The 230,686-nt window shown below is 48.9% G+C and carries 212 protein-coding genes and 3 tRNA genes (2 of these 215 cut by a window edge); 123 read left to right on the forward strand and 92 right to left on the reverse strand.

Annotated features, from left to right (window positions below; translation table 11 throughout):
* The 3 genes from B2Q61_RS00785 to B2Q61_RS00795 all read right to left on the reverse strand — a co-directional run.
* Window positions 1–195, reverse strand: partial view of an aminodeoxychorismate/anthranilate synthase component II gene (locus B2Q61_RS00785; protein ID WP_290616745.1) — the beginning only. The gene continues 396 nt to the left of window position 1, outside the view; only the first 195 of its 591 coding nucleotides appear in the window; the start codon lies at window positions 193–195; its stop codon lies beyond the left edge, outside the window.
* A 27-nt stretch (window positions 196–222) separates the two neighbouring features.
* A complete protein-coding gene (locus B2Q61_RS00790; RefSeq protein WP_290616744.1) occupies window positions 223–1,809 on the reverse strand; it encodes an anthranilate synthase component 1 in 1,587 nt (528 codons plus the stop codon).
* 260 nt (window positions 1,810–2,069) lie between these two features.
* On the reverse strand, window positions 2,070–2,249 hold the full coding sequence (locus B2Q61_RS00795; RefSeq protein ID WP_290616743.1) for a DUF6435 family protein: 180 nt from the start codon (window positions 2,247–2,249) through the stop codon (window positions 2,070–2,072).
* Window positions 2,250–2,439: 190 nt separating this feature from the next.
* Between B2Q61_RS00795 and rnm the strand changes: the two genes are divergently transcribed.
* From rnm to B2Q61_RS00825, 6 genes are all read left to right on the forward strand, one after another.
* The gene (gene rnm / locus B2Q61_RS00800) at window positions 2,440–3,276 is read left to right on the forward strand and encodes an RNase RNM (RefSeq protein ID WP_290616742.1); all 837 of its coding nucleotides are present in this window, start codon (window positions 2,440–2,442) and stop codon (window positions 3,274–3,276) included.
* 97 nt (window positions 3,277–3,373) lie between these two features.
* Entirely contained in the window at window positions 3,374–3,994 is a 621-nt protein-coding gene (locus B2Q61_RS00805) for an L-threonylcarbamoyladenylate synthase (RefSeq protein ID WP_290616740.1), read from the forward strand.
* Between the two features lie 6 nt (window positions 3,995–4,000).
* A complete protein-coding gene (locus tag B2Q61_RS00810; protein ID WP_290616739.1) occupies window positions 4,001–4,822 on the forward strand; it encodes a segregation and condensation protein A in 822 nt (273 codons plus the stop codon).
* A complete protein-coding gene (scpB, locus tag B2Q61_RS00815) occupies window positions 4,822–5,406 on the forward strand; it encodes an SMC-Scp complex subunit ScpB (protein ID WP_290616737.1) in 585 nt (194 codons plus the stop codon). Before B2Q61_RS00810 ends, scpB begins: the two co-directional genes overlap by 1 nt.
* The gene (gene rluB / locus B2Q61_RS00820; RefSeq protein WP_290616736.1) at window positions 5,406–6,386 is read left to right on the forward strand and encodes a 23S rRNA pseudouridine(2605) synthase RluB; all 981 of its coding nucleotides are present in this window, start codon (window positions 5,406–5,408) and stop codon (window positions 6,384–6,386) included. Before scpB ends, rluB begins: the two co-directional genes overlap by 1 nt.
* A gap of 188 nt (window positions 6,387–6,574) precedes the next feature.
* A complete protein-coding gene (locus B2Q61_RS00825; RefSeq protein ID WP_290616734.1) occupies window positions 6,575–7,675 on the forward strand; it encodes a WD40/YVTN/BNR-like repeat-containing protein in 1,101 nt (366 codons plus the stop codon).
* Between the two features lie 26 nt (window positions 7,676–7,701).
* Here B2Q61_RS00825 and galE read toward each other — a convergent pair whose 3' ends face one another.
* On the reverse strand, window positions 7,702–8,724 hold the full coding sequence (galE, locus tag B2Q61_RS00830; protein ID WP_290616732.1) for a UDP-glucose 4-epimerase GalE: 1,023 nt from the start codon (window positions 8,722–8,724) through the stop codon (window positions 7,702–7,704).
* A 69-nt stretch (window positions 8,725–8,793) separates the two neighbouring features.
* Window positions 8,794–9,093: a YciI family protein gene (locus tag B2Q61_RS00835; protein ID WP_290616730.1), complete on the reverse strand. Its 300-nt coding sequence runs from the start codon at window positions 9,091–9,093 to the stop codon at window positions 8,794–8,796.
* Window positions 9,094–9,277: 184 nt separating this feature from the next.
* Here B2Q61_RS00835 and B2Q61_RS00840 point away from each other — a divergent pair, with 184 nt between their 5' ends.
* Window positions 9,278–10,735 carry a sodium-dependent transporter gene (locus B2Q61_RS00840; RefSeq protein WP_290616728.1) on the forward strand — a complete coding sequence of 486 codons (1,458 nt, stop codon included), beginning with the start codon at window positions 9,278–9,280 and terminating at the stop codon, window positions 10,733–10,735.
* Between the two features lie 74 nt (window positions 10,736–10,809).
* Here B2Q61_RS00840 and B2Q61_RS00845 read toward each other — a convergent pair whose 3' ends face one another.
* The 3 genes from B2Q61_RS00845 to B2Q61_RS00855 form a co-directional block, all read right to left on the reverse strand.
* Window positions 10,810–11,133, reverse strand: coding sequence for a DUF6170 family protein (locus B2Q61_RS00845; protein WP_290616726.1), 324 nt, complete (start codon window positions 11,131–11,133; stop codon window positions 10,810–10,812).
* Between the two features lie 93 nt (window positions 11,134–11,226).
* Complete coding sequence (locus B2Q61_RS00850) at window positions 11,227–13,176, reverse strand: propionyl-CoA synthetase (RefSeq protein WP_290616724.1); 1,950 nt, start codon at window positions 13,174–13,176, stop codon at window positions 11,227–11,229.
* A 37-nt stretch (window positions 13,177–13,213) separates the two neighbouring features.
* The gene (locus B2Q61_RS00855; RefSeq protein ID WP_290616722.1) at window positions 13,214–14,749 is read right to left on the reverse strand and encodes a bifunctional GNAT family N-acetyltransferase/carbon-nitrogen hydrolase family protein; all 1,536 of its coding nucleotides are present in this window, start codon (window positions 14,747–14,749) and stop codon (window positions 13,214–13,216) included.
* 147 nt (window positions 14,750–14,896) lie between these two features.
* Here B2Q61_RS00855 and B2Q61_RS00860 point away from each other — a divergent pair, with 147 nt between their 5' ends.
* The 8 genes from B2Q61_RS00860 to B2Q61_RS00895 are packed head-to-tail and all read left to right on the forward strand — an operon-like array spanning window position 14,897 to window position 21,748.
* Window positions 14,897–15,400 (forward strand): Na+/H+ antiporter subunit E, encoded by a 504-nt coding sequence (locus tag B2Q61_RS00860; RefSeq protein ID WP_290616721.1) that lies wholly within the window; start codon window positions 14,897–14,899, stop codon window positions 15,398–15,400.
* On the forward strand, window positions 15,397–15,675 hold the full coding sequence (locus tag B2Q61_RS00865; protein ID WP_290616719.1) for a monovalent cation/H+ antiporter complex subunit F: 279 nt from the start codon (window positions 15,397–15,399) through the stop codon (window positions 15,673–15,675). The genes B2Q61_RS00860 and B2Q61_RS00865 overlap by 4 nt, the downstream gene beginning before the upstream one ends.
* Before the next feature lie 20 nt (window positions 15,676–15,695).
* Window positions 15,696–15,980: a monovalent cation/H(+) antiporter subunit G gene (locus B2Q61_RS00870; RefSeq protein ID WP_349678758.1), complete on the forward strand. Its 285-nt coding sequence runs from the start codon at window positions 15,696–15,698 to the stop codon at window positions 15,978–15,980.
* Window positions 15,977–16,936 (forward strand): hydrogenase subunit MbhD domain-containing protein, encoded by a 960-nt coding sequence (locus B2Q61_RS00875; protein WP_290616715.1) that lies wholly within the window; start codon window positions 15,977–15,979, stop codon window positions 16,934–16,936. The genes B2Q61_RS00870 and B2Q61_RS00875 overlap by 4 nt, the downstream gene beginning before the upstream one ends.
* Window positions 16,929–17,291, forward strand: coding sequence for an NADH-quinone oxidoreductase subunit K (locus B2Q61_RS00880; protein WP_290616713.1), 363 nt, complete (start codon window positions 16,929–16,931; stop codon window positions 17,289–17,291). Before B2Q61_RS00875 ends, B2Q61_RS00880 begins: the two co-directional genes overlap by 8 nt.
* A complete protein-coding gene (locus tag B2Q61_RS00885; RefSeq protein ID WP_290616712.1) occupies window positions 17,288–18,703 on the forward strand; it encodes a complex I subunit 5 family protein in 1,416 nt (471 codons plus the stop codon). The genes B2Q61_RS00880 and B2Q61_RS00885 overlap by 4 nt, the downstream gene beginning before the upstream one ends.
* Window positions 18,703–20,211 (forward strand): complex I subunit 5 family protein, encoded by a 1,509-nt coding sequence (locus B2Q61_RS00890; RefSeq protein WP_290616808.1) that lies wholly within the window; start codon window positions 18,703–18,705, stop codon window positions 20,209–20,211. Before B2Q61_RS00885 ends, B2Q61_RS00890 begins: the two co-directional genes overlap by 1 nt.
* The gene (locus B2Q61_RS00895) at window positions 20,204–21,748 is read left to right on the forward strand and encodes a proton-conducting transporter membrane subunit (RefSeq protein ID WP_290616711.1); all 1,545 of its coding nucleotides are present in this window, start codon (window positions 20,204–20,206) and stop codon (window positions 21,746–21,748) included. The genes B2Q61_RS00890 and B2Q61_RS00895 overlap by 8 nt, the downstream gene beginning before the upstream one ends.
* 15 nt (window positions 21,749–21,763) lie before the next feature.
* On the opposite strand, the gene B2Q61_RS00900 is transcribed toward B2Q61_RS00895, so the two are convergent.
* Window positions 21,764–23,854 carry a tetratricopeptide repeat-containing diguanylate cyclase gene (locus B2Q61_RS00900; protein WP_290616710.1) on the reverse strand — a complete coding sequence of 697 codons (2,091 nt, stop codon included), beginning with the start codon at window positions 23,852–23,854 and terminating at the stop codon, window positions 21,764–21,766.
* A gap of 200 nt (window positions 23,855–24,054) precedes the next feature.
* Between B2Q61_RS00900 and B2Q61_RS00905 the strand changes: the two genes are divergently transcribed.
* Entirely contained in the window at window positions 24,055–25,350 is a 1,296-nt protein-coding gene (locus B2Q61_RS00905; protein ID WP_290616708.1) for a hemolysin family protein, read from the forward strand.
* Window positions 25,351–25,379: 29 nt separating this feature from the next.
* On the opposite strand, the gene B2Q61_RS00910 is transcribed toward B2Q61_RS00905, so the two are convergent.
* Window positions 25,380–26,045 carry a DUF5610 domain-containing protein gene (locus tag B2Q61_RS00910; protein WP_290616706.1) on the reverse strand — a complete coding sequence of 222 codons (666 nt, stop codon included), beginning with the start codon at window positions 26,043–26,045 and terminating at the stop codon, window positions 25,380–25,382.
* A gap of 210 nt (window positions 26,046–26,255) precedes the next feature.
* On the opposite strand from B2Q61_RS00910, the gene B2Q61_RS00915 reads away from it, so the two are divergent.
* Window positions 26,256–27,812 carry a peptide MFS transporter gene (locus B2Q61_RS00915; protein WP_290616704.1) on the forward strand — a complete coding sequence of 519 codons (1,557 nt, stop codon included), beginning with the start codon at window positions 26,256–26,258 and terminating at the stop codon, window positions 27,810–27,812.
* An 81-nt stretch (window positions 27,813–27,893) separates the two neighbouring features.
* Here the strand turns inward: B2Q61_RS00915 and dinF are convergent, their stop codons facing one another.
* Window positions 27,894–29,255, reverse strand: a complete 1,362-nt coding sequence (gene dinF, locus B2Q61_RS00920; RefSeq protein WP_290616702.1) for an MATE family efflux transporter DinF — start codon at window positions 29,253–29,255, stop codon at window positions 27,894–27,896.
* A gap of 128 nt (window positions 29,256–29,383) precedes the next feature.
* Between dinF and B2Q61_RS00925 the strand changes: the two genes are divergently transcribed.
* A complete protein-coding gene (locus B2Q61_RS00925) occupies window positions 29,384–30,571 on the forward strand; it encodes an MFS transporter (RefSeq protein WP_290616700.1) in 1,188 nt (395 codons plus the stop codon).
* 72 nt (window positions 30,572–30,643) lie between these two features.
* Here B2Q61_RS00925 and B2Q61_RS00930 read toward each other — a convergent pair whose 3' ends face one another.
* The 4 genes from B2Q61_RS00930 to B2Q61_RS00945 all read right to left on the reverse strand — a co-directional run bounded on the left by B2Q61_RS00930 (window position 30,644) and on the right by B2Q61_RS00945 (window position 34,530).
* Window positions 30,644–31,099 carry a c-type cytochrome gene (locus B2Q61_RS00930; protein ID WP_290616698.1) on the reverse strand — a complete coding sequence of 152 codons (456 nt, stop codon included), beginning with the start codon at window positions 31,097–31,099 and terminating at the stop codon, window positions 30,644–30,646.
* A 108-nt stretch (window positions 31,100–31,207) separates the two neighbouring features.
* Window positions 31,208–31,948 carry a pseudouridine synthase gene (locus B2Q61_RS00935; RefSeq protein WP_290616697.1) on the reverse strand — a complete coding sequence of 247 codons (741 nt, stop codon included), beginning with the start codon at window positions 31,946–31,948 and terminating at the stop codon, window positions 31,208–31,210.
* A 182-nt stretch (window positions 31,949–32,130) separates the two neighbouring features.
* Complete coding sequence (locus B2Q61_RS00940) at window positions 32,131–32,823, reverse strand: DUF4136 domain-containing protein (RefSeq protein WP_290616696.1); 693 nt, start codon at window positions 32,821–32,823, stop codon at window positions 32,131–32,133.
* A 225-nt stretch (window positions 32,824–33,048) separates the two neighbouring features.
* Window positions 33,049–34,530, reverse strand: coding sequence for an OmpP1/FadL family transporter (locus B2Q61_RS00945; protein ID WP_290616694.1), 1,482 nt, complete (start codon window positions 34,528–34,530; stop codon window positions 33,049–33,051).
* A 318-nt stretch (window positions 34,531–34,848) separates the two neighbouring features.
* On the opposite strand from B2Q61_RS00945, the gene B2Q61_RS00950 reads away from it, so the two are divergent.
* The 7 genes from B2Q61_RS00950 to B2Q61_RS00980 all read left to right on the forward strand — a co-directional run bounded on the left by B2Q61_RS00950 (window position 34,849) and on the right by B2Q61_RS00980 (window position 44,888).
* Window positions 34,849–35,904: an efflux RND transporter periplasmic adaptor subunit gene (locus B2Q61_RS00950; RefSeq protein ID WP_290616692.1), complete on the forward strand. Its 1,056-nt coding sequence runs from the start codon at window positions 34,849–34,851 to the stop codon at window positions 35,902–35,904.
* A gap of 74 nt (window positions 35,905–35,978) precedes the next feature.
* The gene (locus tag B2Q61_RS00955; protein WP_290616690.1) at window positions 35,979–39,266 is read left to right on the forward strand and encodes an efflux RND transporter permease subunit; all 3,288 of its coding nucleotides are present in this window, start codon (window positions 35,979–35,981) and stop codon (window positions 39,264–39,266) included.
* Window positions 39,263–42,346, forward strand: coding sequence for an efflux RND transporter permease subunit (locus B2Q61_RS00960; RefSeq protein ID WP_290616688.1), 3,084 nt, complete (start codon window positions 39,263–39,265; stop codon window positions 42,344–42,346). The genes B2Q61_RS00955 and B2Q61_RS00960 overlap by 4 nt, the downstream gene beginning before the upstream one ends.
* 251 nt (window positions 42,347–42,597) lie before the next feature.
* Window positions 42,598–43,158, forward strand: coding sequence for a TMEM165/GDT1 family protein (locus B2Q61_RS00965; RefSeq protein WP_290616686.1), 561 nt, complete (start codon window positions 42,598–42,600; stop codon window positions 43,156–43,158).
* A gap of 140 nt (window positions 43,159–43,298) precedes the next feature.
* Window positions 43,299–43,880 carry a hypothetical protein gene (locus tag B2Q61_RS00970; RefSeq protein ID WP_290616684.1) on the forward strand — a complete coding sequence of 194 codons (582 nt, stop codon included), beginning with the start codon at window positions 43,299–43,301 and terminating at the stop codon, window positions 43,878–43,880.
* 52 nt (window positions 43,881–43,932) lie between these two features.
* Window positions 43,933–44,409, forward strand: coding sequence for an NYN domain-containing protein (locus B2Q61_RS00975; protein WP_290616682.1), 477 nt, complete (start codon window positions 43,933–43,935; stop codon window positions 44,407–44,409).
* A 101-nt stretch (window positions 44,410–44,510) separates the two neighbouring features.
* Window positions 44,511–44,888, forward strand: coding sequence for a DUF1622 domain-containing protein (locus B2Q61_RS00980; protein ID WP_290616680.1), 378 nt, complete (start codon window positions 44,511–44,513; stop codon window positions 44,886–44,888).
* A 104-nt stretch (window positions 44,889–44,992) separates the two neighbouring features.
* Here the strand turns inward: B2Q61_RS00980 and B2Q61_RS00985 are convergent, their stop codons facing one another.
* Together B2Q61_RS00985 and B2Q61_RS00990 are read right to left on the reverse strand one after the other, a co-directional pair.
* On the reverse strand, window positions 44,993–46,165 hold the full coding sequence (locus tag B2Q61_RS00985) for a lipase family protein (RefSeq protein ID WP_290616678.1): 1,173 nt from the start codon (window positions 46,163–46,165) through the stop codon (window positions 44,993–44,995).
* 27 nt (window positions 46,166–46,192) lie between these two features.
* Window positions 46,193–46,726 (reverse strand): carboxypeptidase-like regulatory domain-containing protein, encoded by a 534-nt coding sequence (locus tag B2Q61_RS00990; RefSeq protein ID WP_290616676.1) that lies wholly within the window; start codon window positions 46,724–46,726, stop codon window positions 46,193–46,195.
* Window positions 46,727–46,940: 214 nt separating this feature from the next.
* On the opposite strand from B2Q61_RS00990, the gene B2Q61_RS00995 reads away from it, so the two are divergent.
* Together B2Q61_RS00995 and B2Q61_RS01000 are read left to right on the forward strand one after the other, a co-directional pair.
* A complete protein-coding gene (locus B2Q61_RS00995; RefSeq protein WP_290616674.1) occupies window positions 46,941–47,702 on the forward strand; it encodes an esterase/lipase family protein in 762 nt (253 codons plus the stop codon).
* 266 nt (window positions 47,703–47,968) lie between these two features.
* Window positions 47,969–48,208 carry a hypothetical protein gene (locus tag B2Q61_RS01000; RefSeq protein WP_290616672.1) on the forward strand — a complete coding sequence of 80 codons (240 nt, stop codon included), beginning with the start codon at window positions 47,969–47,971 and terminating at the stop codon, window positions 48,206–48,208.
* A gap of 24 nt (window positions 48,209–48,232) precedes the next feature.
* On the opposite strand, the gene B2Q61_RS01005 is transcribed toward B2Q61_RS01000, so the two are convergent.
* Together B2Q61_RS01005 and B2Q61_RS01010 are read right to left on the reverse strand one after the other, a co-directional pair.
* Window positions 48,233–48,571: a YajD family HNH nuclease gene (locus B2Q61_RS01005; protein WP_290616670.1), complete on the reverse strand. Its 339-nt coding sequence runs from the start codon at window positions 48,569–48,571 to the stop codon at window positions 48,233–48,235.
* An 82-nt stretch (window positions 48,572–48,653) separates the two neighbouring features.
* The gene (locus tag B2Q61_RS01010; RefSeq protein ID WP_290616668.1) at window positions 48,654–49,334 is read right to left on the reverse strand and encodes a glutathione S-transferase family protein; all 681 of its coding nucleotides are present in this window, start codon (window positions 49,332–49,334) and stop codon (window positions 48,654–48,656) included.
* A gap of 176 nt (window positions 49,335–49,510) precedes the next feature.
* Here B2Q61_RS01010 and B2Q61_RS01015 point away from each other — a divergent pair, with 176 nt between their 5' ends.
* From B2Q61_RS01015 to B2Q61_RS01025, 3 genes are all read left to right on the forward strand, one after another.
* The gene (locus B2Q61_RS01015) at window positions 49,511–50,146 is read left to right on the forward strand and encodes an NAD(P)-binding oxidoreductase (RefSeq protein ID WP_290616667.1); all 636 of its coding nucleotides are present in this window, start codon (window positions 49,511–49,513) and stop codon (window positions 50,144–50,146) included.
* 268 nt (window positions 50,147–50,414) lie between these two features.
* Window positions 50,415–52,259: a M2 family metallopeptidase gene (locus tag B2Q61_RS01020; protein ID WP_290616665.1), complete on the forward strand. Its 1,845-nt coding sequence runs from the start codon at window positions 50,415–50,417 to the stop codon at window positions 52,257–52,259.
* A gap of 128 nt (window positions 52,260–52,387) precedes the next feature.
* Entirely contained in the window at window positions 52,388–53,305 is a 918-nt protein-coding gene (locus B2Q61_RS01025; RefSeq protein WP_290616663.1) for a matrixin family metalloprotease, read from the forward strand.
* A 65-nt stretch (window positions 53,306–53,370) separates the two neighbouring features.
* Here B2Q61_RS01025 and B2Q61_RS01030 read toward each other — a convergent pair whose 3' ends face one another.
* The 3 genes from B2Q61_RS01030 to B2Q61_RS01040 form a co-directional block, all read right to left on the reverse strand.
* The gene (locus tag B2Q61_RS01030) at window positions 53,371–53,868 is read right to left on the reverse strand and encodes a PEP-CTERM sorting domain-containing protein (protein WP_290616661.1); all 498 of its coding nucleotides are present in this window, start codon (window positions 53,866–53,868) and stop codon (window positions 53,371–53,373) included.
* 301 nt (window positions 53,869–54,169) lie between these two features.
* Complete coding sequence (locus tag B2Q61_RS01035; protein ID WP_290616659.1) at window positions 54,170–54,958, reverse strand: hypothetical protein; 789 nt, start codon at window positions 54,956–54,958, stop codon at window positions 54,170–54,172.
* Between the two features lie 196 nt (window positions 54,959–55,154).
* The gene (locus B2Q61_RS01040) at window positions 55,155–55,667 is read right to left on the reverse strand and encodes a lactoylglutathione lyase family protein (RefSeq protein ID WP_290616657.1); all 513 of its coding nucleotides are present in this window, start codon (window positions 55,665–55,667) and stop codon (window positions 55,155–55,157) included.
* A 137-nt stretch (window positions 55,668–55,804) separates the two neighbouring features.
* On the opposite strand from B2Q61_RS01040, the gene B2Q61_RS01045 reads away from it, so the two are divergent.
* The 7 genes from B2Q61_RS01045 (at window position 55,805) to B2Q61_RS01075 (ending at window position 59,226) form a co-directional block, all read left to right on the forward strand.
* Entirely contained in the window at window positions 55,805–56,695 is an 891-nt protein-coding gene (locus tag B2Q61_RS01045; protein WP_290616655.1) for a LysR family transcriptional regulator, read from the forward strand.
* 122 nt (window positions 56,696–56,817) lie between these two features.
* The gene (locus tag B2Q61_RS01050; RefSeq protein ID WP_290616653.1) at window positions 56,818–56,991 is read left to right on the forward strand and encodes a DUF3012 domain-containing protein; all 174 of its coding nucleotides are present in this window, start codon (window positions 56,818–56,820) and stop codon (window positions 56,989–56,991) included.
* 65 nt (window positions 56,992–57,056) lie between these two features.
* Window positions 57,057–57,569 (forward strand): GNAT family N-acetyltransferase, encoded by a 513-nt coding sequence (locus B2Q61_RS01055; protein ID WP_290616651.1) that lies wholly within the window; start codon window positions 57,057–57,059, stop codon window positions 57,567–57,569.
* Between the two features lie 162 nt (window positions 57,570–57,731).
* Window positions 57,732–58,064, forward strand: coding sequence for a type II toxin-antitoxin system RelE/ParE family toxin (locus B2Q61_RS01060; RefSeq protein WP_414631476.1), 333 nt, complete (start codon window positions 57,732–57,734; stop codon window positions 58,062–58,064).
* A gap of 1 nt (window position 58,065) precedes the next feature.
* Window positions 58,066–58,350, forward strand: a complete 285-nt coding sequence (gene nadS, locus B2Q61_RS01065) for a NadS family protein (protein WP_290616649.1) — start codon at window positions 58,066–58,068, stop codon at window positions 58,348–58,350.
* Between the two features lie 130 nt (window positions 58,351–58,480).
* Complete coding sequence (locus tag B2Q61_RS01070) at window positions 58,481–58,654, forward strand: DUF3012 domain-containing protein (RefSeq protein WP_290616647.1); 174 nt, start codon at window positions 58,481–58,483, stop codon at window positions 58,652–58,654.
* 65 nt (window positions 58,655–58,719) lie between these two features.
* Window positions 58,720–59,226, forward strand: coding sequence for a GNAT family N-acetyltransferase (locus tag B2Q61_RS01075; RefSeq protein ID WP_290616645.1), 507 nt, complete (start codon window positions 58,720–58,722; stop codon window positions 59,224–59,226).
* A 124-nt stretch (window positions 59,227–59,350) separates the two neighbouring features.
* Here B2Q61_RS01075 and B2Q61_RS01080 read toward each other — a convergent pair whose 3' ends face one another.
* Window positions 59,351–59,836 (reverse strand): hypothetical protein, encoded by a 486-nt coding sequence (locus B2Q61_RS01080; RefSeq protein ID WP_290616643.1) that lies wholly within the window; start codon window positions 59,834–59,836, stop codon window positions 59,351–59,353.
* A gap of 389 nt (window positions 59,837–60,225) precedes the next feature.
* On the opposite strand from B2Q61_RS01080, the gene B2Q61_RS01085 reads away from it, so the two are divergent.
* The 8 genes from B2Q61_RS01085 to pbpC all read left to right on the forward strand — a co-directional run bounded on the left by B2Q61_RS01085 (window position 60,226) and on the right by pbpC (window position 76,499).
* Complete coding sequence (locus B2Q61_RS01085) at window positions 60,226–61,116, forward strand: DUF2806 domain-containing protein (protein WP_290616641.1); 891 nt, start codon at window positions 60,226–60,228, stop codon at window positions 61,114–61,116.
* A 198-nt stretch (window positions 61,117–61,314) separates the two neighbouring features.
* On the forward strand, window positions 61,315–61,890 hold the full coding sequence (locus tag B2Q61_RS01090) for a hypothetical protein (protein ID WP_290616639.1): 576 nt from the start codon (window positions 61,315–61,317) through the stop codon (window positions 61,888–61,890).
* A 207-nt stretch (window positions 61,891–62,097) separates the two neighbouring features.
* A complete protein-coding gene (locus tag B2Q61_RS01095) occupies window positions 62,098–64,371 on the forward strand; it encodes a YgiQ family radical SAM protein (protein WP_290616804.1) in 2,274 nt (757 codons plus the stop codon).
* The gene (thpR, locus tag B2Q61_RS01100) at window positions 64,371–64,892 is read left to right on the forward strand and encodes an RNA 2',3'-cyclic phosphodiesterase (protein WP_290616637.1); all 522 of its coding nucleotides are present in this window, start codon (window positions 64,371–64,373) and stop codon (window positions 64,890–64,892) included. The genes B2Q61_RS01095 and thpR overlap by 1 nt, the downstream gene beginning before the upstream one ends.
* Before the next feature lie 154 nt (window positions 64,893–65,046).
* Window positions 65,047–66,387 carry a M16 family metallopeptidase gene (locus B2Q61_RS01105; RefSeq protein WP_290616635.1) on the forward strand — a complete coding sequence of 447 codons (1,341 nt, stop codon included), beginning with the start codon at window positions 65,047–65,049 and terminating at the stop codon, window positions 66,385–66,387.
* On the forward strand, window positions 66,384–67,868 hold the full coding sequence (locus B2Q61_RS01110) for a M16 family metallopeptidase (RefSeq protein WP_290616633.1): 1,485 nt from the start codon (window positions 66,384–66,386) through the stop codon (window positions 67,866–67,868). Before B2Q61_RS01105 ends, B2Q61_RS01110 begins: the two co-directional genes overlap by 4 nt.
* Before the next feature lie 222 nt (window positions 67,869–68,090).
* On the forward strand, window positions 68,091–74,009 hold the full coding sequence (locus B2Q61_RS01115) for an alpha-2-macroglobulin (RefSeq protein ID WP_290616631.1): 5,919 nt from the start codon (window positions 68,091–68,093) through the stop codon (window positions 74,007–74,009).
* A gap of 12 nt (window positions 74,010–74,021) precedes the next feature.
* Window positions 74,022–76,499, forward strand: coding sequence for a penicillin-binding protein 1C (gene pbpC, locus B2Q61_RS01120; protein ID WP_290616629.1), 2,478 nt, complete (start codon window positions 74,022–74,024; stop codon window positions 76,497–76,499).
* Here pbpC and egtD read toward each other — a convergent pair.
* Together egtD and egtB are read right to left on the reverse strand one after the other, a co-directional pair.
* Complete coding sequence (egtD, locus tag B2Q61_RS01125) at window positions 76,464–77,450, reverse strand: L-histidine N(alpha)-methyltransferase (protein ID WP_290616627.1); 987 nt, start codon at window positions 77,448–77,450, stop codon at window positions 76,464–76,466. The genes pbpC and egtD overlap by 36 nt on opposite strands.
* Window positions 77,450–78,715 (reverse strand): ergothioneine biosynthesis protein EgtB, encoded by a 1,266-nt coding sequence (egtB, locus tag B2Q61_RS01130; RefSeq protein ID WP_290616625.1) that lies wholly within the window; start codon window positions 78,713–78,715, stop codon window positions 77,450–77,452. Before egtB ends, egtD begins: the two co-directional genes overlap by 1 nt.
* Window positions 78,716–78,877: 162 nt before the next feature.
* Here egtB and rlmC point away from each other — a divergent pair, with 162 nt between their 5' ends.
* Window positions 78,878–80,023, forward strand: a complete 1,146-nt coding sequence (rlmC, locus tag B2Q61_RS01135; RefSeq protein WP_290616623.1) for a 23S rRNA (uracil(747)-C(5))-methyltransferase RlmC — start codon at window positions 78,878–78,880, stop codon at window positions 80,021–80,023.
* Here the strand turns inward: rlmC and B2Q61_RS01140 are convergent.
* Window positions 80,020–80,331: a hypothetical protein gene (locus tag B2Q61_RS01140; RefSeq protein WP_290616621.1), complete on the reverse strand. Its 312-nt coding sequence runs from the start codon at window positions 80,329–80,331 to the stop codon at window positions 80,020–80,022. The two genes, rlmC and B2Q61_RS01140, sit on opposite strands and share 4 nt — an antisense overlap.
* Before the next feature lie 138 nt (window positions 80,332–80,469).
* Here B2Q61_RS01140 and imuA point away from each other — a divergent pair, with 138 nt between their 5' ends.
* The 5 genes from imuA to B2Q61_RS01165 all read left to right on the forward strand — a co-directional run bounded on the left by imuA (window position 80,470) and on the right by B2Q61_RS01165 (window position 86,881).
* Window positions 80,470–81,225: a translesion DNA synthesis-associated protein ImuA gene (gene imuA / locus B2Q61_RS01145; protein WP_290616619.1), complete on the forward strand. Its 756-nt coding sequence runs from the start codon at window positions 80,470–80,472 to the stop codon at window positions 81,223–81,225.
* Between the two features lies 1 nt (window position 81,226).
* Window positions 81,227–82,627 carry a Y-family DNA polymerase gene (locus tag B2Q61_RS01150; protein ID WP_290616617.1) on the forward strand — a complete coding sequence of 467 codons (1,401 nt, stop codon included), beginning with the start codon at window positions 81,227–81,229 and terminating at the stop codon, window positions 82,625–82,627.
* Between the two features lie 20 nt (window positions 82,628–82,647).
* Entirely contained in the window at window positions 82,648–85,830 is a 3,183-nt protein-coding gene (locus tag B2Q61_RS01155) for an error-prone DNA polymerase (RefSeq protein WP_290616802.1), read from the forward strand.
* A 74-nt stretch (window positions 85,831–85,904) separates the two neighbouring features.
* Window positions 85,905–86,351: a YqaA family protein gene (locus B2Q61_RS01160; RefSeq protein WP_290616615.1), complete on the forward strand. Its 447-nt coding sequence runs from the start codon at window positions 85,905–85,907 to the stop codon at window positions 86,349–86,351.
* A 137-nt stretch (window positions 86,352–86,488) separates the two neighbouring features.
* On the forward strand, window positions 86,489–86,881 hold the full coding sequence (locus B2Q61_RS01165; protein WP_290616613.1) for a DUF2750 domain-containing protein: 393 nt from the start codon (window positions 86,489–86,491) through the stop codon (window positions 86,879–86,881).
* 23 nt (window positions 86,882–86,904) lie between these two features.
* Here the strand turns inward: B2Q61_RS01165 and B2Q61_RS01170 are convergent, their stop codons facing one another.
* Window positions 86,905–87,885, reverse strand: a complete 981-nt coding sequence (locus B2Q61_RS01170; protein WP_290616800.1) for a 2-hydroxyacid dehydrogenase — start codon at window positions 87,883–87,885, stop codon at window positions 86,905–86,907.
* 85 nt (window positions 87,886–87,970) lie between these two features.
* Complete coding sequence (locus B2Q61_RS01175; RefSeq protein WP_290616611.1) at window positions 87,971–88,450, reverse strand: glutathione peroxidase; 480 nt, start codon at window positions 88,448–88,450, stop codon at window positions 87,971–87,973.
* 145 nt (window positions 88,451–88,595) lie between these two features.
* Here B2Q61_RS01175 and B2Q61_RS01180 point away from each other — a divergent pair, with 145 nt between their 5' ends.
* The 7 genes from B2Q61_RS01180 to B2Q61_RS01210 all read left to right on the forward strand — a co-directional run bounded on the left by B2Q61_RS01180 (window position 88,596) and on the right by B2Q61_RS01210 (window position 96,189).
* Window positions 88,596–89,477, forward strand: a complete 882-nt coding sequence (locus B2Q61_RS01180) for an NAD(P)-dependent oxidoreductase (RefSeq protein ID WP_290616609.1) — start codon at window positions 88,596–88,598, stop codon at window positions 89,475–89,477.
* 88 nt (window positions 89,478–89,565) lie between these two features.
* Entirely contained in the window at window positions 89,566–90,261 is a 696-nt protein-coding gene (locus B2Q61_RS01185; RefSeq protein ID WP_290616607.1) for an RDD family protein, read from the forward strand.
* Entirely contained in the window at window positions 90,258–91,205 is a 948-nt protein-coding gene (locus B2Q61_RS01190) for a stage II sporulation protein M (protein WP_290616605.1), read from the forward strand. Before B2Q61_RS01185 ends, B2Q61_RS01190 begins: the two co-directional genes overlap by 4 nt.
* Window positions 91,195–92,736 carry a hypothetical protein gene (locus B2Q61_RS01195; protein WP_290616603.1) on the forward strand — a complete coding sequence of 514 codons (1,542 nt, stop codon included), beginning with the start codon at window positions 91,195–91,197 and terminating at the stop codon, window positions 92,734–92,736. The genes B2Q61_RS01190 and B2Q61_RS01195 overlap by 11 nt, the downstream gene beginning before the upstream one ends.
* A complete protein-coding gene (locus B2Q61_RS01200; RefSeq protein ID WP_290616601.1) occupies window positions 92,733–93,890 on the forward strand; it encodes a hypothetical protein in 1,158 nt (385 codons plus the stop codon). The genes B2Q61_RS01195 and B2Q61_RS01200 overlap by 4 nt, the downstream gene beginning before the upstream one ends.
* Window positions 93,887–94,861, forward strand: a complete 975-nt coding sequence (locus B2Q61_RS01205) for an AAA family ATPase (RefSeq protein WP_290616599.1) — start codon at window positions 93,887–93,889, stop codon at window positions 94,859–94,861. The genes B2Q61_RS01200 and B2Q61_RS01205 overlap by 4 nt, the downstream gene beginning before the upstream one ends.
* Entirely contained in the window at window positions 94,858–96,189 is a 1,332-nt protein-coding gene (locus tag B2Q61_RS01210; protein WP_290616597.1) for a DUF58 domain-containing protein, read from the forward strand. The genes B2Q61_RS01205 and B2Q61_RS01210 overlap by 4 nt, the downstream gene beginning before the upstream one ends.
* A gap of 2 nt (window positions 96,190–96,191) precedes the next feature.
* Here the strand turns inward: B2Q61_RS01210 and B2Q61_RS01215 are convergent, their stop codons facing one another.
* From B2Q61_RS01215 to B2Q61_RS01255, 9 genes are all read right to left on the reverse strand, one after another.
* Window positions 96,192–96,680 (reverse strand): DUF4234 domain-containing protein, encoded by a 489-nt coding sequence (locus tag B2Q61_RS01215; RefSeq protein WP_290616595.1) that lies wholly within the window; start codon window positions 96,678–96,680, stop codon window positions 96,192–96,194.
* 172 nt (window positions 96,681–96,852) lie between these two features.
* Window positions 96,853–97,512 carry a CoA transferase subunit B gene (locus B2Q61_RS01220; protein WP_290616593.1) on the reverse strand — a complete coding sequence of 220 codons (660 nt, stop codon included), beginning with the start codon at window positions 97,510–97,512 and terminating at the stop codon, window positions 96,853–96,855.
* Between the two features lie 10 nt (window positions 97,513–97,522).
* Window positions 97,523–98,224: a CoA transferase subunit A gene (locus tag B2Q61_RS01225; protein WP_290616592.1), complete on the reverse strand. Its 702-nt coding sequence runs from the start codon at window positions 98,222–98,224 to the stop codon at window positions 97,523–97,525.
* 379 nt (window positions 98,225–98,603) lie between these two features.
* Window positions 98,604–99,521: a hydroxymethylglutaryl-CoA lyase gene (locus B2Q61_RS01230; RefSeq protein WP_290616591.1), complete on the reverse strand. Its 918-nt coding sequence runs from the start codon at window positions 99,519–99,521 to the stop codon at window positions 98,604–98,606.
* Window positions 99,518–101,503 carry an acetyl/propionyl/methylcrotonyl-CoA carboxylase subunit alpha gene (locus tag B2Q61_RS01235; RefSeq protein ID WP_290616589.1) on the reverse strand — a complete coding sequence of 662 codons (1,986 nt, stop codon included), beginning with the start codon at window positions 101,501–101,503 and terminating at the stop codon, window positions 99,518–99,520. The genes B2Q61_RS01230 and B2Q61_RS01235 overlap by 4 nt, the downstream gene beginning before the upstream one ends.
* 2 nt (window positions 101,504–101,505) lie before the next feature.
* Window positions 101,506–102,477 carry an enoyl-CoA hydratase/isomerase family protein gene (locus B2Q61_RS01240; RefSeq protein WP_290622456.1) on the reverse strand — a complete coding sequence of 324 codons (972 nt, stop codon included), beginning with the start codon at window positions 102,475–102,477 and terminating at the stop codon, window positions 101,506–101,508.
* 203 nt (window positions 102,478–102,680) lie between these two features.
* Window positions 102,681–104,288 carry a carboxyl transferase domain-containing protein gene (locus B2Q61_RS01245; protein WP_290616585.1) on the reverse strand — a complete coding sequence of 536 codons (1,608 nt, stop codon included), beginning with the start codon at window positions 104,286–104,288 and terminating at the stop codon, window positions 102,681–102,683.
* A gap of 1 nt (window position 104,289) precedes the next feature.
* Entirely contained in the window at window positions 104,290–105,459 is a 1,170-nt protein-coding gene (locus tag B2Q61_RS01250; RefSeq protein ID WP_290616583.1) for an isovaleryl-CoA dehydrogenase, read from the reverse strand.
* Window positions 105,460–105,493: 34 nt separating this feature from the next.
* Complete coding sequence (locus B2Q61_RS01255; RefSeq protein WP_214000939.1) at window positions 105,494–105,898, reverse strand: MerR family transcriptional regulator; 405 nt, start codon at window positions 105,896–105,898, stop codon at window positions 105,494–105,496.
* A gap of 277 nt (window positions 105,899–106,175) precedes the next feature.
* On the opposite strand from B2Q61_RS01255, the gene B2Q61_RS01260 reads away from it, so the two are divergent.
* From B2Q61_RS01260 to B2Q61_RS01305, 10 genes are all read left to right on the forward strand, one after another.
* Complete coding sequence (locus B2Q61_RS01260) at window positions 106,176–107,357, forward strand: acetyl-CoA C-acyltransferase (RefSeq protein WP_290616579.1); 1,182 nt, start codon at window positions 106,176–106,178, stop codon at window positions 107,355–107,357.
* Between the two features lie 225 nt (window positions 107,358–107,582).
* Window positions 107,583–109,079 carry a CoA-acylating methylmalonate-semialdehyde dehydrogenase gene (locus B2Q61_RS01265; protein WP_290616577.1) on the forward strand — a complete coding sequence of 499 codons (1,497 nt, stop codon included), beginning with the start codon at window positions 107,583–107,585 and terminating at the stop codon, window positions 109,077–109,079.
* Window positions 109,080–109,262: 183 nt separating this feature from the next.
* Complete coding sequence (locus tag B2Q61_RS01270; RefSeq protein ID WP_290616575.1) at window positions 109,263–110,420, forward strand: acyl-CoA dehydrogenase family protein; 1,158 nt, start codon at window positions 109,263–109,265, stop codon at window positions 110,418–110,420.
* Between the two features lie 180 nt (window positions 110,421–110,600).
* Complete coding sequence (locus tag B2Q61_RS01275; RefSeq protein ID WP_290616573.1) at window positions 110,601–111,374, forward strand: enoyl-CoA hydratase; 774 nt, start codon at window positions 110,601–110,603, stop codon at window positions 111,372–111,374.
* A gap of 5 nt (window positions 111,375–111,379) precedes the next feature.
* Entirely contained in the window at window positions 111,380–112,516 is a 1,137-nt protein-coding gene (locus B2Q61_RS01280) for an enoyl-CoA hydratase/isomerase family protein (RefSeq protein ID WP_290616571.1), read from the forward strand.
* Between the two features lie 29 nt (window positions 112,517–112,545).
* Window positions 112,546–113,433 carry a 3-hydroxyisobutyrate dehydrogenase gene (gene mmsB, locus B2Q61_RS01285; protein ID WP_290616569.1) on the forward strand — a complete coding sequence of 296 codons (888 nt, stop codon included), beginning with the start codon at window positions 112,546–112,548 and terminating at the stop codon, window positions 113,431–113,433.
* On the forward strand, window positions 113,434–114,192 hold the full coding sequence (locus B2Q61_RS01290; RefSeq protein WP_290616567.1) for an SDR family oxidoreductase: 759 nt from the start codon (window positions 113,434–113,436) through the stop codon (window positions 114,190–114,192).
* Window positions 114,193–114,480: 288 nt separating this feature from the next.
* Complete coding sequence (locus B2Q61_RS01295) at window positions 114,481–114,930, forward strand: hypothetical protein (protein ID WP_290616565.1); 450 nt, start codon at window positions 114,481–114,483, stop codon at window positions 114,928–114,930.
* A 181-nt stretch (window positions 114,931–115,111) separates the two neighbouring features.
* Complete coding sequence (locus B2Q61_RS01300; RefSeq protein ID WP_290616563.1) at window positions 115,112–115,555, forward strand: nuclear transport factor 2 family protein; 444 nt, start codon at window positions 115,112–115,114, stop codon at window positions 115,553–115,555.
* Entirely contained in the window at window positions 115,513–116,217 is a 705-nt protein-coding gene (locus B2Q61_RS01305) for a hypothetical protein (protein ID WP_290616561.1), read from the forward strand. Before B2Q61_RS01300 ends, B2Q61_RS01305 begins: the two co-directional genes overlap by 43 nt.
* Window positions 116,218–116,302: 85 nt before the next feature.
* Here the strand turns inward: B2Q61_RS01305 and B2Q61_RS01310 are convergent, their stop codons facing one another.
* On the reverse strand, window positions 116,303–116,599 hold the full coding sequence (locus tag B2Q61_RS01310; protein ID WP_290616559.1) for a CcdB family protein: 297 nt from the start codon (window positions 116,597–116,599) through the stop codon (window positions 116,303–116,305).
* Window positions 116,599–116,844, reverse strand: a complete 246-nt coding sequence (locus tag B2Q61_RS01315) for a type II toxin-antitoxin system CcdA family antitoxin (protein ID WP_290616557.1) — start codon at window positions 116,842–116,844, stop codon at window positions 116,599–116,601. The genes B2Q61_RS01310 and B2Q61_RS01315 overlap by 1 nt, the downstream gene beginning before the upstream one ends.
* A 293-nt stretch (window positions 116,845–117,137) precedes the next feature.
* Between B2Q61_RS01315 and B2Q61_RS01320 the strand changes: the two genes are divergently transcribed.
* From B2Q61_RS01320 to B2Q61_RS01335, 4 genes are all read left to right on the forward strand, one after another.
* Window positions 117,138–117,512: a VOC family protein gene (locus B2Q61_RS01320; protein ID WP_290616555.1), complete on the forward strand. Its 375-nt coding sequence runs from the start codon at window positions 117,138–117,140 to the stop codon at window positions 117,510–117,512.
* A gap of 16 nt (window positions 117,513–117,528) precedes the next feature.
* A complete protein-coding gene (locus B2Q61_RS01325) occupies window positions 117,529–117,984 on the forward strand; it encodes an SRPBCC family protein (RefSeq protein ID WP_290616553.1) in 456 nt (151 codons plus the stop codon).
* 108 nt (window positions 117,985–118,092) lie between these two features.
* The gene (lepB, locus tag B2Q61_RS01330) at window positions 118,093–118,764 is read left to right on the forward strand and encodes a signal peptidase I (RefSeq protein ID WP_290616551.1); all 672 of its coding nucleotides are present in this window, start codon (window positions 118,093–118,095) and stop codon (window positions 118,762–118,764) included.
* Window positions 118,765–119,018: 254 nt separating this feature from the next.
* Entirely contained in the window at window positions 119,019–119,168 is a 150-nt protein-coding gene (locus B2Q61_RS01335) for a hypothetical protein (RefSeq protein WP_290616549.1), read from the forward strand.
* A 66-nt stretch (window positions 119,169–119,234) separates the two neighbouring features.
* Here B2Q61_RS01335 and B2Q61_RS01340 read toward each other — a convergent pair whose 3' ends face one another.
* Window positions 119,235–120,887 (reverse strand): tetratricopeptide repeat-containing response regulator, encoded by a 1,653-nt coding sequence (locus tag B2Q61_RS01340; protein WP_290616547.1) that lies wholly within the window; start codon window positions 120,885–120,887, stop codon window positions 119,235–119,237.
* 216 nt (window positions 120,888–121,103) lie between these two features.
* Here B2Q61_RS01340 and B2Q61_RS01345 point away from each other — a divergent pair, with 216 nt between their 5' ends.
* On the forward strand, window positions 121,104–121,415 hold the full coding sequence (locus B2Q61_RS01345) for a DUF6482 family protein (RefSeq protein ID WP_290616545.1): 312 nt from the start codon (window positions 121,104–121,106) through the stop codon (window positions 121,413–121,415).
* A gap of 31 nt (window positions 121,416–121,446) precedes the next feature.
* Here B2Q61_RS01345 and B2Q61_RS01350 read toward each other — a convergent pair whose 3' ends face one another.
* The 3 genes from B2Q61_RS01350 to wecA are packed head-to-tail and all read right to left on the reverse strand — an operon-like array spanning window position 121,447 to window position 125,045.
* Window positions 121,447–122,619: a polysaccharide pyruvyl transferase family protein gene (locus tag B2Q61_RS01350; protein ID WP_290616543.1), complete on the reverse strand. Its 1,173-nt coding sequence runs from the start codon at window positions 122,617–122,619 to the stop codon at window positions 121,447–121,449.
* Window positions 122,620–122,636: 17 nt separating this feature from the next.
* Window positions 122,637–123,944 (reverse strand): flippase, encoded by a 1,308-nt coding sequence (locus B2Q61_RS01355; RefSeq protein ID WP_290616541.1) that lies wholly within the window; start codon window positions 123,942–123,944, stop codon window positions 122,637–122,639.
* A 36-nt stretch (window positions 123,945–123,980) separates the two neighbouring features.
* Complete coding sequence (gene wecA / locus B2Q61_RS01360; protein ID WP_290616539.1) at window positions 123,981–125,045, reverse strand: UDP-N-acetylglucosamine--undecaprenyl-phosphate N-acetylglucosaminephosphotransferase; 1,065 nt, start codon at window positions 125,043–125,045, stop codon at window positions 123,981–123,983.
* 154 nt (window positions 125,046–125,199) lie between these two features.
* Between wecA and B2Q61_RS01365 the strand changes: the two genes are divergently transcribed.
* From B2Q61_RS01365 to B2Q61_RS01385, 5 genes are read left to right on the forward strand one after another with little or no spacing between them, the layout of a single operon-like run.
* Entirely contained in the window at window positions 125,200–126,276 is a 1,077-nt protein-coding gene (locus B2Q61_RS01365) for a glycosyltransferase family 4 protein (RefSeq protein ID WP_290616537.1), read from the forward strand.
* Between the two features lie 3 nt (window positions 126,277–126,279).
* On the forward strand, window positions 126,280–127,020 hold the full coding sequence (locus B2Q61_RS01370) for a WecB/TagA/CpsF family glycosyltransferase (RefSeq protein ID WP_290616535.1): 741 nt from the start codon (window positions 126,280–126,282) through the stop codon (window positions 127,018–127,020).
* A gap of 13 nt (window positions 127,021–127,033) precedes the next feature.
* Complete coding sequence (locus tag B2Q61_RS01375; RefSeq protein WP_290616533.1) at window positions 127,034–127,936, forward strand: glycosyltransferase; 903 nt, start codon at window positions 127,034–127,036, stop codon at window positions 127,934–127,936.
* Window positions 127,937–127,950: 14 nt separating this feature from the next.
* Entirely contained in the window at window positions 127,951–129,300 is a 1,350-nt protein-coding gene (locus tag B2Q61_RS01380) for an O-antigen ligase family protein (protein ID WP_290616531.1), read from the forward strand.
* Window positions 129,284–129,982, forward strand: coding sequence for a hypothetical protein (locus B2Q61_RS01385; RefSeq protein ID WP_290616529.1), 699 nt, complete (start codon window positions 129,284–129,286; stop codon window positions 129,980–129,982). Before B2Q61_RS01380 ends, B2Q61_RS01385 begins: the two co-directional genes overlap by 17 nt.
* Here the strand turns inward: B2Q61_RS01385 and B2Q61_RS01390 are convergent.
* Entirely contained in the window at window positions 129,979–131,202 is a 1,224-nt protein-coding gene (locus B2Q61_RS01390) for an MFS transporter (protein ID WP_290616527.1), read from the reverse strand. The two genes, B2Q61_RS01385 and B2Q61_RS01390, sit on opposite strands and share 4 nt — an antisense overlap.
* A gap of 132 nt (window positions 131,203–131,334) precedes the next feature.
* Between B2Q61_RS01390 and B2Q61_RS01395 the strand changes: the two genes are divergently transcribed.
* Both B2Q61_RS01395 and B2Q61_RS01400 read left to right on the forward strand, forming a co-directional pair.
* Complete coding sequence (locus tag B2Q61_RS01395) at window positions 131,335–132,324, forward strand: amidoligase family protein (protein ID WP_290616525.1); 990 nt, start codon at window positions 131,335–131,337, stop codon at window positions 132,322–132,324.
* The gene (locus B2Q61_RS01400; protein ID WP_290616523.1) at window positions 132,309–132,998 is read left to right on the forward strand and encodes a gamma-glutamyl-gamma-aminobutyrate hydrolase family protein; all 690 of its coding nucleotides are present in this window, start codon (window positions 132,309–132,311) and stop codon (window positions 132,996–132,998) included. The genes B2Q61_RS01395 and B2Q61_RS01400 overlap by 16 nt, the downstream gene beginning before the upstream one ends.
* Window positions 132,999–133,043: 45 nt before the next feature.
* Here B2Q61_RS01400 and rrtA read toward each other — a convergent pair whose 3' ends face one another.
* On the reverse strand, window positions 133,044–133,643 hold the full coding sequence (gene rrtA, locus B2Q61_RS01405; protein WP_290616521.1) for a rhombosortase: 600 nt from the start codon (window positions 133,641–133,643) through the stop codon (window positions 133,044–133,046).
* A gap of 165 nt (window positions 133,644–133,808) precedes the next feature.
* Between rrtA and ggt the strand changes: the two genes are divergently transcribed.
* Together ggt and B2Q61_RS01415 are read left to right on the forward strand one after the other, a co-directional pair.
* Window positions 133,809–135,560 carry a gamma-glutamyltransferase gene (gene ggt, locus B2Q61_RS01410; protein ID WP_290616519.1) on the forward strand — a complete coding sequence of 584 codons (1,752 nt, stop codon included), beginning with the start codon at window positions 133,809–133,811 and terminating at the stop codon, window positions 135,558–135,560.
* A gap of 43 nt (window positions 135,561–135,603) precedes the next feature.
* A complete protein-coding gene (locus B2Q61_RS01415; protein WP_290616517.1) occupies window positions 135,604–136,347 on the forward strand; it encodes an enoyl-CoA hydratase in 744 nt (247 codons plus the stop codon).
* Between the two features lie 37 nt (window positions 136,348–136,384).
* On the opposite strand, the gene B2Q61_RS01420 is transcribed toward B2Q61_RS01415, so the two are convergent.
* Entirely contained in the window at window positions 136,385–136,831 is a 447-nt protein-coding gene (locus B2Q61_RS01420; RefSeq protein ID WP_290616515.1) for a hypothetical protein, read from the reverse strand.
* Between the two features lie 106 nt (window positions 136,832–136,937).
* Window positions 136,938–137,912 (reverse strand): cysteine synthase A, encoded by a 975-nt coding sequence (gene cysK, locus B2Q61_RS01425; RefSeq protein ID WP_290616513.1) that lies wholly within the window; start codon window positions 137,910–137,912, stop codon window positions 136,938–136,940.
* 135 nt (window positions 137,913–138,047) lie between these two features.
* On the opposite strand from cysK, the gene B2Q61_RS01430 reads away from it, so the two are divergent.
* From B2Q61_RS01430 to B2Q61_RS01440, 3 genes are all read left to right on the forward strand, one after another.
* Window positions 138,048–138,893 carry an AAA family ATPase gene (locus B2Q61_RS01430; RefSeq protein ID WP_290616511.1) on the forward strand — a complete coding sequence of 282 codons (846 nt, stop codon included), beginning with the start codon at window positions 138,048–138,050 and terminating at the stop codon, window positions 138,891–138,893.
* Between the two features lie 174 nt (window positions 138,894–139,067).
* Window positions 139,068–140,237, forward strand: a complete 1,170-nt coding sequence (locus B2Q61_RS01435; protein WP_290616509.1) for a vWA domain-containing protein — start codon at window positions 139,068–139,070, stop codon at window positions 140,235–140,237.
* Between the two features lie 46 nt (window positions 140,238–140,283).
* The gene (locus B2Q61_RS01440) at window positions 140,284–141,324 is read left to right on the forward strand and encodes a sulfite exporter TauE/SafE family protein (protein WP_290616507.1); all 1,041 of its coding nucleotides are present in this window, start codon (window positions 140,284–140,286) and stop codon (window positions 141,322–141,324) included.
* Window positions 141,325–141,356: 32 nt separating this feature from the next.
* Here the strand turns inward: B2Q61_RS01440 and B2Q61_RS01445 are convergent, their stop codons facing one another.
* From B2Q61_RS01445 to asnB, 7 genes are all read right to left on the reverse strand, one after another.
* A complete protein-coding gene (locus tag B2Q61_RS01445; protein WP_290616505.1) occupies window positions 141,357–141,650 on the reverse strand; it encodes a DUF3297 family protein in 294 nt (97 codons plus the stop codon).
* Between the two features lie 110 nt (window positions 141,651–141,760).
* Window positions 141,761–142,651 carry a cold adaptation protein AtcC gene (gene atcC / locus B2Q61_RS01450; protein WP_290616503.1) on the reverse strand — a complete coding sequence of 297 codons (891 nt, stop codon included), beginning with the start codon at window positions 142,649–142,651 and terminating at the stop codon, window positions 141,761–141,763.
* 44 nt (window positions 142,652–142,695) lie between these two features.
* Window positions 142,696–143,457: a cold adaptation protein AtcB gene (gene atcB, locus B2Q61_RS01455; protein WP_290616501.1), complete on the reverse strand. Its 762-nt coding sequence runs from the start codon at window positions 143,455–143,457 to the stop codon at window positions 142,696–142,698.
* The gene (atcA, locus tag B2Q61_RS01460; RefSeq protein ID WP_290616499.1) at window positions 143,454–144,086 is read right to left on the reverse strand and encodes a cold adaptation protein AtcA; all 633 of its coding nucleotides are present in this window, start codon (window positions 144,084–144,086) and stop codon (window positions 143,454–143,456) included. Before atcA ends, atcB begins: the two co-directional genes overlap by 4 nt.
* A gap of 78 nt (window positions 144,087–144,164) precedes the next feature.
* The gene (locus B2Q61_RS01465) at window positions 144,165–144,446 is read right to left on the reverse strand and encodes a J domain-containing protein (protein WP_290616497.1); all 282 of its coding nucleotides are present in this window, start codon (window positions 144,444–144,446) and stop codon (window positions 144,165–144,167) included.
* A gap of 112 nt (window positions 144,447–144,558) precedes the next feature.
* A complete protein-coding gene (locus B2Q61_RS01470; RefSeq protein ID WP_290616495.1) occupies window positions 144,559–145,698 on the reverse strand; it encodes a hypothetical protein in 1,140 nt (379 codons plus the stop codon).
* A gap of 187 nt (window positions 145,699–145,885) precedes the next feature.
* A complete protein-coding gene (gene asnB / locus B2Q61_RS01475) occupies window positions 145,886–147,550 on the reverse strand; it encodes an asparagine synthase B (RefSeq protein WP_290616493.1) in 1,665 nt (554 codons plus the stop codon).
* A 295-nt stretch (window positions 147,551–147,845) separates the two neighbouring features.
* Here asnB and B2Q61_RS01480 point away from each other — a divergent pair, with 295 nt between their 5' ends.
* A complete protein-coding gene (locus tag B2Q61_RS01480) occupies window positions 147,846–148,667 on the forward strand; it encodes a DUF3025 domain-containing protein (RefSeq protein ID WP_290616491.1) in 822 nt (273 codons plus the stop codon).
* Here B2Q61_RS01480 and B2Q61_RS01485 read toward each other — a convergent pair.
* Complete coding sequence (locus B2Q61_RS01485) at window positions 148,664–150,163, reverse strand: OmpA family protein (RefSeq protein WP_290616488.1); 1,500 nt, start codon at window positions 150,161–150,163, stop codon at window positions 148,664–148,666. The genes B2Q61_RS01480 and B2Q61_RS01485 overlap by 4 nt on opposite strands.
* 437 nt (window positions 150,164–150,600) lie before the next feature.
* Here B2Q61_RS01485 and B2Q61_RS01490 point away from each other — a divergent pair, with 437 nt between their 5' ends.
* The 5 genes from B2Q61_RS01490 (at window position 150,601) to B2Q61_RS01510 (ending at window position 154,867) form a co-directional block, all read left to right on the forward strand.
* Complete coding sequence (locus B2Q61_RS01490) at window positions 150,601–151,398, forward strand: ATP-binding cassette domain-containing protein (protein WP_290616486.1); 798 nt, start codon at window positions 150,601–150,603, stop codon at window positions 151,396–151,398.
* Window position 151,399: 1 nt separating this feature from the next.
* The gene (locus tag B2Q61_RS01495; RefSeq protein ID WP_290616484.1) at window positions 151,400–152,602 is read left to right on the forward strand and encodes an ABC transporter permease; all 1,203 of its coding nucleotides are present in this window, start codon (window positions 151,400–151,402) and stop codon (window positions 152,600–152,602) included.
* A 79-nt stretch (window positions 152,603–152,681) separates the two neighbouring features.
* Window positions 152,682–152,888 carry a bacterioferritin-associated ferredoxin gene (locus B2Q61_RS01500; RefSeq protein WP_290616482.1) on the forward strand — a complete coding sequence of 69 codons (207 nt, stop codon included), beginning with the start codon at window positions 152,682–152,684 and terminating at the stop codon, window positions 152,886–152,888.
* 176 nt (window positions 152,889–153,064) lie between these two features.
* The gene (locus tag B2Q61_RS01505; RefSeq protein WP_290616480.1) at window positions 153,065–153,955 is read left to right on the forward strand and encodes an aspartoacylase; all 891 of its coding nucleotides are present in this window, start codon (window positions 153,065–153,067) and stop codon (window positions 153,953–153,955) included.
* Window positions 153,956–154,042: 87 nt separating this feature from the next.
* Window positions 154,043–154,867, forward strand: coding sequence for a substrate-binding periplasmic protein (locus B2Q61_RS01510; RefSeq protein WP_290616478.1), 825 nt, complete (start codon window positions 154,043–154,045; stop codon window positions 154,865–154,867).
* A gap of 26 nt (window positions 154,868–154,893) precedes the next feature.
* Here the strand turns inward: B2Q61_RS01510 and B2Q61_RS01515 are convergent, their stop codons facing one another.
* Together B2Q61_RS01515 and gloA are read right to left on the reverse strand one after the other, a co-directional pair.
* Window positions 154,894–155,382: a GNAT family N-acetyltransferase gene (locus B2Q61_RS01515; RefSeq protein ID WP_290616476.1), complete on the reverse strand. Its 489-nt coding sequence runs from the start codon at window positions 155,380–155,382 to the stop codon at window positions 154,894–154,896.
* Window positions 155,383–155,398: 16 nt separating this feature from the next.
* Window positions 155,399–155,800 (reverse strand): lactoylglutathione lyase, encoded by a 402-nt coding sequence (gene gloA / locus B2Q61_RS01520; protein WP_290616474.1) that lies wholly within the window; start codon window positions 155,798–155,800, stop codon window positions 155,399–155,401.
* A 217-nt stretch (window positions 155,801–156,017) separates the two neighbouring features.
* On the opposite strand from gloA, the gene B2Q61_RS01525 reads away from it, so the two are divergent.
* The 4 genes from B2Q61_RS01525 (at window position 156,018) to B2Q61_RS01540 (ending at window position 158,469) form a co-directional block, all read left to right on the forward strand.
* Window positions 156,018–156,932 carry a DUF808 domain-containing protein gene (locus tag B2Q61_RS01525; RefSeq protein WP_290616472.1) on the forward strand — a complete coding sequence of 305 codons (915 nt, stop codon included), beginning with the start codon at window positions 156,018–156,020 and terminating at the stop codon, window positions 156,930–156,932.
* Window positions 156,933–157,104: 172 nt separating this feature from the next.
* The gene (locus tag B2Q61_RS01530; protein WP_290616470.1) at window positions 157,105–157,422 is read left to right on the forward strand and encodes a hypothetical protein; all 318 of its coding nucleotides are present in this window, start codon (window positions 157,105–157,107) and stop codon (window positions 157,420–157,422) included.
* A complete protein-coding gene (locus tag B2Q61_RS01535) occupies window positions 157,359–157,967 on the forward strand; it encodes a virginiamycin B lyase family protein (protein WP_290616468.1) in 609 nt (202 codons plus the stop codon). The genes B2Q61_RS01530 and B2Q61_RS01535 overlap by 64 nt, the downstream gene beginning before the upstream one ends.
* A 256-nt stretch (window positions 157,968–158,223) precedes the next feature.
* Window positions 158,224–158,469 carry a DUF4235 domain-containing protein gene (locus tag B2Q61_RS01540; protein ID WP_290616466.1) on the forward strand — a complete coding sequence of 82 codons (246 nt, stop codon included), beginning with the start codon at window positions 158,224–158,226 and terminating at the stop codon, window positions 158,467–158,469.
* Window positions 158,470–158,605: 136 nt separating this feature from the next.
* Here B2Q61_RS01540 and nth read toward each other — a convergent pair whose 3' ends face one another.
* From nth to B2Q61_RS01595, 11 genes are all read right to left on the reverse strand, one after another.
* Window positions 158,606–159,238 (reverse strand): endonuclease III, encoded by a 633-nt coding sequence (gene nth / locus B2Q61_RS01545; protein ID WP_290616464.1) that lies wholly within the window; start codon window positions 159,236–159,238, stop codon window positions 158,606–158,608.
* 14 nt (window positions 159,239–159,252) lie between these two features.
* A complete protein-coding gene (locus B2Q61_RS01550; protein ID WP_290616462.1) occupies window positions 159,253–159,957 on the reverse strand; it encodes an electron transport complex subunit E in 705 nt (234 codons plus the stop codon).
* On the reverse strand, window positions 159,954–160,586 hold the full coding sequence (rsxG, locus tag B2Q61_RS01555; RefSeq protein ID WP_290616460.1) for an electron transport complex subunit RsxG: 633 nt from the start codon (window positions 160,584–160,586) through the stop codon (window positions 159,954–159,956). Before rsxG ends, B2Q61_RS01550 begins: the two co-directional genes overlap by 4 nt.
* A complete protein-coding gene (gene rsxD / locus B2Q61_RS01560) occupies window positions 160,583–161,650 on the reverse strand; it encodes an electron transport complex subunit RsxD (protein WP_290616458.1) in 1,068 nt (355 codons plus the stop codon). Before rsxD ends, rsxG begins: the two co-directional genes overlap by 4 nt.
* Window positions 161,647–163,584, reverse strand: coding sequence for an electron transport complex subunit RsxC (gene rsxC / locus B2Q61_RS01565; protein WP_290616456.1), 1,938 nt, complete (start codon window positions 163,582–163,584; stop codon window positions 161,647–161,649). Before rsxC ends, rsxD begins: the two co-directional genes overlap by 4 nt.
* Before the next feature lie 3 nt (window positions 163,585–163,587).
* Window positions 163,588–164,139 carry an electron transport complex subunit RsxB gene (gene rsxB, locus B2Q61_RS01570; protein WP_290616454.1) on the reverse strand — a complete coding sequence of 184 codons (552 nt, stop codon included), beginning with the start codon at window positions 164,137–164,139 and terminating at the stop codon, window positions 163,588–163,590.
* Entirely contained in the window at window positions 164,139–164,720 is a 582-nt protein-coding gene (rsxA, locus tag B2Q61_RS01575) for an electron transport complex subunit RsxA (protein ID WP_290616452.1), read from the reverse strand. The genes rsxB and rsxA overlap by 1 nt, the downstream gene beginning before the upstream one ends.
* A gap of 177 nt (window positions 164,721–164,897) precedes the next feature.
* Window positions 164,898–166,823 (reverse strand): EAL domain-containing protein, encoded by a 1,926-nt coding sequence (locus B2Q61_RS01580; RefSeq protein WP_290616450.1) that lies wholly within the window; start codon window positions 166,821–166,823, stop codon window positions 164,898–164,900.
* Window positions 166,824–166,971: 148 nt separating this feature from the next.
* A tRNA-Asn gene (locus B2Q61_RS01585) sits at window positions 166,972–167,048 on the reverse strand.
* Between the two features lie 27 nt (window positions 167,049–167,075).
* Window positions 167,076–167,152: transfer RNA gene (locus B2Q61_RS01590), tRNA-Asn, on the reverse strand.
* A gap of 25 nt (window positions 167,153–167,177) precedes the next feature.
* Window positions 167,178–167,254 (reverse strand) — tRNA-Asn (locus tag B2Q61_RS01595).
* A 554-nt stretch (window positions 167,255–167,808) separates the two neighbouring features.
* On the opposite strand from B2Q61_RS01595, the gene B2Q61_RS01600 reads away from it, so the two are divergent.
* From B2Q61_RS01600 to B2Q61_RS01620, 5 genes are all read left to right on the forward strand, one after another.
* Window positions 167,809–169,167 carry an MATE family efflux transporter gene (locus tag B2Q61_RS01600; protein ID WP_290616448.1) on the forward strand — a complete coding sequence of 453 codons (1,359 nt, stop codon included), beginning with the start codon at window positions 167,809–167,811 and terminating at the stop codon, window positions 169,165–169,167.
* Complete coding sequence (gene uvrB / locus B2Q61_RS01605) at window positions 169,164–171,167, forward strand: excinuclease ABC subunit UvrB (protein WP_290616446.1); 2,004 nt, start codon at window positions 169,164–169,166, stop codon at window positions 171,165–171,167. Before B2Q61_RS01600 ends, uvrB begins: the two co-directional genes overlap by 4 nt.
* A gap of 94 nt (window positions 171,168–171,261) precedes the next feature.
* Window positions 171,262–172,350, forward strand: a complete 1,089-nt coding sequence (locus B2Q61_RS01610) for an efflux RND transporter periplasmic adaptor subunit (protein ID WP_290616444.1) — start codon at window positions 171,262–171,264, stop codon at window positions 172,348–172,350.
* A 2-nt stretch (window positions 172,351–172,352) separates the two neighbouring features.
* Entirely contained in the window at window positions 172,353–175,427 is a 3,075-nt protein-coding gene (locus B2Q61_RS01615) for an efflux RND transporter permease subunit (protein ID WP_290616442.1), read from the forward strand.
* Between the two features lie 182 nt (window positions 175,428–175,609).
* Entirely contained in the window at window positions 175,610–176,044 is a 435-nt protein-coding gene (locus tag B2Q61_RS01620; RefSeq protein WP_290616440.1) for a CopD family protein, read from the forward strand.
* A gap of 53 nt (window positions 176,045–176,097) precedes the next feature.
* Here the strand turns inward: B2Q61_RS01620 and B2Q61_RS01625 are convergent, their stop codons facing one another.
* Window positions 176,098–176,577, reverse strand: coding sequence for a DUF2231 domain-containing protein (locus B2Q61_RS01625; protein WP_290616438.1), 480 nt, complete (start codon window positions 176,575–176,577; stop codon window positions 176,098–176,100).
* A gap of 72 nt (window positions 176,578–176,649) precedes the next feature.
* On the opposite strand from B2Q61_RS01625, the gene coxB reads away from it, so the two are divergent.
* Genes coxB through B2Q61_RS01645 form a run of 4 tightly spaced genes read left to right on the forward strand, consistent with a single transcriptional unit; the run spans window position 176,650 to window position 181,028 of the window.
* Window positions 176,650–177,330 carry a cytochrome c oxidase subunit II gene (gene coxB, locus B2Q61_RS01630; RefSeq protein WP_290616436.1) on the forward strand — a complete coding sequence of 227 codons (681 nt, stop codon included), beginning with the start codon at window positions 176,650–176,652 and terminating at the stop codon, window positions 177,328–177,330.
* Window positions 177,323–179,845, forward strand: a complete 2,523-nt coding sequence (ctaD, locus tag B2Q61_RS01635; protein ID WP_290616434.1) for a cytochrome c oxidase subunit I — start codon at window positions 177,323–177,325, stop codon at window positions 179,843–179,845. Before coxB ends, ctaD begins: the two co-directional genes overlap by 8 nt.
* Complete coding sequence (locus B2Q61_RS01640) at window positions 179,842–180,213, forward strand: hypothetical protein (RefSeq protein ID WP_290616432.1); 372 nt, start codon at window positions 179,842–179,844, stop codon at window positions 180,211–180,213. The genes ctaD and B2Q61_RS01640 overlap by 4 nt, the downstream gene beginning before the upstream one ends.
* Window positions 180,204–181,028: a cytochrome c oxidase assembly protein gene (locus B2Q61_RS01645; RefSeq protein ID WP_290616430.1), complete on the forward strand. Its 825-nt coding sequence runs from the start codon at window positions 180,204–180,206 to the stop codon at window positions 181,026–181,028. The genes B2Q61_RS01640 and B2Q61_RS01645 overlap by 10 nt, the downstream gene beginning before the upstream one ends.
* Window positions 181,029–181,073: 45 nt before the next feature.
* Here the strand turns inward: B2Q61_RS01645 and B2Q61_RS01650 are convergent, their stop codons facing one another.
* The 5 genes from B2Q61_RS01650 to fusA form a co-directional block, all read right to left on the reverse strand.
* Window positions 181,074–181,952, reverse strand: coding sequence for a transglutaminase family protein (locus B2Q61_RS01650; protein WP_290616428.1), 879 nt, complete (start codon window positions 181,950–181,952; stop codon window positions 181,074–181,076).
* Between the two features lies 1 nt (window position 181,953).
* On the reverse strand, window positions 181,954–184,413 hold the full coding sequence (locus B2Q61_RS01655) for a circularly permuted type 2 ATP-grasp protein (RefSeq protein WP_290616426.1): 2,460 nt from the start codon (window positions 184,411–184,413) through the stop codon (window positions 181,954–181,956).
* A gap of 91 nt (window positions 184,414–184,504) precedes the next feature.
* The gene (locus tag B2Q61_RS01660) at window positions 184,505–185,473 is read right to left on the reverse strand and encodes an alpha-E domain-containing protein (RefSeq protein ID WP_290616424.1); all 969 of its coding nucleotides are present in this window, start codon (window positions 185,471–185,473) and stop codon (window positions 184,505–184,507) included.
* A gap of 3 nt (window positions 185,474–185,476) precedes the next feature.
* Window positions 185,477–186,934: a circularly permuted type 2 ATP-grasp protein gene (locus B2Q61_RS01665; protein ID WP_290616422.1), complete on the reverse strand. Its 1,458-nt coding sequence runs from the start codon at window positions 186,932–186,934 to the stop codon at window positions 185,477–185,479.
* A gap of 176 nt (window positions 186,935–187,110) precedes the next feature.
* Window positions 187,111–189,216, reverse strand: a complete 2,106-nt coding sequence (gene fusA, locus B2Q61_RS01670; protein ID WP_414631466.1) for an elongation factor G — start codon at window positions 189,214–189,216, stop codon at window positions 187,111–187,113.
* Between the two features lie 178 nt (window positions 189,217–189,394).
* Between fusA and B2Q61_RS01675 the strand changes: the two genes are divergently transcribed.
* The gene (locus B2Q61_RS01675; RefSeq protein ID WP_290616418.1) at window positions 189,395–190,105 is read left to right on the forward strand and encodes an SIMPL domain-containing protein; all 711 of its coding nucleotides are present in this window, start codon (window positions 189,395–189,397) and stop codon (window positions 190,103–190,105) included.
* Window positions 190,106–190,171: 66 nt separating this feature from the next.
* Here the strand turns inward: B2Q61_RS01675 and B2Q61_RS01680 are convergent, their stop codons facing one another.
* Together B2Q61_RS01680 and B2Q61_RS01685 are read right to left on the reverse strand one after the other, a co-directional pair.
* The gene (locus tag B2Q61_RS01680) at window positions 190,172–190,903 is read right to left on the reverse strand and encodes a glutaredoxin (RefSeq protein WP_290616416.1); all 732 of its coding nucleotides are present in this window, start codon (window positions 190,901–190,903) and stop codon (window positions 190,172–190,174) included.
* Window positions 190,904–191,056: 153 nt separating this feature from the next.
* A complete protein-coding gene (locus tag B2Q61_RS01685) occupies window positions 191,057–192,958 on the reverse strand; it encodes a CHRD domain-containing protein (protein ID WP_290616414.1) in 1,902 nt (633 codons plus the stop codon).
* 257 nt (window positions 192,959–193,215) lie between these two features.
* Between B2Q61_RS01685 and B2Q61_RS01690 the strand changes: the two genes are divergently transcribed.
* On the forward strand, window positions 193,216–193,563 hold the full coding sequence (locus B2Q61_RS01690; RefSeq protein ID WP_290616412.1) for a nuclear transport factor 2 family protein: 348 nt from the start codon (window positions 193,216–193,218) through the stop codon (window positions 193,561–193,563).
* Window positions 193,564–193,618: 55 nt separating this feature from the next.
* On the opposite strand, the gene B2Q61_RS01695 is transcribed toward B2Q61_RS01690, so the two are convergent.
* Both B2Q61_RS01695 and rimO read right to left on the reverse strand, forming a co-directional pair.
* On the reverse strand, window positions 193,619–194,080 hold the full coding sequence (locus B2Q61_RS01695) for an MgtC/SapB family protein (RefSeq protein WP_290616410.1): 462 nt from the start codon (window positions 194,078–194,080) through the stop codon (window positions 193,619–193,621).
* A 152-nt stretch (window positions 194,081–194,232) separates the two neighbouring features.
* Window positions 194,233–195,636, reverse strand: a complete 1,404-nt coding sequence (gene rimO / locus B2Q61_RS01700) for a 30S ribosomal protein S12 methylthiotransferase RimO (RefSeq protein ID WP_290616408.1) — start codon at window positions 195,634–195,636, stop codon at window positions 194,233–194,235.
* A gap of 188 nt (window positions 195,637–195,824) precedes the next feature.
* On the opposite strand from rimO, the gene ahr reads away from it, so the two are divergent.
* Complete coding sequence (ahr, locus tag B2Q61_RS01705; RefSeq protein ID WP_290616406.1) at window positions 195,825–196,826, forward strand: NADPH-dependent aldehyde reductase Ahr; 1,002 nt, start codon at window positions 195,825–195,827, stop codon at window positions 196,824–196,826.
* A 58-nt stretch (window positions 196,827–196,884) separates the two neighbouring features.
* Here the strand turns inward: ahr and B2Q61_RS01710 are convergent, their stop codons facing one another.
* Window positions 196,885–197,397, reverse strand: a complete 513-nt coding sequence (locus tag B2Q61_RS01710) for a DUF1993 domain-containing protein (RefSeq protein WP_290616403.1) — start codon at window positions 197,395–197,397, stop codon at window positions 196,885–196,887.
* Window positions 197,398–197,582: 185 nt separating this feature from the next.
* Here B2Q61_RS01710 and B2Q61_RS01715 point away from each other — a divergent pair, with 185 nt between their 5' ends.
* Window positions 197,583–199,223 carry a response regulator gene (locus B2Q61_RS01715; protein WP_290616401.1) on the forward strand — a complete coding sequence of 547 codons (1,641 nt, stop codon included), beginning with the start codon at window positions 197,583–197,585 and terminating at the stop codon, window positions 199,221–199,223.
* 52 nt (window positions 199,224–199,275) lie between these two features.
* Here the strand turns inward: B2Q61_RS01715 and B2Q61_RS01720 are convergent, their stop codons facing one another.
* From B2Q61_RS01720 to B2Q61_RS01760, 9 genes are all read right to left on the reverse strand, one after another.
* Window positions 199,276–202,428: an efflux RND transporter permease subunit gene (locus B2Q61_RS01720; RefSeq protein ID WP_290616399.1), complete on the reverse strand. Its 3,153-nt coding sequence runs from the start codon at window positions 202,426–202,428 to the stop codon at window positions 199,276–199,278.
* Window positions 202,429–202,437: 9 nt separating this feature from the next.
* The gene (locus tag B2Q61_RS01725; protein WP_290616397.1) at window positions 202,438–203,679 is read right to left on the reverse strand and encodes an efflux RND transporter periplasmic adaptor subunit; all 1,242 of its coding nucleotides are present in this window, start codon (window positions 203,677–203,679) and stop codon (window positions 202,438–202,440) included.
* Window positions 203,672–204,958, reverse strand: a complete 1,287-nt coding sequence (locus B2Q61_RS01730) for a TolC family protein (RefSeq protein ID WP_290616395.1) — start codon at window positions 204,956–204,958, stop codon at window positions 203,672–203,674. The genes B2Q61_RS01725 and B2Q61_RS01730 overlap by 8 nt, the downstream gene beginning before the upstream one ends.
* 50 nt (window positions 204,959–205,008) lie before the next feature.
* Complete coding sequence (locus tag B2Q61_RS01735; RefSeq protein ID WP_290616393.1) at window positions 205,009–205,320, reverse strand: cobalt transporter; 312 nt, start codon at window positions 205,318–205,320, stop codon at window positions 205,009–205,011.
* 70 nt (window positions 205,321–205,390) lie between these two features.
* Complete coding sequence (ylqF, locus tag B2Q61_RS01740; RefSeq protein ID WP_290616391.1) at window positions 205,391–206,326, reverse strand: ribosome biogenesis GTPase YlqF; 936 nt, start codon at window positions 206,324–206,326, stop codon at window positions 205,391–205,393.
* 53 nt (window positions 206,327–206,379) lie between these two features.
* Entirely contained in the window at window positions 206,380–206,658 is a 279-nt protein-coding gene (locus B2Q61_RS01745; protein ID WP_290616389.1) for a hypothetical protein, read from the reverse strand.
* A gap of 175 nt (window positions 206,659–206,833) precedes the next feature.
* A complete protein-coding gene (locus tag B2Q61_RS01750) occupies window positions 206,834–207,985 on the reverse strand; it encodes a CsiV family protein (protein ID WP_290616387.1) in 1,152 nt (383 codons plus the stop codon).
* Window positions 207,982–211,461, reverse strand: coding sequence for a transcription-repair coupling factor (gene mfd, locus B2Q61_RS01755; RefSeq protein ID WP_290616385.1), 3,480 nt, complete (start codon window positions 211,459–211,461; stop codon window positions 207,982–207,984). The genes B2Q61_RS01750 and mfd overlap by 4 nt, the downstream gene beginning before the upstream one ends.
* Before the next feature lie 75 nt (window positions 211,462–211,536).
* Window positions 211,537–212,127 carry a PilZ domain-containing protein gene (locus B2Q61_RS01760; protein ID WP_290616382.1) on the reverse strand — a complete coding sequence of 197 codons (591 nt, stop codon included), beginning with the start codon at window positions 212,125–212,127 and terminating at the stop codon, window positions 211,537–211,539.
* 110 nt (window positions 212,128–212,237) lie between these two features.
* Here B2Q61_RS01760 and B2Q61_RS01765 point away from each other — a divergent pair, with 110 nt between their 5' ends.
* Genes B2Q61_RS01765 through B2Q61_RS01775 form a run of 3 tightly spaced genes read left to right on the forward strand, consistent with a single transcriptional unit; the run spans window position 212,238 to window position 215,344 of the window.
* The gene (locus tag B2Q61_RS01765) at window positions 212,238–213,437 is read left to right on the forward strand and encodes a lipoprotein-releasing ABC transporter permease subunit (RefSeq protein WP_290616380.1); all 1,200 of its coding nucleotides are present in this window, start codon (window positions 212,238–212,240) and stop codon (window positions 213,435–213,437) included.
* Complete coding sequence (lolD, locus tag B2Q61_RS01770; RefSeq protein WP_290616378.1) at window positions 213,430–214,113, forward strand: lipoprotein-releasing ABC transporter ATP-binding protein LolD; 684 nt, start codon at window positions 213,430–213,432, stop codon at window positions 214,111–214,113. Before B2Q61_RS01765 ends, lolD begins: the two co-directional genes overlap by 8 nt.
* The gene (locus B2Q61_RS01775) at window positions 214,106–215,344 is read left to right on the forward strand and encodes a lipoprotein-releasing ABC transporter permease subunit (protein ID WP_290616376.1); all 1,239 of its coding nucleotides are present in this window, start codon (window positions 214,106–214,108) and stop codon (window positions 215,342–215,344) included. The genes lolD and B2Q61_RS01775 overlap by 8 nt, the downstream gene beginning before the upstream one ends.
* A 6-nt stretch (window positions 215,345–215,350) precedes the next feature.
* Here B2Q61_RS01775 and B2Q61_RS01780 read toward each other — a convergent pair whose 3' ends face one another.
* Window positions 215,351–215,872: a DUF2062 domain-containing protein gene (locus B2Q61_RS01780; protein ID WP_290616374.1), complete on the reverse strand. Its 522-nt coding sequence runs from the start codon at window positions 215,870–215,872 to the stop codon at window positions 215,351–215,353.
* Between the two features lie 23 nt (window positions 215,873–215,895).
* Between B2Q61_RS01780 and B2Q61_RS01785 the strand changes: the two genes are divergently transcribed.
* Genes B2Q61_RS01785 through tcdA form a run of 7 tightly spaced genes read left to right on the forward strand, consistent with a single transcriptional unit; the run spans window position 215,896 to window position 223,363 of the window.
* A complete protein-coding gene (locus B2Q61_RS01785) occupies window positions 215,896–218,124 on the forward strand; it encodes a DNA internalization-related competence protein ComEC/Rec2 (protein WP_290616372.1) in 2,229 nt (742 codons plus the stop codon).
* A 38-nt stretch (window positions 218,125–218,162) separates the two neighbouring features.
* Entirely contained in the window at window positions 218,163–219,908 is a 1,746-nt protein-coding gene (gene msbA, locus B2Q61_RS01790; RefSeq protein ID WP_290616798.1) for a lipid A export permease/ATP-binding protein MsbA, read from the forward strand.
* A complete protein-coding gene (gene lpxK, locus B2Q61_RS01795) occupies window positions 219,905–220,873 on the forward strand; it encodes a tetraacyldisaccharide 4'-kinase (RefSeq protein ID WP_290616370.1) in 969 nt (322 codons plus the stop codon). Before msbA ends, lpxK begins: the two co-directional genes overlap by 4 nt.
* Window positions 220,873–221,070, forward strand: a complete 198-nt coding sequence (locus B2Q61_RS01800) for a Trm112 family protein (protein WP_414631465.1) — start codon at window positions 220,873–220,875, stop codon at window positions 221,068–221,070. Before lpxK ends, B2Q61_RS01800 begins: the two co-directional genes overlap by 1 nt.
* Complete coding sequence (kdsB, locus tag B2Q61_RS01805; RefSeq protein ID WP_290616368.1) at window positions 221,058–221,813, forward strand: 3-deoxy-manno-octulosonate cytidylyltransferase; 756 nt, start codon at window positions 221,058–221,060, stop codon at window positions 221,811–221,813. The genes B2Q61_RS01800 and kdsB overlap by 13 nt, the downstream gene beginning before the upstream one ends.
* 24 nt (window positions 221,814–221,837) lie before the next feature.
* Window positions 221,838–222,542, forward strand: coding sequence for a pseudouridine synthase (locus B2Q61_RS01810; protein ID WP_290616366.1), 705 nt, complete (start codon window positions 221,838–221,840; stop codon window positions 222,540–222,542).
* A 2-nt stretch (window positions 222,543–222,544) separates the two neighbouring features.
* A complete protein-coding gene (gene tcdA / locus B2Q61_RS01815) occupies window positions 222,545–223,363 on the forward strand; it encodes a tRNA cyclic N6-threonylcarbamoyladenosine(37) synthase TcdA (protein ID WP_414631464.1) in 819 nt (272 codons plus the stop codon).
* Here the strand turns inward: tcdA and B2Q61_RS01820 are convergent.
* The 3 genes from B2Q61_RS01820 to gltA all read right to left on the reverse strand — a co-directional run bounded on the left by B2Q61_RS01820 (window position 223,357) and on the right by gltA (window position 226,435).
* Window positions 223,357–223,800, reverse strand: coding sequence for a SufE family protein (locus B2Q61_RS01820; RefSeq protein WP_290616364.1), 444 nt, complete (start codon window positions 223,798–223,800; stop codon window positions 223,357–223,359). The genes tcdA and B2Q61_RS01820 overlap by 7 nt on opposite strands.
* Window positions 223,797–225,014, reverse strand: a complete 1,218-nt coding sequence (locus tag B2Q61_RS01825) for an aminotransferase class V-fold PLP-dependent enzyme (protein WP_290616362.1) — start codon at window positions 225,012–225,014, stop codon at window positions 223,797–223,799. Before B2Q61_RS01825 ends, B2Q61_RS01820 begins: the two co-directional genes overlap by 4 nt.
* Before the next feature lie 137 nt (window positions 225,015–225,151).
* Window positions 225,152–226,435, reverse strand: a complete 1,284-nt coding sequence (gene gltA / locus B2Q61_RS01830) for a citrate synthase (RefSeq protein WP_290616360.1) — start codon at window positions 226,433–226,435, stop codon at window positions 225,152–225,154.
* Window positions 226,436–226,802: 367 nt separating this feature from the next.
* Between gltA and sdhC the strand changes: the two genes are divergently transcribed.
* The 5 genes from sdhC to B2Q61_RS01855 all read left to right on the forward strand — a co-directional run.
* Window positions 226,803–227,180 (forward strand): succinate dehydrogenase, cytochrome b556 subunit, encoded by a 378-nt coding sequence (gene sdhC, locus B2Q61_RS01835; protein WP_290616358.1) that lies wholly within the window; start codon window positions 226,803–226,805, stop codon window positions 227,178–227,180.
* Complete coding sequence (sdhD, locus tag B2Q61_RS01840; protein WP_290616356.1) at window positions 227,171–227,518, forward strand: succinate dehydrogenase, hydrophobic membrane anchor protein; 348 nt, start codon at window positions 227,171–227,173, stop codon at window positions 227,516–227,518. The genes sdhC and sdhD overlap by 10 nt, the downstream gene beginning before the upstream one ends.
* Window positions 227,519–229,291 carry a succinate dehydrogenase flavoprotein subunit gene (gene sdhA, locus B2Q61_RS01845; protein WP_290616354.1) on the forward strand — a complete coding sequence of 591 codons (1,773 nt, stop codon included), beginning with the start codon at window positions 227,519–227,521 and terminating at the stop codon, window positions 229,289–229,291. It begins immediately after the preceding gene.
* Between the two features lie 14 nt (window positions 229,292–229,305).
* The gene (locus tag B2Q61_RS01850) at window positions 229,306–230,028 is read left to right on the forward strand and encodes a succinate dehydrogenase iron-sulfur subunit (protein WP_290616352.1); all 723 of its coding nucleotides are present in this window, start codon (window positions 229,306–229,308) and stop codon (window positions 230,026–230,028) included.
* 104 nt (window positions 230,029–230,132) lie between these two features.
* On the forward strand, window positions 230,133–230,686 hold the beginning of the coding sequence (locus tag B2Q61_RS01855; protein WP_290616350.1) for a 2-oxoglutarate dehydrogenase E1 component. 2,257 nt of this gene lie beyond the right edge of the window; only the first 554 of its 2,811 coding nucleotides appear in the window; its start codon is at window positions 230,133–230,135; the stop codon falls past the right edge of the window.

Here is a 230,686-nt window from a genome sequence, read left to right on the forward strand (position 1 = left end):
GGCATCCGCTGGTGCGCCTGGACCTGGCGAAAGTACCAGCAGTGCCGGGCCGGTTTCCTGCTGCATTTTTTCAAAAATGTAGTCTGCAGGCACCGTATTACGGTATAGCTTGATTGCATAACCCAACTGGGCAAACTCATCAACCAGGTTGTAGGTAAAGGAGTCGATATTGTCTAGTAAATACAGGGTGGTCATAATGCTCTGCTGCTCCTTGCTATCCGGTCAATGGCCGGCAGCCATAATGGCGCTAATTACGGCTTGTGCTTTATTACGGGTTTCTTCAGTTTCCAGCTCGGCCACTGAATCAAATACTACGCCGGCGCCAGCCTGAATATAGGCGCTTTGGTTGGCGACATAGGCTGAGCGGATGACAATGCAGCTGTCAAAGTCACCGTTGCCGGTTAAATAACCGACTGCGCCGCCATAACTGCCCCGGCGCTGCTGCTCTACCTGGCGAATAAGCTCTGCCGCTTTCACTTTTGGTGCCCCGACTAAGGTACCCATATTCATGCAAGCCTGATAGGCATGCAGCGCATCCAGCTCTGGTTTCAGGGTGCCAATGACCCGGGAGACCAGGTGCATCACATACGAGTAGCGATCCACTTTCAGCAACTCTTTAACGTAACGACTGCCGGCCACGCTAATTCGGGCAACGTCATTGCGGGCTAAATCTACCAGCATTAAATGTTCGGCTTTTTCTTTTTCGTCCTGGCGCAGCTCCAGTTCTATGCGGCTGTCTAAATCGCGGTCGATACTGCCATCGGCTTTAAAACCACGGCGGCGGGTGCCGGCAATGGGATATATTTCTACCTGACGGTTGCTGGCGGTAAATTTCAGCGCAGACTCAGGCGATGCCCCAAACAGTTGAAAGGCCGGATCTTTTAAATAAAACATATAAGGGCTGGGGTTTAACTGCTTTAACTTGGCATAGGCCGCCATGGGGTTGGGACAAGGCAGGCTGAAGCAACGTGATGGCACTACCTGAAATACATCGCCACTGACAATATGCTCTTTTAACGCTTCTACCTGCAGGCTGAATTCAGCGTCACTGATATCAACCTGTAACTGGCTGTCATCGCCAGGCTTGCCTGGCGCTAATGCTGATGTATCGGCCAGGCGCTGTTTTAACTGCTCCAATCGTTTACCGATTACAAAGTAGGTGGCAGGGGCATGTTCACCACAAAACACATTGCCAATCAGCTGGCTTTGCTGGCGTTGATGATCCAGCACCAGCAGGGTTTCTGCCAGATAAAACAGATAATCAGGGCACTGGTTGTTGCCATTTCCAACCTCGGGTAGCTGTTCGACATTTGCTACCATGTCGTAACCTATTACGCCCGCCAGCATGATGGCAAAATTAGCGTCAGGGCTTTCTTTATCGGCATGGCTGGTTAGCTGGTGTTGTATCACCCTTAACACCGAAAATGGGTTGGGCTGAACTAACCGGCTTACTTCGTCCAATAACGGATCGGGCTGACTGAAACTGAGCGTTAACGTGGTATTGCTTTGGCTTACTCTGGCTAAATTTGCCAGCTTGTCTGCCAGAAATGGCAGTAAAGTGGTGCCATTCTGACTTAGAGCCGTCACATTCACCTGCATGCCATTACATTCAATGCGCAGCGCCGCATCAATCAGCATCAGGCTTTTCAGGTTATCTTTACTGTCTATCTCCGCTGACTCAAGGAGCACGGCGCCGTTGCTGTCGGCACTTAAACTGGCAAAACTGGCCAATGCATCTGCCTGGTAGGGCACCGGCATGGTGATGCTGGCTACCTCGCCCTGCTGGTCGGTTATGTGGCTGAAAATCATAAAGTTAGTCTCTTAAAATGAAAAAACCCGCTTCTTATCAGGAAACGGGCTTACGTAATTAAAGCGAATACAACGCCTACACACGCCCGCAGGGTATGTGCCACCACCAGTTAGTCAGGTTAAAGGCTGTTGTAGTTAGCATAAAATTTAATCAACGGTTATTACAATAATATGGGCACATAAAACCGCGATTTTTGTTGCGGGTCAAGTGCTGTTTTGTTCTAAGTTAGAAATAAAAGCATATAAGTGGCTAGAAGGCCTTATTTTGCACCGGTTTGTTTAAGCTCAGTGAGTTGTTGCCATATTTTTTCGCTTTGCTCGGTTAGATCGGCATATAAGCGCATATCACCATTGCGCTGGGCATGCATTGCCTGCTCCAGTTTGCTGTCGTAGGCTTTGCGCAATTTTTTTTCAGGGTTTGGTTTTAAAAAGCCGAACATGCTTGTGCCTCACTTTAGTAATTTACTGCCTGGCCACTGGTCCGGGGCGCCACTAACCAGCTGCTGTTTTTTTTACGATGTTACACTTTACGTACGTTTTGCGGTTCTGGTTCATCCGGGGGGGCTGACGGCTGATGCTTTGCCAAATGGCAGGCCTGTGCGACAATAGCCACCTGATACTGAGGTGCCGATGAAATTTGATTTACATAGCCATACCCATTGCTCTGACGGCGTATTGTCGCCAGCCGAATTAGTGATGCGAGCGACAGCGCGAGGCGTAAATGCGCTGGCGATCACGGACCATGATACCGTCGCCGGCTTAGCGCCTGCCCAAGCCGCGATCAGCGAGCAACAGTTGCCGCTGCAGCTGGTTAATGGGGTGGAAATTTCAACCCGCTGGCAACAGCTGGAAATTCATATCGTTGGCCTGAACATTGACCCGGACTGCCCATTATTTCTGGAGCGGCTGGCGTTACAACAACAACGGCGGCTGGAACGGGCAGAGGAAATGGCGCGGCGGCTGGAAAAAAGCCAAATCCCGGATGTGTTGCCAGCAGTGTTGGCACTTGCCAATGGCGCAGCGCTAACCCGCACACATTTTGCCCGCCATCTGGTTAATATTGGCAAGGCCAGTTCGATTAATAATGTGTTTAAAAAATATCTGGGCCGCGGCAAAACCGGTTATGTACCGAGCAACTGGGTAGAAATGGCTGATGCGGTACAATGGATCCATGATGCCGGCGGCGTTGCTGTGTTGGCGCATCCATTGAAATATCAGCTAACAACAAAGTGGGTAAAGCGTCTGGCCGAGCAGTTTGCTGCTGCCGGCGGTGACGCAATAGAAATTATTTCACCGCAGCAAACCCCGGTGCAAAAGCGGGAGCTGTGGGCGTTATGTCAGTTACACGGTTTAACGGCATCTGTAGGTTCAGATTTTCATCAGCAAACCAGCTGGAATGATCTTGGAAAAAACCTATATTTAACAGACGACGTTACGCCGGTTTGGCATAACTGGGCGCTAAACTGAGTTAAAAACGGAGCCGCTGCGCCAGTGCACCGTTTTACCATTAAAATATAATAAAGTGATACTGCCTTGCAGCTTACTAACGATAGAAGAACCAATAATGAGCCAATTTTTTCATATACACCCGGAGAATCCGCAACAACGTTTGCTAAAACAAGCGGTACAAATTATTAAACAGGGCGGTGTGGTGGTTTACCCTACGGACAGTGGTTATGCACTGGGTTGTCACGTTGGTGATAAAAGTGCCATGGACAAAATTACCCAGATACGCCAAATCAGCGGAGATCATCATTTTACCTTGATGTGCCGGGATTTATCGGAGTTGTCGGTGTATGCCAAAGTAGAGAATACGGCGTTCCGGCTGATTAAAAACAATACGCCGGGTGCTTATACCTTTATTTTACGTGGCACTAAAGAAGTGCCGCGACGCCTGCTAAATGATAAGAAAAAGACCATTGGTCTTCGGATCCCGGAAAATAAAATTGCCCTGGCGCTGCTGGCTGAACTGGGAGAACCCTTGTTATCGACCAGCCTGATTTTACCCGGCCAGCAATTCGCTGAAGCCGATCCGGATGATATGCGGGCCCAGCTGGAACGCCAGGTCGATTTAATTATGCATGGCGGTGTGATTGGTGAAGACCCGACTACGGTGGTGGACTTATCCGAAGAGGGCGCTACTGTGCTGCGTGAAGGCCGTGGTGATCCCACGCCATTTCAGTAACCGCAGATGAGCACTCCACCTGGCATTTTAACAGTTCAGCAGCCGTTACCGTTGGCCTTTGTGCGCGGCGAAGCGGTGCATCAGCGACCGGATGATTTATATATTCCGCCCGATGCCCTGGAAGTGATGCTGGATGCCTTTGAAGGCCCTCTGGATTTTCTGCTGTATCTTATTCGCAAACATAAATTTGATATTGTCGACTTGCCCGTAAATGAAATTACCCTGCAATATATCGAATATATTAATTTGATGCAGGGGCTTAATTTTGAACTGGCTGCCGAATACCTGGTAATGGCAGCCATGTTAGCGGAAATAAAATCTCGTTTACTGCTACCAAAACATACCCGGCACGAAGAGGATGAGCATGATCCCCGGGCTGAGCTTATCCGCCGGTTGCAGGAGTATGAAGTGTATAAACAGGCGGCAAGCGAACTTGACAGCTTGCCACGTGAGGAACGCGATTATTTTACCGCTCGGGCCGCCCTAGCCGATAATTTCAGCCCTTTGGTTATTTTGCCTGAGGTTGAACTGACTGAACTGGTGATGGCGCTGAAAAGCATTATGCAGCGGGCGAAAGATTTTCAGCATCATCATATAAAACGCGAGCATTTATCCACTCGTGAACGGATGAGCCGGATTTTAGAGTTATTACAGCAGCGTCAGGGTTATCTGCTATTTGAAGATTGTTTTGACCATAGCGAAGGGCGCGAGGGCGTGGTAGTGAGTTTTCTGGCGCTACTGGAGCTGAGCAAGGAAAAAATGGTTGAGCTTACTCAGGTTGAAGCCTATGGCCAGATCCATATCAAACTTGCCAGGGAGCAAGACTGATGGCTCAGAAAATTAATGATATTCAACTGTTGCAACTGATTGAAGCGGCTATTTTTGCCAGCGAACAGGCGCTGAGTGTGGCTGAGCTACAAGCCTCCGTGCTGCAACGTTTTACTGTTAGCAAAAGCCGGATTGATGCTACAATCCGCCAGCTGCAACAAGACTACAGCGCCCGCGGTATTGTGCTGCTGGAAACTGCCTCTGGTTTTCGTTTTCAAACCCGGCCTGAACTTAGTGATGATTTAGCCCAGTTGTGGCCAGAACGTTCAGCCCGTTATTCACGGGCGGTACTGGAAACACTGGCATTGATTGCCTATAAGCAGCCGTTAACCCGGGGTGAAATTGAAGAGGTGCGCGGTGTAACGGTTAGCAGCCAGATTATGCGCACCTTGCTTGACCGCGGCTGGGTAAAAGTCGTTGGCCACAAAGAAGTACCGGGCCGGCCTGGCTTATACGCCACCACCGCATTGTTTTTAGATTATTTTGGCTTAAAAAGCCTTAGCGATTTGCCGCCATTACCGGAATTTACCGCACTGACGGCCGATCTTCTTCCCACCGTCGAGATGACAGGAGAGTTACACTAATGAGTGATAAAATCAGCAGCGAAAAACTGCAAAAAGTATTAGCCCGTGCTGGCGTCGGTTCGCGCCGCGAGATGGAAGAATGGATTAGCAAAGGCCGGGTAACCGTTGATGGTAAACCGGCCAGCCTCGGGGATCGGGTAACCACCAGCCAAGCGGTAAGAGTTGATGGTCATCCGGTGCAACTGGCCAGTGAAGAGCAGCAAATTTGTCGGGTACTGGCGTACCATAAGCCGGAAGGCGAAATATGCTCGCGTACTGATCCCGAAGGCCGCCCCACGGTTTTTTCCCGCTTACCCGCAATTAAAGGTGCGCGCTGGATAGCCATCGGCCGGCTGGATATTAATACCTCTGGTTTACTGTTGTTTACCACCGACGGTGAGCTTGCCAACCGCTTAATGCACCCGAAATTTGAAGTTGAACGCGAATACGCAGTACGGGTATTTGGCGATATAAACGATGCCATGATCCAGCGTCTGCGTACCGGGGTCGAGCTGGAAGACGGCAAAGCCAACTTTAAAAAAATTAAAGCACTGCCGGGCGAGGGCATTAACCGCTGGTTCCATGTGGTGCTAACTGAAGGTCGTAATCGCGAAGTACGCCGGATGTGGGAGTCACAAGGTGCGGTAGTCAGCCGGCTGATCCGGGTACGCTATGGTGATTTACTGTTGCCAAAACATATTCCGGCCGGTGGCTACGCCGAATATCCGCTGGACGAAGTGAATTATCTTCGTAAGTTAGTGCATTTAGGGCCGGAAGCGCAAACACTGGTTAAAAGCGAAGACCGTACTGAACGTCGTCGTCGTTTGGCCAGTATGAAGCGGGCGGTGCGCAAACATCAAATTGCAGAAAAAACGCCGGCCAAAAAAGCCGAGCCCAAACCAAAACCTGCCGCCAAGCCTCAACGCGCGCCAGCCAGCAAGGGCAAATCCACTCAGCGCCAGCCAACTGGCAAAAAACCAACCCGCCAGGGGCAAAGCTGAGTACTGGTTATCGCTTAAATTAACAATAAGGCGCCAAGGCGCCTTTTTTTTATATCTCAGTTTTGACGTTGCCGACATGTTGCCTTAGTGGTGAGTGTTTCGGTAAAATAACCGTTAACTTTTAATTACAAAATATGATAGTGATTTGGGCTACAGTTGGCTTACTAATGGCGAGAGGGGAGTAGCTAGTGGTGACGTTCAGACGGTTTGTTTTCGGCTGTGGGCTCAGTGCCTGTGCCGTGTTGCTGTCGGCCTGTGGCGGCAGCAACAGTTCGCCGGTGCAGGAGCCAGCGCCACCGCCAGTGTCACCTGCGCCGCCATTTACCTTAACCTTTCAGGGGTTAGACGGTCATATTATCAACGAGCTTTATCAGCATAACGGTATACTGCTGGCAGCCAGTGATAATGGCGTGCATCGCCAGAATAGCAGCGGTAATTGGGTTGCAGCGGGCCTTACGGGCTATGACGTGATGGCCATGAGCCTGCTGACCGAACAGCACTGGCTGGCGTCTACTGTTAAAACCAACCAGGACGGTTTTCCGGCATACTTACTGTTTGAAAGCTTTAATGGCGGCAGTGACTGGCATGAAATTGATTATCAATTTGGCCTGGCCGGTGAAAATGAAGCGATTTTTGCCATGGTATTTGACGCCGACGCACAGCGAATTTATGCCACCGGCATTGATGTACTGGCAAGTTCCAGCGATATGGGGCAAACCTGGAAAGCGCAGCATGGTGACTTTGGTGGTTTTGGCCAGCCCAAAACGGCATTAACCCAATCTGCTGATCACCAGACTATCTGGTATGGCGGCCAGGGGGCGATTGAAAACGGCGTATTTTATCAATATGACGTTGCCAGCAACGAGGCGATAATGCATACCGATTTATTTCCCAACCCCAGCTCGATTAAAGCGATTCGTTATGCACCGGACGATCCGGATACCGTCTATGTCAGTGCTGAGGGGGGCATTATACGCAGTACAGATCATGGCCAAAGCTGGCAGCCAGTGCTGGATAACGTCAACTTCCGCTTTTATTTTGATCTGATAATCGACCCTGCTGCGCCACAGCGGATCTATACCGCAGGCTGGGCCAAAAATTTTACCGAGCCGCAACCGCTGATTATTGAATGGACTGATGATGGCGGTGCCAGCTGGCAGCAATATCAGTACCCTGAGCAGGATTTTTTTGGCGGGGTACGCAGTATGATCCTGGTTGAGGAAAACCAGCAACAGGTGGTTTATTTGGGCTTATTTAAGGGCGGCATTATCCGTATGCCGCTACCTTAAGGCTTAACCTGATGGCTTGTCAGGCGTTAATTGCTGTTACCGTAGCCATTGGGATTCTGCCGTTGCCAACGCCAGCTGTCGCGCACCATGTCTTCCAGGGTTTTCTCTGCCTGCCAGCCCAGCAGCTTTAATGCTTTATCAGGTCGGGCATAACAACTGGCAATGTCGCCCGGCCGGCGCGGGGCAATCTGATAAGGTACGGCAACTTTATTGACGCTGCTAAAAGCCTTTACCATATCCAGCACACTGTAGCCGGTGCCGGTACCCAGATTAATGGCTTCAATACCCTGCTGGCTTTCAAGATATTGCAGCGCTTTCAGATGGCCGGCGGCTAAATCGACCACATGAATATAATCACGCACACCGGTGCCATCAGGGGTAGGGTAGTCGTCACCAAAAATACTCAGTTTATCGCGTTTACCCACTGCCACCTGCGAGATAAACGGCATCAGGTTGTTGGGAATGCCATTGGGATCTTCGCCAATCTGGCCGCTGCTGTCGGCACCAACCGGATTAAAATAGCGCAGCAGGGTAATGCCCCAATCTGGTTCAGCTTTCACCAAATCTTCCAGAATATGTTCAATCATCAGTTTACTCTGGCCGTAAGGGTTGGTGGCAGAGCGTGGTGCGGTTTCATCGATAGGCACGGTTTTGGCATCGCCATAAACGGTAGCTGAGGAGCTGAACACCAGTTTTTTAACCTTGAATTCTCGCATCACCCGGCACAGCGTTACCGTACCTGCCACGTTATTATCATAATAATGCAACGGCATTTCAGTTGACTCACCCACCGCCTTTAAACCAGCAAAATGCACCACAGCGCTTATCTGATACTGGCGAAATACCGCACTAAGCGCCGCTTCATCGCGAATATCACCGCTGAGGGTAATGATGTTGCTATTGGCCAGTTGCGCTACTCTTTGCAGGGCGGTGGTTGAGCTGTTGCTGTAATTATCGAAACTGATAACCTGATAGCCTGCCCGGAGCAGGGCCAGCGCGGTGTGGCTGCCAATGTAGCCGGCACCGCCGGTAAGTAGAATGTAGGTCATGACCATCCTTGCTCAATTACTGAGGTATAAGTAGCGGTATTAATTTGTCGTCAGCACAAAATTTTGCAATCAGGGTAAGACTTTCTTAAAGGGTTTTACCGTTGATTTGATATAAACGCCGGCGCTTAAATAAGGATCATTGTCAGCCCACTGTTGTGCTTGCTCAAGCGATGCAAATTCTGCCACTACCAGTGAGCCGGTGAAGCCGGCACCGCCAGGCTCATTGCTATCTATCGCCGGCAGTGGCCCGGCTAATAACAGACGGCCCTGCTCATTAAGCTCATGTAGCCTTGCGACGTGCGCTGGCCGGGTTGCCAACCGGTTTTCCAGACTATTGGCCGCATCTTCAGAGTAAATCATATAGAACATGGTAAAACCCACCTACTGTTTGTCGCTGCAAGATAGCAGATCTGCCCGTCAAAACCAATTAGCAACGTCTTTGTTAAAGGTCGGGCTAGGATTTGCTGCAGCCTGCTGTTAGCATGCTGTGCGAACATGATAAAAATAGTAAAACAACAATTCTAATAAAAAGAGTCAGGGAGTCCGCAATCCAATGAAACGTGAACAATTCAGCTCCAGCCTGGGGTTTATTCTGGCGGCCGCCGGTTCGGCTGTCGGTATCGGTAACCTGGTCGCTTTTCCGGTAATGGCCAGTAAAAACGGCGGTGCCGCTTTTTTAATTATTTACGCCTTCTTCGTCTTCTTCATCTGTTTACCTGTGATGCTGGCCGAAATGAGCCTGGGCCGGCATACCCGGCAAAACCCGCTAGGCGCTTATACTGAAATTGGCCAGAACCGGGCCTGGCGCACCGTGGGCTGGCTTAGCGTAATCACACCTTTTATGATCGGGGTGTTTTACCTGGTGATTACGGTCTGGATTGCTGGCTATCTGGGTAAAGCGATAATGGGGCAGCTGGATCAATTAGCTGATCCAGATGGTTTCGGTCTATTTATAAATAGTGACGAGCTGTTTATTTATATGGCATTGGTAGTGGGGCTTACTTTTTTAATTCTACAAGGCGGGGTTAAGAAAGGCATTGAAAAAGCCACCACAGTGCTGATGCCAACCTTGTTTGTCATGTTAATTGCTTTGGTTATTTATGTACTGACTCTGGATAATGCCATGCTGGGCGTTAAGTTTTTCCTGGTTCCGGATTTTTCTAAAATAACGGGACAGGTGCTAAACGGAGCATTGGCACAAGCGTTTTTCTCCTTGTCACTGGCCATGGGCATTTTAATTACCTACGGTTCGTACATTCAAAAGAACAATAACATTGTCTCTGCCGGTAAAATGGTGGCTGCGTTGTCACTACTGGTTGCTTGTTGTTCAGGCTTACTGATCTTACCCGCAGCGTTTTCGTTTAATCCGGATATTGAAATAACCGAGCTGTCTGAATCCAGTATCGGCATGATTTTTATGTTCCTGCCAAAAATCTTCTTAGCCTTGCAGGCTGATATCGGTTACTTCGGCGCGTCCTTTATTGCTTCATTTTTCTTTTTGCTGGTGTTTTTTGCTGCGATGACCTCGCTGGTATCGATTATTGAAGTACCGGTGGCCAGTATTATGGACGGCAAAGGACTAAGCCGGCGTAAAGCATTGTATTCACTGGGTGCTGCTATGGTGGTTTTAGCGGTGATTAGCGCGTTATCGTTTGGTCGGGTGGATATGCTCAGTGGTATTACCAGTTATGGTGCTGATGCAACCGGACAACCCATAGTGAAGTCGTTTTTCGATTTAATTTACGACATGTTTTATGAAACCATACTGCCATTAAATGGTTTATTGCTGTGTTTATTTGTGATTTACCGCTGGAAAAAGCAAAATCTGGATGCCGAAATGAGTCAGGGCAATGCCAGCTTTGCCGGCTCATTCTTACAAAAATACGTTAACTTTTCCCTCGGCACCTTTATTCCGGTGATCCTGGCAATCATCTTTATTAATACCGTCTCAACCATCTATTTTGGCTACAACATGTTGACGGTATTTTTTGAGCAGATTGGCTTTAACTAATTGCTACCCTGGTAGCTATAAAAAGAAACCCGCTATTTGCGGGTTTCTTTTTATAATGGAATTGATAACAATGTTTAGTCGTCAGTTTGCGCTTTATTTTCTTGCTCAAATAATTGCCGGCGTACAAGGCTGAAGCGGCTTTGACACAAGGCAAAGGTAATGGGGCGGCTAATAAGCAGGTAAAGTGGCGCTATCAGCAGGGCATAGCCCAGCATTGCCCAGCCATCGGCCCTGGCTGCCAGAATAAACAGAAAGAAAATAATCACCAGTTTCAGGGTATTCAACGCGACTTTAGTCGGCGCGGGTAGTTTGTCGGCAGTGGCTCGGATGACTTCCATCCGCTGGCCAAAATTCAGGCCCTGCAATTCTGGTATGTTATTGCTGTTAAAATACAACATGACTTGTCCTTCTGGCAAAAACGGCTGCGTCAGCGGCAGGCCGACATTATAACCAGTTTTACAGCCAAAACCCATTTTGCGATCAGCTGTTTTTCAGCTACCGATTTTGGCAACAGGCCGTGCTGTTATTAAGCCACGCGCTGTCATACAACTGGCAATTTCAGTCAGACTTGCCGGGTCATCAATGGTTGACGGCACGACGTACTCTTCACCATCGGCAATTTGCCGCAGTAACTTACGCAGAATTTTACCCGAGCGGGTTTTGGGTAACCGCGGCACAATTAATGCCTGTTTAAAGCAGGCTAGCGCACCAATTTGCTCACGTACTTTTTGCACCAGCTCGCTTTGCAACTGCTGCTCGCTAATCTCAACGCCGTTTTTAAGTAAAATAAAGCCCACGGGTTGCTGGCCTTTTAACGGATCGGCCAGTCCGATAACGCAACACTCGGCTACCGCGGGGTGGCTGGCAACAATCTCTTCCATTTCACCGGTTGATAAGCGGTGTCCGGCGACGTTAATTACATCATCGGTGCGGCCCATTACATACAGGTAACCGTCATCGTCCAGGTAGCCGCCATCACCACTGGCATAATAGCCGGGAAACTGACGCAGGTAGCCAGCAATAAAGCGCTCCGGGTTCTGCCAGATTGTGGTCAGGCAGCCTGGGGGCAACGGTAACTTAATAGCAATGTTGCCCTGCTGATTGGCTGGCAGCGCCTGGCCGTTATGATCAAGTATCGCCACCTGAAAGCCCGGCACCGGTACCGTGGCAGAGCCGGCTTTGCCTGGCAACAGTTCAATGCCGGCCGGGTTGGCGCAAATAGCCCAGCCGGTTTCGGTTTGCCACCAATGATCGATCACCGGTTTGCCGCTGTGTTCAACGGTCCAGTCATAGGTCGCCGGGTCTAACCTTTCACCCGCCATATAAATTCGCTCAAGCGCGCTCAGATCATAATGCCGGATTAATTCAGCGTCGGGGTCTTCTTTACGAATGGCCCTAAAAGCGGTAGGCGCGGCAAACAGGGCTTTGACTTTATATTCAGCACACACCCGCCAGAACGCGCCGGCATCGGGGGTATATACGGGCTTTCCTTCATACAACACGCTGGTACAACCGGCCAGCAATGGCCCATACACAATGTAGGAGTGTCCGACCACCCAGCCAACATCTGATGCTGCCCAGAACACATCGCCAGGCCCCATGCCATAAATAGCCTGCATGCTGTAATGCAGTGCGACGGCATGGCCGCCATTGTCCCGGACCACGCCTTTTGGTTTGCCGGTGGTACCAGAAGTGTACAGAATATACAGCGGATCAGTGCTTTTAACCGGCACACAGGCGGCCGGCTGCGCTTGTTGCAGTAACTGTTGCCAATCATAATCCCGTTCTTGCTGCAGCTCAGCTATAAGCTCAGGCCGTTGCCAGATAATACAGCTGTCGGGTTTATGCGTCGCCAGCTCAAGCGCATTATCTAACAGCGGTTTGTAAGCAATGATCCGGTTAACTTCAATACCACAGGAAGCGGCAACAATCACTTTCGGGCTGGCGTCATCTATCCGCAGCGCCAGTTCGTGCGCGGCAAAGCCGCCAAATACCACAGAATGCACTGCGCCCAGGCGGGCAACAGCCAGCATGGCAATAACGGCCTGTGGGATCATCGGCATATAAATCACCACCCGATCGCCTTTAGCGACACCTCGCGCCTTTAAAACCCCGGCAAATAGGGCCACCTGCTCGGTTAACTGCCGGTAGCTAAACTGATGCTTGCTGTTGGTCACTGGTGAGTCATAAATCAGGGCGATCTGCTCACCACGGCCTTGCTCAACATGATAATCAAGTGCCAGATAGGCCGTATTGAGCTCGCCATCCGCAAACCATTGGTACTGCTCACCTTTAATGTGCAGAATTTGGCCGGGAGCCCGGTACCATGCCAGGCGGTTGGCTTTTTCGGCCCAGAATTGCTGTGGCTGCTGGCAAGCTGCCTGATATTCAGTTTGATAAGACATGCGCATAGTCCTTGTGGCTGCGGTTTGTTGGTACATTACAGAAAAACCGCAGCGCTGCCACTTAGACTTATGGCTAATCAGGTAGCAGATTGAGCCAGTTTACTTGATATAGATCATGCCGACGGTCTTTCAGGTTGGTGACCGAGCCTTCGTTACGAATTTGCTTTAAGCGGTCCAAATCTAAATCAGAAAACATCATCATTTCGGTGTTGGGGGTGGTTTCAGTCATGACTGCATCATGCGGGAACGCGAAATCTGATGGTGAAAATACTGCTGACTGAGCGTATTGCACATCAAGATTATCGACCTGGGGCAAGTTACCGCAACTGCCGCAAATCACTACATAACATTCGTTTTCAATGGCTCTGGCCATGGCGCAATGTTTTACTCTTAGAAAACCATTTTTGGTATCAGTCCAGAACGGCACAAAGAGTACGTCCATATCCTGTTGCGCCAACACCCGGCTCAGCTCCGGGAACTCGACATCATAACAAATTAGAATACCTACCCGGCCGGCATCGGTTTCAAATACCTGCAGCTTATTACCGCCTTCAATAACCCAGTCCCGGCGCTCGTGCGGGGTAATATGAATTTTACTCTGGCAATCTATGGTGCCATCGCGCCGGCATAAAAAGCTGACATTAAATAAACTGTCATTTTCCATCACGGGCATCGAACCAGTAATGATATTGATGTTATAGCTTACCGCCATATCAGACATCGCGGCTTTAAACTGCTCAGTAAAGCCGGCTAAAAAACGAATGGCTGCGGTCTGGTTCGATTTGTCAGGGCAAAGGCCCATCAAGGCGGCATTAAAAAACTCCGGAAACAGTGCAAAATCACTTTGATAATCGGCCAGGGCATCAACGAAGTACTCTACCTGCTGCAGTACCTGCTCAACGGAGGTGACTTCACGCATCTGCCATTGCACGGCGCCAATCCGGATTTGGCTTTTCCGGCTGTGAAGCGCATCGTGAACCGGCTCGTAGAAAATATTATTCCACTCGAGCAAGGTCGCATAACCCTGAGAGCTTTCGTCTTCCGGCAGATATTTTTTCAGCAGGCGTTTTAGCTGAAAGTCATTTGATAACTGAAAACTTAATATAGGGTCATAAATTTCCCGACACTTCACGGCTTCCAGATACTCGGCAGCTGACATTTTATTGCTGTGCTGCTGATAACTAGGAATACGACCGCCGGCTAAAATGGCGCGCAGGTTTAACTGGCGGCAAAGATCTTTGCGGGCATCATACAGCCGCCGTCCTAGCCGGTAGCCCCGGTAATCCGGGTGGATCATTAAATCCAGACCGTAAAGCGCATCACCGGTTTTGTCATGCAATATGGTTTCGCGTTTTCCAATTAAATCATCGTAGGTATGGGGGTTACTGAAACGCTCATATTTTACTTGAACGGTTAACGCCAGACCAATAATGTCATCATGGTCTATCAGGCAAATCTGGCCTTCGGCAAAGTCTTTAATTAACGTATTAATGGTATGTTTAGGCCAGGCGCCGCCAATATCGTGATATACCCGGTCCATCAGTTGCTGCACCTGAGGATAGTCGGCGGGGGTTAAATGGCGGATCTTTAAGTGCAGATCGTCGCGCATAATTAAGGCTCCTGTTGCTTGGGTAGAACTTGAGATAACAAAACCATATCACCAAATCAGCAGCGGGTAAAAGCAGTGGCTGATTTGAGTTTTTATACTTTCTTCAATAGTATAAATAGCGTTGCAGAACAAAAGGAGCTTTGGCGTATGTTATTCAGACGATTAGCTGCGATGTCAGTATTCAGCTTGCTGGCAGCGCTGTGCTGGGCGGCGTTAACAGAAAATCAGGGATGGTGGTTTTTTCTGCCGTTATGGGGCCTGCTGCTCATTTGGCAACATTTCGCCAATCTGACATTACCGGGGCTGCGGTTGCATGCTGTGCCAGGGTTTATGCTATTTTTTGTCAGACAAATAGTGCTTGGTGCCTTTGATGTTGGTTGGCGCGCCCTGAGACCTTTTCCCGAGTTTTCACCCGATTGGCAACGATATCCTGTTAGTTTATCTGAGCCTTCCAGTCAGCGCTTACTTGCTAGTTTAGTCAGCGTTCTGCCAGGTACCTGTAGCGCTCAGATTGAGTCACAGCCAACGCAAAATCAGCTGCTGTTGCATGTTCTGGATCAGCATGCTGACTGGCGTTCCGGGGTTGCCGCGCTAGAGCTGCAGCTTGCCAGACTATTAAAATCAGAATCGCCGGCAGGGAGTAAAGTATGACGGTTTTTGCCGGGGCACTGCTACTGACGATGCTGCTTGGCTTATGGCGGGTGATTAAAGGGCCAGCTTTATTAGACCGCTTGCTGGCAGTGCAATTATTTGGCACTACCGGTGTGGCGTTGTGTCTGGTGCTGGCCCTGGTGCTGGAGCAACCCGCGCTGCGTGATGTAGCATTGGTACTGGCAATATTGGCAGCCGCAGCGCCGGCAGCCCTGGTGCAACGGTTAAAAACGAATAATGTCAAAGTGGCAGACTCATCTGAGAAACCCTGGTGAGCGGCGCAAACGAGCTTAGTATTCTTAGCATTATAATCAGTAGCTTGCTGCTGGGGATCGGCTTATTATTTTTTATTGCTGGCAGCATGGGTATGTTGCGTTTCCCGGATAGTTACAGCAGATTGCATGCGGTGACAAAAGCAGACTCACTGGGCCTGGGGTCAGTGGTTTGCGGTTTAATGTTTTACAGCAACTGGTGGCAAAACCTGTTGATGCTAGTGGTCTGGTTACTGGTGCTGGCCTCGGGCACTGTCTCGTGTCAGCTGCTGGCTCGTTTTTGCAAAGCAAAACAGGATCAACTATGAGCCTGTTACTCTTTGATGCGCTACTTTGCCTGTTATTGCTGGCCCTTGCCCTGGCAAGCATGCTCAGTCGTCAACTAACCCATGCAGTTATCTTATATGTCGCGTTTGGTTTATTAATGGCGTTAGCCTGGGCGCGACTGGCGGCGCCGGATCTGGCGCTGGCTGAAGCTGCGATTGGTGCGGGTTTAACCGGTGCCCTATGTTTTACGGCCCTGGCCCGGCAAGGCGCGCCGGCAGCAGCTCTGAAATTAAGCTGGCAGCAGCGACTGTGGCCAGCGTTGTTTGTGTTACTGATGCTAACGGGTTTATTGCAGGCTTTACTGCAAGTTCCTGCCAGTGCGGGGCCGATACCTGAAATGGTTATGTTAAATCTAGCCGATAGCGGGGTTACGCATCCGGTTACCGCGGTATTGCTGAATTTCCGCTCGTGGGACACCTTGCTGGAACTGTTGGTGTTGTTACTGGCGCTGCTGGGCACCTTGCAGATCGCTCCGGTACCCACTCAGCAAACTAGCTGGCGCTTAAGCCGCAGCTGGAGCGAGCTGTTGGCACCATTGATTATTTTGCTGGCCGGTTACGTGTTGTGGGCCGGTGCCAGTCAGCCCGGCGGCGCCTTTCAGGCCGGAGCACTGCTGGCTGCGGGGGCGGTGGTGCTAAAGCTGAACCAGCAGCTTAGTTGGTTAGGTTGGCAAAACATCTGGATCAGGCTAGTGGTGGTGGCCGGGTTAGCGGTATTTTCGCTGGTAGCGGTACTGGCCTGGTTATTGCCCGTGCCCGGCGTTAATGTCGTGTGGTTGCGCTGGCCGCCTGACTATGCCAAATACATTATTTTACTGATAGAGGTTTTTGCCACGCTATCTATTGCCCTTACCCTAACCTTACTGGTGGTGAGTGAGCAGCCGGCTACGCAGCTTAGCCTGGCCAGAGAAAACGAGACCGGAGCTGGCAATGACTGAACTAAGTGCCACTTTTATCGTGTTTGCCTTTACCGCGGCCAGTCTGATAGCGATTGGGTTTTATAGTTTTATCACAGGTCCCGAACCTTTACGCCGTATCCTGGCATTAAATATTATCAGTGCTGGTATCTTTATGCTGATGGTGGTGTTGGCTTACCGGGGATATGACGACACGGCAGTCTCTGTTGGTGATCCGGTGCTGCAGGCACTGGTGCTAACAGGTTTGGTTGTGGCAGTAAGTGCCACTGCCTTTGCCCTGGCAATGCTGGCAAGGCTTGAACAGCAAAAACCAGAGCAACAAAAACCAGAGCAGAACAGGGTGGCAAAGTCTCAGATAAGCAGGCCTGAGCAATGATAATAGTTTTGCTGCTGGTGCCATTGTTAAGTGCGTTGCTGATGTTGCTATGGCCCAGAATAGCGCCGCTGCTGGCATTATTATCAGCCGCTGTCAGCAGCCTGTTTGCGGCGAAATTGTTGTTACAGGTTAATGAGCAGGGCACGTTGCAATGGTTGCTTGCCGGTTGGCCGACGGGCCTGGCCATCAGTTGGCAGGCCGACAGCCTGAGCTGTTTATTAATATTGCTTTGCAGCATATTGCAGCTGTTAGTGGGATTTTATGCGTTTGCTACCCGGGCGCGGGATCAATTAAGTCAGGGGTTCTGGCCGCTGAGCACCTTATTACAGCTAAGCCTTACTGTGCTGTGGTTGTCACGCGATCTATTTAATCTTTATGTCTGTCTGGAACTGCTCGGGCTGGTTGCAGTGGCACTGGTCAGCTTATCGGGTGGCAAAGCCTTTAAACCCGCGCTGAACTATTTGTTGCTATCGCTATTTGGTTCACTTTGCTATCTGCTGGGGGTCGTGCTGCTTTATGCTGTCTATGGTTTGCTGGACATCAAAGGTTTAGCCCAAGCCTGGCAGGCTGACTGGCTAAGTAGCTGCGCTTTGTTACTGATGAGCCTTGGCCTGATGTTAAAGGCAGCGTTGTGGCCATTGCATGCCTGGTTGCCCGCAGCTCATGCGGCGGCTCCTGCACCGGTAAGTGCGTTGTTATCAGCATTGGTGGTAAAAGGGCCATTGTTTATTCTTTGCCTGCTGTGGCTGCAGCTGGCCAGTGTGCAGCAGGCACAACTTGTCGCGCCATTGTTTGCAGGCGCTGGCTTGGCCGCTTTACTGTTCGGTGGCTGGTCGGCGCTGCGCACACCGTTTATCAAAAATCTGGTGGCTTATTCTACGGTGGCCCAGCTGGGGTATGCCACCTTAGCTTTGGGGCTGATGTTGAAATTTGACCAACCACTGATTTTTGCCGCGTTATGGCTGTTTGTGCTGGCCCATGCGTTGGCCAAAGCCGCATGCTTCCTGGCCGTCGGTGAAATGAGTGCGACCCTGGGTGGAAAACGGCTGACCATTGTAAAGGGCGCCAGCCAGACTATGCCATTGGCCATGTTCGCCTTTGCCGTGGCCGGCGGTAGTTTAATCGGCTTGCCGCCAAGTGGTGGTTTTGTCGCTAAGTGGGCGCTGCTGCAAGGTTTGTGGCTGCAAGGTGAACTGCTGCTGTGGCCGCTAGCTCTGGTACTTGCCACGTTATTGTCCGCTGCTTATGTGTTCAGGGTGGTGGTGGTGGCGTTTGACCGGGCTGATCCTGTGGCACCTGATTTTGCGCCGCAGCTGCTACCGCAGTGGCTGGCTTTGTTGCCCGCTTTAGCGGTATGGGCGATGGCGATGTTTAGCGAGCCTCTGCTGTTACTGTTACGGCTGGAGGCATGATGAGCCCGTTCTGGTTAAGCTACTTACCTGTCGCCATTATTTTAAGCTCGCTGCTGCCGGGCTTAATTATTTTTACCTTAAAAGAGCAGCAGGTAAAACTGCGAATAAGCCTGAATCTGCTTGGCGTGAGCGTAAAGCTGATCCTGGTGCTGATAATGTGGCAGGCGGTAAAAGCCGGTGATATTTTTTATTTTAGCCTGCCTTTTCTGCCCGGCGCTGATTTAGTGTTGCAAGGTGATGCTTTATCGCTGCTTTTTGTCGTGTTGTCCTCGGTGTTATGGCTGGCAACTACTATTTATGCCATTGGCTATCTGGAAAACTCGCCGCTGCGGTCACGGTTTTTTGGCTATTTCAGCTTATGTGTCAGTGCGACGGTCGGTCTGGCATTGTCGGGCAATCTGGTTAGCTTTTTACTTTTTTACGAGCTGCTTACTCTGGCAACCTTTCCGCTGGTGGTGCACCGCGGCACGCCACAATCGTTAGCTGCCGGGCGGCGCTATCTTGCTTATACCCTAAGCGGTGGATTGTTGCTGCTAACGGGGGTTGCACTACTGCATTCGGTTGTGCAAAGCCCGCAGTTTATACCCGGTGGTTATGTCAGTGCTGTGGTGAGTGAACATGCGATGCTATTAAAGCTGGCTTTTGCGCTGATGATTGGCGGGCTGGGTGTCAAAGCCGCGTTGTTGCCACTGCATGGCTGGTTACCACAAGCCATGGTCGCCCCGGCGCCCGTCAGTGCTTTATTGCATGCAGTGGCGGTAGTAAAAGCGGGTGCATTTGGCATTATCCGGCTGGTTTATGATGTGTTTGGGGTAGACAGCATGCAGCAGCTGCAGCTGGCAGAGCCGCTGATGTTGTTAGCTGCTGCCACTATTTTATATGGATCCTGGCGGGCGCTGGCTCAACAGGACATTAAGCGGCGACTGGCCTATTCGACAATTAGTCAGGTGTCGTATATTACCGTGGGGGTGGCGATGCTGGGGCCACTGGCGGCTGTCGGTGGGCTGGTGCATCTGGTGCACCAGGGGGTAATGAAAATTACCTTGTTTTTTTGCGCCGGTAATTATGCTGAAACTCTTGGCGTGCATAAGATCCGGGAACTTAATGGCGCTGGCCGGCGCATGCCGCTGACCTCAGCTGCTTTTACATTGGCGGCGCTGGGGATGATTGGCATTCCACCCTCTGCCGGTTTTATCAGTAAATGGTACCTGGGGCTGGGGGCGGTAGCTACAGACAATAACCTGATGTTAATGGTATTTGTGCTATCGGGGTTATTAAATGCCGGCTACTTTCTACCGATTGTGTATCGCTTATGGTTTTTACCTCAACGTGGCAGCTGGCCCCAGGAGCAACGTTTATCAGCCTCTCTGGAAACGCACTGGATGCTGTTGTTGCCTATGTTGTTTACCGCACTGTTAATCATTTTAATGGGGCTGTTTGCCAGTACCGGAGTAAGCCCGCTTAGCTGGGCGCAGCTGATTGTCGAGCGGGAGTTTAGCTATGATTGATCTATCGAGCTGGCTCTGGCCCGGTGCAGGCCTGGGTCTGGTCACAGAATTACAGCAGGTATGGTGGTATTTTACCCTCAGTTTATGGTGTGTTGCAGGGATTTTCAGCCTGTCGTTTATGGCTCAATCGGCGCATAAAGGCCGGTATTGGCTGTTTTTCTGCCTGAGTTTTGCCGGCAATATGCTACTGATTGCCGCGCTGGATGCGCTCAGTTTTTATATCGGTTTTAGCGTAATGAGCTTATCGGCTTATGGTCTGGTGGTGGATAGCGGCAGCAAGGCCGCGCGAAGGGCAGGGCGTCTGTATTTACAGCTGGCAATAATCGGCGAACTGCTGTTGTTTGCGGCGTTGGTGCTGCGGGCCAGTGCCGCCGATGGCCAGTACGACTGGCAAAGCTGGCAGCAGGTACCCCTGGATCATCTGACAATTTTACTTACGATCCTGGGGCTGGGATTAAAAGCCGGTTTCTGGCCGCTGCATATCTGGTTGCCGCAAGCGCATCCGGCAGCACCAGCGCCAGCCAGTGCCGTATTGTCAGGCGCAATGATCAAAGCCGGTATTCTGGGGCTTATTGTATTTCTGCCCTCTGGCGACCCTCAGCTTCAACACTGGATCCCCTATATGATCACGCTGGGGTTTATCTCAGCCGTATTTGGTGTGCTGGCCAGTTTGGTCTATCGCCAGCCCAAAGTGATTCTGGCGTACTCTTCCGTTAGTCAGGTGGGTTATATTGTGGTGTTGGTGGCCCTGGCCTGGACTAACCACGCTGCTGCAGTGCTACCGGTTTTGATGGCTTATGCTGCCCATCATGCAGTTGCGAAAGGCGCATTATTTTTATATGCCGGCATAAGTGGCAAACAGCGTTTACCTGCTTACTGGCAACTGTTGTTCTGGGGGCCGGCCCTGGCCTTAATGGCGGTGCCGTTCAGCGGGGGCGCAGCAATCAAAACCGGCCTGAAAAGTTTGCTCAGCAGCGACCTGCTGCCGGGCGGGTTGAACGCTGAGATCCTGACCACTCTGTTGTCGGTAGGGGCAATATTAACCGCCCTGTTGTTTTTACATCTTGCGGTGGCCTTGCAGCGCCAGCAGCGGGAATATCAGCATAAAGCAGATCCGGGTTTGGCATTGTACTGGCAGGGAGCCTGTGTTGTATTATTGTTACTGATACTGATCTGGTTACCCTGGTACTGGCAGCCGATGTTGCAGCTTAGTCAGTACACGCTGGCCTGGTCGAAGATCTGGGGCCTTAGCTGGCCACTACTGGCGGCGGTAGGGATATTTATGCTGGGGCGTTGGCAGCAATGGCGTTTGCCAGCCCGGTATTATGATCGCAACAGCCCGGTTTTGGCATGGTCGCTTAGGCTAAAGCGGCTTTATCAGCCGCAACGGCAGTGGCAGGCGCCCGTGTTTAAGTTTAACTGGCGAGGCATTGAACGCGCTTGTAACCGAACCGCAACAGGCTCCGTGGTGGGATTCAGTGCATTAGTGATTCTGGTGCTATTGGTGCTGATTACGCTTTGGCAGTACTTCGCTTAGCAAATCAGTTCAGCGTTAGCCGGGTAAAGCAGGCCCTTTTATGGTGATGTAATCCACCATATTTTGCTGAATGGCACCTTGCAAGTCATTGGTAAGCGCCTGGCGGGCGCTGTCGTAATCACAGCGCAGGCCGGTAATGGCATACACCTGATTACGGCCATGTACTTTACTTAAATACAGCGCCATATCGGCAATTTGTAAGGCCCGCTCCCAGTTCAGATCGGTTTCATCAACCCCGGCAAAAGGCAGGTGAATAAAGCCGCCACTGGCACTGACCGGGATAAGCTTGCCATCGCATTGCACCGGTTCGCTAGCGATAATGTCGAGTATCCGCTGACAAAAGCCGGAAACCTGCTCTGGTGCTATATGCTCCAGGTATAATAAAAATTCTTCACCGCCCCAGCGGATCACCAAATCTTCATCGCGGCAGACCTTGGTTAAACGGGCGCTAAGTTGGGTTAATACTTCATCGCCGGCGGCATGACCGTAGTTATCATTAATCTTTTTAAAGTAATCAATATCTAATAATAAAAAACCGTTGGCACTTGGGCTGGAATCAGTTTGGCGACGACCGTATTTTTCCCGGCGCTGCATCTGTTCCTGTAAGGCCCGCCGATTATATAAACCCGTCAACGGGTCACGCAATGACTGAAATTCAAGTTGTTTATTGGCTTCACGTAATTTACGGTTCGATTGGCGCACTTTACGATACAGTTGATACAACATTACTGCGGCAAAAATAAGCACTAAGGTAAACAGCGCGGTGATTTGCTGCTGCAATTTCTGGTTATCCAGCAACTGAGCTTTTAAATCGTTTTCCTGCTCCAGAATGGTAATTAACTGACTTTTGGCTTTGGTGTCATAGCGGTTTTGCAATTCCGCGACGCTTTTCTCGCGCTCGCTGGTCAGGATCTCGGCGCGTAACTCAAGCTGTTGCTGCAATGTTTGTGCTTGCAACTGGAACTGGCCGGCAGCAGCATAGGCTTTTGCCAGCCACTGCAGCATGGGTTCGTACTGGGCTTTGGTATCGTTTTCCTTAAAATACTGCAATGCAGCCAGCATTTGCTCAAGACCACGTTTATGCTCGCCCTGCATAACATCGATATAGCCGAGGTTATAGGCCATTATCTGCACGTTAAATTCATCATTCAGTGACGTTGCCTGCTCGGAGGCGGCCTGCAATACGGCTCTGGCTTCTTCATACTTCTGTTGTTCGATGTAAATTGAGCCCAGATTATTTTCAAACGTTAGCTCAATATTGGGCCGGTCAACGGCTTTGGCCGCGGCAACACCCAGTTGATTGACCGCTACCGCAGCGTTTAAATCGTTCTGCTCAGCCAGAATAAAACCCAGCATCAGGTACAGGTCCGGCAAAAACTGCGGATACTGATATTTTTTGGCTGCTGCAATCAGCTCTTCGGTCAGCAGCTTAGCTTCCGGCCATTTTTTTAAATCAGCGTAAACCTGGGCGATAAAATAATTTAGATTGGCGCGACGTCGCAGAGTGAACTGATCATCTGTGGCGATAATCGCATCAAGCGCATCAGTATAGTGTTGCAGTGCCTGCTCAAACTGGTTGTCAGTTTTAAACAAACCGCCCAACATAGCATTGGCGAAGTACTGCACCCGCGGTACGCTGGCGTTTTGTACAATCAGTTCCAGCCGATCTGCTTTAAGTATTGCTGCAGATAGCTGGCGTTGATATAACAAAAACTCTATTTCGGTGGCATAAATTTCACTGAGGATATCCGGGTTATTTGTGTCGTTGGTTAGTTTCAGCAATTCAGCCAGCAGGGCATCTGCAGCTGTTTGTCGTTGCAGATGCAGCAAGTGACTGGCCTGATACGACAATAGCCTTACCTGACTGGCCAGCGCGATGTCGGTATTAGGGTTAAGGTAGTAACGCTGATATAAATCAGTCAACAAAGCATCAGCTTTAACAGGATCTTCTCGGAGTGTGACCAAATATTGATCTAGCTGTTGCTCCAGTGGCGCAGTTACTTGTTGCTGCGCCGCAACATGGCTTAGACTCAAAGATAACACGCCTAACCACAAGCCCAGCAAACACAAGCGCTGCAAGGAACCAATAGCTGAAAACTGGGGCATTTGCCGCTTCCGGATAACAGTTAATTGGTTTGAAGATAGCGTATTTTGCAGACAATTACAGCTATAACAGCCTTACAATTGTTGATTTCTGGCGAATATTTTCAGTTGCTTAGGGTTATTAGCAGCTGATTAAAGCTATAATAACAACCGTGATATGTGTGCCAGGCAAAATGGTTTGCCCTGAGTTTGTTGGAAGTGTTATGAGTACCCTTGAGTATCTGTTTGTTATGTTGCTGCTGGTTGCGGCCAGTTCGTTTTTTTCAGTCTCTGAAATTGCCCTGGCGGCATCGCGGAAAATGCGTTTGCGGTTAATGGCAAGTGAGGGGGATATTAACGCTGAAAAAGTGCTGATGTTGCAGGATCACCCGGGCAATTTTTTTACGGTGGTACAAATTGGTTTAAACGCGGTCGCGATCCTCGGTGGTATTCTGGGGGAATCGGCATTTACGCCTTATTTTGCTTCTCTGTTAGGCGTGTTCACCGATGCGACATGGCTGCCAGCGGCTGCATTTGGTTTATCGGTTTTCTTTGTTACTTCACTGTTTATCCTGTTCGCTGATTTAATGCCGAAACGGCTGGCGATGATTGCGCCGGAAAAAATCGCCGTAAAAATTGTCCGGCCAATGTCATTGCTTATCGTATTATTGAAACCTTTTGTCTGGTTATTTAATGGCCTGGCCAATTTGTTTTTCAGTTTATTTAATGTGCCGACCATGCGCAAAGATGATATTACGCCCGATGATATTATGGCCATGATGGATGCAGGTGCTCAGGCCGGTGTATTACAGCAGCACGAGCATCAGTTGCTGGAGAATGTATTTGATATGGAATCGCGCACGGTTACCTCAGCTATGACAGCGCGGGAAAGTCTGATTTTCTTTACCAATAACGAGTCGCAGGACAATATCAAGGCGAAAATTGCTGAGCATCCGCATGCCAAATTTATCGTCTGCGACGAGGTTCTGGATCGGGTGGTAGGCTATGTGGATACCCGTGACATTTTAATGCAGGTGTTACATGACCAGCCTATATCGCTGAAAAAAGAGGGGATAGTACGCCTGCCCCTTATTATTCCCGATACATTGTCGCTATATGAAGCACTGGAGCATTTTAAATCGACCGGGGTCGATTTTGCGATCATCATGAACGAATACGCGCTGGTGGTGGGGATTATTACCCTAAAAGATGTGATGAGCATTGTGATGGGGGAGTTGGTTAGCTCAGAAGAAGAACAAATTGTGAAACGTGATGCCAATTCCTGGCTGGTAGAAGGCCTGACTCCGCTGGCTGATGTGATGCGGGTGCTTGATATTGATAGTTTTCCTAATTCGGAAAGTTATGAAACTATTGCCGGGTTTATGATGTTTACCCTGCGAAAAATACCTAAGCGCACCGATTTTGTGTTACACGGTGGCTATAAGTTTGAAGTGGTCGATATCGACAGCTATAAAATTGATCAATTGCTGGTTACCCGTATTGATAATCAGGATGGATAAGGCCGGCGTTTAGACTGCCGGCCGGCTTGTTACTGTGTTGTCGAATCGGAGCGGGTGTCCGGTTCGCCTGGGGTATCGGTATCGTTGTTGCTGGCGGCCTGCTCAGCCCGTTCCAGCATCTTCAGCCGAAACGTTTCCAGACCGCTTATTACTTTGGCATAAGTTTGATCAACCCCTTCGCTAATTTCACCCTGATAAACCTTCAAGCCTTTTAAAATATCTTTGGCATCGGCAAAACCTTTTTCTATACCGGGGCCAATCACGTTTAAAAAGTTGTCCAGTTGCTCTTCTTCTGAACGCCCAGGGTTCAATTCTTTATAGCGGCTGTAAAAACCGCTGACAAACGCAACAATCCGCTCTGCCGTAGCCTCCGGAGAGGTATCGACGCCGGCGTCATAGACTTTTTGTGCGGCATTTTCGCCTAAAACCGGTTCCAGTTCCGCGTTAATGCCTTCCAGTGCCGTTTTATACAGCAAGCTCAATGAGTCGTTATTACTGCTTAGCGACACGCGCTCGTTGGCGCGCAAGATGGCAACATTTTGCGCTTGCTTGGCTTTAGCTACATCGCTTTCGACGCCATTATCTTTAACCTGGCGGTTGTTGTCGCTTTTGGCTGTCTGATTATTTTGCGACGTCGCTGATGCAGGTGTATTGCTTTTGGCCACGTTGCTTGGTGAATTCGGAATAATTGCCATGGTAATCACCTCTTTGTGTCAGCTTATGCTGATGAATAAATTATAGCGTAACGAGGGTATCGGCTGTCGCACTTCAGATCTTTAATTTTTTTGTTTTTAAATACTAAACAGCGGCGTGCTAATGACATCTGGCCCTGACATCTGCATAATCGGGGCAGCTTCGCCAAATTATAAAGTGAAGCAGATAATTCTAATATTACTGGGGATCCCATGACTGCTTTTAGCAACCCTGCTGACTTGTCGGCTAATCAGCCACAGTTTCTCGGCCATCCGGTCGGACTCTATGTCTGCTTTCTCACTGAAATGTGGGAACGTTTTTCATTTTACGGCATGAAATATTTGCTGTTGTTATATTTAACCAAGTATCACTTATTCAGCGATGCCGGTGGTCTGGACGTGCTGGGCAGCTATGCTGGCTTAGTGTATGCCATGCCGGTAATCGGCGGTATGCTGGCTGACCGTTATTTAGGGATGCGCAAAGCGGTTACTTTCGGGGCTATTTTATTGTGCCTGGGGCACCTGGGTTTGGCCTACGAAGGCTTTCAGGCGTACGTTGAAAACGGCGTTGTGGTGCAAGACACCGGCGCTATTCAGGTATTCTACTTTTCTCTGGCGCTGATTATCATGGGCGTTGGGTTTTTAAAGCCGAATATCTCTACCATCGTTGGTCAGTTGTATGGCCAGGGCGATGCGCGGCGCGATTCCGGTTTTACTATCTTTTATATGGGGATTAACACCGGCTCTTTTATCGCCACTTTGCTGGTAACTTACATTGGTGAAGTTTACGGCTGGGGCTGGGGTTTTGGTCTGGCCGGTATTGGTATGGTACTGGGGCTGATCGTATTTCTGGCAGGCCAGAAATATCTGTATGGCTATGCTGAACCCTCAGATCCTGTGTTGTTAAAGCAGAAAGTTTTTGCATTTATTGACCGTGAATGGCTGATATATCTGGCAACCTTACCTGCGCTGTTTGTAGTGTGGCAACTGGTACAATACAATCCTGTGGTGCATAGCGTGTTACTGGGTATGTCCTTTATTGTACTGGGTGGCATCATCTGGTTTATGGTGAAGGAATGTACCAAGGTAGAACGTGATCGGATGATGGTATTGATTGTTCTGACCTTTTCTACAGTGGTGTTCTGGGCCTTGTTCGAACAGTCAGCCTCTTCTATGACGCTGTACGCCGATAGGGTAATGGACCGTAATGTGTTTGGTTTTGAAACTACCGCTGGCCAGTACGGTGCCTTAAACCCGCTGTTCATTATTACTCTGGCGCCGTTGTTTGCCTGGTTATGGATAGCACTGGGCCGGCGCAATATGGAACCGAGCACTCCGGTTAAATTTGCGCTGGGTATTATGCAAGCTGGTTTGGGCTTCGGTGCACTGGTGTTAGGTGCGCAGTTTCCAAATGAAGCGGGCATGGTTGGCGCAGGTTGGATGGTGCTGGCGTATATGCTGCATACCATGGGTGAATTGTGCTTATCGCCGGTTGGCTTATCCGCAGTCACCAAACTGGCCGTGCATAAAGTAGTTGGGGTAATGATGGGAGCCTGGTTCCTGGCAACCGCCTACTCAGAATTACTGGCAACACAACTGGCTAAGCTGGCGGCTATTGATACCCCAAGTGGTGAGGTGGCTGATGTTGGCACGGCACTGGCAAGTTACACCGAACTATTCAGCTTCCTGATGTATGTTGGTATTGGTATCGGTGTGTTTATGTTAGTGATTAGTCCTTTTCTGAAGAAACGGATGCACGGCGTAAACTAAGCATATTGTGAACTAAGAATGGCCCGGTAGTTCGTAGCCGGGTCATTGAACGATTAAAGGGGTGCTCCAGGCGCCCCTTTTTTATAAAGCGGGTTTTGGTATATCAGCTGATGCACTGAGCAGGGTATTTGTGCGCCATTGCCACCACAATACGGCCGCTAAACTGAGGCTACGCGATGCCATAAATACCGAAAGTGCCGCCCAAAGCGCATGATTTTGCCAGCCTTGCAGCAGGTAAAAGCTAAGTGAAAAACCCATTAACGCGACAACCATGCTGTTACGCAGCGTTTTACCCTGAGTGGCACCAATAAATACCCCATCCAGAAAGTAGGCCCAGCAGGCCAGCAGCGGTAGCATAATCATCCATCCCAGATACAATGCGGCCTGTTGTTGTACCTCAGGTATGGATGTCAGCAGGCTAACAAAAAGGTTGCCAAACAGGCCATAGCCGCCGCTAAACAGCATTGCCAGCAGCATGCACCACAGTGCCAGAATAGTCAGAGTGTTACCCAACAGCTTGCTATCACTTGCGCCAATGGCTTTGCCTACCAGGCTCTCGGCCGCATAGGCCAGACCATCCATGGCGTAGGAAACCAGCATTAAAAAACTTAGCAGGACCGCATTGGCCGCAACCGTGTTATCGCCAAAAGCGGCGCCCTGAAATGCAATAAATACAAACACACTTTGCAGGCATAAGCTACGCAGAAAAATATCCCGGTTAAGTGCAAACAGGCGCTTTAATCCCGCGAGCCTAACCAGTTGACTGGTCATAGCCTGAATTAGCGTTTTAGCGGTTAGGTGGCGCAGTAACAAACCGCAGCCAAGGAGCAGACCTGCATAATCGGCAACCACCGACGCGGCGGCAATACCCGCTACCTGCCAGCCAAAGCCCAGCACAAACCAAAGGTCGAGCAGTATATTCACCAGATTGGTAACTACTAAAATCCACATCGGATAACGGGCATTTTGCCGGCCTAAAAACCAGCCCATCAACACCAGGTTAATTAACGTAGCCGGGGCGCTCCAGATCCGGATGCCGAAATACAGCTGGGCTTGCTGGTTTACCTCGTTACTGGCATCACTGAAACTAAAGGCCAGTTGGCTCAGGGGCCATTGCAATGATAACAACAGCAAGGCCAGCAGCAGCGCCATTAACAGGCTCTGGCTCAGACAGGTTAGCTGGCCGTCGCTGTCTTTGGCGCCATATGCCTGGGCGGTTAAACCGGTGGTACTCATCCGTAAAAAGCCCAGCAGGAAAAACAGCAGGCTGATTAAACTGGAACCAAGCGCAACACCACCCAGATACCAGGCATGCTGAAGATGACCGCTTACGGCGGTATCTACCAGGGCGAGTAATGGCACCGATAAATTCGACAACACCATGGGCAGAGCAATGGCGGCGACTTTTTTTTGCAGCGGCGCGTTTAGAAATAGCGACAGCAAATACGGTTCCTGCAATATTGAAGTTTGACACTATGATACACGGCTTACCGGCTGCTCGAAACTGCCAGGCAAAGTCGCTATACTGCTGTTTTGCCAGCGATGGATGCCGTTTATGAATAAGCCAGGCTGTGATCCAGTATAAATCAGCTGCGTTTTATCAGAGTTGTTTCGCGCTGTGTCTGGCGGCTGTGGTGGTTTTTGCCAACCTGCATTTACTGCAACCGCTATTGCCTCAGCTAAGCCGCGAATTTCAACTCAGCCCGTTGCAGGTTAGTCTCAGTTATACCATTGCCACGTTTGGCCTGGGGTTATCTTTATTGGTGTATGCCTCGCTATCCGATGCCTGGGGCCGTAAAACGTTATTATTATTTACCTTGTTGGGCGTGACGTTAAGCACAGTGGCACTGACACAGGTAGAAAGCTTCACTGCGCTGCTATGCTGGCGGGCCATTCAGGGGATCTGTCTCGGAGGCTTACCCGCCATAGCCATAGCCTGGATGGGCGAGGAATATTCCACACCGGCGCTGGTTGTTGCAGTGGGGTACTATATCAGCGCTAATTCACTGGGCGGTATTGGAGGTCGTTTGCTGGCTGGCAGTCTGGCTGATCTTGGTCACTGGCAGTGGGTGTTCTGGCCTATGGCATTTTTAAGTGCTGCTAGCTGCTATTTTATCTGGCGTTACCTGCCAGTATCGGTTCGTTTTACCCCGCAGCCTTTTCGGTTACGCCTGGCGCTGCAAAATCATGCTTTTCATTTATGCCAGCCAACGTTATTGCTGACTTACCTGATTGGTGGTCTTAATTTTCTGGTGTTTTTAAATCAGTACACCTTTATTAGTTTTGTGCTGGCAGCGCCGCCGTATCTGCTTAGTAGCAGTTTACTCGGCTTGCTGTTTATTACTTATTTCAGTGGCACCGTCGGTTCGGCTTTTTCCGCTAAAATTGCGCGGCGTCTGTCACCGCCGCTGGCGATGGCATTAGGTATACTGCTGATGATGCTGGGCACGGTGGTTACTCTGCACAGCGCGCTCTGGCTTATTGTCAGTGGCTTTTTTATCAGTGCCTTTGGTTTTTTTCTGTGTCATTCGCTGGCCAGTAGCTGGGTAAACCAGCATGCTCAGCGCGCCAGAGCCAGTGCCAGTGCACTGTATCTGGTGTTTTACTATGTGGGTGCCAGTGTCGGCAGCCTGTATTTGCAACCTTTCTGGCAATGGCAAGGCTGGACAGGCGTGATAATAGCGTCGCTGGCTATGTACAGTTTAACGTTAGCGCTGACGTTATCGCTATGGTATCGCAGCCATTCACATTCGCCTTAGCCTGACTCAGCTGTTAACTGAGTCAGGGAAGACCTGGCGTATTCTTAGAGAAAGCACCTGATGCAAAGCTCCTCACGGAAAATACTGCGGATAATTGGTGCGGTTAAACGGTTTAAGATTGTATTGCGGTTGCAAAAATGCAACTAAATCAATCAGTTCGTTAACGGTCATCACATCATTATAATTGCGCATTAAGGATTGACCTGTGTCATCTGTGAAACCTTCACGCATAAAACCGCGCGCAATTTTGTGAGAAGGGTTAATGACAGAAGTAACCAGCTCACCGTACGTTTTAATAGTGCTGACGTCGCCGCCTAAAGGTACTTTTTGTGGCACGTGTTGTTCAACATCGTTGTCACTAACACCCTGCAAGGTATGACAGGCGAGACATTGGTAGGATATCAATACGGCTTTGCCCGCTTCAGCGTTTCCCTCTGGCAGACTAAACCCCCGGGGTGACTCAGGCCCCTCTGAGCAGGCCGTAAGCAGAACTGATATTGGTAATAAAATTAACAGAATAATTTTCATCGGTTGCTCCAAGTAACGTGGTTAGTACCCTTTTACTTCTGGATAGCTATTAACCAGTCTAGTTCATCCTGTTAAGCGTTGTTTGATCGGGATCAATCGTTGTGACGTTTATATCGACTGCAGGTGTGTCTGCTGTGACAGGGCATTTCGTTCAATCAGGCTTAGCTCCCGATAATGCCCCACCGCCAGATCACCGAGTCCTATGTTACCCATAGCAATACGGGTTAACGTCGTCACCCGGTAACCCAGCGCTTTACACATATAGCGAATTTGCCGATGCAGGCCCTGGGTCAGAATAATGTCAAATTGCCCGGGGCCTGTGCCGCTAACCTGGCAAGGCCTGGATTGGTAATGGTTATTACCAAGCTGCCAGCTAACCCCTGCGGCCATCTGGCTGATAAATTCAGGGGTGACTGGTTTGTCCGTGTTAACAACATAACGTTTACTGTAGTGGTAATCAGGATGCAATAGCCGCTGACAGAGGGCGCCGTCATTAGTTAGCAGCATTAAGCCGCTGGAGTCTTTATCGAGCCGGCCAACGGCAAATAAGCGGATTGGAAAGGTTTTCAGCAACTGATACAGGCTGGCCGGGTCATCCGGGCGGTTATTGCAATCCATGCCAACGGGTTTATGGTACAGCAGATAACTCAGCGCTGGGGCAGCGGTAAGTGTCGCACCGTTTATCCGGATGTTGTCAGCCTGACTGACTAAATCGGTATGTTTGGCCGGATTACCGTTTACCTCAACCTGGGCTTTTGATATTAAGCGCTCAGCAGCGCGGCGCGAGCAGTGACCACTTTGCGCTATCCACTTCGCCAGTCGGTGCTGAATGTCAGGTTTATTATCCAAGATGGTTTGCTTAAATTGGTTTACGAAATATGGACGCTAAAAGTAGGTGGCAGCGCATATTGTCATAATACTGCCATCAACAACTGGCAAACTATGCCCTGTTACACCTTCCTTCCTGGATATTGTTCACTCTGTTAGTGATGATGGGAGCATTTGCTCCCAGTTTTTCTGCCATTTTCCAGCTAGTTGTTTTCTTCTTTTAAGCGGGTAGGATAGCGCTGATAAATCAGCTGCACGGCATCACTGATAGCTTGCTGTGGCTCAGCCATCGCTTTTTTCGTCAGTCGGCCATCAACCAGACCTTGCCATACCAGGCGTTGTTCAGCGGCATCAATGACGTCGATTGTTACCGTACCCACTTTATATTCATTTTTTTCCAGCCGGTTGCCAAATAGTGGAATACCAAACATAAAACTGCTGCTTCTGCTGTAATAACCGTATCCGGCATTAATTGAAAAGGGTGAGCTGCGCACATCGCTGCGGGTTTCGACATTAGTCATGTAATTCACCAGCAGTTGCGGGTTTTGTTCACTGTATTGATAGCCCAGCGCAACCATTTCAGCATTGATCGCAGTTTTAAAATGCTGGTCAAGTAAAGTGGTATAGGCCTTGGCTTCAAGATCTGCAGCTTTGACTTCTGCCGCCAGGGGTTCAGTTCCGGGTGTTTGTGGCTGCGGCTCGGTAGCTGTTTGATCCTCCGGAACTGGCTGATAAAACCCATAGGTTTGGTATTGCTGAAAATTGACATTTCGATCGTAATCTATTGTAGCCTGCCGTGGGCTGGAGCAGGCGCTTAGACCCAGAGACAGGGCTGCGACAAGGCTGAATGCCCGCAGCAGAGTGTTGTAAAAAAACGTGTTATCTAAAAAAGCCATAGTTGCCTCTTACCAGGGTAAACCGATATCTTAAGTGTATAGCAGCTAAGACCTGTTGCTAAACAATAAGTTTGGTTAATTTGTAAATTGTCGGATTACTAACGGCTAATTACCGACTTTAGTTCAGTTTAAGGAAACAGCAACTGAATGCCAGCTAAAGCACAACCCGCCGGCGGCGGGTTGATGATATGGTGATAGGTAATAACGGCGACAACCGAGAACTCATTAAAACATATAATTAAACTGTACGGCCAGTAACTGCCCTTTATTCCTGTACTGGCCCTGATAACCGCTGTTATAAAGCGGCTCATCTTGAACATTATACTCACGCTCGCTTACTGTTACGTCACCGGTAAACAAATAGCCATAAGCCATATCAATGCTTAACTGCTGATTGAGCTGCCAGTTGGCCCCAACAGTCAACCATACCCGATCATCCGTTGGGATACGGGCGGTTTTGTGCTCTGATGCTATCGGGTTTTCATCAAACGCGGCTCCGGCTTTCAGGGTTAAGCCGGGTTGGTAAACATAACTTGCACCCAACGCCGCAGACCAGCTGTTTTGCCACTGTTGCGGAATATAACCGATATAGCCTTGGCTGTTCAGATTTGGCGGCCGCTGCGTATTCAGCGAAATACTGGGGTTTGGATCATTGCTGACGATATCAATACTGTCAAACTCACTCCACTGCGTCCAGGCAATACTTAGCTGTAAAGACAACGCAGTTGAAATTTGCTGATCCAGACCAAAGGCCGCACTGGCAGGTGTGGTCAGTGCCAGCTGGCTCGATTCTGTTAGCCGGCTATTTGCCGCTAATTTACCGGTAGTCAAATCAATGGCCGGCAGGTTAGGCGCCACCACCAGATAATTGGGGTTGCCAGCAACGTTGGCGCCGGTAAGCGGAGTATTGGTAATTACCGAGTCACCTTGCAGCGTATAGCGCACGGCTGAATGCCAGGTCAACGCCAACCGGGTACCTGCCACAGGCTCACCATGAATACCAAAAGTATAGCCAAAGGCAACGTCATCGCCCGCCACTTCATAGTGGCTGTTGCAGTATGCATCGTTATAAACGGCAGCACCAAACATCGCGTTTGTGGTGGCCTCACCCAGCTCACATAAACCACTATGGTCTTTATATTTTGATAAGGTGCCTTGTGCATGATTAATTGAAACACCCACGCCAACCGACCATTGTTCATTTAGCTGGTAACCGATTGCCGGCTGCAGGCTTAATACCTGTATGGCAGTTTCATCGGCAAAATAGCGGCCAACAAAGTCGTTGTCATAGTTTGATGACAAGCCAAAGGGCACATAAAAGCCAATGCCCCAGCTTAGCTGATCTGACACTTTGTCTGCATAAAATACAAATGGCACCAGTTCAGTTAAACTATTTGCCCCTTCTGTTTTTCCGATTACCGGTTGGCCATTGGCACTTTGCGCACTGGCATCGCGATAATTGGTTTTGGCGTTAATCAGGTTTAAGCCTGCAGATAATTGTGCGCCATTCAGGCTGGTCAGTCTGGTCAGGGCAGCCGGATTAGAATATACCAGGCTGGCATCGCTGATTTGGGCGCCGCGCCCGGCGTAGGCATTGCCCATGCTGCTAACCGATTGTTCAAATAGTTTGTAGCCTTCCGCAAAGGCATTGGCGCTGCTAAGGGTCAGTGTCAGTGCCATAAAAAGGCGGTTTTTTGAAAAAGTCATCTGCTTACTCCGTCATTATCTTCTGGCCATTATAATGAGGTCAGACCTTAGAGTACATGCACTACTTCCTGCTTGGCGGGCTATTTATCGCAAGACTTCACTATTTTTCACTAAATTTTAGTGTAAATCACCAACTGATATCGACTGATAATAATCAGTTACAAAGTAAATATATTTAACTAATTGAATAGTAATATAAAACATATAAAATTCAGTCTGGCATAGCCTCTGCATTAGTTGCTACCAGTGGTAATAAAAAATTTGAAAATGCCGTGAGTCAACACCCTGACGGTAAGTGCAAAACAAGGACCTTATAAAATGAAAACGTTATCTCTGGTTGTGGCAGTATTCAGTTCGACAGTTTTTCTGACTGGTTGTAATCAGGCCAACAGCAGCAGCAATAGTGACGCGGCTGAAGTGGTAGCAATACCGGTTGAGGCCGCCTTAGCACGTCCGGGAGAAATTAGTAGTAGTTACCATACTAATACTACCCTGGAAGCACGTGCTGAGACCGATGTTATCAGCAAAAGCAGTGGTATTGTGCAACAGGTGCTGGTGGAAGAAGGCGATTATGTTAAAGCCGGCCAGTTGTTGGCGGTGCTGGAGAACGAACGGCAGCGTTTTATGCTGGCTAAAGAGCAAGCCGAACTCAGCAGGTTGGAAAGCGAACTACAACGCATGGCAGAAATGTACCAGCGCAAATTAATCAGCACCGATGTGTATGAAAAGTTGCGCTGGCAGCATGATGCAATTAAAGCGTCAGTCGACTTAGCTGAATTAAGTGTCCGCGAAACTGAAATTCGAGCGCCAATTGCCGGGGTTGTGTCGCGCCGCTATGTGAAAGTTGGTCAGCTTATCAGCCAGATGGCACCACAGTCTTTATTTCACCTGGTAGCCAACAGCGAGCTTGAAGCCGTAGTGCATATTCCTGAACAACAACTGGCACAGGCTAAAGCCGGCCAGGCTGCGATTTTACGCTTCGCTGGCATGCAGCCGGTACAGGCGAACATCAGCCGTATTTCGCCAGTGGTAGATGCGCAGTCAGGTACGGTCCGTACTACGCTGATAATCGACAACCAAAAGGGTGAATTACGTCCTGGCATGTTTGCTCAGGTAGAGCTGAAGTTTGATGTGAAAACTGATGCTTTGCTGGTGCCTAAACGGGCTATTATCACTATCGATAACTTACATAGCGTATTTGTGGTGGATAGCGAGGACAACGTTAGCCGCAAAGTGGTCCACCTTGGTTACAGTTCAGATAATACGGTTGAAATTTTAGATGGTATCACTACCGGCGAGCAGGTTGTGGTTGCCGGTCAGGGCGCGCTGAAGGACCAAAGTCTGGTCAAGGTTGTCACCATCCGCGAGTTTTAACACACTACGCCCGGCACTGCCGGGCTTTTTAGTACAGTAACGATTAAAAAATAAAAAATACTGAAAAGGAATTAATGATGAAACTGGTTGATGTAGCGGTGGCGCGCCCGGTTACGATATGGATGTTTACCTTTGGCATCCTGTTATTTGGTTTGGTCTCAGCAGGGCGGCTGGCCGTTAATTTGCTTCCCGATCTCTCTTATCCCAGCTTGACCATTCGCACCGAATACCTGGGGGCTGCGCCAGTTGAAGTTGAACAACTGGTCAGTAAGCCGATAGAGGAAGCATTGGGCATAGTTAAAGGCGTACATAAGGTGCAATCGGTCTCACGCTCTGGTCGTTCTGATGTGGTGCTGGAGTTTGACTGGGGCACCGATATGGATTTGGCAATGCTGGAGGTACGCGAAAAACTTGATGTACTCATGCTACCGCTGGATATTGAAAAACCCTTGCTGTTGCGCTTTAACCCTAATTTAGACCCCGTAGTGCGCCTGGCATTAAGCCGTGCAGGCGGCATCAATACAGAGCAGGAATTGGTAACCTTACGCACCTACGCTGAAGAGGATTTACGCCGTAAACTTGAGGCGATGCCCGGGATTGCCGCAGTGCGACCCGATGGTGGCTTGAGTCAGGAAATTCAGGTATTAGTTGACCCGAATAAACTGAGTCAGTTGCAGCTGGATATCGGGCTAATCAGCAGCCGGCTGGCAGAGGAGAATATCAATTTAGCCGGTGGCCGGCTTGAAACCCCGGGCTACGATTTTCTGGTACGTACCATCAACCAGTTTGCCGACTTGTCGGCCATTGAAAACCTGTATCTGGCTAACGTTGGCAGTTCGCAAATACGTTTAAAAGACGTGGCCACTGTGGTCGATGCGTTTGCCGACAGAAAAAGTGTTACCTACGTTAACGGCGCTGAAGCCATTGAAGTTGCCATTTATAAAGAAGGTGACGCTAACATTGTTAAGGTTGCTGAATCACTGCTGGCGCAGTTACCTGCTCTTCGTAAAGGATTACCCCAGGATTATAATCTTACCCTGGTATACGATCAGTCAGCGTTTATTAAACAAGCCATCAATGAGGTAAAATCGGCCGGTATTATCGGTGGCTTACTGGCGATGCTGGTCCTCTATTTATTTTTACGAAATGTCTGGGCTACTGTCATTATCTCAGTCTCCATTCCTGTTTCTATTATTGCTACATTCAATCTGATGTACGGTCAGGGTATTACCTTAAATATGATGAGCCTGGGCGGCATAGCGCTGGCAGTGGGTTTGCTGGTCGACAACGCTATTGTGGTGCTTGAGAACATTGCCAGACACAAAGAGCAGGGCAAATCTGCGCCAGAGGCGGCCAGAACAGGCACCGGCGAAGTGGCGATGGCCATCACGGCGTCAACTCTGACAACAGTTGCGGTTTTCTTTCCACTGGTATTTGTTGAAGGAATTGCCGGCCAGCTTTTTAAAGATCAAGCCCTTACCGTAACTTTTGCCTTACTGGTGTCGTTAATTGTCGCGTTGACGCTTATTCCAACTATGGCGGCTCGTCAGCGTAAAATACTAACTACTGACGATACTGAGTCGGCAGGGACTCGGGTTAAAGGCAGCCGCTGGTATCACAAAGTTGGCCGCATACTGCTGTGGGTGCCAAAGATGATCGCTAAAGGCCTGTATTATTTTATGCTTGGGGTGTTAAGCCTGCTTACCCTGATCTGGCGTGCCATCAGCCGGGTATTGGGCCTGTTGTTCAAACCATTATTGTTTGTGGTACAAGTGAGTCTGGACTGGCTAACCCGTGGTTACCGGCGTTTGCTCAGCAGCGCTTTGCATGGCAAAGTGCTCACTATCAGCTGTACCTTAATCATTGCCGCGTTATGTTACAGCCTGCTGCCACGACTTGGCGCCGATGTCATTCCTGAGCTGGCTCAGGGCGAGTTTTATGTTGAAATTCAGCTACCAATTGGTAGCGCTATTGAACAAACCGATACGGTGATTAAAGAGCTTGCCGCTATTGCTGCTCCACTGGTCGGGGTGGCTCGCAGCTATGGCCAGGTAGGGACTGGCGCGCAAATGACGGTAGACCCTACCATTGGTGGCAGCCATTGGGGCCGGCTAAACATAGTAATGCAACCGGGCAGTGAACCAGAACTCGAGCAGCAGGTAGCCACACAGCTGCGCCAGCACATTGCCACTATGGCCGGGGTAAAAGCCCGCTTTGATCGCCCGGAATTGTTTAGTTTTGCTACGCCGCTGGAAATTGAACTTACCGGTTTTGAGCTGACAGAATTAAAACAGGCGGCGGATCAACTGGTAACCAGCCTGGCTGCGGAACCACGTTTTACAGATGTTAAAACCAGCTTGCGGCCCGGCCAACCTGAAATTACCCTTTATTTTGATCATGCCCGCTTGGCGCAACTTGGCATGACTGCCCAGCAGGTTGCAAAACGGGTAGCCGTGTATGTAGGCGGGGAGGTTGCTGGCCAGTATTCGGTCAATGACCGCAAAATTGATATCCGGGTGCGGTTGGCTGAAGAATACCGGCAAACTGAGCAGCAACTGGCGGCACTTATTATCAACCCCGGCAGTGCGCAACCTTTGCCTTTATCAGCGGTGGCAGATATTCGTCGTGAACTGGGTCCCAGCGAAATAACCCGGGTAGCGCAGCAGCGGGTGGCTATTGTCAGCGCCAATCTGGCTTTTGGTGATTTAGAGCAAGCTACCACTACGGCCCGCGAGATTGTCGCCAAGCAAAGCCTGCCTTTTGGCGTCGGTGTGGTTGTTGCGGGCCAAAGCGAAGAGATGCAGCGCGCCTACCGTTCGCTGACTATGGCGTTATTACTGGCGGTCTTTCTGGTTTATCTGGTGATGGCCTCGCAGTTTGAAAATCTGCTGCAACCATTATTAATTTTATTTACCGTGCCGCTGGCCGGCGCCGGCGCCGTACTCGGCTTATGGTTAACCGATACCCGCTTATCCGTTATTGTATTTATCGGTCTGATTATGCTGGCCGGTATTGTGGTCAATAACGCCATCGTACTGATAGACCGGATTAATCAGTTACGCCAAAGTGGTATGGGGCTAACTGAAGCCATTGTCGAAGGTGGTACCAGCCGTTTACGGCCGGTACTGATGACCACGTTGACAACGGTACTGGGCTTGTTGCCCATGGCGTTGGGGGGGGGAGATGGCAGCGAAATCAGGGCGCCGATGGCGATCACGGTTATTTTCGGTCTGATGTTATCTACCCTGTTAACGCTGGTGTTTATTCCGGTGCTATATGCCTTATTTAGCCGCCCGGCGGCAGCCGATGGCAGTCGGGTTCAACCTGTTGCGCTCGATAATCAGACGCAGGAGGCTTTATGACTGAGAAGCCTTTAGCCCTTACCAGGCTGGCGTTAAGCCGTCCGGTCACTATCACTATGCTGTTTATTTCGCTGTTGCTGTTTGGCGGTCTGGCAAGCCGCTTGTTACCGCTGGAAATGTTTCCGGGTATCGATATACCGCAGCTGTATGTCAATGTCCCTTACAATAATGCCAGTCCGGCGGAGGTAGAGCGGCTGATTACCCGGCCACTGGAAGAAGCATTGGCGACAGTAAGTGGGATTAAACAAATGCGCAGTTTCTCCAATGAAAACTCCGGCGAAGTGTCGCTGGAATTTAACTGGAGCGAAAACATTGGTAGCAAAAGTCTGGAAGTACGCGAGCGCATTGATACGGTGCGACATTTATTGCCGGATGATGTGGAGCGGGTACTGGTATTTCAGTTTAATACCGATGACATGCCGATTTTCCAGCTGCGTATATCTTCCGAACGCGATCTGGCCATGGCATATGATTTACTGGAACAGCAAATTAAGCGGCCGCTCGAGCGGGTGCAGGGCGTTTCTAAAGTAGAGTTGTATGGCGTGGAAAAACGTCAGGTGATTATCCGGCTTAATCCGGATAAGTTAAAAGCCTTGAATGTTGATGCGAATGCTTTGCTGGCGCAACTTCGCGGCAGTAATTTTGCGCTTAGCGCAGGCGAGCTTCGCAGTAGTGAGCAAAGTGTTTTAGTTAAGCCGCTTGGTGAGTATCGAGAGTTGGCTGAAATAGAGCGCTTGCCGGTCAGACCGGGGTTAATGTTGCGTGACGTTGCCAGTATCGCTATGGAACTGCCAAAACGGCAAGATGGACGTCATTTAAACCAGACTTATGCCGTTGGCATGAATGTGTTTAAAGAATCAGGTGCCAATCTGGTTGAGGTAGCCAATGCTGCGATGGCGGTAGTGAAGGCGGCTGACAGCAACCCGGCGTTTAACGGTATTAATCTGTACATCATGGACGATGTGGCTGACGGCGTAACCACCTCACTAAAAGACTTGCTGATGGCCGGTGCAATAGGCGCCTTGTTATCTTTTGTAGTGTTATATTTATTTTTGCGCCATTTAACCACCACCCTGGTGGTGGTGTTGTCGGTACCGAGCGCCATTATCATTGCACTGGGTGCCATGTATTTTATGGGCTACAGTCTGAATATTCTCAGTATGATGGGGCTTATGCTGGCTATCGGGATGCTGGTAGATAATGCGGTGGTGGTTACCGAAAGTATTTTCCGTGAGCGGGCCGCCGGCGGTGATGTACGGGCGGCTACCGAACGGGGCGTGCGCCGGGTAAGCCTGGCGGTACTGGCGGGTACCGCGACGACCGCGATTGTATTTTTGCCCAATATTATTGGCCAGAAAATGCAGCTGACTATCTTTTTAGAGCATGTGGCTATCGCCATTTGTTTATGTTTAGCCATATCTCTGGTGATGGCATTAAGTTTAATCCCGCTGCTTACCACTAAATTAACCGTTACACCGGTAACAGATGCAAAAGGCAGCAGGCTCGATCGCGTTTATAAACGCAGCCTGCAAGGGGTAATGAACTGGCCGAAGTTATCGGCGTTGGCTGCCGTTCTGGTGCTAGCCAGCATTGTTGTGCCGAAAAATTTAATTGGTTCGGCTAATGAAGATGGCGGTGACAATGGCCGGTTGTTCCTTAATTATCATATTCAGGGGAATTACAGTCTGGAAGAAGTGCGGGATGAAGTCAGTCAGATGGAAGCCTATCTCTACAGTCGTCAGGATGAGCTGCACATAGAGTCGGTTTACAGTTATTACACTGCCGGATACGCCATGTCGATCATTCTGCTAAAAGATCAGCCACCACGCAGCCTGGAGCAATTAAAAGATGATATTCGCAGTAATTGGCCAGTGTTGGTCAGGGCGCGGCCGGTATTTGGTTTCGGTGGTGGTGGAGGTATGCAACTGCATTTGCTGGGTAATTCTACCGAAGTGTTGATGGAATTGTCTGAGATGCTGGTCCCTATGCTTCAGGCGCTACCTAGTCTGGAGGATGTCACCTCAGCGCTCAGTGATGATCAGCAGGAAGTGCAAATAATCCTGAACCACCAGCAACTCGAACGCTATGGTATCAGTGCACAGCAAGTCGCCCAGAATGTATCATTGGCCCTGCGTGGTGTTAATTTACGCACCTTTCGCAGCCCCGAGCAGGGCGAGCTGCTGCTGCGGCTGATTTATGATGAAAAAATCAGCCACTCCCTGGCCGAATTGCAGCAACTGCCGGTTACCGAAGCAGATGACGTGGCCATTACATTGGCGCAGTTGGCTGAGCTGAAAACGGTGCCGAGGCTATCAACCATTCGCCGTTTTGATCGCGCCACCGGCATCGCTATTCAGATGAACCCGGCAAAAGATTCTGATATGGATACAGCCCGGGCAGACATTGAACAGTTAATGAAAAGTGTCGCCCTGCCAGAGGGGTACCGCTGGTCGTTTCGTGGCAGTTTTCAGCGTCAGGATGAAGAGCAGCAGGTAATGATGATCAATATGCTACTGGCAGTAGCGATGATTTATATTGTGATGGCGGCGTTGTTTGAATCATTGCTGCTACCCACGGCGGTTATTGGCTCACTGCTGTTTTCCATGGTAGGGGTATTCTGGACCTTCTTGTTCACCGGCACCGGTATGGGGGTGATGGGGATGATTGGCATGCTGGTGCTGATGGGCATAGTGGTTAACAATGGCATCGTGCTGGTGGATCGGATTAATCAGGATCGGGAATTGTTGCCGCAGCAGGAATTAAAAATTACCATTATTCATGCCTGCGAAGCACGGTTAAAACCAATATTAATGACCGTGTCAACTACGGTACTGGGCTTGTTGCCATTGGCGATGGGCGGCACCCAGATCGGCGGTGGCGGCCCAAGTTATGCGCCGATGGCGATTGCGATTATTGGGGGGTTATTATTCTCGACCCTGACCAGTTTGCTGTTAGTACCATTAACGTATTACGGTCTGTTAAAACTTCGTAGCGCGTGTGGCCGGTTGGTTGGACGCAGCAAAAGCTTAACGGACAAAGTACTGCTGGCGGCGAAACCTGAACGCTCACCGCCAGGCTAATTTTGAGTTGCGCAGGGCGGGAAGAATTCGTACAATGCCAGCCGTCCTTAGGGGAGTAATCGGCCTGGTAACGTGGTGCAGTGCATTAAGCATTGCAAAGGTATAGCAGGCGGTGCGGTCAACATACTTGTGCCACCTGCACATGGCCGGATCATAATTGATGAGACTTAAGACATAGTGCCGGCCCATAGCGGGAGTCGGTGTTATGTCTTTTGTTTTTTGCTATTAAAAGCATCCCGCCGAGAGTTGTAATGGACGCGTTATTTTCTTCCTTTTCTGCTGTTGCTATTGCCGAAATTGGCGATAAAACTCAATTATTATCTTTATTTCTGGCGGCTCGGTTTCGGGCCAAAGGCGCTATTATCGCCGGTATTCTGGTGGCTACCTTACTAAACCATGCTGCTTCGGCCTGGCTTGGGGTCTGGCTGGCCCAGTTTATTGCACCGGCTATCGGCCCCTGGTTGCTCGGAGTCTCTTTTATTGTGGTCGGGCTCTGGTTACTCATTCCAGATAAAGACGATAGTAATGAGACCGGTGTCCTTAAATATGGCGCTTTTGCTGCCAGTTGCCTGCTATTTTTTCTGGCAGAAATTGGCGATAAAACCCAGATTGCCACGGTCATTCTGGCTGCTACTTTTGACGAGGCTGTCTGGATGGTTATCTGGGGCACTACGCTCGGCATGCTGGCGGCCAATGTGCCAGTGGTTTATGCCGGCAGCTGGCTGCTGCAAAAAGTGTCGCTGGACTGGGCAAGGCGTCTGGCTTGTACCGTATTTATCCTGCTCGGGCTAATAACCATCATTGCTGCCTAGCAGCGCTAAGGCAGTGGCATGTGATCAGCCTGGGTTCAGCCAGTATCGGTTGTTATAGCCTGTAAATTGTAGCTCAAAGCTTAAGACTGTCGGCGAGGAGGCAACTTCTGATAGTTCAGGCTGAAAAAGGAAAGATAACTATGAAACCAATGTTTTTTGGATTGCGAGTGGGCATGCTGGGCTTACTGGCATTGATACCTGCGGTGGCACAGGCCGATACCGTTTTGACGGAACAAAACCTGAGCCGGCTGGAGGCGGCCTTACCGAAACTGGCAAAAATAAAGCAGGACGATGTGAGTTCGCTACATAATGTAAGGTTGCAGCGCCATTGTGACTGGCCGCGCCACGCCAATGAAGTACGCTCGCAACAGCAAGGCAAAAGCTATCTGGCTGAAGTGGATAAAATACTGGCCGAGCATCAGTTAAGCCCGTCATTGTTTATGGAATTAACGGCTAAGGCAAGCTGGCCACTATTACAATCCTTGCAGCCGGTATTAGCAGTAACCCGGCAAACCTTAGCGTTTTTGCCTCAAACCCAGCGCCAACAAGCTGAGCAACTGTTGGCGCAAACGGATAATATGACGCTGGTAGTGGAGCCTTGTTTAAGTGACGCTGACACCAGGGCGCTACGCCAGCATCAACAGCGACTCATTAATCTTGCCGGCAAGTTGCCAGGCAATATTTTGCCCTTGCAGCCGGGGTTTGCAGTCGGTACTGAATAACAGTACTTCACCAAAAGCATATGTTAATGATAAAAGCCTGTAAAGGAGCCGGATGAACAGCGTAACCATTTTGGTAGATGTGCAAAATATTTACTACACCAGCCGGCAGGCTTTTGGCAAAAGCTTTGACTACAATGCGTTCTGGGCCGAGGTTACTACCGGGCGTAAAGTGGATAAAGCGATAGCCTATGCGATTGATCGCGGCGATGAAAAGCAGCGCCAGTTTCAGAATATTCTGCGGGCGATTGGCTTTGAAGTGAAACTTAAACCCTTTATTCAGCGCGCTGACGGCTCAGCTAAAGGCGACTGGGATGTGGGTATTACGCTGGATGCAATTGAATTCGGCCAGCACAGTGATGTGTTGGTGCTGGCATCAGGCGACGGCGATTTTGCCCTGTTGGCGGAGCGTCTGATCAGCAGATATCAGACTGAAGTTGAAGTATATGGCGTGCCAAGCCTGACTGCACAAGGCTTGGTTAATGCAGCAAGCCGGTTTGTGGCTGTTGGTCCGCAATTATTACTGGGTTAAATTTTCCCGAACCCGTCGTAATTATCGCAGTTATTACCCTATCTTAAGTTAGGCTATGCTTAGAGATACAACTTAACGTCTTCAATGCGAACGGAGGTATTTTGGCTAACGGAATGACAGGTTTGCTGGGTAACTGGCCTGAGTGGTGCGCAGTGGCCATTGAGATGTTAGGCATTGGCATTATTACAATTATTGCGGTGTATTCGTTGCTGCATGGCATCATTCGCCTGGCTAAGGGCGATTCGCCCCGTTCAATTCAGCAGGAAATTCGTCAGCGTCTGGGCCGCGGTATCTTACTGGGGCTGGAGTTTTTAATTGCAGCCGATATTATTCATACTGTGGCGGTCGAACTGACCTTTTCAACCGTTGGCGTATTAGCCCTGGTGGTGCTGATCCGGACTTTTCTGAGTTTTACCCTGGAAGTTGAATTAACCGGTAAATGGCCCTGGCAATTGCGACGCTCTGAAACACCTGAGTAAACAGGCAGCACACTGCTGAGCTGGTGGTTTCTCAGCTCGTTATTCCTGCCGTAAATTGACGTTGCTGCCAATCATTGGGGCGGAACGGGCGCAGTCGTTTAGGGTTACATAATACTGCTAATCGCGTCTCTGGCACTTCGATACAGCGTGGCAAAGGTTCTGTCGAAAACCCAGCGGATAAAGTTAAACGTAAGCTGTGTTACGGTGGTTACTGCCTGGCGGGCAAAGGCCAGCATGTGACCGAGCAGACCCCGGGTTTGTTCAGCAAAATGAGTTGACGCTTTGGCGATACTCTCTAATGATCGCGCCAGTAAATCGTAAAAGGTAAGTGCCGTACCAATGGTGGCTTGTGCCATGACGGCGCTATAGTAACCTGCATCCTTTAACAGGGTAATCAATGCGGCAGCTATTTTATCCGCCCAATAAGTCGAAAATGAGGCCTGATGGCGGTTTTCGTACTTCAAACGCACCTGGGAAAAATGCAATGCTGAGCGCTGGTTAAGCGCCTGCCAGCTGCGACTGTTGGCAGTATTCAGATAACCAGGTGATTTATTCTCAGCCATACCATGAGCTTCAACATTGATACCTGAACCACTATCCAGCCGGTACTCTGTACCCTCATAGGGTGCATGCACAAAAGGCCACAACGGGATCATTGGCACCGGATCTGCGCCATGGGTGCAGCGATAAATTGCATTAAGGGTAGCGGTATGCTTCTTTGCAAACGCATGCATACCGACCCGCGGGGCACCAAAGGTATAAAGATTAACTTTGCATTTAAAGCGGTTTGTCAACCAATCTGCTGTCAGTGAGGCAAGAGCGCCTCCCAGGCTGTGGCCAACACAATGCACGGTAGTTGAGCTGTTTCCTGCCAGCAAGGGCGCCAGAATTTTCTCCAGCGCCGCTTTTAACGAGCTGAAAGTTTTGTTAAAACCGGCGTGCACTGCGGTGCCGTTGTCACCGCCTGTCACCCCGATATTGCCATTTGTCAGCCAGTCGCGGTTAATGTGGCTGCCGCGGATAGTGACAACATAGTCGTTAGTAAATTGATTTATCCCTTTGCCTACTAAAGCAAAACCGGTAGTTTTATTAAACAGACTGAACAACGTGCCACCTGATACTCCCTTCACCGGACCTTGGGTCAGATCGAAACTGAAACAATTTTTGGCTTCAAAACTTCCAAGATTTAGCCGGTAAATGCCCGATGCTGACGGGCGTTCAATTTGATAAGCAATTTCTGCCAGTTCGGCAGCCACCCGGGGTGTCAGTGCAGACATAGCTCGCTCCTTGTGTAGCGACATTGGTTACGATTTTCTGTTTTCCCAGCGACAAATGCTGAAGGTACTATGCGGAAAATCAGGGTTTTCGATATTAGGGAATACCTGTTCCTGTTCGGTGTCGCTCAAATCACAGTTCAATGCTGCCAGACGCTGCACAATGGCTTGCTGGGGCGTCAGGCTGGAGGTGGTTAAATACCAGAGCAGATAAGTGTCTTGCTGGTAATGAATGACGATCACCTGACGAGTGCGCAGCTCCTGCAGCGTTCCGGGCTTGCGCGAGCGAATGCTTTTTTCCGGGAAACTAAAATTACCGCTATCATCGCTGATGGCGGTATCGACATATTCTTTGTCATAATGTAGTTCTCGCGATACGGTGGCACCGGTAACTGGAGCGCCATTTAACAGTACTTTGCCCTGTACGGCGGGCGACAATTGCACATCATGCTTTTTTAACCAGTCAAACATATCTGCGAAAACCTGTTGGGAAAAAACCAGTAACGTCAGCAATATTACCCATATTGCCAGAGAGGAGGCTTGCTTTAGCCGGGCGTTAAACATTTAGTATGGTACTTTGGCCAAAAACAACGTTGCCAAAATATAGCAAATAATAAATTAATGTAAATATATTATTTGTGAAACTTAAGTTAAACCGATGAGGTATCGGCGGCAGTCTGGTACCGAGTACAGTCAGCAAAAAACTGCAGCGTGACAACCACGCTTGGGTGCAGTAGCCTAGCCAGACTAAACAAACAAGTGAAAGTGACCATACGCGATGCGCATAATATTTGCTTCTGTGGCCTTGCTGATGTCATGTTACAGCGCAGGCTCAGATTGCGTTGTACTACTGCATGGGCTGGCTCGCACGGCTTCGGCGATGGAAACCATGCAGCAGGCATTAACCGACGCCGGCTACTACACCGTAAATGTTGATTATCCGTCGCGCCAGCATACCGTTGAAACGCTGGCACCAATGGCAATTAACCCGGCATTGGCAAAATGCCGGGCTGAACAGGCACCAGCAATTCATTTTGTTACCCACTCGATGGGCGGTATTTTGCTGCGCCACTATACTGCAGACCATCAGATCGCAGAGCTGGGCAGGGTGGTAATGATGGGCCCGCCTAATCAGGGCAGTCAGGTAGTCGATAATTTAAAAGATGTACCAGGTTTTGAGGCATTTAACGGCCCGGCGGGTATGCAGCTGGGCACAAGTGAACAGGATTTACCCAGACAGTTGGGGCCAGTTACCTTTGAGTTAGGTATTATTGCCGGCACCAGCTCAATCAACCTGCTGCTATCAAACTACCTGCCAAATCCCGATGATGGCAAAGTATCACTGGAAAATACCAAAGTAACCGGAATGTGCGCGCTGGTAAGCGTCAACGTATCACACCCTTTCCTGATGAAAAGACAAAAGGTCATTACCCAGGTACTGCATTTTTTGCAGCAGGGTAAATTTAGCGGTGATAATGCCGGACACTTTGTCTGCCCGGCACAATTAACATCGACTCAGGCCACGATGAAACCAGACTAAAGATCTGGATAGTCCGGCGATTTTTACGCCAGGCCAGTCGCTTGTTCCAAACGGCCATGCCTAACTCAACGGTGATACTTGCCGTTTGTCAGAAATCTAAACCGTTTGTCTAAACTGTCTGTGAAACTGTAATAAATGTTTTGTATGGTGGTTATGGCTATTTTATTTATAAAGCTAAACAAGTTTATTTATAAAGCTAAGGGAGGTTGAAATTAGGCTTTTCAACCCGTTCGCATGTTCGTCTTATTATAAAAGGTGAGTACCTAATGGAAACTGCTGTTATTGAAAGGCGCCAGTCGACCAGGGAAATGCAACCGTTCTGGGATGAACTCAATCTGGCACAAAAATTTTCCGTGGCTGAACTGCAACGTTTTGGTTATGAGCTATCTTTCGTTCGTCACGTTACGTCGGGCAGTATGGCAGTCTTAAGAGCCGGTAATAAGTTTGCCGCCATCAATCACGAAGGCGAGATTAATACTGCACCTGACATCAGCATACGTCATTAAACATTTAAAGGCAGTTGTTAGTGGTTACTCGTTTTTTTTCAACAAAGCTTTTAGATCCGCAAACGGGTTATGAGTAGCCGCTGCCACTTTTTGCTCGGTAGTGCCGCCATACATCACAAATTCATGAAATTTATTGTGCTCATTGTCATGACAATAAATACACAGTAATTCCCAGTTGCTACCGTCGCTCGGGTTATTACTATGGTTGTGATCGACATGATGCACCGTCAGTTCCCGCAAATTAGAATGAACAAATTCGCGGGCACAACGGCCACATACCCACGGGTACATTTTTAACGCTTTATCACGATAACCCTGTTCCTGTTGCTGATAAGCCTGGGCGCCGTTGCTGTTTTTACTCATTACTGTCTGCTCTGTCCGGTTTATAGGTTTTAATCAGGCTAAGCATACCTTAGCCAATTGCTGGCGACACTGCTTTTTGGCATTAATTCTGTCGGTAGTCTTTGATGATCGTGCCATATAAACCCATTTCTGCTTCATGACCGGGTTCGCGCCAGCTTTCCAGCAGTGCTGCCTGATACCATGCCTGCATCGCCGGTAACTCAAGCAGCAGCTCGACATAGGCCATGGCATTGTTACTTAATTTTAAATCAAAGCTTTGCACCCGAAATGCCACCGGCGCAAAAAAAGCATCGACTGCGGTAAAAGAGGTTCCGGTCAGAAACGGCCCGCCGAACTGGTTTAAACCTTGTTGCCATAGCTCGTCCAGCCGGGTCAGCTCTTTTGCCAGCGCCGCCGGTGGATTTTTTAATTGTACCCGGGCGCCACAGTTCATGGTGCAGACATTACGCAATGTCTTAAAGCCAGCATGCATTTCGCTGGCCGCGCAACGGGCATAATTACGTGCCTGAGGATCGGCCGGCCAAACGCCCACATGGCGCTCTGCCAGGTATTCAACTATCGCTAAGGATTCCCACACCACAGTATCGCCATCATGCAGGCAGGGTACGGTGGCAGTTGGTGAAAACTGACGAAAATTGTCATAGTTATCCACCTGAAACTCCTGTAGTTTCTCGTCAAAAGGAATGCTCAGGTGTTGCATCAGTAACCAGGGGCGAAGCGACCAGGACGAGTAGTTTTTATTGGCGATAAACAATTGATACACAGGCACCTCCTTGGCATAAGTTGCTAAAGATTACGCTGGTTGTGCTGTAGCTTCAAGCCTGCTATTTCGTTTAGTCGCCAATCAAATGCGGTAAAGATTACTATTTTCCCTTTAAAAGTGCCCCAACGATCCCAAGGTCTTACTGAGCTATAATCAAGTTTAATTAGGAGTGAAAGATGAAACAGACACTCATTATCGGTGCCAGCGGCCAGATAGGTAAAATGGCTACGAGACTGTTGCTCGACGCGAAGCAGCACGTTAAAGCGCTGGTTCGTGACAAAACTAAATTAAGTGATATTACTAACGAGCGGCTGGCAATTACCGAGCAGAACCTGGAAGGTGAATTTGGGGATGCATTTGCCGGCTGCGATCAGGTGATTTTTGTCGCAGGATCTGGCGGTGACACCGGCACAGATAAAACCATGCTTATCGATTTATGGGCCGCAGCCAAGGCTGCGCGATATGCCAAAGCGCATCAACTGCAACACTTCATTATGATTAGCTCAATCGGGGCTGATGATCCAGAAGCCGTTGAAGGTGATATGAAACCCTATATTGTTGCCAAACATCTTGCCGATCAGCAGCTTATTAGCAGTGGCGTACCTTATACTATTATCCGGCCCGGCAGACTGACTGACGACGACGCTTCCCTGAAAATCTCTACAGTCAGGCCCGAGGATAATAACAAACTTAAAATCAGCCGGGAAAACGTGGCCCACGTGCTGTTGCATGTTGCAACCAAAGCAGAACCACACAACCAAATTATTGAGATATTTGACGGTGAGCAGCCGATTGAAACTGTGCTGAATTAACTGTTGGCGGTATGCGCTGGTAACACGCCATGGCAGCCAGGCGGAAAAATTGCTTATGGTTATAAAGTAGCGTAAATATGCTGACAGGTGGCGGCCTTTTCGTGCCTTGCTGGACGATACCAGCAGCCAGTAAGAAAGGCCGACTATACTCACTAATAGCGTAACGAAAGGCTAGGGACGAAGCCAAAGATATGCCTATACTAACTCGGAAAATGTGGATAAAAACAATAACCCGCTATCGGGATAGCAGGCAACAAAAGGTACATTAATGAAAACGCTATTTAAACTCTCACTTACTGCCGCTTTAGTCAGCTCAGCGCTGTTGCTCAGTGGCTGTGGCAACGACAATACCCCGCAGCAAACGTCAGTTTCGGTCGAACAAAAACAACTGACCGAAGCTGATGCCAAACAATTTCTGGCCGCAGCAGAACAAAAACTTATTGCGCTTTATCTGGAAGCAAATCGGGCTGAATGGATTTATGCCAACTTTATAACCGAAGATACGGCTTCCCTGGCGGCTGATGTAAATGAAAAACTGACCCTGGCGATGGTTAACCTGGCAAACGAAGCCGCCCGCTTTGATAAGGTTGAGCTGTCTGCGGACAACCGGCGCAAATTAGACAAGTTGAAACTGGCATTAACGTTACCGGCTCCGCAAGACCCTGAAAAAACGGCTGAAATGGCCAAAATTGTGGCTGAGCTGGGCGGTATGTATGGCAAAGGCAAATATTGTAAAGCGGATGGCAGCTGTTTATCACTGGGTGAGATGTCTGCCATTATGGCTAACAGCCGCGACTATGATGAATTGCTGGAAATGTGGCAGGGCTGGCGCGAAATAAGCAAACCAATGCGGCCGTTATATCAGCGGTTAATTGAGTTAACCAATGAAGGTGCCGAAGAGCTCGGTTATGCCGATACCGGGGCAATGTGGCGTTCAAAATACGATATGCCTGCCGATGAGTTCGCTAAAGAGCTGGATCGGATATGGGGCCAGGTTAAGCCATTATACGAATCATTGCATTGCCATGTGCGCAGTAAACTGGCAGAGCAATACGGCGTCGATAAAGTCCCGCTGGATAAACCTATTCCTGCCCATTTATTAGGCAATATGTGGGCGCAGAGCTGGGGTAACATTTATGAGCTGGTGGCGCCCAAAGATGCCGATCCGGGTTACGATGTGACAACGCTGCTGGCCACCCATAATTATGACGAAATTAAAATGGTGAAAGGGGCTGAAGGGTTTTTTACTTCATTGGGGTTTGAACCCTTACCTGAGACGTTTTATCAACGTTCATTGTTTGTGAAGCCAGCCGATCGCGATGTCGAATGCCATGCTTCAGCCTGGGACTTAGATGCCAAAGACGACTTACGGATCAAAATGTGTATCCAGCGCACCGGTGAGGAGTTCTCGGTAATTCACCACGAGTTAGGGCATAACTTTTATCAGCGTGCTTATAAACACCAGCCGGTTTATTTTCAGGAAAGTGCCAATGATGGCTTTCACGAAGCCATTGGCGACACCATCGCCCTGTCTGTTACCCCGGACTATTTAAAGCAGATTGGTTTGCTGGAAAATGTGCCGGATGAGTCCAAGGACATAGGCTTGTTATTAAAAATGGCCATGGATAAAATTGCCTTTGTACCCTTTGGTTTGCTGGTAGATAAGTGGCGCTGGCAGGTATTTAATGGCGAAATTACCCCACAGCAGTACAACGAAGCCTGGTGGCAGCTGCGGGAGAAATATCAGGGCGTAGCCGCACCGGTTGCGCGTTCAGAAGCCGATTTTGACCCAGGTGCCAAATACCATGTACCAGGTAATGTACCTTATACCCGTTATTTCCTGGCGCATATTCTGCAGTTCCAGTTCCATAAAGCGCTGTGCGATATCGCTGGCAATGAAGGCCCGGTGCATCGCTGCTCAATTTACAACAGTAAAGAAGCCGGCGCTAAGTTAAATACTATGCTGGAAATGGGCTCAAGCCGGCCGTGGCAGGAAGCACTGGAGGTGGTAACCGGCAAGCCAGAAATGGATGCTACTGCGATCCTGGCTTATTTTGCGCCACTGCAGGCGTATTTAGACGAGCAAAATAAAGGCGCGCAATGCGGCTGGTAATTTAAATATCGTGGCTTAGAATTGGCGCGTTCAGCCCAGGTTTGCGTAACGCATTATCTGAGATGAGGCGCCATTTTTTTACTTCTTTATTTAAAATATGCTGTTGCTAACTAATATAGGAATAAACCATGCTGGCCAGATTAGTGTTTTTAGCGCTGCTGTTAGTAGGCAGTTATTTGCTGCTATCAGCATTTGCCGGCGTTAAGCAATCATCGCCGCAAGTGCTGCAGCAGCGGGCAGAGCAGGCACTGGCACAGCAATTATGTCAGATACCGATACTATGGCGCATTGGTCAACTTGACCCTGCATTTTCGTTAGCTGCAGACCAAGCCGAACAGGCTGCCCATAATGCTGCAGCACAGTGGAACAATGCCTTTGACCAGGAACTGTTTCGCTATGACAGCGTGAACGGTTTTCCAATTAATTTTCAATATGACGAGCGTCAGCAGGCTATGTTGCAACAAGCCTTGCTGGAACGAAACCTGGCTCGGTACGACACGAACATAGATCAGCGTGCAGCCACTCTGAATCAGCAACGCAGTCAGCTGCAGCAACGCCAGCATGAATTTGAGCAACAAAACCAAAGGTTAGCAGCAGATATCGCTGCATTTCAGCAACAAGCAGCTAATGCCAGCGAGGCTGAAGTGACCGCGCTGCAACAGCAACAACAGCGGTTACAACAGCGTCAGCAACAATTGCAGCAACAGGCTGACGTGTTGAACGAGCAGCAGGCCCAACTATTGCGTGAAAACCAATATCTGAATGAAACTGTTACCGACCGCAATGCACTATTGGCAGACCAGCAGCCGCTTCGGGTGTCGGAAGTCGGTTTAATGGAAGTCACTCACAAACAGCGGAAGATGACCATTTTTGCTTACAGCACGCCTGCAGCACTACAACTGACCCTGGCGCATGAATTTGGCCATGCTCTTGGCCTTGGCCACACCGATAGCAGTACCTCGGTAATGCATTACGCGCTGAACCCCGGGCAGCAAAGCCTGACGACAGATGATATTGCCGCGCTTAAGCAGCAGTGTGGGTTTTAAGCAAAGAGGTTGTTGAGATAATCAAGCTATCTGTTAGCAGATAGCTTGATTAATAAACTGCATGATCACTTAGCAGTTTTGAATTTGCGCCGGCCAAAGGCTGCGCCCGCTAATACCAGACCAAACAGCGCCAGAGTAGAAGGTGCAGGCACGGAGGTAACACTGATACTGGCATCAGAGATAAATAACTGATGACCACCGCCACCACCTACGGTGTAGTACAGACGCAGCGAGCTTCCAGCTGGCGCCATAATATCCCTGATAGAGAACATTGCAGTTATCGGGTCATGTGGTGCAAGATCGATATACACCGGGTCAAGGTCATTAATCTGATAGAAAATACGGCCTTTCTGATTACCCCAGCCCTGATCGTTCCAGGTCATAAGTAAATCGAAAGACAGCATTTTGCCTTGAATACCATCAAGCATATCCCACAATATCAGAGCATCAGATGGTGTGGCGTCATTAACTCTTGGTAAGTCAAAATTATTGATAATGCCCGCTTTCGCGTTAAACACCATTAAACTAATTGTTATCAGCAGCACATTTATTATTTTTTTCATGTTTTTCCTTAACTACATGTGTAAATCCAATGCCCTAAGTTAGGGCCGAGTTTTTAAGCAAAAATCGCGCCTATTTTATAAGTGATTGATAGTAGCTGTTTTATGTTTTTTTAATGTCGGGATGTTTGGTGAGTTGTAAAATAAACCAACAGTGAAATTAATAATTTATCAAATTTTACAAGGTTTGGTTACAAAAGCATTGGTTAGTGCTGTAAATAAGATATTTCATACCTGCAGTGACATAGGCTGTTTTATCAGCGCCGTTTCAGCCTGGCTGAGATTTTCAAAGTGGCTATACAGATTAGTCAATGCCATAGGGCGTTAAGTACGTATCAATCTCTCCTGTTAAATATAAGTTTGTAACAAAGGGATCAATTATTTCCATCAATAATTTTGCGGTTTCAGGGTGCTCAGGGCTATAAGCGACGACATGTTGGCCTGCTGTAGACAGTGTGCCGGCGCTAACGACAGAAACAATATTTTCATTGTTATTTTCCCGATTAAAGCGGGCTAATTCATACTGAATAAACGCCTTGTCATCTACTATCGCGTCTATCCTATTGCTTAATAGTAACTTTATCAGTCGAGTGTACGCATGCTCACCGCCTATAAAAAGTACCTTACTATTTGGGTTTTCTTTCTGCTTTTTTAAGTACTCATCAAACTCTTTATGCGCAAATGTATAACCATCAACCACACCAATCATAATTTCGTTCCAGCTGTCTGACGACGTATATCGCCACTTAAAATCTTGTCTTACAAAAAACTGGTTATTGCCAAACCTAAGTACGGCGTTACCAATAATAAGATCGGGCGCGTCTGCTTGATAAATATCAGGTAGGGCGTGGGCTTCGCCGCTGCGAACCATACTCAATGCTCTTTTATAGGGTACGATAGTAAAGTTCATCGTATGATTTTGTGTTGCTAACGCATCCCGCAAAATGTCGATAACAAAACCCTCCCTGCCTTCGACGACAGGATCACAAATAAAAGGACAAAAAGTAGAGTCAACAAATTGAAATTCTTCAGCCAAAATAGTACTGCTAAAACAGAATAAGAATATCGCGGCAAGCGTTGGTGTTTTAAACATTTAACCTGTTCCTTTTAAAATCAAGGTTATGTTTAGTAAGGTTGCAAAAGCTATCGGTGATGTGAGCCTTATAATAGCAGAAAAGTGGTACGTCAATTTGGGTATAAAGAGCAAGCTGCTAATAATTTTAGTGCTAGCCAGCAGATTAAAGCAAAATAGGGCGCTTGTATCGCGCCCTTAACGTTTGTCGTTGCTGTTAATTATAGGCGCCGCTGGCATAATGTAACTCATAGCTGTGGCTGTAAATCTCCAGAATATTGCCAAACGGATCTTCCATATAAATCATCCGATAAGGTTTCTCGCCCGGGTAATAATAACGGGGGGCTTTCATTCGTTTTTTACCACCGGCGGCAACAATGCGCTCGGCCAGGCCTTCAACATCAGGGTCTTGCACGCAAAAATGAAACACCCCGGTTTTCCAGTATTCAAAGTTGTTCTCAGGGTTTTGTTGATTCTTAAATTGAAATAACTCAATGCCTATTCTGTCACCGGTCGACATATGGGCGATGTGAAAATGATCCCAGCCTGCGCCAAATACATCGGTACACATCAGGCCAATGGGAGATTCATCCTCGGTAACCTTAGTGGGGGCCATAATTAAATACCAGCCCAGCACCTCGGTATAAAATTTTACCGCAGCATCTAAGTCTGGTACCGAGATGCCAATATGGGAGAACGTTCTGGGATAGGTTTTGGTGGCGTCTGTCATGGTTTAGCTCCTGTATTTACTTTAGCTACTTTTTTAGCTGAACACATTTATGTTAGCTGTACAGACTTATGTTAGCTGGACAGTGTGCTAATAAAAAATTATCATTAATTATTAAACTGATAACTAAAATTTATAGCATGCTTAATCCGCAATGGCTGGCCACCTTTATAACGCTGGTTGAAACCGGCAGTTTTACCCGCACCGCCGGGCTACGGTTTATGACCCAGCCCGGTGTTAGTCAGCAGCTTAAAAAGCTGGAGCAAAGCTGTGGCACGGCATTGGTGGTGCGATTAGGCAAGGGCATCGAGTTAACCGAGCAAGGTCGTCAGGTGTATGAGTACGCACTGGCGCAACAGCAGCGGGAAGAGCAGCTTTTCGATAGCCTTAAATTTGATGCGCCTTATGAAGGTCGATGTGTTATTGCCTGCTCCGGGGCATTGGCACAGCGCATTTATCCGTCGCTGCTGATGCTGCAACGCCAGCATCCGGGGTTGACTATTCAGCTTGAAGTGGCGCCGCATCGCAGTATCTTTCAGGGCATTAGCCAATCAACAATTGACCTTGGCATCAGCACGCAGCAGCCAGACGAGGATAATTTTAGCTATCAGCAAGCCGGTACCGAACCACTAGCGTTAATGTTACCGGCGAATATTAACGGTAATAGCGATATTATTTCCAAGCTGATGTCGCTGGGGCTGATCCAGCACCCTGATGCCAGTCATTATCTGAATTTGTATTTCAGCCATTGTGGCGATCACGCCTTATCCGATTGCGATCCGGCCATATTTCGCCAGTCAGGCCGGATTAACCAGCTATCACAAATTTTATTACCGGTTAGCAAGGGTCTGGGCTTTACCGTACTGCCCAGCAGTACCCTGAAGCACTTTGCTGATGCAGCAGAGGTAAAGCAGTACGAAGCACCCAACAGCGTGAGCGAACCACTGTACTTTGTTACCTCGCGCCATCGCCAACTGGCGGCTCGGTATGACGTGGTAAAAGCGGCGTTGATAGCGGTGTTAAATGACTAATTACGCCGCCGGCAGACAACAACAAAACCTAAGCAAACCATGTGACGAAAAAATTAAAGCCTTGACCAAGCTTGGTTTTTCGGCAAATGTAATCGCCAATTTAAGCGTGAAGAGGAAAAATAATGAAATTAGCAGCGTTAATCGTACTGGCAACAGCTTTACTACTGACAGGTTGTGCCCCAGAAGTAGGCTCAAAAAAATGGTGTGAGCAGTTAGAAAACAAACCCAAAGGCGACTGGAGCGCCAATGAAGCGAAAGACTTTGCCAAACATTGCATATTTCGCTCAGACGAATAGGCCATGCTAATGCTGGCATAGCGCTGGGATAGCGCACAGCACTGAAAAACATAAAGTAGCCTGAAATGAAGATAACAACTTCTCGCTTAACTATGGTTTCACTTACCGCAGCCGACTGGCCGTTGTTTCAGGCTTTGCACACTGAGGCTGCTGTAATTGCCTTGTGTTTTGACCCGCCCACTGAGGCTGAGCTGCAACAAAAGTTTCAGCATCGGCTAACGCCCTGGCATAACGCCGCAGAACATTGGTTGTGTCTTGCCATTATTTTGCGTGAAACAGGGCAAGCGATAGGCGTAACTGGCTTATGTTTAACCAGCGGTGAAGCAGAGGTGGGCTATCTGTTGTTGCCGCAGTTTTATGGCAGGGGCTTTGGCACTGAATCGCTAATAGCGTTAGTAGATTGGGCGACAACAACCCAGGGCATTACTAAGTTTAAAGCGGTAGTGACAGAGGGCAATATTGGTTCAGAGCGGGTGCTGGAGAAAGTCGGTTTTAGTTTGGCTGCAGTAGTACCGGCTGCCCATACCATTGCCGGTAAGCGCTATGCCGATCATATTTATCAGCTGGATGCCTTCTGAAACTGCCGGCTTGCTAAAAACCTGAGGCTTAGCAACCAAGCTAATCCAATGTAGGGGCGCATTTTGTGCTCTAACATTTCTGGCAGGGAGCATTAGCTTGGATAATTAAATCTCAAGGTGTACTATGTACATCATTGGTGACTTACAAGGAGGGAAGTTTTGATATGGCATGCCATCGAGTTTATTGAGACATCGCTATTTACCAAGCAGATCAAGCAAATTGCTACTGATGACGAGCTAAGGGTACTGCAACTAGAGCTTATCGCTCAGCCGATGAAAGGCGATCTGATCACAGGTACTGGTGGGCTACGCAAGGTGTGTATGGCAACTGCTGGGCAGGGTAAAAGCGGCAGCGCCAGGGTCATCTATTTTCTGGCAACGGCAGAAGTTATCTATATGCTGCTGGCCTATGCCAAAAACGAGAAAGACAGCCTGACTGCAGCTGAAAAAGCTGAGTTAAAGCAGTTAACCAAGTTACTTAAAGGCGAGGTGTAGTATGAGTATCTTTAATGATTTAAAGGATTCTCTGACCGAAGCGGTGGAGATTAAGCAAGGGCGCAAACAAGCAAGCCGGGTAACCCGCTATGAGGTGGCTGATGTTAAAGCGCTGCGTGAAAGCTTAGCCATCACTCAGGCGCAATTAGCCCAGGCACTGGGTACCAGTGTTGATACCATTAAAAGCTGGGAAAGCAAACGCCGCAACCCAACCGGCCTGGCCGCCAAAGTGCTGGCCACGATTCAAGACAACCCCGAGTTCTACCACCAACTGGCTGCGCATTAAACTGGCTGGTACACCAAACCATCTTACGGGCGCATTATTGCGCCCTTTGTTTTTGCAGCAAATAAAGCCTTGACCAAGCTTGGCTTTTCGGCAAATGTAATCGGCAATTTAAGCGTGAAAAGGTAAAATAATGAAATTAGCAGCGTTAATCTTACTGGCAACGGCTTTACTACTGACAGGTTGTGCACCGGAAGTGGGCTCGAAAAAATGGTGTGAGCAGTTAGAAAATAAACCCAAAGGCGACTGGAGCGCCAACGAAGCGAAAGACTTTGCCAAACACTGCATTTTTCTCTCAGACGAATAGGCCATGCTAATGCTGGCATAGCGCTGGTATAGCGCACAGCACTGAAAAATATTAAGTAGCCTGAAATGAAGATAACAACTTTTTATTTAACTATGGTTCCACTCACCTCAGCCGACTGGCCGTTGTTTCAGGCTTTGCACACTGAGGCTGATGTCATTGCTTTGTGTTTTGATCCGCCCACTAAGGCTGAGCTGCAAGAGAAATTTCAGCAACGGCTAGCTCCATGGCATAACACCGCTGAACATTGGCTGTGTCTTACCATTACCTTGCGTGAAACAGGGCAAGCGATAGGCGTAACTGGCTTATGTTTAACCAGCGGTGAAGCAGAGGTGGGCTATCTGTTGTTGCCGCAGTTTTATGGCAGGGGCTTTGGCACTGAATCGCTAGCGGCGTTAGTAAACTGGGCGAAAACAACCCAGGGCATTACTAAGTTTAAAGCGGTAGTGACAGAGGGCAATATTGGTTCCGAGCGGGTGCTGGAGAAAGTCGGTTTTAATCTGGCAGCAATAGTACCGGATGCCCATACCATTGCCGGTAAGCGCTATGCCGATCATATTTATCACCTGGAATAAATAGGCAAAACGCAAAACTTGACCCTGTCCATTCTCTTGGATAAAGCGTGGAGCTGGTTCAAGCGGTAATGAAATTGAAGGTAAAAAAAAGCTCAGCAACTAAAGATGCTTTTCTGACGATGGCTTAGTTGAGCTCTCTCAAATCAGTGGTCCAATTATCGGGTCGCGTTTCCCTTTCGGAGGTAATTGGTAAAACAGCAGGCAACTCAATCCAGTAAGTATGTCCGTCGCTAGCTTTAATTTGAGCTAGTTCAGTCGATATGTGAAATTCCTTTTGTAATACACCATACACTACAGTGGCTTCACGCAAATACTTGCAATTATTATCAACATCTCTGAACGCCTGCGGATCCTTACTGAACGTTCTTTCGATGGCTTGCTGCCAATACTTAATGTCTCTACAAGCAGAACTTCCCCATTTAAAAGTTATGTATTTGGCGGGCGGGAGAATTTCGGCGGTTTCAATCAATTCTTGCTCTTTTAATTCGCTGAAGCACTTTTTCCTATCGTCTTCATTTTTATAAGCATTACAAACTTTTTCAGCAATGGAGTCATTTGCAAGTGGCTGAAAAGAAATAAGAAAAGCGAAAAATATTAAGGTGAACCTCATTTGTTAATCCTTAGCTATAAATCATAAAAAGTTGATGATTAAAATACTTGTCATAATGCGAATATACAACAACTTGTAGCATCCTGTTTTTGCCAATTACCTTTCACAAAACGTTGTGGCTGTGAGTCAGCCCAGCAGGCACCAATAGCCGCTGTCAGCGACCGCTCACCTAAAAAGTAAAGCCATACTGCCAATGCGCCCATTGCTATTGCAGCAAATAAAGCCTTGACCTAGTTTGTTTTTTCGGTAAATGTAACAGCAAATTTAAGTCAACTAAGCTGTACTGGTGACTTTTGAATGATGTGAATGATGCAGGCAAAAGCTAAGCGTTTGAATCTGTGCAATTGTAATGCAAACAGATTTTACTCCAAGGTTTCTTCAGAGGAAATATGACAAAAAACGAATTTTCCGCAGTTAGTTTAAGTGGTTTGTCGAAACCAATTACGAAGTTGATTGAATCTATCCAATGTGCGATTGGAACTGTTTATGAGCCTAGAAAAATCAGGAATATAGCAAGAGCAGAGGCTGATGCTTCAATAATAAAGGCAAAAGCAAAGCTTGAAATCTCTAGCATTGAATCTCGAGCACTGGCTCGTTTAAATCATCAAGAGCTTATACGGCAAGAAAATATTGAATCTATTATTGAAAAGTCCTTGAGTGAGCTACCCAATAAGGTCTCAGAAGAATTAGCTGAACAAGAGTGGATGATGAATTTTTTTGACAACTGTCAAAATATTAGTAACGAGAGTATGCAGTCTGTGTGGGCAAGGGTACTTGCTGGCGAGGTAGCTAAACCTGGTTCATTTTCTGTTCGCACTTTGAATATACTTAAAACACTTCAACAAAATGAAGCTCAGCTATTTTCAAGGCTGTCTAAATATGTATGGAGATATTCAGACTCATGTGTCGTAATTTCTGTACCTTTTGAAAATGATTTAGGTGTAGGAGGTGTAGGAGGTGTAGGAGGTGTAGGAGGTGTAGGTGATGCCTTATTAGAATATAGAGATATGTTGGTGTTGCAGACGTGTGGTCTAGTAGAATTAAATATTTGGGATGGGTATAAAATTTCATCGCGTCGCTTTGAATTAGTTTACTTTGGTGAAAGTTTTGATATTACATTGCCTGAAGAGGAGGCATCACTATCCCTATCTCCGGTTAATCTAACTAGAGCAGGGCAGGAAATTTTCTCAATTATCCATCAGACTTCGGATTTTGACTACCGCGACAGCTTGTTAGAGTTGTGGAAAGATAAGGGAATCACAGTCAGAAAAATGCTTTAACAAGCAAGGATATGCCGTGCCACACTGCAACCTTCTTATACCAACTTTTTAGCAAATCTCCGCTGGTTTTTTTCCACACTCATCAGCAGTAAGGTGTGTGGTTTTTACAGTGCATATGGACTCTTTAAAGCCAGCGAGACTCGAAAATTGAGTGGGTTTGCCAACTTTTTGTGCGGCAATTTAGTGAGAGGAATTGGAATGGCTCTTATATGTGCATCATTTGGTATCTCATGGTTGAGACATAATTCATGGTCGCAAACATATGTAGGATTGAGGAAATTGGTCAATGAAGTGCTACCAAATGGAACCTCTAAAATAGAGGCAGAAGATGCTGCTTTATGTCAGTTGGCTGTAATCAGTGCAAATCAACTAATGGAAATTGCCTTATTTGATTTACTAAAAAGGTATATCAAAGCGCCACAAGGGTTTAATTTATCGGAAAAACTGTACGAAAACTCAGGCTACTATTTTGCAATTACTGAGTTGTCAGAAAAAGCAGTTGGAAAAATGATAGATCTTAGTAAAGAACCATTCATATCAACAGAGAGGTTGCGTAAAAGACGCAACGCTACTGTGCATAAGTCATCTGCGCTCGCAGATATAGCAATGGCCCAATCGGCTTTGTACACTGCTGTCCAAGGAGTTAAAGCACTTTGTGTTCATTTTAACGAACCTAAAAAATATGACGTATTTCTTAAAGCTTATCCACTAGAAAATGGGTGTTATTTTTCACAAATAGTATTCCCCGAGGATCGGCTTTTAGTCAAAAAGTGAATTTAAAATAATTAGAATAAGTAAATCTAATATTTTTAAGTATTAACCGCCAGTTTTACCTTGAAGTAGGTTTGCTTCATTTCCCCAACTTCGATCATTCGCCTTTCCCGATTACTCCTTGTATAATACGCGCCCTTGCTTCACTCAGGTGCTTAATTTATGTCCACTGCTGCTATCGTTTCCCGCAAATCTGCCCCTGTAGCACGGATGGCGCCTGAGCGTGACTTATTCTCTTATCCAAAATACTGGGCCGAGTGCTATGGCACCGCGCCGTTTTTACCGATGTCGCGCCAGGAAATGGATGTACTTGGCTGGGACAGCTGCGATGTGATTCTGGTCGTCGGCGATGCCTATGTTGACCACCCCAGCTTTGGCATGGCGGTAGTAGGGCGGATGTTAGAAGCCCAGGGTTACCGGGTTGGCTTGATTTGCCAGCCTGACTGGCACAGCAAAGATGACTTTATGCGCCTGGGTAAGCCGAACCTGTTTTATGGCGTGTCGGCCGGTAATATGGACTCGATGATTAACCGCTACACCGCCGATAAAAAGCTGCGCCACGACGATGCCTATACCGCTGGTGATATTGGCGGCAAGCGGCCGGACCGCGCCGTTACGGTATACACCCAGCGCTGTAAAGAAGCCTATAAAGATGTGCCGGTGATTATTGGTGGCATTGAGGCGAGCCTGCGCCGGATTGCCCACTATGATTACTGGTCAGAGAAAATACGCCGCTCGGTGATATTTGACGCCAAGGCCGATATTTTAATTTATGGTAATGCCGAGCGGCCGTTAATTGAAGTGGCGTACCGGATTGCCAGCGGCATACCAGTCAGTGAGATTCAGGATGTGCGCGGCACCGCGGTGATCCGTAAAGAACCACTGCCTGGCTGGCGCGGGGTGGATTCCACCGCCATTGATAAAATTGGCAAGATAGACCCGATTTCTAACCCTTACGGCGCCGATGATGTTGGCTGTAGCAGCTATTCTGAATTTGCTAAAGCCGGGATTGATTTAAGCAAACCGGCTGAAGTAGAGGCTAAGCCGATAATGGTGCAGCCAGCGCGGCAAAAGCCGTGGGAGCAAACCTACGTTAAACTGCCGGCATTTGAGCAGGTAAGCGTTAATAAACCGCTGTATGCCCATGCCTCACGGATATTGCACCAGGAAACCAACCCGGGGTGTGCCCGTGCCATTATGCAGCGCCATGGCGACCGCCATTTGTGGGTAAACCCACCGGCGTTTCCGCTTAGCACCGAAGAGATGGACTTAGTGTTTGGCCTGCCTTATCAGCGGGTGCCGCACCCGGTGTATGGCAAGGAGAAAATTCCTGCCTATGAAATGATTAAAACCTCGGTCAATATTATGCGCGGCTGCTTTGGTGGCTGCTCGTTCTGCTCGATTACCGAACACGAAGGCCGGGTTATTCAAAGCCGCTCGAAAGAGTCGATAATGCAGGAGATAAAGGATATTCGCGACAAAGTACCCGGATTTACCGGTGTTATCTCCGATTTAGGCGGCCCAACCGCCAATATGTACCGCTTAAACTGTAAAAACCCGAAAGCTGAGCAAACCTGCCGCCGGCCTTCATGTGTATATCCGACCATCTGCGAGCACATGGATACTGATCAGAGCCCAACGGTAGAGCTATACCGCGAAGCCCGTAATTTACCCGGCATTAAGAAAGTGCTGATTGCCTCGGGTGTGCGCTACGACCTGGCAGTGGAAGATCCCAACTATGTGCGCGAACTGGTGCAGCACCATGTTGGTGGCTATTTAAAAATAGCGCCGGAGCATACCGAAGAAGGCCCGTTATCAAAAATGATGAAGCCGGGCATGGGCGCCTATGACAAATTTAAAGAAATGTTCGACCGCTTCAGTAAAGAAGCCGGCAAAGAGCAGTATTTAATTCCGTATTTTATTGCTGCCCACCCGGGTACCACCGATATGGATATGGTGAATTTAGCGCTGTGGTTAAAAGAGCGTGACTTTAAGCTTGATCAGGTACAGAACTTTTACCCCAGCCCAATGGCGAACGCGACCACCATTTACCACACTGAAATGAATTCGCTGAAAAACATTAACAAAGCCAATGACGAAGTGGTGCCGGTACCGAAAGGTGAGCGGCAGCGCCGGTTGCATAAGGCCATACTGCGCTATCACGACCCCAAAGGCTGGCCGCAAATTCGCGAAGCCTTAATTAAAATGGGTCTGAGTCATTTAATTGGTCGCAGCAAAGGCTGTTTAGTGCCGGAAGAGAGCAAAGACGAGCAGTTTAAAAAGCCCGGTAAAGGCGGTAAACCGGCCCTTAGCCGCCATACCGGCTTAAACCCGGCGGCAAAGGCTATTGCCGGCCAACGCAAGCATCAGCCTAAAAAACCGTTTGCCAAAGCGGCCGCTAACTCATACGGTAACCCGTCCGGCGCAGCTGGCAAGCCGGCAAGCAGCGGTAAACCGAAAGCCAGCCGGCGGGCCAAAGACTGATGACAAGGCTGTTTTTCTGCCTTAAATTGTCAGAGGCGCAGCAACAACAGGTGCTGGCGTATCAGCAACAGGCGCTTAGCCTGTGTCCGCAAGCCAAAGCTGTCGCCAGCGATAACCTGCATCTGACCCTGTTTTTCTTAGGCGAGGTCGATGCACAGCAGCAACTGCGGCTGATTGCTGCTGCCAACACAATTAGCAGCCCGGCCTTTGCGCTGACCCTGGATCATCTGGCCTGCTTTGCCAAGCCGGAAATTCTCTATGTTGCCCCCTCGCAGGTACCGGCGCCGCTTACTGCTTTGCAACAGCAGGTTGCTGCGCTTTGTAAAGCAGAGGGCTTTAACGATATCCATGACACATATCGGCCGCATATTACCCTGGCACGCCATGCTAAATGCTCGCCAGCATTACACCAGTCGCTGGCACCTGTTACCCTGCAGATTAACCAGTATGCCCTTTATTGCTCTGCCCGCCAGGATGATCGGTTACAGTACCGGCCACTGCATTGCTTTGCACTGCGTTAAGCCGTTCTGGCAGGCTTTTTCAGCGCGATATTTCGTTACACTTTAGCCAAAGCTCCACTTTAAACCAATGCTCCACTTTACACCTCAGCAACACTTCTATAGTTTAGCCTGGTTAACCTGATGTATTGATCAGGCTGAAAAGCGAGGAGCGCTTATGAAACGATTAATCGGCAAAGGTTGGCTGACGCTTTGGCTAACTCTGGCCGCTGCAGCGAATACAGCGGCTGCAAGCACCGCAGCAAAAGAAGTACAACAATTTACCTTAAACAACGGCATGCAAATTCTGGTTTTGGAAGATCATTCTATTCCCAACGCCAATATGTACTTATTCTGGAAAGTGGGTTCACGCAATGAAGCGCCGGGCATTACCGGTATTTCTCACTTCTTTGAACATATGATGTTTAACGGCGCTGAAAAATATGGCCCGAAAATGTTTGATCAGGTTATGGAGGCATCCGGTGGCGCCAATAATGCTTATACCACCGAGAACCTGACCGTTTACACCAACTGGTTTCCGCAGTCTGCGATTGAAACCATTTTCGAGCTGGAAGCCGACCGGATTGCCAATCTGGCTATTGATCCGGCCATGGTGGAAAGCGAGCGGGGGGTGGTGACATCTGAGCGCAGTACTGGTCTGGAAAACTCTAATTACCGCACCTTAAATGAAGCCCTGAAAAGTGTCGCTTTTCAGGCCCACCCCTACAGCTGGTCAATTATTGGCCATGAGTCTGATATTCAGGCCTGGACCCTGGAAGATTTAGTGCAATACCATAAAACCTATTATGCGCCAAACAACGCTGTGGTGGTTATTGCCGGTGCCGTTACCCTGGAGCAGGTTAAGCAATTAGCAGAGCAGTACTTTGCGCCGATACCGGCCCAGCCGGCACCGCGCGAGGTGAGAACCGTTGAGCCGGAGCAAAAAGGCCAGCGCCGGGTGTTTGTTCAGAAAACATCAGCGACCTCGCCAAATATTATGCTGGGCTATCATGTGCCGGCTACCTCAGATCCGGACTATTACGCACTGGAGCTGATGAGCACCATTTTAAGTAACGGCAAAAGCTCCCGTTTGTATCAGGCATTGGTAGAGCAGCAACTGGCTACTAATGTGTTTACCAACCTGCCGTTGTCGTTCGATCCTAACTTGTTTTATGTGTATGCCATTGCCCGGCCGGGCGTTGCCGCCAGCACGCTGGAACAGGCAACCTTAAAAGCACTGCGGGCGGTAGCAGAAGAGGGCGTAACTGCCCGTGAGCTGGAAAAAGCCAAAAACATTCAACTGATGGATTTTTACCGCAATATGCAAACCATTAATGGTAAGGCCAATAATATTGGTACTTATCAGCTGTATTTTGGTGACTACCGTAAATTGTACCAAACGGCCGAATTGTTTAATAACGTCACCGCGGCTGATATTCAGCGGGTGGCAGGAAAATATCTTACCCGGGCAAACCGCACGGTAGGGGTGCTGGATGCAACCGAGGAGGCTGACGAATGAGCCACTATTTATCTAAAAAAATGGTGCTTAGCACCGTCACAGCCTGTTGTTTTACCCTGGCAGGTTGCGCCAGTGCGCCACAACCGACTGCCAGCCCGGCAAATACCACCAATGCGAACACGGTCGGTGCAGAGGGGATTGCCTTTAAACAAAATGATGGTTTTCAGTTACCAGCCTATCAAAAACAGGTGCTGGATAACGGCTTGACCCTGTATTTATTGCCACAACATGAAGTACCGCTGCTGAGTATTGAGGTGCTTGTTGGCGCCGGCGCGGTGCAGGATCAGCAAGGCGGCGAAGCATTTTTAACCTCGCAAAGTCTGTTGCTGGGCGCCGGCGGTAAAAGCAAACAGCAACTGGAACAGCAAACTGACTTTATTGGTGCCAGTCTGGTAACCAGCAATGATAAAGAGGCCAGTTATCTGAACATGACATTTATGCAAAAAGACACTGCTGCTATGCTGGATTTGCTGGCGGCTGTGCTGCGCCAGCCTGAGTTTAATCCAGAGGAGTTTACCAAGCTGCATGCCAGGCTGGTGGCCCAGCAACAGCAGGCCAAAGAAAGCCCCCGCAATGTGATCAGTCGTTATTTTGACAGCTTGTTGTATGGCAACCATCCCTATGCTAAGCCTACGACCGGTACCGAGCAGTCGCTGGCGGCGCTCAATCTGGCTGATGTCAGCCACTTTTATCAGCGCCACTATCAACCAGATAATATTGCCATAGCTGTTGCCGGCGATTTTGACATTGCAGAGTTATCCGCCATGTTGGCCGGCCGCTTTGCCAGCTGGCACGGAGCAAGTGTTAGCACATCTGAGCTGAGGGAAGTTAGCAAACCCGCAACCGCCAGGGTGCTGCTGGTGGATAAGCCCGATGCCACTGAAACGACCCTGATGATCGGCGGTGTAGGCGTGAGTCAGAACAATCCAGATTATGTTGGTCTGGAAGTTGTTAATACCATTTTAGGTGGCCGTTTTACTTCCTGGCTGAACGATGAACTACGGGTAAACAGCGGCTTAACCTATGGTGCCCGCTCCGGTTTTAGCTCATTAAGTGCCGGTGGTGCGTTTCAAATTAGTACCTTTACTAAAACAGAAACAACCAGGCAAACTATCGAGCTGGCGCTGGCAACGTATCGCCGGCTGTGGCAGCAGGGCATTGATCAGGCCACGCTCGATTCTGCTAAAGCTTATGTCAAAGGCCAGTTTCCACCAAACTACGAAACTAACAACCAACTGGCCGATTTACTGGTCAGCATGCATTTACATCAGCTGGATAACGGTTTTATTAACAACTTTGAACACAAAGTGGATAGCCTGACGCTGGCAGATACTGAACGCCTGATAAACCAGTACTTTCCGCAGCAACAATTGCAGTTTGTCCTTATTGGTAAAGCCAGTGAGCTTAATGAACTGGCGCAAAGCCTGGGTGAAGTAAGCACTGTAGCTATTACAGACAACGGTTTTAGTTCAAACGAATAAGCCTGTTTCTCGTGCAAATAGCAAAGCCGCTGGCAACCAGCGGCTTTTTTTAGTTATAACAAATCTTCACCAACAAGTAAGCCGTTAGTAGTTAAGTGATTTAATCTAAACTGCTATAGTTCATCGGTGATTAATTATTGCCGGCTATACTCGGCACTATATGTGATTTTATCCGTGGTGCTATCTGTCGTTCCAGAAGCTCCGCTTTAACAAGGATTGGTTATGCCTGCCTCTGGCTCATCTGCTAAACATGTTTTTCGGTCTGTATTTGGTGCGGTTCAGTGGTCAGCGCCCGGCTGGTTGTTAAGATTAAAACAGAGCGCGAAAAGCCACCCCGGACGTTTCTGGGGCACAACGCTGTTAGTTCTGGTGCTGCTGGCCGGGTTAGTGGCGGGATATTCCTACTACCAGCAGTTACCGAAACCTTTGCTGGTAACGGCAGAGATCAGTGATCCGAAGCTTGGTCATTATCAGGACGATATTGAGCAACCTACGGCATTGCAGCTTTCGTTTCATTATGATTTTGCCGCCGCCGGTGATGTTGCTATGCCAGAACCAGAACCAGAGCCTTTGCCAACACCGCGCAATACCAACACTTCAAGTGGCACATCAATGCCGGCACCCGTGCTCTCTGCCGCCCGGCTGGACTTAATTGGTGAAGTATTAAGTGATGGCGTAACTATCAGCCCGGCTGTTGCAGGCAAGTGGTTATGGCAGGATGACAATACCTTAACCTTTACCCCCGACAGCGCCTGGCCTGCTGGCCAGCAATACACGGTTAAGCTGGATAAACGCATTTTTAACCGCGAAATTAAGCTGGCGCAGCAGCAATACCGCTTTGAAACTGTGCCGTTAACCGCTGAAATCAACCGGTTGCGTTTTTATCAGGATCCGGAAAATCCGGCTAACCGCCAGGTCGTGGCTACCCTTAATTTCAGCCATCCGGTTGAATTGACGGCAGTTGAGCAGCAGTTATCGATGCTGATGCGACCAGACGGTGAACTCGGCAGTACAGAACCCCAGGCCTTGCCGTTTAGTTTAACCGCAGATAAAAGTGGTCGCGAACTGTATGTGCAGTCAGCCAACCTTACCCTGCCGGCCCAGGAGCAGTACTTAACCCTTAAACTGCGAGCCGGCGTGAAAGCAGCGCAGGGCGATGGCAAAACCACAGACGCCACTGAGGCACAGTTGCTGGTGCCAGATAAAGGCAGCTTTTTAAAGGTTAGCGAGCTAAATACCGATATTGTTCCCAACCCGCAGCAGCAACCGGAACAAATGCTGCTGTTAAGTTTAACCGATCGGATTAACCGGTCTGAGCTGCAAAATAAATTAAAGCTGTATGTTTTGCCAAAACATCCAAGGCGTAAATCAAATTACTGGTCACCGGGTGAGGTTAACAGTACCGTTTTACAGCAAGCCAGCCTGGTGGATTTTGAACTGATGGCCACGGCGCTTGCCCATGACAACGCCTTTAGCATTAAGCTCGATTTACCGCCTGGCCAGTATGTCTTTGTCAGCGTGCCAGCGGGGCTGCAATCGGTCAGCAACTTTACCCTCGCCAATGAATACCGGGCTGTGGTACAGGCACCGGTTTATCCCAAAGAAGCGAAAATTGTCGGTGAGGGCGCCATGCTTACCTTAAGCGGTGAGCAGAAACTGCAATTGCTAAGCCGCGGCGTTAAAGGTGTGCGGGTAAAACTGCATAAGCTGTTGCCTGAACAACTTAATCATTTGATTACCCAGACCGGCGGTGATATCAGTCAGCCATATTTTCAGCATTACCAGTTTAATGAAAACAATATCACCAGTTTGCAGCAGCATACCTATACCGTAAACAATGTTGCGCCGAAAGAAACCAGTTATCAGGCGCTGGCATTAACGCCGTATCTGCAGCAGGCGGGAATGGGCTTGTTTTTTATCGAGCTAAGTGAATTCGATCCGGCAGAGCCTGAGCGCGAAGGTCAGCAACTGGATAGAAGGCTGGTACTGGTTACCGATTTAGGCCTGCTGGTAAAGCATAACAGCGACAGTAGCCAGCAGCTGTTTGTGCTGTCACTTGCCGATGGCAAGCCGGTAGCGGGGGCAGAGGTTGCTTTGCTTGGCCGCAACGGCGTGCCATTGTTTAGTGCAACAACTAACAACCGCGGTACCGTCAGTTTTGGCAAAACTGACGGCTTGCAACGTGAACAACAACCTGTGGTGTACCGGGTTAGTCGTAACCGCGATGGTATCGTTGACAGCAGTTTTATCCCATTCGACCGCTACAGCCGTCAGCTCGATTACTCTAAATTTAATACCAGCGGGCAGTATCAGGGTCCTGAAGATAGCAAAAGTTTAACGGCCTATATGTTCAGCGACCGGGGCATTTATCGGCCGGGGGAGCAGGTAAAGCTGGCCGCGATTATCCGCCACAGTGACTTAACGGCGGCCGCCAGCGAGTTACCGTTAAAAATTCAGGTGCAGGGGCCACGGGGCAATACCTTCTGGCAGCAAAATTTCAACCTTAGTGGTCGCGGTATGCACAGCTTTAGTCTGGATACCCAGGCGCAGAGTGATACGGGTAAATATCATGCCAGTATCAGTTTGCTCGACAGCAAAGGCAATACCCAGCGCCATCTGGGATCGGTAAGTTTTGCAGTAGAAGAGTTTCAACCCGATACGATGAAAATCAGCAGCCAGTTTAAGCAGGGCGCTGAGCTTGTAACGGAAAAAGGCTGGTTAAAGCCGGCCGATTTAACAGTGCAGGTACAGCTGGATAATTTATTTGGCACCCCGGCTCAGCAGCGTCGGGTTTCGGCAAGGCTGGAGCTTATTCCCCGTAATTTTAACTTTCAACAATACCCCGATTATCAGGTGCTAAGCCCTCAGCAGGCGAATGTTAAAGCAGAGCGGGTAGAAAAACAGCTGGATGAGCAGCAAACCGATGCTGACGGCCGGGCAAAATTTGCGCTGGGATTAGAGCAATATAGTGGCGGTACCTATCAGCTGGTAGTGACCACTGAAGGGTTTGATGCAGGTGGTGGCCGCAGTGTGCAGCATCGGCTGAGCAGTTTATTATCGCCTTTAACCCATGTGGTTGCGGTAAAAGCCGATGGTGAACTGGGTTATCTTAAAAAGCAGCAACAACGTAACGTTAATTTTATTGCTATTGATCGTGCGCTAAGCCAGGTAAGCTTAAACGATCTTAGCTTGCAATTGATTGAAAAGCGCCCGGTTACCAGCCTGGTAAAACAAGACGATGGCACTTACCAGTACCAGAGTATTGTGCAGGATATTATGCTTGGCCAAACCCCATTCAGTATTGACCAGAACGGTAGCGATTACCCCTTACCAACCGATACTGCAGGTGATTTTGAACTGCAGTTGGCCGATAGTAATGGCACCATGCTCGGCAGCCTGGCTTTTAGCGTAGTGGGTGAGGGCAATGTCGCTGCGATGCTGGAAAAAAACGCCGCCTTAACCGTTAAGTTGGATAAAGCCGATTATAAAGCCGGCCAGTGGATAGAGCTGAATATTACTGCGCCATACACCGGCAGCGGCTTAATCAGTATTGAAAGTGATAAAGTGCACGCCTTCAGCTGGTTTAGTGCCAATACCACCAGCAGTATTCAGCGCATTCAATTACCAGCAGGCTTAGAGGGTAATGCCTATATCAACGTTAGCTTTGTCCGTGCGGCAGATTCAGAGGCATTATTTGTCAGCCCGTTAAGCTATGCCGTGGTGCCCTTTAATATCGACCGTAGTAGTCGTCAATTAAGCATCACCCTGCAGGCACCGGCCGAGGTGCGGCCGGGTAAAGTGTTCAATGTCAGTTACCAGACCAGCCAGCCTGCGGATCTGCTGCTATATGGGGTAGATGAGGGCATATTGCAGGTAGCTGATTATCGGCTGCCTGATCCGCTTGGCCATTTTCTGCAAAAAAAGGCCCTGCAGGTACGCAGTATGCAAATGCTCGATTTAATTTTACCGGAGTTCAGTTTGCTGCAACGCCAGTTAGCCGGCATCGGCGGAGATGACCGGGAACGGATGGCAATGTCAGCCGACATGATGCTGGCAAAAAACCTCAATCCATTTGCCCGGCGCGCCGAGCAGCCCGGGGTGTTCTGGTTAGGTGTGGTGAAAGCCGGGCCAACGCTGCAACAACAGCAGGTCGAGGTACCAGCCAGTTTCAGCGGTAATTTAAAGCTAATGGCCGTAGCGGTCAGTGATACTGCGCTTGGCGCTGAAAGTACGGATATTCAGGTGCGGGGTCCCTTTGTGTTAACGCCGGAAGTATTGCAAAGCGCCGCCCCTGGCGATGAGTTTGAGGTCAATATTTCGGTGGCTAATGGCGTTAAAGGCTCAGGCGAAAATGCCGAGATCCTGGTTAACCTGGCCTTGCCTGAAGGCCTAACAGCGCTAAGCCCGCTTGAGCAACATCTGAGTATTAGCGAAGGCAGTGAGCACAGTGCCCGATTTCGCTTAAAAGCGGGTAATACTCCGGGTGCAGTTGAGCTTCGTTTCAGCGCCCGCTATCAGCAAGCTGAGTTGCTGGAAGAGTCAAGCCGCCAGGTGAGTTTAAGTATCCGCCCGGCAACGCATTACCAGACCACGCTGAATGCCGGTTATAGCAGCAATACACCGGTAATACTAAACACCCGCTACCCGTTATACAGTGAATTTGCCAACCTTAATGTGGCGGCCTCGGCTAACCCGTTGGTGCTGGCAGAAAGCTTTACGGATTATCTGGCGAATTACCCTCATGGCTGCACCGAGCAGGTAGTATCGCAGGTGTTTCCGTGGCTTGGATTGGTGCAACAGCCCGGTTACCAGGCACGGTTGCCGATGGTACAACAACAGTTTGCGGTATTAATTCAGAAACTCTCTGAACGCCAGCAAAGCGATGGTGGCTTTAGTTTCTGGCCTGGTGGTTATAATACTGCCGATTTCCCCAGTATCTATGTGATGCATTTTTTGATGGCAGCGCGTGAACAAGGCCTGGACGTGCCAGATTACCTGTATCGTCAGGGGCTGAGTTTTTTACAGGACGTTGCCCGGCAAAGCGGTGGCAATGTTTATCAGGCCAGGCTGCGTGCCAACGCCATTTACCTGTTAACCCGCAGCGGTGAAGTAACTACCAACTATCTGGTTGAACTGCATGAGCGCCTGCAACAGCAGCATCAGCAAGCCTGGCAAACGGATATTACGGCAATTTATATGGCAGCCAGTTATCAGTTGTTACAACAGCCTGAGGTGGCTCGCGGTTTAATTGGCGACTATCGCCTGGGCAAAGTATCACCTATCCAGCAGGCTTATTTGCAGCGGATTGCCAATCCGTTGCCGCCTTTTGCTAACCCGGCTTTTCAACCACAGCTAAGCCTGGATGCCCAATATGTTTACCTGCTGGCACGCCATTTCCCTGAGCAGGCTAAAGCACTGGATGGCGATAACATCGTCAAGTTACTGCAGCCGGTTTTTGACAATCAGTATAATACCATTGGCTCGTCCTACGCGGTGCTGGCTCTGGCCGCGTATGCGCAGCTTGACACTGTCAGTAATGCGGCAGTGCCACAGTTTTATCAGCAAAGTGCTGACGGTAAGCGCACTTTGCTGCATGCTGCAGATAATCGCAGCAGTCTGTCACGGCTGGCGTTTGGTGCCAACGCCGAAAAACTGATAATTGAAGGCGACTCGGCGTTGTTTTATGCCATAAGTGAAAGCGGCTTTGCCAAAACGCCGCCAGCGACAAAACAGGCAGAGCAGTTAGAAGTGGTGCGCGACTATCTGAATAGCAAAGGCGAGGTGGTAAGCCAGGCACGGCAAGGTGAAGAGTTGACGGTCAGGTTGCGTCTGCGCAGTACCAGTAACAACTGGCACAATAATGTAGCCGTCGTTGATTTGCTGCCCGCTGGCTTTAGTGTGGTGCGCAGCTCTGTTACCAGAGAGCAGGGACGCTGGCGTGCTGATTATATTGACATCCGTGAAGATCGCCTGGTTTATTATGCGACATTCGGACCACAGATGACCGAGCTGCGATATCAGGTAAAAGTAACGGCAGCTGGTGATTTTATGGTGCCGGCAGTAGCAGCGCAGTCGATGTATGACCGAAGTGTTTACGCCCATACCCCAGCCGCTCGTTTTGTGGTTGAGACGGCCCGCTAAGGCAGGTTGTTTATGAGTAGGGCAAGCAGCGGTTTTTTTTGGCGTAGCAGCAAAATAAAGTACCTGCGGTGGCTTATTCTGGCGCTAAGCAGTGTGCTGTTACTGGCTGGACTGGCGTTTAGCCTGCTACTTGCATTATCGGCCAGGCCTGATTTATATGCTAATTATCAGCAGGGCAGTGCTTATTTTGGCAGTAGCGGCGAGCTGCTGAGCTTACGGCTGGCGCCCGATCAACGTTATCGCTTAAAGCTGCCTTTGACGGAGATAGCACCGGTAGTCCAGCAAGCGACTTTACTGTATGAAGATCGCCGATTTTACCAGCATTTTGGTCTTGATATCGCCGCTGTGGGCCGGGCGTTCTGGCAAGGTGTGGTGCGTAAAGGGCGTCGGCAGGGAGCCTCTACTCTGAGCATGCAATTGGCGCGGCTGCGTTTTGGCCTGAACACCAGTAACATTGCAGGCAAATTACGCCAGCTCGGTTACGCGCTGTATCTGGAGCGCCATTTCAGCAAAAACGAATTGCTGGAAGCCTATTTTAATTACGCACCTTATGGTGGCAATATTGAAGGGATAGCCGCGGCCAGTCTGATTTACTTTGGTAAAGAGGCCAGAGCGCTGACATTACCTGAAGCGCTCGCCTTAAGCGTTATTCCGCAAAATCCTAATCAGCGCAGCCCGCTGAGTACTGCTGGCCAGCAACAACTGGAACTGGCCCGGCAGCGGCTTAGTGCAATTTGGCAGCAGGCACAGCAGTTACCGCAACTACCGCATTCATCACAGTACATATCAAAGCCACGGCTGCCATTAGATTTACCCTTGCGGTATTTAAACCGGGACAGCATACCACAGCAGGCACCCCATTTTATTAATCAGCTTCGCGCGCAGGGCCAGCAGCAAGGGCGCTTTTACACTAGTTTACAATTACCACTGCAACAACGGTTTGAACAGCAGTTAAATCAGTATTTAAAGCGACAGCAAACCAAAGGTATTAATAACGCCAGTGCGCTACTGATAAAGCGCAGCACTATGCAAGTGCAGGCCTGGCTGGGCTCTGCGGATTTTAATAATGAGGCGATTGCCGGTCAGGTTGATGGTGTTAGCGCCGCCCGTTCACCTGGCTCTGCATTAAAGCCTTTTGTGTATGCGCTGGCGCTGCAACAGGGGCTTATTCACCCCAAAAGCTTATTAACCGATTTACCGCGGCGTTATGGTAGCTTTAATCCGGAGAATTTTGACCGCCAGTTTGTCGGGCCGCTGCCGGCAACCATGGCACTGATTAACAGCCGTAACCTGCCAGCGGTTCAGCTGCAGGCGCAGCTGCAACAGCCAGATTTTTATCAGTGGCTGCATACGGCAGGTGTGCCGCTGGATCACCCGGCCAGTCATTACGGTTTAGCACTGGTGCTCGGTGGTATGGAGCTGAGCATGGCGCAACTGGTGCAATTATATGCCATGCTGGGTAATGGCGGACACTGGCAAACCATAGCCTGGCAACAGCAGCCTGCCCCTGCCAGGAAGCCACAACCGTTGTTAAGTGCAGAAGCGGCGTTTTTAACACTGGATATGTTGCGTCAGCACCCGAAAGTGCAAAGTCAGTTACTGAGCGAACTGACCGCGCAAACTGCTGTTGCCTGGAAAACCGGGACTTCGTATGCGTTTCGGGATGCCTGGGCCATTGCGCTGAGTGGTGATTACGTGCTGGCGGTTTGGCTGGGCAATTTTGATGGCAGCAGTAACCCTAATTTAATCGGGCGGACAGCCGCCGGGCCACTATTATTTGAATTACTGGCGTTGTTGCCACAAGACACCTCGCAGAATCAGCAGTTGTTCACTCCGGCAGCGAGTTTAAACCTGAAAAAAGTTGAGCTTTGTAGTCGTAGTGGCGATTTACCCAATAAATATTGTCCGCAAACTGAACCGGGTTGGTTTATTCCGGGCGTATCACCGATTAAGGTCTCTGCCATTCACCGGGCTGTGCCGATTGATATTAACAGTGGTCTTAGAGCCTGCGTTCACCAGCCAGGCATTACCCAGCTTAAGGTCTTTGAGTTCTGGCCATCAGAAATCAGCAAGGCAATGCAGCAATCGGGAATTATCATGGCGCAGCCACCGCGCTATCAGCAGCATTGTGCGGGGAGGCAGATGTTAAGTCAGCAAGCGCCGCAAATTCGCTCGCCGCAGGCCCGGCTAAATTATGTCATTGGCCAACACGCCGGGCAACAAATAGACACGGAAGAAAAGCAAACTTCAAGCCTGAGCCAGATTACGCTGCAAGCCAGCTTTGATGGCGCCGTAACCCGGGCCCACTGGTTTGCCAATAATCGTTACCTTGGCGCGGTTGCCCCTGGCGAGACCCTGTTCTGGCAAGGCCAGTCTGGCCAGGTACAGTTAACGGTGGTTGATGATTTAGGCGGCGCTGCCAGTGTCACTATCCATGTGATTGACGCCCCGCTACTAACTGCGGTTTCGCAACAGGTAAGTGGCGAATAAATCTTTCTCTGCCAGCCAGGTGCGCTCTACCTGCCAGCCAGCACTTGTTGCCAGCTGGCAAAATTCATCCGGGGTATATTTATAAGAGTTTTCGGTATGAATACTTTCACCTGCCGCAAAAGGTACTGCACTGCCAAACACATCAACCACTTGTTCAGCCGTACTGACCAGATGCATTTCTACCCGGCCCTGGCCGGCATTATAGAAGGCATAGTGCTCGAAACTTTCTGGGACAAAATTGGCACCCAGTTCACGGTTTATCCGGCTTAAAATATTGCGGTTAAATTTGGCGGTAATACCATTGGCATCATTGTATGCCCGGTGCAGGTAATAAGGAGATTTTTTGGTATCAACTCCGATAAGCAGGCAGCTGTCAGGCCCAAGTGTGCAGCGGGCATTCTCTAAAAAGCTGGCAGCTTGCGCCGGACAAAAATTGCCAATGGTGGAACCGGGAAAAAAGCCGATTTTTTGTTGATTGTTCAGGGCCGGCAGTGCAACCGGAAAACAAAAATCACCTACTACCGGCTTTACTGTTAAATCCGGATAATCAGATTGTAACTGCTGGCAGGCCATCTCCAGATGGATGCCACTGATATCAATCGGAATAAATTGCCGAATACCCGGCATCGCACTCAGTAAAGGCTTAATTTTAATTAGCGAGCCGGCGCCAAACTCGACAATGGTGCAGTCATTTGCAAAGGTATTGGCTAAATCTGTGGCGACTTTCGGTAATAAGTTCAGTTCAGTCTGATAAGGATAGTATTCTTCCAGTTGACATATCTGATCAAAATAGTCGGAGCCTTGCTGATCATAAAAGTATTTGGCATGCAGTTGTTTCTGGGGTAAAGCCAGACCACTGATCACATCGTCAGCAAAATTGCGATCTACTACCGGGATAAACGGGCTGATATTTACATCGCCGGCTGGGTAAAAAGAGAGTGTTGTTGTCATTATTGATCCTCCGCCAATCTTACGCCGCTAAATTGCCAGCGCTGATGTGGGTGAAAAAAGTTACGGTAACTGCTGCGAAGCTGCTGGCGTGGCGAAGCGCATGAGCCGCCACGCAGCACAAATTGATTGGCCATAAATTTGCCGTTATATTCTGCCAGCTCGCCCTGGGCTGCCGTAAAGCCCGGGTAACCAGTGTAAGGGCTCTGGGTCCACTCCCAGACATCACCAAACAGCTTGTCAAAGCCGGTTTGCGGGGTACATGCCGTCGGCTGCCAGATATGGTGTTCCAGAAAATTAGCTTTTTGCAGGTTTTGTGGTTGCTTTGCGGCAAACACTTCCCATTCTTGTTCCCGGGGTAAACGTTTACCGGCCCAGCGGGCATAGGCATCGGCTTCGTAATAACTGATATGACAAACTGGTGCATCCGGATTTACTGTCTGCAAGCCGTTAAGGCTGAAGCTAAACCAGCCGCCGTCCTGTTGCCGCCAATATAACGGCGCCTGCCATTGATGCTGTTGGCAGCAATGCCAGCCATCAGATAGCCACAATAGGGGGTTCTGATAGCCACCATCATTGATAAACTGCAGCCATTCGCTATTCGTAACCGGCCGGTTGGCCAGTTTAAATGGCTGCAGATAGAATTGATGACGGGGTTTTTCACAATCGTAAGAAAACCCCTGTTCGCTGGCGCCAATCTGCACCAGGCCGCCCTCATGGCTTAGCATTTTCTCGGCAGTAACTTGCTCATCAGATACTGCAACTGCTTGATGCTGCAGTGCCGGTGCCAGGGGGTTAGCCGACAATAAATGCAATATGTCAGTTAACATTAATTCCTGATGTTGCATTTCGTGGTGCAGTCCCAGAGTTAGTAACTCCGTGACTTCAGGCTGCTGCTGATTAAGTACGTTGGCCATTTGCTGATCAATGTGCTGGCGGTAAGCCAAAATATCGCTCAGCGGTGGCCGGGTCAGTAAACCCCGTTCTGGCCGGGCATGGCGGGGGCCGACGGCATCGTAATAAGAATTGAACAAATACTGATAGTCTGAATTAAACAGCTGATAATCATCAGCATAACGCTGCAGAATAAAATGCTCATAGAACCAGCTGGTATGGGCCAGATGCCATTTCATCGGACTGGCGTCGGCCATTGATTGCACCACCATATCTTCAGCAGTTAAGCCTTCGGTTAATGCCAGGGTCTGGCCTCGTACCCGCTGAAATTGGCTGATCGCACTCTGGTCAGGATCCGGGTTGCTAACTTCCATTTTGCTCCTCGCTTCATGCAGTTATTTTTAAGTTTAGCAGGCAAAGTGTGTTAATGCAGAGTTGCAATTTATTTTGCTATTATTTGCCAGCTATATTTCAAAATAATGAACAGGTAGAATAGTCCAAGCTATTATTCCGTTTATCAGTAAAGTGATTATTAAATGAATTGCCACCATTTTCAGGCTAACCGCTGTCAATCCTGCCAATGGCTGGCAAAACCCTATTTACAGCAGCTGGCTGATAAACAGCAACATCTGACTGATTTACTGGCACCGCTGCAACCAGCGCAGATCCTGGCGCCGCAGGCAAGCGAACAGCAGGGCTTTCGATATAAAGCCAAAATGGTGGTGCTGGGTACTGTTGCGGCTCCAATTCTCGGTATTATTAATGCCCGCGGCGAGCAGGTTGATTTAGCCGATTGCCCGTTATATCCGGCCAGTTTTGCGCCTGTGCTGAGCCTGTGCAAAGCCTTTATTAGTCGCGCTGACCTTACCCCTTATAATATTGCCAGCCGCCTCGGGGAACTGAAATATATTTTACTGAGCCAGAGCCTGCACAGCGGTCGTTTTATGCTGCGCTTAGTGCTGCGCTCTAAAAACTGTTTGGCGGCGATTATCAAACATTTACCCTGGTTATTGCAGCAATTGCCAGAGCTGGAAATTTGTTCGGTTAACCTGCAGCCATTAGCGGCCGCTATTCTGGAAGGGCCGGAAGAAATTGTGTTAACAAAGCAAATGGTGCTGGCCGAGCAACTGAATCAGGTGCCGCTGTATTTACAACCGCAAAGCTTTTTCCAGACCCAGCCGGTAATGGCTGCCAGCTTGTATCAAACCGCTGCAAAGTGGCTGTCAGAGTTGCAGCAACAGCAAGGCCAGTTCAGCCAGATCTGGGATCTGTTTTGTGGCGTCGGTGGCTTCGGCTTGCATTTGGTTAAACCCGATCAAAGCCTGACAGGCATTGAAATTGCCCCGGCAGCTATTGCCAGTGCCAAACGCTCTGCAGCTGAAATGGGATTAAAAAATGTAAGTTTTCAGGCGCTGGATGCGACTGCCTTTGCCAGTGCCGCAGCCAAGGCCCCCGATTTACTGGTGGTAAACCCGCCACGGCGCGGTTTAGGGCTGGCCTTATGTCAGGATATTGAACGGCTGGCACCAGGCTGGCTGGTTTATTCCAGTTGTAATGCCCAAACCCTGGCGGAAGATTTAATCAGGCTTAAGCAATACAAGTTACTGAAAGTGCAGCTTTTTGATATGTTCGCCCATAGCAGCCATTATGAAATACTGACGCTGCTACAAAGAAAATATTAGCGCTTACCTTCCAATATCCGAACGATTTCCCGGCTATGTTCAAATAGCTCAATGATTGTGCCTTCAATCTGTACGGTAATAATGCCATCAGCATTAGGCTTGCTCAGTACCGTGCCCCGTCGATAGTAATCATCAGCAAGATACTGACCAGCAGAGAGTTTTTTCTGCCAGCCAGGAGGGAGGGGTTTACCACTCTCCACTTTTTTTGCCAGGCCTGGCGGCAATGATTTCTCGTGATCGGGTTTAGCCATAAGCGGCTGGCTTAACACTAAAGCAAAACTGCAAACAACGAAAATAGTACTTTTCATGGTGACACTCCTTTTTGGCTATAGCCAGGTTGTAGCCCCCTTCAGCTTAATGCCAGCTTAATTCTCTGGCCTATCATATTTGCATCTGCCATTTCATCAGATATACTGTATTAATATACAGTATATGGGTGGTGGTTTATGTCAGCGCTTCTCGATCAACTTAGCCGGCGTCAGCTGGTATGGCATGGCGATAGTCAACAACTGGCTTATCAGCCGGTCAGCTCGGGCTATCAGGAGCTGGATCAACAGTTAGGTGGTGGCTTGCCGGCAACCGGCCTGATAGATATTCAAACCGAAGCCGGTATTGGTGAGCTGCGCCTGCTGTTGCCTTATTTACAACAGCAGCAACAGCATAGCCAGCGTTTGCTGGTTTTTATTGGCCCTCCGGCTGAGCTTTGCGCCGATATGCTAGCCGGTTGCGACCTGGAGCTAAGCCAGTTGCTGATCATTACCCCGGGCGAGCAACCTGGTGCTGGCCAGGGCTCAGATAAACTGACTAAGCTGACAACTGCGGCTGAAAACCCTAAATCCGTTAAAAAATTTTCGCCACAACAACAGGCGTTATGGGCGGCTGAGCAGTGTCTGCAAAGCGGCTGTTGCGCCAGCGTGCTGCTATGGCCTGCGGCCATCAGTTTAGCTCAGGCCCGGCGGTTACAACTCGCTGCAGAGCAGGGCGCTGCCAGCATGATTGTGTTCAGACATAGCAGTCAGACATTAAGCCTGCCGGTTAATTTAAGTATCAGCCTGCAGCCGGATCCGTTCGGGCTGCAGTTAACGGTACTTAAACGCAAAGGCAGCTGGCCGGCAGCGCCGTTTCGGGTAAGCATGCAACAGCAGTGGCCGGCACTGTGTCTGGCTGATAAAACTGCTGAGCCACTGCGTCAGGCTGGCTGAGATGGCGTTATTTTTATATCTGCATTTTCCGGCGCTGCAGTTGGATCATCTGCAGCTTAGTGCCCAAAGCAGCAATTTTCCGGTCGCACTGGTTGATCAGCAGCATCAGCTATTTCAAATAAATGCTGCTGCAATTAATGCCGGGCTGAAGCTGAAAATGGGCCTGGCCAGTGCCGCAGCCCTTTGCCCTGACTTGCAGCTGCTGCCTTATCAGCCAGAGCAGCAAGCTAAAGTACTGCATAGCGTGGCCCAGCAGCTGTATCAGGTAAGCAGTGATATTGCCTTAGACAATCCCGCCGGGCTTATTCTGCGTCTTGATGGCATGTTGCAGCTGTATGGCGGGCTTGAAGCTTACTGGCAGGCCCTTAGCGCAAAACTTGCTGCGCTGACTTACCGTTATCAGTACAGCTGTGGTGCGACGCCTTATGCGGCTAAATGCCTGGCTTATCAGCAGGCGGGGTTAATTACTGCCGATAACCGGCTGTTTAATAAGGCGCTTAACAGCAGCCCGCTTAGTGCTACAGAGCTCATCCCAGCAATGCAGCAGCAAATGATCCGGCTGGGTATCCATACCCTTGGCCAGTTACAGGCTTTGCCAGCGGCGGAACTGGCCCGGCGCTTCGATAGTCAGTTGCTTAGCTATCTGGGACGGTTACGGGGCGATTACTATCATGCGCTGGAGTATTTGCAACCTGAGCCTGGTTTCAGCCGCTATCTGGAACTGCTGTATGACATCAGCGACAGCACTGTGCTGGTTAAACCGTTAGCCACCGTGTTGCAGCAACTGGAGCAGCAACTCAGCCGGGCCAACTGTCAGTGCTATCAGCTGCTGCTTAGCTTGTTTTTCCGGGATAATCCGCCGCTTAAGCTGAGTATCGGTTCGGCCCAGGGCGAATATAAAGCAGACGCCTGGCTGGCGTTATGTCAGCTGCAACTAGAGAGCCTGCCTTTGCCCGAACCGGTGTATGGCCTGCAGCTGGATGTTAATCATTTTGCCGGCCAGCAGCACGCTACTGAGGCATTATTTAATCAGCATCAGGCCAGAATGTCGGCATTACAGCTGATATCGCTATTACAGGCCCGTTTAGGCCAAGCTGCGGTCAGCGGTTTAACTCTGCAGGATCAGCATCTGCCTGAAAAGGCCAGTAAGCGCAGCCCGCCGCTGACAAAGGGCGCAACCGGGCAGCCGGTGCTGGCCCTACGGCCGGCATTTTTATTAGCCAGACCTCAACCCCTGACAGAAGCCGTGACGATTAAGCAGGGGCCGGAGCGGCTGTGTCCTGATGGCTGGCAGCTGAGCGCACAGCGCGATTACTATATTGGCCGCAACCAGCAGGGCCAGTGGTTATGGCTGTATCGAACGGTCAGTCAGCAATGGTTTATCCATGGCTGGTTCAGTTAATGGCAACGAAGGTAACGGCCATGCAATACGCTGAACTGTTTTGTCAAAGCCATTTCAGTTTTCTGCAGGGGGCATCCAGCCCGCAGGAGCTGGTAACCGAGGCAGCATCCCTGGGCTATCAGGCGCTGGCGATAACGGATGAATGTTCCGTTGCCGGTGTGGTGCGGGCATACCGGGCAATCAATGAGCAGCAACTTAGTGTAAAGTTAATTGTTGGCAGTGTGTTTATGCTGGATAAACTGCAGCTGGTGTTGTTATGCCCCACTAAAGCGGCCTACAGCGAGCTGTGCCGGGTTATTACCAATGCCAGAAGGCGCAGCCGTAAAGGCGAATATCAGCTGACTGAATGGGATTTAATGTCGGTTAAGCATTGTTTTATTTTATGGTTGCCAAGTGGAGATCCTGCCAGCGATCAGTACTGGGGGCAGTGGCTTAAAAAGTATCATGCCAGCCGGTTATGGCTGGCAATGCGGCGTTATCTAAACCATAACGAGATGCAATTTAATCAGTATTGTCAGCAATTGGCCGGCCAGTTTCAGCTTAGCCTGATGTGTTGTGGTGCTGTTTTAATGCACCAGCCCGGGCGGCTGGCATTGCAGCATTGCGTCAGCGCTATCCGGGCCGGCAGTCCGGTGCGTGAAATGGGGCGAGAGCTGCTAAGCAATACCGAGCGGGCGCTCAGGCCTTTGCCCAAGCTGGCAAAATTATTTCCGGAAAATTGGCTGAATGAAACCGCGGTTATTGCCGGGCGCTGCAGTTTTAATCTTAGCGAACTTAAATATCAGTATCCGGCTGAGCTGGTGCCAGCTGGGCAAACTGCCAGCAGTTATCTGCGACAGCTGGTAGCGCAGGGCAGTAAAATCCGCTTTAGCGACGGCGTACCGCAAAGGGTACAGGCATTAATCGATAAAGAGCTGGCCCTGATCAGCGAGCTTAATTACGAATATTTTTTTCTGACCATTTACGATCTGGTGCAGTTTGCCCAAAGCCGCAATATTTTATATCAAGGCCGGGGGTCAGCGGCTAATTCTGTGGTGTGTTATTGCCTGCAGATCACCGCTGTTGATCCGCGGCAAATTCAGGTGTTGTTTGAACGTTTTTTATCAAAAGAGCGCCAGGAGCCGCCTGATATCGACGTCGATTTTGAGCATGAGCGGCGCGAAGAAGTGATTCAGTATCTGTATCAGAAATACGGCCGGGAGCGCGCTGCGCTGGCCGCAACGGTGATCAGTTATCGTTTTAAAAGTGCGCTGCGGGATGTTGGTAAAGCACTGGGATTGCCGGAAAGCCAGCTGGATTTCCTTATCAAAAATATTCAGCGGCGTAATCCCGCAACCAGCTGGCAGCAGCAACTGGGTGCGCTGGGGCTGGATCCTGGCAGCGAGACTACCCGTCAGCTTGTGCAGTTAGTGGAGGAGCTGCGCGGCTTTCCCCGCCATTTATCACAGCATGTGGGCGGCTTTGTTATCTCGGAAGGGCCACTGTATGAACTGGTGCCGGTGGAAAATGCTGCCATGAGCGATCGAACCGTGATCCAGTGGGATAAAGATGATTTAGAAACACTGGAACTGTTAAAAGTTGATGTGCTGGCGCTGGGCATGCTAACGGCCATTCGTAAGTGCTTTAATTTAGTCGAACAACATTATCAGCAGCCGCTCAGTATTGCCGGCATTAATGCCCTGGGTGATGATCCGGCAGTGTTTAAGCTCATTCAGCAGGCCGATACCGTCGGTTTGTTTCAGATTGAATCCCGGGCGCAAATGAGCATGTTGCCGCGTTTAAAACCGGCCTGTTATTACGATTTAGTGGTGCAGATTGCCATTGTCCGGCCCGGGCCTATTCAGGGTGATATGGTGCATCCGTATTTAAAGCGGCGAAATGGCATCGAACCGGTCAGTTATCCGTCACCGGAAGTGGAGCAGGTATTAAGTCGCACCATGGGCGTCCCTATTTTTCAGGAGCAGGTAATAGCGCTGGCGATGGTCGCTGCCGGTTTTACTGGCGGCGAGGCTGATCAGCTGCGCCGGGCGATGGCCAGCTGGAAAAAAACCGGCGAATTGCTGCAATTTAAAGATAAGCTGATAAACGGCATGCTGAAGCGGGGCTATCAGCAGGAATTTGCAAAGCGGATATACCAGCAAATTTGTGGTTTTGGTGAATATGGTTTTCCCGAGTCGCATTCGGCCAGCTTTGCTGTGCTGGCCTATATTTCGGCCTGGTTAAAACATTATTATCCGGCGGCATTCTATACCGCACTGCTTAACAGCTTACCCATGGGGTTTTACAGCCCGTCGCAACTGTTACAGGATGCCAAAAGGCATCAGGTTAAGGTATTACCGGTATGTGTAAATGGTTCATCCCTGGATTATACCTTGCAGCCAGAGCAACCAGCGCAAGCGGATTATGCTATCCGGCTGGGGTTGCGTCAGGTAAAAGGGTTAAGTACGACAGGTGCTCAGCGCTTACTGCAGCACCGGCCTGCTGCCGGTTACCGCTCACTGTCCCAGTTACGTCAGGCTGGTCTTAACAGCAGCGATTTACAGGCGCTGGCCAGTGCCAATGCCTTAGCGGCCATAAGTGGCGACAGGTACAATAGCCGCTGGCAGTTGCTGGATAAGCAGCAAAGCCTGCCGCTTTTTTGTGCCGAACAAAACCATGCCAGCAATGCCAGTAATCAAAGTAATGCCAGTAATGCCAGTAATGAAAGTAACGAAAGTGAGCACGCAACTGCAGTGGTATCAGAACAGCCAGCTAATTATCAGCATGGGCCATTGCCTGCGCCATCAGAGATAGACGAAGTACTGGAAGATTATGCGGCCACGGGTCTGAGTTTACAGCAACACCCGATTGCACTGCTGCGCCTGGCCGGTAAATTGCCGCGCAGTATTGCCGCTGAGTCATTAAAAGAGGTGCGGCATAAAAGCCCGGTACGGATAAGTGGCCTGGTTACCTTACGCCAGCGGCCCGGCACTGCTGCCGGGGTTACCTTTATCTCGTTGGAAGATGAAACCGGTACGGCCAACGTGGTGGTGTGGCTGGCAACAGCCCAGGCTCAGCAACAGGCTTTTTTAACGGCGCAAATACTGCAGGTAGACGGTATTTTAGAGCGTGAAGGTGACGTAACCCATGTAATAGCCGGCCGGCTGACCGACTTAAGTCATGAGCTGGCAGCCTTTGCCAGCAAGTCGAGGGATTTTCACTAGCCGCAACATTATTTACTCAGTCAGATAATCTGCTACAGTGCCTGCGTTTTTTTAAGCTGGGTTAATACCATTTTATGCTGTTGGGCTATTTTTCACTTTTTGCCAGCGGCTTTATTGCTGCTACGTTATTGCCGGCCTCCTCTGAAGTACTGCTACTGGCGTTGGCCCAACAAGGTTACGCGCCATTGTGGCTATGGCTGGCCGCCACCTGCGGTAATACCCTGGGCTCCTGCGTTAACTGGTATCTGGGCAAAGAATTGCTGCGCTTTTCTGATAAGCGCTGGTTTCCGGTAAGCCCGGCGCAGTTAGCTAAAGCGCAGCAGCACTTTAAGCGCTACGGCAGCTGGAGCTTACTGCTTGCCTGGTTGCCAATAGTTGGCGACCCGCTAACCCTGGTTGCTGGCACGCTTCGGGTTCGCTTTGGCTTATTTTTAATGCTGGTGGCGCTGGGTAAAGGTGCCCGCTATGCGCTGTTGTTATATTTAGCCCGCCAACTGTTTGCGCTGCCGGCTGTAAACTAAACCTGAACCTGAAGCAACGCTGACACTGATCTATACTGATATTTTGGCCTGTTCGCGATGACAAAGCCGTTTTTCTGTTGGCTTTATACAGTTAAATCCGTCATCATTCATTCACTTATTTTAGGCAGGAAATCATTATGGAATATCAATTAAGTACTGAAGAACTTAACCGGGTCGTCTCACTGGATGCTGAACAACGTTATGAATATTTTGTTCATGCTGTGGCTGATTTAGAGGAAATCTGGATTTTAACGGATGAAGAAGGTTTCGTGCTGGTCAGCGCCGAAGATGAGCGCTGCATTCCGGTATGGCCTCATGCTGAGCTGGCCGAGCAATGGATTGAAGGTGAGTGGCAGCATTGCACCGCCAAATCAATTGATGTTAAAACCTGGCTGGATAAATGGACCTCAGGTCTGATTGGCGACGAACTGGCTGTTGCAGTAATACCCGATTCAGATGGCCCTGGCGTCGTGGTAACCCCGGAAGAGCTGTCAGAAACTCTGATGGACGAAATGAGCGGCAAAGTCTGAGCATCTTTTCATTAATTAAGCCGCTATTGTACTAATTCATTGCCGGTGGTGCTACCGCCGGCAAATGCCATTAAGTTGTCACTGGTAATACTGCTTATTTGCTGTAACGCTTCTTTGGTAAAAAAGGCCTGATGACTGGTGATCAGCACATTTGGGAAGGTCAGTAAGCGCTTAAAGACCTCATCATCGATAACCTGCTCAGACAGGTTTTCAAAAAAAATATCGGCTTCCTGCTCGTAAACATCTAATCCCAGATAACCAATTTTCCGGCTTTTTAAACCCTCTATCACCGTTTTGGTATTAACCAGCGCGCCCCGGCTGGTATTAATCAGCATTACGCCATCACGCATTTTTGAGAGCGAATCGGTATTGATTAAATGCTTGGTGGCCGGAGTAAGCGGACAATGCAGGCTGATAATATCACTTTGCGCATATAATTCATTCAGGCTGACATAGTGCTCTGAGAGCTCCGCTGCCGGCTCGATATCATAGCAGAGCAGCTTGCAGCCAAAGCCTTTTAAGATACGGGCTGTCGCCAGACCAATCCGGCCGGTACCGATTAAGCCCACTTTTTTGCCATGCATATTAAAACCGAGTAAACCGTCAATCGCGAAGTTGTCATCTCTGACCCGGTTAAAGGCTTTATGCAGTTTGCGGTTCAAGGTCAGCATCATGGCAACGGTATGCTCTGCCACCGCTTCGGGCGAGTACGCCGGTACTCTGGCAATCCGGATCCCCAGTGCCTTGGCGGTATCCAGGTCGACATTATTAAAGCCGGCACAGCGCAGCGCCACCATTTCAATACCCATTTCGGACATTTGCTGCAGCACTTCTGCTGACAGATCATCATTTACAAAAGCGCAAATGGCATGGCAGCCCTGCGCCAGTTTGACATTAACTGCATTTAAGCGGCTGTCAAAATAGCTGAATTGCAGGCTCGGATCTGCCCATTGGCTAAAGCCATCCTGATCATATTTTTTGGCACTGAACACGGCAACTTTCATTGGTAACCTCGCGCGCGATTGCGGTCCGTTATTTTCTGCTAAGTGTAGATCAGTTGAAGTTGTCATAATTAGCGCCAGATCAAAGTTACAGCAGTTCTTCTATTGTTTGGGCGATGCTGCCGGGCTTAGTGCGGGGGGCATAGCGTTTAACCACTTCGCCTTGCTTGTTAATCAGAAACTTGGTGAAGTTCCACTTAATGGCCCGGGTTTTCAGTAAGCCGCGGGCGCTGTCTTTTAAATGCTCAAACAGTGGCGAGGCTTTTACCCCATTAACATTGATTTTAGCCATTACCGGAAAGCTCAGACCATAGTTTAACTGACAAAACTGCTGAATATCGCTGTTATCTCCGGGCTCCTGACTACCAAACTGGTTGCAGGGGAATGCCAGAATTACCAAACCACGATCTTTATATTGCTGATACAACTGCTCTAGCTGCTGATACTGCGGGGTAAAGCCACACTGACTGGCAGTATTAACGATCAGCAGCACTTTGCCACGATAAGATGCCAGATCCACTTCCTGACCCTGGCCGTTTTTAACTGTAAACTGATGAATATTGGTCATTCTGCTTCCCGATTATGTTTTAAATTCAAAAATGATGTCGCATTAGCAATGCCGGACCCGGCGATATCTTTGTGCAGCCGCTTTCTTTTACAAGACGAAGTTTGTAAGCTAACAGCTTATCATTTCACAGCTATAAGTCATTTTTATGTCAATTGAGAGTAAAGGTAAAGTCGCGTTTATTGGTTTGGGTGTGATGGGATACCCGATGGCGGGCTATTTACAGCAAAAAGGCTACCAGGTTTGTGTCTATAACCGCACAGTGGCCAAAGCTGCACAGTGGGTTAAGCAATACGGTGGCAGCCATGCCGCTACACCAGCACTGGCCGCAGCAGAAGCCGACCTGGTGTTTATCTGTGTCGGTAATGACGATGATGTGCGCTCGGTGGTGTATGGCGATGATGGTGCGCTGGCGACCCTGCAACCTGGTGGCGTGCTGATTGATCATACCACGGCATCAGCGGAGTTAGCCCGCGAGCTCAGCATTGCTTGCGAGGCAAAACAGATCGGCTTTTTAGATGCGCCGGTATCCGGTGGCCAGGCCGGGGCGGAAAACGGCGTATTAACGGTCATGCTCGGTGGCCAGCCTTCGGCGTTTGACCAGGCCGAAACCGCCATTATGAGCTATGCACGTTGTGCTAAATTACTCGGCCCGGCCGGCTCAGGGCAGCTGGCAAAAATGGTTAACCAGATTTGTATTGCCGGGGTGGTGCAGGGCCTGGCGGAAGCACTTAATTTTGCCCAGAATGCCGGCCTGGACGGCGCAGCCGTGGTTGAGGTTATTTCTCAGGGCGCAGCATCATCCTGGCAAATGCAAAACCGCTCGCTGACCATGCTCGATGGCAAATACGATTTTGGTTTTGCCGTAGACTGGATGCGCAAGGACTTAGGCATAGCATTAAATGAAGCCCGCAAAAATGGCAGCCATTTGCCGTTAACGGCGTTAGTCGATCAGTTTTACAGCGAAGTACAACAAATGGGCGGCAGCCGCTGGGATACTTCCAGCTTGCTGGCAAGGTTAAAACGCTGAATTTATTGTAAATAACTAAGCTTTTTCTTGCTAATTTTGGTGGCATTCGCCAAGATGTCTGCGTTTTTTTATTTAGTAAGATATATTTTTGACTCCAAGCAGCATTATTGATAACAAAATTGGTATTCAATTGCCAGAAGGCGTTAGTCTGACCCTGGTGCCTGCGGGCATTGCGGCGAGAACGGCGGCTTTTATTATTGATTTCCTATACCGGACGCTACTTTTTTTAGCTGCGGCGCTGGTATTAAGCCAGGTTGGTCAGGCCGGTGAAGGTATTTTACTGGTGATATTGTTTATCCTTAACTGGTGTTACTACATTTTTTTCGAGTATCGTAACGGCGCCTCGCCCGGTAAACGGAAAATGAATCTTAAAGTGGTGGCCGACAATGGTTTACCTGCCGGATTTTCAGCTATTGTCCTTCGCAATTTACTTCGTCCGGTGGATATGCTTCCGCTGGGCTATGCGCTTGGCTTGGTTTCTATGGTGTTAAGTCAAAATTTCAAAAGGTTAGGGGATTGGGCTGCTGGTACCATGGTGGTATATCAACAGCAGCTGCAACCACTGCCAACGGCAACGGGGCAGGCATTAACTCAGGCACCGCAACCTCTTGCCAGTTCAGAGCAGGCTGCAGTATTGGATTTCTGGCTACGCCACGGTAGTTTATCTGAGCAGCGACAGCAGGAACTGGCTGAATTACTGACCTCTGCATTGGACATTGAAACTGACAACAATGTCGCTTATCTCTGTGCACTGGGTGCCTATTATGCTGGTGAGAAAGCATGAAGCAGTCGCAGTTTGTGAAACAGCGTGAAGCACACTGGCTGCTGCTGGAGCAAGAACTGAACAGCGGTAGCTTTGCCCGTCCAGAGTCATTTCCGGCGGCATATCGGCAGCTGTGTAGTGATTTAAGTCTCGCCCGTAGTCGCCAGTATAGTCCGTTATTGATTGAGCGGTTAAATCAGCTGGTTGCAGCTGGGCAACATTATTTATATCAGAATAATCAACCGGTCTGGTTTGAACTGCGCCAGTTAATCGGGCTCCGTGCTCTTGAGGCATGTTATCAGTTTCGACGCTGGATCTGGCTTAACTTAATCTTGTTTTATGGTTTAGGGCTGGTCGCAGCGTTATTTGTCTGTAGTTCTGCTGACAATATTAATTATTTTATGTCGGTGGCAGATCTGGAGAAATTTAACGATATGTATGATCCTGCCAGCAACAGTACTGGTACCGGGCGCAAAGCACAGTCTGATGTATTGATGTTTGGCTTTTACATTTACAATAATATTGGTATTGCCTTTCAAACCTTTGCTGGCGGTTTGTTGCTTTGCGTTGGCGCATTATTTTTTATTGTCTATAACGGCCTATATCTTGGGGCAGTTGCCGGGCACATGATTAATATGGGCTTTAACGAAACGTTCTTTTCATTTGTAGTTGGCCATGGTTCAGTTGAACTGACCGCTATTGTACTAAGCGGTGCAGCCGGCTGCCGACTCGGATTTAGCTTGTTGGTTCCCGGTATTTACAGTCGCTTTACCGCCTTAAAACAGGTGGCACATCAGGTCATGCCATTAGTAGTGGTGGCCTTTGTAATGCTGGTTTTGGCAGCAGGCATTGAAGCATTCTGGTCACCTCGTCTGCTTGCTGCTGAAGTAAAATATGGCGTGGGTGCGCTTTGCTGGGCGGCGGTACTGTACTGGTTATACCGGGGGACAGTGCTTGGACGTTAAGCAGCTAATTATTGAACCCCAGATCCGCAGCCCCTGGCAGGTTTTCGATCTTGCCGTGCGTTGCTATCGACTGATGTGGTTGCCACTATGTTTATTATGGTTAATAGCAGCAATGCCGTTGGCTTTGTTACTTGCTTTGGTAGTCGACCCCTGGATTGCCGGCACTATTATCTGGCTTTGTAAGCCCCTGCTGGAGAGACCTTTACTGCATTATGTCAGCCGGGCGGTATTTTCAGAGCAAGCGGATATCAGGTCTTGCCTCAGGGCACTTGCAACAGGTGGCTGGTGGCAGGCACTGCTCAGTATCACATGGTATCGTTTTGCCTGGCGCCGTGCATTTCTGGCGCCGGTATTATTACTAGAGCAGCAAACGGCAGACGCCCGCCAGCAAAGGTGCAGAACATTAACGCGGCTTTACAATGACCGCCAGGGATTCTGGCTGATGTTTTGTGTTCATCTTGAACTATTAATATTGGTTATGATGCTGTTGCTGGGTTACAGTTTATTACCTGCAGCGCTGGTTCCCGACTGGCTGAGTAGCTTGAGTATGCTTGAAAGCAACGTTGGCGGCTATCTCATTTTGCTTGCAACGTTGCTGTCTTACAGTGTGGTCGCCCCACTATTTGTACTAGGGGGCTTTTTGATGTACATCAACCGTCGGATTGTGCTCGAAGCCTGGGATCTGGAGTTGAAGTTCCGCAAAATTGCAGTACGTTTGCAGTCTGTAGCGACGCTCGCTGTAATGTTGTTGTGTCTAAACCTTGCTATCTATTCCCAACCGTTGCTGGCAGATACTGAGCAAGCCCCCCCAGACAACACCCTAGTAATGACGACAGAAGCTACCACGGCAAATACCGCTGAAAGCATCACCGGATCTGCAGGGCAGTCGCTGTACAGCGCGGAGCATAAAGCCGATATAAAGCAACAGGTTGAACAGATTTATCAGCAGCACGAATTACTGGATTACCGAACCCGCTGGGTTAATGAAACCAGCGAACAAGTTGCCGCCGATAATAGCGACTGGCTTAGTATATTCAGCTTTATTGCAGATAGCCTTGGGGTGATTGGTTGGCTGGTTATTATTGCGGTAACGCTTGGCTTATTGTATTGGCTATATCAAAACTATCATCGTTTATTTCGGCCTTTTAGCGAAAAAGCACCTCCAGCGGCGCCAACTGTGCCACTGATGTTCGCAGATTTACCCGCTGAACTGGAAAATGATGATTTACTGGCGCAAGCCGCGATATTTCAGCAAGCAGGTAACGCCCGGTTAATGACGGCGTGTTTACTGCGGTACGCTTTGCATTATATTCAACAGCATTATCCGGTAAAGCTGTCCGTGACGATGACTGAACAGGAGTGTTTACATGCGGTTAACCAAAATACACCAGGGCATATAAGCAGTATCATGGCCCGGCTTATTGATTTATGGATAGCCATCGCCTGGGCGCATCAGCAGTTGACGCTCGATAGTCTTGGTACCCTTTTGCAGCAGCTTGAAACCTGGCCACAGGAGCAAAGCCCCGAATGAAAAAATGGGTTCTGGTTATTGCTGCTGCGTTATTGGTGTTTATTATCTGGATTTTTAGCCGGGGCCAATGGCAACAGGTTACTGAAGAAAATGGCCTGAGCCGACAGGCTGTCAGCCAACCTTGGTTTGCCAGCACGCAGCTTTTGCAGCAACAGCAACGTTCATTTGCTGATATTGCAGATGCCGCTGAGCTGCGCCAACTGCTCAAGTCGGGCCGGCCGTCTGAACAAATGATTGTTATAAATGAAAACCTGCTGCGATTTGAGCCAGATTTAGCCGAACCGTTACTGGCGTGGACCCGCTCTGGCGGACATCTGGTATATCAGTTATCTGCTGAAAATCGAAAGCAAATAGCCAATAACAGCCTGGTTGCGGCTTTTGATATTGAGATTTCATTGTCACAAAGTGACGTGCAACATTACTGGCATCGTTTAGTCAGATCCACGTTTGTTGAGGCCACCGCAGAATTTCAGCACGGTGTGCTGAAGGTGGCAATAATGCCGGACTCCCGGATTGATCATTGCTTTAACCCACTGATGACCATCATTGAAGATGATGAAGAGCAACAGGAGGTTTTTGTCGCGTGCCAGTTTGCCTCCGATCAAGGAAAAATAACCTTTACCAGCCAGACCGTGTTTATGCAGAATACCTTGCTGGATAAAGCTGACAATGCCTTGCTTACCTTGTCACTGGTAGGAAATGCCAGCCAGTTGCACGTTATGCGGGATCCCGGCACATTGTTGTGGTTTCAACGCCTCTGGTACTGGAATTGGCCGGCCTGGACACTACTATTACTGACATTTTTTTTGCTAATCTGGCGATTTGCCCAGCGCCTTTCCCCCCCAGAACGGCTGCTGACTACCCGGGACAATGTGTTTGAACATCATTTGTATGCCAGTGGTAATTTTTTGAACCAACGCATGCCAGCTGACTGGCTGAAACAGCAGTTAATGCAGGATATTCAAAACATTTGTGATCGGCGTTATCCCGGATTTTCGCGGTTGACAGAGCACGATCAGCAGCAGTTAATTGCAAACTGGTGTGGGGTGTCATCGCAACAACTTAATCATTTTCTAACTCAGCCCTGGCCGGTCAGAGCCGTCGATCTTGCTGAGTATATCGGGTTCTGGCAAAAAATAAGGAAAGCAATATGACAGAGTTAGGCGCGCAGCAAACCGAGCAAATTCGCCAAACAATCGCGGCAATCAGACACAACATACAGCAAGTATTGGTAGGACAGCATGAGATTGTAGACGATGTCATCGCCGTGCTGCTTGCTGGTGGTCATGTGCTGCTGGAAGGTGTGCCGGGCCTTGGTAAAACACTATTGGTCAGAGCGTTGGCGCGCTCTGTGGATGTTGAATTCAGCCGGATCCAATTTACCCCGGATCTGATGCCATCCGATGTGGTAGGACATAGCCTTTATAATATGGGCAAAGGCGAATTTGAACTGAAAAAGGGACCTGCCTACACCAACATTTTACTGGCCGACGAAATTAACCGCGCTCCTGCAAAAACTCAGGCCGCATTGCTGGAGGTCATGCAGGAACTGCAGATTACCATTGATGGCACCAGCATGAAGCTAGAGGGGCCGTTTATGGTAATGGCAACCCAGAACCCACTTGACCAGGAGGGCACCTATCCACTGCCTGAAGCTGAGCTGGATCGGTTTATGGTTAAACTGAAGTTGGGTTACCCCAGTCTTGAACATGAACTGCATTTATTGCTTCTTAATACCGCCAGTGAATCTAATGAGTCACAGGTTAGCGCGTTAAAAACAGTAATTAGTCGCAGCCAACTACTGGCAATGCGAAACCAGGCCACCCAGGTTCTGGTTGACGAAAAGCTGTACATGTACGCCCTGGATATGGTCAGAAAAACCAGAAGCTGGCCGGGTGTGTTGCATGGAGCAGGGGTGAGGGCAAGTATCAATATGATTAAACTTGCCAAGGTCAGAGCGCTGATGAATGGCCGGGAGTTTGTTATACCGGATGACATTAAACTGTCAGCAAAGCCTGTTCTGCGTCATCGGATCATTTTATCCGCAGAAGCGGAGTTAGAAGGTACAAATGAAGACGATATTATCAGCGCTATTTTGATGAAGACTGAAGTACCCCGCGAATGAACCTGTTGAATGTGCGGCCGTCAAACCGACTTTTGCTGGTGTGTGCAGCGCTGGTGGTTTTGACCATTGTGCTGAAAATTTTGAATATCAGCCCGGCGGTGCAATTTGTTACTGCAGGCGGACTGTTAGCATGTATCATTCTCAAAAGTGGATTTGATCTGGTCAGGTTAAAACGCTTGCCGCCGATAACCGTGCAGCGGGATTTACCTGACAATCTTAATCTCAATTGCGAGTTTAATTATGATCTGATTATTGAAAATCACACCGATCAATTGCTGTTTCTCAGTGCCGCCGAGAGAATGCCGGAGCATTGGTTGCGCCAGCAAAGGCTGTTCCAGAGTCGGTTGGCGGCAAAAGAAAAGCTGAAATTTACTTACAAGGTTAATCCCAGCCGACGCGGACTGGTCGAGCTGGCAGGCACTGACATCAGGTTGCAGCTGTCCGGCGGCTTTTGGCAGAGTCGATGTTTTGTTCCTGCGCAGCATCAGGTCAAGGTATACCCTGACTTTTCAATGCTGATGAAATCTCCCGCGCTCAGTGGCGTTGGTAATCTACCAGTACCCGGGATCAAGGTGTTTAATAAGCGTGGTAGCGGCACCGAATTCAGGCATTTGCGCGAGTATCGGCGCGGCGACAGCCAGAACCAAATTGACTGGCAGGCTTCCAGCCGGCGTTTAAAGTTGATTGCCAGAGAGTTTCAGGAAGAACAAAGCCAACAGGTCATCGTAATGCTCGACAGTGGCCGCAGAATGCACGTGGAGACGGAGATGGGCAGCCATTTTGATGCAGCCTTAAGTGCTATTTTGCTGTTAGCCCATTCGGTGCTGAAAAATGGTGATTGGTTTAGCATGCAATCCTTTGGGCTGACTGAGCGCTGGTTGCCTAATGTCAGAAGTGTTCGCGACATTTCTAAGGTAATGCAGCATTTTTATGATTTGTATCCGTCAGATATCAGCCCCGATTATCTGGTTGCTGCCAGACAACTTGTTTCAAAAAAGCCAAAGCGAGCGCTGGTGTTAATTGTCACTACGTTACAGGACGAAGATTTTTCGGATTTACTACCAGCGGTCCGATTGTTACAACAACACCATCTGGTGGGGGTAATTCATATTGAAAACGAAGCCATTCGTCAACAGTTATCCGATGTAGTAACAGAGACGAATCAGGCTAAAAGTTATCTCGGTGCTGTTCAGCTGAACACGTTGTTTCAGCAAAACTGGCAGCGGCTGCAAAAAGAACACGTGCTTTGTGTCAGCAGCAGAGCGAGGGATTTATTACCACAAAGCCTGAACGCTTACTTACGGGTTAAACGCTCAGGCATGCTTTAAGATTAACGGCTACTCGTGGTATCTATCGCTTCATTAATTTTGTATTGCAGATAAATGCTACTGAAGAAGAACGTCAGGATCGGGCCGGTGCGGACATTGTGGCCTTCTTCAAGAAATACGTCATGCAGTCTGTTTCTGATCGTAAAGGTTACAATCAGATATAAAACCCAGTAAGCAATACTCAGGCTGTTTTCAATAACGGCATATTCCTCGCCGGAAAACCCAGCGACAAAACCCAGCGCAAAACTCCCCAGTAATACGGCAACCAAAACATAAACTAATTCTAAAGCAATAGGTCTGCTTTGGATCTGATTTAAGGTGCTGGCACGAGAGTAAAGCCACCATAACGGGTAAATACCCAGGGTAATAATATTAAGCAAAAATACCCACCAGGCCGAAAACCGGGGAAGTTGCTTTAACTTACCACTGTTTAACGGTGCATTCAGGTCTGCCGTTGGCGCGGTATAAGGGTTGGAAACTACATCACTCATTTAACATCCTTTTATTTTTTTTGTTAAGAATGAGGATTTTAATGATAACAAAGAAAAAGTAAATGCTAATTTTAGAGTAAAAAGGAACAATATTGGCTGGACAAATAAAAAAGCGCTACCAGACTCAATATGACAAGAGGCGTGTAGCGCTATAGTGGGTGAATAAATCGGTTTAGTTAAATACCATCTCAGGTATGTCGCCATTAACAACCAGTTTGCCGGCGGTTTTTTGCTGAATTTCTTCAACCGTAATACCCGGGGCGCGTTCTAACAGGTGGAAAGCGCCATTGCGCACTTCCAGCACGGCTAAATCGGTCACGATTTTCTTTACACAGCCAACACCGGTGAGTGGCAGCGTGCAGCTTTGTAGCAGCTTACTGTTGCCGTATTTATCGGCATGAGTCATGGTAACGACGATGTTCTGAGCGCCGGCCACTAAATCCATGGCGCCGCCCATGCCTTTTACCAGTTTTCCCGGGATCATCCAGCTGGCGATGTTACCATTCTGGTCAACTTCAAAGGCGCCCAGTACGGTTAAATCGACATGACCGCCACGGATCATGGCAAAGCTTTCTGCTGAGCTGAATATGGCTGCGCCTTTAATGGCGGTAACGGTTTCTTTACCGGCGTTAATCATATCGGCGTCAAGCTGTGCTTCAGTCGGGTAGGGGCCCATACCAAGCAAGCCGTTTTCAGATTGCAGCATTACTTCAATGCCTTCGGGCACATAATTGGCCACCAGGGTAGGAATACCGATACCCAGGTTAACGTAGTAACCATCTTCTAATTCCTGCGCCACGCGCATTGCTACCTGTTCACGAGATAAAGCCATGGTTGCCTCCTTAACCTTGCCGCACCATACGACGTTCGATGCGTTTTTCAAAGCTGCCTTTGATCACACGCTGCACGTAAATACCCGGGGTGTGAATTTGCGAGGGTTCCAGCTCGCCCGGCTCGACAATTTCTTCTACTTCCGCCACGGTAATTTTACCGGCGGTTGCGGCCATCGGGTTAAAGTTCATCGAGGTGTGACGGAAAACCAGGTTGCCGTAACGGTCGGCTTTCCAGGCGCGCACTATGGCAAAGTCGCCGGTAATGGCGGGCTCAAGCACATAATTGCGACCATTAATCTCGCGGGTTTCTTTGTTTTCTGCAACGGGCGTACCGTAGCCGGTAGCGGTGAAAAAGGCCGGTATACCAGCACCGCCGGCGCGCATTTTCTCAGCAAGGGTGCCTTGCGGCGTCAATTCCACTTCCAGCTCGCCGCTGAGCAGTTGCTTTTCAAACAGGGCGTTTTCACCAACATAAGAGGCAACCATTTTCTTGATTTGGCGGTCTTCCAGCAAAATGCCCAGGCCGAAGCCGTCAACACCGCAGTTGTTGGACACTACCGTTAAATCGGTGGTACCCATTTTTTTAATCTGGGCAATTAAGCCTTCCGGAATACCACATAAACCAAAGCCACCGGCAATAACGGTCATCCCGTCCTGCAGGCCGGCCATGGCGTCTTCGTAGCTATGTACGACTTTATTAAACCCTGCCATTTGTTGTCCTCTGTTCGTTGCTGAACTTTAACGAAAACTTATGTGTTAAATTACCGGTAATCACTCCGTGCAACTTTGCCAGAACACGCCGTAAATACCTCCATGTAGGCTCCTGTTTTTCATCCATGAAAAACACGGTTCCGGCTAAAGTGCACTGCGCGCTTACCTGCTCAGATGAAACAGGCGAGTGCGGATGTGTTTTTTCTGAGACCGTTGAAGCCCTGGACGGGCGGACAAATTCGTCAGGAACGAATTTGAACAGCTCCGCTGGTCCGCAAGGGTGAACTTCACGGATGAAGTTCATAAACGAGCCCCCATGGATGGGTTCACGGCGTGTCGCAGAAAAAATACACGTAGCAATTGCCGGGATGCTGCGAAATTACTTTGCGTTAGTTTGCTTGCACTTAGCCTTAAGTGCCAATCCTACTTTAGAACTAGGCTGCTTGCCGAGCTTAGCGGTAATAAACCAGCCTGCCTCTGCCAGCGCTGTTAAATCTATACCATGCGAAATGCCAAGGCCATTAAGTAAGTAGACTACATCTTCAGTCGCCACATTGCCTGACGCTCCGGCTGCATAGGGGCAGCCGCCCAAACCGGCTACCGCGCTGTCGATAATGCTGATGCCACGGCTAAGCGCCACATAAATATTAGTCAGGGCCTGAGCATAAGTATCATGAAAATGCACCGCCAGTTTGTCTGCCGGCACCACAGCCAGCACAGCATCAAGCATCGCGTTAACAGTGTTAGGTGTGCCGACACCGATGGTATCGCCCAGTGACACTTCATAGCAGCCCATTTCAATCAGCGCTTTGGCGACTCGGGCCACTTCTGAAGGTGCCACTTCACCCTGGTAGGGGCAGCCGACCACACAGGATACATAACCGCGCACCTTAATGCCGTCTGCCTGCGCTGCTGCCAGTACCGGTGCAAAGCGCTCCAGGCTTTCGCTGATGGAACAGTTAATATTTTTCTGACTGAATGCCTCTGATGCGGCACCAAAAATCGCCACTTCAGTGGCGCCAGCAGCCTTGGCCGCTTCATAGCCTTTTAAATTCGGGGTAAGCGCTGCATATGTCACACCTGTTTTGCGGGAAATGCCGGCAAATACGTCACCGGAGTCTGCCATTTGTGGCACCCATTTGGGCGAGACAAAGGCACCGCTTTCAATGTAACTGTGGCCGGCTGCACTTAGCTTATCGATAAGCGCTATTTTATCGGCAGTGCTGACACCTTGCTCGTTTTGCAGGCCATCACGCGGGCCTACTTCCACTATCCGAACGCGTTGCGGTAAGCTCATGCTTCCTCCGGCGTAAAATCGACCAGCTCGGCACCATCTTTTACCAGATCGCCGGCGCTGTAAAATACCTCATTTACCACGCCATCTTTGGGCGCTTTAATGCTGTATTCCATTTTCATCGCCTCCATAATTACCAGGGTTTCACCGGCTTTAACATTAGCACCGGCTTTGGCCATAACCGCTACAATAGTGCCATTCATTGGCGCGGTTAAACTGCCGGCATGCTCACTGCCGTCAAGCTCTGGTGTTACTTCTGTGCGGTAAATAAAATCATAGCGGTGATGCTTAATAAAGACGCTGATGGTGTCTTCATAGCGGCTGACCCGCACCTTGGTTTTATGATCGCCAAGCGTTGCACTGAGTTCATCACCATCAAGCTGCGCCTGGCAGTTTATCTGCTGGCCCTGCAACTCAACGACATAATGCTGTTGCTGCTCACGGATGATCAGTTGCTCAGCTTTATCGTTATAAATTAAATTCAGCAGCACAGTCGGTGTTTCATTTAAGCGCCAGCCATGGCTGTATTGCCACGGGCTTAAGCTGCTGCCGGCTGCAACCGGCGCTTTTTGCTGCTCCAGAATAAATAAGGCTGCCAGCACCAGCGCCTGGTTGTTTTCTTTGTTGGCTGGTGCGAACAGCGTGTCCTGATGATGATTAATAAAGTTGGTATCAAGCTCAGCGGCTTTAAACGCCGGGTGCTCGGTTAAGCTGGTTAAAAAGCTTAAGTTAGTGGTAACACCGGCAATCCGGTAATCGTCCAGCGCGCGTAACATCCGGGCAATGGCCCGGTCGCGGCTTTCATCCCAGACAATCAGTTTGGCAATCATCGGGTCGTAATAGGGTGACACTTCGTCATTTTCGACCACGCCGGTATCCACTCTTACATGACGGCTGGCTTCAGGCTGGCGTAAATAAGTCAGCTTACCGGTTTGTGGCAGAAAGTCGTTATCCGGATCTTCCGCGTACACCCTGACTTCAATGGCATGGCCATCAATCTGTACTTCATGCTGGCTAAGGGGTAATTTTTCGCCTGCAGCAACTAACAGCTGCCATTTAACCAGATCCTGCCCGGTGATCATTTCTGTTACCGGATGCTCTACCTGCAAGCGGGTATTCATTTCCATAAAATAGAACGAGCCGTCTTCATCAAACAGAAACTCAACGGTACCGGCGCCGCGATAATCGATAGCTTTGGCAGCTTTTACCGCAGCTTCACCCATGGCTTTGCGCTGCTCACTGCTGAAATTTGGTGCGGGCGCTTCTTCAATGACTTTCTGGTGACGGCGCTGAATAGAACAGTCACGCTCTGCTAAATACACGGCATTGCCGTGGTTATCACAAAATACCTGAATTTCAATATGCCGCGGTTTGGTCAAATAGCGCTCTATCAGCATTTTATCATTGCCAAAGCCGGCTTTAGCTTCACGCCGGGCACTGGCCAGGGCATCACTGAATTCTTGCTTTTTCCAGACCACCCGCATGCCTTTACCGCCGCCACCATAGGCCGCTTTTAACAGCTGTGGGTAACCCACTTTAGCCGACTCGCTGCTAAGCTTTTCATCTGACTGATCATCACCATGATAACCGGGCACCAGCGGTACCCCGGCATCGGCCATAATTTTCTTGGCTGCGCTTTTCGAGCCCATGGCGGTAATGGCGCCCACTGGTGGGCCGATGAACACTACGTTGGCATCAGAACAGGCTTTGGCGAAGTCTTCGTTTTCAGATAAAAAGCCATAGCCCGGGTGAATGGCCTCTGCACCGCTTTGTTTGGCAATATCGATAATTTTATCGCTGCGCAGATAAGAGTCTTTACTTGGCGCAGGACCAAGCAGATAGGCTTCGTCTGCCATCCGCACATGGCGGGCATTGGCATCGGCCTCTGAATACACTGCTACGCAACGAATGCCCAGTTTATGAGCGGTATCGATAACCCGACAGGCAATTTCGCCACGGTTAGCTACTAATATTTTGCGGAACATACTTATTTGTCCTGTGAGGTATTATCTAACCAGCCCGGGCGGCGTTTTTCCAGAAAAGCACTCAGGCCTTCCTGACCTTCCTCTGACACCCGGATTTCGGCAATGGCCTGGGTGGTATGCGCCACCACATTGTTGCTGATTTTGCGGTTATAAATATTGTGAATAAGGGTTTTTGCCGCACTGATAGCTGCCGGGCTGTTTTGCAGCAGGCTATTAATCATGCCATCGGCTTTTTCTGCCAGCTCAGCGGCGCTGGTTACCTCGTGCAGCAACCCGAGCTCTTTTGCCGTGGCGGCACTAAAGCGCTCGGCGGTTAAAAAATAACGCCGGCTTTGCCGCTCACTGAGTGCACGCATTACATAGGGGCTGATAACGGCAGGAATAAGGCCTATTTTAACTTCGCTTAAACAGAAGCTGGCATTGTCGCTTGCCAGTGCGATATCACAGCAGGCAACCAGGCCAACGGCGCCGCCAAAAGCTGCACCTTGCACCACGGCCACGGTGGCCTTAGGGAATTTATCCAGTTTGTGCATTAAGCTGGCCAGTTCGTTGGCGTCATCCAGATTTTGCTCGTAGTCTTTTTCAGCCATTGAGCGCATCCAGTTTAAATCGGCGCCGGCAGAGAAGTTTTTGCCATTGGCGTTTAACAGCAACAGCCGCACGTCCGGATTAGCAGCCAGCTGGTCGAGCACCTGAATAAGCTCGGCAATCATCAGATCGTCAAAGGCGTTATGCACTTCGGGCCGGTTTAACGTTAAGCTGGCCACGCCGCGCTGGTCGATACTTACTTGGGTGTAAACCTGATTCATTTTCTCTCCGAAAGTGTTAATGCCTGCTTCAGTTCTCTCAACCGTCAATCGCATCTCTCCGATATCGCGGCTGCTGCGTGTTTGGCTTTTATCTGCCGGCAATCGCGCCGTACAACTTTGCCAGAACACGCCGTAAACCCATCCATGGGGGCTCCTGTTTTTCATCCATGAAAAACACGGTTCTGGCCAAAGTGTACTGTGCGCTTGCCTCTATCGCCGATCCAGCAAGCGCGTATGTGCTTTTTTCTGAGACCGTTGCAGGCCATGGATGGCCGGAAGCGAGCCCCATGGACGGTTTATGGCGTGTCGCAGAAAAAATGCACGGAGCGATGGCGGTTTCGATAACCACCAAAGCGCCTTTCAACGAGCTACATCCGAAACACGCCAAACTTCGTCTCTTCAATTGGAGCATTTAAGGCTGCGGCCAACGCCAGGCCCACGGTCATCCGGGTTTGTGCCGGGTCAATAATGCCGTCATCCCACAAACGCCCGCTGGCGTAGTAGGGGTGACCCTGTTTCTCATACTGCTCAATAATCGGTTTTTTAAGCGCTTGTTCTGCATCGCTTGATAAGGTTTCGCCTTTGCGCGCCAGACCATCTTTAGTAACCTGCGCCATTACGCCGGCGGCCTGCTCGCCACCCATTACTGAAATACGGGCGTTGGGCCACATCCACATCATGGTCGGATCATAGGCGCGGCCACACATACCATAGTTACCGGCGCCATAGCTGCCGCCAATTAACACAGTAAACTTAGGCACTTTGGCGCAGCTTACCGCCATCACCATTTTGGCACCATGTTTGGCAATCCCTTCAGCTTCATACTTTTTACCCACCATAAAGCCGGTAATATTCTGCAGGAATAACAGCGGAATTTTACGCTGGGCGCACAATTCAATAAAGTGAGCGCCTTTCTGCGCTGATTCTGAGAATAAAATCCCATTATTGGCGACGATGCCGACCGGATAGCCGAAGATGCGTGCAAAACCGCAAACTAAAGTGGCACCATAGTATTGTTTAAATTCATCAAAATCAGAGCCATCAACCAGCCGGGCAATTACTTCTTTAACATCAAATGGCTTACGAAGGTCAGTGCCGACAATGCCGTACAGCTCTTTGGCATCGTATAGCGGCTCTTGCGGCGCTTTAACGTCCATTGGCTCTGGCGCAGGCCGGTTTAACCGTGATACGGCATTGCGGGCCAGCTGCAGGGCGTGCTCGTCATTTAATGCATAATGATCGGCCACACCGGAAATTTTACAGTGGACATCGGCACCGCCAAGTTCCTCAGCCGACACTTCCTCACCGGTAGCGGCTTTCACCAGTGGCGGGCCGGCTAAAAAGATAGTGCCTTGCTCTTTAACGATAATACTCTCGTCTGCCATTGCTGGCACATAAGCGCCACCGGCAGTACACAGGCCCATTACCACGGCAATTTGCGGAATGCCTTTGGCTGACATATTGGCCTGATTAAAGAAAATCCGGCCAAAATGCAGTTTGTCAGGAAATACATCATCCTGGCGGGGCAGGTTGGCACCGCCGGAGTCGACCAGATAAATGCAGGGCAGGTGACAGCGCTCGGCGATTTCCTGCGCCCGTAAGTGTTTTTTCACGGTAAGCGGGTAGTAAGTACCGCCTTTCACGGTGGCGTCGTTGGCGACAATCATGCACTCGACACCGCTAACCCGGCCGATACCGGCCACTACGCCCGCACTTGGCACGTAATCTTCGTAACATTCCCAGCCGGCAAACTGGCCCACTTCTAAAAAGGGTGAACCCGGGTCGAGCAGCTTCTGAATGCGCTCACGGACAAACAATTTACCGCGGGCTGTATGGCGGGCAATTAACGCCTCACCGCCGCCGAGTTTAATTTGCTGTACCTTGCCGTTCAGATCGTCCACTACGGCTTGCATCGCCTCAGCGTTTTTCTGAAATTCTTCAGTACGCGGATTAATTTTGCTAACGATCTTGGTCATATCAGTTCGACTCAGTAAATAACTCGCGGCCAATTAACATGCGGCGAATTTCAGAGGTGCCGGCGCCAATTTCATACAGCTTGGCGTCACGCAGTAAACGGCCGGTAGGGTATTCGTTAATGTAACCATTACCACCCAGTAATTGAATGGCATCCAGTGCCATCTTGGTGGCAAGCTCTGCCGAGTACAGAATCACGGCTGCAGCGTCTTTGCGGGTGGTTTCACCGCGGTCACAGGCTTTGGCCACGGTATAAACGTAAGATTTAGCAGCATTCATCTGGGTATACATATCGGCGAGTTTGCCTTGTACCAGCTGGAATTCACCGATAGCCTGGCCAAACTGTTTGCGGTCGTGAATATAAGGTACCACCACGTCCATACAGGCCTGCATAATGCCCAGCGGGCCGGCCGATAACACTACGCGCTCGTAGTCCAGGCCGCTCATTAATACCTTCACACCACCGCCAATCTGGCCCAGTACGTTCTCAGCGGGTACTTCACAGTCTTCAAATACCAGCTCACAGGTATTAGAGCCGCGCATGCCTAATTTATCCAATTTCTGGGCGGTGCTGAAGCCTTTAGTACCACGCTCAACAATAAAGGCGGTAATGCCTTTACTGCCGGCATTAATATCGGTTTTGGCGTAAATAACATAGGTATGCGCATCCGGGCCGTTGGTGATCCACATTTTATTGCCGTTTAAAATGTAGATATCGCCTTTTTTCTCGGCACGCAGTTTCATACTGACCACGTCTGAGCCGGCGTTTGGCTCACTCATTGCCAGGGCGCCAATATGCTCGCCAGAACACAGCTTTGGCAGATACTTCATTTTCTGGGCTTCAGTACCATTGCGGAATATCTGGTTTACACACAGATTGGAATGCGCACCATAAGATAAGCCAACTGAAGCAGAGGCGCGGCTGATTTCTTCCAGGGCCACCACATGCTCTAAATAACCGAGGTTTGATCCGCCATATTTTTCATCAACGGTAATGCCAAGCAGGCCTAAATCACCAAATTTACGCCATAATTCATTCGGGAATTCGTTAACCTGGTCAATGTGTTCAGCCCGTGGGGCTATTTCTTCCCGGGCAAAGGCATTAACCTGCTCGCGGATCATATCGACGGTTTCGCCTAAATCGAAGTTAAGGCCTTTGTAACTGCTAATCATGGTAAATCCCCGTTTGCTAAATGCTGAAAACCGCCTAGGCGGTTTTGGATTGTTTGGCGTCGGCTAAGGTATCGCGGCAACGTTTTTCAACCGTTACCAGCTCCATTAGCACCACTTTGATATCGTCCAGTTGCTGATGCAGTTCGCTCTTTTTCTGCTCAATTAATTTCAGCATGGTATTTAATTGGGTAACGCTGCTTTTATCCGCGTCGTACAATTCAAACAGCTGGCCGGTTTCAGCCAGGCTAAAACCCAGCCGCTTGCCGCGCAGGATAAGTTTTAAGCGTACCCGGTCACGTTTGCTGTAAATGCGGGTCTGGCCATTACGCAGGGGCGTAAGCAGCCGCTGGTCTTCGTAAAACCGAATGCTGCGGGTAGTAATATCGAACTCTTTCGCCAGCTCGCTGATACTGTAGGTTTTTTCTTCTTTTTCTGTCATAACCGCCTTCCCGAAAAACGCCATCAACTATAAGTGAAGTTTACGTAAAGGTAAAGCTGATGGCAGGCGATGAAAATCATCAAAATGTCGATTAGGCTGGCTTTGTAAAGCAAAAATGCCAGAGTTTGCTGGTCCGACTGTACAGTTTACTGCACCATTTCCCGAACTCTAAACCGCTGACACTACCATAGTGTTAGATAGTTGACGTTGGCGTAAACGTAAATTTGGTGTAGGCTCTTGGGCATCTTTTCAGGCCAACCTTAAACAGGAGAGCGAAATGGCTTCGGATAATATTGTAATTGTTGCGGCAAAACGAACTGCTATCGGCGGCTTTATGGGCGGCTTAACAGGTGTTGATGCCACTGTCCTGGGGGCCACTGCCATTAAAGCTGCGCTGGAGCAGGCAGGGATCAGTACCGATAAAGTTAACGAAGTAATTATGGGTAATGTGTTGCCAGCTGGCTTAGGTCAGGCGCCGGCACGGCAAGCAATGTTAAAAGCAGGCCTACCTCTGGCTGCGGGCGCTCTTACCATAAACAAAGTATGTGGTTCTGGTTTAAAAGCGGTCATGCTGGCCAACGACTTGCTGATTGCCGGCAGCGCCGATGTCGTCGTCGCCGGTGGCATGGAGTCAATGTCAAATGCACCTTATCTGCTGCCAAAAGCCCGCGCCGGTTACCGGATGGGGCATGGCGAAATTAAAGACCATATGATGCTCGATGGTCTGGAAAACGCCTATGACGGTAAAGCCATGGGCTGTTTTGCCCAGGACACGGCTAATGACAAAAATATCACCCGCGAGCAGATGGATGCTTTTGCGGTGCAATCGACCACCCGTGCTCAGCAGGCCATTGCCAATGGTGATTTTGCGGCCGAAATTACCCCGGTTACTTTTAATACCCGCAAAGGCGACGTTACCTTTAACGTAGATGAAGAGCCTGGCAACGCCAAACTGGATAAAATTCCTGGCTTACGGCCGGCTTTTGCCAAAGACGGCACCATTACCGCAGCTAATTCCAGCTCAATTTCTGACGGTGCAGCAGCGCTGATTTTAATGCGCGAGTCCGATGCCAAAGCGCAAGGTGTTAAGCCATTAGCTCGGGTCGTGGCTCATACCACTAATTCGATGGAACCGGCACTGTTTACTGTTGCGCCGGTTGGCGCCATGCAAAAAGTATTGAAAAAGGCTGGCTGGGACAAAGAGCAGGTTGATTTATGGGAAATTAATGAAGCCTTTGCCATGGTAACCATGCTGGCCATTAACGAACTGGGTCTTGATGAGGCCAAAGTAAACGTTAACGGCGGTGCTTGCGCCCTGGGACATCCGATTGGTGCTTCAGGTGCCCGTATTCTGGTTACCCTTATTCATGCCCTGCGTAACCGCGGCCTGAGCAAAGGCGTAGCCTCGCTGTGTATTGGTGGCGGTGAAGCCGTGGCCTTGGCAGTTGAAGTTCTGTAACTGCGTTAAATACAAGAACAAGTGTGAGGTTGGAATCCCGTTAGCGCAGCCACAGAGTGTCTGAGTGAGCGAAAGCGAGCGAGTTGCTGTGGCGAGCACAACGGGAATTGCAACCGGTAACGTTGCACTGAATGAACAAGCTTTAAATTACAGTGTGCCAGCTTATTTTAATAATTAGATCTATTAGCGCGCTGGCAACACCCCCTAACAACCGGGAGAAGCAATATGACACAACAGGTTAAGCATTTTATCGACGGCGAGTTCGTCACCTCAAACAGTGACAAACTGATCCCCGTCACCAACCCGGCTACCCAGGAAGTGATAGCGCAGGTGCCTTGCGCCACGCAGGAAGAGATGACCCGGGCGGTAGAATCAGCCAAAGCAGCTTTTTTAACGTGGAAAGAAGTACCGGTATCCGAGCGCGCCCGTTTAATGATGCGCTTTGCCCATTTATTAAAAGAGCACCAGGGTGAAATAGCTGACATTATCTGCCAGGAACTGGGTAAAACCGTCGAAGACGCCAAAGGCGATGTCTGGCGTGGAATTGAAGTTGTCGAACAGGCGGCCAATATTCCCTCATTAATGATGGGCGAAACGGTAGAGAACGTGGCGCGCAGCATCGACACTTACAGCTACATTCAGCCACTGGGCGTGTGTGCCGGAATTACCCCGTTTAACTTCCCGGCGATGATCCCGCTGTGGATGTTCCCGATGGCGATTGCCTGCGGTAATACCTTTATCTTAAAACCGTCAGAACAAGACCCGATGACGGTTAATAAAATTGCCGAGCTGTTCGTTGAAGCTGGTGCACCGAAAGGTGTGTTGCAGGTAGTGCACGGTGCCAAAGAGCAGGTGGATGCGATACTGCACCACCCGGATATTAAAGCCATTTCGTTTGTTGGTTCGGTTAATGTCGGTCAGTATATCTATAAAACCGGCACCGATAACTTAAAACGGGTACAGGCGTTTGCCGGCGCGAAAAACCATATGGTAATAATGCCTGATGCCAATAAGCAGCAGGTGGTTAATGCTTTAGTGGGTGCCTCAGTCGGCGCAGCCGGTCAGCGGTGTATGGCTATTTCGGTGGCAGTTTTTGTTGGTACTGCGGCTGAATGGATACCTGAAGTTGCAGCTGCCATTGGTAAAGTACGTCCGGGTGTTTATACCGATCCTGATGCAGCTTACGGCCCGCAAATCAGCCCGCAGGCGCGTGCCCGTGTGTTGTCGTTAATTGAACAGGGTAAAAAAGAAGGCGCCACCTGTGTGCTGGATGGCTCTGACTGCAAAGTTGAAGGTTATCCGGATGGTAACTGGGTAGGCCCGACGGTGTTCAGCAATGTCACCACCGACATGGAAATCTATAAGCAGGAAATTTTTGGCCCGGTGTTAACCACCATGCAGGTACCGAGCCTGCAGGAAGCGCTGAAAGTGGTTAACGACAGCCCGTACGGTAACGGTACCTCTATCTTTACTGCCAGCGGCGCGGCTGCCCGTAAATACCAGCATGAAGTTGAGGTTGGTCAAGTGGGGATTAACATTCCGATCCCGGTGCCACTGCCATTCTTCTCCTTTACCGGCTGGAAAGGCTCGTTCTATGGCGACCAGCATGCTTATGGTAAGCAGGCAGTGCGTTTTTACACTGAAACCAAAACCATTACTGCCCGCTGGTTTGATGACAGTATTCCGGTATCTGGCCCGAATATGTCGATTAACTTACGGTAATAGAAGCGATACTACAGGCTTAGCTAACAGCTGAGCCTTTTAGAGGAGGCCAGCACACTTTGCACGCCAACACGCCGTAAACCCATCCTTGGGGGCTCGTTTCCGCCCGTCCAGGGCTTCAACGGTCGGCTTAGCAAAGTCTGTAGTCTTCATCAGACATCGGATTTAAATCAGGATGTAGTAATGAATTTTAATTTAACAGAAGACCAGCAAGCCTTTGTTGATGTGGCGAAACAGTTTGCCGAACAAGAACTGGCGCCACATGCCGCGCAGTGGGATCGGGATCATCACTTCCCGAAAGATGTTATTCAAAAAGCCGGCGAGCTGGGTTTTTGCTCGCTGTATACCGCTGAAGAAGACGGTGGCATGGGCTTATCCCGCTTAGACTCGTCGATTATTTTCGAACAACTGGCGATGGGCTGTACCGCCACCACTGCCATGCTGACCATTCACAATATGGCCACCTGGATGATTGCTACCTGGGGTACCAGTGATGCAAAAGCCCAGTGGGTTGAGGATCTGGTTACCGGTCAGAAACTGGCATCATATTGTTTAACCGAGCCGGGTTCAGGCTCAGACGCGGCCGGGCTGCGCACCAGTGCCAAAAAAGATGGCAGCGATTATGTGCTAAATGGCTCGAAGATGTTTATCTCTGGTGCCGGCGAGACCGAAGTATTAGTGGTTATGGCCCGTACCGGCGAAGCTGGCCCTAAAGGCATTTCTGCCTTTATTGTGCCGGCCGATGCCAAAGGCGTGATTTATGGTAAAGCGGAAGAGAAAATGGGCTGGAATGCTCAGCCGACCCGCTTAATTACCTTTGAAGATGTGCGTATTCCGGCGCATTACCTGCTCGGTAATGAAGGTGAAGGCTTTGGTTTTGCCATGAAAGGCCTGGATGGCGGTCGGATTAATATCGCCACCTGTTCTATTGGCACCGCCCAACAGGCGTTAAATACCGCCCGTAACTATATGCTGGAGCGTCAGCAATTTGGTAAGCCACTGGCGGCGTTTCAGGCGCTGCAATTTAAACTGGCAGATATGGCCACTGAGCTCGTTGCGGCCCGCCAGTTAGTGCGCTTAGCAGCGTTTAAACTGGACCAGAAAGACGGCGAAGCAACTGCTTATTGCGCGATGGCCAAACGCTTTGCCACTGACGTCGGCTTTCAGGTGTGCGACCAGGCGTTGCAGCTGCACGGTGGCTACGGCTACATTAAGGAATATCCGCTGGAGCGGCATTTCCGTGATGTGCGGGTGCATCAGATTCTGGAAGGCACCAATGAAATTATGCGGCTGATTATTGGCCGGCGGTTACTGGATGAAGCCGCAGGCGACATTCTGTAACACGTATCTGATTTAATTTAGTGAATTAACACCGGAGGAGGAATAGCCTTGTTCTAAAGCGACCGTTGCAGGCCATGGATGGCCGGAACCGAGCCCCATGGATGGTTTATAGCGTGTCGCTGTGGACAAGACTGTTTCTCCTGGCTCACTTGCTAAGTGATGCTACAAAAGGAGACTGGAATGGCTCAATTAAAACTGGAAAAGCGTGGTCACACAGCGCTTATCACCATGGCAAACCCGCCTGCCAACACCTGGACTCAGGCCAGCTTAACCGAGCTGCGCGATACGGTTCATAGCCTTAACAACGATAAAAATATTTATGCGTTAGTCATCACCGGGGAAGGCGAAAAATTCTTTTCGGCCGGCGCCGATTTAAAAGTGTTTGCCGATGGTGATAAAGCTGTCGCCAGCGATATGGCGCGGATTTTTGGTGAAGCTTTTGAAGCATTAACTGCTTTTCGTGGCGTGTCGATTGCTGCCATCAACGGTTATGCGATGGGCGGCGGCTTAGAAGTCGCATTAGCGTGTGATATCCGCATTGCTGAGCAACAAGCACAAATGGCTTTGCCTGAAGCGAAAGTAGGCTTATTACCTTGCGCCGGTGGCACCCAGAATCTGGCATGGCTGGTCGGTGAAGGCTGGGCAAAACGGATGATTTTATGCGGCGAGAGGCTGAATGCTGAAAAAGCACTGCAAATTGGCCTGGTAGAAGAAGTGGTGGCCACCGGCACCGTATTAGACGCCGCACTGGCTCTGGCCGACAAAGTGGCTGGCCAAAGCCCGGTGGCGGTAACGGCCTGTAAAAAGCTTATTCAGCAAGGCCGCAGCGGTAATATCCAGGCTGCATTGCCGCTGGAGCGTGAATTGTTTGTCGGCTTGTTCGACACTAAAGATCAGGTGGAAGGGGTGCAGGCCTTTTTAGAAAAACGTCAGGCTAACTGGGTAAACGGGTGATGAGTATGAGTACAGACGTAGTGTTATATCAGGAACTTACGGCTGACAATGGCAAAAAAATTGCGGTTGCTACCTTAAACTCAGAAAAGTCGTTAAATGCGTTAAGTTTGCCGATGGTCGAGTCATTGCTGCCACAAATGCAGGCGTGGAAGGACGATCCGAGTATCGCCATGGTGTTATTGCAGGGCGCTGGCGATAAAGCGTTTTGTGCCGGCGGCGATATCCGTGACTTATATCAGGCGATGAAAGAAAGCCCGGATTACTATCATCCCTATGTCGAAGAGTTCTTTACCAAAGAATATACCCTGGATTACCTGATCCATACGTTTGATAAACCGGTGCTGGTCTGGGGTAACGGTATCGTCATGGGCGGTGGTCTTGGTCTGATGGCCGGCGCATCGCACCGGGTGGTGACCGGCAGCAGCCGGATAGCCATGCCGGAAATGGCAATTGGTTTATACCCCGACGTTGGCGCCAGCTGGTTTTTAAACCGGATGCCGCCAGGTTGTGGCATTTTCCTGGGGCTAACCGGCGCCTCGATTAATGCGGCAGATGCTAAATTTATTCATTTAGCTGATCATTTTATCGAACACGAAGATAAATCAGCGCTGGTGGACAAACTATTGACAGTGAAGTGGGGCGAAACTATTGCCCTGAATCATCAGAAATTATCCGATGTGCTGCGCAGTGCTGAAGAACAGTGCCGTACCAGGATGCCATTAAGCCAGATCCGGCCGCATCAGGGCGCTATCACTGCTCTTGATGACATTAGCAGCCTGCCGCAGGTTATTAGTGCTATCAATGCGATGGAAGGCGATGATAAATGGCTGGTTAAAGCCAAACAGTCGCTGGCCTATGGCAGCCCGATCACCGCGCATATTGTGTTTAAGCTGCTGCAACTGGGGCAAAGCAAAATACTGGCCGACAGTTTCCGGCTGGAGCTTGGTATTAGTGTGCAGTGTGGCCAGCTCGGCGAGTTTCAGGAAGGGGTGCGGGCACTGCTGATTGATAAAGACTTAACACCAGACTGGAAATATAAGCAGGTTGATGAAGTACCTGCAGATGTTATCGAGCTGCTGTTCAGCTCACCGTGGCCGGATAACGAGCATCCGTTAAAAGATCTGGGCTTGTTAGATAGTTAATTTACCAGGACAACTGCAAGGAATTTATTATGGCTAAAGTTGCGTTTATCGGTTTAGGAAACATGGGTGGCCCTATGGCCACTAACTTATTAAAAGCCGGCCACGATGTTATCGCCTTTGATTTATCAAAAGATGCACTGGCGCAAATTAAAGCGGAAGGCGCTAAAGTCGCTGATTCTGCCAGAGAGGCGGTAGGTCATACCGATTATGTTATTTCTATGCTGCCGGCAGGCAAGCATGTGATTGACCTGTATCTGGGCGAGCAGGGCATTGCCAGTGCGATCAGCAAGCAGGCGTTGGTCATTGACTGCTCTACGATTGATGCTGAAAGTGCCCGCACAGTAGGCACTGGCCTGGCTGAGCAGGGTATCGCTTTTATCGATGCACCGGTATCAGGCGGTGTTGGCGGTGCTAAAGCCGGTACCTTAACCTTTATTGTTGGCGGCTCGGCGCAGGATTTTGAAAATGCCCACACTGTTCTTAGCAATATGGGTAAAAACCTGTTTCACGCCGGTGCCATTGGCGCAGGTCAGGTTGCAAAGATCTGTAACAATATGCTGTTAAGTATATTAATGGCTGGTACCTCTGAAGCGCTGCAAATGGGCATTAATAATGGCCTGGATCCGAAAGTGTTGTCAGACATTATGTTGAAGAGCTCAGGCCGCAACTGGACGCTGGAGCTGTATAACCCTTGCCCGGGTGTGATGGACAATGTGCCAGCTTCGAATAGCTATCAGGGTGGCTTTATGGTTGATTTAATGGCCAAAGATTTAGGGCTGGCGCTGGAAGCTGCGAAACAAAGTAACAGCGATACCCCATTAGGTGAGCTGGCGCACCGTTTATATGTCAAGCATCAGCAGGCCGGCAACGGCAAACTGGATTTCTCCAGTATTTTTAAGATGTTGGAGAAGAAATAGATGAAGCTGAAAAATAAAACTATCGTTGTTACTGGCGGCGCTCAGGGCCTGGGCCTTGAAATGGCGCGGATGTGCGCTGCTGAGGGCGCGAAACTGGCATTAATTGATATGAATGCCGAGCAGTTAGCTGCCGCTAAAGCGGAGCTGTCAGCTAACACTACCGTGCATACCTATAGCGCCAATGTGGCTGACGAAGCCCAGGTTGAAGCGACGTTTAGTCAAATCGACAGCGATTTTAACGGTATCGACGGCCTGATTAACAACGCTGGCATCTTACGTGATGGTCTGCTGCTGAAATATAAAGACGGGGAGTTGCAAAGCAAAATGTCACTGGCCCAGTTTCAGTCAGTCATTGATGTCAACTTAACCGGCGTGTTCCTGTGTGGTCGTGAAGCAGCAGCCGTAATGGTTAAGCGTGGCACTAAAGGCGTTATTATTAATATGTCGAGCGTAGCCCGTGGCGGCAATATGGGCCAGACCAACTATGCGGCGTCCAAAGCCGGTGTTGTGGCAATGACCGTCACCTGGGCCCGTGAGCTCGGCCGTTTCGGCATTCGGGTAGGTGCTATTGCGCCGGGCGTTATCCGCACCGCGATGACCGATGCGATGAAACCAGAAGCGCGTGACCGCCTGGAGAAAATGAAACCGGTAGGCCGCCTGGGTGAAGCCAGTGAAATTGCCCACACCGCCAAGTACATTTTTGAAAATGACTTTTTCACCGGCCGCGTAATAGAAATTGATGGCGGCATCAGCATGTAAGCTGACTGTTTTGCATAAAAAAGACGCTGCGGCGTCTTTTTGTTTTTTTAACTAGTAGCTGATTAACTAAACTGGGCTTGGCTTCTGCATATGTGAAAGTTGTATCAACGCTTCGCGCATTTACCGGTAGTACATTATCAAATTCGGAAAAAAATATGACTGCAACTTCATGAAATTAAAAGTTATATTTGATATCGCAGCTTTTTCAGTATTTTCTACTATACTTCGGTGGCTCTTTGTTTATCTATGATGTGAGCAGTAATTATCATTCTTAAAAGGAAATTTATAATGAAAAATACCCTCATCACATTGTTATGCCTGGTTTTTAGTTTTGCAGTCTGTGCCAAAGACCGGTTAGAAGTCTATGAAGATTATGATATTGGTACTGAAATAACTGTGATCACTACCGTTAAAGTTGATCCCAATATGGGTGATGTCTATTTAGCCGGCCTGAAGAACAGCTGGGTAAAAGCCGTAAAAATTCAAAAAGAGTTAGGTTACATTAAAGACTGGAAAATCTTTGGCAGCGATCTGCCTAACAGCGGCGATTTCAATATGTTGTTAATGGTTACATTTAACAGTAGTGCTGATTTAGAGCCCAGCAAGAAAAAATACGATGCCTTTATGAAAAAATGGAGTGAGGCAGATGAAAAAATGTCGAATGAAATATCAGCTAAGTATCCTGAAGTAAGAACCATAACGGGTGAGTATCAACTACGTGAAATCATGATGAAATAATTTGTATACCGCTGTACTGAGGTATTTTCAGCAGATTTTTATACTCTTGCAGTTACAAAGTTTAATCGTAAAAACGCCAACATAACCCGTTGGCGTTTTTTATGGCGTCTTCTGTTAACTTTAATTCAAGTTATGTGATAGTTTAACTTATAAGAAATGGATACATAACAAGGAATTTGGCATGAAAATCAGCTTACTACTTGCCTCACTATTACTTACCCCGGCGTTAGTTACCCCAACGTTTGCTATCGCCGATGACAAAGCCGAACTTACTGCGCTACTGGGCGAGTTTTTAGATGGTGCCACCCGCAATGACCCGGCTATACACAACAAATACTGGGCTGATGAGCTTATTTACACCAGCTCAAGCGGTACCCGCTTTGGTAAAGCTGAGTTGATGCAATCGGTAAACAGTCGTGGTGAGCTAAAGCCCGATGAAATAGGCATGCGTTACAGCAGTGAAGATGTGCAAATTCTGCAGTACGGCGACACCGCGGTAGTCGCCTTTACCCTGGTAGGCACCTCAGATACCGAGACTCTGCGTTTTTTAAACAGCGGTACTTTTATTCGCAAAAATGGTAAGTGGCAGGCCGTGAATTGGCAGGCGACAAAGAGAGCGTATTAGTTTGCTGTGTTTTGTGTGCAGAAACGATTGAGTTTGGTCTGATTCAAGTTTCGAGGCCTGATCCTGCAAGCAGAAGTTTAACTGGTAAGAAAAGTCGTTATGTAATTTTATGGTATTCGCTTTACTCAAATTATTGGAGCGAAATGTTGATTACGAAAGATGTTAATTTCAAGCTCGAAGAAGCTTCGTTTCATATTGAATTGCTTTATTTGATACAGAAATCTCGTAAGTCTTTGACGCATATAGATGATCCGCTCAAAGAAGCATCTTATCTGTTTAGCGCGATTCTTAATGCCTTTTTTTCAGCCACTGAGATACTTAAAGGGAAAAACAAACCATTAGTTGCAGAGTTCAAGTGTTCGCATCCCGAAATATACGCGAGAGCAAAAGATGGTGGATTAAGGAATAAAACAGTTCATACAGAACACGTGGAGGTTAAATATTTAAATAAGCTCCCTCCAACACGAGGAATCGTAGTTCTCAGATTTAGTGAGTCCCCTAAACTAAGTAAGGGCGAGCAAAGTAAGGGAGTAGTTAAACTTAGATTTGAGAGAGTTATTTATGTAACCATAAACGGTAATTCGGTCTCTGCTGTAGATTTTTGCACTATTCATCTTTCGAAACTTAAATGCTTGGCTGATAGACTATTAGAAACTCATTAGTTTTAATTGTTATATGCAAGGGGTGTATTATTGATCTGACAGTGACCAGCATTTTCTTGTTAAATTGCAGCCACGTGCCTATCGTCTAAAACCCAATAAACAACATATCCAAGGCCTCAGACACTTCGTGCTGATGCTCCGCAAGGCTCGCTGCCGCTTGTTTTAACTCTGCTGCTGGGATCGCTGCCATAAATTGCGTCACCATTACCAGTTGCTGGCCGTCAATTTCAAACATCGGGTTTAAGCGGCTGGCAGGCTTTGGTGCATCGATACGAGGCAATAGGGGCACTACTACCCGGGTATTTAAGCCGGATAACAGGTCAGTCTGAACATCAAGCAGGTAACCGGCCGGGTTAGTTTTATAAACATCAAACCTAGCCATTAGAAGGTCCGGTACTGCGCAAGTGGCAGACCATGTTGATTAACAAATTTGTTTGAACTGTCAATTGCTTCGGCATTATTGTCCAGCCACAAGGCTTGTTTACGTTGTTTTATCGCTTCGGTAATTCCTATTTCGGCAGATTGCGACAAGTTTATACCAAGACTCTTTGCCTCCTGCAGCAGCGTGTTATCCAGTGATAGGTTAGTACGTTTTTTGGCAGGTGCAGTGATAGCAACGGAATTCATAACATACTCCAAGTGTTGGGGTGCGCATTAACAATACACAACATTAGTGTGGTATTCAAATTTCCGATGAGCAAAAATTGCGCTGAAACCTTTATGCTTACCTAAGTGCTTGGTTAGCTGAAAATAAAGTCAATAATAACAGTGCCAATCATCAGGTAAATAGAGAGGAATAAAACGGGGGCGAAACTCAGCCATTAAGATTTTTGGAAATAATTGCGGAAAAATAATTAGCCGCCATATATCTGCATTTATTCGGTTACACTTAAACGTATTTTTCAAACCGGAGCCGGTTTATGTCTGAACTACACGGCCATATTGGCCAGATTGCGTTAACAGTAAGCGATGTTAATAATGCCTTGCGGTTTTACCGCGATATTCTGGGCTTGCCTTTTTTATTTCAGCCATCGCCAGATTTGGCCTTTCTGCAAGCCGGCACTGTCCGGTTAATGCTTAGCACCCCACAGGGGGCGGGGGAGGTTGGCGAAAATTCAGTGTTGTATTTCACTGTTACAGATATCAGCGCTACCTATGCCAAACTGGTAGCCAATGGGGCCACGGCTGAGCGGCCACCTGTGCTGGCGGCGAAAATGCCGGATCATCAGCTTTGGCTTGGCTTTATCCGCGATTTTGATGGTAATCTGCTTGGCTTAATGGAAGAGATACGCTGATTAATGAGAATATTTAATGCGCAACGTAATAACGATAAACTTCAGTACAGTAATTAACGCGCCAGTAGAGCTGGTATGGCAGCGAATGTTTGATGATGCCGGTTTTCGCAACTGGACGTCGGCTTTTTGCGAAGGCTCTTATTTTGAAGGTAAGTGGCAGCAGGGCGAGCCCATCCGGTTTTTATCGCCATCGGGCGATGGTATGGTGGCAACTATTGCAGAACTTGAACCGCTTAACTTTGTGTCGATTAAACATATGGGCTTTGTGGTAGCGGGGAAGGATGACTTAAGCAGTGATGAGGTTACCAGTTGGGCACCGGCGTATGAAAATTACTATTTTAAAACGGTCGAAGATGGCACAGAGTTGAAAGTTGAGCAGGAAATTGACCCGTCATACCAGCAATTTATGACAGAAAAGTGGCCGCAGGCGCTGCAAAAACTGAAAACCTTATGTGAGCATACCGGAACTTGATTACACACGATAAGTCTGACTGACAGGTTACGATACTTGGTGACTGCCAGCGGTTTGTTATCGGTTTGTTATCGGTCTAAGCGGCGGGCAATTAATGCAGAGGAAGTGATGAATAAAATTAAACAGTTTTGGCGCAATAACCGTGGTTTTGTAGTGTTTATCGGCTTAATGCTGGTATTTAGAAGTGCAGTTGCCGATTGGAACGATGTGCCTTCTGGTTCAATGCAGCCAACGATTGAAATTGGCGACCGGATTTTAGTGAATAAAATGGCTTATGACGTGCGGTTGCCTTTTAGTACTGTGTCCTTGTTTAAGCTGGCCGATCCGAAACGCGGCGATATTGTTATTTTCGCGTCAGAAGCCGCAGAAAACCGTCTGGTGAAACGGGTGGTTGGTATGCCGGGTGATGTGGTGGCAATGCGGCAAAATGTGTTAACGATTAACGGCCGGCAACTGGCATATCATCAAGCGGAGGAGGCGACTGAAAAGCAGGCAGCCACTTTAAGCAGTGAAGTGCTGCTAACCGAGCAGCTTGGCAGTGTGGCCCACCCGGTTAAGCTGGCCCCGCTATCCAGTGTTCTGGCTGACTTTGCGCCGGTACAGGTGCCTGCGGGTCATTATCTGGTGCTGGGTGATAATCGCGATAACAGCGCTGACTCCAGGGTTATTGGTTTTGTACCAAGACATGAAATCGTCGGCCGTGCAGGCAAGGTGCTATTTTCTCTTGATTACGACAATTATTATTTGCCAAGGAGCGAGCGATTTCTGGCATCACTATAAAAGTGATGACTAGCATCAGATACCATTTGTCAGGGGGGCGGCGGGTAATATTTGCCAGTGCTAATTAGAAAAATTACATGATTTTTAACTGTAAATATGTTGTAAATTGGCTATGGCATTGGCTACATCCAACATTTACGCGGGTTAGAGGTGTTGTGCATTAACATGGCACTAACTATGCAAAGAAAAGTTGTGAATGGCCGTTCATAAAAGTAGTTAGATATTTAATTTAACTTATTAGCAGGAGCCCAATCATGGCTAATCAAAGAGACCAAGGTGGTCGTCCTTCAATGGACGAAGAAAAACGCCAAAGCGGTGCGAATAGAGATCAGAATAACCAACAGAAACCTGCCCAGCAAAAACCAGGAAATATTCCTGGTCAGAGCAACAAACCGGGACAGTAGATAGTTAATAAACGGTGAAATCAACCCCCGGCAGCAATGCCGGGTTACTTTTATCACTTTTCGTAATTAACTATTCGCTTTGGGCCGACGGGTCCGGACCACCAATTGTGGATACTGTTCGCAAAGTAAAGTGACATAATGCTTAAATTTGTCCTGAATGGGTTTTTCCAGCACACTGGCTTTCAGTAGTTTTATAGCTTGTTTGCAATAGCGAAAATATTTAGCCGGCAAGCTACCGCATTTACTGGCCGTTTGCAGAATATTCATCGCTAATATGGTGTTGGTGGGCATCAGCTCAAATGTCTCACAGAACAAGCTGACGGCCTGAATAAAAAATCCATTTTCGTATGCATCGCCAGCTTCGCCACTAATTTGTTTGATTGTTGCTTTAAGTTCTTCATGGCGTATTTTTTCCATCTTCAGCATGATTTTCTGCGTTTCAGTCAGATAGTCATCGTTAATTAAGTAACTCGCCAGTTTGTCGATATAAAACTGGCTACTATGAATGTCGCCCAGCTCAAAATACGCTTTGGCAGCATCCATACAACTATCGATGGTCATTTTCTCTGCTTTGTCCGCTACGCCATTGTCCAGCAATGGCTGCCGTGCCTCAATCAGCAGGCCCTTTGCTGCCAAAATACGGCTGCGTACAACATTAACCGCTTTAAACCAACCGTTGTCTGCCGACTGTTTTGCCACGCTGTCGACAAGCTGACTGGCATTTTGCAAAATGATCGTTCGCTCCAGGGGATTTTTACTGTAGGCGACATCAATTAAACTTCTGGCATGATTCAGATAATTTTCAGGACTATCGTCAACTGAATAGCGAGCCGTGGCGACCAGTTTGCCATTAATTCGTGCGGCGGCTTCTTTATCACCAATAATCACATTAAGGTTACTAAGCGTGCGTTGCCGTTTAATATTCTGGGGTGACAGCAATACCGCCTGATATAAGGTTTGCTGGGCGCTGTCGTAGCGACCGTATTTCACCATCAGGTGCGACAACCAATCAAGTGCTTCCACTTTAGTAATTTCAAATTGGGTTAAATCAGCTAACTGCAGTTCGGTGTCATCCCAGCGCTCCAGATAAAACGCAGCAATAGCCGCGCCCAGTCTGGCCCAGGGCAATGTTTTCTGAGTTAGTACTTGCTTATAAAACTGCTCAGCTTGCTGGTACTGGCCGGCTTTTAGCAGTAATTCGCCTTTTATCCGTAAAGCCTGAAAAGCAAATTCAGCTTTGTTTTTGGCAACGCTGTCGCATTCTTTAATAGCTCCGCTGAAGTTATGTTCGAACAGATTTAAATGTACTTTTCTCAAGGCGATTTTCTGTTTTACCGCCCGGATAATCCGTTCATTTAATATTGGAAAGGTAAACGGTTTTAAAATGTAATCGTCAGGTTGGAGCTCTATGACACCGTGCACCAGCTGGCGCTGGTTTTCAGCGCTAATAATAATAAAACAGCATAACGGGGGCATCAGTGCCTGTTGTTTTAGTATTTCGAACAGTTGATAGCCGTCTTTGCCCTCACCAAGATTGAAGTCGCACAGAATAAAGTCAAACGGAATATTTTGGCAGCGGCTTATTGAGTCGTTGGCGTCGCGGCTTAAATGAATAGCCTCAAAACCTATCGTTTGCAGCATTGCTTTGACTGATGCCCGCACGGGGGCACTGTCTTCAACAACAAGAACTTGTTTACAACGAAAAAAACTGGCATCCATGGCAACACCTAAAGGCGATAAATGATATCGCAACGGCCGAAAAATATTGTTGATAGTAGCGTTGTTTTAACCTGTAGGTAAAGTAATGAATGCTTAGCGGTTTAGCATGTGATTGTCGTTTTTATTGGCTGAAAATTAATCTATAACTTAAGCCGCAGCGTAAGAGCAACAGTAAACAGTTATCCCACTACTAATAACTAATTTCGGAGCCTTGCCATGCATTATCATCGTGTTGCCCATTTAAACCGGCAGGAAGTGCGAATTGATGAAGTAACAATTCATTCTCTTGAGATGGGGATTTATCTGGTCGAAGTGATGTTTGACAGTCGCAAAGGCTTTATTGTTGATAGCGATAACCGGCCACAGCAATTTCACAGTGTGGAACAGGTTAAACTGGCGTTGACCGAGTGCGTAGTCAGAGAGGCATTTCTGGTTCACCAGTCTGCCTATGATGAGATGTGCGGTGGCCCGGAAAAAGTGGACAACACGTTAAGCGTTGCAGTCCACTTTAACCGTACCGAAAATTAGCGCTTTTAGCAGTGTAACATTATCCCGCTGCTTACTTTGCGTTGGCCGGCGCCAGATGTTGCCATAATTGCTGCCACATCTGTTGATTACGCTGTTTCAACTGAGCGGCTCGATCTGCTAGCTGAGGCAGAATGTCGGCTTTGCCGGCCAGTAGCAGGTCAACTGCAAGACATAAGCTGTCGGCAGTAAGATCTTCTACACAAAAGTCTGCCATGCCGAAATCGCTCATCATGGCGTGGTACTTATGACTCCAGCTGGTAGCGATACAGGGCACGCCCTGACTTAACGCATTTACCGCGCCATGAAAGCGCGAGCTGATCACCATCTCGGCAGCCCCAATAAAGGCTTTTACAGCGAGCGGGTCTTCAATCTGGACCAGACCACAAGGTGATAACTTGGCAATTTCAGCGCACAGCTCGGCATCTTCGCGTCCCTCATGATTTACCAACACCACCTGATAGCCCAAAACCGTAAGCTTATCCGCAGCAGCGGCAAAAGCACCAACGTAACTCGCCCGCATAGCTTCTGCATCTGCATGATTGTATTTAGATACGACCTTGGAGTTTGGAATAAGCGCGACGTAAGGCTTGCTAACCTCGGGTAATTCATGATTAGCCTGCGGGGTTAACCCAACGGTAAAATCGGGTGTTAATATCACACTGGCCGGTAGTGGGTTTATACAACTTTGCAAATGAGCCAAAGACACCGGGTCGCGCACGAAAATCAGCCTGGCGTGTTGAATAATGTCCCGCATTGCTGCTTTACTCTGTTCGCTGGCAAAGGGACCGAATGCTTGGGGCATAAACACAAAAGGTTTGCCAGCATGATGAAAACGTTTCACCTCTTTGGCGGTATTTTGTAAAAACTGCAACGGCCATTGATCGCCGTAAGCAAAACCGCTCGCTTCCAGCACGATATCGACGTCGCGTTCGGTTACCATACCATAGCGTTTAAACACCCTCTGAATCGCCCCAGGCAGTTTGGCTATCATGCCAGTTAAATCCAGACCTTTGCGCCGGAACGCCAGTTTTTGCCAGGCGCCCAGGCGGGCCCGTTCCGGATAAGGCAAGTTTGGCCCCGGAGAGAGCACTAACTGATAATCTGGCAGGTTTTTTAAACCATCGAGACAAGCCAGCAACATCAGATATGCGCCTTTGTTGCGAAATTGAACGCCTTTAATTTCGACCAGCAGCGGTTTGTTCATATAAAACCCTTTTAAAGTTAGCCAGTGCGTCGCGTGGTAATAAGCTGCCATAGCTGAGCACGGGTACTGGCAAAGATAAATAGAAAGAAAAATGATGCGAAGGCGTAGGAAACCAGGGTAGCCCAGGCTGCACCAACAATCCCCATTGATGGAATCAGCCACAGGTTCAGTCCGATATTTAACACGGCACCAATTCCATGACTAAGCAAAGACAAAGGCTCTTGCTCAGTGATAATCAGATGCTGGCTAATCAGATAGCGTACAAAAATAAAACAACCAGCCCAAATATGAATACGCAGTACCTCAATCGCGGCGCTGAAATCTGCACCGAATAACAGGCTGATTAACCAGGGCGCTGCAAAGGTCATCAGTAGCGCGATGCCAAACGCCGCACTGAAAAAAAACAAGGCAAACCGGCGTAGCTTCAAGTAGTAGGGAACCATGCCATGTTGGTAGGCTTTTAACATATCGGGGTAGTATCGGGTAGCTAAGGTGGCCGGGAACACATACCACAGTTCTGACAACCTGCTGGCAGCAGCATAAATACCCGCCTGCTCGGCGCCTGCCATCGCGCCTAGCATCACAATATCAATTTTCAGGTAAATTACCGCGACAATGCCCGATAACCACAACCAGCTGGCACGTTTTAACAACGGTTTTATCTGCGCGCCACTGAACCAGCGCGGATGATAAGGTGGCCAGGTTGCTGTGCCTGGCATAAAGGGTTTTTGCTTGAAGCGATACAGCAGGTACTGGGCAACACCTACCAACATAAATTCAATGCCGGTCATAAGCAGTAAACTGGCAATACCAAAACCGGTATACAGTAACAGCAGTTTCGCGCCAAAACTGACTAGGGTAATAGCGGTTTTTAAATATGCGGTACTGCGAAACGTGCCCTGATAATTTAAATAAAACTCAAACAGCAGCAGGCCGAAAAAGCTTTGCAACAGAAATAATATCGGAATAGCAATGCCAGTATGGCCTTGCAGCATATCAGGATAAAGCAGGTAAAACCCCAGTAGCATCAGGCTGCCACCCAGCAGACCCACTGCCAGGCGAAGGCTGACCGCACTGTATAATAAGGTCATCGCTTGCTCGCCCGTTTGCTGCTGTACCATCCGGCGTATTACATTATTATTAAGCCCCATACTGCTCAGCGGCACCAAAAAAGCGCTCCAGGCCATTACTATGGAGTAAATCCCTAACTCGCTGGCACCGAGCACCCTTGCTACAAAAATAGTGAGCACTGCTGCTGCCACTAGCTTCACCAACCGGTCTCCCAGCATCGCCGTTGCTCTGGCAACTAAGATTTTTTTTAGCATATTAGGCTCATATAAAAAGATTATCGAAAATCAAGACTAGCGACGGTTGGCTAAGTTGTGGCGAATGGCGGAGATAATGCGCCATATATTTTGCAGCAGGCCAATATACAGAGTAAATACCAGCGTAAACAACGCTAACATTGCCACTTCCGGTACCAGCAAATATTCACCAATAATGCCAATACAGGCAAACACCCAGGCCAGCGCAGTGATCAGAACCAGTGATTCGCGTGGATTAAGCCCCAGCCGGAGCGAAATATGATGCAGATGCTCCCGGTCTGCCTGAAATGGCGACTGTCCTTTTAAAATTCTGCGCAGCATGATAGCAACCATATCCATTAATGGCACTGCAATTAACCACAGGGCAGTGACTGGCCGGAAACTGGCTGTTTCACTCTGGGTGCTGATGAGTAACAACCAGATAACGGATAAACCAATCAGCATGCTACCGGCATCACCCATAAATATTTTTTTATGCTTAACCCAGCCAAGGTTAAATGCCAGGTAGGGCAGTAAAGCTGCAATAAATACCAAGGGCAATATTGCCTGAGCCGGTTGGCCCCACAACACCATAAATACAGCGATGCTGGTAAAGCTCACCATGCTGAGCAGGCCTGCCAGGCCATCAATACCGTCGGTCATATTAAACGCATTAATAGCGGCAATAACCGCGATAAGGGTAAACGGAATGCCAAAAAATCCCAGTTTGACCTCACCAAAACCAAAAATATTACCCAGATTATTAATATGCAAATCGAGGCTGTAGATCATGGCCAGTCCAACTACGAGCTGAATCGCCAGCCTGAGCTTGACACTTAAATCCAGGGCATCATCAAAAGCACCAAGAATAACAATGACTGTGGCGCAGGCCAGGTAGTAACCCAGCATGATGTCTGAAGAAACCTGGGCTCCCAGCACCAGCATTAATGTCAGGTATATCGCCAGGCCGCCGATTAATGGCACCGCGCCCACATGCTGCTTGCGCCCATGTGGGATATCAAGCAAGCATAGTTTTGGCGCTAATGGCCGAAGCAGCAGGATAGCCAGTAAGCTGGTTATCACTGCTAAAATCAGACTATAGGTTGATTCAGGTATCGGCATGCTCATTCCGCATTTATTTTATTCAGCCTGTCGTCAGCTGTTATCGGGTTATAATCTATTTTGTACATACTATATTGGTTAGTTGCGGCTAATTAGCTATAAACTAAGTGTTTTTAATGGCCCTAGTGCTTATTGTAGTCAGGAATACCGGCTTTTGGACAGTAAAACATTGAATAGTAAAGCCCGCGTGCTAATTATTACCAATATGGGCCCGAAACCTGCAGCGCCTTTTCAGGGCCAGTTTGTCTGGCAACAGGTTGATGCGCTCGCCGCAATAAAGCCTGGCTACCATTTTATGCGTTGGCATACTGACTCCGTGCTGAACCGGCTGTTGAAATATCCGGTGTTTTTTCTCGACTTTATGTTCCGCTATCTGTTTAGCCGGCGAAAATATTCAATTTTACATGTCCATTTTTTTTACCCGACTATCTGGCTGGCGTTACTGTATAAAGGATTACGTAATCCGGCTGCTAAAATTGTGGTGACCTGTCATGGCAGCGATATATACAAATATCAGCCTCCCGGCTTCTGGTATCGTTGGTGTGCCGCTAAAGTACAGCATTGGATTTTCACCAGCGATGCACTGAGACAGCGCTTTAGTTTGCCTTGTCGCCATAGCAGCGTGCTGTCGGCAGGTATTGCTGATAATTTTGCGTCCGGGCCAAGGCTGGATAGCCGTAGCAAGCCAATTGATTTACTTTATGTTGGTAGCCTGGACCACAATAAAGGTATTGACCGTTTAATTAGCTTGCTGCCTTATTTAACCGAAAAAAAAGTGGTTATTGCTGGCGGCGGGCCGATGTTTGATCAGGTATCTCAGGCTGCTGCGTTATCCGCCAATATCACCGTGTTGGGGCCGCAAACTGCCAGTGAACTGGCTGGTTTGTACCAGCAAGCGCGCTGCTTTATCAGTTTGTCCCGAACTGAATCATTCGGGCTGGTCATGGCTGAGGCTATGGCCTGTTACACCCCGGTAGTTGCTACCGCCACTGATGGTGCCGCCGCGCAAATCAGACCGGGAGAGAACGGTCTGATGGTAGCGCAAAATACGATAGAATCGCCACAAAGCGAGCAGCAGTTGCGAACAGATTTGCTGGTGGCACTGCAACAGCTGTGGCAGTTACCGCCGGCGCAGTATCAGCAGCTGCAACAGGGCGCCAGAGACTGGGCGCAGCAATGTTTAGTTAGTGATGTTGCCAGAAAACTTATTGGTCTTTATCAGGAAGTGTGAGTTATGTCAGAAGCAAAGCAAGCCGCGAGACCGGAGCAGGTAACAGTTGGGCTGATCCAGGTTGCTGCTTTTAAAAATATGGCGTCGCTGTTGGAGTATATTGTGCCAATAGACAAGCCTGTGTTCGCTGGCTCTGCCATTGCGATTAATCCAGAAAAAGTGCTAAGCGTAGAAAAAGATCCGCAGCTACTGGAGGTTATTCAGGCAGCTGATATTCGTTATGCCGATGGCATTGGGGTAGTTAAGGCCATGCGCAGGCGTTTGGGACGGCATGTTGAGCGGATACCCGGATGCGAATTATGGCAACAGCTTATGCTGCGGGCTGCACATTATAAAGTACCGGTGTTTATTATTGGTGCCAAGCCGCAGGTGCTGGCACAAACGCGTGATAAATTGCTTGCTGGCGGCACCTACCTTGTCGGAGCAGTCGACGGCTATTTTACCGATGAGACTGCGCTGCTGGCACAGATAAAGCAAACCGAACCGCAAATAATAAGTGTGGCGATGGGTTCACCCCGGCAGGAGTTGCTTATTCAACGGTTGCGTCAGGCTCACCCCAATTGCTTTTACATGGGGGTAGGCGGCACTTATGATGTTTATACCGGTAATGTGAAACGTGCGCCGGCGCTGTGGTGTAAACTCAATCTGGAATGGGCTTACCGGCTGGCATTGCAACCGAGCAGAATTGGCCGGCAACTCGGCTTATTACGCTATCTGTGGTGGTACTGGACAGGCAAGGTGTAACAGGATGACAAACATGAACGTTAAACAAGACTGGCCGTTAATCAGTGTCTATATGCCAACTTTTAACCGGGTGCAGATGGCTATCCGGGCCATTGATTCGGTGCTGGTTCAGGATTATCCCAACTTTGAACTGTTGGTGGTTGATGACGCTTCCACGGATGACACCTGGCAAAAGCTGACTGATAAATATAGTAATGACCACCGGGTACGTTTTTTTCGTCAGCCCCAGGGCAAAGGGGCCTGTGCGGCCAGAAATCGGGCAATTAACGATGCCAGGGGAGATTTTGTTACCGGCATTGATGATGACGACGAATTTTTACCGCATCGGCTGAGCAGTTTATACCGGGCGTATGATCCGCAGTACAGCTGTGTATGTTCCGGTTACATCTGGGATTACGGCAGCATGCAGAAAACCTTGTTCGCTCACGATGAAGTGGTGACGCTGAGTAGTTTACTTGATTTGCATACCTTATCGAATCAGGCACTGGTCAAGCGGGAAAGGATGCTGCAATTGCAGGGGTTTGATGAGGGACTGGCGGCGTTTCAGGATTATGATATGTGGGTCAGAGTGGTAGCGGAGTTTGGGCCGGCGCGGCGCATAAGCGATGCCAGCTATAAAGTGAATGTTGGTCATGAACTTGGCCGGATCACTAACTCGCCGAAACGACTGGATGCCCACAAACAATTTGTTGCAAAACACCGGCCGCTGATGAGTGAGCGGAATTTGCAAAACCAGATGTTTTACCGGCTGATGATGGAAAAACAACCCTTGAGTTTGCTGGAATTGCTGCGCCAGTGTCGCTATGGTTTACAAAAGTTAAAATGGCGATATTACCTCAAGCAAAAAATGGCCCGATTAAGCAGTTTACGTATTCGTTTGTTCAGTAAGGGTTTTGCCGGGTTATTTAAAAAATAATGTTGCAATTGCAGATGCCTGACTCAGCACCACCTGCTTTGATGCCCAAACTGGTCGCGGACAGCTGGCCTGCAATGCTGCTGTTTTATCTGGCGCCCTGGTTTTTGCTGATCGACAGTATCAGTGGGGCTTTGCAACAGTCGCCGCTGGCGTTGCCGTGGTCAATGTTTTATAAAGCACTGTTGCTTAGTTTACTGGTGTGGCAATTAATCCTCTGGCGTGACAAAACCCTGTTGCTGCTAGTTGGTCTGCTGATTTTGGCGCTGGCAGGACCGACATATAGCTACCTGACACTACCTGAGCTGCAGAGCGCTGGCCCAGGTCGGTTTGCCAGCAGCGAACTGCCGTTGCTGTTAAAAACTCTGGCGCCATTGTTAGCCTTTAGTTTTTACCGCCAGTTTTGTGGCCGCTATCCGGCGGCGTTTATGGTAATGACAGACCGGCTGATGTTGCTGAGCTTCGTGGTTATTCAGCTGAATCTGGCCTTGGGCCTGGCCGGTTTTGGTGGTACGGCCTATCAGCCAATGGATAATGTCGCCCAGTCCTTTCTTGGGCTAAAAGGCTTCTTTTATTCAACCAATGAGCTGGCTGCAGTGTTGTTAGTGGTCAGTGGCTGGCTGTTATGGCGCAGTTGGCCACGCCACAAAATCTGCTACAGTGTCGTGAGCCTGTTAACAACAGGCAGTGCTATGTTATTGCTGACGAAAACAGGTTTGTTAGGGAGCCTGCTGCTGGTGGCGTTTATTCCTTTACTGAGCGCCAGGCCGGGTTTCTGGCGGCGACACTATAAAATACTGTTCAGTTGTCTGGCGCTGACACTGGCCTTGTTGATGCTGCTTAGCTGGTACGCAGAACCTGCTTTACGAGCGGTAGGACTGTACGACAAACTGGCGTATGCCTACCAGCAGCGTGGCGTGGCCGGTATCGTATTGTCATCCAGAGATCTGTATTTGACGGTGATCTGGCAGCAAACAGAGCAACATTACACCGTGCTGCACCGGCTGTTCGGGGTTGGCGTGGCGGGCGTTAGTGTTCTGCTGAAAAAATATTTTATTGAAATAGACGTCTTTGATCTGATGGTATTTTATGGCATCGCGGGTATGTTGATTTTTGGCCTGACATTTGGCCGCTTTATTTATAGTTCAGGCCGCCGGTTAACGGTTCACCCATTGGCGGCAACAGCGTTATTTATTAATGTGTTATTACTGGGGGTAGCCATGCTTGCCGGACATATTCTGACATCGGGCATGCTCTGGTTACCCTGGGCGTTGCTAAATGCCGCGGTATTCAATCAACAGCTCAGTTGTTCTTTAGCCGGCGCCAAGCCCAACCCTGTACGAGGGCCAGATGAAAGACTTGCTTGAACCTTTGTTATATCCACAGAATATTTTTCTGTACGGTTTGTTAATTGCGTGCATTTTCTATCGCAAAAAAGGCCTCTGGTTTTTACTACTGGGATTTTATCTGGTGGGTAATACTTATTTTGCCAATTTGGTACGAAGCCACTATGCAGGCCAGATTGGCGGCACTAGTCTGGCGCAAAGTAACAGCACTTATGTGGTGTTGGGTTGCGGCGGCTCGGCAGAGGCATTGCCAGCCTGTGCAAGGGCCAGGCTGGATCGGTTGGGACAAAGCCTGGCAGGACAGACAGCAGCGGTGATTATTACCACCCGCCATTGCCAGCCATACCAGGATTATTTGCTCGGCCAACAACCCCAGCCGTTGGTGATTGATTGTGTTGATGCTGGCGATAATACCTATCAGGAGTTCAGCCATTTGAGTAAAAGGCTGAGTAAGCAACAACCTCTGCAATTTGTAACCAGCGACTTTCATGGTTGGCGGGTGACTAAACTTATCCGCTATCACCAGCTGAATGCGGGGTTAAGTACGGTAAGTAGCCAAACCTTCCGACCTTTAAATTGCAATCTGAATTGCATGTTTATCGTTAATCTGAGTAATTATGACTTATACAGCAAACTTATTGCGGAATATGCCAGTTACGCCGTATGGCGGGCTAGTGTAATCGCCGGCGTATGGCAGTCTTAATCATCGTTCAGGGCGTTATTAATCATGGTTTGAGTTACCTGAGTGGGTGATACCGCATTAGAATGAGGCCGCTGACTTATTTGGCGCCGGAAGCAGTAATGATAAAATGCCATCATGGCAACAATAGCGGGCAACAGACCAATAAAATAGAAAAATACCGCATTCCCAAATTGGTCAAGCAGTAAGCCTGATAACATTAATCCGCCGATGGCACCCAAGCCATTGGCACGGATCAGTACGCTGCTGGCGGCAACCATCTGCCGTTTTGCCAGATGATCATTGGTATGGGCAATGGCCATAGAATAAAGTGGCAAAAATAGCGCACCAAAAAGATAGCAAGCCAAATATAATTGCCAGCCACTGGCAACAGTTAACTGTGCCAGCCAGATTGCAACAATACTGGCGCCAAATCCACAGACTGTCATAACCATTTTGCGATCAAAACGATCAGACAGTTTGCCTAACTGGAATTGCATACAGAGACAACCAAAGATAAATATCGCCATCAGGCTGGCGATATTAAACAGGGGTAAACCCAGTCTGGAAAAATAAACCGGACCAAAGCCAAACATCGAAGCATACCCAAATTGTAAAATAAAACAGGCCAACACCCCTAGCGGCACTATTTTCAATAGTTGGCGAACCGGCATTTTCTCAGCTTGTTGAAAGGTTGGCGCCGGCGTTTTGGTGATTAACAACGGAATTACCGCCGCACTGATAAGCACTGACACCAGACTGAACTGAATAAAATCGCGTGGGTCGCCAACCGTGATTAAAAACTGGCCCAGGCCAATACCACCGAACAGCATGGATACATATAGAGACAATAAAGTGCCGCGGTTCTGGTTATCAGCTTTATCATTTATCCAGCTTTCAGCAATCACAAAAATGGCAGAAAAACAAAAACCTGATAATAGCCGCAAAAAAAACCAGGCGTATGTATTTATCCAGATGGCATGCAGCAAAATGCTGATAGAAGCCATAGATGCCAGCGCGGCGAAGGCCCGGATATGGCCGACCCGCATAATCATTTTCGGCGCACGAATTGATCCCAGCAAAAAGCCGATAAAGTAACCCGTCAGCATCAAACCAATGCTGACACTGGCGAAGCCTTCCAGTTCGGCGCGCAGCGACAGCAGGGTGTTTTGCAGGCCAGTGGTCATGCCAACAATGGCGACGCCGATAAAAAGTGGCCAGCTTGATTGAAAAACAGTTTTCAAAACAATCCCTTCCTGATTACGAAAGTTAATAGTTTAACCTAAAGCCAATGTTATTGCTGCACTAAGCCTGTTTGTTGACAAGGCATGGCCGCTACCTTAGGCTAATCTTAAGCAATGAGTTAAGAGGTGACTTTGGCAAAACACGCGTTAACAGCATTACCGTGGCAAACAAGCTATCGTCACCAGAGTCGCCGGTATGGTATAGAAATAGAATTCAGCGGTTTGGAGCTGGCAGACGTGCAACAACTGGTTGCCAGGCATTTGTCGCTTAGTGCCAGTGAAAGTGGCCGCTATCGCTATAAACTGACCGGTGACCCGGCCGGTGACTGGTTAGTAGAACTTGATTTTCAGCTGTTGGCCAGGATGGGAGAGCAAAAATTTAATGCGGACTCACTGACGGATAACTTACAGGAGTCGCTGGAAACGATAGTGGCAGCAGTAGCAAAAAAAGTGGTACCGCTGGAGCTCGTTACCCCGCCATTGCCTTTTGCCGAACTGAGTAAGGTAACAGAACTTATTACCCTATTGCACAAGGCTGGTGCGAAAGGGTCGTCCGAGTCGCTGCGTTATGCGTTTGGCTTGCAGCTTAACCCAGAAATTCCGTCTACAGATGCAAGGTTATTGCTGGCGATTATCCGGGCGTTCGTCTGTTTGCAACCCTGGCTGCGGCAACGGGAGAATATCGATATTGTCCGCACCTTAACGTCTTATATTGAACCTTATCCTGCGGCCTATCAGCAAAAAATCATCAATAAAGACTATCAACCCGACCTGGCTGAACTGATTGATGACTACCTTACATTTAATCCCAGTCGCAATCGGGCTCTGGACTGTTTACCGCTGTTTATGCATTTAGACAAAGCACGGGTCAGAGCGGTAACAACTGATAAATTAATTAAATCACGTCCCGCTTTTCACTATCGGCTACCTAGTTGTGAAATTCATCAGGCGGACTGGAGTTTGCAGCGTGCCTGGGATGGTTGGGCGCAGGTGGAAATGCTGGCGAACGATCAGACACGTTTGCAACAATGCATGACCGCTTACCAGCACTATATGGCAAAGACCGGCCGTTTCGAAAAGTCCTGGATCAGCGAGGTAGAGCAGCAATGGTTAAACCGGTAATTGCGATAACCGGTCCTGAGCGGGGCGCCTTTGGGCCGCGGACACTTGTGGCCATTGCAGTGCGATGGTATGGCGGAATACCGCTGCAATTAAAGCCGTCCAGTAAGCTGGCCGCTAAACATTTTGATGGGGTGGTAATCACCGGCGGCCATGATGTCGATCCCGTTTTGTACGCGGCTGAAGCGGAAGTGCATCCAAAGTATGATCAGGCACGGGACGAGCTTGAAATGGCAGTAATAAAAAAAGCAGAAAAAGAGCAAATGCCGATGCTGGGAATTTGTCGCGGTGCACAGCTGCTGAATGTTAGCCGTGGTGGCAGTTTGTTTCAGCAATTGACAGATCAACGCCGGCATACTTCTAAGCGCTGGACGGTGCTGCCGCTTAAAACCCTCTGTCTGGCAGATACGGACTCTGCATTAAAAAAGATTTTCCAGACACCAAAAGCCCGGATAAATAGTCTTCATAATCAGGCCATCAACCAGTTGGGCCAGGGCCTGAACGTGGTCGGTCTCGATTTAGATAATATTATCCAGGCGGTAGAAGACCCAAGCCGAGACTTTGTTTTGGGGGTGCAATGGCATCCGGAGTTTTTAATTTTTATACGCCGCCAACGCCATTTATTTAAAGCTGTAGTCAGCCAAGCCCGGCGTCGTCAGTCGGAAGCAAAGGGCTGACGCTTGCTTATGTCACTCGGTTATAGCCTGGGGTTAACACGTTTATTAGCGGATTGGTTTTTTTTGCAGCCAACGGCGAAAGAGGACAACACTGAAGAGTAACGCACCCGCAATTACTCCATATAAATGGGCATCAATTGCCACTGTGGCACTGATCAACTGACTCAGCTGTAGATCGGGGCCCTGATATTGCTCATAGCCAATTTTGGCCAGGATACCAAGCGTCAGCAACATCCCGCCGGTTTTGCCGGTTTTGATATCCAGCAATGCCCCGAAAAACAGCATGCCATGCAATACGCCGGACAAGCCGACGTAGCGCTGAATATCGGCTTGCAACCAATACATCATGCCACTGATAAACAAAGCGTTAAACAGCAGCTGCCATATTAAAGCAAGTTGGCGCTGATAACCCGCGTGCAGTAGCATAATGACCAGCAAACCGCCGCCATTTAACAACAGATGGTAAAGGTTAGAATGCAGCAAATGGCCGCTGATTAATCGCCAGACTTCTCCGCTGGCTATCTCAACTCTTTGGTAGGCAAAAATGTGTTGTATCGACTCCGGCAATAGAAAAGCCAGAATGACCAGCAGTAGCAGGAGACAACAGGGGCCAAAACCCGGTTTAGCGTAAAATAGTGCCTGCATGGTAGCCTGGGGACGAATGAACGGTAAATTATAGTGCTATCCAAAACTAATTTGGCTGCGATATCAAGTTGTATTTTGCAGAGCCCCCCGATAAGCCGTTGAACACGCTTGATCTGCTGCAGACTTCTGGTTAGGGTAGCATGCTGCCTCTAATGGGAAATAAGTATGAAACAGTTTTATCTGTTGTTGACAAGTTTTAGTCTGCTGCTGGTCAGCGAATGGGCAACAGCAACGGTGCCGGTGCAGCAGGAAACCCGTGAGCCTGAAGCGGCGACGGGTTTAACTGAGCAGCAACTGGTCCATAGCAAGCAAGCTATGGTCGCCGCCGCACATCCATTGGCGGTAGTTGCTGGTCAGCGCATTCTGGCCATGGGTGGCAGTGCGGTCGATGCTGCTATTGCTACCCAGCTAATGCTGGGGCTGGTAGAGCCACAAAGCTCTGGCATTGGCGGCGGGGCGTTTATTTTACACTGGCAAAAATCCGGCCAACGTTTAACCAGCTTTGATGGCCGAGAAACTGCGCCAGCACTGGCTGATGAGACATTGTTTACAGTTAATGGCAAAGCGCTGGACTGGCGGACGGCTTATGTAGGTGGTAAATCGGTGGGTGTGCCAGGGGTATTAAAAGCTCTGGCGCAAGCACATCAACAATACGGACGGCTGCCCTGGCCGGTATTGTTTAGCGATGCAATTGAGGCCGCTGAAACTGGGTTTAATGTCACCCCGCGAATGGCCAAACACCTCAAATTGGGATGGAACGCCGGGGTTAAAACTCTGTCGCCGGCTAAAGATTATTTTTATCCCGATGGTCAACCTCTGACCGCAGGTCAACAGATCACTAACCCCGCCTATGCTAAATTACTCCGAGCGATTGCCGCTGAAGGAGTGAGCGCGTTTTATCAGGGAGCAAATGCCCAGGCGCTGGTTGACACGGTACGCAGCGCAACAACCAATCCCGGACAATTAACGTTGCAGGACTTAGCCGATTATCAGGCCGTGGAACGCGAGGTATTATGCCATCCTTACCGGCAATTTCAGGTGTGCGGTATGGCGCCACCGAGTTCAGGCGGCATTGCCGTGCTGCAAATACTGGGCATGTTATCAAGCTTTGAAATGAATAAAGTGACCCCGGGTTCGGCCCGGGCTGTCCATTTAATGAGTCAGGCCTCACGCCTGGCATTTGCCGATCGGGAGCGCTATCTGGCTGATTCAGATTTTAGTCCGGTACCGGTAGCAGGTTTGCTGGACCCCGCGTATTTAGCCAGTCGGGCCTCCCTGATACAGCCCTACCATAATATGGAAACTGCGACAGCCGGCCAGCCTGAGGGGGCTATGGTGTTATCTGATGCCAAGGCAATAGAGTTTGAAAATACCAGTCACTTGTCTGTGGTAGATCAGTATGGCAATGCGGTCAGCATGACCACCAGTATTGAAAATGTGTTTGGCTCTGGCTTGATGGTAAATGGCTATTTACTTAACAACCAACTCACTGACTTCAGTTTACAGGCAGTGGTAGAGGGCAAACTGGTGGCAAACCGGGTGCAGGGCAATAAACGTCCGCGTAGTTCCATGGCTCCGATGATGGTGTTTGATAACGATAACAATATTAAGTTATTAACGGGATCGCCTGGCGGTAGCAGAATCATTAATTATGTTGCACAAAACCTGGTTGCAGTTCTCGATTGGCAAATGGATCTGAAGCAGGCAGTAAACCTGCCGCGCTTTACCCACCGCAACGATTATCTGGCCCTGGAAGCCGGTACGCCATTGGCAGCATTAGCTCCGGCTTTGCAAGCGATGGGTTACCAGGTTAAGGTGCAGGATCTTAATTCGGGTATTCACGCCATTGAGGTTACGCCCGCCGGGCTGCAAGGGGCCGCCGATCCGAGGCGTGAAGGCACGGCGGCTGGCTTTTAATATCGTATGTTGATTAATATAAAAGCGGAATAAGAGCAAAATTATGAGTGTACAAATAACGCAGAATGATGCCGGTGTGTTAACGCTGAGCCTGCATCGCCCTGATAAAAAGAACGCGCTCAGCCTGGCAATGTATCGTCAGCTGACTGAAGCGCTGCAGCAGGCCAGGAATGATCCTGGCGTTAAAGTAGTAGTACTTCAGGGTTCAGATAGCTGTTTTTCCAGTGGCAATGATTTGCAGGATTTCCTAACGGCAGGTGAGCTGGACGCACATCATCCCACCGTGGCGTTTTTATACCAGCTTAATGCGTTTAATAAGCCGGTAGTGGCTGCCGTAGCCGGTTTGGCTATTGGTATTGGTACCACCGCATTACTGCACTGCGACCTGGTTTATGCGGCCCCGGATTGTCGCTTTCAAATGCCATTCAGTCAGTTAGGATTATGCCCGGAAGCAGCATCAAGTTTGTTGCTACCGCAACTGGTCGGTTATCAGCGAGCAGCGCAGTATTTGTTGTTGGGTGAGGCTTTTACTACTGAGCAGGCTGTTGCCATGGGACTGGTGAATCAACAGGTAGCCAACGCAGAGTTACTGGCCTTTGCCGCAGATAAAGCTCAACAGCTGGCCAGGCTGCCAGCAGAGGCGGTACAACAGAGTAAAGCGCTACTGCGCGGTAAAATAAAACGGAAAGCAGATAAGGTTATCGCAATTGAGCTTGAGGTATTTGGCGAGCTGCTGAAAAGTGATGTATGCCGGCAACAACTGCAACGATTTTTCGAAAAAAAATAACAGGCACAGCGCAAAACACCGCCTCGCCAGGCCTGGTCTAGTAAGTGGCGGTGCTGCTAAAGGGATCGGTTTTTACCTCAGCCACCAGCCATTTGCCCCTTTTCTTTACTAGACGGACCGTTCGGAGGTTGTCAATATTTTTACCGTCTCGCTCGCCACTGAATACCAGAGTAACATCGGCATTGTCATCATATTGCTGGCGCAGGTTCTGGCCACTGCGATTCACTTCAATAGTGACGGTGTCGTAAGACATATTCATTAGTGTTCTGCCAACCTGGCGCGGTGTTACATAAGCATCCAGCAAAGCAGCTAATTCCTCAGTGCTGAGACTTTTGGTTTTTTCCAGATCTTTTTCATTGTACAGCGCATGAAAAAACTCGGTGGCGATATGCTCAGGTGTACCCCAATGGGCGTTGCTTTTTGGTTTTTCGTTGCACGCACACAGCAGTATTATGCAAAATAATAGTGGTAGTATTGTTTTCATCGGCAGCAAACCATAGAGACGTGTATCGACGCAGTGTGGAATTTTTTTTAGCGCCTGTAAAGCAAAAAGGCCGCATTAAGCGGCCTTTGCTGCAGCAGCCTTAAGCTTAAGGCTGTAGTTCCTGTTCGCTGAAGATGTTTGCAAATAGCGGGCTGGATAAATAACGTTCGGCAGCGCTTGCCAGAATCACTACAATGTTTTTACCGGCATTTTCCGGCTTGGCAGCCTGGCGCTGTGCTGCGATCAACGCTGCACCTGACGAAATGCCCGCCAGAATACCTTCCTCTTTCATCAAGCGATGGGTCGCGGCAAAAGCGTCCTCACTGCTTACCGTTTCTACTTCATCAATCAAATCCAAATCCAGATTGCCCGGGATAAAACCGGCGCCGATACCCTGAATTTTATGCGGTCCTGGCTTGATTTCTTCGCCCGCTTTAGCCTGACTGATGACCGGCGACTCGGTTGGCTCTACCGCAACAATGTGCACAGGCAACTTCTTAACTTCTTTTAAATAGCGGCTAACCCCGGTGATGGTACCGCCTGTACCGACGCCGGCGATAAAAATATCCACTTTACCGTCTAAATCGTTATAAATTTCCGGGCCGGTAGTATCAACGTGAATTTGCGGATTGGCCGGATTTTCAAATTGCTGCAGCAATACATAACGGTTCGGATCTGATGCCAGAATTTCATGGGCTTTTTCAATGGCGCCTTTCATACCTTTAGGGCCTTCAGTCAACACCAGATTAGCCCCCAGAGCCTTTAACAGTTTACGTCGCTCCAGGCTCATGGTAGCAGGCATGGTCAGGGTAAGTTTGTAACCACGACTGGCGGCAACAAATGCCAGGGCAATACCGGTATTGCCAGAAGTAGGCTCAATAATTTCTTTGTCTGCAGAGAGTACACCGCGTTTTTCGGCATCCCAGATAAGTGCAGAGCCTAAGCGGCATTTGACACTGAAGCTGGGGTTTCGTGATTCAATTTTTGCGTATACATTAGCACCGCCTGTGATGGTACGGTTTAGTTTGACCAAAGGTGTGCGACCGATAGACAATGAGTGGTCTGCAAATACGTTTGCCATTAAAAGCTCCAATTACAAAGAATTTGGTTATAAGAATACGCCAGCAGCATAAAAGGTGAAGTAGCGTTTGGCTATAACTTATATCATTTCATTTTCTTATATTGTAGCGTGAATTTTAACCCGAAGAGGATCAAAATGGCCTTTGAAAGTACTGACAATTATATTGTATCCACTGAGCTTGCGCTGGCGGTCAATGCTGCGGTAACCCTTGAAAAACCATTATTAATTAAAGGTGAGCCAGGCACGGGCAAAACGCGGCTTGCAGAAGAGCTGGCCCAGAGTCTGAATACCGAACTTATTCAGTGGCATATAAAGTCGACCACCAAGGCTCAGCATGGTTTATATGAATATGATGCGGTTTCGAGACTGCGCGATAGTCAACTGGGCAGCGACAAAGTCCAGGATATCAGCAACTATATTCGGCCGGGTAAGTTATGGCAGGCTTTTACTGCAGTAAAGCGACCGGTATTGCTGATTGATGAAATTGATAAGGCCGATATCGAGTTTCCCAACGATTTGTTGCACGAATTGGACCAGATGGCGTTTTATGTGCATGAAACCGGTGAACAGGTACGCGCCATTGATCGGCCAATCGTCATTATTACCTCCAATAATGAAAAAGAGCTGCCAGATGCCTTTTTACGCCGCTGCTTTTTTCATTATATCCGCTTTCCGGACGCCGGGACATTGCGGGCTATTGTCGCGGTGCATTACCCCAATATTCAGCAGCAGTTATTAGGTGCCGCGCTGGAAATATTCTTTGAACTGCGTGAACTGCCGGGTTTAAAGAAAAAGCCGTCAACCTCAGAACTACTCGACTGGCTTAAATTACTGTTGGCTGAAGATATTCCGGCAGAGGTTTTAACCGATAAGCAGCAACAGGGCGGCCTGATGCCGATGTTTGGCGCCTTGCTGAAAAACGAGCAGGATGTGGCGCTGGTCGAAAAACTGGCGTTTCTGGCGAAGCGGCAAGGTCGTTAAAAAATGCGTTTTTTGCGAGTGACGACTTTGCGCCTTAACTCAGCGAAGGACCAGAACCTTGTTTCGGTCGGCGCAGAGTGTCTGAGTGAGGGCGCAAGCCCGAGCGAGTTGCTGCGACGAGCCGGTGCAAGTGTTGTGGGCCGCAGTGATTCGATTACACCAGGACCATAGGCAATGTTGATTGATTTCTTTTTTACCCTGCGCAAATACGGCTTAAAAACCAGTATTACCGAACTGCTGGATTTATTAAATGCCTTAAAACAACAGGTGATCTTTGCCGATACTGAAGCCTTTTATCAGTTATCCCGGTTATGTCTGGTAAAAGATGAAACCCAGTACGACAAGTTTGACCGGGCTTTTGCTGACTATTTTGCCGGGGTGGCCGAAGTGGATATTGCCGCTAGCATTCCGCCAGAGTGGCTAGTGCCAGAAGTGCTGCGAAAATTAAGTGATGAAGATAAGGCCAAACTGCAGGCATTAGGGGGGCTGGATAAATTGCTGGAAACGCTGCGTGAGCGTTTAAAAGAGCAGCAAAAAAAGCACAGTGGTGGCAATAAGTGGATTGGTACCGGTGGTACCTCGCCGTTTGGTGCTTATGGGTATAATCCGGAAGGGGTTCGAATTGGCCAGCAAGGCAGTGGACAACGCCGGGCCGTGAAAGTATGGGACAAACGTGAGTTTAAAGACTTAGACATTGACAGTGAACTTAATAACCGCAGTATTAAACTGGCACTGAAGCAGCTACGTAAATTTGCCCGCAGCGGAGCTGAAACTGAACTCGATTTACACGGTACTATTCAGGCAACCTCCGAGCAGGCTGGCTGGCTGGATTTGCGTTTTATCCGAGAGCGGCATAATGCCATAAAATTATTGGTCTTTTTTGACGTTGGCGGTTCAATGGACGACCATATTGAGCAATGTCAGAAGCTGTTTTCTGCCGTGAAAACAGAATTTAAACATCTGGAGTTTTTCTACTTTCATAACTGTATTTATGAGGGCGTGTGGCGTAACAATAAAAGACGTTATACCGAACAGATAAACGTAGACGATATTATTCATACCTATGGCAGTGACTATAAACTGATTTTCGTCGGCGATGCCACCATGGGTCCCTATGAAATTGAGTATCCTGGTGGCAGTGTCGAGCACTTTAACCCGCTACCGGGAAAAGTCTGGCTGCAGCGCTTGCTTGGTCAATACCCCAAAGCGGTATGGCTAAACCCGCAACCGCAGCAGTGGTGGACCCAATATTTCTCTATTGAACTGATTAACCAGATAATGAATAAACGCATGTTTCCATTGACGCTGGACGGCCTGAGCAGCGCCATCAAAACGCTTTTATGATGGGTTAGAAAACCACCCAGTGAAGTAATTACACAGGATTTGTAACATGACATTACAGCGTCCCCCGAAACGTCGGTTATGGATTTGGCTGGTATGGCTGGCAGGGTTTTATACGGTCTGGCTATACCTTGTAGCCGGGTTAGGGCATTGGTCTGCTGCTGTCGCACACTGGCCAATGGCTGTCGCAATGGCCTTTGGTAGCTATGCGGCAGGCGCCACTCCCATGGGCGGTGGCACTGTAGGTTTTCCGGTACTGGTTTTGTTGTTTGAATTGCCAGCCAGTCTCGGGCGTGATTTCAGCTTTGCTATTCAGTCTGTAGGTATGACCAGTGCCGCGATATTTATCCTGGCCAGACGCCAGCCGCTGGCCTGGGCTACATTGAACGGTGCGATGCTCGGGGCATTATTTGGTACCCCATTTGGCATTTTTTTTATCGCGCCTTATGTGCCTGAGCTTTGGATTAAACTGATTTTTGCGGTGGTCTGGGCCAGTTTTGGCATACTGCATTTATGTCGCTTAAACGAAATTGCCGGCCACAGCGGTATAACTGATTTTGATGAAAAATGGGACTTTAAGCTCGGACTCTGGACCGGTATCCTTGCTGGCGCCACGGTGGCTGCCGTTACCGGTGTTGGCATTGATATGGTGCTGTATACCGCGCTGGTGCTGTTATGCCGGGCTGATCTGAAAATTGCTATTCCGACGTCGGTAGTGATCATGGCATTTACCTCGGTGCTAGGGGTCTCAGTTAAATTGATCTCGGGGCAGGGGCTGGCTCCGGGTGTGTTTGAAAACTGGCTGGCAGCGGCACCGGTAGTGGCAATAGGGGCACCGCTGGGAGCGTTTATTGTCGCTAAAATTGGCCGAAAACCTACGTTACTAGTAGTGGCAATGCTTTGTATCGGACAGTTTGTCTGGACTTTATATGCTGAGCAGCAGCGTCTGGGTATTGATGGAATGTTACTGGCAGCACTAGCGGTGCTAGCGTGTCTGGCGGGCTTTGAGCTATTGCACCGATGGGGGGCGTTGCTGGTAGGTGAAAAAACGGTCAGGGCACAGGCAAAAGCGCTGTCCGCCGACAGTTAATCGTAAACCAGCCGGCGCCTTTACCCTAAACGTTAACGGTAAAATGCCTCTACTTTGCCTTTTACTTTCATTAGCAACGGCTGGCCGCGACGGTCAAGCGCTTTGCCGGCCGCAACTTTTACCCAACCTTCGCTGATGCAATATTCTTCCACATCAAAGCGCTCTTTGCCGTTTAGGCGGATGCCAACATCGTGTTTAAAAATGTCTGCATTATAGTGCGGGCTGCGTGGGTTTACTGAAAGCTGATCCGGTAAATCCGGCCGGGTTGGCTGATTCTCAGTTCCTGTACTGGCGGTTGCTGCATTGTTGCTTGTTGTATCAGTCATGGCGTTAATCTTCGCAAAATAAAAGTGGGCCATTGTAGGCAAAGCAGGCCAGGTGCTCAAGTGCGGCAAGCACAAATTAAAAGGTAAAATCATTTTCCTTGCCGGATACCCTACAATTCCAGATATTGCGGCCAGCCCAGTAGTGGGTTAGTCAGGCCTTGTTTACCTTCAAAGGCATCAAGTTTTTCGGGTGAGGCGTCTTTTTTGGCCAGGGCCTGATAATCTTTGGCAAAGTTCAGGGTGCGTGTCAGCGCCGGAATAAAATGCTGGCCTAACTCGGCGCGAATGGCATCTGCATTGGCGCCGGGTAACTCAGCCAGGGTTGCTTCGGTTTGCAATGCAAAAAAAGTGTCGTTAAACCAGTGCTTTTGCAAAGTAATATTAAGCAGCCGCTTTTTTAAATCCTGGCGTACTTTGTCGCCACCGGTCAGGGCGCGGTAAAATACCACTTCAGCCAGCACTTCTTCCAAGCTGAAATGTTCAAACTCGTCAAAATGGCTGCGGGCGTAAAACTGCTGTTGTAATAGTTGCATGCTTTGGCTGCGCCGGTGCTCAGTCAGGGCTTGCTGATAATGGTGCCAGCCAGGCCAATCCTCTGCGTCTGGCGGACTGGATACTTGCTGCAGTAGTTGCTCTTCCACGTCACCATACAGTGATTTGCTACTATTGCGGCTGACCGTATTGAGCATGTTCCAGCCTTTCTGAAATGGTTTTACCAGTCCCTCTGGCGCAAGCAATAAGGCAAGCGCACGTTGTTGGTCTTTGGCGGCCAGTTCCAGCAAACCCAGGCTTACCACCCCTATAACATCATGTGCGGCTTGCTCAAGCAGATGCATTTTATATTTATTATAAAATTTATCGGCAAACTTCAGGCTCATTAGCACAGCTTTGCCCTTAATTTGCTGTAACTGCGCAGTGGTTAGCTGTTCACTGGCCAGAGCACTGCTGATAACCTGACTTAAAAACGGCCCTGTACTGCCGTCACGTAACATTAACTGCATGGGTTTTCCTGCTGCCTGGCCCGGATGGGACAGTAATATAACGGTTAGTCTAAAAAGCTGAACATATCGTCCACTTCGGCAAATTCATCTTTCGCCTGATTCTTTTCTTTGGCCTGCATCACCAGCTCGGTGGCAAATTTATTTATAATGCCTTCCCAGCCTGAATTTTCATTGCGAACCAGTGCTTTAATTGCACGCTCAACATCTGGCGCTAATTGGCGGATTAATGCCAGCAGGCTGCGGGGATCATCTATGCCTAAACCATGAGCGTCTTCATTCATCTGCCGCTCGGTATAACGCACTGCTTCTTCTAAGTCTTCTTCTTCATCATGCAGCATATCGTGCAGGCCATCGTCATCGGCAATGGCTTCACCGCGATAGAGCTCAATAAACGGGATAGACAAATAGAACAGCCCGGCCGGATCTTCAGCAATACATTCTAAGATCTCGGTTTGTTTCTCTTCGCTATCCTGGGTGCGGATAAGATAGGTTAAAAAATCAAAGGTATGTTGCTGCAGCTCATCAGCATTATTCTTAATTTTCTCTTCCCAGTACAAAGGCTGTTGACAAACAATATCGCGGATCCGCTCCGGGCTCATCAGCTCGGAGATAATGGATGGAAACGAGATATCATGCTGGCTGTTCATCTGAGTGAGAGTGACGATATCAATATTTTCAATCACTTCAACTAATTGCTCATCGCTCATTGTGTTGGCAATAAGCTCAAACTTCTTGCTGGCCTGTTTTGGTTCGATTACCGCCAGTTCTTTAATTTCGGCAGCCGCAATCTCAATTAAATTTGTCATTCAGGTTTCTCTCTGTTAAAGCGAATGTCGTCGTACTGGTTGTCATAACCCGGCTCGTCGCTGTCAACGCCATCGTCAAAGCCATCATTGAAATCATCATTGCTATAGCCATCACTGTCGTAGCGTTCAGTACTGTACTCATCGCTACTAAAGTCATCCTCCGGCGCGAGGTCAGCTATGTCATCTTGCTCATGATCAGTTGCTGCTGAGCTTTGTTTGCCGCTTTGTCGACCCTGGCTATCACCATGTGCCATTAAAAATAACACGGCGCAGCTTTCAATCAACATGGGCTCTGAGTATGCGCGAATCGCTTTTACCAGCTCTACATCAGCGTTATTAAAGGCAGCTGACGTTTTAAACTCATCCCAGTTTGGGGCGGTGCCAGTACTAAGCCACTGCTGCCAGTTAGCCTGTGCTGTGGCTGGAAATTTTACCCTGCCAAATAGCGCTACCGGCAGATATTCTGGTAATGATTCCAGTAATTTGGGGTCACGTAACAATACCGCTTTCATTTTAGCGGTATAGTGTTCCAGCGCTTTCGGAGTTTCCGGGTCGAGATAAGACTCGATATTTTCTCTGGCATCCGTTTGCAGGGCACGAATGCGTTTTAGATTCAATTTTGCAGCCATAAGGTAGTCACGACCTATCTGAGTAGTAAATTTATTCAAGGTACATTTTATAAATGTATGAGTGATAATAGCAGTTTGTCAGTAATACTGATCCCAAAGTTCCTGCATGGCTGCAGCGGGATCCGTGACAATCACGTTATTAAAGTCTTTAATAAATGCCGATTTTAGTTTTGGATCTGCAAGCACTTCATACGCTTGCTTTACCCGTTGCAACTGCAATGCGGCCTGTTCTTTTTCTTCATCGGTTTTGTCCAGTAATTTATCCGGATGATAACGATTAGACAGGCGTTTATAGGCTTTTTTAATATCGTCATCGCTGGCATTGGTTTTAATGCCAAGCACGCGAAAATGGTTAATCATAGAGTATCCTGCAACACGGTTATTAAAGCAGTATGGCCAGCTGGCGTAATGACCCTGCCAGCGCCAGCGCCAGCGACTGGCCGATAATCATAGCAGAAGGCAGCTGGGCTACCTAGTGCTGCGTGCTGCCATTTTGCTCTGGCTGGATAAACCAGCGTGGATCAATGCTCAGTTGAAACAGCAAGGGTGAAAAGCGTTTAAAGTTAGCGGCATTAGCCTGACACTGAATGTTTTTCGGATACCGGCTTTTCCACGGATCGTTAACCAGATACACCTGATTGTCCGCCACTGCAACGCCCTCTATCGAGCTGTTGTCCATTTTTTCATAAGCGGGACAATTGTGGCTGTTGGTTGGGGTATAAAAATCCAACGTCTGGACAAACGGGACTTGCTGCTGGCTGATATCGATGATCCAGAGCTGATTGTCATTGCGCGCTGCGCCAATCAGATAACCCGGATGGCTACTGGCGGGATGAGGCATATAGTCCAGCCCATTTAGCGGATGATTATTGGCATCGGGTACCGGTAGGGTAAAACCACTGTCTGCTACTGCAATAAAGTCTGCAGATGACCAGAAGTCAGCGGTGTAGGGGGTGACAAAAATCATTGGTGCATTGGCCTGGTTTTTCTCCAGCGCCAGATACAAATTACCGGCGTTATCAAAAGCCAGCCCTTCAATACCGTCATTACTGAAATTGCCTACCCTGGCCGCTGCGGGAAACTGTACCGGCCTGACCGCAACAATTTCGGCTTTGCTCAGTGCTTTATCGGTTTGGATTTTTACCAACAGGGTAGGATATGGTGTCGAGTGGGTATTGCTATAACGCTTAGCGCACTGTGGGCTCAGGCTAAAATCAGACGAGTCTTCGGTTACGCTGACAAGCGTCGTATCATCCTCACGGTCCCAGGTCAGAGATTCCCAGTCAGGATAGTTTGTTAGCAGTTCAGCAAAACAGCTATTTTGCAGGTCGCTGGCGACGGTAATATTAACCGGTGGTGCAATCAGCTGACCGGTCTGCGGGTTTATTCTGAGCAATATATTGCGCATAGGCACAGCCGAGCTGTTATCGCCAATATGCACAAGCTCGCCGTGGCGCAGGGTTAAACCGGAGCTTTGCGGATCAGCCAGTGTCTGGCCCGTCTCATCGGTAAGCCACTTACCGGCAAGATGCAATTCCGCCGCAGCAGCTTGAATAAAGCCAGTCGCTGCTAATAACAGGCCGCCGGCTAAAACAGTGGATAATAAATGCATGGTGTCTGTCCCTGGCAATGCCTTGTGGTTGCACAGTTTTTAGTGCAATGGCGATAACGTTATCGCCTGGTCATCGTTAACCGTTATTGTGCCAGTTAATTGCAGCAGCGCCTATATTAGCCTGCGCAATTAGCTGTACAAATAAAAAAGGCCACCCTGAGGTGGCCTTAACACGCCTTAAGCTAAGTTAGTAGCCCTGCGAGTGAACGTCTCGCACGGCGCGGCCGGACGGATCGGTCATTTCTGCCATTTTGGCATCCCAGGCTAGCGCTTCCGGGGTGGAACAAGCGACTGATTTACCGCCAGGTACACAGCTAATGGCGCCTGCATGGGGAAAATGTTCCTCAAAAATCACCCGATAGTAATAGGCTTCTTTGCTATCCGGGGTATTTACCGGAAAACGGAAGCTGGCGGTGGCCATTTGCTGGTCGCTGACTTCTTTCGCTGCATGGGCTTTCAGGCTATCTATCCAGTTATAGCCCACGCCATCGGAGAACTGCTCTTTCTGGCGCCACAGAATCTCGTTGGGCAATAAACCATCAAACGCCTGGCGCAGAATATGCTTCTCCATTTTGCCGCCGCCACACATTTTTGCCTGTGGGTTTAAGCGCATAGCAACGTCCATAAACTCTTTATCAAGGAACGGTACCCGGGCTTCAATACCCCAGGCCGACATGGCTTTGTTTGCCCGGTTACAATCAAACATATGCAAGCGGTCGAGCTTACGTAACGTTTCTTCATGAAACGCTTTGGCGTTGGGCGCCTTATGAAAATACAGGTAGCCGCCGAAAATCTCATCTGAGCCTTCACCCGACAGTACCATTTTAATGCCCATGGCCTTAATTTTACGGGCCATCAGGTACATTGGGGTAGAGGCACGAATCGTCGTGACATCATAGGTTTCCAGAAAGTAAATTACATCACGCAGTGAATCCAGTGCTTCCTGCACGGTAAAGTGCACCGTATGATGCACAGTACCAATAGCATCGGCGACTTTCTGGGCTGCTACTAAATCGGGCGAGCCAGGCAAGCCAACTGCAAAGGAGTGCAAGCGCGGCCACCAGGCTTCACTCTGGTCGTTATCTTCAACCCGGCGTTTAGCATACTGCTGGGCGATAGCCGAAATAAGTGATGAATCGAGGCCGCCAGATAACAGCACGCCGTAGGGAACATCTGACATCAGGTGGGTTTTAACGCTGTGCTCCAGCGCCGCTTTTAATTCAGTTTCGCTGGCCGGGTTATCTTTAACGGCATCAAAACTTTGCCAGTCGCGGCTGTAATAGCTACGCAGCTCACCAATTTTACTATCAAAGTAGTGGCCGGGCGGAAACTCTTTAATTTGCTTACATACCGGTACCAGCGCTTTGAGTTCTGAGGCCACAAATAACTGGCCGTTTTCATCATAGCCATAGTACAGCGGGATAATGCCGATGTGATCGCGAGCTATCAGATAGCGGCTTTGTTCGGCGTCATACAGAATAAAGGCGAACATACCGTGCAACTTGTCCAGAAAATCGGCGCCATGTTCTAAATACAATGGCAAGATAACTTCACAATCAGATTTGGTTTTAAACGGGTAAGGGCTAGCAAGCTCCTTTTCGAGTTGCTTATGATTGTAGATCTCGCCATTCACTGCCAGAATGTGATTTCGATTATCATTTATCAGAGGTTGGGCACCATTTTCAGTATCTACAATTGCCAGGCGCTCGTGCACCAGAATGGCATTATCGTCATTCCAAATGCCTGACCAGTCCGGGCCACGATGACGTAATAACTTAGATAACTGCAGCGCCTGCTGGCGCAACGCTTTAACATCAGTACTGATGTCAAGCACCCCAAATATCGAACACATGATAACCTCTATTAATTAATTTCGAAAAAACATTTTTATACCCAAAGGATTTCGGCTTGCACGTAGGCGGCAAGGCAATTTTCCCCTTGAGCTTAGTTTTACTAAGTGATAGGGGTAAACTGGCGCAGCCAACACCCGTGCAAATTGAAAGACGAAGGGTATTTTTGGCAGTATGTACGTCTAAACGTACCCCTTGAATGTGCCATGCCAGTATAAAATTGCAAGCGCTTTTTCGCGCTTTATCTAAGTAATTCGCGCTGAGAACGTTCAGTCGCAGCAACAGAAAACAGCGTTTATGCAAAAAACCGTTATAAAAAATCGCTTTATGCCGCCGGCTGCCTGGAGTTCGCAGCTATTGAGAGCAAGCCCTTTATTTAGCGATTTGTGCCAATCCTTTGCTATATCGCAGTTAACAGACTGGCCGGATATCGGCTGGCTTAATCACTGTGCAATGCAAGCCCCGGTGCAATTTGTTGATAACGACGAGCTCGCTGCTGATGGTCGTTACTATGAAGAGTATATTTATGCCACGAAAAGTGTGCCAACACGCAAAGATAACTGGCACGACTTTTTTGGTGCACTGATCTGGTGTTTATTTCCCCAAACCAAAGCGTTGTTAAACCGGCTGCATATCAGCGAAATTAACCAGCATGGCCAGAAACAGCGTACTAAGCTGCGCAACAAGCTGACACTGTTTGATGAGTGCGGGGTGCTAATATGCCTGGAACCAGCGGCAGCAGTGCATGCAACACTGCTGCGCAACCATCAGTGGCAGCAAAGCTTTGTCGACAGGCGTGCTGATTGGTGGCAAAGCATCAGGCCGGTTATTTTTGGCCATGCCATCTATGAAATGGCCACTGCTCCGTTTCTTGGGTTAACAGCTAAGACGCTGTTTATAGAGGTGCCAGCAGGTTTTAGCCAATGGTCGTTGGCCAGTACTTATGCCTATCTGGACAAAGAGCTGCTAACCCAAATAACAAAAGGTGTTTTACAAAATCCGGCCCAATTAACGCCTTTGCCTTTATTAGGCGTGCCGCTTTGGTATGCGGCCAATCAAGAGCCGCAGTTTTATACTAACGAGGATTATTTTCGTCCAACAAGGCAGCCTGCAGGTTAGCGCAAAACCAGCTCTACCCGCCGGTTGGCGGCTTTACCATCATTGCTACCATTGTGTCGTTGAGGCGACATAGCGCCAACTCCTTCACCCAATAGCCTGTCGGCTTTAATACCTTGCTTAATCAGCGCCTGCAAAATACTGTCGGCGCGGGCTTTTGATAACTGCATATTGTGGCTGTGGCTGCCGCTGTTATCGGTATGGCCTACTACGTAAAAGGTTTGTGCAGGGTGTTGGGTAAGGTACGCCGTTATAACGTCTATTGAACCAGCAGATTCAGGTAACAGGGTGGCACTGTCGCTGGCAAAATGTAAACCATGTAGCACTACCTTGCCGCTGCGGCTAAGCTCATTTTGCAGATAATCGGCATCAATACTCACCCGGTTGGACTGCATGCTGCTTAGCTCAACAATATCATGCGCAATATCTACATAGGCATATTCACTGTGTTTCTTTACATAAATGGACAGATAAATATCCTGCTCATTCACTTTTTTATAAGCGGTAAGCATACGATAATCGTTACGGGCATAAGTGCTGTTGCTTAAATAGCCTTTAAAGCGACTTCTATCGGGGTTGCCCTTCCATAATTGCTTACGCTGCTCGTTACCACAGCTTTGCTGCTCACAACTAAACAGTATGCTAAAGCCCGCTTGTTGCAGCGCTTGCTGATAATTTCGAAACACCTGCAAGGTCGACTGATCTTTACTGGCTTCGTAATGCAACAGGGTAGATTTACCTGCCAGCTTTAAATGCGGCACGTTTTTATCGTCATCGGCAATGCCGGTTGGCAGCAGCACTTCGGTGTACTCTGACTCAAAACGTTCAGTTAATCTGGCACCCTGATAGCGGGATATAAGCGGATGATCGCCACCTGAGGCTTTATCGGGCCCTAAGTCGGCAGAAGCCGGACTGTTACCTGGCGCAGTGGTTATAGCATCTGCGGTAATATTAACCAGCCCCAATGGCAATTGCTGCGGCTCGGTTATAATCTGGCCCACCGCAGTGGTATCCCCGGTATCTTCCTGAATTAGCCATTGGATATAAGTAGGGTGTTGCTTTGGCCCCACCTTTGCCAGGATATAGTAATGCTCACTGCGGTAGCGGGAGAAATTGTCCAGTTCAGAGAACACATCATCAGGCCAGTGTGCCCCCCCAATTAACTTTTTCGAGAACCCCTGGCCGCAATCTGAGCGACACAGCAGTAACAGTTCGCCATTCAGGCGTTTAACTACGTCAAGGTAGTTCTCCGCAATTTGTAGTGCGGAGTCCTGGCCCTCAACCCGATAAATATGCCCGGTTTGTTTACCTACCACGCTAAACGCATCAAACTGCTCACCCTTAACAAGCTTTGCTCGTGGGATCAGCACTTCAGCATAATTGCTAATAGCCTGACGCTTTATGGTGGCATTGGGGTAGGCGGCTACCAGCGGGTGGTCGGTTTCAGCGAAAACCACAAAGCTGCTCAGATAGAACAAAATCGTTATTACGTAGCGCATGTCATTCCTTTTGCAACGCAACGCTCAACATACTCAAGCTATACGTTGATGCTGTTACATTGATGCTATATAAGATGGGATTGTGATATTGGTGTTTAAAGTAATGAAAGTGATGATAACGTAATTGATATTTCAGGTAAATAAATGAGTTGCTTAATATGACTGGTTGTTTAGTAGCATTGTTTGTCATACCGTATAACACCTATGAATTTATTACAGATGCTTACAGTTTTTTTAACCAAAAAGCGCAGTGACAAATTGCTAACAGTGGGTGACTTCTTGATAATCAACACCTGACTCCAAAGCCAACTTTCACGGTAGCCGATTGGTGGGCTGCAAATGTGTATGACGGTGTCTACCTGAATATAGGGTAGTTCCGGATGCTAAGTATAAGAAAATTAACAGCAAAAAAACCAAGCAACGATTAGGAAGCTTACATGATAGAAATAAAAGGGTTAGCTAAGGCGTTTGCGATTAGCAAAGGCAATAAATTATCGGATACCGAAAAGCAGGATGTGCGATACAGCGAAAAAGCCTTCCATTCGGTACGGGATGTCAGTTTTACTTGCGGCAATGGCGAAGTATTAGGGTTGCTGGGCCCTAATGGCGCCGGCAAAACCACTACCTTACGGATGTTATCTACTGCACTGAAACAAGACAGTGGCTCGGTATTTATTAACGACATTGACGTACTGCAAAAGCCGATTCAGGCCCGCAAGGAAATTGGTTTTTTATCTGCTGATACCGGCCTGTATGGCAAACTAACTGCCTTTGAAAATGTCGCTTATTTTGCCCGGTTACATGGGATGAAAGATTCGGCTATAAAAACCCGGATTGATGAGCTATTCAGTATGCTCGATATGCATACCTTTGCTAATAGGCGGGTTGATACCATGTCAACCGGTATGAAACAGAAAACCGCGATTGCCCGCGCGGTGGTGCACTCACCGAAAGTGGTTATTCTGGATGAGCCGACCACGGGTTTAGATATTATGACAGTACAGACGGTGCTGGATTTTATAAAATCATTAAAAGCACAGGGCACGCCGGTGATTTTCTCTACCCACCATCTGGATGAAGTCGGGGCCTTGTGTGACAGAGTAGTGGTGATAGACAAAGGCGTCAGCAGCTTTTCCGGCAGCCTCGCCGAATTTAAACAACTGACACCGGATGGTGATTTACGTCAGGCGTTTTTAGCCATTATTGCTAATCAAGCACAGCAGGGAGCAGCCTAATATGTGGCAGGTTTACTTTAAAGAATTAACCGAATTACTGCGCGATAAAAAAACCCTTATTTTTGTTATTTTACTGCCTATTCTTATTTTTCCAGTGCTGTTTGGTATTGTTGGTTTGGTGATGGCAACCACCACCAGTAAAGCAATGGAAGAGCAGCATCGCTATGTGATTATTAATGAGCAACAGGCACCGCAGTTTGCAGAGGCTTTGTTCTACCATAAGAACTTTAAAAAAGTGGAGACAACATTAAACAGTGAACAAGAGCTGGTAGCGGCTATCCGCAATGATGAGTTTGACGTGGCGCTGGTTATTCCGGCCGACTTTGCCAGCCGCAAAGCCGCGGTGCAGCAAACCGAATGGCAATTGATTTATAACCGCTCGTCGCAACTGGACTTTATGTACAACTATTTTGACGAGATGCTGAAAACGTATACCGAGGAGTTGCAGCGGGGCACCCTGAGCCAGTTGGGTGTTGATCCGGCTAACCTGACGGCGATTTTGAAGCCGGTTGAACTCACCCGGGTTAATACCGCAGAGCAGCGGGAAAATATTGGTGAGAGTATGGGCGCCATTTTAGCCTATGCCCTGGTATTATTGTGTTTAAGTGGGGCTATGTATCCGGCAGTGGATATGGGCGCTGGCGAAAAAGAACGTGGCACCTTAGAAACCCTGTTAATTTGTCCGGTCAGCCGCACTGCTATTGTGTTGGGTAAGTTTTTAACCGTGTTGACAACTGCCCTGATGACGGCACTGATAACTGTGGTCAGTTTGGGGGTATGGGGCGGTATCATCAGTGCCTTTGCTGATTTGTCGAAAGTATCTGAAGCGCTGGCCAGTATTACTATAGTTGATCTGATGCTGATGTTCTCTTTATTGTTGCCTACAGCTGCTATTTTTGCTGCATTGTTGCTGGCTATCTCTATCTACGCCCGTACTTTTAAAGAAGCGCAGAATTATATGAGCCCGCTGACAATATTAGTGATTGTGCCGTTAATGATAGCAATGGCACCGGGTATGGAGCTGGACGTTACTACTGCTCTGATACCACTTACCAATATCGCGCTGGCGATAAAAGAGTTGCTTAAAGGTACCGCAGATTATGGTTTGCTGGCACTGATCTTTGCCTCAACCACCGCATTGGCAGGAGCACTGATTGCTTTTTGTGTGCACTGGTTCCAGCAGGAAAAAGTGCTGTTTCGCTAGTCAAAGTTGATAGAATGGTATTGATAACAATTCGCAGTTAGATTAATATGGCGCTGTCTTGATAGAAAAGGGCAGCGCCATGTACGTATGTTTATGCAAAGCAGTGTCAGATAAAGCCATAAAGCAAAATATTGCCAGTGGAGCCTGTACGATGCGTGATCTGAAAACTAATCTTGGTGTTGGCAGTCAGTGTGGTAAATGTGTATCTCAGGCCAGTACTATTTTGCACAACGAACTGGTTAAACAATGCCGTGATATCAATGATCTGGCAAAACCTGCTGCCTGAGCATCAGCATAGTTCCGAATAAGTCTACCGCCGCTGCCACTGCGGGCAAATAAATCCTTAGTTTTAAATCTGTTCAGTTCTGTTTTCTTACCATTGACGCCATAATACCGGCTTAACGATAGGCTAAGCTTAGTGATTAACTGTTAAGCTCTGAGAGCATTAGTAATGGAGATAATATGGATAAAATAAAACAGGTCGCCATTGTTGGCGGTGTCCACGGTAATGAATTCTCCGGTATTTATTTAGTTAAACAGTACCAGGCCAGACCTGAACTGATTAACAGAGCCAGCTTTGAGTCTCGTTGTATATGGGCAAATCCTGAGGCGCATTATGCTAATAAACGTTATTTACACAGTGACTTAAATCGTCAGTTTAAAAATGTTGATCTGGCCAACCCGACACTAAGCAATTATGAGCAAAGCCGGGCTAAAGTGCTCAATGCTGAACTGGGTCCTAAAGGTGCAGCAAAAACCGACTTGCTGATCGACTTACACAATACCACCAGCAATATGGGCGCGTGTTTAATTCTGACCCAGGCCGGGCCTTTTTATAATCAATTAGCGGCTTATGTCAAAATGGTGATGCCAGAAGCGATAATTTCCCGGGATGAAGACCACTTTGATGCAGCAGATCACGCTTTAATGTGTACTCTTGGCCGTTATGGGGTGTTAGTGGAAGTTGGGCCGCAGCCTCAATCAGTATTGCGTCACGATATATTAGATCTGATGGACAGAATGACCCGTCATATCCTGGATTTTGTGGAATTGTATAATACCGGTAAGCTGCGATCTTTGCCTAAAAAAACGGAAGCGTTTCGGTATCTGTATAGTATTAAACTGCCGATGAATGAACAGGGTGAGCGGCTTGGTATGGTCCACCAAAATGTGCAGGACAAAGACTATCAGCCAATTAACCCCGGCGACCCAATTTTTATGTTATTTGATGGTACGGAAGTGTATTACGAGGGTGAGCAAACGGTATATCCGACCTTTATCAACGAGGCGGCTTACTATGATAATAATCTGGCAATGTCGTTAAATGAAAAAGTTGTGATTACTCTGGATTAATAAATCTGGCGCTACGTTTTATTCTTAGATCATTTGTGTTATTAATTTGCTACATATTTATTGGCATAGCAAGCTGGAGTCGTTGGCATGCAAAAGTTTGTACTTAGTGTCATGCATGCAGCAATTTGTCTGTTTTGCAGTAGTGTGGTTCTGGCGGTGCCAATACAGAGAGAGCCACCGGTTTTAAGGCTTTATACTGAACACAGTCCGCCCGGCGAGTATCTTGATGCCAGCGGCAACGTTAGCGGCGCAACGGTGCAGCTGATAAAGTTGCTGCTAAGCCGGTTGGACCAGCCTGCCACTATTGAGTTGTTGCCCTGGGCCAGGGCATTCGAGCGGGCAAAGCTGCAGAGCAATAGTGGTGTATTTGAAACCGTGCGCAATGCTGAACGCGAAGCAGATTTTAAGTGGGTTGGGCCACTGAAGATGCATGCGATTGGCTTATATGGTCGCAGTGATGTTTTTAAAAGCGGCAATCCCATCCTGGGGGCAAGTAACAGATATCTTGCTTGCGAGTACCGGCAATCAGTTCATGTTAATGCATTAAAAAGACTTGGCTTTATTGAAGGACACAACCTCATCTTAACGGTAAATCACGGCGATTGCTTTACGTTACTGCTTAAAGGAAGAGTGCAACTGGTGGTGCTGAATGAAGCTGGCGCTGCCGAGCGTCAGTTGCAAATGCAACAGGCTGGGCATCAACTGGTAAAGTTGCGGCCGCTCAGTCAGGTGAGGTTGTATCTGGCGTTCTCACTGGATATCGATGACGCCACTATTGGCCGCTGGCAACAGGTGCTGGAACAAAGCTACCTTGACGGCAGTATGCGGGCGCTGTATCAGGGGGTTTATCCCGAACAAATGATTAGCCGCTTAGAACAATTCGCCAGTGAGGGAGATACTCAGTTGCAGTAAGCATTACTGCAACTGGGGCAAATTGGCTATTCCGTCTGGTTTGCCAGTGCACTAATTTGTTGTTCGGTTAAGCGATAACCTACCCATTCGGTTTTTGCCTGCGCGCCAAGCGCCTGATAAAACTTAATAGCCGGTTCATTCCAGTCCAGTACGCTCCATTCAAAGCGGCCACAATTGTTGGCCGCGGCAATTTTTGCCAGTGCTTTAAATATCGCTTTACCCGCTCCGGTGCGCCGCGCTGCTGGCGTAACATACAAATCTTCCAGATACAGGCCATATTTGCCCAGCCAGGTCGAGTAATTGTAAAAATACACGGCAAAGCCAATTGGCTGGCCTTCATTTTCGCATATTAATGCATGAGCTTTAGCGTCGCTGCTGAATATAGTTTGCTGGATCATCTCAACTGAGGTCAGCACTTCGTGCTCGGCTTTCTCAAAAATGGCCAGCTCGGTAATAAATTGCAAAATCGTTGTAGCATCAGCAGCTGTCGCTGCTCTGATGTTTAAATCGGTCATATAAGCTCCGTGTTGATTACAGGCTATCGTAGTGTGCTTTCTTTTGAATAAGTTCAATGGCGTAATTATCAGGATCACGGACAAAAGCAATTTCAGTGGTACCGCCTTTCACCGGACCAGGCTCGCGGCTTATTACACCGCCTTTGGCACGAATTTTATCGCAGGCGTCGTACACGTTCTCAACTTCCAGCGCAATATGGCCATAAGCATTGCCTAAGTCGTAGCTGTCGGTATCCCAGTTATAAGTAAGCTCCAGCACGGTATGCTCACTTTCATCGCCATAACCGACAAAGGCTAAGGTGTATTTATACTCTTTATTGTCAGACTGGCGCAGCAGCTTCATACCCAGCACTTCGGTGTAAAAGGCGATCGACTTTTCTAAATTACCCACGCGCAGCATGGTATGTAGCATTCTCATGCAAACTCCTATTCGGTTTGTGTGTTTAAATTAGCGGTTAGATAGCTGATGTTAGCATAATATGCTGCGGCAAAAGGACCGCTAAGCGCCAGAAGCACCATATTGATTGTTAAATCGACTCACCTTGCTGATTAGGTGGATAAGAACAAGCCAACATATACAAAGCCAGCTAACCCCAGTATGCTGAAAACTATATTGATAAGGTAAGGAATTATTCTTGGCTTCAGCTAATCTACTCGCCCTTATTGATGATATTGCCACGTTGCTGGATGATGTTGCGGTGCTTTCAAAAGTGGCAGTTAAGAAAACCGCGGGGGTACTCGGTGATGACTTGGCGTTAAATGCTAACCAGGTCAGTGGTGTTAAACCTGATCGGGAAATTCCGGTAGTTTGGGCGGTGGCAAAAGGCTCTTTTCTAAACAAGCTCATTTTAGTTCCTGCAGCGCTATTAATCAGCGCGTTTGTCCCGGTGCTGATTACCGTATTGCTTATTCTGGGCGGTTTATATTTGTGTTATGAGGGCGCTGAAAAAGTACTGCACCGTTTTTTTCTGCGGCCATCGCCTGTCGAACGTGCTGCTCGCCTAAAAGCACTGGCAGATGAGAGTATTGACATCGTGGCTTTAGAAAAGGAAAAAATAACAGGGGCCATTCGTACCGATTTTATTCTGTCGGCAGAGATTGTGGTTATTGCGCTTGGTAGCGTAAAGCAGGCGGATTTTTTTACTCAGGTAGGTGTGCTAAGCACCATTAGTATTGCTATTACCATCGGCGTCTACGGCCTGGTGGCAGCCATAGTGAAGATGGATGACGCCGGTTTACATATGCTTAGAAAAGCAGTCAGTGGTAATTGGAATAATGTACAACGCACGGTTGGTCGCGGCTTGCTGATTGCGGCGCCATTATTGATGAAGACACTGGCTATTGTCGGAACCATTGCGATGTTTCTGGTAGGTGGCGGCATTCTTTCACATAACATTCCGCTATTTCATCACGTTTCATTGCTGCTTCAGCAAGCCGCTCCGTCGCTCAGTGTGATTACGCCAGTGCTATTTGATGGCGTAATCGGTTTTATCGCTGGCGCTATTATTGTCGGAATTCTGAGTCTTATTGGTCGTATGCGCGGTAAGTAGCAACAGCATCTCTTATTTGCTTTTCTGTAAATAACGTCGGCTACCCTTATTGCGTGCTGCAGTAACCAGCGCTGTCCAGACTTTGCAAGATGCAGCAATTCTGGATCTGTTCGCTACTCACCGCTGTCATTATTTTAAGGTTAAACACAATTAAAAAATCAAGGATGTAAATATGGCTAAAACATCACATGCAACAGCCGTTCTGGTCTCGCTTAGCACAGTATCGCTCGGTTTAGTGTCAGTGGGTCATAGCGCAAAGGTACAGGCTGCAACAGCGTTACGGCAAAACTCGACTATGGTGGCGTCAGCTATTGCGCAGGCAACGCTAAAATCAGATCAAAACAGAGACACTGAGCATAGCCATGATGATCTACCCGGTGACGAGCATGACGAACACTATATGACGCCCGTGACCCACATACCGGTGTGTTCGATGAAAATGGTATCCTTTGGTTTACCCTGCAGTATTCCAATTATATTGGTAGATTAAATCCTGAAACAGGCGATATCCAACTTAAAAAAATGCCTACGCCTGGCGCTAAGCCTTATGGTATTAAAGTCGATTCTTCGGGGAATTTGTGGGTTGCATGTAATGGTAGTAATTGTCTGGTTAAAGTAAATGCAAGAACCTTTGAATTAGAAGAAGTAAAACTTCCGGGTAAAGGTACAACGGTTAGACGATTAGATATCGCAGCAGATGGAATGATTTGGTACGTCAATTCCGGGTTAGGAAAACTTGGAAGATATAATCCTGAAACAGCTGAAATAAAAGAGTGGGCATCGCCAAGCGGCTCGAAGTCACACCCCTACGCTATTGAAGTACTGAACGGTATTGTTTGGTACAACGAATCCGGAATGCGTCCGGACGCATTGGTTCGCTTTGACCCAGAAACTGAACGTTTTCAAAGTTGGGCTATTCCATCCGGCGATTTTTATGCCGGTATCCTACGACATATGCGGCCAACTGCCGATGGTGCACTGCTTATCCATCAAAGTGCCACCAACCGCATCATTCGCGTTGATATTACAGAGTAAATTGAAATTGGCGATGGAGATCTGTCTAAGTTCGTTTTTTGGTGTATAGCGGCCGTGCAGGATAAGTCAGTGGTGTATGTCTAATTTAAACTTGTTGGGTACCACGTTAAGCAGTTTGTGCTCGACCGTGTCGGCGTTTTGCCCACTTCAAGTTAAGTAAAGTGGAATACTATTAGTATATAGCGGTATGTAAATTGCTTATCACATGACAAGGATATTGAAGATAATTCTGTCAGTTAAGTGAATCGAGGGCATTATGAGCAACAAACAGCTAATTAGTACTATTGGTATCGGTCTGGCGGCAGCATCTGTGAGTATGTTAACCAGGAAAAGCGTACAAAAATCGTGGGAAAAAATTACCGACAAGCCCGCACCAAAAGATAAGGCCAGCAGCGATGTTGAACTCAAAGAGGCAATTGCATGGGCCGTGGTTTCAGGTATAAGTGCTGGTGTTGCGAGAATGGTCGTACATTATGTTGCGGATAAACGTCATTCACAATGATGGTAACTAAAGCGACGTTGAGAGTAAGCGATCGCTTTATTAAGAATGCTGAATATCGTAAAAGTAATGGTGCGTCTACCACAGACTGTGGTTGGTACAATTCTATGACTGCTCCTCGCTCAAAGCTGTCTAAAATTCATTCAGTTTTCTGTGTGAACTCACACAAGTCCTCAATAATACAGCTGTTGCAGCGCGGCTTGCGAGCGACACAGGTATAGCGGCCGTGCAGAATAAGCCAGTGGTGGACATCGAGTTTAAATTCGTTCGGCACGACTTTAAGCAATTTATGTTCTACCTCGTCGACATTTTTACCCGGTGCTAGTTTAGTGCGATTACTTACCCGGTAAATATGGGTATCAACGGCAATGGTGGGCCAGCCAAAGGCGGTATTTAGCACTACATTGGCGGTTTTACGGCCAACGCCGGGCAGGGCTTCCAGCGCTTCGCGGTTTTCCGGCACGATGCCGTCGTGTTGCTCAACCAGAATACGGCAGGTTTTAATCACATTTTCGGCTTTGGTATTAAACAATCCGATGGTTTTGACATAGTGTTTCACGCCATCTACGCCAAGATCGAGCATGGCCTGTGGCGTGCGGGCGACCGGGAACAAATGTTTGGTTGCTTTGTTAACCCCAACATCGGTAGCCTGTGCTGAGAGCAGCACGGCAATAAGTAACTCAAACGGAGAGCTGTACTCCAGTTCAGTGGTCGGGCTTGGGTTGGCGGCTCGCAGCCGACTGAGTATTTCAATGCGTTTTTGCTTATTCACAATACCAGACCTTTTTACTGTGCCGCACCGGTTACCCGGGCCCGGGTGATAGCCGCGGCCTGACTCTGGCGTTGTTGTAATCTGGCATCAATCAGATTTTTCAGCGCAATTAACAATCCCATGCCAATAAAAGCACCTGGCGGCAACAAAGCCAGTAGAAACTGAGTATCAAGCGCAAATAACTCGATGCGAAGGCTGGCAGCCCAGTCGCCCAGCAATAAATCGGCACCATCAAATAAGGTACCCTGGCCCAGTATTTCCCGCATTGCGCCCAATACCACGAGCACCAGCATAAAACCCAGCCCCATCATCAGTGCATCAATAGCAGCAGGCAATACCGCATTCTTGGAGGCAAAGGCTTCAGCCCGGCCGATAATGGCGCAGTTGGTCACAATTAGCGGAATAAAAATGCCCAGGGACTGGTATAACCCAAAGGTATAGGCATTCATCAGTAGCTGAATAACGGTGACGAAGCTGGCTATTATAAGCACAAATACCGGAATACGGATTTCGGAAGGCACCACATTTCGTACCAGTGACACCACTATATTGGAGCCAAGTAAAACCAGCAAGGTGGCAAAGCCAAGGCCTAGCGCATTGGTAACCGTGCCGGTAACGGCCAATAGTGGGCATAAACCGAGCAGCTGCACCAGGCCAGGGTTATTGCGCCAGAGCCCTTGCACCGTCAGCTCCCGGATACTGTTTGTATTATCACTCATTGGTTTGCTCCGCAATTAGCCGGCCGGCTGGCAAGTTCAGGGTGCTGTTGGACCAGTAATCCCGCCTTATAGATAGCATCAACCACGGCTCTGGGCGTGATAGTAGCGCCAGTAAACTGATCAAACTGACCACCATCTTTTTTAACGGCCCAGGCAGACGCATTCTCACTGGTGACCTGTTTACCACTGAAGCTTTCAATCCACGATGAGCGGCGCCGCTCAATTTTATCGCCAAGTCCCGGCGTCTCCTGATGGTTTAACACCCGGCTACCGAGCACGGTGCCGTCGGGCTGAACCGCAACAATTAAATCGATATTACCGCTGTAGCCATCGGGTGCGGTGGTTTCAATCACAAAGGCATTAACGGTGTCATCTTTTCGCAAACGATATACCGATTGCGCAGTGGGGCGGCCAAGTAATTGAGGATTGGTAACCAGAATACAATCGGCCAGTAGCGCAGCATTAGCGCTGCTGCTAGGTAATACGTCATTTAAAATAGCCAGTTTACTGGCCAGTTGTTGCTGGGCAATTTTGGGTTGAGCCAGCTGGTTGACCAACCCCAGAATGGCAACACATACCAATGCCACCAATGCCAGCAATAATGCATTTTTCGATATAGGCTGGATCATTTACCGGCTCCTTTGGCTTTATGGCCGTATGTGCGCGGACGGGTATAGTAATCAATTAGCGGTACTGCCATATTCGCCAGCAACACGGCAAAGGCAACACCATCCGGATAACCGCCGTATTTACGAATGATAAATATCATTAAACCAATAAAGACACCGTAAACTATTCGTCCTTTGTTGGTAGTGGATGCGGAGACCGGATCGGTGGCAATAAAAAATGCGGCCAACATGGTAGCGCCGGAAAATAACTGCAACAGCGGGCTTGGATTGGTATCGGCGGCGGCCAGCCAGCTTAGCAAGCTGATTGCAAACAAACTGCCCAGTACAGCAACCGGAATTCGCCAGCCTATCACCCGCAGCTTTATCAGCGCTAAACCGCCGGCAAGGTAGGCCAGATTTACCCAAAGCCAACCCGCACCAGCAATGCCATAGAATATCGGTTGCTGCAAACTTTCTGTTAAGGTCTTGCCAGCAGCCAGATCCGTCCGGATGGTATCCAGCGGTGTTGCCATGGAAACACCGTCTATGCCGGTTTGTAGCTGACTGATGCTAAAGCCACTGCAGCTATATTGAGTGAATACGGCACATACCGCATCGAACAGGTTCAACGATTCCGGTTGCAAACTTACGCTGGGCAACCACTGCGTCATCTGTAATGGGTAGGCAATCAATAACATGACGTATGCCGCCATTGCCGGATTAAACAGGTTGTTGCCAAGGCCACCATAAAGTTGTTTAACAATAACAATGGCAAAAAGGGTACCAATAACAATCAGCCACCAGGGAGCATAGGGCGGAATGGCAATGGCCAGCAACACGGCGGTAAGCAGCGCGCTGTTATCTTTTAGCCGTATTAACGCAGCTTTGTTTCGTAAGCGCATGACCATGGCTTCAGCCAGCCAGGCCGTCGCGATAGCCAGCAGTAATTGCACCAGCACGCCGTAGCCAAACAGCATGGCCTGAACCACAATACCCGGGATGCAGGCCACGACCACCAGCAGCATGATTTCAGAAGTACTGCGGCTGATCCTGTTATGTGGCGAGCTGGTAATTTTAAAACTCATGGTTTTTCGCTATCTGCTTGTTTTTTGGCTTTAGCCCGGGCAATAGCGGCAGCAATAGCGGCTTTACGCGGATCGGTGGTCGCCTGCTCTGAGGCCGGCTCCGTTGCTTCTGGTTGCTTTGTTTGTTCCGCCTCAACCACTTTATCCTGCTGCTCAGCCTGAAGCTGGGCGGCTTTGCGCGCCTTGGCCCTGGCAATAGCTGCGGCGACGGCGGCACTCTTAGCGCTTGCCGGCTCATCTGCTGCTGGTTGCTCCTGCCTCGCTTCGTCCTGAGCTACTGGCGCAGGCTCAGACTCAGCGTGTGGCTCGCTCGCGGCTTTTTCTGCCTGATACGCCCGGGCCTGTTGTTTTTTCGCTGCCCGCTCGGCCAGTACCTGCTCCCGATCTGCTGGTACAGAGTTTTGCTCTGTTTGTTTGGCTTTTATCCGGGCAAGCGCTTCTGCCACAGCATTACTGTTGCTGCCAGTTTGCTGCGCTTGTTCCCGGGCTTGAGCTAATCTCTGGTTACGGGCCATTCGCTGTTGTTTTTCCCGCTCCAGTCTGGCATTTCGTGCCTCAAAGCGAGCTTTAGCCTGTTCAGCTTTTACGGATTCGCGTTGTTGTTCACGGATCTCAGCTTTAGCGACACGGTAATATTGTACCAGAGGGATTTCACTGGGACAGACATAAGCGCAGGCACCACATTCGATGCAGTCAAATAAGTTATATTCATCCAACTTTACAGGGTCTTTCGCCTTGCTATACCACAGCAACTGCTGCGGTAATAAACTGGCCGGGCAAACATCAGCACATGCGCTGCACCGAATGCAGTCCTGTTCTTCCGCGGCTGGCGGCAGTTCATGCTTGCTGGGAGCCAGAATACAGTTCGTAGTTTTTGTTATTGGCACAGTCAGATCGGGCAGGGTAAACCCCATCATTGGGCCACCCATAATGACTTTGTAGGGTTGTTTATGCTGATAGCCACAGAAGTTAAGCAAGTCGCTAACCGGTGTGCCTATTAAAGCCAGTACATTTTGTGGCTGGCTGAGGGTTTCACCTGTGACCGTTACCACCCTAGACAACAATGGATGATCATCCAGCACTGCCTGTGCGATCGCAAAGGCGGTACCCACGTTTAACATCACGATACCGATGTCGATTGGCCGACGGCCAGCAGGCACCTCTTTATTCGTTAACAGCTGAATAAGTTGCTTCTCGCCACCGGACGGATATTTAGTCGGTAAATCGCGAACATAATAATGCTCGCGCTGACTGCAGGCCGCTTTCAACGCCGCACTGGCCGCGGGTTTATCGTCTTCAATACCAATAAGCACGGCCTTGGGGCTTAACAACTTACATAAGATATCAATACCTTTGACGATGGTAATGGCACCTTCCTGAATTAATGCATCGTCAGCACTTATGTAAGGTTCACACTCCACGGCATTAATAATCAGGTAATCGACCGGCTGGGTAAGACCGGCTTTTAAATGAGCAGGAAAGCCAGCGCCACCCATACCCGCTATACCACTTAGTTGAATACGCTCCAGCAAACTACTGTTGTCGCTGGTAGCGAGGTTCAGCGGATATTGTTCCCGCCATTCGTCAAGCCCATCCGGGGCAAGGGTAATGGTATTTTCAGGTAATGCTGAGGGGTGGGCGCTGGTATGATCGCCAACTGTCACTATTGTGCCCGACGTCGGCGCATGTACCGGCACTGCCATAGAATTGTCGGCACTGGTTAGCGCCTGACCTTTTAATACGCGCTGACCAATACTGACCAACACATTGCCGGCAACACCAATATGCTGACGCAGCGGGATATACAGCCGATCCGGTAATGGCAATACGGCAATTGGCTTCTGGGCAGTTTGGGCCTTACGGGTTGGTGGGTGAACGCCACCATGAAAGTCCCATAATTTTCCAGCCTGAATTTGCTGATATAAACTCGGCACCTGTTACTCCACCTGGATTATCGGAATAGCGTTAAGATCCCATTTCCAACGCTCTGGGGTTGGTGTTACGGGTAACATATCAATGCAGTCCACCGGGCAGGGCTCAACACATAAATCACAGCCCGTGCATTCATCCGCAATAACGGTATGCATTAATTTTGAGGCACCGACAATAGCGTCAACCGGGCACGCCTGAATACATTTGGTGCAGCCAATACATTCATCTTCCCTGATGTACGCAACGCGTTTTATTGCGACGGTCTGAGCAGCATTCAATGGTTTAGCGTCAACCCCCATTAAATCAGCCAGTTTGCGAATAGTGCTATCGCCGCCGGGAGGGCACTTATTAATCTCGTCTCCGTTGGCTATCGCCTCGGCATAAGGCCGGCATCCCGGATAACCACATTGGCCACACTGCGTTTGTGGCAAAATGTCGTCAATTTGCTCCACCAGCGGGTCGCTCTGCACTTTAAAGCGAACGGCAGCAAATCCCAGTACTCCGCCAAAAAGCAAGGCGAGGCCACCTAAAATCAGTAATGCTGTCAGTAAACTCATCAGACTTTAACCAAACCGGTAAACCCCATAAACGCCAGCGACATTAAGCCGGCAGTGATCATCGCAATTGCCGCCCCCCGAAAAGGTACCGGAACATCAGCTGCAGCAAGACGTTCCCGCATGGCCGCAAACAAAATTAATACCAATGAAAAGCCAGCAGCGGCACCAAAACCATAAACAACGGAGTTGATAAAATTATGTCGCTCATTGACATTTAATAAGGCGACGCCAAGCACAGCACAATTGGTGGTAATCAGGGGCAAAAAAATACCCAACAGCCGATACAGGGTAGGGCTGGTTTTATGAACCACCATTTCAGTAAATTGCACCACTACCGCAATCACCAGAATAAAACTTAACGTACGCAAATAAAGTAAGTCGAAGGGGGCTAGCAGAAAACGGTCAACAAGATAACTGCAAATTGACGCCAGAGTCAGTACAAAAGTTGTTGCCAGCGCCATACCAATAGCTGTTTCCAGCTTTGAAGATACGCCCATAAACGGACACAGGCCGAGAAACTTCACTAACACGAAGTTATTAACTAACACCGTACTGATTAGTAGTAACAAAAATTCGGTCATAGTATGGCTTAGGTACTTGGGCTTAAATAGATAACAGAGGAGTATTATGCAATGATGTCAAAGTGGTTACAACCTAACAAACAGTAGGGTTATTGCGCCGTTTAGCCATGCTGTCAGGTTTTTCTGGCAGTTAGACAGACTAATATCGTCTGATTAACTGCCAGAAAATGGCTGTGATTAAATCGGCGCTGGTTTACCCACGTAGTAACCCTGGTTGCCATCAATAAACAGCGATTCGAGCATATGTTTTTCTTCCTGAGTTTCGACGCTCTCAGCAAATACGCCTACCCCAATGCGGTGCGCCAGGTCGATCATCAGACGCATAAAGTACTGATTGTTTTTATCTTCATCGATATGGCGGGTGTAACTGCCATCCATTTTGACGAAATCTGGTTTTAAATCCCGGAAAAATTTAAATGAAGTGATACCCACACCAAATTTCTCGACCGTTATCCGGGAACCGGCACGGTGGATCATATCAATAAAGCGTTTGCTGGTTTTCAGATTTTGCTGCAAACCAAATTCAGACACTTCGAATATCAGCTTGGCCGCAATATGGGCATCTTTTAACAAGCGCCGTTCCAGCCAGATCACAAACTGATCATCATGTACGCAACGTGGCGACAGGTTCAAACCAAAATACTGATCTTGTAAATTGCGATTTTTAATGGTGGTCAGTGCCGTTTCAATTATCAGCCGATCAACGGCTATAATTTTATCCAGCTTTTCTGCCATGGCTAAAAAGGAAGCCGTTGGCAGTACCTGATTTTCTTGGGTTTTAAAACGCACCAGGATTTCAGAATACGCTTTTGCTGAGCGGTTTGACGGCTGGATAAGCTGGGCAAGTAGTGCTATCCGGTTGTTATTTAGCACATCTTCGATAACGTTACGCCAGTTCTGATTGCCATAGCCACTACTGGCCATTTCTAGCCCGGCCGAATCTTTTTGCAAGTGCCAGGCGTTGGTTTGTTTGGTTTGCGCCAGACTGATAGAGGTGTCAGCAACCGCCAGCAACTCACCTAACGCCTTACCACTCTCATACGTTACCAGACCGGTATAGGCAATTGAATCAAGCTCCGCGTTTTTCTGGTATTCATTAAAGCGGCTTTGCAGTTGCAGCGCAAAATTTTCGGCTTCTTTGGGCGTTATTCTGGGCAATAAAATACCGAAATCAGAACTGTTTAAACGAAATAATTTAGCATCTTTATAGGCATCGGCTACTTTGCGCACAATGTTGGCGACATCTCTGATGTATTGATCGCCTTCCTGATAACCACGGGTTTGGTTCAGGCTCTGTAATTCAGTGCAGCGGGTAATAGCAAATACACCAAAATCGGTATCTTTGGATACTTTACAGTGATCTTCATAATACTGGACAAAACGATTGCGGTTTGGCAACTCGGTTACCGGATCTTTATACGCTTCTTCGGCTATCTCATACGCGGCGTTCGTCATCTCGCTGTATTGTTTTTTGCTGTAATTAGCCAGCTTTTGCAATGCCACATTGATATCTGAAAATTCTGGTGGAATTTTATTCCAGTTGGGTTCAGCTTTTTGCGGATCCTGAATAAAGCCATCAATAAGCTGGTTAACCGCCTGCGATGTTTTGCGGTAGCTGCGGTTAATACTGCTTTTAGTAATAAATACCGTAAGCCAACCTATAACAAAGGGCGCCAATAATAATATAAAGCCCAATTTTTGTAACGGGGCCAGCAGCACATGATGGTTTAACTGGTAGTTAACCTGAATATCATGCTCTTCGCTGCGCACCAGCACGGGTCTGAACTGGCTGCCTGCTGTTTGCAGCGCCCACAAGGCAACAGTGGTAGGGCGCCGGGCATTGTTTTGCTCATGCAAAACGGTACCATCGATCTGACTGATCCGCAGGCTTTGTAATTCAAAGCTTCGATCTAACTGTCTGCTGAGTATTTTAGCATCGCCAGCGAGGTGATGAGTCAGAATTTGTTCTATGGTGTTACGTGCATTCCGTTCGCGTATTTCAATCAGTTGCTGGCTGTATACCACAAGAGCTGCGACAGAAAGCGCTGCCAGCAAAATTGCGGTTAATAACTGTGCCATTAATAAGGTTTTAAATATCTTCATAAGCCCTGACCACCAAACATAATTGCTTCCTTGTCTAACGCTTAATATAGTGTAGCTAAAAAGAATAGAAAGCTAATTAAATCAAAAAAATACCTAGAAAGGAATAAATAACGACAGATAGCAGGAAAAACAGCTGGAATGGGTGTAGTGGCTCCCCAAGTTGGACTCGAACCAACGACCTACGGATTAACAGTCCGCCGCTCTAACCAGCTGAGCTATTGGGGAAGTGTAACAATAAATAATTGCAGCGGTTGGCTCCCCAAGTTGGACTCGAACCAACGACCTACGGATTAACAGTCCGCCGCTCTAACCAGCTGAGCTATTGGGGAAATACATTACTGTTGTTGATGCTATTGGCTCCCCAAGTTGGACTCGAACCAACGACCTACGGATTAACAGTCCGCCGCTCTAACCAGCTGAGCTATTGGGGAACAGCATTCAACGGGGCGCAATACTAATGCCAGCTATGGACACTGTCAACACTTTGCTGCGCAGATTTGCCTTAGTCTGGTTTACTTGCGTATTGTTTAAGCAAATGGCGTTTTTTTGGGGCAAAAATAACGACCCACTGCCATTATTTATATTTGCCAGAAATGAAATCAACCTATCGCATTAGCCGCCAGAGCGGGTGGATACAGGCTTTGTCAAAGTTACCCACAGAAGTTGTGGATAAGTCTGTGCGTTACTCTGTATTTAGCGTGATTAAGCCTTGTGTTGTGGGCCTTGCAAGGGGGTCAAGCTGCAAAGTGAAAAAAATAATAGCCATTTAAAACAACAAGATGCAAATATTGCCCCGGTCGGGGGTTTCCCGCTAATTTATCCAAAGTGGCACAAATTAAGCAGGGGGCGAATTGTGAACTATTCAGTGCACAGCAGGGTTTATCGGGCGGTGTTTTTACTAATGCCACGCTTTTTAAGGCTTTACCATGGTATGGGGCAACGCTTTTCACTACAATAGCCACTTCTTTTCCAGCAGGCCGGATGTATGAGTAACCAGGCGCCGCCAGCCAATCAGATTTTACAGGGCAGTATTGGAACTACGCTGCGTAAGATGACGATACCGGTCCTTGCGGGCATGTTAACCCTGATGACCTTTAATCTGGTCGATACTTTTTTTATCAGTATGTTGGGCACTACACCGCTTGCGGCAATAAGTTTTACTTTCCCCGTCACCTTTACGGTGATAAGCCTGGCCATCGGCCTGAGCATTGGTACGTCAGCTATTATTGCTAAAGCACTGGGTGCCGGCCACAACAAGGAAGCACAAGCAGATTCGCTGGCGGCCTTGTGGCTCGCCACGTACTTAGTCTTGGCGCTCAGTTTGCTGGGAATGGCACTGATTAAACCCTTATTCAGCTTGCTGGGTGCTGAAGAGAACACCTTAGGTTATATTCAGGATTATATGCTGATCTGGTTTGCCGGCGCGGTATTGCTGGTGATGCCTATGGTGGGTAATGCGGTGCTGCGGGCATCGGGTGATACCAAAACACCCAGTTTAATTATGGCCAGCGGCGGTATTGTTAACGCCATCCTCGACCCCATTTTCATTTTTGGCATCGGCCCGGTCCCGGCCATGGGTATGCAAGGCGCAGCCTTAGCCTCAGTAATGTCATGGGCACTGGGCTGTGGCCTGATAATCTGGCTACTATTTAAACGGGGACTATTGGTTGCCCTGTGGCAACCCTTCAGAGTGGCCATCCCCATCTATCGTAAGATCCTCAGAATTGGCATGCCAGCAGCGGGAGCCAATATGTTAACGCCATTGGCAATGGCTATTTTAACCGCGATTATGGCAAGCTATGGCGCTGCTGCCGTGGCTGCGTTTGGGGTTGGGATCAGGTTGGAAAGTCTGGCTTCTTTGGTGGTGCTGGCATTATCGATGACCTTACCACCTTTTATCAGTCAGAACTTTGGAGCTGATAAGTTGCAACGCGTACAACAGGCATACCAGCTAACCACATTTTTTATTCTGCGCTGGCAGTTTGCTGTTTATATACTGCTGGCGCTGCTGGCCTGGCCCATTGCCGCTATCTTTACTGAAGATGCTGACGTTGCTCAATATATTCGCTGGTTTTTATGGATAGTGCCATTGGCCTATGGTTTGCAAGGCATAACAATACTGACCAACTCTTCGTTTAATGCCCTGCATTTACCGGTTAATGCGCTATGGCTTAGTTTAATCCGGTTATTTATTTTTTATGTGCCGCTGGCTTGGGCTGGCGGTAAACTATTTGGCGTGGTCGGCGTATTCGCCGGTTGTGTTATCGCTAATGTTTTTACTGCGGCCATTGCCTACAACTGGTTTAACCGGGTCAGTTTATTTAAATTAAAGGAGTCTGTATGAGCCGAGCATTTGAATTGGTATCGGATTACCAGCCTGCTGGCGATCAGCCCGAAGCCATTGTTAAACTGGTTGATGGTCTGGAGTCGGGACTGGCGCATCAGACGTTGCTTGGAGTAACCGGTTCAGGTAAAACCTTTACGATGGCTAACGTGATTGCAAAGGTGAACCGGCCAACCCTGATCATGGCACATAACAAAACCCTGGCCGCTCAACTTTATGGCGAGATGAAAGAGTTTTTTCCTAATAACTCGGTAGAGTATTTCGTGTCGTACTACGATTACTATCAACCTGAGGCCTACGTTCCCTCGACGGACACTTTTATTGAGAAAGACGCCTCTATTAACGAACACATCGAACAAATGCGCCTGTCGGCCACCAAAGCCTTGATGGAACGCCGTGATGTGGTGATTATCGCCTCGGTATCAGCTATTTATGGTTTGGGTGATCCTGAATCCTATATGAAAATGTTGTTACATTTAAAAGTAGGGGATATTGTCGATCAGCGTTTTATTCTGCGTCGGCTGGCCGAACTGCAATACAGCCGCAACGATATCGAGTTTCAGCGCGCGACCTATCGGGTTAGAGGCGATGTTATTGATATTTTCCCGGCAGAGTCTGATGAAATGGCAGTACGGGTTGAGCTGTTTGATGAGGAAATAGAGAGAATCAGCATTTTCGATCCCTTGACCGGTGCAGTAGAGCAGGTGGTAACCCGTTATACGATTTATCCGAAAACCCACTATGTCACGCCACGGGAAAAAATTCTGGCTGCGGTTGAGAATATTAAAATCGAGCTGGCATCCCGTCGTGCTGATTTACTCAGTAACAATAAGTTGCTGGAGGAACAACGGATAGCTCAGCGAACTCAGTTTGATATAGAAATGATGGTAGAGCTGGGGTATTGCTCAGGTATTGAAAATTATTCCCGCTATTTATCGGGCCGGGCTAATGGCGAACCACCGCCAACCCTGCTGGAGTACTTTCCGGCTGATGGTCTGATGTTTATCGATGAGTCGCACGTGACGGTGTCTCAAATAGGGGCGATGTATAAAGGGGACCGTTCCCGCAAAGAAAACCTGGTTAACTATGGTTTCAGGTTGCCCTCAGCGCTGGACAACCGACCGTTAAAATTTGAAGAGTTCGAAGCCATTGCGCCACAACGCATTTATGTATCGGCTACCCCGGCAAAATACGAGCTGGAAAAGTCTGGTGGCGAAGTTATAGAGCAGGTAGTCAGGCCCACCGGTTTAGTCGATCCGGTAATAGAAATACGGCCGGTTGCCACTCAGGTCGACGATTTAATGTCAGAAGCACTGGCCCGGGCAGAATTGGGTGAGCGGGTTCTGGTGACCACGCTGACCAAAAAAATGGCTGAAGATCTCACCGAATATCTTAATGACCATCAAATCCGGGTACGCTACCTGCATTCAGACATTGATACGGTAGAGCGAATGGAGATCATCCGTGATTTACGATTGGGGGTTTTTGATGTGCTGGTCGGCATTAATTTACTGCGTGAAGGCCTGGATATCCCGGAAGTATCTTTGGTGGCCATTCTGGATGCAGATAAAGAAGGTTTTTTGCGTTCAGACCGTTCACTGATCCAAACCATGGGCCGTGCCGCACGTAACCTCAAAGGCAAAGCGATTTTGTATGCCGATCGGATCACCGGCTCAATGCAGCGAGCTATTGATGAAACGGAGCGTCGTCGCGCTAAGCAGATAGCACATAATATTGAGCAAGGTATCGAACCCACCGCTATTCGCAAACGCATTTCAGATGTTATGGATTTAGGCCAGGCACCTACTGCCCCAACGGCACTGCGCAAAGTTGCGGAGCAAGTTAAGCTGATTAAAGGTAAAACGCCGTATCAGCTGCAGGCACAAATAAAACAACTTGAACAGAGAATGATGCAGCATGCCAAAGATCTGGAATTTGAGCAGGCGGCAGCGCTGCGTGATGAATTACATCAGTTAAAACAGGCTTTACTGGAAATTTAAATCAGAGCCAAAAAAATGGCTGTCATCAAGCTGATTTTGATGTTTAATAGCCGTTACTGGTCGGATGTGCCTTGACAGATTCAGGATGATTACTATGCCGCGTTTATTAAGATTTTTACTATTGGTTTGTTCAGGGATTGCGCTCTTTGGCTGCAGCGAACCTGTACCTGAAGCGACAGAGCCACTGATCAGACCGGTGAAGCTGCATCTGGTGGGCAGTGACTCAGGCGCAGCAGTGCGTCAGTTTCCTGCGATAGTAGAACCGACAGTACGAGCTAATTTAACCTTCAGGGTGGGGGGCAAACTGGTACAGCTGATGGCCAGGCCAGGCCAGCAAGTGCAACAGGGCGAACTGCTGGCCCAGCTGGACGATACCGATTTTAAGTTAAAGTTGGATCAGGCACGTGCCCGCTATGAGCTTGCCCAGACTCAGTTTGTCCGTGCTGAGCAGCTTATTGCGCAAAAACTGGTCTCTCAGGCGGTATTTGATGAATCGAAAGCGCAGTTACAGGTAGCTCAGGCCGATTTATCCGCCGCAGAAACGGCGTTAAGTTACACCCGCTTACAGGCTCCTTTTGCCGGTATAATTTCCCGCTTACTGGTAGAAAATCATGAAAACATCGCGGCGCAGCAACCTATTATGGAGCTACAGGTCCGGGATCAGGTGGATGTGGTCATTCAGGTACCGGAAGATGTGATTTCTAATGTACGAAAAGATTTCGATTATCAGCCGGAAGTGGTTTTTGATTCGCATCCCATGTACCGTTACCGGGCTCGTATCAGGGAGTGGGATACCCGGGCCGACCCTGCTACCAATAGTTTTAAAGTGGTGTTCAGTATGGCGACGCCAACTGAATTTAATGTGTTATCAGGCATGACGGCCAATGTGATTGCCGAAGTCAGCAAAATTAATGCCGCCTATGTCGATGCATTATTTATCCCCGCCAGCGCTATTTTTATGCCGGATGATACCGCGCTTAGCAGCCAACACAGTTTTGTCTGGATATATAACCCGGCACAGGGCATGGTGAAGCGGCGACAGGTTACTGTCAGCAGTTTAACCAGTGCCGGTGCTGCTATTACTGCCGGACTTAGCGCCGGGGAACAGATTGTCAGTGCAGGCGTCCAGCACCTTAGTGAAGGGCAGCAGGTAAGGCCCTGGGTGCGTGAGCGGGGGCTGTAAGCATGGATATCGCCCGCTATTTTATCCGGTATCGCACCTCATCCTGGTTGTTCGCGGCAATATTATTATTTGCTGGCATCGTGTCTTACCTGGGCCTTGGCCGGCTGGAAGATCCCCAGTTTACTTTAAAGCAAGCGCTGATCATTACCCAGTATCCCGGAGCATCGCCGGTGCAGGTGGAAGAGGAAGTCAGTTATCCGCTGGAAAACGCTATTCAGCAGTTGCCATATGTTAATCATGTCAGCTCGGTATCGTCTGCCGGTTTATCCCAATTAATGGTAGAAATGAAAGACACCTACCGGGCGCAGGAATTGAAACAAATCTGGGATGAACTGCGCCACAAAGTAAATGATTTACAACCACAATTGCCTCCCGGGGTAAAAAGCCCGCAGATTAAGGATGATTTCGGCGACGTTTATGGGATTTTGTACGCAATAAGTGGTGAGGGTTACCAGGCCGATGAACTGCGGGACTACGTTGATTTTTTACGCCGGGAGCTGGTGCTGGTGCCCAGTGTTGGCAAGGTGGCTGTTGGCGGCGTGCAACAAGAGCAGGTTATTGTCGAAATTTCCCGACCGCGATTAACCGCGCTTGGTATTGCGCCGCAAACGCTGTCAGCGTTGCTGCAAAGCCAGAACATGGTTGCCAACGCAGGTTCCATCAAAGTCGGGCCGGACCGGTTACGCATTTATCCAACCGGCGAATTTCAATCGGTCGCTGAGCTTGAGAGTCTGATTATTTCCAGCCCGGATTCAAAAGAACTGATCTATCTGGGGGATGTGGCCAGGGTTTATCGGGAGAACGCTGAAGTACCTCAGCAGCTTATCCGTTTTAACGGTGAAAATGCTCTGACTCTTGGCGTGGCATTTTCTGCCGGCGTCAATGTGGTCGAGGCTGGCAATCAGGTCAAGCAACGTCTGGCGGAGCTGGAATACAACCGGCCCGTCGGGATAACCTTAAACACCATCTACAATCAGCCTGATGAAGTGGCCAGTTCGGTAAGCGGTTTTATTATAAACCTGGCTGCTGCCGTGGTTATTGTGATCCTGGTATTGCTGCTATTTATGGGGTTACGCAGCGGTATTCTGATTGGGGTCATTTTGCTACTGACGGTGCTCGGTACCTTTATTTTTATGCAGCAAATGAATATTGAGCTGCAGCGAGTATCGCTGGGCGCATTAATCATTGCGCTGGGCATGCTGGTCGATAATGCGATTGTCATTACTGAAGGTATTTTAATTGGCATGCAGCGCAGATTAAAACTGGCAGACGCCGCCAGTTTAATTGTGAAACAAACGCAGTGGCCGTTGCTAGGCGCTACGGTTATTGCCATCGCGGCGTTTGCGCCGATAGGCTTGTCCAGTGATGCTACAGGGGAATTCGCCGGTAGTTTATTCTGGGTTTTACTGGTGTCATTATTATTAAGCTGGGTTACTGCAATCACCCTGACGCCCTTTTTTGCCAGCATTCTGTTTAAAGACAATATTCAGCACGAAAATGAGCAGCCAGAGCAGCTTTATCAGGGCGTGGTGTTCAGTGTATATCGCAAAACGTTATTTTTCGCCCTGCGCCACCGCATGGTAACCTATCTGCTGACCGCGGGGATGCTGGTGGCTGCCGTAATTGGGTTTGGCAACGTTAAGCAGGTATTTTTCCCCCCGTCTAATACGCCTATATTTATGGTCGACTTATGGCAGCCTGAAGGCACCGATATTCGCCATGCCAGTGAAGACGCGGTGCAGCTGATGAATTATCTAACCTCACTAAATGGGGTAAGCCATGTCACCAGCACCAGTGGTCGGGGGGCAGAGCGCTTCATGTTGACTTATCAACCCGAGAAAAATTTTGCCGCCTACAGCCAGTTGATTATCCGGGCGGATCAACGCGAGCAGTTGCCACAATTAATGCAGCAAACCCGGCAATACATTACAGAACAGCTGCCACGGCTACAGTATAAGTTACTGCAATTGGAAGTCGGGCCATCGACCCCGGCAAAAATAGAGGCCCGTTTCAGTGGCGCGGATCCTGACGTATTACGAACACTGGCACAGCAGGCAAAAGCGATTTTAAATGCAGATGGCCAGGCTGTCAGTGTCAGGGACAACTGGCGGCAGCGCGCTAAGGTGATCCGCCCTCGCTTTAATGAAGCCATGGCCCGGCGCGCCGGGATCAGTAAGCAGGATATCGATGAGGTATTGCTTACCAGTATGGCGGGACGTACCGTTGGTATATATCGGGACGGCACGCACTTACTGCCTATTGTCGCCCGCTCTCCGCTGGCTGAGCGCGATAATCTGGATGCGTTATACGATTTACAGGTATACAGCAACAAACTGCAGCGGTATGTGCCCATCACCCAGGTGGTTACCGGTTTCGATCTGGTATGGGAAGATGCTCAGATTCAGCGACGAGACCGTAAGCGCACTATTACCGTCATGGCCGACAACGACAATTTGTCGGATGACACTGCTTCCGCCTTGCAGGCCAGAGTCAAGGCAGACATCGAAGCCATTGAGCTGCCAACAGGCTATTTTCTCAGCTGGGGCGGAGAATATGAAGCACAACAAAAAGCACAACACGCGTTATTCAGTTCGTTGCCGCTGGGTTATCTGATGATGTTTGTGGTGACCGTGCTGTTGTTTAATTCTCTGCGCAGTGCCCTGGTAATTTGGGCATGCGTGCCACTGGCGATTATTGGTGTCAGTTTTGGTTTGGTCCTGTTAGATGCCCCCTTTGGTTTTATTGCCCTGCTGGGTTTTTTAAGCTTGTCAGGCATGCTTATCAAAAACTGCATTGTGCTGGTTGAGCAAATCAAGCTGGAACTGTTTGAGGGCAAAGTTGCATTTGATGCCGTTTTTGACAGCGCTGTCAGCCGGGTAAGGCCGGTTTCGATGGCGGCTATTACCACAATTCTGGGAATGATCCCGTTACTAGGCGACGTGTTTTTTGCCAGTCTGGCGGTTGTTATTATGTTTGGTTTAGGTTTTGCAACATTACTGACATTGCTATTTTTACCGGTACTGTATTGCACGGTGTTTAACATTAAAACCAAACCGGCAACGGTGTTGCCCGCCTAACCGAGTATGGCCAGCAAGCGGGGGTTTGTTGCTGGCTGAGCTCATTCATTTATTTCGTTTATTTTGTCAGTTATCACAGAGCTGGAAATGTCTGCTACAGTTAATGCTATTGACTAAATTGCTCATGTATTTAACATGTTGTAACAGGTTTTCGGTTTTTCTGTGACTAACGGAATGAATAAATGGTGTGGTTGTTGTTTTTGCATATTGCCAGTCTGGTGATCTGGGCGGCGTCGCTGTGTATTTTATTAATGCTGCTGGCGCGTAAGACATCGAATTGGCCGCAAGTGGCTGGCAAGGGAGACTCGCTGGAGCGGCGATGGTTTACCGGTCTGGCCAGCCCGGCGGGACTATGCAGCATAATATCCGGCACACTGGTATTTGTGGTGCAACAGAATTTCGACCGTTGGCTGCTGCTTAAACTTACCCTGGTCACTGCCCTGGTAGCCTGTCATGTTGTCGCCGGTTTGCTTATTCTTTATCGTAAACGGCCGCAAAGTAGCAGTGTTAGCGGCAAATGTGCTGCGTTACTGTCAGTGGTGCTGTTGTTGATATTCAGCATTGTGGTGCTGGTGTTGCTAAAACCGCAGCAGGAGCAAATACCATGGTTTTTATAGCGGGCATGGTGTGTATCGCGGTCATCGTTTTTATCGCAATGATATTGCCGCTGTCAGGTGTTAGCGTCTTCTTCCAGCATATCGTCAACATTGACCCCAACCGCATACTCGTAGACCAGCCTGCCACCAAGATAGCCGGTGCCAATAATCAGCAGCCCGCTGAGCAGCGACAGATACAGTCCGCGTGGCATAATGTGCGCTGCTGGATCTGGCAGGCGCAAAATCCAGTTAAAGGTTGCCAGCGACAGCAACATTACCGCCAGCATGGCATGGCACCAGCCACTTATCAGGCGTCTGATCTGACTAACAATCAGCAAATCCATCAGTCCGGCACAACTGGCCAGCCAGCCCCCGATAGCACCCACCCCAGCGAGCCACAAACTGGCACGGGCCCAGAATGGATCGGCGCTAAAGACAAATGCCAGATCAGAGGCAACCAGGCCAATCAGCGCGGCAACCGGGAAATGAATCAGCCCGGGATGAATAGGGTGGCCAAAAATTTTAATTTGACTGTTAATGGGATCCATCGACATATCTCAGCTCCAAAACACATATATCCGGTGGCAACAACACCACGGCCTACATCTTTTCGCCACAGTGTAGCAGTGATTTGGCCGGCTATCCTGCTGTTAAGCCTGGCCGGATGCAGTGGGCCATTTTCAAGCCTTGATCCAATGGGGCCTGCAGCTGCAGAGGTGGCAATGTTATGGTGGGGCATGTTTATTGCCGCTGTTGTTGTACTGCTGGCAATGGTGCTGCTCTGGCATTATGCGATAAAACGTAAAACAGATGAACAACCGATGCGCCCCGCCAGTGGCTGGATTATCTGGGGTGGCATTGTGCTGCCTTCCGTTACTATCACGGCATTGTTGATTGCCGGTTTGCCGGTAGGACAACGGATGATGCCATTACCTGATGAAAATGCCATGCAGATTAATGTGACCGGGCATCAGTGGTATTGGCATGTTGTTTATCCTGAGCATCAGTTACAAATGACGGATGTGTTACATATACCGGTTGATACTCCGGTGCATTTGTCATTAACCAGTGCTGATGTGATTCACTCGTTTTGGGTGCCCAGGCTGGCAGTAAAATTGGATTTACTACCAGGGCGGACTAATGTACTGCGACTTGAAGCCTCGCAAGCAGGGGTATTCCGTGGCCAGTGCGCTGAGTATTGTGGTGTTGGACATGCTCATATGCAATTTACCGTTATTGCTCACAGTCAGCCCGACTTTGCCGTGTGGTTGCAGCAACGGACACAGGAGTTAACTCACGATGACTGACAACCCATCAGGCACAACGGCACAGGCAATTGGCCGTCAGTTACATCAGATCTGGGCAAATTTGCCGGGGTGGGGCAGTTTAGCGGCAGTCAATCACGGTACTATTGGCTTACGCTTTATGGTAACCGGCATGGTTTTTTTCCTGATTGGTGGTGTCCTGGCAATGCTGCTTCGCAGTCAACTTGCCTTGCCTGAGCAGCAATTGGTTTCTGCGGAAACGTATAGCCAGTTATTTAGTATGCATGGCACCGTTATGATGTTTTTGTTTGCCATTCCGGTTCTTGAAGGCCTGGCCATTTATCTGATCCCAAAGATGATAGGAGCCCGGGATCTGGTTTTTCCACGGCTGAGCGCGCTGGGTTATTACTGTTATTTATTTGGCGGTATTATTATTATGTCCAGTTTGTTGCTCGGTATTGCACCCGCTTCAGGCTGGTTTATGTATACCCCCCTTAGTAGCAGCGAGTTCGCGCCCGGACCCGGCTCAGACTTCTGGTTACTGGGCATCACCTTTGTTGAAATTTCAGCGATGTCGGCCGGCATTGAGCTGACAGTCTCCATTTTATGCAGTCGGGCCCGTGGCATGACACTAAGTCGGATGCCGCTATTTTGCTGGTATATTCTGGTGATGGCGTTGATGATAGTATTCGGTTTTCCGCCACTAATTCTGGCCAGTATTCTGCTGGAGCTGGAGCGCGCTGCCGGTATGCCGTTTTTCACCGTCGCTGCCGGTGGTGATCCATTATTATGGCAGCACCTGTTCTGGCTGTTCGGTCATCCTGAGGTTTACATTATATTTCTGCCGGCAGCAGGTATTGTCTCAACTCTAATCCCCGTATTCAGTGGCCGGCCAATTGTCGGCTACCGTTGGATCGTCATTGCGGTAATTCTAACCGGTTTTATCAGTTTTGGACTCTGGGTGCACCACATGTTCACCGTGGGAATTCCCCAGCTGGCGCAAGCCTTCTTTTCAATAGCCAGTATGCTGGTGGCAATACCTACGGCAATTCAGGTGTTCGCCTGGCTGGCAACCTTATGGCGCGGTAAGGTTGTGTTCCGCCTGCCAATGTTATGGATAAGCGGTTTTCTGGTGATATTTGTTTGCGGCGGCCTGACTGGAGTAATGCTGGCGCTGGTACCCTTTAACTGGCAGGTGCATGATACTCATTTTGTAGTAGCGCATATGCATTATGTGCTGGTAGGGGGGATGTTCTTTCCCCTTATCGCGGGTTTGTACTACTGGCTGCCATTAGTCTCGGGCCGGATGCCGTCAGCGGTGATTGGTCGCTGGGGTTTCTGGTTAACCTTTACTGGCTTTAATCTGACCTTTTTACTGATGCACCTTACTGGCTTACTCGGTATGCCGCGGCGGATTTATACTTATGAAGCCGGCGTGGGCTGGGATGGTTTAAATCTGTTGTCATCAATTGGCGGTTTTGTTATGGCCATCGGTGTCGCGTTAGTGCTGCTGGATTTACTACTGCACTTTTGGTTTGGTAAGCGTGCCACGGCAAACCCCTGGCAGGCCGATACGCTGGAATGGGCATTAGAAATGCCACCGGCGCAGTATAATTTTGTCAGCTTACCCGAAGTAGCCAGCCGGGAGCCGCTGTGGCAAAACCCAAACCTTGCCAGGCGTATTGCGGCTGCTCAGGAAGGCCTGGCGGATACCAGCCGGGGTAAACGGGAAACGTATGGCACCTCTGCCATCAGCGCTCAGCCGGAAAAAATATTACAGTTACCCGGTAATTCCTGGTGGCCACTGGCCAGTGCGCTATTGCTGGCACTGATGTGTATCAGCTTACTGTGCCGCTGGTACGAACTGGCCCTATTGGCGTTTGCCATAACGGTTATCGCGCTGTTGTGTTGGGGATGGGAAAATGGCGGGCATCCGAAAGCTGCAGGGCTATCAGAGGCCAACTCGCCGGAATTACCGCTGGAAGTACAAACGCTTGATGGCCCTGGGCGCTGGGGCATGATTGTAACCTTACTGGCCAACGGTGCCTTGTATATGTCGTTGCTGTTTGGCTGGTTCTATTTATGGACAGCCGCCCCGCAATGGTCAGCGCCCGCCCACGGACCTTTACCGTTTTGGTTGTTAGTAGTGGCGGGTTTGCCAGTAACCCTGACAGTGTGGTTGTTTCAGCGCTTGTGTCGGCGTTTGGCCAAGGGTAATACCAGGCACCTGGCATCTGGTTTGTGGTTAAGTGCCGGTCTCGGTTTGAGTCATTTTGTCATAGTAACGACGTTGTTTATCAAGGCACCTCTGGCGTATACCAGCAGTGCTCATGATGCGGTGCTACTGGTTATTCTGCTTTATTTGCTCGGCCATAGCGCCCTGGCCACGGTATTGACGGCGTTACAGGCGCTCAGGGTAAAGCGTGGTTATGTTGGCGCCGCCTTGCCTTATGAACCACAGGTTATAACACCATTGTGGTGCTACTATCTGGTGGTTTACTGGCTTAGCATCGCTTTGTTTTTTTTGCTTCCGCTGGGGTGGGGAGAGGTACTGTGATCAAATTTAGCTGGTTTGCCCCGGGTCATCCGGCACAACTTGCAATCGGTCTGATGATTTGGAGCATCTGGTTTATTGCCATGTATGCCGGATTGTCGGTGGTGTGCCAGCTGACGCCCCCAGCAAAGCAGCAAAGTGCCGATAGCTGGCTAAATATCGGCTTAGCGGCGTTTAGTGTGGTGGTGATCCTGTTGTTGTTAGCGCTTGCCTGGCGCAGTGGCCGTTATTGCGCAGCACAACATCAGCGTAATCACAGCAACGCTGTTAACCGATTTGTTGGTTACGTCAGCACCATATTGTATCTGGCAGCCGCAGTGGCTACGTTAGCGGGCGGTTTGCCGGTTCTGGTATTTGCGCCATGCGCCTGAGATGCCCTCGCAACATAGCAAAAACCGCATTGTTATGGCTCAGTTTCGCCAGTTGGCCGTCGCACGCGCATAGTCCACTGCAAAGTGATGGCGCCAGTTATTGGGCTGCACTGCTGACGGTGATTATGCTGGGAATATTCTGGTTGTTGTATAGTGTTGGTTCGCTGCTGCGCTCGCCATCCCTATCGAAGGCATTATTGTTCCACAGTAGTGTGCTGCTTTGCGCGTTTGCTGTACTTGGTCCGCTGGATGAGTGGGCTGAAACCAGTGCCAGTGCTCATATGTTGCAGCATATGTTGTTTATGGTTGTTATTCCGCCAATGTGGGCATTAAGCGTGCCGTTGCCGCAATTTGCTGCCGCGACCGGCCATTGGGGCAGGGCGTTGTGGCAGCCTTTACTAAAAATCGCGGCCTATCCGTTAAGCCTGGCTTATCTGCATGCTGTTATGGTCTGGTTCTGGCACACCCCTCGTTTTTATGTGCTGGCACTGGAGCATCCCTGGTGGCATGTGGTGGAACATATTTGCTTTATTGTTACTGCCGCTTTGCTGTGGTGGTCAATTCTCAATTGCAACGAACGCAATCGTAGCTGGGCGTTGCTGGCCTTGCTTTTTACGCTGATGCAAACAGGTTTTCTCGGTGCCATACTGACATTTGCAGATAGCCTTTTATACTATCCGACGCATCAATTGGCAGATCAACAACTGGCCGGTTTGCTAATGTGGGTACCGGGTGGCTTGCCTTATCTATTAGCTGCTGCCTGGCTGGGCTATTGTTGGTTAAATAGTGTCGCTGCCAATCATAAGCAAAGCTAAGTTTACTATGCTGTTAATTTCCAGTTCTAGTGGCGGGTGGTTAGGTTAATCCAGTGGAGCAACATCAACAGCTACCGTAAGGGTGTGCTCACCACTGCCCTGCAGTAAACCCTTCAATGGCACCACATCGGCATAATCCCGGCCAAAAGCGACAGTAAGGTGTTGCTCATCAGCTAACAGGTTGTTTGTCGGGTCAAAGTCTACCCAGCCGAGCACCGGGTCAAAAACGGCAAACCAGGCGTGGGAGGCATCAGCCCCTACCAGGCGTGGTTGTCCCTCCGGAGGCCGTGTCTCCAGATAACCACTGACATAACGCGCCGGAACGCCAATACTACGCATGCAGGCTATGGCCAGTTGCGCAAAATCCTGACACACCCCTCGTTTATGCCTTATTACTTCACTTAGCGGCGTTACTACGGTGCTGAACTCCGGATCATATTGAAATTCTTTGAAAATCAGCTGATTGATCGTCTGGGCTAGCTGCAAAATATTTTGATTGTCGCCAAGCAATGGGGTCATGAGTGCTCTGGCTTCTGGCAATAGCGGGATCAGCCGACTGGCATTGTTACAAAGTCTTGCCTGCAATGTGGCGGTATCGCGCTGGCTCGCCAGATGCTGCTGCAATTGAGCTAGGCTGGCACCATCCTGAATTTTCAGTATATTGTCCCGGCGCTGCACCCTGACAATACTGTTAGCTGTTACTGCAAGTTGCAGATGGGGGCTTTGCAGATGAATAAAATGCTGAGTGTTGCCAAAATAATCAGTTCGTTGCTGCACTTCAGAGGGGGTGGGCTCAACATCAATCTGGGTTTGCTCAACCTGTTGATACGCCAATTGACGTGGTGTCAGGCACGCCAGGTTATAACTGTTGGCTACCGGCTGCGGGTAGCTGTACTGAGTAAGATGGCGCAGATTATATCTCATTTCAGAAACGCTGCCATTGGTTATGGGTATCGATATGACTGAAATACGACAAGGTAATTGAGTCTGATAGCTGGCGCAGCCGTAATTGCAGTTGTAACAGCAAGTGACTGAGTTCCAGGGCAGGTTGCTGCAATTGATCAAAAAGCTGCTGCGGATCGGTTTGTTGCAGGATTGCCAGCAGTTCGTTGGCTAACTGACTTTCATTGCCTTGTTGCATGCTGCTGCCGCCCGACAACTGCTGGGGCGGTAATTTTTTAATCTGATGTAATAGCACTGTGCACTGATAGCCTACCGAGCGCGGTGTGCTGTCATCAAGTAACAGCAGATCAATAATAGGTACGGGGTGCAGGGCACTATGATAGCGACGACGGTAAGTTAACAGGGTGTCGGCCATACGCAGCAGCGCTTCAAGTAAACTGGTGGATGCGCTGGTTTGACAGAACACAGAATGTAACAAACCACAGGTTTGCAACGCCCGCTCCAGGTGCTGGCCCAGATCCATAAATCGTAAACTGTGGCTGCGGGTCATGGTTTCGCTGTTAATACCATAAATTGCCGTTTGCAATAAGATAATTTCATCAAGAGTGCGTAGCAATAATGCAGGTTGTTGCCAGTCTGGTTTAATCGGCCAACTATAGACTGCACTTTGCAGTCTGTCTAAAACATACCAGGTGTCTTCGCCAAAGTACTCCCGCACGGATTGTGCGTTAAATAACAGATTCTTCAGTACCGCCACCAGCCCTTGCGGATTGCTATCAGAAAATAATGGCTCCAGCAGTAGTTCGACACTGGCGTCAGGATTGGGATCAGCGCCATTGGCCTGCAGGCAAAACTGTAGTAACGCCCTGGCATCGTGTTGCCCCTGCACCGGGTCATCGCCACTGAGCAAGGGTAACGCTGCACGCAATGCCCGGCAAATCAGATTTAACCGTTCGTTATAGCGACCGAGCCAGAATAAATGATCCGCTACTCTGCTCGATAACAAACCGGCCTGACGCGATAAGGTAATGGTGTTATTGGCGCTCTGTAATAAACTGCTGCTGTGAGCTTTTTCTGCCAGCACCCAGACATCCTTGGCATTAAACTGCTGGTTAAAGCCTTGTAATAACTCGGTTTGCAAGATTAACGGATCACAAGCCGTGCGACCAAGTGCGCCCGGCAGTACCGACACAGTGTGCTGATGATCAAGCAAACTAAACAGACGCAAGGCCCCGGCTTGTGACTCTGAGCTGCCATTTATCGTGCGACATGGCAACTGACTTAACGGCAACATCTCCCTGGCAATATACGCATGAGGTTGTTGTTCAACTTGCTGCCAGCAGGCTGCCAGCGCTTCATCATTTAACTGCTGCAACACATATTGCCGGTCACTGGCAATATGCTGAATACAATAGTGGTGCGGTTGCTGTTGTATTCGGTTTAATGCGTCGCTTTCGCCACACCATAAAGCGTTAACACTGGCAAGCTGCAGCGGTTCAGCCAGCAGAAACTGACATGCGTCTGCCATAAAAGGTAACAACACTCCGGATTCGAGCAATGCGCTGCCAGGCGGGTTGGCGCAAAACAGCTGACCCTGACGGATACCTTGCAACATGCCGGCACAACCACTGCTGACAGGCTCCAGCTCCAGTGGGTCGCAGCTTTTGTCGTCAAGGTAGCGCAGTACGCCATGAATAGGTTGTAGGCCACTTAATGTTTTCAGCCACAACTTGCCGCTCTTAAACATTAAATCTGCACCATGCACCAGGGCAATATCCAGATAGTTAGCCAGAAAAGCATGTTCAAAGTACGCTGTGTCGCGTTTTTGGTGGGTAAGTAACGCAGCCAGCTGCTGCTGATCACTGCTTTGGGCCGGTTGTTGCAGCAACTGCTGCAATTGGCGGAAAAAACCGGCTAACTGAGTTTTTTTAATCTGGTGGTTCAGCTCAGTGGTGGTATTGTTAAATGCCAGCCGGTGTTCCAGCACGTGACCCAGTCCTGCCGGTGCCCGGCTGACGTCATTGTAAACGCAAAAGCTGCCATCGCCATTACGGCCGACATCACAGGCAAACATAGATAACCAGGGTTGATCCTTTACCAGATCGACACAGGGCAACAGAAAATGGTCATTGAGGTAAATAACATCAGCAGGAATAATACCTTGTTGCAGCAACTTTTGCGGACCATACAGATCAGTAAGCATGGCGTTGAGCAGTCTGTGGCGCTGGCTTAATCCACTTTCCAGTGCGTGCCACTGTTCACTGGCAATCAGCCAGGGTTGCAAATCCAACTGACGTGTTGAGGTATGCCAGGGATCGACTGCAGCACCGTTCTCCCGCAGTTGGTGCTGCAACTCGTTGTGCAACTGGCTAAGCGCGACGTCGTTTTGTTGTTGCCACCATTGTTGCATTGTTTGCCACTGGGGTAGCGTCTGCCAGTGTTGTTGCTCATCGTGGCCAGGCTGCACCGGGTTTAATGACATAAGGCTCCTGTAGTACCCATCTGTTGCCAAGTGATATTACTATACTTTTTTGTCAAACTTATGTCGCAGCCATAACGCAGTCAGCCCAGTCTCAGGCTGAGAGCTGCTGGCTTTGCTGGCTGCTCGTTGGCTCTACGATCACCTGGTGCAACGTTATAATACCAGTCTGAATTTTATCAATCAGCACATGCAGTTGTTTTGTTGATAAATCAGTTAACGGCTGTTCTTTTAGCAGATCCTGTAGGGCATATACCTGTTGTAAAATACTGCTGCTGTGTGGCAGGGTTCTGGCCGAGGCCGCCACCCGGTTTAAACAATACGCAATAGACCGCGGGAAATCAGCATAGGTTAACAGGTAATCGATAGCATCGACATCGCCACTTTGTTCAGCAACATAGTAATGATAGGACTCTATGCCGCCTAAAGCATTAAGAATAGAGGTCCAGCGAAATTTGGGCCGTTTAATCTGGGTAGGCTGCAGTTGTTGTAACACCAGCACATCCATAATCCGGGTGGTCATGTCAGCCCGCTCCAGTAAGCGGCCACTGTTAAACAGATCAAAAGCATCGCCGCGTAACATTACCCCATCTAAAACACCCACTACCATCTGACAGCGCCGGCTGACTTCAGTCATCAGGTTGTAGCGGTGTTGCCTGCCTTGCAGTTGCTGGCAGTGCTGCTTTAAGAATAAGTCCAGTTTATTCAGCTCCTCCCACATATCCCGTGGAATAAGCTGACGAATGGTGCGGGCATTAAATTTTAATTGGCTGCAGGTATAGCGGATCGAGACCGTGCTGTCTTTGTTACTGATTAAATGCGACATCACTGCACTTTCAATACTGGCTTGCTCCGGCTTAGCATCGGCGGGTAGCTGATAACTATCCAGTGCTTTGGCGCTATTTAGCCCCATTACATCCAGCAATACCGGCCAGCTGAATTTAGTATCTTTATGGCTGTCTATCAGCAAATGGCTGGTGGCATTGACCAGACGGGCAGTATTATCTAACCGCTCCAGATAACGACCAAGCCAGAATATATGTTCAACTGATTTTAATAGCATGGGTTATACCTCATCATTAATGATCCAGGTGTCTTTACTGCCACCGCCCTGGGAGGAATTGACAACAAGGGAGCCTTTGGTCAGGGCCACCCGGCTCAAACCACCCGTGGTACAGTACAGCTGTTCTCCCTGCAAAATAAAAGGTCGCAAGTCAAGGTGACGTGGTTCTAGCACCTCGCCACATAAGGTGGGCGCCGTTGACAGATTTAACGTAGGCTGGGCGATAAAATTGCGGGGGTTCGCCTCTATTGCGGCAGCCATTTGTTGCTGTTCGGCCAGGGTAGAGCGGGGGCCGATTAAGATGCCGTAGCCGCCAGACTCGTTGGCTGGTTTAACCACCAGTTTATCCAGGTTTGCCAATACGTAGCTTTTTTGCTTGGGATCAAGACAAAGAAACGTTTCGACATTGTCGATAAGGGGTTGTTCTCCGAGATAATAGTCGATGATTGCCGGCACGTAGGCATACACCACTTTATCGTCTGCCACGCCGGAACCCGGCGCGTTGGCAATGGCAACGTTGCCTTTGGCCCAGGCCTTGATCAGGCCAGGGATCCCGAGCACCGAGTCGGGCCGGAAGGCTTGTGGATCGATAAACACATCGTCCACCCGCCGGTATATCACATCTACCCGTTTTTTACCGCGCAGGGTTTTTAACCATACCACGTCATCTTCAACATACATGTCGTGGTTTTCAGCCAGTTCTATGCCCATCTGCTGAGCCAGAAAGGTATGTTCAAAATAAGCAGAATTGTAAATACCGGGCGTTAGCAAAACGATACAGGGCACTTCACCATCGCGTGGCGACAATGATGCCAGCATTTTCCACAATTGATGCGGATAGTCATCTACCGGGAAAATAGTCGAGTCGGCAAATAACTCCGGAAACACCCGTTTCATTACGGTACGATTTTCCAGCATATAAGATACGCCGGAGGGCACCCGCAGATTATCTTCTAATACCAGAAACTTACCGCTGCCATCGCGCACTAAATCAGTGCCGCAAATGTTGGCCCATGCTTTATACCGGGGCGAAACCCCCTTACAGGGTTGCAGATAATTGCGCGACTGCAATACCAGTTCGCTGGGAACGATACCGTCTTTCAGAATTTTCTGGTCATTATATAAGTCATCAATAAACAGATTAAGGGCGTGTAAACGCTGTTTCAGACCATCACTGGTAAGTTGCCACTCGCTGCTTGGTATAGTGCGGGGCATCACATCCAGCGGCCAGGCCCGGTCAATATTGTCACCATCGGCGTACAGGGTAAAGCAGACCCCCATGTCGCTAATCGTCTGATTTATCAATGATTGTCTTCTGATTAATTCGCTGGGGCCATGTTTGTCTATAAAACGGGCGATGGCAACGGCGGGGCGTCGAATACTGCCATTGGCACTAACAAGTTCGTCAAAACAGTTGGCGGTTAACGGGTAGCCCCCCTGAGTAAAACTGGTTGAGCTCATCGGCAACTCCTGGTAAAGCGCAATGCTTGTATTGCGTATGGGTCAGTAAAGTAAGCTATTAACTGTAGCAAGGCTTATGCCATAGAGCCAACCTCGGTTGTTGCGTTTGCGCTTCTGCCAAATAAAAAGGCCCCGCCGATGTGCACCGGAGGGGCCTTTTAACGCCGTTTAACTACTTAGTTTTTAGCAGCAGCAGCTTTCTTTTCTTTTTCTTTGGCAATAACCGTTTCTGCAACGTTGCTCGGGCATGGTGAATAATGCGAGAACTCCATAGAGAACTGACCACGGCCAGATGTCATGGTGCGCAGGCTACTGATGTAACCGAACATTTCTGACAGTGGTACGTCAGCTTTAATCCGTACACCCGTAACACCGGCTTCCTGGCCAGAAATCATGCCGCGACGACGGTTTAAGTCACCGATAACATCACCAACGTGATCTTCCGGGGTAAACACGTCAACTTTCATGATAGGCTCAAGCAACTGGGCGCCAGCTTTTGGAATTGACTGACGGAAAGCGCCTTTGGCAGCGATTTCGAACGCGATAGCTGATGAGTCAACGGCGTGGAAACCACCGTCGAATACTTCAACTTCAACGTCTAATACCGGGAAGCCAGCCAGAGTACCGGTTGACATCATTGACGCAAAGCCTTTCTCGATAGCAGGCATAAACTCTTTTGGTACGCTACCACCGACTACGGTTGATTTGAAGGTAAAGCCAGAGTTCTGCTCGCCCGGACGAATACGGTAATCAATTTTACCGAACTGACCTGAACCACCAGACTGTTTCTTGTGCGTGTAGCTGTCTTCAACTTCACGGGTAATGGTTTCACGGTAAGCAACCTGCGGTTGACCTACTACTAACTCTACGCCGTAAGTACGTTTCAGAATGTCTACTTTGATATCTAAGTGTAATTCACCCATACCTTTGAGGATGGTTTCACCAGAGTCAACGTCAGTTTCCACCCGGAACGTTGGATCTTCAGCAACCATCTTACCGATGGCAATACCCATTTTCTCAACTGAACCTTTATCTTTTGGTGTTACAGAGATCGAGATTACCGGCTCTGGGAATACCATTGGTTCAAGCGTACATGGGTGCTTAGGATCACACAGGGTATGACCGGTCTGGGTGTTATTTTTCATACCAACCAGGGCAATGATATCACCAGCCTGTGCAGTGGTCAGATCGATACGGTCATTAGCGTACATCTCTACCATACGGCCGATACGTTCAGTTTTGCCGGTAAATGAGTTCAGGATGGTGTCACCCTTGTTCAACACACCAGAGTAAATACGGATAAAGGTCAGGGCGCCAAAACGGTCATCCATGATTTTGAACGCTAACGCGCGGAATGGCTCATCAGCAGAAACGATAGCGTGCTGACCGTTTTCATTACCTTCTTCATCAGTCAGCGGCTGTGGAATAACTTCAGTCGGTGATGGTAAGTATTCAACTACCGCATCTAACAGTAATTGCATACCTTTGTTTTTAAAGGCAGAACCACAGAAAGTCGGGAAGAAAGCCAAATCACGGCAACCTTTACGTACGCAACGCTTAATGTCTTCAATTGATGGCTCTTCACCATCCATATAAGCCATTAATAAGTCATCGTCCTGCTCTAAAGCGGTTTCAATTAACTGAGTACGGTACATTTCAACGTCATCAGCCATATCAGCTGGTACGTCGGTGACTTCATAGTTTTCTGGCTGGCCGGTTTCATCCCAGATGTAAGCTTTCTGGGTTAACAGGTCAACCACACCCTTGAAGGTATCTTCACGGCCGATTGGTAACACCATGATCAATGGGTTTGCGCCCAGTACTTTCTTAACCTGTTCGGTAACACGGATAAAATCTGCGCCGATACGGTCCAGCTTGTTTACGAAGATCAGACGTGATACTTCAGCATCGTTGGCATAACGCCAGTTAGTTTCTGACTGTGGTTCAACACCGCCAGAACCACAGAATACACCTACGCCACCATCTAATACTTTCAGTGAACGGTAAACTTCAACGGTAAAGTCAACGTGTCCCGGGGTATCGATAACGTTGAAACGGTAGCCTTTCCAGAAACAGCTTACCGCTGCTGACTGGATAGTTATTCCGCGCTCTGCTTCCTGTTCCATAAAGTCGGTAGTCGATTCACCTTCGTGAACTTCGCCCAGCTTGTGGATTTTACCGGTCAGTTTCAGGATACGCTCGGTAGTAGTGGTTTTGCCGGCATCAACGTGGGCGAAGATACCAATGTTTCTATATAAGGATAAATCTGCTGACATAGTAATCTCAATAAGCTAGGGTTTGAAAATAGTGCGACAATATACAGGATTTTAAAAAGATTTGCAGAGAAAAAATGTTGTCGGTTGCTAATTTTTTATCCATGCTGTCAAGGCTGCCTGACATACGATTTTAAACAGCAGTGTCGCCAGTACCAGCGCCAGGTTTAATAATTAAGGAAAATGAATGAAAACACTCATCAGTATTATATTGTTCGTTAGTGCTTTTACCACATTGGCGAATGGCAGTTTGCCGGCGAACCGCCATGTGGCGGTGCAGGGTAGCGCCGAACTGACTGCCAGACCCGACAAAGCGCTGATTTCGTTTGATGTATCGAGTCTGCAACCGACAGCGCTTGAAGCAAAAGCTGATGTTGATAGCAGGGTAAATCAGTTTTTAGATGGATTAAAAGACTACGCGGTAACAACCGAAGGGGTAACGGCTTCCAACTTATTAACCGAACCTTATTATATTTATACTGATGGCGATGAGCAGCAATTAGCCGGTTATCGTGCAGAACGATCAATAAAAGTAGAGCTGACAAAAATCGACCAGCTGAATGAGCTAATAAACTTCGGTTTAAAAGTACAAGTTAATGAAGTGACCAATATCCAGTTGCAGGCTTCTGACAGCGAAGAAATGCAAACCAAAGTTACGGCCATGGCGGTAGCGAATGCCAAAATAAAAGCGCAGGCGCTGGCCAGTGCGTTTGATGCCAGGCTGGGTCGAATTTACAGCATCAATTCTAATACTCATCGTCAGCAGGGTGGTTACGAACGCATTGAGGTAACCGGCGCCAGGCTGGGCGCCGCAAATGCAGCGCCGGGCCGTTACTTACAAGCCACGGTAAAGTTTAGTAGTACGGTTGACGCCGTGTTTGATTTAACGGTTGAGTAATGTCTGTCTGAGCAGGTGGCAGGCACAGTGCCGGGACAGCAGCGGCCTGCCATCGGGGTTAAAAACTCACCACAGAAGCATAATCAGGCCACCTGCAATCATAAAGAGATTTTCAGATAGTGATACAAATCCCAGAGGAACATTACTGTCACCGCCTACACAGGCACATTTAAGCTCACGTTTGTCAATATAAACTGCCTTTATCACGGATATGGCACCTACGGTTCCTATAAAGAGCGAAAATGGGGCCACGGCTAATGCCGGAAGCTGAGCAATCATGCCAATACCGGCATACGCCTCGACAAAAGGGTAGATGTAACCGTAACGCAACCATTTCATGGCCAGTAAATCGTAGGTGATAAACGAGTTAGTAAAACTGTAAAGGTCTTTCAGCTTTTGTACCGCCAGCAGGGTCATTGAAAACGCAATAAATAGCATTAAAGTGCGGATTGAAGCGTAATCACCGGATACAAAATATTGCAACGCTATGGTCAGCAAAGCGGCAACAGCAAAAATCGCAATTACCGGGGTATAGGTGGTACCGGTTTGTCCGGCTTCGTCTTTACCAAAATAATCACGTAACTCGTCATAACCGCCGATCCGTTTGCCATTAATAAATGTCTGCGGAGTGGTTTTCACTCCATGCTGTTGTTTAAATTGCTCAGTTTGATCACGTGAAGTCAGTTTATGATCGTCTACTTTGAAACCCTTTCTTTCTAACAGGTCTTTTGAACGCAAGCCAAAAGGACAAATATGCTCATCGGTTACCATCCGGTATAGGGTGGCTGTTTTACTCATTCTGACCTCCTTTAATCAATGTCCTGTCAGCTGCGACATACCATGGTATCAGCATAAAAATTACAGCGGGTATAAAAATATAGCGGGAATAACAGTATAGCGGGAATAACAGTATAGCGGCGCCAACCGGCGCCACTAACCAATGTTCCAGTCTTACTCAATCTGTCCTCTGATTTCACCGCCAGGGAATGCCGGAGTATGGACATTAACATAATGACCACCGGCAGCTAACACAGCAAAGATGCTTTGAGTTAATGCCGCATCTGCCGGGGCCATCCAGCGATTAACGTTGTCAGCATCTTGTTCAAGACCAAGCAATACCGGACCGTTTTCACCGGCTATACCGGTATGAATATGGGCGGCGGTCGCATCTGCAACACCTGACGTCAGCACCTGGAGCTCCAGACTATAGTCACTTAATGCCACCAACGCATAGCCGTCTCCTGTAGCGGTTGTCGCGACAGCCGGCACTTCCTGCGCTCCGGATAACGGGAAGGTAAGCAGAGCGAAGTCATCACTGGAGATAATCTGACCCCGCAGCTCACCGCCCGGATTAGCCGGTGTATGCACATTGACGTAGTGGCCACCGGAGGCAAGCACTGCAAAAATGTCGGCATCCAGCAGGGTTTCGTCCGGGGTTACCCATTTGCCCGGGTTAGTCATATCCTGCTCAAGCGCAACTAACACATCGCCATTTATGCCCACTCGGCCAGTATGAATATGCGCCATGGTGGCATCATCAACACCCTCGGTCAGTGCCACTAATTCCAGGGTATAATCGTCAGTATTCACCAGCGCGTAGCCATCGCCCGATGCCATCGTGGTAACAGCAGGTACTTCCTGAGCACCACTTAAACCAAAGGTCGCGAGTACAAAGTTGTCGGTTAAAATCTGGCCACGTAACTCACCGCCAGGGTTATCCGGAGTATGCACATTGACATAATGTCCACCTGAAGCCAGTACTGCAAAAGTCGCTTCATCAATCTGGGTATCTTCCGGGGTCATCCAGGTACCCAGATCATTTGCAGATTGCACCAGACCTACCAACACATCACCGTTGTTACCAATACGGCCGGTATGAATATGCGCCATGGTGGCAAAATCGACCCCGTTAGTTACGGCAACAACTTCTACCCTATAATCGTCAGTATTAATCAAGGCATAGCCGTCCCCCGAAGCCTGAGTATTTACCATTGGCACTTCCTGCTGACCAGATAAGTCAAAGGTAGCTAGCACAAAGTTATCGGTTAGAATCTGGCCTCTCAGTTCGCCTGACGGATATTCAGGCGTGTGGACATTAACGTAGTGACCGCCGCCGGTCAGCACGTTAAAGGTCGCTTCATCAATCATGGTCTCAGCAGGTATAAGCCAAACTCCATCTTCCTCTGCTGCCTCCAGACCAACCAGTACATCTCCGTTAGTACCAACCCGGCCGGTATGAATATGGGCCATGGTTGCATCATCAACGCCTGTCGTGCGAACGGTCAGGGTAAGGTGATAATCGGTTTGATCTACTGCCGCATAGGCATAGCCAGTGGCCGCGGTTTCGACAGCTGGTACTTCCTGCTGACCGGATAGCGGGAAGGTGACAATCACTGTTTCATCGTTAACAATCTGGCCGCGTATCTCACCGTTCGGATAGTCAGTGGTATGCACATTGACGTACCACTCACCGTTTTGTAAATCAGCTATCACGGCATCAGTAATATCGGTTTCGGCAAGGGTATAAATACCATTGGTGCCTGCACTGAATGCAAAAGCAACTTCACCGTTAAATCCTAAATCACCATCATGAATATGAGCAGCTTCGACATTTTCAACATCAGACAAATCGACTGATGCCCGAATTTGTTTTAAATTTGCATCAAGCTCCACCGTGGCCGTTGCCATTTCATCGGTGATAACATTGGGTACTTGCTGAGCACCGGACAGACTGATATTAAAGGTTTGGGTCGCGGTAAATACCGGTGGCGGTTCAGGCAAGTCGTCGTCAGCGCCGTCAAAACAGCCTGCGAGCATAAAGAGCGGCAATATCAGATAAAGTAATTTTTTCATATTCAAACTCCTTTAATTGAAGAAGAGTTCGTCATTAAGAACTCAGATCGTCACTGCATCTTCAGTTACGGCCGATTCATCGAAATAGAGACAAATAAATCAGATTGTGTACAATTATCCGAAAAATAAGGTTAAACAAGTGCTACCACTGGCAGGAAAAGCGGGTAAATTGCACGGCTACGATAACGGCATATCGAAAAATTTAACCGCAGCGCGAAGCCTGACCATAAAAGACACTGATATAAGGGTAGTGCAATATGCCTGAGACTCAACCAGAATTAGCTGTACAACGTCAACTTGACGCTTACAACGCCAAAGATTTAGCGGCTTTTATCGCCTGCTATCACCCCGACATTGCTATATACCGGATGCCCGCTAGCACCCCTTCTCTGGTTAGTCGTGACGCCCTTGCTGCGTTTTACCAGACCGAGCGTTTTATGATCGCTGGGCTGCGTGCTGAGGTACTAAACAGAATGGTGGTGGGAAATAAGGTAATCGACCATGAAAGAGTATATGGCATAACGGAACAACCCTATGAGGTAGTGGTGGTGTACCAAGTACAGGACGGCCTGATACTAAACGCCTGGTTTTATCCGGTAGCATAAGTGCTCTCTGGCAGATGCAATAGCCTGAGCAAGGCTTAATATCAATCGTAATTAATTATTTATCTTCAGATAAATTTACCATTGTTTTAGCTGACGTTAACATTCGTAAAGTCACAAAGGTCAGTACGCTTAACACCAGCGCAATTTCCAGCCGTCCGGCGGCAACCGACAGCCCCATAGCACCGGTTAACCACAAACTGGCTGCAGTAGCGGTGCCGCGGACATAACTTTCACCTTTGACAACATTCTTCAGGATAGCGCCGCCACCGATAAAGCCAATACCGGTAATAATACCTTCCATTACCCGCGAGACTGCTTCGGCAGAGTCTAAAATTTCCTGACCAACCAGCATATAACCACAGGCCGCCACGGCAACCAGCGGAAAGGTGCGAAGGCCGGCCGAGCGCTCGTGTTTTTCCCGGTCCCAACCTATGGGTACCGCAAGTATAAAAGCAATCAGCATGTCACGAATATGTAATGCGGCAATAGTCCAGTCTATCTCCGGGATTAAGTTCATAGGTTTCGGCTACCTGACTGATTTATCGTCAATTAAACATAGCATAGTGTCTGGCTGCTGATAGTTAAACACGTTCACCGAGTGGTAATAGAGGATTTTTTTGTAAAACAGGCAGCCGAAGCTGCCTGTTTCACGTTTTTTTTGATAAACGCTTATTCAGCGATTGACGCCCATAAGTCATATTCGTCGGCTTCTTCGACAACGGCATCGATAATGTCGCCTGGTTTAACAATGGTTAAGCCGTTTAAGTACACCGCGCCGTCAATTTCCGGGGCGTCGGCAAAGCTTCGGCCAATGGCACCTTCTTCATCAACTTCGTCAATCAGTACTTTAATGGTCTTGCCAATTTTGCTTTGTAATCGCGCTGCGCTGATTGCCTGCTGTTTCTGCATAAAGCGGTGGTAGCGCTCTTCCATCACATCATCCGGCACCGGATCGGCCAGCTCGTTGGCTTTAGCGCCCACTACCGGGCTGTATTTAAAGCAGCCAACGCGATCAAGCTGCGCTTCGTCTAACCAATCGAGCAACATCTGGAAATCTTCTTCCGTTTCGCCCGGAAAGCCGACAATAAAGGTTGAGCGAATGGTTAGCTCAGGGCAAATCTGGCGCCATTTTTTAATCCGCTCTAATACCCGCTCAGCCTGACCGGGGCGTTTCATCAGCTTTAAAATCCGCGGGCTGGCATGCTGAAACGGAATATCTAAATAAGGCAGAACTTTGCCAGCGGCCATTAACGGAATAATGTCATCCACATGCGGGTAGGGGTAAACATAGTGCAGGCGCACCCAAATGCCCATTTCACCTAAAGCCTCACACAAGGACTGCATAGAGGTTTTTACCGGCGCGCCGTTCCAGAAACCGGTGCGGTATTTGACATCCACACCATAAGCGCTGGTGTCCTGAGAAATTACCAGTAACTCTTTAACGCCGGCATTTTTTAAGCGCTGCGCTTCATCCAGCACCTCACCGACCGGTCGGCTGACTAAATCGCCACGCATTGACGGAATAATGCAAAAGGTACAGCGATGGTTACAGCCTTCAGATATTTTTAAATACGCATAATGCTTGGGTGTTAATTTAACGCCATGGTCTGGCACCAGCATGGTAAAGGGGTCGTATTTTGGCTTGGGTACAAACTCATGTACCTGCTTTAATACATTTTCATAGCTGTGCGGGCCGGTAATACCCAGCACGTTAGGGTGCACCTGGCGAATTTCATCTTCCCGCGCGCCCAGGCAACCGGTAACGATAACTTTGCCGTTTTCTGCCAGTGCCTCACCAATAGTATCTAACGATTCCTGCACGGCAGAATCAATAAAACCACAGGTATTAACAATAACCAACTGGGCATCATCGTAGCTGGGGACAATATTGTAACCCTCGCTCTTTAATTGGGTCAGAATACGCTCAGAGTCAACCAGGTTTTTTGGACAGCCCAATGACACAAAACCAATGGTATTGCCGTTATTGGCAGCGGGTTTTGCCTGCTCTGCCAGCGCTTTGGCAGGGGTATCCAGGGTGGTGGTTTGGCTTGGGTCAAAGGTTTGTACTGTCATAGTGTCTCTGTATTAAGGCGCAGCCTGAAAAAAGTCGGCGGATTATACCTGAAAGTCGGGTAAGAAACAGGTGTTACTGTATGAATTTTAGCCAATGTGGGTTTATTTCCGTGCACCGAAGCAGATCTGGTCAATACTGTTAACTGTATAGTCAATGGTGACAGATAACTAAACCAGACGGAGAGAATATGATTAATGCATATGCGGCAATGGCAGAGAAAGGCAAACTTGAGCCCTGGCAGTATGATCCAGGTAAACTCGGCCGGCAAGAGGTGGAAATTGCGGTCGATTACTGCGGGATCTGCCACTCAGATATCTCAATGTTGAATAACGAATGGGGAATGTCTTCGTATCCGCTGGTGGCAGGGCATGAAGTAGTGGGCAGAATTTCTGCTGTTGGCTCTGATGTCACCCATTTAAAACAGGGACAGGTAGTCGGGCTTGGCTGGCAGTCAGATTACTGCAACGTGTGCAGCACCTGTGGCAGCGGCGATCATAACCTGTGCAGTAGTGCTGAAAGCACCATTGTCGGCCGCCATGGCGGTTTTGCCGACAAAGTGCGCGCTAACGCCAGTGCAGTCATCCCTTTACCTGAAGGGATGGATGCAAAAACTGCCGGCCCCCTGTTTTGTGGTGGTATTACCGTGTTTAACCCTATGGTGCAGTTTGACGTCAAGCCCACTGATAAAGTGGCAGTAATTGGCATTGGCGGCCTGGGCCATATTGGCTTGCAGTTTCTACGGGCCTGGGGCTGTGAAGTGACCGCTTTTACTTCCAGCGACAGTAAAATGACTGAAGCAAAAAAATTGGGTGCCCATCATTGCATTAATTCCCGCAGCGAAGCTGATATTGAAAAGGCGGCAGGCCAATTTGACTTTATTATCTCCACCGTCAATGTAAAACTGGACTGGAATTTATATTTGTCGACGCTTAAAGCCAAAGGCCGGCTGCATTTTGTCGGTGCAACATTAGAGCCTTTAGATATTGGGGTGTTTAATTTAATTATGGCGCAGCGTAGTGTGTCAGGCTCGCCAGTGGGCAGCCCGGCAACAATAGCAAAAATGTTGGATTTTGCGGTCCAGCATGACATCAAGCCGGTAGTGGAAACGTTTAAATTTAATCAGATTAATGACGCGCTGGCGCACTTAGAAAGTGGTAAAGCCCGCTATAGGATTGTGCTGGAACGCTAGGCTTATAATAAAAACGCCGGGTAAATTACCCGGCGTTTTATACGTAAATTTCAGAAATTTAAGATTTGTAAGGCAAGGCACCCAGATAATCTTTTTTACCCACGTCTACGCCATTGTGGCGCAAAATGGCGTAACTGGTGGTGATATGAAAATAGACATTAGGCATAACATGCTGAATTAAGAAATCATATCCGTCTAAATATTTCCCTTCCCAGCGAGGCTGGCTAACATGTTGCGTGGCAGCATGATCAAAGTCTGCCTTTGTAAAGCTGGCCAGATAATCAATGGTATCCTTAATGCGTTGCTGCAACTGCGCTAAATTAACTTCGTCATCTGCATGCTTTGGCGCACTGTCTACCTGGCCGGTTAAGCGTGCTGCGCCAAGTTTAGCGCTGTCGCAGGCAATTTGTACCTGGCGGATAAGGGGAAACTGATCCGGTGCCAGCCGGGCGTTTAACAATACCGTGACATCAAACTTTTTCTGCTCCGCATAAGCGGCGCCTTTATCCAGAATCGCGCTGAGATTTTTCAACATTTTGCTATTTTGCACTACGGTCAAATCGTAAAACATGGTGTGGCCCTCTGGCTTAGTTCATTAAACGCTATATTGCTGAGTTTGGGGTTATACATCATTAGGGCAAGGCTCGGCAGGGATTATATTTTCAGCAATGGTAGCGCTGATTTTTTATTTTTTGCTAATGTAGCAGGCGAACGGTTAGTATGAATTAAATTAACCTTAGGATAAGACGTCAGTCCATGGAACAGGAAGAGCTTACCGCCTTAACTAAACTTAATGTACTAATCATAGATGATCAGATACTGGTACAGAATGTCATTAAATCAGCGCTGTTTGAGCTGGGTATAGAAAACATTAAATGTGCTGAAAATGCGTATTATGCGCTGCGATTATGCGAAGAAACGACCTTTCATGTGGTAATTTGTGCTTTTAATGTGCAAAGCGATAAAGATGGTTTTCATTTGCTCGAAGAGCTGAAATTTAAGCGCCATGTCACCAAATGTACGGTGCTGATTTTTTTAAGTGCCGAAACCAGTGAAGACTTAGTAAACAGTATTGTTGAACTTCAGCCGGATGATTTCTGGGTAAAGCCATTAAGTAGCAAGCATGTTCAAAACAGGTTGCCAGTAACCCTGGAAGTAAAACGCACCTTATTTAACGTATATCAGGCGATAGACCGGCAAGACTACAGTAAAGCCATATACTTTGCCGAGCGCCATTTACTTAATGTTGGTTTGAACAAATACCATCTGCAAATGAAACGGTTAAAAGGCGAATGTTTGCTTAATTTACGTGAGTTTGCCGAGGCAGCCAGATACTACGACGACTTGCTTAAGGCTCATCACAAAGTGTCCTGGGTGTATCTGGGCTACATTAAGGCTTTATTGCAACAAGATAAGCTTGCTGATATTCAAGAATTGCTACAACAGCTTACTGATAAAACCGATACCCGTTTCGCTACTTATGACATGTTGGCGCATTACTACATCGGTAAAGAAGACTATCAGCAAGCGTACACTGAGATAAAAAAAGCCAGCCGGCTGGCACCGCGCAATATCGAACGCAATAAACGCGTACTCGATTTAGCAAGACTAAATCATGATCATGCCGGCCAGTACCATGCCACCATCGCTATGGCTAAGTTCGCCAGAAACTCCATCCATGATTCACCATTATTGCGCCTGAATGTGGTGCGCTCAGCGATCGATTATGCTACTACTCTGGATAAAGCTGATGCGTTAAAAGTGCTCAGTCAGGCAGATTTATTATTAACTGAGCTGGAAAAACAGTTACCGCTGGCCGCTCAGCTGAAAGAGCAGCTTTTGGTGGTCAGAGCGCGATTACACACCGCCAGAGAAGAGCGGCCAAAAGCAGAAAGCATTGTTGATAATCATTTGAGTTTACGACCCACTACGTCGGTAGAAGATAACCTTGATAAAGTGAAAGCCTTGCACGAGTTGGGCCGGCGGGAAGAAGCGGTAAACCTGCTTGATGCCATTAAGCGCCAAATCGCCGGTAATGGCCTGACCAACCAGGTAGTGAGCAAGTATATTGAACAGGAAGCAGCCGAGCGTACCGCAATACATTTTACCCCACAGCAGTTAAACCGGATGGCCGTAGAGTTTTTTAAGCGCAATAAATTTAATGCCGCGCTCAACTCGTTAGAGCAAGCGTACTCATTAACACCGAATAATATGAACGTGGCGTTGAACATTCTGAAAGTACTGGTGGCGATGCAAGATCAGGCGCCTTTAGATGAAGGCTGTATTGCGTTGGCAAAAAGCATCAGGCAACAATTGCAGTACGCAGAACTGATGGAGTCTGAGCAACAAAAAATATTTGAGCATTACCAACAGCAGTTGCAATCCGTTTTAGCCTGAGTAGTCAGCTCACTGCCAGCCAGAAGCTGGCAGTGATTCACGCGGCAAGTTTTCAGGCCAACGCAGGTTGCCGTGTACGCTGGTGTACCAGTTTGTAAAGGGTTGGCAGCAGCAAAAGGGTTAACAACGTGGCGGAAATAATACCGCCAATTACTACCGTTGCCAGCGGCCGCTGTACCTCAGCGCCAGTGCCGCTGTTAAACGCCATTGGCACAAAACCAAGGCTGGCAACCAGTGCGGTCATTAAAACTGGTCGTAGCCGTTGCAGCGCGCCTTGCTCAATAGCCTCCAGCAGGTTAAGGCCTTGCTGCTGTAGCTGTTTTATCATCGCCAGCATGACCACGCCGTTAAGCACGGCAATACCAGATAAAGCAATAAAGCCGACTGCTGCAGAGATTGATAGTGGCATGTCGCGTAGTATTAACGCAGCAAGCCCTCCGGTTAATGCCAGCGGCACCCCGCTAAATACTAGTAAGGCATCTTTTGCCGAATTAAGCGCACTGAACAGCAAACCAAAGATCATCAGTAATGTTAGCGGTACCACCCACATTAGCCGGTCAGACGCCGATTGCAGTTGCTCAAATGTGCCGTCATACCCAAGCCAGTACCCCGTGGGCAGGGCGAGCTCTTTTGTTATCAGCTGCTTGGTGTCAGTAATGAAACTACCAAGATCCCGACCTGATACATTGGCGCTGACCACAATATTTCGCTTAGCACTTTCGCGGTTTATCTGATTGGGCGCCTCAATTTCGCTAAAATGTGCTACTTCGCCAAGTGGGACATAGGTCAGTTCAGTACTCTCGCTGTTTTCGTGGCGACGGAAGGGCAACGCTACCGGCAGGCGTTTTAGTTGTTGTGGGTCGCTTCGAAGCGCCTCGTCTGCTCTGATAATAAGGTCAAATGCCTTGTCACCTTCGTAAATGAGACCGGCTTGTATTCCACCCACCATGGTTTGGATACTGCGTTGCACGGTCGCCATATCGATACCCAGTAATGCCAGATGCTCCCGGTCGGGTTCAATCGACAACATCGGTAAGCCGTTTGCCTGCTCCATTCGCACATCGACCGCCCCAGGCACGGTTGCCAGCAATGCTGTCGCCTGTTCAGCAAGCCTGGCCAGGGTATTTAAATCATCACCATAAATTCTAAGGGCAACATCGCTGCGCACCCCGGCAATCAACTCGTTAAAACGCATTTCGATAGGTTGGGTAAACTCATAGTTATTACCCGGCACGTCTGCAACGGTTTGGCGTAATAACGCCACAAAATCAGCTTTGCTCATGCCGGGGTCGGGCCACTGTGCTTTTGGTTTAAGCATAACAAAAGTGTCTGCCACATTAGGTGGCATGGGATCAGTGGCAATTTCTGCGGTACCCAACTTGCTAAATACCCTTTTTACCTGCGGCAGCGCTGCAATTTCACGTTCCAGCAGCAGTTGCATCTGCAGCGACTGGTTTAAGCCGGTACCAGGTATACGCAGTGCATGCAGGGCGATATCGCCTTCATCCAGCTGTGGCATAAACTCACTACCGAGCTTGCTGCCTTGCCAGAAAATTACCGCCATAACGAATACCGCCCCACTGATAAATAGCACTGAGTGGCGCAAGCTCTGCCTGAGTAATACCGAGTAACCACGTTTTAAGGTGTGCATTAGCGCCGAGTCCTGCTCTTTCACTTTGCCACGGACAAAAATGGCCACTGCGGCCGGCACAAAAGTAATCGCCAGCAGCACAGCACCGGCCAATGCGGCAATAACGGTAAAGGCCATCGGATGAAACATTTTGCCCTCAACGCCGCGTAGCGCAAAAATAGGCAGGAATACCAGCATAATAATCAGTACACCAAACACGGCCGGGGTAAACACCTCACGGGTAGCCAGATACACTTCACTTAAACGCTCTTCGAGGGTTAATAACCGGCCTGTTCGGTGCTGCGCCAAGCCTAAGCGGCGCAGACAGTTTTCGACCACGATCACTGCACCATCCACCATTAAACCAAAGTCGATAGCGCCTAAACTCATCAGATTGCCACTGACCTTATTGAGGGCCATACCGCTAATGGCAAATAGCATGCTTAGCGGAATAACCAGGGCGGTAATCAGCGCGGCGCGAATATTGCCCAGAAAAACAAACAGCACCACGATAACCAGCACTGCGCCTTCAAACAGGTTTTTCTGCACCGTAGCAATAGTTTTGTCTACCAGGGTGGTCCGGTTGTACACAGCCTCTGCACTGACACCGTCAGGCAATGAGCGGTTAACCTCGAGCAGTTTTTCTGCCACGGCACGGGAAACGGTGCGACTGTTTTCACCCATCAGCATAAAAACGGTGCCCAGTACCGTTTCTTCGCCATTAAGGCTGGCCGCACCGGTGCGCAGCTCCTTCCCGAAATACACGTCGGCGACATCGCGCAGCCGCACCGGCGCATCATCATGTTTTGCGATAATCAGCGAACTGATGTCATCAAGGTTACGCAGTTGACCCGGTGAGCGCAACAGCCATTGCTCGCCTCGTTGCTCTATATAACCGGCGCCAACATTGCTGTTGTTGCGCTCAAGCGCATTGGCGATATCATCCAGGGTCAGTTTAAACGCTAACAGCCTGGCCGGGTCGGGCGCCACCTGATACTGACGTTGATAGCCACCAATGGTGTTTACCTCTGTCACCCCTTTGACGTTAACCAGCTGCGGTTTTATCACCCAGTCCTGCAGGGTGCGCAGATCTTCTGCGCTATAAGCTGTACCATCGTCTTTTAGGGCGTCATGGGCAGCGCTGACGGTATACATAAAAATTTCACCCAGCCCGGTGGCAACAGGTCCCAGGGTTGGATTTGTCTCTGCGGGCAATTTGGCCCGAACCGTCTGTAAGCGTTCAGCGACCTGCTGTCGTGCCCAGTAAATATCGGTACTGTCATTAAAAACAACGGTTACCTGTGACATACCATAGCGCGACAGTGATCGGCTGTATTGCAGCTTTGGCAAACCGGCCATGGCATTTTCGATAATTATCGTTAGCCGTTGCTCCGCCTCCAGCGGCGAGTAACCCGGTGCCGCAGTATTAATTTGTACTTGGACGTTGGTAATATCAGGCACGGCATCCATAGGCAGGCGCTGAGCATTGTATAAACCAGCGACAATGAGCAGCAGGGTTAACCCCAGCACCAGATAACGGCGGCTAAGGGCAAACTTTAATAGCATGTTAATCATGGCGCACTCCTAATGATCATGGCTGGCGCCTGATTTCAATATGTCGGCTTTAAGCACAAAGCTGTTGTCAGTGGCGTATTCAGTACCGGGTTTAAGGCCTGAGGTGACTTCTATATAGTTATCGTCTTCACGGCCAAACTGCAGCATCCGCACTTCAAAGGTATTGCCGTAGCGGGCAAATACCACCGGCATATCCCGAAAGCGCTGAATAGCGCGTTTCTGCACAGCTAATGCTACCGGTATGGTTGCTGTCAGTACCTCAGCTTTGATATGCATACCTGGCCGCCAGTAGCCATTACTGTTGTCCAGCACGGCGCGTGCCCGCGCTATATGGCCTTCAGTCATCTGCGGGGCAATGTAACTTATGTTGCTGTCGGCGCTTTCACCGTGATGCAAGCTGAATACGGACACCGGCATACCGACACGCAATTGGTCGATATCGTTAGGAAAAGCAGATAGCTCGACATAGACGCTGCTGAAATCAACGATGTTAAACAGCACCTCGTCGCGGATCAGCTCATTGTTATTAAAGAAACGGTCGGTAATAATGCCGTTTGCCGGCGATACAATATCGTACATTTTTAAAGTTGTGGCGTTGCTAATACGGGCAATTCGCTGGCCCTTAGTGACCCTGTCGCCTTGCTGCACCAATACCTCCGTCAGCGTGCCGGAATAGGGCGCTTTTACGCTATAACGGGCGGTAGGCGGGCTACTGATCACGCCAAATAAATGGGTTTTCTGGGTCAGTACCTGCGCTTGGGCGATATCAGTGCCAATACCCGCTAAGGCAAAAATTCTGTCATTCAGTTCAACCCTTCCTTCAAAGCTATCGTAATGCCAGTGGTATTGCTGGCCCTGATAGCTGAGGCTAATATCAACGCGATAGGAGTGAGGCTCAGCGATGCTGATATCGCCGACCAGGTACTGCTGCTCCGGGCTAAACCGGATATCATCCTGCTGGCCATCCAGCCGGTGCAGTGTCACTTTAGCATCCAGCGCAGTGGCTGAAACCGGCTCACCATTGGCATAGGCATACAAACGCATTTCCGGCGGTATACCTGTTTCAAAAATGGTTACTTCCACCGCAAAATCAGCATGAGTTAACAATCTGCCGCCATGCGGGCCCTCAGCCTGTTCAGTTGCATGTGCATCGCTATGGCTGTCATGTCCGCCAGCGGCCTGTGCCGTGCTGAAAAAAAGGAGTAGTAACACTGCCAGCAAGCTGGTCAGTATGGTCGGTGTCTTATTCATAGCTTTGCTCCAATGCAGCGCCAGGCAATGTGGTAGTCAATGTCATAGGTAGGCCGGTAAGGCGCTCCAACTCAAGTAGAGTCAGATGAAAGCGGCTTTGGCTTTGGATTAGGTCATGTTCTGCCTGGGCCAGCTCTTCTTCGGCGGATAACAGGCTTAACAGGTCAAGCTGGCCTTGCTGATAGCTGCTCAGGCTGGTTTGCCACAGTTTTTTTGCTTCTGGTAAAAGCAGGGTATCAATGGTTTGCACAGTATTGCGCAGGTGCTGCAAATTTAACCATTGCTGCTTCATCAGCAGGGCGAGTTCGCTGGCGGCAAGCTGCTGCTGCCTGGCTATAAGTGCTTGATTTTCAGCATGGGCGAGACGACGCCCTTCATTGGGATCAGTAAGCGTTAGCGGCATGCTTAAGCCAAACACCAGGGCATGGTCGTTGTTAGCCTGGTTGCGTCTTAAACCGGCAGAGATACGGACGTCGGCCTGACTGTTGGCCTCGGTTAAACGCAGCTGACTTTGCGCCACGCGGTGCTCGGTCAGATAGCGCTGCAAAGCTGCGCTTTGCTGCAGCTGTTGCTGCAATGCTGGTAACGCGGGTAATTGCGGCAATATGGCCAAATCGCCAGTTACCACAGAAAAATCAGGTTCGGCATTCCATCTGGCTGCCAGACGGTATCGACGATCTTGAATACTCTGTTGTATATCTGCCAGTTCGATCTGGCTGCGTAGCAGTCGCAGTTTAATCCGGCTGATATCCGCATCCAGCAAATTACCTGCGTTACTGCGCAATCTCGCGGTGTCGAGCAGCGCTTGTTCCCTGCTAAGCTTTTCACTGGACCATTGTTGTAAATGTTGCAAACGCAATAGTTCTAAATATAACGATGTGGTCGCTGCCAGCACGTCCAGTCTGGCCAGTTCATAATTATCACGTTGCAATTGGCTTTGCTGTTGTGCCAGTTCTACCCGGCGCTCGCGTTTTTGTCCCAGCTCAATTTGCTGACTCATGCTCAGGGTAAGCTCTGCAGCTTTAAGGCCCTGGTTATCGCCTGTGCCCAGCACATTTTCAAGCGAGACATCCAGCTCAGGGTTAGGTTTAATATTAGCTTGCAGTTGCTGAGCTTCAGCCATTCGCAATTGATACGGAAACGCTTGCAGCGTTGCGTCATGCTGCAAAGTCCGTTGTAACGCCTGAGGCAGCGCTAGTGTTTGCGGCTGTTCTGCCGCATACGCAACCGAATAGCTTGTTGCCGCCAGCAAAGCCGGCAGCACAAATGTCATACGCATAGGTATGCTCCTGTTAGTTAATTAGTAAAAAAGTGACAACAGGGGTGAGATCAGGCGTTGGGCGGCGGTACGGGGGGACTGTAGCTGATAACGTTAAATTGGCATGGGCTGGTGACTATGGCGGTTTCGCCAAAGTTCAGCAGTTCAATACCGTAGAAAAATGCGATATGGCAGGTAACATGTGCATGTTCATTGTGGTGCTCAGCGTTATCTGTGACACTGCTCTCACCGTGGCTATCGATCAGGCTGGTTAAAGAATGGTCATGTTCAGGCATATGCACCACTAATGCATCACATGCCATCACCGCATGGTTCAGCATAATGAGTAATAGTAATAGCACACTTAATGATCGGCCTAACACAATACCCTCAACACAGCACCTTCAAAAGTCAGATGTCATCGTAACGACTGTATCTGTTACTGACAAATGATCAACGATATTTGCGCTGGGCACGGCGCTTACGCTCTGCCTCGCGTTCGGCTTTATCTTTTGATTTGGCTGCTTCTTCAGCCTTGGCATCAATTTGCTCCTGACTAACCATATCCGGGGTTTCCAGGGTAATGGGGCCCAGGTTGCCAGCGCGCAATTCGGTGATCAGAATTGTACCGGCTTTTTCCAAGTCGACTATGCCACCTTTGCGCATACAACCACGACGCACGCCAATCGCGTCAAGCAGTGCCAGATCGTGCTCTGGCTGTTCGGTCAGGTCAAAACGCTGCATCACTTCTTTTGGATACACTTGTAGTAAATAGTCTGCAGCAAATAGCGCGATATCGGCATATTCAAATACCGTATCTTTAATTGCACCTGTAACTGCCAGCCGGTAACCACAGGTTGGCGGACTAAGCTTGGGCCATAAAAAGCCTGGTGTATCAGTTAGAATAACGTTATTTTCCAGTTTGATTCGTTGCTGAGCTTTAGTAACCCCGGCTTCGTTGCCGGTTTTAGCAATGGTACGGCCAGCCAGGGTATTAATTAAGGTTGATTTTCCGACGTTAGGAATACCCATAATCATGGCCCGGGCAGGGCGAATGTCCAGGTTTCGCTCTGGCAGCATCTCATTGCACAGTTTCAATAAGGCTTTAATTTGCTCGGGATGTTGCTGGCTGATAGGAATCGCCCGTACCCCGCTTTGCTGCTCAAAATGGGCTACCCATACTGCAGTCAGTTCCGGATCAGCTAAATCAGCTTTATTCAGCACCTTAATACAGGGGGTATTGCCGCGAAGCTGCGGTACTAAGGGATTTTCACTGGAGAAAGGGATCCGGGCATCAAGCATTTCGATAATGATATCAACCTGAGGCATTACCTCAGCAATTTCTTTGCGGGCCTTGTGCATATGGCCCGGAAACCAGTTAATTGACATCAGTTATCCTCAATAGCGATCAGGGCCGCATCATACTCTATTGTGATAAAGGGCTACAGCAAAAATTGATAAAAGCTAATCAGGGTTATTGGGGTAAGGATGGCAGAATAGACGGCGGCAGAAGGCAAACGAATAATACCCAGCCCTTTGAAAAGCAGCAGCAGGCTATACAATCCCATGAGTGGCGGCAGCACATCTAACCACAGGCTGTGCGCTGCGTGCGGCATGATCCACGCCAACAAACTACTGCCGGCACTGGCAAAAACCAGTAGTAGCAGCAACAGCACATAATGCGCGGGAGTAAATTCGGGATTTAAATTAAAATCGTCCATTGATCTCTTGCTGTGGTTTATGGGTAAGCTTACTGTAAGAAAAAACTGTGTTACTTACCCGTTGTTATTTGTGTAAATATGTAACGAAGGCGCTATTCTAGTACCTTTTTTAAATAAAGCAACCTTCATTTAGCCGCGTAGTGGGTTGAGCGGGTTCGAAGGTCACTATTGTGGATCAGCGGTTACCGCCATCAGGTTGCAACATGCCTGTGTCTGGCGCTTCAATTGCCGGTTCCGGCTCGGGTGGTTCAAAACGCCTGATTTGGATAATCATGCCAAGATAGGGATGGTCAAGATAATGCAACTCACCGCTTATTACCCGCCGGCTTTGTTTAACGTTAATACTCTGTATTGTGCCTTCTGATACAGGGCGTCGCAGGTTAAATTCAGTATTAATAAACAAATAGTGATCTAGGTGTAGCTTAAATAAACCATCAAGTTGCCAGATATGATTTGGCAGGTTAGACAGGCTGTCGCTAACCTTAGGTAGCTGTTGATCCGGTCCGGCCATGTTTTCCAGTTTGCCAGCTGCCTGCAACTGATCCAGCAAGGTGTCGATGGCACTGAATAAATTGTCATGCTGCTCGTTAGTAAACTGGGCAGTTGCCGCTGCGGCGTCATCTGTTGCTGTCTTATTAATGTCCTGCCCCCAGTAATCGATCTGCGCTGAGTAATTTACTCCGGCAAACCAACGGCTTGGCACGGCCTGTTTTTCAGTAACCGGTGCCTGACGCCACACTGTATGTAGTAACAAACTCTGATTTGGCTGGCGGTTTATTTTGCTGGCCAGTTCTGTTAACGCAAAAGCGCTTCGCGGCGCCAGGTAGGGTACTGACTGATGTTGTTCAGATTCGCCAGCCAGAATAACCGGCAGGTTGTCTGGCATGGGCAGTTCTGTATTGACTATGTGCTCTGGAAACAGGCTACTGCGCTGCCACGGCGCAGGATCAGGCTCACTTATGCAAAATAGTGGGGCGTAGGGCGGTTGCCATTGCTGCCAGTTACGCAGTGTTAGCGGTAAAAAACGGCGTCTGGTATCAGAGGTTGTATCGCAACGTGGAAGTGCCAGTAGCAGGGGCTCGATCTCCGGCTGATATTTTGCTGACACCAAGTCAACACTATTGCTCAGGCGAATAGGTTTAACCTCGCGGTCAAATTGCTCTTTAAGCTCGGTATCGCGGCCAGCATTGAACACAATAAGCTCAATTTCAAACCAGCGCTCTGCGGAGTTACTGGCAGCTATGGCAACGTTACTGGCTGACCATAGCAGGACAGTAATCAGGGCAGTAACACCAACAGTGATTGTTTTTACAACAGATAGTTTCATGATTTCTCCAGCTGATGCTGGCTGAAATCAGCCAGCATATTCGCTACCAGGCTTAACCGGTCTTTAGCATCAGGGCTGGCGATGGTAAAACGTAGTTTCTGACCACCTTCCAGTTTAAATATCCGGCTTTGTTGCTGGATCAAGCCAATGATATAAGCCGGGGCAACCCGCGTTTTATCGGCAAATTCAATTAAACCGCCTTTGGCATTGGCTTCAATCCGTTTAATACCGAGCTGTTGGGCCTGCTGTTTAAACTCGGTAAGCTTAACCAGATTTTTTGCAGCATCAGGCAACAGCCCGAAGCGGTCGATCAACTCGACCTGAACATCATCGAGCTCACTTTCATCTTTGGCACTGGCCAGTTTTTTATAAAATGACAGCCGTAAGTTTACATCAGGGATATAACTGTCGGGTAACAAGGCCGGCAGTTTTAAATCAATTTCGCTTTGCTGGCTTAACATCATATCCAGGCTGGGCTGGCGTCCTTCTTTTAATGCGGTTACCGCTTCTTCCAGCATATCCATGTATAAGGTAAAACCTATGGTTTCAATCTGACCACTTTGCTCATCGCCTAACAACTCACCGGCGCCGCGAATTTCTAAATCATGCGTAGCGAGCGCAAATCCGGCACCTAAATCTTCCAGTGACGAGATGGCTTCCAGCCGCTTTTCGGCATCTTTGCTAAGCCGTTTCGGTGGCGGTGTCAGCAAATAAGCATAAGCCTGATGATGGGAGCGACCGACCCGTCCCCGTAACTGATGAAGCTGGGCCAGCCCGAAGTTATCAGCACGGTTAATGATAATGGTATTCGCTGTGGGTACATCGATGCCGGTTTCAATAATGGTTGAGCACAGCAGTAAATTAAATCGCTGGTGATAAAAATCAGCCATGATCCGTTCTAAATCACGTTCGCGTAGCTGACCATGGGCAATGGCAATATTGGCTTCAGGCACCAGTTCTGCCAAATCGCTGGCCATTTTTTCGATGGTTGCAACGTCGTTATGTAAAAAATAGACCTGACCACCGCGCAAAATTTCGCGCATTACTGCTTCACGCAACAAGCCAGCTTCAAACTCCCTGACAAACGTCTTCACCGCCAGCCGGCGAGCCGGTGGAGTAGCGATAATAGACAAATCCCGCATGCCCGACATGGACATATTCAGGGTGCGCGGAATAGGGGTGGCGGTCAGGGTTAATATGTCAATGTTGGCCCGCAGCGCTTTGATTTTTTCTTTCTGACGCACCCCGAAGCGGTGCTCCTCGTCAACAATCAGCAGACCCAAATCATGCAGTTTAATATCGTCCTGCAACAATTTATGAGTACCAATTAAAATGTCAACTTTGCCATTGGCAACATCTTCTAATATGGCTTTTTGCTGCTTTTGGCTGACAAAGCGTGATAACACCTCTACCCGTACCGGCCAGTTAGCAAAACGGTCTTTAAAGTTCTCAAAATGCTGTTGTGCCAGTAAGGTGGTGGGAACCAGAATTGCCACTTGCTTCGCATCATTGACTGCAATAAAGGCTGCGCGCATGGCAACTTCGGTTTTACCAAAGCCGACATCACCGCATACCAGTCGGTCCATTGGCTGCGGGGTTTGCATATCATTTAATACGGCAGTAATGGCATCCTGCTGATCGGCAGTCTCCTCAAACGGGAAGCTATCAGCAAAGGCGGCATACTGCTCCTGCTCGATCTTAAAGGCATAGCCCTGGTGGGCCGCGCGCTGGGCATACACGTCCAGTAGCTCTGCTGCAACGTCGCGAATTTTCTCAGCTGCTTTGCGCCTGGCTTTTTCCCAGGTGTCGTTGCCAAGTTTATGCAGTGGCGCGTGTTCCTGATCACTGCCAGAATAACGGCTGAGCAGATGTAGTGAGGAAACCGGCACATACAGTTTGCTACTACCGGCATACTCTATGGTAACGAATTCGGCACTTATTCCGGCAGCGTCCAGCACCTGCAGCCCCTGATAGCGGCCAACACCATGTTGTAAATGCACCACTGGCTGGCCTTCGCTCAGCTCTGCCAGGTTGCGGATAATGGTATCAGAGGAAACCTGCTGGCTTTTTTTGCGGCGCCGGCGCTGGCTTATTTTCTGCCCAAAAAGTTCGTTTTCACTGATAAGGGCCAGTGGTGGGCTACTGGTAATAAAGGCGCCCTGTTCCAGCGCGCCTACCAGTATGACTAAATCGGCGTCGCTGTTGGCAAAGTCAGCCAGCCTGGTAATTTCAGGTGCCCGGATACCGGCTTTGTTAAACAGCTGATGCAGGCTTTCGCGCCGACCTTCGCTTTCAACAAAGAAAATCGCCCGGCCATTTTGCTGTTTCAAGGTCAGTAAAAACTGGCTAAGCAGACTCAGTGGCTGCTTTAACTGATGCTGGATATTCAGTTCTGGCAGCTCGGCCACCGGCGCGTTGTCCTGGCCGGTTTTCGCCGGTAAAGTGGCACGGCTTAGTTTTAACCGGCTGAAATTATTCAGTTCACTGAATAGTTCATCGGTTTGCAGGTAGAGTTCCTGTGGTTGTAAAATAGGCCGCATGGTGTCGATAGCGCGGTCATGGTAACGGCGTTTCAGTTCGTGCCAGAATTGATTAGCACTGTGTTCAATATCGCCATAACTTAATGCAATACAACCTGGTGGTAAAAAACTAAACAGGCTGGCAGTTTGCTCGGCAAATAATGGTAAATAATATTCGATGCCTGCCGGGAAAATGCCCTGGGTGACCTGCTGATACAACGACTCTTTCTCATTGCGGGCCGCAAAACGCTCCCGATAACGCAAGCGGAACCTTTCAATGGCCGCTTTATCGGTGGGAAATTCATGCGCGGGCAATAGCTCAATGGCATTGACCTGACTTAAACTGCGCTGATTGTCCGGGTCGAAGGTGCGAATGCCGTCAACTTCATTGTCAAAGAAGTCGATTCGAAATGGCGAGCTGCAACCCATAGGAAACAGATCCAGTAGCGAGCCCCGAGCTGAAAACTCACCATGTTCCATCACTTGATCCACGGCCCGGTAGCCCACCGCAGTCAGTTGCAATTTCAGCGCGGTTAAATCAACCTGCTGACCCTGTTCAATCAGAAAACTGGCTTGCTCCAGATAATTACGCTGGCTGATTTTTAACAACAGGGTACTGACCGGCACGATAACCAGGCCCTGTGTCAGCCTTGGCAATTGATACAGGGTTTTCAGACGCTGGGAAATAATATCCTGATGGGGCGAAAATACATCATAGGGCAGGGTTTCCCAATCGGGCAGGGTTAGCACAGGCCAGGCGCTGTCATTAAAAAAAACAGCCAGTTCCTGTTCCAGCCGAAGTGCACTGGGGGTGTCGGGCACGATCAGTAAATATACCCCAGGTTCGGTCTGCACCAGTTGTGTAATAGCATAGGGCAATGCGGCGCCATGCAGCTGGCCCCAACCAATCTGATCCTGCTTGCGTTTAATTCGTGGTAAAAACTTAATAAAACTCATTAAAACCTGAAACCCTATACAAAAAGTGTCACTGTTATTGATGTTGGCGGTAGCGCCAACTCGTGCCGCTGCTGTTTACTCTGGTAACTGGCGCTGGGCTGCTTTTTGTTTTAACTGGCGAGATTGCTGATGCAAACTCGCCCTGACAATGAGTTCGCGATCTTGATCTCTAATCCGTCGAAACACAACTTTTATTTGCCAGCCTTCCGTGACTTGTTCAGCACTAATTACCTGGCCCAGGCAATACACCGCACCTTCGTTTTCCGCCAGAAAAACTTTTAGTTCTACTAACGCCAGCTCCGCAATGGGCTGTCTGCTATGTAAACATAAGCCTGCACCCCCATAACTTAACGTATACTGACGGTGCTCTGAGCTGTCTTGCTGACGAAGTACGTAATGTAGCAATAAATCGATTTTGCGCGCCTGTTGCTGCAGATAGTTTGCAAGCTCATCAGCCAGTTCACCAATCCGGTTCAGTGAGCGCAAGGCCGACATATTAAGCCCGCCCATTTCGCCCGCCAGTAAAAAGGGTTCGGGTATACTGGCTAAAAACTCCTGCTCAGAGGGCATACTGCCGCTCATAACTTTGCAATTGACGGTAATGTCGTGTTCTACGCTAAAGTAGTCGTTATAAGCGTCAGTGAGTGACTGTAATATTGGATCCATAGCAGGCCTCGAGTAAGGTTGCTTGTCATTATGGCTAATAATCACTATTATCAGCAGCGATTTTTGCAGCTAATTTATCATCTAACCGAGGCAAAGTCCTGAATATTAACATGCAATTACCTACCAGTATTTTGCTGGGTTTACGCTACAGCCAGAGCCGTAAGGGCAATGCCTTTATTTCATTTATTACTTTTTTTTCGGTTGCCGGTATTTTATTGGGTGTCATGGCCTTAACGTTGGTCAGCTCGGTAATGAACGGCTTTGAAGCCGAACTGAAAAAGAGGATCCTGGGCGTTATTCCTCACGTTGTAGTACAGCCGTTAACCGCAGATAATGACTGGCAAACGGCGTTAAGCAGCAGCGATAATGTGCAGGATATCAGTCCTTTTTTACAAACCGAAGCGCTGGTTCAGGCTCCGCGCCAGCTAAATGCAGTGATGTTGCAGGGTATTGATCCGCAGCAATTACCGCAATTTTTACAGCAGGCGCTGGTAGTGGGTAGCTGGCAAGATTTTACCAATACCCGCTATGGTGTGGTTCTGGGACGCGGTCTGGCAGAACAACTGCAGGTAAGCCGCGGCCAGCAATTGAGATTTATGCTGGCGCAAGGTGGTAGTTATACCCCGGTAGGCTGGCTTCCCCGGCAACGGTTGTTTGAAGTGGTGGGTATTGTCGATACCGGGTCAGAAGTCGATAATCTGTTGGCGGTTACCCGTTTGGATGATTTGGCGCGCCTGTTACCCGTTTCTGAGCGCGAGCCAGCGTGGCGCCTAAGCCTGGCCGAGCCCTTCACTGCACCTATACTGGCCGAGCGTTTAAGCCTGAGCCCGCAATTACGAAGCGTCACTGACTGGCGTCAGAGCCAGGGGAAGTTATTTGCGGCAGTGGCAATGGAAAAAGCCATGATGTGGCTAATGTTATTACTGATCGTCGCTGTGGCAGCCTTTAATATTGTATCGGCACTGGTCATGATGGTGACGGAAAAACAAGCGGAAGTGGCCATTTTAAAAACACTGGGCATGACTGACAGCCAATTGTTTATGGTGTTTGCGTTTCAGGGCGTGGTCAACGGTATGGTTGGGGCGTTGCTCGGTGTGCTGAGCGGCGTGTTCTTAAGCCTGCAACTTAACGAAGTGCTAAACGTGTTCGGTTTACAATTGGCCAGCGGCATTGCCTTACCGGTAGACATTAATCCGTTACAAATAATCACTATTTTTGCATGTGCCGTGGGGCTTACCCTGCTGGCAGTGCTGTATCCAGCCTGGCGGGCTGTTAAAGTTAATCCGGCGGAAATTTTACGCGATGAATAAAGTATTAGAAGCTCATCAGATCAGTAAGAGCTACCGTGATGGCAGTGCGGTTACTCAGGTGTTAGATAAGGTCAGTCTGAGCGTGACAGCGGGTGAAATGGTGGCAATAGTAGGCAGTTCGGGTTCGGGTAAAAGTACCTTGCTGCATATTTTAGGTGCGCTGGATCTGGCTGACAGTGGTTCGGTAAGCATCGCCGGGCAACCACTGGCAGGGTTAAGCTCTGCCAGAAAGGCCCGGCTGCGTAATCAGCAACTGGGCTTTATTTACCAGTTCCATCATTTATTAATGGACTTTACTGCGCTGGAAAATGTAGCGATGCCGCTGTTTATCCGGGGTGACAACAAAAGCGATGCGTTGGCAAAAGCCGCGGCGCTGGTCGCCAGGGTGGGCCTGAGCCATCGTGGACATCATAAACCTTCCGAGCTTAGTGGAGGAGAGCGGCAACGGGTAGCGATTGCCAGAGCGCTGGTAACCCAACCTGCTCTGGTGCTCGCTGATGAACCGACCGGTAATCTGGATCAGCATACGGCCGAGTCAATATACCAGCTGCTGCGGGAGTTAAATGCCAGTATGGCAACCAGTTTTGTGGTAGTAACCCATGATACTGAATTAGCGGGCCGGCTTGATACCCAATATCTGATGCGCGAAGGAAAGCTTGGGGTGATGCATGGCTAGTCTGGCCTGGCAACTGGCAAAGCGCTACCGGTCTACCCGTCATACCAGTGGTTTTATCCGTTTTATTTCGGCGTCATCTACCTCGGGTATTGCACTGGGGGTGGCTATTCTTATTCTGGCGCTTTCCGTCATGAACGGTTTTGAGCAAGCGTTAAAAGATCGCTTGCTGGCGGTGATCCCGCATGTCGAGCTTGAAGCGGCTGACTATTCGCTGGCTGACTGGCCACGTCAGCTTGCCACTATGTCAGGTGCTGAAGGCGTCAGTGCCGGTGCGCCTTTCATTAAAGCTAATGGAATGTTGCGCCATGGTGGCGCAGTAAAGGCGGCTCAGGTACGGGGCATAAGTCTGCCACACGAACAGCAGATCAGTGCGGTTACGGAGTTTGTCACTCAGGGCAGTATGGCTTCGCTGGATCAGCAACATATTGTCCTGGGCCAGGGTATTGCTGACGCATTAGACATTGAGGTGGGGCAAAGTTTACAACTGATGTTGCCCCGGTTCGCTACAGATGGCAGCCTGGCAAGCCATCGTACTGTCAGTTTAACGGTCAGCGGCATTGTTGCGCTGGGAGGTCAGCTTGACTACAGCCAGGTATGGGTTGATATGCCTGCATTAGCGCTCTGGTTAGGAATGGCAGAAGATGAGGTGCACGGACTGGCGTTCCGGATAGACGATGTTTTCACCGCGCCGCAATTGGCCCGGGTGCTGGGCCGGTTAGCGGATGAATATGTTTATTCGACAGATTGGTACCGCAGCCAGGGTCATGTTTATAACGATATTCAGATGGTGCGGGCTATTTTGTATCTGGTACTGACCCTGGTTATTACGGTAGCCTGTTTTAATATTGTGGCGACCCTGGTTATGGCGGTACGGGAAAAAGAAGCGGACATTGCTATCTTACTGACCATGGGGATGGCGCCTGGTCAGCTGATTAAAACCTTTGTGTTACTTGGCTGGTTAAATGGCATAATTGGTTCACTGCTTGGCGTGGCATTTGGCGTGTTGTTGGCCAGTACTATTGAATCTGTTTTTGCCACAATAACCCGGGTCATTGGCAGCACATTACTGGATCCGAGCATTTATTTTATCGACTTTGTACCCTCTGTGCTGCGCTGGCAGGACGTACTCCTGACGCTAAGCATAGCGCTGTTGATGAGTTTGCTGGCGACCTTATATCCTGCCTGGCGGGCCAGCAAAGTAGAGCCCGCGACCATTCTTGGCCAGCACTAAGCCCGGTTAACGCTTACGGTTTTTCAGCAATTTAGCCAACTGGGCTTTCTTAACAGACAATCGCCATAGCCAGTCAATCATAAAATAACCGCTGATACTGGCGGTTATCGCCATCAATAACGACCCCAGCAAAAAAGGTTTGCCAATAGTATGCAGGCTGTGGCGCAGCCATTCCAGACTCGCTTCAAACGCAAAGGGTTCCAGCGGTTGCGCCAGAACCACGGCGCCAATCAGATAACTTAAATAAAACATAATAGGCATGGTAAGGGGGTTTGATGTCCATACCAGGGCCAGCGTTAATGGCATATTGACCCGCAGCGGAATCGCCGTCGCTGCGGCGGCCAACATTTGAAATGGCATTGGGATCCAGGCCCAGAACAAGCCAACAGCAAAAGCACCGCGCGCTGAGCGCCGGTTTAAATGCCAAAGGTTACCATCGTGTAGCAAGCTTCCAAATAAATTTATAAGTTTTTGTTGCTTGATTTTCTCAGCTGATGGTAGATATTTCTTAAATAGTTTTTTGGGCATTCTAACCTGTATAGAAAGAGGCCATGCTAGGATTCTGCATCGGAGTTATTACAGCCAGCCTATTGTCATTATTTTTGCCGATAGTGCCACCTTTTTTCAGTATTTTTTTTGGAATACTGTTTCTGCTGCCTTTTGTCTGGCGCTGGCCATTGTTAATGATGTTTATCTTAGGTGCTGGCTGCTTTATGGCGAGCTGGAGCTGGCAATATCAGCAATATCAGACAGCCCGTCATGCGATACTTAATGCAACAGACTCTACTGTGATAGTAAGGGTCAACAGTCAACCTAAAGTATATCCTGAGTACACCCAGCTTAGCGCAACTGTGTTAAGGGGGCCAGCAGCGGGGTTTAAACTGTCGTTACGCTGGCAACAGCCACCGACATTAGCCGTGGGTCAGCAGTGGCGCTTACGTCTGCAACTGAAACCTGTACATGGCTATGCTAACCCGGGAGGGTTTAACAGGGAAAACTACGGTTTGGTAGACGGGGTGGTAGCGGCCGGTCACGTTATTGCCGGCCGACATACCCTGCTCAAGCAGCACGATTCTGTGCGCCAGCGGATTGTTGCCCGGGTTGAGCACGCCATCGAGCCTTATCGCACCGCATCGTTACTAAGAGCGTTGGCAGTGGGGGAGCGGGATTTTCCGCCCTGGCTGTGGCAGGGCGCTCAGCATGCCGGGTTGGGGCACTTACTGGCCATCTCTGGTTTGCATATCGGCCTGGTATTTGGCTGGATGTTGTGGCTTGGCAGCTGGAGTAAAGGCTTGCTCGCTGTAAAACGTCAGCAACAACTGGTGCTGTTGCTGGCGTTGTCAGCCGCATTGCTTTATGCCTGGCTTGCCAGTTTTGCTATTCCCACCCTGCGGGCCAGCATTGGGCTGGCGATTCTGGTCATTTGTCGCAGTCAGTTGCTAAAAACGTCATTGAGTCGTTTCTGGTTGTTGTTGGTCGCCTTATTATTGCTAATAATGCCGTTCTGGTCTCTCAGTGCCAGTTTCTGGTTGTCGGTGCTGGCCGTGGCCATCATATTCCTTGCAATGTGGCGTTATCCGCTGACACAATTTCACTGGCCCGGCCGCCTGCGCTGGTTTCTGACTTTTCACCTAATGTTGACGTTATTAATGACGCTGCTTGGTATTATACTTTTTGGTGGTTTTAGTCCGTTAATGTTGGTCTCTAACCTGCTGTTTGTGCCCTGGTGCAGCCTGGTGGCGATCCCTTTGCTTCTGCTAAGTTTGCTGCTGACCGCATTGGGTTTTCCTGTCGCGGGGTTATGGCAGCTGACCGACAGCGCTTTTCTCCCGCTACTGTGGTGGTTAGAGCGAAGCGCTCAGCTGCCACTATGGGTGCCGGTGGTGCAGGTTTCTGGCACAGCAGTCGCATTGTTGGCAGCAGTGCTGTTGGTGCTACTGATTTTTGCCAGAAAAGCAGCATTGATGCTGTTGCCACTTAGTCTATTGTTGCTTACTGGCAGCACGATACATTCACCGCCCTGGCAGATACATTTACTGGATAGCGGTCAGCGCCAGCTGGTGTTATTGCAGCGGGGACGGCGGGCTGTGTTGTATGACGCCGCCCCGGCGCAGGCCAGTCAGGACATCGCTGCCGACCAGTTACAACCCGTGTTGCATCAATTGGGCATTCATCAGCTTGATTATGTGCTGTTTCGACAGCAGCGCTCAGAGCGTAGCAGGTTCTGGGCGTTGCAGCGGAACTATGCTGTTAGCCGGCACAACCTGGCGGGCTTCAGCCAGCAGCCTGGCGAAGAGTTATGCGCTCAGCTACCTGCGGTATATCAGGATATCCGGTTTGAAATTCTGACTGCAGGGGCAAGTGACAGCTGTATCCTTCGGATAACGATAGGACCATGGCGGGTACTTATTCCAGGCAATATAGACCAGACGACTGAACATGCTTTAGTTAGCGGCAATAGTGATGTGGCTGCGGATATATTGATTCTGGCCAATAATGGCAGCGCGGCAGTCAACAGTCTGCCACTGATACAGCGGGTGCGCCCGGCACTGGCTCTGAATGCGGCAGCATTTATGAATGGCTATCAACATCCTGCGGCGGCAGTGCAACGAAGACTGGCATTGCTGCAAGTACCACTGCTTAATACCGCAGACTACGGTGCTATTACTATTGAATTTACTGATCAAAACCTGCGTTTAAGCAGCCGGCGACGGCAAAGATTACCGTTTTGGACAGAAAAGCCAGCGGCAATTGCTGAAACCTTGGCAACAACACGCTAGAATAAGCAAAATTCAAATGGCAGGAATACCCATTGTCAGTGTCTGAAATTAAACAAGCCGGAACCGCCCGGCGTTTACTCCGTTATGTTATTCCTTATAAGTTCGGTTTCCTGGCAGCTGCGCTTGGTATGCTCGGTTATGCCCTGATTGATGTCTATTTCATCTCAAAACTGCCGCAGTTTATTGATAAAGGCATTAACGACAAAAATACCGATTACCTGCGCTATGCACCACTGTTTATTGTGCTGATATTTATTGTGCGCGGTGCATTCAATTTTGTTGCCAGTTACTGCCTGAACTGGGTAGGTACTCATGTTGTTAAAACCCTGCGTCAGCAGTTGTTTGAACATTACATGCGCTTGCCGGTTAGCTTTCATGATCAGCATTCAACCGGCGAGTTAATTTCAAAAGTAACTTACAATACAGAGCAGATTAAGCAAACGACCTCACGCTCGCTATCAGTGGTATTGCGCGAAGGTGTTTTTGTTATTGGTTTGCTGGTGATGATGTTTATGATGAGCTGGCAATTGTCAGCCATCTTTTTACTGATAGCACCAGTCATTGCCATTGTAGTCAGTTTTGTATCCAAACGTTTCCGGATGCTAAGTCGTAATATTCAAAATGCAATGGGGAATGTCACGACCTGCTCTGAGCAAATGCTTAATGGCCATAAAGTTATATTGTCTTTTGGTGGTCAGCAGGTAGAAAAACAACGTTTTTTTAAAATAAATAATTTAACTCGCCAGCAAGATGTTAAATTAGAAGCCACCCGGGCGATTAGTGTCTCGACCATTCAGGTGATAGCGTCGTTTGCATTGGCATTCGTGGTCTATATGGCCAGTTTTCCTGAGATGCTGGAAAGCCTGTCGGCAGGTACCTTTACCACTATTGTCGCCTCTATGATGATAATGCTACGGCCCTTAAAGCAGTTAACGACGGTAAACAGTGAATTCCAACGCGGTCTGTCAGCGGCCAAAAGTGTATTTGAAGTATTGGATCAGCCGGTCGAGCAGGATACCGGCACGGTACAGCTAAATAATGTTAAAGGCGATATAAGTTTTGAGCAGGTAAACTTTACCTATCCCGGCCATGAAAAACAGGTGTTATTCGATATTAGCTTTACCGCCAAAGCTGGTCAGACTATTGCGTTGGTAGGCCGCTCTGGCAGTGGCAAAACCACTATTTCCAGCTTACTACCCCGGTTTTATGAACTCACCAGTGGTGACATCAGTATTGATGGACAGAATATCCGCCAGTGCACCTTACCCTCGCTGCGCAGTCAAATGGCAATCGTTTCGCAACATGTCACTTTATTTAATGACACTATTGCCAATAATATTTGTTATGGCCTGAGTGAACAAGTGTCGCCCGCCACTTTACTCGATGTTGCAGAAAAAGCTCATGTGCTGGAGTTTGCTAATCAACTGCCCGATGGTCTGGATACGGTGATTGGTGAAAACGGCGTGAGTTTATCAGGTGGCCAGCGCCAGCGAATTGCGATTGCCCGGGCTTTATTACGTCAGGCACCCATTCTTGTGCTGGACGAGGCGACCTCTGCGCTGGATACGGAATCAGAGCGAAAAATTCAGGCTGCGCTGGATGAATTACTGCTGGGACGCACTAATATTGTTATCGCTCATCGCCTGTCCACCATTGAGCAAGCTGATAAAATCATTGTGATGGAGCAGGGGCGGATTATTGAACAGGGCTCTCACGCTGAGTTACTTCAGGCCGATGGAACCTATGCTCAGTTATATAAGTTGCAGTTTGGCGCTGAGCAATGAGTTTGCTGGAACAAAGCTGGTATCAGAAGGGCCATTGGTTGTCAGTGTTACTGCTGCCTCTGGCAGCACTGTACTGGCTGCTTAGCAGTGTCAGACGCGTTTTGTTCAGGCTTGGCATTAAACGGCAGTATAAATTGGCGGTGCCGGTGGTCATTGTCGGAAATATCAGTGTTGGTGGTACCGGCAAAACGCCTTTTACGCTCTGGCTGTGTCAGCAGTTACTAGCCGAAGGCATCAAGCCTGGCATTATCAGCCGTGGTTACGGCGCTAAAATCAATAAGCCGATAACAGTAACCGCGACAAGTACAGCCAACGAGGTAGGCGATGAGCCCTTATTGCTGGCCAGACGCAGTCGTTGCCCTGTGGTGGTATGTCCGGACCGGGTTGCCGCCGGCAGGGCGCTGTTAGCCCAGCATAATGTTGATATGGTAATTTGTGACGATGGTTTACAGCATTACCGGCTGGCTCGTAATATAGAGATTGTGTTGGTAGATGGTAAGCGTGGCTTTGGTAATGGCCTGTTATTGCCTGCCGGGCCGCTGCGTGAGCCGCGTTCCAGGCTAAGCACGGTAGAGCTGATAATAGCTAATTCTGGTTACATCGCTGAAGCTGACTACCAGATGCAGCTTAGCTGCGGCAGTGCAAAAAGCCTGTTGGCTGAGACACCGCTTTTACCTTGTGAGGTTACGTTGGTGGCGGGGATTGGTAACCCACAGCGGTTCCTGTTAACCGCGCAGCAAGCAGGTTTTACGGTGGTAGAACAACGATTTTTTGCGGATCATCATCAGTTTACCGCAACTGATTTTGCTGGCATTACCACCCCGGTGTTAATGACTGAGAAAGATGCAGTAAAATGCCAGCGGTTTGCTCAGGAAAACTGGTATTGTTTACCGGTCGACGCCAGTTTTAGTGCGGATGAAAATAAAAAAATTATCAATATAATTAATAAATTACTGGAAAAATAATGGCCATTAACGTTGCTCTGACAGAAATACTTGCCTGCCCGTTATGCAAAGGAAAATTAAAATATGATAAGACAGCCCAACGCTTGATTTGTCTGGCAGATGCGCTGGCGTATCCGGTACGGAATAATATCCCGGTACTGATTGCCGATGAAGCCGAGCAGCTTAGCGCTGATGAGGTTAAAAAATGGCGTTCGTAGTCGTGATCCCGGCGCGATTCGCCAGCAGTCGTTTACCTGGTAAACCTCTGGCCGATATTGCGGGTAAACCAATGATTGAATGGGTTTATCAGCAGGCGTTGCAAAGTGGTGCCAGCCGGGTAGTGGTAGCAACTGATGATCGGCGGGTGGCCGATGTTGTCGATGCCTTTGGCGGTGAAGTCTGCATGACCCGGGCCGATCATCATTCTGGTACTGAGCGCCTGGCTGAAGTTGTCAGCAAACTGCAACTGGCAGCAGATACCATAGTGGTGAACGTACAGGGCGATGAGCCTTTTATTCCACCATTGATTATTCGTCAGGTAGCTGAGAATCTGGCTGGTCAGCAAAAGGCCCGGATGGCAACGTTAGCGGTACCGTTAAGTCATAGCGCAGAAATCCGCAACCCGAATATTGTTAAAGTAGTCACTGATAAGCAAGGCTACGCCTTGTATTTTAGTCGCAGCCCTATCCCCTATGACCGCGATGGCATTGTCGCTGACGATTTGGCCCGCCATTACCGGCGACATATTGGCATTTATGCCTACCGCGCCAGTTTTATTCAACGTTACGTTGACTGGCCGGCATCCGCCCTGGAGCAAATTGAAAGTCTGGAACAGCTACGCGTGTTATGGCACGGTGAGGCGATTCATGTTGATACTGCGCTGGAGACACCTGCTGTCGGTGTTGATACGCCCTCTGATCTGGAACATGCGCGGCAATATGCATTGAGTTTACGCCAATGAGCGTTCAGCAATGAGTTGTCGTCGATGAAGGTAGCTTTTGAGCTGGTTGCGCAAACTGCAGAATTTGTCGTGCTCAACAAAGCAGCGGGCATAAGTTTTCACTCTGAGCAGGGCGCGGGTCTGGTGGTGAAAGCAGAGCAGATTCTTGGGTTTAAGCTGTTTCCGGTACACCGTCTGGATAAAGTGACCTCAGGGCTCATCGTGCTGGCTCGCAGTAGCGAGGCCGCAGCTGAGCTGACGTCACTATTTACCAGTCATCAGGTACAAAAGTATTACCTGGCGATAAGTTTGACTAAACCTGCTAAAAAGCAAGGCTGGGTAAAAGGGGATATGGTACCTGCGCGGCGCGGTGCCTGGAAACTGCTGCAAACCCAGGACAATCCGGCAGTGAGTTATTTTATCAGTCAGGGTTTTGCTGAGCTTCCCTGGCGGGCATTTCTGATCAAACCCTTCACTGGCAAGACCCACCAAATCCGGGTTGCGCTAAAAAGTGCTGGCGCTGCTATTGCCGGTGATACGCTGTATCAGGGTACACATGCTGATCGGGTTTATCTGCACGCTTATGCCTTGTGTTTCAGTTTAGCAGGTACACACTATCAGTATGTGCAGGAGCCAACGGCAGGCCTGTATTTTCAGCAATTTAAAAACCAGGATTTATGGCAGGACTGGGCTGAACCCTGGCAGCTAAACTGGCCAGACTATAAACAACCGCAACGGATCACCAACTGAAAATGTCTGATTATTTACTTCGTTTTGCTGGTATTGGCCGACTGTATGGTGCTGATGCGCTACAGGCATTTTCACGGGCCCATGTCTGTGTCATTGGCATAGGTGGCGTAGGTAGTTGGGCAGCGGAAGCGCTGGCACGATCAGGCATTGGTGAAATTACCCTGATTGATCTGGATGATGTGTGTATTAGCAACATTAATCGCCAGCTGCACGCGCTAACCGACACCATTGGTCAGGATAAAGTTGCTGTCATGGCCCAGCGGATTAAAGCGATTAATCCTGAGTGTATTGTTCATCAGATTGAAGACTTTATCAGCGTTGATAACCTGCAGCAGCTTATTACTCCCCAGCTGGATTATGTCGTCGATGCTATTGATTCCATTAAGGCAAAGGTCGCCTTACTGGCACATTGTAAACGCAATAAGATTAAGGTGATCAGCACCGGTGGTGCCGGCGGTCAGATTGATCCAACCCAGATTCAAATTAGCGATTTGACCCAGACTATAAATGACCCGCTACTGGCAAAAGTGCGCAATACCCTGCGCCGCGATTATAACTATAGTCGCAATCCGCAGCGCCGTTTTGGCATAGAATGTGTGTATTCAACTGAGCAACTAAAATACCCGCAGGCTGATGGCAGTGTTTGTCAGCAAAAAACTCCGCAGCTTGCACCCGATGGCAGCATTAGCAGTATGCGCTTAGATTGTAGCGCGGGTTTTGGTGCCACCACCGTTGTAACCGCCAGTTTTGGTTTAGCGGCAGGGTCGAGGGTGTTACAGAAATTAGCTGCCAAGGCCAATAAAGCGGCAAAAGATCAATGACAGCATTCTTTAATTCGCACCATCATGGCATTCAGGCCACTACCGCGCGACTGACTTAAATAGGGCTTTAAATTTAATTTGTCAAAAGCGTGGGCTAAATCAAATTTTTTCAGCTCACTATTACTCATGCCATTGACCAGACATAACATTATCGCCATCAGGCCTTTTACAATTCGCGCTTCACTATCTAATACAAAAAAATGCTGGTCCTGATGCTGATTATAATAGTGCATTAACCAGGCCCGGCTTTCACAGCCTTTGACTAACAACGAGGGCTGTTTCATTTTTTCCGGAATAGGAGGAAGTTTACGGCCCAGATGCATCAGTATCCGATATTTGCTCTGCCAGTCTTTCGCCTCGCTCAGCTCAGGCAAGTCCTGGTTATATATCTGACTGAGTGCAGGTTTAGTGTCTGTAAGTAATTGGTCTAAGGTCATGCCGTTAATATCTCCACGGCCTGCGTTAAGGCTTGCAGGCTGGTTGCCACATCTGCTTCATTATTATAGGGCGCAAATGAAAATCTGACCGCACCAGCTAAACCCAGTTGGTTGAAAAAAGGCATGGCGCAGTGCTGACCACCTCTTACCGCTACAGCTTGCTGGTTAAGTAACTCTGCTACATCAGCAGGATGTTCACCTTGTACATTTAGCGCTACGATCCCTGCATTATGCACAGGGGATGACAAAATATCCAGCCCGCCAATCTTATTAAGACCCTCAAAAAACTGGTTTAATAACATTGCCTTATAGTTTTTCATTTCCTTTCGGTTAATATCTTGTAACCAGTTAATGGCGGCTGCCAGGCCGATAGCCCCCGCGATATCTGGGGTACCGGCTTCCAGTCTGAATGGCAAAATGTTAAATAAGCTGTGACTAAATTGAACTTCGCTTATCATCTCTCCGCCGCCAAAAATTGGTGTAAGTAGCTCCAAAGCTGCCGTTTTTCCATACAAGACACCAATACCTGTCGGACCATACAGCTTGTGTCCAGACCAGACATAGAAATCAGCATCCAGTGCCTGCACATCAATGCTATCGTGCACGATACCCTGAGCGCCATCTATGACGGCAAGCGCCCCGGCAGCTTTTGCCTGACTTATCATTTGCGCCACCGGTTGAATATGACCCAGCACATTCGAAATGTGGCTAAAGCTAACCACTTTCGGTTTATGCTGCAACAACTGGCTAAACGCCTGCTGATCAACCTTATGGTTGGCATCCAGTGGCACCACATCCAGAGTTACCCCGTAACGGGCGCAATGCAGTTGCCAGGGCACAATATTGGCATGGTGTTCCAGGGCAGTAATAAGTACGTGGTCTCCTGCCTTTAACACCGTATGCATCAGGCCAAACGCTATCTGGTTTAACGCTGCGGTAGCGCCGCTGCAAAACACGATTTGCTGGCGTTCACTGGCATTAATGAATGCTGCAATGTCATCCCGCGCCTGCTCAAATGCCCGGGTCGCTTTCTGGCTTAAAGTGTGGGCACCACGATGTACGTTGCTGTTGCTGCGCTGGTAAAATGCGGACATGGCATTCACTACGGCATTAGGTTTGTGCATGGTGGCCGCATTATCCAGGTATACCCAATCGGGGTTATGCTGAAAGAACTCGAATTGGCCACGAAAGTTTACAGGATCGAAAGGCTGCATAGGGTCTCGAATCGATTGGATGATAAAAGGATTGTCGATGGTTCAGCGCGGGATAGCAAGAAAACCTGCTTAGTTTCCCAGATAAAAAAAGCGGCGATAATCGCCGCTTTTTATACTGTTACGTTTGAATAAACGGCTTAACGCTTGTCCAGCTTTTTAAAATCCCGGCTGGCATAACCGGTGTATAGCTGACGTGGCCGGCCAATTTTATGGCCTTTCTCACCCAGCATTTCATCCCAATGGGAAATCCAGCCTACAGTACGTGACATAGCAAAAATCACCGTAAACATACTGGTCGGGATACCAATGGCTTTTAAGATGATACCGCTGTAAAAGTCGACGTTAGGATACAATTTCTTCTCAATGAAGTATGAGTCTTCAAGCGCAATCCGCTCTAACTCCATTGCCACATCTAATAATGGATCTTTGATGTTCAGCTCTTTTAAAACTTCATGGCAGGTATCACGCATAACTTTGGCCCGCGGGTCAAAGTTCTTGTATACGCGGTGACCAAAACCCATCAGTCGGAAGCTGTCATTTTTATCTTTAGCCCGGGCCACGAATTCCGGGATACGTTCTACCGAACCAATTTGCTGCAACATTTTCAGACAGGCTTCGTTGGCGCCACCATGAGCAGGGCCCCATAACGATGCGACACCAGCGGCAATACAAGCATAAGGATTAGCGCCTGAAGAGCCGGCCAACCGAACTGTTGATGTTGATGCGTTTTGCTCGTGATCCGCATGCAGCATAAAAATCCGGTCCATGGCTTTAGCCAGGATAGGGCTAACTTTATACTCTTCTGCTGGCACTGAGAACATCATATGCAGGAAGTTTTCAGAGTAGCTTAAATCGTTGCGTGGATGAACGAAAGGCTGGCCAACGGTATACTTGTAGGCCATCGCTGATATCGTGGGTAACTTGGCAATTAAGCGATGGGCGCTGCGTTTACGCTGCTCTGGGTCGTTGATATCTAAATCAGAATGGTAGAACGATGACAATGCGCCGACAACGCCACACAGCATGGCCATTGGATGCGCATCCACCCGGAAACCCTGGAAAAATGATGCAATTTTTTCATGTACCATGGTATGGCGGGTAATGGTGGTGACGAAATCGGTATATTGTTCTTTTTTCGGCAATTCACCTTCAAGTAACAAATAACATAATTCAAGATAATCTGAATGTTCTGCCAATTGCTCAATAGGGTAGCCACGATGCAATAATACGCCGTTGTCGCCATCAATGTAGGTGATTTTAGATTCGCAGGAGCCCGTTGCCATAAAGCCCGGATCAAATGTGAAATAACCTTGCTGCCCGAGCGTACGAACGTCAATTACGTCAGTACCAGCCGTGCCAGAATAAATCGGTAATTCAAATGACTTACCATCAATCTGCACGACGGCCTTTTTATCTGCCATTGGATTTCTCCTAATTGTTGTAGTTTCGGATTCTAAGGGTATTGCATCTATTCTACTCGCAAACTGCCCCTATAAGTCAATTTTAATGCGTTATTGCTTAATAAGTATTCGACTCTAGTAGTATTGTAACCAGCCACTAAGTGTGTAATGTTTCGGATGCGGAATTTTCCGGCTAAAATCAAACAAAAATTGTAATAAGCGGCTATGAAATATATACTATTGCCGGCGTAAAACCAGTTCACCAGTCAGATAGTTTTTTGTTGAACCAGCTTGAGCAAAAACAAGTATATCGATAAGGCGGGTGGCTGTTTTACAGCACCTAAAACAACAACTAAAGCTCTGTACGAGCATCGATAGGCAAGAAACTGTGAAAAAGCAAAGACCAGTAAATCTAGATTTATCAACGATCTCTCTACCTGCTGCAGCCAAAGCGTCGATTTTGCATCGTGTTACCGGTGTAGCAATGTTTTTCGCGCTTGTGTTCGTTATCTGGGCGTGGGCTTATTCATTGCAAAGCCAGACCAGCTTTGATTATGTGCAGTCCCTGATGACCTCGCATCTGGCGAAGATTATCGCTTTGGGTACACTTTCCGTGCTGATTTATCACCTGTTGGCCGGGTTAAGACACCTGGTAATGGATATGGGGCATTGGGAAGAGCTTAAATCAGGTACCTTAAGCGCCAATGTCGTCATGGGGTTATGGATAGTATTGTCAGTTCTGGCGGGAGTATGGTTATGGTTCTGAATCAGGCAAGCTTAAAACGTAATGGTATTCAGGATTACGTGTCGTTACGTGCTACCGCCATCGTGCTGGCATTGTATACTTTTTTTATTCTTGGTTTCTTCTTAGTTACTCCTGAAGTTACTTTTGAAGTTTGGCAGGGCTTGTTTGCTAATATGGCAATGAAAGTTTTCACCCTGCTAGCGCTGATCTCGATTGCTGTGCATACCCGTATAGGCTTGTGGCAGGTACTGACTGATTATGTGAAATCAGCCCGGTTACGTGCAGTGTTGCAATTCTTCCTTTACGCACTGGCCTTTGGTTATGTCGCGGTCGGCTTATTTGTGTTGTGGGGTGCTTAAGTGAATATTCCAGTAAGAGAGTTTGATGCCATTGTAATTGGAGCCGGTGGTGCAGGCATGCGCGCAGCGCTGCAGATCACTCAGTCAGGGTTAACCTGTGCATTACTATCGAAGGTTTTCCCAACCCGTTCACACACGGTATCTGCCCAGGGCGGCATTACTGTGGCGCTTGGTAATTCCCATGAAGATAACTGGGAATGGCACATGTTTGATACCGTCAAAGGCTCAGATTATATTGGGGACCAGGACGCTATTGAGTACATGTGTAAAACAGGTCCGGAAGCAATTACCGAGCTTGAAAATATGGGCTTACCGTTTTCGCGTTTCGAAAATGGTCGCGTATACCAACGGCCTTTTGGCGGGCAATCTAAGAATTTCGGCGGTGAGCAGGCCGCTCGCACTGCTGCAGCTGCAGACCGTACAGGCCATGCCTTGCTACATTTGCTTTATCAACAAAACGTTAAGAATAAGACACAGGTATTTTCTGAATGGTATGCCCTTGATTTAGTCAAAAATCAGGACGGTGCCATTGTCGGTTGTACCGCCATCGATATTGAGACGGGCGAAGTGGTGTACTTTAAGGCTAAGGCTACGGTATTAGCTACCGGTGGCGCAGGCCGTATTTATGCTTCTACCACCAATGCGCATATTAATACCGGTGACGGTGTTGGTATGGCGCTGCGGGCTGGCGTACCACTGCAGGATATGGAAATGTGGCAGTTCCACCCAACCGGTATTGCCGGTGCCGGTACTCTGGTAACCGAGGGTTGCCGTGGTGAAGGTGGTTATCTGCTAAACAAAGACGGCGAGCGTTTTATGGAACGATATGCGCCAAATGCTAAAGATTTGGCCGGTCGCGATGTTGTTGCCCGCTCAATGATGACCGAAATTCGTGAAGGCCGCGGCTGCGATGGTCCATGGGGTGTTCACCTTAAGCTGAAACTGGACCACCTGGGCGAAGAAGTGCTGGAAAGTCGCTTACCTGGCATCTGTGAGTTATCCCGTACATTTGCTCACGTTGATCCGGTAAAAGAACCTATTCCGGTCATTCCTACTTGTCATTATATGATGGGTGGAATACCAACTAATGTTAATGGTCAGGTTATCAGCCCTAAAGCAGATGGTTCTGAATCCGTAGTACCAGGATTATTTGCCTGTGGTGAAATTGCGTGTGTGTCAGTGCATGGTGCCAACCGTTTAGGTGGCAACTCCTTGCTTGATTTAGTGGTATTTGGTCGTGCAACCGGCTTGCATCTTGGCGAAGCACTTGCTGCGACCGCAGAAGCGCGTGCAGCATCACAGTCTGACTTAGATGCAGCCTTAACCCGGACCCAGCGCTGGGAAAACAGCAAAGTGGGCCAGGGCGAAGACCCGGTGCAAATCAAGAAAGATTTGCAAAAATGTATGCAGCTTAACTTCTCTGTGTTCCGCGAAGGCGAAGCAATGGCAGAAGGTCTTGCTGAGTTAAAAGAAATTCGTGAACGCTTGCAGTTTGCCCGCCTTGATGACAAAAGCTCTGATTTTAATACTATGCGTATTGAGTGTTTAGAGCTGGATAACCTGATGGAAACGGCATACTCAACTGCAGTAGCGGCTAATTTCCGCACTGAAAGTCGCGGTGCTCATGCCCGGTTTGACTTCCCTGATCGCGATGATGAAAACTGGTTGTGCCACAGCGTATACACCCCTGACACTGAGTCGATGTTCAAGCGCAAGGTTAATCTGGAACCGAAGTTTCGGGAATCTTTTCCGCCAAAAGCACGTACGTATTAAGAGGCGCAGTAAAAATGACTACATTGACCTTTTCAATTTATCGTTACAACCCTGATGTTGATACCGCACCACGGATGCAGGATTACACCCTGGAGAATCCCGAAGGCCGTGACATGATGGTGCTGGATGCGCTGATTAAGCTCAAGGAGCAGGATCCAAGTTTGTCGTTCCGGCGCAGTTGCCGGGAAGGTGTTTGTGGTTCAGATGGCTTAAATATGAACGGCAAGAACGGTCTGGCCTGTATCACGCCATTGTCTGAGGTCGGAAAAGGTAAGGGCGGCAAAATTGTTGTGCGGCCATTGCCTGGTTTACCGGTAGTACGGGATTTGGTTGTCGATATGAGCCAGTTTTATACCCAGTACGAAAAAGTTAAACCCTACCTGATAAACGATGATAAGTTACCGCCAGCCGGTGAGTTTTTGCAATCTCCGGAAGAGCGCGCTAAGCTTGATGGCTTATATGAATGTATTTTATGTGCATGCTGTTCAAGTTCATGCCCGTCGTTCTGGTGGAATCCAGACAAATTTATTGGCCCGGCAGGATTGTTACACGCCTATCGTTTCTTGGCAGACAGTCGCGATACGGCCACTGAGCAGCGTTTAAATGACTTAGACGATGCCTTTAGTGTATTTCGCTGTCATGGCATTATGAACTGTGTCAACGTTTGTCCAAAGGGGTTAAACCCGACCAAAGCCATTGGCCAGATTAAATCGATGTTGTTAAACCGGGCGCTGTAATGCGCCCTTATTTTGGTTAATATTTGAAAAGCCGGCCATTTCGCGAGCGAAATGACGGTTTTTTTGCTACTTTTTTCCAGGTGCTCAGAAATAAGGGAAACTAAATGCACGAAGGTGTAATGAAGGCGTGGTTAGAGTCTTCACATCTTGGCGGTGGTAACATGGCCTATGTGGATGAACTCTATGAATCCTACCTAGCAGAGCCCACCAGTGTTGGTGACGAATGGCGTGAGTTTTTCGCCGGGTTGCCAAAAATCGATGGGGTCGATCTTGAAACTCGACATGCTGACGTTCGTCAGCAGTTTGCCGATTTAGCCCGTAACAAGCACCGTGAAGTGGTGGTTGTTAATAGTGGCAGCGCTACTGACACCCGTCAGGTAAAAGTGCTGCAGCTTATCAATTCTTATCGTTTCCGTGGTCATCAGCATGCCAACCTTGATCCGTTAAACCTGTGGAAGCAACCCCGGGTTCGCGATCTGGAATTGTCGTTTCACGACTTGTCTGAAGCTGATTACGATACCGAGTTCAATGTTGGATCATTTGCCAGTGGTCAGGAAACGATGAAACTTGGCGATTTGCATAAAGCACTGGAAAAAACCTACTGTGGTTCTATCGGTGCTGAATACATGCACATCGTCTCAACTGACGAAAAACGCTG

It is taken from the genome of Arsukibacterium sp. UBA5043 (assembly GCA_002415085.1).
Taxonomy (GTDB): Bacteria; Pseudomonadota; Gammaproteobacteria; order Enterobacterales; family Alteromonadaceae; genus Alishewanella.

Coding starts and splice junctions, on each gene's coding strand:
- B2Q61_RS00790 (WP_290616744.1), bottom strand. CDS start 1,809: ATGATTTTCAGCCACATAACCGACCAGCAGGGCGAGGTAGCCAGCATC.
- B2Q61_RS00795 (WP_290616743.1), bottom strand. CDS start 2,249: ATGTTCGGCTTTTTAAAACCAAACCCTGAAAAAAAATTGCGCAAAGCC.
- rnm (WP_290616742.1), top strand. CDS start 2,440: ATGAAATTTGATTTACATAGCCATACCCATTGCTCTGACGGCGTATTG.
- B2Q61_RS00805 (WP_290616740.1), top strand. CDS start 3,374: ATGAGCCAATTTTTTCATATACACCCGGAGAATCCGCAACAACGTTTG.
- B2Q61_RS00810 (WP_290616739.1), top strand. CDS start 4,001: ATGAGCACTCCACCTGGCATTTTAACAGTTCAGCAGCCGTTACCGTTG.
- scpB (WP_290616737.1), top strand. CDS start 4,822: ATGGCTCAGAAAATTAATGATATTCAACTGTTGCAACTGATTGAAGCG.
- rluB (WP_290616736.1), top strand. CDS start 5,406: ATGAGTGATAAAATCAGCAGCGAAAAACTGCAAAAAGTATTAGCCCGT.
- galE (WP_290616732.1), bottom strand. CDS start 8,724: ATGACCTACATTCTACTTACCGGCGGTGCCGGCTACATTGGCAGCCAC.
- B2Q61_RS00835 (WP_290616730.1), bottom strand. CDS start 9,093: ATGTTCTATATGATTTACTCTGAAGATGCGGCCAATAGTCTGGAAAAC.
- B2Q61_RS00840 (WP_290616728.1), top strand. CDS start 9,278: ATGAAACGTGAACAATTCAGCTCCAGCCTGGGGTTTATTCTGGCGGCC.
- B2Q61_RS00845 (WP_290616726.1), bottom strand. CDS start 11,133: ATGTTGTATTTTAACAGCAATAACATACCAGAATTGCAGGGCCTGAAT.
- B2Q61_RS00850 (WP_290616724.1), bottom strand. CDS start 13,176: ATGTACCAACAAACCGCAGCCACAAGGACTATGCGCATGTCTTATCAA.
- B2Q61_RS00855 (WP_290616722.1), bottom strand. CDS start 14,749: ATGCGCGACGATCTGCACTTAAAGATCCGCCATTTAACCCCCGCCGAC.
- B2Q61_RS00860 (WP_290616721.1), top strand. CDS start 14,897: ATGTTATTCAGACGATTAGCTGCGATGTCAGTATTCAGCTTGCTGGCA.
- B2Q61_RS00865 (WP_290616719.1), top strand. CDS start 15,397: ATGACGGTTTTTGCCGGGGCACTGCTACTGACGATGCTGCTTGGCTTA.
- B2Q61_RS00875 (WP_290616715.1), top strand. CDS start 15,977: ATGAGCCTGTTACTCTTTGATGCGCTACTTTGCCTGTTATTGCTGGCC.
- B2Q61_RS00880 (WP_290616713.1), top strand. CDS start 16,929: ATGACTGAACTAAGTGCCACTTTTATCGTGTTTGCCTTTACCGCGGCC.
- B2Q61_RS00885 (WP_290616712.1), top strand. CDS start 17,288: ATGATAATAGTTTTGCTGCTGGTGCCATTGTTAAGTGCGTTGCTGATG.
- B2Q61_RS00890 (WP_290616808.1), top strand. CDS start 18,703: ATGAGCCCGTTCTGGTTAAGCTACTTACCTGTCGCCATTATTTTAAGC.
- B2Q61_RS00895 (WP_290616711.1), top strand. CDS start 20,204: ATGATTGATCTATCGAGCTGGCTCTGGCCCGGTGCAGGCCTGGGTCTG.
- B2Q61_RS00900 (WP_290616710.1), bottom strand. CDS start 23,854: ATGCCCCAGTTTTCAGCTATTGGTTCCTTGCAGCGCTTGTGTTTGCTG.
- B2Q61_RS00905 (WP_290616708.1), top strand. CDS start 24,055: ATGAGTACCCTTGAGTATCTGTTTGTTATGTTGCTGCTGGTTGCGGCC.
- B2Q61_RS00910 (WP_290616706.1), bottom strand. CDS start 26,045: ATGGCAATTATTCCGAATTCACCAAGCAACGTGGCCAAAAGCAATACA.
- B2Q61_RS00915 (WP_290616704.1), top strand. CDS start 26,256: ATGACTGCTTTTAGCAACCCTGCTGACTTGTCGGCTAATCAGCCACAG.
- B2Q61_RS00930 (WP_290616698.1), bottom strand. CDS start 31,099: ATGAAAATTATTCTGTTAATTTTATTACCAATATCAGTTCTGCTTACG.
- B2Q61_RS00940 (WP_290616696.1), bottom strand. CDS start 32,823: ATGGCTTTTTTAGATAACACGTTTTTTTACAACACTCTGCTGCGGGCA.
- B2Q61_RS00945 (WP_290616694.1), bottom strand. CDS start 34,530: ATGACTTTTTCAAAAAACCGCCTTTTTATGGCACTGACACTGACCCTT.
- B2Q61_RS00950 (WP_290616692.1), top strand. CDS start 34,849: ATGAAAACGTTATCTCTGGTTGTGGCAGTATTCAGTTCGACAGTTTTT.
- B2Q61_RS00955 (WP_290616690.1), top strand. CDS start 35,979: ATGATGAAACTGGTTGATGTAGCGGTGGCGCGCCCGGTTACGATATGG.
- B2Q61_RS00960 (WP_290616688.1), top strand. CDS start 39,263: ATGACTGAGAAGCCTTTAGCCCTTACCAGGCTGGCGTTAAGCCGTCCG.
- B2Q61_RS00965 (WP_290616686.1), top strand. CDS start 42,598: ATGGACGCGTTATTTTCTTCCTTTTCTGCTGTTGCTATTGCCGAAATT.
- B2Q61_RS00970 (WP_290616684.1), top strand. CDS start 43,299: ATGAAACCAATGTTTTTTGGATTGCGAGTGGGCATGCTGGGCTTACTG.
- B2Q61_RS00975 (WP_290616682.1), top strand. CDS start 43,933: ATGAACAGCGTAACCATTTTGGTAGATGTGCAAAATATTTACTACACC.
- B2Q61_RS00985 (WP_290616678.1), bottom strand. CDS start 46,165: ATGTCTGCACTGACACCCCGGGTGGCTGCCGAACTGGCAGAAATTGCT.
- B2Q61_RS00990 (WP_290616676.1), bottom strand. CDS start 46,726: ATGTTTAACGCCCGGCTAAAGCAAGCCTCCTCTCTGGCAATATGGGTA.
- B2Q61_RS00995 (WP_290616674.1), top strand. CDS start 46,941: ATGCGCATAATATTTGCTTCTGTGGCCTTGCTGATGTCATGTTACAGC.
- B2Q61_RS01000 (WP_290616672.1), top strand. CDS start 47,969: ATGGAAACTGCTGTTATTGAAAGGCGCCAGTCGACCAGGGAAATGCAA.
- B2Q61_RS01005 (WP_290616670.1), bottom strand. CDS start 48,571: ATGAGTAAAAACAGCAACGGCGCCCAGGCTTATCAGCAACAGGAACAG.
- B2Q61_RS01015 (WP_290616667.1), top strand. CDS start 49,511: ATGAAACAGACACTCATTATCGGTGCCAGCGGCCAGATAGGTAAAATG.
- B2Q61_RS01020 (WP_290616665.1), top strand. CDS start 50,415: ATGAAAACGCTATTTAAACTCTCACTTACTGCCGCTTTAGTCAGCTCA.
- B2Q61_RS01025 (WP_290616663.1), top strand. CDS start 52,388: ATGCTGGCCAGATTAGTGTTTTTAGCGCTGCTGTTAGTAGGCAGTTAT.
- B2Q61_RS01030 (WP_290616661.1), bottom strand. CDS start 53,868: ATGAAAAAAATAATAAATGTGCTGCTGATAACAATTAGTTTAATGGTG.
- B2Q61_RS01035 (WP_290616659.1), bottom strand. CDS start 54,958: ATGTTTAAAACACCAACGCTTGCCGCGATATTCTTATTCTGTTTTAGC.
- B2Q61_RS01040 (WP_290616657.1), bottom strand. CDS start 55,667: ATGACAGACGCCACCAAAACCTATCCCAGAACGTTCTCCCATATTGGC.
- B2Q61_RS01045 (WP_290616655.1), top strand. CDS start 55,805: ATGCTTAATCCGCAATGGCTGGCCACCTTTATAACGCTGGTTGAAACC.
- B2Q61_RS01050 (WP_290616653.1), top strand. CDS start 56,818: ATGAAATTAGCAGCGTTAATCGTACTGGCAACAGCTTTACTACTGACA.
- B2Q61_RS01055 (WP_290616651.1), top strand. CDS start 57,057: ATGAAGATAACAACTTCTCGCTTAACTATGGTTTCACTTACCGCAGCC.
- nadS (WP_290616649.1), top strand. CDS start 58,066: ATGAGTATCTTTAATGATTTAAAGGATTCTCTGACCGAAGCGGTGGAG.
- B2Q61_RS01070 (WP_290616647.1), top strand. CDS start 58,481: ATGAAATTAGCAGCGTTAATCTTACTGGCAACGGCTTTACTACTGACA.
- B2Q61_RS01075 (WP_290616645.1), top strand. CDS start 58,720: ATGAAGATAACAACTTTTTATTTAACTATGGTTCCACTCACCTCAGCC.
- B2Q61_RS01080 (WP_290616643.1), bottom strand. CDS start 59,836: ATGAGGTTCACCTTAATATTTTTCGCTTTTCTTATTTCTTTTCAGCCA.
- B2Q61_RS01085 (WP_290616641.1), top strand. CDS start 60,226: ATGACAAAAAACGAATTTTCCGCAGTTAGTTTAAGTGGTTTGTCGAAA.
- B2Q61_RS01090 (WP_290616639.1), top strand. CDS start 61,315: ATGGCTCTTATATGTGCATCATTTGGTATCTCATGGTTGAGACATAAT.
- B2Q61_RS01095 (WP_290616804.1), top strand. CDS start 62,098: ATGGCGCCTGAGCGTGACTTATTCTCTTATCCAAAATACTGGGCCGAG.
- thpR (WP_290616637.1), top strand. CDS start 64,371: ATGACAAGGCTGTTTTTCTGCCTTAAATTGTCAGAGGCGCAGCAACAA.
- B2Q61_RS01105 (WP_290616635.1), top strand. CDS start 65,047: ATGAAACGATTAATCGGCAAAGGTTGGCTGACGCTTTGGCTAACTCTG.
- B2Q61_RS01110 (WP_290616633.1), top strand. CDS start 66,384: ATGAGCCACTATTTATCTAAAAAAATGGTGCTTAGCACCGTCACAGCC.
- B2Q61_RS01115 (WP_290616631.1), top strand. CDS start 68,091: ATGCCTGCCTCTGGCTCATCTGCTAAACATGTTTTTCGGTCTGTATTT.
- pbpC (WP_290616629.1), top strand. CDS start 74,022: ATGAGTAGGGCAAGCAGCGGTTTTTTTTGGCGTAGCAGCAAAATAAAG.
- egtD (WP_290616627.1), bottom strand. CDS start 77,450: ATGACAACAACACTCTCTTTTTACCCAGCCGGCGATGTAAATATCAGC.
- egtB (WP_290616625.1), bottom strand. CDS start 78,715: ATGGAAGTTAGCAACCCGGATCCTGACCAGAGTGCGATCAGCCAATTT.
- rlmC (WP_290616623.1), top strand. CDS start 78,878: ATGAATTGCCACCATTTTCAGGCTAACCGCTGTCAATCCTGCCAATGG.
- B2Q61_RS01140 (WP_290616621.1), bottom strand. CDS start 80,331: ATGAAAAGTACTATTTTCGTTGTTTGCAGTTTTGCTTTAGTGTTAAGC.
- imuA (WP_290616619.1), top strand. CDS start 80,470: ATGTCAGCGCTTCTCGATCAACTTAGCCGGCGTCAGCTGGTATGGCAT.
- B2Q61_RS01150 (WP_290616617.1), top strand. CDS start 81,227: ATGGCGTTATTTTTATATCTGCATTTTCCGGCGCTGCAGTTGGATCAT.
- B2Q61_RS01155 (WP_290616802.1), top strand. CDS start 82,648: ATGCAATACGCTGAACTGTTTTGTCAAAGCCATTTCAGTTTTCTGCAG.
- B2Q61_RS01160 (WP_290616615.1), top strand. CDS start 85,905: ATGCTGTTGGGCTATTTTTCACTTTTTGCCAGCGGCTTTATTGCTGCT.
- B2Q61_RS01165 (WP_290616613.1), top strand. CDS start 86,489: ATGGAATATCAATTAAGTACTGAAGAACTTAACCGGGTCGTCTCACTG.
- B2Q61_RS01170 (WP_290616800.1), bottom strand. CDS start 87,885: ATGAAAGTTGCCGTGTTCAGTGCCAAAAAATATGATCAGGATGGCTTT.
- B2Q61_RS01175 (WP_290616611.1), bottom strand. CDS start 88,450: ATGACCAATATTCATCAGTTTACAGTTAAAAACGGCCAGGGTCAGGAA.
- B2Q61_RS01180 (WP_290616609.1), top strand. CDS start 88,596: ATGTCAATTGAGAGTAAAGGTAAAGTCGCGTTTATTGGTTTGGGTGTG.
- B2Q61_RS01190 (WP_290616605.1), top strand. CDS start 90,258: ATGAAGCAGTCGCAGTTTGTGAAACAGCGTGAAGCACACTGGCTGCTG.
- B2Q61_RS01200 (WP_290616601.1), top strand. CDS start 92,733: ATGAAAAAATGGGTTCTGGTTATTGCTGCTGCGTTATTGGTGTTTATT.
- B2Q61_RS01205 (WP_290616599.1), top strand. CDS start 93,887: ATGACAGAGTTAGGCGCGCAGCAAACCGAGCAAATTCGCCAAACAATC.
- B2Q61_RS01210 (WP_290616597.1), top strand. CDS start 94,858: ATGAACCTGTTGAATGTGCGGCCGTCAAACCGACTTTTGCTGGTGTGT.
- B2Q61_RS01215 (WP_290616595.1), bottom strand. CDS start 96,680: ATGAGTGATGTAGTTTCCAACCCTTATACCGCGCCAACGGCAGACCTG.
- B2Q61_RS01220 (WP_290616593.1), bottom strand. CDS start 97,512: ATGGCTTTATCTCGTGAACAGGTAGCAATGCGCGTGGCGCAGGAATTA.
- B2Q61_RS01225 (WP_290616592.1), bottom strand. CDS start 98,224: ATGGCAGGGTTTAATAAAGTCGTACATAGCTACGAAGACGCCATGGCC.
- B2Q61_RS01230 (WP_290616591.1), bottom strand. CDS start 99,521: ATGAGCTTACCGCAACGCGTTCGGATAGTGGAAGTAGGCCCGCGTGAT.
- B2Q61_RS01235 (WP_290616589.1), bottom strand. CDS start 101,503: ATGTTCCGCAAAATATTAGTAGCTAACCGTGGCGAAATTGCCTGTCGG.
- B2Q61_RS01240 (WP_290622456.1), bottom strand. CDS start 102,477: ATGAAAAACAGGAGCCCCCATGGATGGGTTTACGGCGTGTTCTGGCAA.
- B2Q61_RS01245 (WP_290616585.1), bottom strand. CDS start 104,288: ATGACCAAGATCGTTAGCAAAATTAATCCGCGTACTGAAGAATTTCAG.
- B2Q61_RS01250 (WP_290616583.1), bottom strand. CDS start 105,459: ATGATTAGCAGTTACAAAGGCCTTAACTTCGATTTAGGCGAAACCGTC.
- B2Q61_RS01255 (WP_214000939.1), bottom strand. CDS start 105,898: ATGACAGAAAAAGAAGAAAAAACCTACAGTATCAGCGAGCTGGCGAAA.
- B2Q61_RS01260 (WP_290616579.1), top strand. CDS start 106,176: ATGGCTTCGGATAATATTGTAATTGTTGCGGCAAAACGAACTGCTATC.
- B2Q61_RS01265 (WP_290616577.1), top strand. CDS start 107,583: ATGACACAACAGGTTAAGCATTTTATCGACGGCGAGTTCGTCACCTCA.
- B2Q61_RS01270 (WP_290616575.1), top strand. CDS start 109,263: ATGAATTTTAATTTAACAGAAGACCAGCAAGCCTTTGTTGATGTGGCG.
- B2Q61_RS01275 (WP_290616573.1), top strand. CDS start 110,601: ATGGCTCAATTAAAACTGGAAAAGCGTGGTCACACAGCGCTTATCACC.
- B2Q61_RS01280 (WP_290616571.1), top strand. CDS start 111,380: ATGAGTACAGACGTAGTGTTATATCAGGAACTTACGGCTGACAATGGC.
- mmsB (WP_290616569.1), top strand. CDS start 112,546: ATGGCTAAAGTTGCGTTTATCGGTTTAGGAAACATGGGTGGCCCTATG.
- B2Q61_RS01290 (WP_290616567.1), top strand. CDS start 113,434: ATGAAGCTGAAAAATAAAACTATCGTTGTTACTGGCGGCGCTCAGGGC.
- B2Q61_RS01295 (WP_290616565.1), top strand. CDS start 114,481: ATGAAAAATACCCTCATCACATTGTTATGCCTGGTTTTTAGTTTTGCA.
- B2Q61_RS01300 (WP_290616563.1), top strand. CDS start 115,112: ATGAAAATCAGCTTACTACTTGCCTCACTATTACTTACCCCGGCGTTA.
- B2Q61_RS01310 (WP_290616559.1), bottom strand. CDS start 116,599: ATGGCTAGGTTTGATGTTTATAAAACTAACCCGGCCGGTTACCTGCTT.
- B2Q61_RS01315 (WP_290616557.1), bottom strand. CDS start 116,844: ATGAATTCCGTTGCTATCACTGCACCTGCCAAAAAACGTACTAACCTA.
- B2Q61_RS01320 (WP_290616555.1), top strand. CDS start 117,138: ATGTCTGAACTACACGGCCATATTGGCCAGATTGCGTTAACAGTAAGC.
- B2Q61_RS01325 (WP_290616553.1), top strand. CDS start 117,529: ATGCGCAACGTAATAACGATAAACTTCAGTACAGTAATTAACGCGCCA.
- lepB (WP_290616551.1), top strand. CDS start 118,093: ATGAATAAAATTAAACAGTTTTGGCGCAATAACCGTGGTTTTGTAGTG.
- B2Q61_RS01335 (WP_290616549.1), top strand. CDS start 119,019: ATGGCTAATCAAAGAGACCAAGGTGGTCGTCCTTCAATGGACGAAGAA.
- B2Q61_RS01340 (WP_290616547.1), bottom strand. CDS start 120,887: ATGGATGCCAGTTTTTTTCGTTGTAAACAAGTTCTTGTTGTTGAAGAC.
- B2Q61_RS01345 (WP_290616545.1), top strand. CDS start 121,104: ATGCATTATCATCGTGTTGCCCATTTAAACCGGCAGGAAGTGCGAATT.
- B2Q61_RS01350 (WP_290616543.1), bottom strand. CDS start 122,619: ATGAACAAACCGCTGCTGGTCGAAATTAAAGGCGTTCAATTTCGCAAC.
- B2Q61_RS01355 (WP_290616541.1), bottom strand. CDS start 123,944: ATGCTAAAAAAAATCTTAGTTGCCAGAGCAACGGCGATGCTGGGAGAC.
- wecA (WP_290616539.1), bottom strand. CDS start 125,045: ATGCCGATACCTGAATCAACCTATAGTCTGATTTTAGCAGTGATAACC.
- B2Q61_RS01370 (WP_290616535.1), top strand. CDS start 126,280: ATGTCAGAAGCAAAGCAAGCCGCGAGACCGGAGCAGGTAACAGTTGGG.
- B2Q61_RS01375 (WP_290616533.1), top strand. CDS start 127,034: ATGAACGTTAAACAAGACTGGCCGTTAATCAGTGTCTATATGCCAACT.
- B2Q61_RS01380 (WP_290616531.1), top strand. CDS start 127,951: ATGCCTGACTCAGCACCACCTGCTTTGATGCCCAAACTGGTCGCGGAC.
- B2Q61_RS01385 (WP_290616529.1), top strand. CDS start 129,284: ATGAAAGACTTGCTTGAACCTTTGTTATATCCACAGAATATTTTTCTG.
- B2Q61_RS01400 (WP_290616523.1), top strand. CDS start 132,309: ATGGTTAAACCGGTAATTGCGATAACCGGTCCTGAGCGGGGCGCCTTT.
- rrtA (WP_290616521.1), bottom strand. CDS start 133,643: ATGCAGGCACTATTTTACGCTAAACCGGGTTTTGGCCCCTGTTGTCTC.
- ggt (WP_290616519.1), top strand. CDS start 133,809: ATGAAACAGTTTTATCTGTTGTTGACAAGTTTTAGTCTGCTGCTGGTC.
- B2Q61_RS01415 (WP_290616517.1), top strand. CDS start 135,604: ATGAGTGTACAAATAACGCAGAATGATGCCGGTGTGTTAACGCTGAGC.
- B2Q61_RS01420 (WP_290616515.1), bottom strand. CDS start 136,831: ATGAAAACAATACTACCACTATTATTTTGCATAATACTGCTGTGTGCG.
- cysK (WP_290616513.1), bottom strand. CDS start 137,912: ATGGCAAACGTATTTGCAGACCACTCATTGTCTATCGGTCGCACACCT.
- B2Q61_RS01430 (WP_290616511.1), top strand. CDS start 138,048: ATGGCCTTTGAAAGTACTGACAATTATATTGTATCCACTGAGCTTGCG.
- B2Q61_RS01435 (WP_290616509.1), top strand. CDS start 139,068: ATGTTGATTGATTTCTTTTTTACCCTGCGCAAATACGGCTTAAAAACC.
- B2Q61_RS01440 (WP_290616507.1), top strand. CDS start 140,284: ATGACATTACAGCGTCCCCCGAAACGTCGGTTATGGATTTGGCTGGTA.
- B2Q61_RS01445 (WP_290616505.1), bottom strand. CDS start 141,650: ATGACTGATACAACAAGCAACAATGCAGCAACCGCCAGTACAGGAACT.
- atcC (WP_290616503.1), bottom strand. CDS start 142,651: ATGCAGTTAATGTTACGTGACGGCAGTACAGGGCCGTTTTTAAGTCAG.
- atcB (WP_290616501.1), bottom strand. CDS start 143,457: ATGACAAATTTAATTGAGATTGCGGCTGCCGAAATTAAAGAACTGGCG.
- atcA (WP_290616499.1), bottom strand. CDS start 144,086: ATGGCTGCAAAATTGAATCTAAAACGCATTCGTGCCCTGCAAACGGAT.
- B2Q61_RS01465 (WP_290616497.1), bottom strand. CDS start 144,446: ATGATTAACCATTTTCGCGTGCTTGGCATTAAAACCAATGCCAGCGAT.
- B2Q61_RS01470 (WP_290616495.1), bottom strand. CDS start 145,698: ATGCATTTATTATCCACTGTTTTAGCCGGCGGCCTGTTATTAGCAGCG.
- asnB (WP_290616493.1), bottom strand. CDS start 147,550: ATGTGTTCGATATTTGGGGTGCTTGACATCAGTACTGATGTTAAAGCG.
- B2Q61_RS01480 (WP_290616491.1), top strand. CDS start 147,846: ATGCAAAAAACCGTTATAAAAAATCGCTTTATGCCGCCGGCTGCCTGG.
- B2Q61_RS01485 (WP_290616488.1), bottom strand. CDS start 150,163: ATGCGCTACGTAATAACGATTTTGTTCTATCTGAGCAGCTTTGTGGTT.
- B2Q61_RS01490 (WP_290616486.1), top strand. CDS start 150,601: ATGATAGAAATAAAAGGGTTAGCTAAGGCGTTTGCGATTAGCAAAGGC.
- B2Q61_RS01495 (WP_290616484.1), top strand. CDS start 151,400: ATGTGGCAGGTTTACTTTAAAGAATTAACCGAATTACTGCGCGATAAA.
- B2Q61_RS01500 (WP_290616482.1), top strand. CDS start 152,682: ATGTACGTATGTTTATGCAAAGCAGTGTCAGATAAAGCCATAAAGCAA.
- B2Q61_RS01505 (WP_290616480.1), top strand. CDS start 153,065: ATGGATAAAATAAAACAGGTCGCCATTGTTGGCGGTGTCCACGGTAAT.
- B2Q61_RS01510 (WP_290616478.1), top strand. CDS start 154,043: ATGCAAAAGTTTGTACTTAGTGTCATGCATGCAGCAATTTGTCTGTTT.
- B2Q61_RS01515 (WP_290616476.1), bottom strand. CDS start 155,382: ATGACCGATTTAAACATCAGAGCAGCGACAGCTGCTGATGCTACAACG.
- gloA (WP_290616474.1), bottom strand. CDS start 155,800: ATGAGAATGCTACATACCATGCTGCGCGTGGGTAATTTAGAAAAGTCG.
- B2Q61_RS01530 (WP_290616470.1), top strand. CDS start 157,105: ATGGCTAAAACATCACATGCAACAGCCGTTCTGGTCTCGCTTAGCACA.
- B2Q61_RS01540 (WP_290616466.1), top strand. CDS start 158,224: ATGAGCAACAAACAGCTAATTAGTACTATTGGTATCGGTCTGGCGGCA.
- B2Q61_RS01550 (WP_290616462.1), bottom strand. CDS start 159,957: ATGAGTGATAATACAAACAGTATCCGGGAGCTGACGGTGCAAGGGCTC.
- rsxG (WP_290616460.1), bottom strand. CDS start 160,586: ATGATCCAGCCTATATCGAAAAATGCATTATTGCTGGCATTGGTGGCA.
- rsxD (WP_290616458.1), bottom strand. CDS start 161,650: ATGAGTTTTAAAATTACCAGCTCGCCACATAACAGGATCAGCCGCAGT.
- rsxB (WP_290616454.1), bottom strand. CDS start 164,139: ATGAGTTTACTGACAGCATTACTGATTTTAGGTGGCCTCGCCTTGCTT.
- rsxA (WP_290616452.1), bottom strand. CDS start 164,720: ATGACCGAATTTTTGTTACTACTAATCAGTACGGTGTTAGTTAATAAC.
- B2Q61_RS01580 (WP_290616450.1), bottom strand. CDS start 166,823: ATGAAGATATTTAAAACCTTATTAATGGCACAGTTATTAACCGCAATT.
- B2Q61_RS01600 (WP_290616448.1), top strand. CDS start 167,809: ATGAGTAACCAGGCGCCGCCAGCCAATCAGATTTTACAGGGCAGTATT.
- uvrB (WP_290616446.1), top strand. CDS start 169,164: ATGAGCCGAGCATTTGAATTGGTATCGGATTACCAGCCTGCTGGCGAT.
- B2Q61_RS01610 (WP_290616444.1), top strand. CDS start 171,262: ATGCCGCGTTTATTAAGATTTTTACTATTGGTTTGTTCAGGGATTGCG.
- B2Q61_RS01615 (WP_290616442.1), top strand. CDS start 172,353: ATGGATATCGCCCGCTATTTTATCCGGTATCGCACCTCATCCTGGTTG.
- B2Q61_RS01620 (WP_290616440.1), top strand. CDS start 175,610: ATGGTGTGGTTGTTGTTTTTGCATATTGCCAGTCTGGTGATCTGGGCG.
- B2Q61_RS01625 (WP_290616438.1), bottom strand. CDS start 176,577: ATGTCGATGGATCCCATTAACAGTCAAATTAAAATTTTTGGCCACCCT.
- ctaD (WP_290616434.1), top strand. CDS start 177,323: ATGACTGACAACCCATCAGGCACAACGGCACAGGCAATTGGCCGTCAG.
- B2Q61_RS01645 (WP_290616430.1), top strand. CDS start 180,204: ATGCGCCTGAGATGCCCTCGCAACATAGCAAAAACCGCATTGTTATGG.
- B2Q61_RS01650 (WP_290616428.1), bottom strand. CDS start 181,952: ATGAGATATAATCTGCGCCATCTTACTCAGTACAGCTACCCGCAGCCG.
- B2Q61_RS01655 (WP_290616426.1), bottom strand. CDS start 184,413: ATGTCATTAAACCCGGTGCAGCCTGGCCACGATGAGCAACAACACTGG.
- B2Q61_RS01660 (WP_290616424.1), bottom strand. CDS start 185,473: ATGCTATTAAAATCAGTTGAACATATATTCTGGCTTGGTCGTTATCTG.
- B2Q61_RS01665 (WP_290616422.1), bottom strand. CDS start 186,934: ATGAGCTCAACCAGTTTTACTCAGGGGGGCTACCCGTTAACCGCCAAC.
- B2Q61_RS01675 (WP_290616418.1), top strand. CDS start 189,395: ATGAAAACACTCATCAGTATTATATTGTTCGTTAGTGCTTTTACCACA.
- B2Q61_RS01680 (WP_290616416.1), bottom strand. CDS start 190,903: ATGAGTAAAACAGCCACCCTATACCGGATGGTAACCGATGAGCATATT.
- B2Q61_RS01685 (WP_290616414.1), bottom strand. CDS start 192,958: ATGAAAAAATTACTTTATCTGATATTGCCGCTCTTTATGCTCGCAGGC.
- B2Q61_RS01690 (WP_290616412.1), top strand. CDS start 193,216: ATGCCTGAGACTCAACCAGAATTAGCTGTACAACGTCAACTTGACGCT.
- B2Q61_RS01695 (WP_290616410.1), bottom strand. CDS start 194,080: ATGAACTTAATCCCGGAGATAGACTGGACTATTGCCGCATTACATATT.
- rimO (WP_290616408.1), bottom strand. CDS start 195,636: ATGACAGTACAAACCTTTGACCCAAGCCAAACCACCACCCTGGATACC.
- ahr (WP_290616406.1), top strand. CDS start 195,825: ATGATTAATGCATATGCGGCAATGGCAGAGAAAGGCAAACTTGAGCCC.
- B2Q61_RS01710 (WP_290616403.1), bottom strand. CDS start 197,397: ATGTTTTACGATTTGACCGTAGTGCAAAATAGCAAAATGTTGAAAAAT.
- B2Q61_RS01715 (WP_290616401.1), top strand. CDS start 197,583: ATGGAACAGGAAGAGCTTACCGCCTTAACTAAACTTAATGTACTAATC.
- B2Q61_RS01720 (WP_290616399.1), bottom strand. CDS start 202,428: ATGATTAACATGCTATTAAAGTTTGCCCTTAGCCGCCGTTATCTGGTG.
- B2Q61_RS01725 (WP_290616397.1), bottom strand. CDS start 203,679: ATGAATAAGACACCGACCATACTGACCAGCTTGCTGGCAGTGTTACTA.
- B2Q61_RS01730 (WP_290616395.1), bottom strand. CDS start 204,958: ATGCGTATGACATTTGTGCTGCCGGCTTTGCTGGCGGCAACAAGCTAT.
- ylqF (WP_290616391.1), bottom strand. CDS start 206,326: ATGTCAATTAACTGGTTTCCGGGCCATATGCACAAGGCCCGCAAAGAA.
- B2Q61_RS01745 (WP_290616389.1), bottom strand. CDS start 206,658: ATGGACGATTTTAATTTAAATCCCGAATTTACTCCCGCGCATTATGTG.
- B2Q61_RS01750 (WP_290616387.1), bottom strand. CDS start 207,985: ATGAAACTATCTGTTGTAAAAACAATCACTGTTGGTGTTACTGCCCTG.
- mfd (WP_290616385.1), bottom strand. CDS start 211,461: ATGAGTTTTATTAAGTTTTTACCACGAATTAAACGCAAGCAGGATCAG.
- B2Q61_RS01760 (WP_290616382.1), bottom strand. CDS start 212,127: ATGGATCCAATATTACAGTCACTCACTGACGCTTATAACGACTACTTT.
- B2Q61_RS01765 (WP_290616380.1), top strand. CDS start 212,238: ATGCAATTACCTACCAGTATTTTGCTGGGTTTACGCTACAGCCAGAGC.
- lolD (WP_290616378.1), top strand. CDS start 213,430: ATGAATAAAGTATTAGAAGCTCATCAGATCAGTAAGAGCTACCGTGAT.
- B2Q61_RS01775 (WP_290616376.1), top strand. CDS start 214,106: ATGGCTAGTCTGGCCTGGCAACTGGCAAAGCGCTACCGGTCTACCCGT.
- B2Q61_RS01780 (WP_290616374.1), bottom strand. CDS start 215,872: ATGCCCAAAAAACTATTTAAGAAATATCTACCATCAGCTGAGAAAATC.
- B2Q61_RS01785 (WP_290616372.1), top strand. CDS start 215,896: ATGCTAGGATTCTGCATCGGAGTTATTACAGCCAGCCTATTGTCATTA.
- lpxK (WP_290616370.1), top strand. CDS start 219,905: ATGAGTTTGCTGGAACAAAGCTGGTATCAGAAGGGCCATTGGTTGTCA.
- B2Q61_RS01800 (WP_414631465.1), top strand. CDS start 220,873: ATGGCCATTAACGTTGCTCTGACAGAAATACTTGCCTGCCCGTTATGC.
- kdsB (WP_290616368.1), top strand. CDS start 221,058: ATGGCGTTCGTAGTCGTGATCCCGGCGCGATTCGCCAGCAGTCGTTTA.
- B2Q61_RS01810 (WP_290616366.1), top strand. CDS start 221,838: ATGAAGGTAGCTTTTGAGCTGGTTGCGCAAACTGCAGAATTTGTCGTG.
- tcdA (WP_414631464.1), top strand. CDS start 222,545: ATGTCTGATTATTTACTTCGTTTTGCTGGTATTGGCCGACTGTATGGT.
- B2Q61_RS01820 (WP_290616364.1), bottom strand. CDS start 223,800: ATGACCTTAGACCAATTACTTACAGACACTAAACCTGCACTCAGTCAG.
- B2Q61_RS01825 (WP_290616362.1), bottom strand. CDS start 225,014: ATGCAGCCTTTCGATCCTGTAAACTTTCGTGGCCAATTCGAGTTCTTT.
- gltA (WP_290616360.1), bottom strand. CDS start 226,435: ATGGCAGATAAAAAGGCCGTCGTGCAGATTGATGGTAAGTCATTTGAA.
- sdhD (WP_290616356.1), top strand. CDS start 227,171: ATGGTTCTGAATCAGGCAAGCTTAAAACGTAATGGTATTCAGGATTAC.
- B2Q61_RS01850 (WP_290616352.1), top strand. CDS start 229,306: ATGACTACATTGACCTTTTCAATTTATCGTTACAACCCTGATGTTGAT.